Here is a 230,686-nt window from a genome sequence, read left to right on the forward strand (position 1 = left end):
CGATCTGTCCTGGTGTCCCTTCTTCTCTTCGCCCTCGCGTATCCATTGGCGGGAATGTTCAACATGCCAGAAGTCGCACCTGTGATTATGGCACTATCGGCACAGCTCATCATCTTTGGCCTGAGAAACCCATATTTTGAGAACTTTGCACGGTCGCTGAATTTCACATGGGATGTGTACGCCGAAATTTCCTCCAAGATCTGTCAGATCATTGTCAGCATCGCGGTCGCGCTCATCTGGAAATCCTACTGGGCATTTGTCGTGGGCCTCATTGCTGGCGCCCTCGCCAGCATGATTGTGACCTACATAGCCGCCCGGAGGCTGCCGAAGCTTTCGCTTCGCTCACCGCAGCGACTGCTGGGCTATTCCATCTGGCTGGGCATGAGCATGGTCGTAAACCGGCTCGCCTCGGAAAGTGCCAACCTGATCGCAGGCAAGCGCTTCGGCCAGGCGATGCTCGGCGAGCTTCACATCGGCAACAAGTTGTCGACAGACATTTCCTACATCGCCCTCATCCCGATCATCCGGTCGCTGCTCTCGGCGTTCAGCCGCCTGGCTGACGACATGCACCGGTTTCGCCACGCCTATCTCAAGGCACAGGCTGCAACTGTTGCGATGGCGCTGCCAATGGGCGTTGGGCTTGCGCTCGTGGCCGATCCGCTTGTGCCCCTGATGCTTGGCCCGGGCTGGGACCGGGCGATCATCGTGGTCCAGTACTTCGCGCCCTGCGCCAGCTTGTTGATGGCCGCTGGGCCTATTCGATCCGTCGCGATGGCATTGGGCAAGACGCGGGTCATGCTGGGTCGCGATGTGATACTTCTTGTTATCCGGGTCACCTGCCTGGTCATCGGCACATGGACCCACGGCTTCCTTGGCCTGCTGGTGGCCTATGTAGCCTCTACCATCCTCACGACCATCGTAAATCTCGCCTTTCTGAAGCGCCTTCTGAGTATCCGGATTGTCGATCAGGTCCGGAACTTCGCGCGCTCCATTATATCGACACTGATGATGGCGGGTGCCGTAATGGTCGTCGATCGGTCACTCAATCTGCCAGACACGCTGTGGGACAACATCCTCACGGTTGGAGTTTTGTCCGCAACGGGCGCAGCCACCTATGCAACGGTCCACACGCTGCTCTGGCTGGCCGGTGGCCGCCCGGACGGTATCGAACAATCCGCGCTACTGGTCGCCAGGAAACTGAAGCTCGTTCGCTGACCCAGTCAGGCAGGCGCCAGCAGGCGCTTGGCAATCCCCGTGATTTTGTCCCAGTTGCCTGCCGCAATATCGGCTTGGCTGGCGATCCATGATCCGCCTACGGCAAACACGTTCGGCTGCGCCAGATAGCTCACCACATCGCCTTCGGTGATACCGCCCGTCGGCATGAACTTCAAATGCGGCAGCGGTCCGGCGAGAGACTTCAGCGCCGGAACACCGCCTGCGACCGCCGCCGGAAACAGTTTCAGCCGCCGAAAGCCTTCCTCTGCGCGGGTCATCGCTTCGCTGGCCGTCGCCACACCGGGGATCATCAGCTGCTCCCGTCCGCCCAGCGCCGCGCGCAGCCCCGGCGACATGCCGGGCGAAACAAGGAACTCCGCCCCCGCCGCCAGCGCTGCTTCCACATCGCGCCCGCTCAGCACGGTGCCCGCGCCTACGATCAGCCCTGGCGCTGCTTTGCGCATCGCCTCAATCACTTTCAGCCCGTCAGCGGTCCGCAGCGTCACTTCCGCAATTGTCACACCCGCCGCTTCCAGCGCCTGCGCCAGCGGCGCTGCAGAGGCCGCAGAGTCGACCACAAGTACCGGGACAACCGGCGCCTTTTTAGCGGCGGCATCGAGCTTCTGGACAATGTCGGACATGGGTCACCCCCGCAAAAAACGGCAACGCGTTCACCCACCAAAGGCGGGCCTCCGCGCTGTTCTGGCCCGCGCTGTTTCCAAAAACAAGCGCGCGGCCAGCAAATGTCCCCAGTGTCATTTTACGCCGTATACTTCTCGGGAAGGCATCAGCACCGCCTACGCCGCTTTTGCCCCGTCCGTCGGTCGCCCGGCGGACTTGTCCAGCACCCCCATATCGTCCCACGCACCTTCCGGTCGGATCACCTGAAGTGGGTCGGCTCTCACCCCCAACACTTCCGGATGGCGCGGTACTGGGATTTCCATCTCCGCATACTCAAAGCCTGAAAATGCAAACCCTTCCCGCTCGATCACCAGCCGGCAGCGGAACACCCGGCTCCAGGTCGGCCAAAGACGCGCCTGGATCTGCGCCAACGCCAGCCGGTATCCTTTGCGCGCGATAATCTCGAACGTCTCCGCCAGCAGCACTTTCAGCGCCGCTGTTCCCCGGAACGAAGGCAAGATCGATGTGCGCTCCACCTTCGCAAATCCAGAGAACCACCGCACACGGATCGCCCCAATCGGGCGCGCGCCAGCATAAACGACCATATGCGTCGCCGTGAAATCATTGCCATCATACTCTTCGTCATACGGGCAGTCCTGCTCGGCCATGTAGACCGCCGCGCGGATAGCCATTGCCTGCTGGTATTCCTCCAGGGTTCGGGCCGGGCGCGCGGAATAGGTCTCCAGCGCTCCTTCCGGCAATGGCCGGGCGAGCACAAGCTCACCAATCGAAGGATACCGGCTCATGCCGCATCCTCCTTCGTCACAATCTGCCCTGCCGCCAGCGGCTCCTGCCCCCAAAGGTCCGACAACCCGCCTTCGATTGGCTGGAAGCCCAGCGATGCCATCGAGCGCTTGCCGTCTTCTGTCGCTCCGCGCGCAAAGCATGGCACCGCCGCGAAGCAATCCACACGGATCACACCGGCCGCCATCATCACGCGCCGGCGTGCATCCTTGTTGGCCCCGGCATAGACGCCGATATAGACGCCCGCGCACGCCTCCCCCTCGCAACACACATGCGCCAGCGACGGCCAGCCGGGCACGAAGCTGCCATCGCGCACGGCCCCAACGCCCGCCTCGGTCAGCGGAACGGAAATGAAGATTCCGTCCACGGGGCTCCCGGTCACCCAGCCGGTAATCCCGGTCAGGCTGTCGATCCAGGTGATCGACTCCGGCGTCGCCATGGTCTGCCCGGTCAACTCCGCCGCCAGCAGCAGGCCCGCCTTCAGCTCCACAAACTCGCCACGCCGGAAACCAAACTCCTCGGCCCGGCGCGCCAACCGCGCATAATCGATCTCAATCGTCGCCATAGATCACCTCCGCAAAATACGACCATAACGTGTATAATGCGGATGGGATCGCACAACTCTTGGTTAACCGCAAGACAAAACTCGCGGCACAGTTGTTATTTTGTGGGGTGCAGCAGCTCTACACAACCAGTCCTTGCAATTGTGCGGCGGTCTGGCGGGCCTGCTCCGGCGAACCCAGCAGCTGCCGGTTCACGCCGATGCGCTTGTACCAGTAGTGCAGGCCGACAAGATCGGTGAAGCCCATGCCCCCGTGCACCTCGGTCGAGGTGCGGGCCACGAACGTGCCCACTTCGGCCAGGTGCGCCTTGGCAAGGTTCGCCATGAACGGGCCTTCGCTGTCGCCGATGTCCAGCGCGTGCGCCGCATGCCAGATCAGCGCGCGCGAGGGCTCCAGCTTGGCCGCCATCTCTGCGCACATATGTTTCACCGCCTGGAACGAACCGATCACCCGGCCAAACTGCTGGCGCTCCTTGGCATAGGCGACGGCCTTGTCGATCATCGCCTGCGCTGCGCCGAGTGTGTCTGCTGCCACCAGCAGGCGCGCGAAAGCCATCGTTTCAGCATCCGGCGTCGCGCTGGCGAGCGGCGTTGCGCCGTCCAGCGTCACTTCATGGAAACTCCGCGTCCGGTCAATCGTCCGCATCACGGTCACACCCGCTGCTGCGGCCTCCACCGAATGCAACGTTCCGGCCGCATCCGCCACCAGAAGGTGCGTTGCCCCGTCCACCGATTGGGCCAGCAGGCTCTTGCCGGAAAGCTTGCCGCCTTTCAGCTCCACGCCTGCACCGTCGCGCCGGGAGAACAGCTCCGTCACCGCCAGCGCAAACTTCACATCGCCCGAAGCGAGCCCACCGAGGATCTCCGGCTTGCCGGCAAATACCCGCGCCGCGACCGCTGTCGCCAGAAAACGCGACGGAGCCACATTATAGCCCAGCGCCTCCTGCACGAGACAAGCGTCCAGAGCGCCCAGCCCCAACCCGCCCGCCGATTCCGGCACGGGCAGCGCCGAAAGGCCAAACCCGGCCAAAGCCTCGTCCAGCGCAGAGCCTTCCCCGACATCGTCTGCGGCAATCTTCCGCATACGGTCTAGTGAAGCGGCGTCCCCAAGCACGCCCTTCAGGCTGTCCTGCAGCATGCGCTGGTCTTCAGAAAGTGCAAATTCCATAGTCTTAAGCCTTCGCCAGCTTCGGCTCACGCGGCATCTCTAGGCCACGTTCCGCAATGATGTTCTTCTGGATCTGGGCCGTACCGCCCCCGATGATCAGTCCGAGGTCATACATATACCGCCACTGCCAGCTCCCATTCGCGCGCAGATGTTCGCCCTCTTCATAGAGGATGCCCAGATCGCCCAGCGCATCGATGGCCAGGCGTGCAATCTCATGATTGAGATCACATCCCTGCAGCTTCACCACAAGACCCGCCAGCCCTGCCGGCTGCCCCTGCAACCGGCTCGTCGTGATGCGCAGGCCATTGGCCTGCATCGCATAGACTTCCGCCTGAAGTTTCATCAGCCGGTCGCGCAGCAGCGGATTGTCGATCAGCCGCTCGCCATTCATCGTTTCCGCCTGCATCAGGGCGATCAGCTCCACAAGCCGCGCCTTGGTCGCGTTCGGGTCGCCCAGCATGCCGCGCTCATGGGTCAGTGTGGCATTCGCCACTTGCCAGCCCTTGTTGGGCGCAAAGATCACGCCACTCTTCGGCACACGGACATCGGTGAAGAAAACTTCGTTGAAGTTCGCCGTGCCCGTCATGTCGACCAGCGGGCGCACCTCGATCCCCGGCGTGCTCATCGGGAAGGTGATGTAGGTGATGCCCTCATGTTTCTTCGCGGCGGGGTCCGTCCGCACAAGGCAGAAGATCATGTCGGCCTGTTTCGCCGTCGAGGTCCAGATCTTCGATCCGTTGATTACATAATGATCGCCGTCTTCCACTGCGCTCGTGCGCAGCGCGGCAAGGTCCGATCCCGCGCCTGGCTCGGAATATCCCTGGCACCAGATCATCTCGCCCTGGATGGTCGGGCGGATATAAGCCTGCTTCTGCGCCTCGGTGCCCAGCTCCAGCAGCGTCGGCACGAACATCGAAATGCCCTGCCCCGCCATCGGCCCGGGAATGCGCGTGCGCGCAAATTCCTCGGCGATGATGCGCGCCTTCAGGATGTCCGGCTCCGCGCCGTATCCGCCATATTCCTTGGGGATCGTGCGGGCCGCCAGGCCATTCTCGATCAGGAATTTCTGCCAGGCGATCCGCTTGGGGTTCTTATACCCCTTGTCGTCCGCCGTGGGCGCAAGATGGACATTTTTCGCGAGGGTCTCAGCGACTTCCGCGCGAAAGGCTTCATATTCAGGATCAAGTGTCAGCTTCATGGCCCATAGCTCGCCGACTTGCCCCAACGTCGCGCAAGAGGGGTTCTTGCGCGACGTTGCGGAAACCTTCTTAGCTCTCCCCAACTCAATTTAGGGAGAGCCCAGAAATGCCCGTCGAATACGTCAAAAAAGGCAATGTCGCGATCATCACGATGAACCGTCCGGAGGCGCGCAACGCCATCAACGGCGAAATGGCCGCCACCATGGAAGCCGCGCTCGACCAGATGGAAGCAGATCCGGAAGTCTGGGTCGGCATCCTCACCGCCGTCGGCAAGGCCTTCTGCGCGGGCGCAGACCTGAAAGAAATCTCCGCCGGCAATGGCGGCGCCCTCTCCACCAAGAAAGGCGGCTTCGCCGGCATCGCCAAGCGCGAGCGCACCAAGCCGCTCATCGCCGCCATCACCGGCTCGGCGCTCGCTGGCGGCACAGAAATCGCCCTCTCCTGCGACCTGATCGTCGCCGCGGACGACACCAATTTCGGCCTGCCGGAAGTCAAGCGCTCGCTCGTCGCTGGTGCTGGCGGCCTCTTCCGCCTGCCGCGCCAGATCGGCAAGGCTGCCGCCCTGGAAGCCATCCTCACGGGCGACCCGCTCTCCTCCCAGCGCGCTTACGAGCTGGGCATGGTCAACAAGGTCGTTCCGGAAGCTGAAGTCATGGCCGAAGCCGAAAAGCTCGCCGGCCGCATCACGGCCAACGCCCCGCTCGCCGTCTTCGCCAGCCGCACCGTCGCGCTCGATGCCTTCACCAAGTCGGATGAAGAACTTTGGAAAGACTCCGGCAAGGCCTTCGCCAGCCTGGTCACCACCGAAGACTATAAAGAAGGCCCCCGCGCCTTCATCGAAAAACGCGCCCCTGTCTGGAAGGGCAAGTAATCCCCACCCCTCCACGGGAAACAAAAAAAACGGCCACTCCCCAGAGTGGCCGTTTGCATTTCCCAGTTTAACCAACCAAGGCCTCCGTCAGGCGGCCTCTTCGACCTCGTCTTCCTCTTCCTCGTCGGAAGCCGGATAGAGCGGTCCGTACACAACTTCTTCCGGAATGCTGGCCAGCCGTGCCATCAGGTCCTTGCCCTCGGCTTCGGTTTCGGCGTCATCCCATTCCACTTCGTCTGCTGCCGCGACCCATTCGGCCTCGACCAGCGCGTAACCTTCCTCGTCAAAGGAATCTTCGATTTTCGTGAATGCTTCATCTTCGCTCGCGGCGTTGACGGCCACGATCAGATAAGCACGGTCCATGCCTTCCAGGGCGCCATCGCTCCCCTCGCCGCACAGCACTTCGCAGGATACCAGATAGGCAGTTTGCGACACAGGTCATCTCCATAATTGTTCGCAAGGGGCAGCAGATCACGCAGCACAAAGCACACACGAACCGGCCGGACGCATCCCCGCCAGACCGCCCGCTTCGGCAAATTCTTTGCTTCATGATTGAGTAGAAAAGTCACACGAGTTTCTTAAGAACTCGCTAACCGTTTGCGGCGCGACTCAAATGACCCTCACCTCCCCTTGCGCGGGAGAGGAGGGGCCCGCCGCCAAAGGCGGTGGGAGGTGAGGGCCTCCGCCCCATCCGCCCGCCAGTATCCCGCTTAAAAGTGACCCGCTCATCCCCGCGAAGGCGGGGATCTCGCAAGGCAATGCGAACCCTGTCCGGATTCCCGCCTTCGCGGGAATGAGCGGAGTGAGGAAACCTAGTCCTCCCGCACAACCCGCGCCTTCCCCCGCCCCAGGCTCAGCGCCTTGATCGCGCCGCGGAAGGTGCGCACCTCCTGCTCCGTCCACTGAGCACGCACCAGAGCGTTGCGCAAATTGGTGATCATCACCGGCGTCTTTTCCGGCGGATAGAAATAACCTGCCCGCTCCAGCTCCGCCTCGAAATGCTCGAACATGCCGATCAGGTTTTCGCGCGTCGCCGTCTCGCCCACGCCCTCGGCCTTGCCTTCAAACTTCCCGCCAAGCCCCGCGCTCGCCCCCCATTGATGGCAGAACACGCCGACCGCCTGCGCCAGGTTCAGGGATGAGAAATCCGGGTTCACCGGATAGGTGAGGATCGCGTCGCATAAGGCCACCGCCTCGTTCGGCAGTCCGGATTTCTCGCCCCCGAACAGCACGGCCACCTTCCCGCCCCGCGCCTTCAGGTCGTCCACCGCTTCGGCGGCGCCAAACACGGCCTTCTCCATCCCGCGCGGCCGCGCCGTCGTGGCGATGGTATAGGTCCGGTCCGCCATCGCCGCTTCCAGCGTGTCGAACACCGTCACCTCAACACCCTGCCCCAGCGCCCCGGCAGACATCGCCTCGGCCGCCTCGCTCGGCCAGCCGTCCCTCGGGCGCACCAACCGCAGGTCCGTCAGACCAAAATTGAGCATTACACGGGCCGCCGCGCCGATATTTTCGCCCAACTGGGGAGCGTGCAGGATAATTGCAGGTTTGCCTTGCATGAGTGCCTACCTTCCGGGTTTTGACGCCGCCTGTGGGTCTGCTATAGCCCCGGCAAACCGTACGCAGCGCAAGGATTCTAAAAAATGGCGAAGATCAAGGTCAAAAACCCGATTGTGGAGATGGACGGGGACGAGATGACCCGGATCATCTGGCAGATCATCAAGGACAAGCTGATCTACCCCTATCTCGACATCGACCTGAAATATTACGACCTGTCGATCCAGAAACGCGACGAAACCGACGACCAGATCACCATCGACGCGGCTGAAGCCACCAAGAAATACGGTGTCGCCGTCAAATGTGCGACCATCACGCCGGACGAAGCACGCGTTGAGGAATTCGGCCTGAAGAAGATGTGGAAGTCGCCCAACGGCACCATCCGCAACATCCTCGGCGGCGTCGTGTTCCGCGAGCCGATCGTGATCTCCAACATCCCGCGCCTCGTTCCGGGCTGGACGAAGCCGGTCATCATCGGCCGTCACGCTTTCGGCGACCAGTACCGCGCCACTGACTTCCTCGTCCCCGGCAAGGGCAAGCTGACGATGAAATTCGAAGGCGAAGACGGCAAGGTCATCGAAAAAGAAGTTTACGACTTCCCCGGCGCCGGCATCGCCATGGGCATGTACAACATCGACGAGTCGATCCGCGATTTCGCCCGCGCCTCGTTCAACTACGGCCTCCAGCGCAAGCTGCCGGTTTACCTCTCGACCAAGAACACCATCCTGAAAGCCTATGACGGCCGCTTCAAGGACATCTTCGCCGAGATCTGGGAAACCGAGTTCAAGGACCAGTTCGCCGCCTTCAAGGGCACCTACGAGCACCGCCTCATCGACGATATGGTCGCCGCTGCCATGAAATGGTCGGGCGGCTATGTCTGGGCTTGTAAGAACTATGACGGCGACGTTCAGTCCGACACGGTTGCCCAGGGCTACGGCTCGCTTGGCCTGATGACCTCCGTGCTGCTCTCGCCCGATGGCAAGACCGTCGAAGCCGAAGCCGCTCACGGCACCGTCACGCGCCACTACCGCAACCACCAGAAGGGCGAAGCGACCTCGACCAACTCGATCGCTTCGATCTACGCCTGGACGCAGGGCCTCGACCATCGCGGCCGCATGGACGAGACCCCCGAAGTGCGCAAGTTCGCCCAGACGCTCGAAAAGGTCATCGTGCAAACCGTCGAAGCCGGTTTCATGACGAAAGACCTCGCCCTCCTCGTCGGCCCCGATCAGGGCTACCTGACGACCGAAGGCTTCATCGAGAAAGTCGCCCAGAACCTCGAAATCGAGATGGGCAAAGCCTGATCCAATCCGAGGCCGGCCTTCATAAGCCGGCCTCTTTTCTTCCGACAGGCGAACCGGATGACCGAGCCTCAAGCCTCTGAGACATCCGGTTCCCGCCTGCCCGGCCAGGCGCTGCTCGCCGGCCTCGTTTTCCTTACCGCCGGCATTGCCGCCTTCGCCTGGCACACAGGCGCCGCCAGCGCGCTTGAAGCGGTCGCCTTCGTCACCGGTGTCTTCTGCGTCTGGCTCGTCACACGCCAGAGCATCTGGAACTTCCCGCTCGGCCTCGTCACGGTCGGCATTTACGCCTTCATCTTCTTCCAGTCGAAACTCTTCGCCACGGCAGGCCTGCAGCTCGTCTTCTTCGCGATGAACCTGATTGGCTGGTATCTCTGGCTCCGCGGCGGGGAAAATCACGGCGCCCTGAAAGTTTCGCGTGCCCTGCGCCTCGAATGGCTGCTCACCGCGCTCGGCATCGCCGGGGCCACCGCGCTGCTCTACCGCTTCCTCACCGAGGCCGGCGGCGCCACCAAATTCTGGGACGCCCTCGTCACCTCGATCAGCCTGGCCGCCCAATGGGCACAGAGCCGCAAGATCCTCGAATGCTGGTGGCTATGGATCGCCGCTAACGTCATCTACATCCCGGTTTGCCTTTACAATGGCCTCTCCCTCACGGCCCTGCTCTATGGCGTCTTCCTTGCGCTGGCCGTGATGGGCCTGATGGAATGGCGAAAGGCGGTTGCAGAATGAGTTGCGGAAAAGTCCTGCGTGTCGTGCTGGTCGGCGCTGAATCCACCGGCAAGACCACGCTCTGCATTGAGCTGGCAAAACATTACAACACGGTCTGGGTCGCCGAATATGGCCGCGAGAACTGGGAGGAGAAACTCGCCGCCCAGTCGCTCAAAGGCGGCGACATTCCGGAATGGACGGACGAAGATTTCATCCACATCGCGCAGGAACAGCAGCGCCGCGAAAACGAGGCCGCCCGCCACGCAAACCGCGTCCTCATCTGCGATACCAACGCCTTCGCCACCGGCACATGGTTTGAGCGCTATGCCGGTAAGCGCCACGCAGCTGTCGACGCCATCGGCAATGCCGATAAGGTAGACCTCTACCTCATCCCCACGCCCGAAGTACCCTTCGTGCAGGACGGCGTACGTGACGGCGAAAAGATCCGCGGCTGGATGCATGATCGCTTTGTCGAGCTGATTGGCAAATCCGGTGTGCCCTACCAGCTGATCACCGGCCCGTGGGAAGGTCGCGCCGAGCAGGCCATCGCCTCCATCGAGGCTTTCCTCGCCCGCTGCGAATCCGAGGCCCAGCCCGCCCCATGAGCAACATCATCCTCCGCCGCGCCAATAGTCAGGATGCGGAACGCCTCGCCCATATCGGCGCGGCCACCTTCCTGGAAACCTATGTCGAGCTGATCGAGGGCAACGCCATGGTCAGCCATTGCACCCACCAGCATTCGCCCGCCGTCTATGCGAAGTATCTGGCCGATCCGGCCTGCTCTGTCTGGCTCGCCGAATACGCCGCCACAGGCGCGCCGGTTGGCTACGCGGTCAACTGCCCGCCGGATTTGCCCATCCCGATCGAACCTGGCGATGTGGAGCTGAAACGCATCTACGTCCTCTCCCGCTTCCATGGCTCGGGCACCGGCCCGCGCCTCATCGAAGCCGCCGTCGAAGACGCCCGCCAGCGCGGCGCGCCCCGCCTCCTGCTCGGCACCTATGAAGACAATCAGCGCGCCATCGCCTTCTACCGGAAAAACGGGTTTGAACTTGCCGGCACCCGCCGGTTCCAGGTCGGCGACAAGGTGTTTGACGATATTGTCTTGGCCCAGCGTCTTTGAGCCGCGCCCCGGTCAACTACGTATCGCCCTGTCCTTGTCTGTCCGCTTAAAGTCCCGGATCGTCCCAAACTGTCCCCGAAAAGGCCCAAAAGAACACAGAAAGGCCCTCACATGACCGGTTACCGCGTCAGAAGCGCCGAAGAACGCCGCCAGGAATTGCGCGATCAGGCCGCCGCCCTCGGCGTCACGGAAGACTATATCTCCACCCTTGTGGACACCTTCTACACCCGCGTACGCGCTCATCCCGTTCTCGGCCCGGTCTTCGATGTGGCCATCTCCGATTGGGGGCCACACCTCGATACGATGAAAGATTTCTGGTCCTCGGTCGCGCTCGGCACAGGCCGCTATTCCGGCCGCCCGGTGCCTGCTCACGCAAAACACCGCCATATCCAGCAATTCCACTTCAATCTCTGGCTCGCCCTGTTCGAACAAACCCTCCGCGACACCGCCACCACCCCGGAGGCCGCCACCTTCTTCATGGAACGCGCCAACCGCATAGCTCAAAGCCTGCAATACGCCCTCTTCGGACTTGAAAGCCTGCCCGTGGACTGACGATTTTCAGTCAGACCACACCCAATCTATTGAGGGTCGTGCTCGGGCGCGCCATGCAAAAGCTCGGCCTCCGGCGATTGGAGAACCGTCAGGTATCTTTCGAATTGCACGAGAATGTCCGCGATGAGCTGATCTCTATGCATGCCCATAACATCGTAACCGCGCCCACCGCTGGCAAAGTAGGTTCGCGCCTCAAACCGGAACTCAGGCTTTGCCCGGAGCGGGGAAATCGACGCGAGTCGCTGCGGAACAACGCTTACGCCATAGATGAAATCTCGCATGCCCTCCGCAGGTGATCGAAGAGCAACGCCCCCCTTTTCATCGTCTACGATATGCGTCGCGAGACCTTTCGAACTCAATTCCTCCGCCACTTGATCGAGCGCAGGACGAACTTCACGGGATATGAATTTGCGGACCTCCGCTTCCGTCGGCGCATGCAGGATCAACGCAAGACGCCGCTGCCAGGTCAGACCCGCCGCAGGCTGCATTCCCGGCGTTCGTCTTTGCGTAGATTGCGCGATCTGGTGAAGGTCTGCGCGCATTCCGACGATCAACGACCAGACAAGCGCAAGCAGCACAAAAGTAAACGGCAGCGCACTCGCGATCGTCGCCGACTGCAGCGCACCCAGTCCGCCCGCCAGGAGCAATGCGCCGGCCACAACACCTTCCATGACACACCAGAACACTCGTTGACCGGTGGTCGTTTCGGTTTCGCCACCTGCCGCTATGGAATCGATCACCAATGATCCGGAATCGGATGATGTAATAAAAAAGATCGCAACAAGGGTCACCGCCAGGGTGGATGTAATGACGGGGAAAGGCAGGTATTCGAAGAACTTGAAAAGCGCAACGGAGATGTCTTCGCTGACCGCCTTGCCCAACTCGCCTGCGGCAATACCTGTATCAAAGAAAATTGCTGTGTTGCCGAACACGGTCATCCAGAAAAAGGTGAACCCGGCAGGAATGAAAAGCACTGCGGTTACAAATTCACGCACCGTGCGGCCACGAGAAATCCGCGCAATAAACATCCCCACGAAGGGCGACCAGGAAATCCACCAGGTCCAATAGAACAATGTCCACGCATCGATCCATGGCGTCGGCTCATAGGCATAAATATTGAACGTGCGAAGCAGAAGGGAGTCGAGATAGAGCCCGATATTCTGCACGAAATCCCGCAACAATTCCGTCGTCGGGCCCAAAATCAACACAAAGATCATAAGCAGGACGGCAACGACAAGGTTTGTTTCGGAGAGAATTCTCACGCCCTTGTCGAGCCCTGTGACAACCGAGATGGTCGCCAGCAATGTGATCACTGCAATCAATGGCAGCTGAACAGCAGGTCCGATCGGCAAGCCAATCAGATAATTCAGCCCCGCATTGATCTGAGATACGCCAAACCCCATCGAGGTGGCGATGCCGAACATGGTTCCAACAATTGCGAAGATATCGACGGCGTGTCCGATTGGCCCGTTGATACGCTCTTTGAGCAGAGGGTAAAGGCCAGACCGTATCGTCAGCGGCAGGTTGTACCTGTATCCGAAATAAGCAAGCGACAGTCCGACAACCGCATAAATAGCCCAGGCATGAATGCCCCAATGAAAGAAGGTGACCGCCATCGCTTCGCGGGTCGCTTCCACGGTTCGGGGTTCAGCAGTCGGAGGCGCCATGAAATGGCTCATCGGCTCGCCCACCGCGTAAAACATCAGTCCGATCCCCATACCGGCCGCAAAAAGCATGGCGAGCCAGGACACGAAGCTGAAGTCTGGTGTTGCGTCATCCGGCCCAAGTTTGAGCCGCCCATACCGCCCGAGGCACATCAGCAGGACGGCAACCAGAATGATCGCCACTACCAGCAGATAAAGCCAGCCAAACGTATCCAACAGAGACCTCTGCAACGCGCCGAACATATGCTCGGCGCGCCCAGGGAAAATAATCCCGATCGAGAGGAAAACGAGAATGATGGAAATCGAGCCAAAGAAAACGGGCCGATTTATTATGAAGGGTTTGAACAAGTGACCCCCATTGCGGTTAAACCGCTTCTCAGCGGAATTCCTCAAGAACTGCGCGCTCTGCGCAAGTTCATCCGGCGCATCTTCGCATCAGTGGCAAATCGCCAGTCTCCTGCCGCGCCCCATATGTCGCCTGCATAGAAGCCCTAGACAAAAGCCCGGTCAAGCCCAGGACAATCCCAAGCGCACTGCCCGACCCGCGATAGGGTCGGGACAGACAACTCAGCCAGTAACGCTGAATCAGACTTTGCGCGAGCTGCGCACGTAGCGCACCATGCCGTCCGTGGACGTCATGACGAGCGTGTGGGTATGCACGCGGCCATCGCGGAACAGAACGCCGTCGAGCAGGTTGCCTTTGGTCACGCCGGTGGCACAGAACACGGTCTCGCCGGAAGCCAGCTCGTTCAGGCTATAGGTCTTGCCAAAATCGGTGATGCCAACGCGAGTTGCGCGCTTCTTCTCGTCATCATTGCGAAACACAAGACGGCCATACATCTGTCCGCCCACGCACTTCAGCGCAGCCGCAGCCAGCACGCCTTCCGGCGCGCCGCCCTGGCCGACATACATGTCGATCCCGGTCAGCTTGTTGGTGGTCGCGATCACGCCCGCCACATCGCCATCGCTGATCAGCGCAATACGTGCACCCGCCGACCGCAGCGAGTCGATGATGTCCTGGTGGCGCGGGCGGTCCAGCACGCAAACCGTCATGTCTTCAACCCGGCGGCCGGAATGCTTGGCCAGCGCCTGGATGTTCTCGGCCGGCGTGGCGTCGAGGCTGACGATGCCTTCCGGATAGCCCGGGCCAATGGCCAGCTTGTCCATATAGGTGTCAGGCGCGTGCAGCAGGCCGCCGCGCGGCGCAATCGCCAGCACAGCGAGGGCGTTTGCCATTGCCTTGGCGGTCAGCGTCGTGCCTTCGAGCGGGTCGAGCGCGATGTCGATGGCCGGGCCTTTGCCAGTGCCGACCTCTTCGCCGATATAGAGCATTGGAGCTTCGTCGCGCTCACCTTCGCCGATCACGACGCGGCCCTGGAAGTCCACGGCATTGAAGGCCTTGCGCATGGCATCGACAGCGGCTGCATCAGCCTTCTTCTCGTCGCCGCGTCCAGCAAGGCGCTCAGAAGCGATGGCTGTTTCTTCGGTCACGCGGACCATTGCATCGGCAAGGCTCGCGGTCAGCACATTGTTATCCATTTATTTTCTCTCCGGGTCCGGTCGGGATGCGTAGGGTTTGGATCGGCTTAAGCAATTAGCTTGCCGTCTCGATTCGGATCAATCTGGGAGCCTCGACGGTCACGCCGAGCGCTTCAATTCGGGAAATGGCCGACAGGATCTGCGCCCGCGGGCATCGATGGGTTACCACGGCCACAGGGCTCGCGCCGGTTTCATCGGCAGAATCCTGCAGCAGTTTGTCGACCGAGACACCCTCTTCTGCGAGCGCTTCGGTTAACGCCGCCAGCGTGCCCGGCTTGTCGGTCAGGCGCACGCGCAGGAAGAACGGGGAAACCTCCTCCTGCCCGCCGGTCACGAAAGGCTGGGCCAGATGGTGCTCGGCGCGGCCAAAAGCATTGCGGATGGCAGGGCGGAACAGCTTGGCCACGTCGCCCATCACGGCGCTGGCCGTCGGGCCGGAACCGGCGCCGGGGCCGGTCAGCACGACCGCGCCCAGAGGATCGCCTTCAACGCGGACAGAGTTCAGCGACCCGTCGATCCGGGCCAGCGCATGACCGTTCGTCAACGCCATTGGCTCAACACGGCACACAACGCCCGCCGGCGTCAGCACGCCCTCTGCGATCAATTTGATGCGGAAGCCCAGCCGGTCAGCCAGGCGCAGGTCCAGAAGGCCGATCTCCTCGATGCCGCGCACCGAAACCTTCGAAAAATCAAGGTCTGCAGAGAAGGCAATCGCCGAAAGGATCGCCGCCTTGTGGGCTGCGTCCATGCCGGAAACGTCCAGCGTCGGGTCCGCCTCGGCAAAGCCGCGCTTCTGCGCTTCTTCCAGCACGTCCTCATAGGAACGCCCGGTTTCCAGCATGGTCGAGGTGATGAAATTGCAGGTGCCGTTCAGGATGCCCGAAACGCGGGTCACTTCGGTCCCCGCGAGGCTGTCACGCAGCACGCGCACCACCGGGATACCGCCAGCGACAGCCGCTTCGAACAGCAGGTCCACCTGCTTCTCGGCAGCCAGCGCGGCCAGCGCATTGCCATGCTTGGCAATCAGCGCCTTGTTGGCCGTCACGACATGCTTGCCCGCGCGCAGGGCCGATTCCACGGCAAACTTCGCCGGGCCATCAGAGCCGCCCATCAGCTCCACAAACACGTCCACACGCGAGTCTTCAGCCAGCGTCGCGGCGTCGTCATACCAGGCGTAGGCGTCGATATTCACAGGGCGGGCACGGTTCTGCGACCGGGCGCTGACGCCCACAATCTCCACACGGCCCGGAAGGCGCAGGCGTTCCTGACGCTGCACCAGTTCGATCAGCCCGCAGCCCACATGGCCAAGGCCGGCAATCCCAATTCTCAAAGGCCCCACAAGGCGCCCCTTTTCATCTCATTCGGTTCGGGCTGCTGCCTACCCTTTTTGAGCGCGCGGGGGAAGAGGCGGGATGGAGACCTTTGGAGCGGTGCGCATCGCTAAGCCGGGCTTCCGAACTCTGGCGTTGCGCCCAGTTCGATGAGCTGCGTCCCGTCACTTGGGTCAATGCATTTGGTCGAAATCCGCCTTTTTGAAGCAGAAATTTTTACACTTACAGGAGATTATATTTCTCCTGGAGGGTACGCATGCTTGCAGACGTCGATAGTCAAAAGTTCCGCTGGGTTCAGGTGGCAGACTTTGCCATTGGCCTGTTCGCAATCGCATTCGTCGCCAGCTGCCGAGAGGCAAGGACAGGCGAAAGCGGTCGCGCACCATATGGCCGAAACCTGCCGGAGCCCTCCGGCTTTTTCCGCGTCTTTGCAGATGTACGCGTCAAGGCGACCGGCGAAATCGTTGAGATCGGTTATGTGGCAAGTTGCGGGGCAATCACACAGAACTGGAGTTACACAACGTCCAGCGCCTTCTTCGGCATGGCGCCCCACATCATGCTGGTCCCGACCAACTCTGGCGAACTGATCGGCGTGCGTACACCGGATGTGTGCGATGCTGACTTGTGGTGGGGGCATGAAGACAAGGTAGATACAAGCCTGTCGTCTGACAGCTTTCTGCCGGTGCTGATGTGGTATCCGGACGTCAACGACATTGGCTTTGCCATCGGCTATCTGTCTGACAAGGCCTATGAAAGTCCGTATGCGAAAATCGAACTTCTGAGCAGTGGCATCGCAAAAGCGAGCCTGGAAGAATGGCGGGCCTGGCTGGAAAAATCAGAAGCCGAATTTGAGCCCGTTGGCGCCCTGCCGGGCCCTTGGGGCCATCAAAAGGTCGCGTACACTGGATCAAGCCGCGCGCATGAGAAATATCTCCGGTCGATCAACGGTGGCCGGAACGCACTAACCTATCTTTGTCATGCCATGGGCCTGTTGGAGGTACCCGCTGAAGGGCGGGATGATGTCTTGCGCATGTTACCGGACAACGGGCAGGAATGGGTAAGCTCGAGCGAGGTTGATCAAGAGTTCGCGCGCCCTTTTCGGGCACTGTTGGAAAGTCTCGATTTCGAGGGAACATCTTTCACCAGCCATCAAAGAGACTACCGGGAGTTCGGCGCAAGAAAATCCCAAGGGGGTGGAGCATTCTTTCGCGGAGGGCAGTATGAAAGCGACGGCTATCACGATGTCTGGCCGATCGTTCCCTTTCAGCCGGACGAAATCGATCCGTCCACGAAAGAGGTTCAATCGTGGAAACATGAGTGGCTGAGGGAGGACGCATGGAATGGCTTTGCTGTCTGCGGCAATGACAGCCCGAGCGTTGATGCACTGACAGCGTACGCCGCAGGTCGCTCGGACAGCTTGAGAGTCGATTATTCCGAAAACGGCCATCCGTATTCGCGGTATGCTGGGCAGTTGAAACCGGAAGCGCTCTTTCTGGACGGCCAGATCGTCTTTTCGACACAAGAAAGGTATGTGGACCCGTACTACTTTACAGGGCGCCGCGTGCCAATTTTCAATCGTTCCGGACAGGTCATACCGGACTGCTGCGTCAGATAGGCTTGGCAGGGCGGCGAACCAGAAGGTTCACTCACCCCGCACAATTCGCCCCTACTCCGCCGCGACCGGCTTGATTTCCTTCACGCCCCTTGCCGCGAGGAACTTCCGGATGTTGCGGCCAGCCTGACGGATACGCTGCTCGTTCTCTACCAGCGCGATGCGGACGTAATCGTCGCCATGCTCGCCAAAGCCGGCGCCGGGGGCCACGGCCACATGCGCTTCATTGATGAGCTGGAGCGCGAATTCGAGGCTGCCCAGATGGCGCAGCTGTTCCGGGATCGGCGCCCAGGCAAACATCGAAGCCTTCGGGCTCGGCACCGGCCAGCCCGCGCGGGTGAAGCTGTCCACCAGCACATCGCGGCGGGCCTTGTAGATCGCGCGGGTCTCGTCCACGCAGGCCTGCGGGCCATCGAGCGCGGCGACAGCCGCCACCTGGATCGGCGTGTAGGCGCCGTAGTCGAGATAAGACTTCACACGGGCAAGCGCGCCGACGAGCTTCTCATTGCCCGCCACGAAGCCCATGCGCCAGCCGGCCATGGAATAGGTCTTCGACATCGTGGTGAACTCCACCGCGATGTCTTTCGCGCCGTCCACCTGCAGGATCGAAGGCGTCGGCTCGTCGAAATAGATCTCATTGTAGGCAAGGTCCGACAGCACCCAGAGATCGTGTTTCTTCGCGAACTTCACCGCCTCCTTGTAGAAGTCGAGATCACAGACGGCCGCCGTGGGGTTCGACGGGAAGCAGAGCACCATAGCCGTCGGCGGCGGCACGGAATATTTCACGGCCCGGCCGAGGTTCGACAGGTACTGCTCGGGCGTATGCGCCGGCACGCCGCGGATTGAGGCGCCCGCGATAATGAAGCCGAAATGGTGCAGCGGATAGGACGGGTCCGGCGCCAGGATCACGTCGCCCGGCGCAGAAATGGCCTGGGCGAGATTTGCAAAGCCCTCCTTGGAGCCGAGCGTGACGATCACCTCCCGGTCCTTGTCCAGCACCACGCCAAACCGGCGTTTATAGTAATCGGTCAGCGCGCGGCGCAGGCCCGGAATGCCGCGCGAGGCGGAATAGCCGTTCACGTCCGGCTTGCGGGCCGTTTCGATCAGCTTGTCGACGATATGCTTGGGCGTCGGCAGGTCCGGATTGCCCATGCCGAGATCGATGATGTCCGCGCCCTTCGCCCGAAGCGCCGCCTTGGTGCGGTTCACCTGCTCAAAAACGTAAGGCGGAAGGCGCCGGATTTTATGAAAATCGGTGTTCATTTGGGGGGCTCTCAGAACTCGTCTCGGGTTACGCGGGGTACATTGAATTTGTTGCGGATGGCAGTGATTTCGGCGTCTGTCAGGAAATCCGCTTCCGGCGGCATGGCGTCGAAATTACCACGAATATTCTCCGCGATGGCCAGGATCTCCTCTGCGCCACCTGCGGCAACCTCAGCGCGCGCATCTGCGAAGGCCTGATCCAACGCATCACTGCGATCCAGCTGCGCCCGAAGGCGGTCGCCAGGATCATTCTTGGGGTCCGATTGCGGCAGCGCGGCAAGGTCCGGATACCCCTCGCCACGGATTTCCGCTCGCCGTTCGCCATACCATTCAGGCGCACTGTTGACGGCTTCCCTCACCTTGGTGAACGATGACGTACACCCCGCCACAAGCATGGCAGGCACAATCAGGAGGGGAATCGCCGTGATTTTCATGGTTAAACTCATTAAATGACAAACATTCTGAAGGATAGATAAGCCCACAAAACCGGGCGAAACTAAGATATATGGGCGGGAACAAGACACCAACGGCAGATACTCCATCCCTCGCCTCCTTGCTGATGGCGCAGGACCCGGCACATCTGCAAGTCCTGATGACAACGCTGGCGCTCGCAAATACCGAATCCCAGTCCCTTCTTGCAGAAGTCCTGACCGGATCGGGCCCGCTGGGCACTGTGGCGCAGGGCGACCCGATGGGCGCCGGAGACGCCTTCGGCCAGGTCGGCATGAGCCTCGCGCGCAATCCGATGGCACTGATGCAGGCCAATATGGACCTGATGCAGGGCTGGATGACGCTGTGGCAGGAAATGGTCACTGAGAGTTTCGAGGCCGAAGCGCCCCCGGTGAAGGACAAGCGCTTCTCCGACCCGGAATGGCAGGCCAACCCCACCTTCAAATTCATCCGGAAGGCTTACGACCTCAACGCCCGCTGGATGATGAGCCTGGCCGATCGCGCGCCCGACATTGAAGAACCCATCCACCGCCGGGCGAAGTTCTTCATGCAGCTGCTGACCGACAGCCTCGCCCCGACCAACTTCCTAGGCACCAATCCGCAAGCCCTGAAAGCCTTCATCGAAAGCGGCGGGGAAAGCGTCCTGGCCGGCCTGCGCCTCGCGCGGGAAGACATCCGCAAAGGCGGCGGCAAGCTCCACATCACGCAGAGCGACCACACCCCCTTCACCATTGGCGAGAATATCGCCACGGCGCCGGGCGAAGTTGTCTTCCGTAACGACCTGATCGAGTTGATCCAGTTCGCCCCGACGCAGGAAACGGTCCACGCCAAGCCCTTGCTGATCTTCCCGCCCTGGATCAACAAGTTCTACATCCTGGATCTGCAGGAAAAGAACTCGATGATCCGCTGGCTCGTCGACCGTGGGCTGACGGTTTTCGTTGTCTCCTGGCGCAATGCCGATGAGGTCAGCAAGGACTTCACCTGGGACGATTACGCCCGGAAGGGCATCTACGCCGCTGTCGAAGCCGCCCTGATGGCGTCCGGCGCGAAGAGCCTGAATGCTGTCGGCTATTGCATCGGCGGCACCCTGCTCACTTCCGTACTCGGCCATATGGCCGCAACGGGATACAACAAGATCGACTCGGCAACCTTCTTCGCGTCGCAGTCGGACTTTGAACTTGCCGGCGACCTCAAAGTGTTCACCGATGGCCCCGGTCGCAATTACGTCTACTCGATCATTGACAACCATGGCGGCATTATGCCCGCCAAGGACATGTACGAGACCTTCAACTGGCTACGCCCGATCGACCTTGTCTGGCGCTATGTGGTTGACCAGTATATGCTGGGGAAAGAGCCCAAGCCCTTCGACCTGCTCTACTGGAATGCCGACCAGACCAATATCCCCGGCCCGGTTCACAAACAGTACCTCTCCCAATGCTACGCAGAAAATCGCCTTGCAAAGGGCGAGTACACCGTCCTCGGAGAAAAAGTGAACATCGGCAATGTGAAGATCCCCGTGATGCTGCAAGCCAGCCGCGACGATCATATCGTGCCGTATGAAAGCGTGTTCCGCACAACGAAAATCTTTGGCGGCGACACCACCTTCGTTCTCTCCGGTTCAGGCCACATTGCCGGCGTGATCAATCATCCGGATGCCAACAAATACCAGCACTGGACCAATCCAGGCCCGCTGGATCAAGGCTCTGCGAAAGAATGGCTTGAGGGCGCGCAGGAAATACCGGGCAGCTGGTGGCCGACATGGTGGGCCTGGCTGAAGCCGAAGTCCGGCCGCAAGGTAAAAGCGATCCCCCCCAAGGACATGGGGCTGGGCGCTGCGCCTGGCACATACGTCAAGAAACGATCAGAAGACATCAAGCTTCCGACTGAATGAATATACCAGGCGCCAGCGACAGTGTTTGCGGGAAAGCAAACCATTTTTTGTTGCCCGCGCATCTTCGTTAAAGTAGAAAATGCGCGCGCGGCAGCCCTGCCGCGATTCCGACGTATTCCTGCTCCAGATGAGGCTCGCCACTAGCTTGAGCTACGGCGGGAGGTTGCCACGCTATGAAAATCCTGCACGTCTGCTCTACGTCTGCAATCTCCGGCGCCAATCGCTATGCGTTTGATCTTGCTGCAGGTCAGGCCGCGCTGGGGCATGATGTGACAGTGATCACGCCCGCCCTGCCGGGTCACTCCCTCGATTTGAAGCCACCGGAGGTGAAACAGGTCTCCTTCGATGGCATTTATCCGATTGGCCTGATCTCTACGCTGCGGCGCCTGCGCGGAGATGTCATCCATTGCCATGGCGGCAAGGCAGCGAAGTGGCTGCGCCTTATGCCCGCCCGCCCGGCATCGGTCATCTCCTTGCATATTCGTTTCAAGAAGAATGCGATGGAGCATTTCGATGGCGTGCATGCGCTTGCGGATTGGCAGATGGAAGGCCTGCAATCCTTCAAGGGCCTGGTAAAGAAGGTCAATAATTGGGCGCCCAAGCTGAACGCCAGCGCGCCCGGCGCCGCTGAGGCCTGCCGCCAAAGCGTCGGCGCCTATCCTGATACGCCGCTTGCAGTCTTTGTAGGCCGGCTTGATCCGGTAAAAGGCGTCGACACGCTGATCCGCGCCTTCCGAAAGATTGATCGCTCCGACATTCGCCTGGCGATCGTTGGCGATGGCTCCGAAACTGAAGCGCTGAAGGCCCTCGCCGGGCCAGACTGCCGGATCAGTTTTGCAGGTTACTCCAAGGCGCCGGCCGACTGGTATAACGCTGCCGATCTGGTGGTGATGCCCTCACGCCACGAGCCCTTTGCGCTCGTCGCGCTTGAGGCGATGTCCTGCAACACGCCGCTGCTTGCCTCGGATCTTGAAGGCTTTCAGGAGATCTTCCGCGACCGGCCGGACAACCGTTTCCCGGAAGGCAACGCGGCAGCTCTGGCAGCAGCCATCTCCAATCGGCTGGCCGGAAAAATTCCCGGCGTGATCATGCGGGACCAATACGACATGCACCGGTTCAACCGGGATGCCGGCGTTGCGGCGGTCACCGAATTCTATGCCGATGTCTGCGCGGCGAAACAGGGACTGTTCGAACCGCTGCCAACCTGAGCAAGGCCTCAGGCTGCGGGACGACGGTTTGAAATCGAAAAGATGTTCTCGTTGATATGCAGGAAATCCCGGTTCAGCGGCGCGACCGCCTTGAGGAAGTTTCCCGACCTTGCCTGCCCCGGCATCATCCAGTCGTGCAACTCGATGATTGCCAGATAGAAATCATCGAACCAGGGCGATGGCTTTGAAAAGAGGTCCTGCTCAAACCCCTCAATGTCGATCTTGATAAGGAAGGGCGCCGCGCCTGCGCCGTGTGTGGACAGGATTTCAGGCACCGTGACAAAGGCCAGGTCGCCCTCAGGATCAGCCTCCACCTGAAAGGCGGCGCTGCCTCGCCCGACATCAACCACACGGCCCCGCCGGGATTCCGACGAGATGCCCGCCTGAACCGGAATGATGTTCCGCCCCCGGCAATTGTCGCTGAGCACCGCAAAATTGGCATCGTCGGGCTCCACCACCACGATGCGCGCCTCCGGAAAGTGCTCGGAAAAATAGAGGGATGAGAGGCCAATATTGCCGCCACAATCAACGATCAGCGGCACCTGGCCAGAAGCGAGGATCGCCTCATATCGCGCACGAATGTCGGCGAAACGCGCCAACCGGTCGACCCGGTAATCCTCCGATGCAAAGATCTGCTTGGCGATCGACAGGTCGTTTTTCGACCGGATCAGGAAGCGCGTGCGTGCGCCCGTTTTGCGGTTGCGGACGGTTTGCCGGGCGATGAAAGGCGGCGTCTCGAATACATAGGTACCAGGCCGTGTGCTGACGGTTTGCTCCAACCGCCGCCCCAGCCATTTGGCAAGCCGGCTGGCGCTGAACTTCGGCCCCTTGAATTCCGGCATGCAATCTCCCCGAGGCGATCCACCGCCAAGGGGGAAACCACTAACGCGGCATGCTTGTCCCTTCAAGGCATTCTGCCTTGGCGTCAGCCACTCAGGCGACGAGGCCGGCGCCTTCATCAAGCCCAAGCGCAATGTTGAGGTTCTGGACCGCAGCGCCCGAAGCGCCCTTGCCGAGATTGTCCAGCCGCGCAACCAGGCGCGCCTGCTCATCCGTGCCGAACACGTAGATCTCAAGCCGGTTGGTGTCGTTGCAACCTTCTGCATCCAGCGACTTGATCGCGTCCGCTTCCGCCAGCGTCGCCACCTTGATGAAGCGCTCATTGGCATACGCCGCTGTCAGCACCTTGTGCACATCCTTGCGCTTGGCCTTGGACGGCAGCGCCCAGAGCGGCAGCGGCACTTCCACGATCATGCCTTGTGCGTAGCGCCCGACCGCAGGCGTAAACATCGGCGTGTGGGAAAGGCCGGTGAACTTCTTCATTTCCGGCGGGTGCTTGTGCTGCTGGCCGAGTGCATAGATGCGGAAGTTGTCTTCTGTCTGGCGCTCTTCGAACTCGGCGATCATCGGCTTCCCGCCCCCCGAATAGCCTGAGACCGCATTGACCGTCACCGGCCAGTCCGCCGGGATGATCCCGGCCACCACAAGCGGACGTACCAGCGCAATGAAGCCTGTCGGATAGCAGCCAGGATTGGAGATACGCGTCGCCGCAGCGATGGAGGCGCGCTGAGCCTTGTCCATCTCGGCAAAGCCATAAATCCAGCCACTCGATGTGCGGTGCGCGGTCGAGGCGTCGATCACCACGGTATTGGGATTGGTCACCAGGCTGACGGCCAGCCGCGAAGCATCATCGGGCAGGCACAGGATTACGGCGTCCGCCTTGTTGATCATCGCGGCGCGCGCATCGACATCCTTGCGTTTGTCAGGGTCGATGGAGATCAATTCAAGATCCCGGCGGCCTTTCAGCCGATCCGCAATCTGAAGGCCGGTGGTGCCAGCTTCGCCATCGATGAAAACCTTGGGCAACATACGCCCCTCCGCCAGTCAGGCACAAAAACAAACGGGCGCTCCGTTTCCGAAGCGCCCGCCAGACAAATGATATGCTGCTGCGATTAGCGCTTCGAGAACTGGAAGCTGCGGCGTGCTTTCGCCTTGCCGTACTTCTTACGCTCAACGACGCGCGGGTCGCGGGTCAGGAAGCCGAACGGCTTCAGCTTGCTGCGGAGCGTCGGTTCGAAAGCAACGAGCGCGCGCGAGATGCCGTGACGAACAGCGCCAGCCTGGCCCATGAGGCCCGAACCTTTGACGGTCGCGATCACGTCGAACTCGGTCTCACGGCCGGCTTCGATCAGCGGCTGGGCGATAACCATGCGCAGAACCGGACGAGCAAAATACTGCTCCTGGTCACGGCCGTTGATGATGATCTTGCCAGAGCCGCGCTTGATCCAGACGCGGGCGACAGCTTCCTTGCGGCGGCCGGTGCCGTAAGCACGGCCCTGCGCGTCGATCTTCGGCTCAGCGGCTTTCACCGGTTGGGCAGAAGGCGTGCCACCAGCGATGGCACCAAGGTCTTGCAGCGAGTTCGCGGTATCGGTCATGTTTATCAGGCCGTCTTGGAGTTTTTGCGGTTCATCGCCTTGAAGTCTACGACTTCGGGCGACTGTGCAGTGTGGGGGTGCTCGGCGCCGGCGTAAACGCGCAGCTTGCCGTACTGTTTGCGCGACAGCGCGCTTTCACGCGGCATCATACGCTTCACAGCGAGTTCGATAGCGCGCTCCGGGAAGCGGCCGGAAAGGATCTTGCCAGCGGTGGTCTGCTTGATACCGCCCGGATAACCGGTGTGACGGTAGTAGACTTTGTCTGCCAGCTTGTTGCCGGTGAACACGGCCTTATCAGCATTGATAACAACGATGTGATCGCCGGTATCCACATGCGGAGTAAAGTCAGGGCGGTGCTTGCCGCGAAGGCGCTTGGCGACGTAAGAAGCAAGGCGTCCGACGACGACGTCGGTCGCGTCGATCACGACCCACTTGTTCTCTACGCCGACGGGTGCGTTATAAGTTTTCATTGCTCTGCTCAGAGCCTCTGCTTATCGGAGTTCCAGGAATGCAAATTAAGGGCTGGCGTTTAAGCGCCGCGTTTCCCTTTGTCAACGCAGCCGCCGGGCTGAGCCTGCTTTTTACGGCAACAGCTTGTGGACGACAAGAAACCACACCGGAACCGGCAGCACAAGACACTGTAATTGCTGGCGAAATTGAACTTCCTGCGGTTTGGTCCACGCGCCCGCTTCAGGGAAAAGTGCGCGATGTCGCCCTTTCATCGGGCTCAGGAACGGTCCTGGCGGTATCATATGACGCTGGCGGCCTGGAATTTTTTGACATGGAAGGCGATCGCCTGGGTGAACCGGCGCGATTCCATCTGAAAGATCTGGCCAATGGCCGCTCTGCAAATATCCAGGATGCGCAGCTTTCCATCTTCCCCGGTGTGACTGAAGAAGGCGCCCTCAAGGCTTACGTCTTCGGCGAGGGCCTCGTGGCACCCGCGCAGATCGACCTGCCGATTCCGGAAGAGCGGATGGTCGAAGGCCTGTGCACCGGCGACGCGGGCACGATGGGCCTGATGCGGATCGCCTACTGGACGATCTCCAACAACCTCGTGCTACGCACCGGCATCCTCAGCGAAGACAATGGCGAGATGAAGTGGCGCGAAGAAGCCACCACTGAGGCCGGCTTCCCGATCAAGTCCTGCGTCTTTGCCTATGACACGCTGGTGGCCTCCCCGCGTGCCTTCGCAACGGCGGCGCTGACGCGCGGCGAAACCTCTGCCCTCCTCTCGATCGAGGATGGCGGCCCGCTCCAGTTCTCAACCGACCTTGGCATGACGACCAGCGAAGTTGCTGTCCGCGATGGCATCACCGTGACCGCGCCAGACGCGCCGACCGCGGTAACCGCCAACGGCATTGTGCCGGCTGGCGGTTTTCCTGGCGGCGTCGTTGTGGTCGCCGGTGAGACGACCGAGGGCACCCATCAGGTCGTCTTCATTGATCCCAGCGCTGTCACGCTGAAGGACTAGTCGCCTCAGCCGCTTTCGGGCCGCCTGCGCGCCAGACCGCGTAGACGGCCCAAAGCGTTGTCACCACGCCCAGCCCCTGATGGACCAGCGCCAGCCCGAGCGGTGCTGCGTTCAGCAGGGTCAGTATCCCCCAGATCGCCTGCGCGCTGACCAGGCCGGCCAGCACTGCCAGCTCCCGGCGCAGGCCCGTGCCCCGGAACATCCACGCTGCCGCAAGGCTGCCCGCCCAGATGATGTAGGCCAGCAGGCGGTGATTGAACTGCGTCGCCTCCCGCCCTTCGAAGAAACTGCGGATGCCCAGCTCGGCATGTATATAATGTGCGGGGAACACTTCGCCCGCCATCAGCGGCCAGTCGGTATAGGTGCGGCCCGCGTCAAGCCCGGCAACCAGTGCGCCTGCCGCCATCTGGATGAAAATCAGGATCAGCAGCACTTTGGCCGACTGCCGCGCGGCCTTCGGCACATCCGCCTTTGCCCGCCTGCTGAGATCCAGCCACAGCCAGGTAACGACCACCAGAATCAGCAACGCCAGCATGAAATGGGTCATGAGCCGGTAAGGCGCGACCGAAATACGCTCCGTCTCCCCGATGCCGCTGGATACCATCCACCAGCCGATCGCGCCTTGCAGGCCGCCCAGCGCGATCAGGCCCAGCAACTTCCAGCCGAGCCCCTGCCCCAGCCAGCGCCGCCAGGCAAAAACGGCAAAGCCAAGCGCCGCGACGAGCCCGATGGCCCGCCCGATCTGGCGATGGCCCCACTCCCACCAGTAAATGAACTGGAATTCGGAAAGCGCCATTCCGGAGTTGGTAAGCTGGTATTGCTTGGTCGAGCGGTATTTGTCGAACTCCGCCATCCAGGCCGCTTCGCTCATCGGCGGCAACGCCCCGCTGACCGGGCGCCATTCTGTAATGGAAAGGCCGGAATCCGTCAGGCGCGTTGCGCCGCCAACGAGGATGATCGCATAGACCATGAGGCCGAGAAGGATCAGCCAACGGCGGATCCAGGCTGCGGCAACGGGGGAAATTGCACTTGTTGTCATGCCGCCTAGATCACTTGACGGGCGGCCGGATCAAGGGTCGCTTTGGTCGCAGCCATCCTGAAACACCGCCGGAGCCCCAGATGCAGAACCCGCGAAAGCCTGTCGCCATGCTGCTGATGCTGGCTTATCTGTTCGCTTATGTGATCGGCGTTGCAACCCTCAGTGGCCCGGTCGGCACCTTGCCCGCATGGGTTCAGCTACTCTTTTATATTTCCGCCGGCGTTCTCTGGATCCTGCCCCTGAAGCCGCTTTTTGCCTGGATGAACGCGATCGAGCCGCCGGAAGAAGACTGATCCTCAGGCAACTTCGCGGGTCACCAGCGCCCGGATGGCGGCAATGTCCCGTGCCGGCGGTGCGCCGAACTGGCGGCTATAGTCCCGACTGAAATGCGACGCGCTTTCATAGCCGATGGCGTAGCCGACTGCCGCCACCTCCTTATTCTCCAGCAACATCCGGCGGGCTTCCTGCAGGCGGATCAGCTTCTGGAACTGCACCGGCGAGAGCGTCGTCACCGCTTTGAAGTGTCGGTGGAAAGACGCGACGCTCATCCCTGCCATTTCGGCCAGATCAGGCACGCGCAGCGGCTCGCGGAAGTGATCGCGGATCCAGGCGGTTGCCCGGCCGATGCGGCCGGCCCGGCTGTCGCGCAGGCCTACCTGACGCAGCATACCGCCCAGCGGCCCGTTCAGGACACGCCAGACGATCTCGCGCTGGATCAGCGGCGCCATCACGGCAATGTCCTTTGGATGATCCAGCAGGCCGAGCAGGCGTGCCAGCGGATCGATCATCACGTCTTCCAGCTTGTCCGTATGCAGCGCGGAGAACGCATCGTCCCTTGCCGCCTCTTCTGACGCCGCCGGCATCAGCTCGGCCACCATAGCGGGGTCCACTTCCAGGCTCAGCGCCAGATAGGGCCGCTCGGGCGAGGCCTCCGTGATGCGTGCCGTCACCGGCACATCCACCGACGCCAGCAGGCAATGCCCCTCCCGGTACTTGAAAGTCCGCTCACCCAGCATGGAGGTCTTCGCCCCCTGCAGCACCGCACAAAAAGATGGGCGGTAAACCGACCGGATCACCGATGGCGCCTGCGTTCGCGTCAGGCGCAGCCCCGGAACAGGCGTTTCCCTCCCGTGCGCCAGGGCTTGCCGGTCGAGCAGGGCGGCGAGGGTCTGAAGATCCGTCATCATGGCCTTACTCAACCACAGTCGGCGTCCGCGCGCGACTGCCCTCACGCGCAATTGAGAGAATCCGGCAAGACTTTGAGAGGATCAGCGACGGACACACCGGCCTTCCCGCCTTAAATCAGGGGCATTCCACTTCCAAAGAATGGAGCCCTCCCTATGCGTATGCGACAACTCGGCAATTCCGGCCTTTTCGTTTCCGAGCTTTGCCTCGGCACCATGACCTTCGGCGGCGACGAAGGCATGTGGGGCCAGATCGGCAAGCTTCAGCAGGACGAAGCCGACGCGCTCGTCAAAACCTCCCTCGATGCCGGCATCAACTTCATCGACACCGCCAACGTCTATTCCTATGGCCGCAGCGAGGAAATCCTCGGCCAGTCCCTGCGCAATCTTGGCGTCGCCCGTGAGGATGTTGTCATCGCCACCAAGGTCATGGGGCCGATGGGCGCCACCCAGAACCATCGCGGCGCCTCCCGCAGCCACATCCTCTACCAGGCCGAAGCCAGCCTGAAACGTCTCGGCCTCGACCATATCGACCTCTACCAGATCCACGGCTTCGATCCCCTTGTGCCGATCGAGGAGACGCTAGACGCCCTCGACTCGCTCGTCCGCAAGGGGGCTGTGCGCTATCTTGGCCTCTCCAACTGGGCCGCCTGGCAGATCATGAAAGCGGTTGGCATTGCAGAGCTGCGCCGCCTCGCCCCGATCCATTCCCTGCAAGCCTACTACACCCTCGCGGGGCGTGACCTTGAGCGGGAAATCATCCCTATGCTGAAGTCCGAGAATATCGGCCTGATGGTCTGGAGCCCGCTGGCAGGGGGATACCTCTCCGGCAAATATGACCGTGAAGGCCGGGGCAATGACGGGCGCCGCGCCACGTTCAACTTCCCGCCCGTGAATATGGATCGGGGCTATGCCGCCATCGAAGCGATGCGCGAGATTGCAACGGCGAAAGACTGCTCGGTTGCGCAGGTCGCCCTTGCCTGGCTGCTGCACCAGTCCGCCGTCACCAGCGTCATCATCGGCGCCAAACGCCTCGATCAACTTCAGGACAATATCGCCGCAACAGAAGTCAAACTCTCCGCCGACGATCTGGACCGCCTGAACGAAATCACGCGCCTGCCCGACGAATACCCCGGCTGGATGCTGGAACGCCAGGGCACCTACCGGAGCTGACGGCAGCCCGCCTGCCTGCCTCCCCAGAAGGCGCCCATCGCGAGCCCTGAAAATTTTCGCCGCCAGCCTGTCCGGTCTGGCGGCGAAACGCTGTTCTGAGAGGAAATGGCCTGCATTTCGCGGGCCTCCATCCTTCCCCATCGTCCCTGGAACCCCTCTGGAGAGACCTGAACAGATGAAACGCTTCTCCCAACGCCCGCTGCAGGCTTCGGCTGCCGCGCTCGCCCTCGCCGCCCTGGCGGCGACCGGCCTTTCCCTCTCGGCGCAGGCCCGCGAGGAAACGCCGGCCTCCCCCGGCCAGGCCATTCTGGTGCTCGATGCGTCGGGCTCCATGTGGGCCGAAATGAAAACGCCGGAAGGCAAGAAAACCACGCGCATCGAAACCGCGCGCGAGACCATCTCCGCAATGCTCGACGAGCTGCCCTCGGATATCGAACTCGGCCTCATCGCCTATGGCCACCGCCGCAAGGGCGACTGCAAGGACATCCAGACCCTCATCAAGCCCGGCAAGGTCGACAAGGCCGCCTTCCGCTCGACGGTCAACAAGCTCAACCCCAAAGGCATGACGCCGCTGACCGACGCGGTGAAACAGGCCGCCGAAGCCCTGCGCTACACCGAGCAGAAAGCCACGGTCATCCTCGTCACCGACGGCCTCGAAACCTGCGCGCCGGACCCTTGCGCCGCGGCCCTTGCCCTTGAAGAGGCCGGCATCGACTTCACCGCCCATGTCATCGGCTTCGGTCTCTCCAGGGAAGAGAGCGAGAAGGTCTCCTGCATCGCGGAAAACACCGGCGGCAAATATCTCGAAGCCAAGGACGCCGCTGGCCTCAGCGACGCGCTGGGCGAAGTGGTGCTGGAACCCGCCGAGCCGGTCGAAATCGCCCCGCCGGAAGAAGTTGGCCCCTGGTTTGAAGGCCAGCCTGTCCAGCTCAACGTCCAACTTTCCCCAACCGGCCGCACGACGACCGACATGTCCGTCGAAGATCCGGCGGAAGTGGATTTCCCCGCCGATGGCAAATGGCAGCAATGCCAGGCCGCCTGCGAAGCCGACAGCAAATGCGGCGCGTGGATTTTCGAGCCGCCGGGCAGCTACTTCATCGAAGAAGCCCGCTGCCGTGTCCTTCCGCCCACGTCCGAAGCCGACGCCTCCTACACGCCCGCAGAAGACGGTTGGGTCTCCGGCATCAAGCCGGGCGTCAGGATCCTGTCCCGCCCCTACGAACCAAACCCGGACCAGCGCGACCTGCACTGACCCGCCCCAACTGCCCTCCCAGTCGCCAGCGTACCCCCGGCGGCTGGCTCTCTCGACCCTGCCCGGCCAGTGCCCTCTGGCCGGGCTTTTTTTGGCGGCGCTCCACGCCCCCTTCTAAAGCAGGCAGGGGGCCGCTAACAGGGTTGCGCGCCATCCCGGAGAGACCCGCCTTGCCCTTCCCCAGCCTCGCCGAAGCCTTCGAGCAGTTCCGCCACCGCCTGCCCGGTCAGGCCCGCCTCTTCATCGGCGGCGCCAGTGGCGAGCCTCTCGGCCTCGCGCGCCTGTTCAAGGCAGAGCCGGAACTCTCCGCCGGGCTCACCTTCCTCGGCGCCTGGATCGCGGGCATCAACATCACCGACTGGGCCGGCTTCCATCCCGATGCCGCCGCCGAAACCATTTTCCTGCCCGCCGCCCAGCGTCCCTCCTTCGATGCCGGGCGCACGCGCTTCCTGCCGCTCTCCTACAGCCAGGCATGGCAGTGGATGGCCACCACCCCGCTCGATGGCGCCATCCTCCTCGTTTCCCCGCCGGACAATGAGGGTAACGTCTCCCTCGGCGTCAGCCCGGATTACGCGCCCCTCATGCTGGCGCGCGGCGTGCCCCTCTTCGGCATCATCAACCCGCAGATGCCCGCCCCGCCCAATTCGCCCAAAATCCCGCTCTCGAAATTTGCTCTGCTGGCGGAGGATGACCACCCGATCCTGGAACTTCCCGGCGGCCCGCTCCCGCCTGCCTTCGAAACCATCTCTGGCCACATCGCCGCGCTGGTCGATGAAGGCGACGCGCTGCAGTTCGGCGTCGGCAATGTGCAGCAGGCCATCCTTTCCGCCCTCAAGGGGCGGCGCGGCCTGCGCATCTATTCCGGCATGATTTCAGATCCCGTGCTCGGCATGTTGGACGCAGACCCGACCCTGCGCGTCGATACCGGCGTCGCCACCGGCACAAAGGCGCTCTATGATCGGATGGCGAGCGAATCTCGCGTCTACTTCCACCCCGTCTCGAAAACCCATTTCGCCACCGCGCTCGCCGCCGTCCCGCGCCTGCGCGCAATAAACTCCGTGATCGAAGTGGATCTCTTCGGCCAGGCCAATGCCGAGTTCATCAATGGCCGCCAGGTCGCCGGCCAGGGCGGCCTCAATGATTTCCTGCGCGGCGCAGCTCTCTCCGAAGGCGGCCTCGCCATTACCGCCCTGATGGCCACCGCCAAGGGCGGCGAAATCAGCCGCATCGTCCCGCGCCTCCCGCCAGACGCCGTCACCGTCATGCGCACCGATATGGATGTCGTCATCACCGAATACGGCACCGCCCGCCTGCGCGGCAAAAGCATCGACGCCCGCGCCGACGCCCTCATCTCCGTCGCCGATCCCCGCCACCGCGCCATGCTGGCGGAAGAGTGGGAAGCAATGCGTAGGCGGATTTAGATCTCGAACGGCTCATCCTGAGCGAAGTCGAAGGACGAGCCGGGGCGTGGCACAGCCCTGCCGTCCATCCTTCGACTTCGCTCAGGATGAGTGACGCCCCCCCCCTCCGTCATCCCGGTTTCGCCAACGACGAAGACCGGGACCCAGAACACCAACCGCCTCAGCCCCGCAGCCCCTAAATAACCCCCCGCGCCTTCAACGCCTCGGCCTCTTCCGCGCTCAACCCCGCCTCGCGCGCAATCTCCACCGAATGCTCGCCAAAGCCTGCCAGCTTCGGGTTCGGCCGGGGCGGCTCCTTCTCGAAACGGATTGGCGGGCCAACATGCCGGTTGCCATCGGCGTCGGTAAACACCATGCCGCGCTCTGCCGTGAACGGATCGTCAAACGCATCCTTCAGGTTACGCACCGCCGCCCAGCAGCAATCGACCGGCGCCAGGAATGCTTCCCAATGGGCCTGCGTATTGCTGGCAAACGTCTCGCGGAAAAATGCCTTCAGTGGCTCCTGCTCATCCCCCGGCGGGATCTTCGCATAGGGCAGCAGGTCCACACGGCCCAGCGCTGTCAGGAGGTTTTCTGCAAACTTCACTTCCGATCCGCCGATCACGATAAACCCATCATCCGATGTGGGATAGATCGAGTTCATCGCCGCCCCGCCAAAGCTGCGCATCTTCTTCGGCTCCGGCGCCACGCCCTTGCCAAAGGTTGGCCCCAGCACGTTCGGCGTCCAGGCAATGGCCGCATCATACATCGACATGTCGATATAATCGCCTTCGCCCGTCCGCTCCCGGCGGAACAGCGCCATCAGGATCGCCGAGAGCGCCATGAGGGAGGAAGAGGCGTCGGCAAACGCAATCCCCGGCGCTGCCGGCTGCCCGTCGCTCAGGCCGCGGCCAAGGTCCATCAGCCCCGTCATCGCCTGCACCACCAGGTCATGCGCCGGTTTCTGCACATGCTGCCCCGTCTGCCCGAAAGCGGAGATGGAGCAGTAAACGATCTTGGGGTTGCGCGCCGCCACCGCTTCGTATCCCACGCCCAGCCGCTTCACCACACCGGGCCGAAACGCCTCGACAAACACATCGGCTTCCTCGGCCAGCTTCAGCAGCAGCTCCACGCCCGCCGGGTCTTTCAGGTTCAGCTTCAGGCTGCGCTTGCCGCGTGCCACATTGCGGAACCACACGGTCGTCCCGTCCGGCGTCCGCTCGCCAATCTCCCGCACCGGCTCGCCCACGCCATTGGCCGGCTCCACCATGATCACGTCCGCGCCATGATCGGCCATCATCATCGTCATGTGCGGCCCAGGCAAGAACGCCGAGAGATCGAGAACCTTGAGACCGTCGAGTTTCATGCGTCTTTTTCCTCTACAAATTCATCTGAGACTGTGTGGTCAGCGCGACCAGCTTGCCCGCCTCCGTTTCGATCCGCGTTTGCCAGACCTGAAGCCTGCGGCCAACACTTACCGGCGCGGCAGTCGCTGTCAGAACGCTGCCCTCCGGCGCGGCGGCAATCAGGTTGGTCTTGCTCTCGGTCGTCGTGGTCATCTTCGCTTCCGCCGGAAGGCTCAGAAATGCCCCGATCGCACCCACGCAATCGGCCAGCGTCATCAGGAATCCGCCATGGGCAATTCCGCCCGCCGTGCAGTGCTCCGCCCCGACGATAACCCGGCCAATCACAGCTTCCTTATCCGCCTGAATCAGCTCCAGCCCGATGGCCTTCGCAAACGGCATCGAGGCAGCCAGCGCCTTGAGATGTGGGTCGCTCATAACGTCCTCCTATTGTGTTCTTCTGTCCGCGATTTGATCCTGAAATGCCTCAAAAATACATTGTTTGACACGGTCTGTACCCCTGCGGCCCCACCTGTCCCCACCCATCGCATCACGCCCTCTGGGGAACTATATGAGGGTCTGACTGTTGGATAAGTCCCGCCGGAGAATTGCCCATGCCCCTGAATCTCAAGGATTCCTCCCTCCTGAAAACCGAGGCTTTCCTCGCCGGCAAATGGACCGGCGCCCTCTCCGGCGCCCGGTTCGACGTGAAAAACCCCGCCACCGGCGAAATCCTCGCTGCCGTCCCAAAAATGGGCGCAGAAGAAACCCGCCAGGCCATCGGGTCTGCCGCCGCCGCCTTCCCTGAATGGGCTGGCCTCATCGCCGGAGAGCGCGCCCGTATCCTGCGAAAATGGTTCGATCTTTTGATGGATAACCAGGCCGACCTTGCCGCCATCATGACCGCCGAGCAGGGCAAATCCCTCACCGAGGCCAAAGGCGAAATCGCCTACGCCGCCTCCTTCATCGAATGGTTCGCCGAGGAAGCCCGCCGCACCTATGGCGACATTATTCCCGCCCACAAGAACGGCGCCCGCATCCTCGTCACCCACGAACCTGTAGGCGTTACAGCAGCAATCACGCCGTGGAACTTTCCCGCCGCCATGATCGCCCGCAAGGCTGGCGCCGCGCTCTCGGTCGGCTGCACCATGGTCGTGAAGCCCGCCTCCGCCACGCCGCTCACCGCGCTGGCGATGGCAGAGCTTGCCGCCCGCGCTGGCATCCCCGCTGGCGTGCTCTCCGTCATCACCGGATCTGCAGGAGAGATCGGCAACGAGCTCACTTCCAATCCGGCGGTGCGCAAGGTGAGTTTTACTGGCTCGACCGCCACGGGAAAGAAACTCATGCAACAGAGCGCCACCACCCTCAAACGCCTCAGCCTCGAACTCGGCGGAAACGCCCCCTTCATCGTCTTCGATGATGCCAATCTGGACGCCGCCGTCGAAGGCGCCATCGCCTCGAAATTCCGCAATTCCGGCCAGACCTGCGTCTGCGCCAACCGCTTCCTGGTCCAAAACGGCATCTATGACGCCTTCGCCGAGAAGCTCACAGAGGCAGTGAGAAAACTGAAAGTGGGCAACGGCATGGAGCCGGGCACAGACCAGGGCCCGCTCATCAATGAGGAAGCCGTCGAGACCGTCACCGCCCATATCGACGACGCCCTCAGCAAAGGCGCCCGTCTCGCGCTCGGCGGAAAATCCCACGCGCTGGGCGGCACCTTCTTCGAGCCAACCGTGCTGCTGGACATGCCGGTGGCCGCGCGCATCGCCAGGGAAGAAACCTTCGGCCCCGTCGCCGCGCTCTTCCGCTTTGAGAACGAGGCCGACGCCATCGCGATGGCAAACGACACCGAGTTCGGCCTCGCCGCCTATGCCTACACACAGGATCTCGGCCGCGCCTTCCGCGTCTCCGCTGCCCTCGATTACGGCATCGTCGGCATGAATGAAGGCCTCATTTCCACCGCCATCGCCCCCTTCGGTGGCCGCAAGGAAAGCGGCTTTGGCCGCGAAGGCTCAAAGTATGGTGTGAACGACTATATGGACGTGAAATACACCCTGATGGGCGGTCTCGGCTGAAGCCCCCATTCGAATCATTAAATCCGTATACGTTCTTTTTAATACAAAACCCCTCCGTTTCCGGAGGGGTTTTCGACTAAACTTCAGATATCTTAAGCCCGGCGCATGAACACGGTTTGCGCCTGACAGAATTCCAGCAGGCCATCCTGCCCGCCCTCAACGCCAACCCCAGACTGTTTGTGCCCGCCGAAGGCAGCATGAGGCGAAAGGTGCTGGCTCTCATTGATCCAGACAGTGCCGGCCTGAAGCTGCGAGGCCAGCGCTTGCGCGCGGTCCAGATCCTTTGTCCAGATGGAGGCGCCAAGTCCGTAGACAGACGCATTCGCGCGCCCGACGACCTCGTCGATATCATCGAACGACATCAGCGGAAGCACAGGACCAAACTGCTCCTCCTGCACAATCCGCGCATTTTCCGGCGGATTGTCGAGGATCGTCACCGGCACGAAATAGCCCGGCACAGTCGCTGCGTTTCCGCCGATCAGGAATTTATATCCCTTGTCCTTTGCATCCTGAATAAGCTCCAGAACGCGCTGGTATTGCGCCTTGTTCTGCACAGGTCCGATCTGCGTGCCCTGCTGCGATCCATCGCCCACCTTCACGGACTTCGCATACTCCACAATCGCCGCTTTCAGAGGTTCGTACACGTCCTTGTGGATATACATCCGCTTCGTCGCAATGCAGATCTGACCGGCATTCCGGAACGCCGCCCAGAACAACTGCTCCGCAACTTTCTCCACGTCCACATCCGGCATCACGATCGCAGCATCGTTGCCGCCCAGCTCCAGCGTCACCTTTTTCAGGTCTTTTGCCGCGCTCGCCATCACCTTCTTGCCAGTCTCTGTCGATCCGGTGAAGCTCACCTTGTCGATGCCTTTATGCGCTGTCAGCCAGGGACCGAGACGATCAGAACCGGACACGACATTGACCACGCCCGGCGGCAGGATACCCCGGATCAGCTCACCGACCCTCAGCGTGGTGAGCGGCGTTGTCGGCGCGGGCTTCACGACAACCGTATTGCCCGCCAGCAGCGCCGGCGCGAGCTTGAACATCAGCAGGATGATCGGGAAGTTCCAGGGCACAATCGCGCCAACAACACCAATCGGCCCATAACGGGTCACCGCAAGGCGCTCGGGCGAATCCTCGGAAACATGTTCGGGAATGTCGAGCTTGGCCGTTTCCATCAGCCAGTGCGCGCCGCCCAGCACATCCCCCATCGCATCCGGATTTGGCTTGCCCTGCTCTGTCGTCAGCAGGCGGCCCAACTCATCCGCATTCTGTGCAATCACGCCGGCAATCGCCTGCAGGGCCTGGCGGCGCTTGTCGATCGGCATGGCTTTCCAGCCCGGCAGTGCCGCGCGGGCTGCGGCGACCGCCTCGTCCAGCTGGGTCTCCGTGCAATCGGGCGCCTGCGCAAACACGGCGCCGGTCGCAGGGTTCTCAACGCCAAAGGTTTCGCTGCCCGAAACTGCCTGGCCATTGATCGTCATCGTGAAGGTTTGGGACATATGCTCGTTTCCTCGTCCGGTATTTTATTAAGCGCAGGCTAAGCCAGTCGGCCATAAAACCGAAGATGGAATCTCGCCAAATGCCGCAACGGAAAGCGCGCCCTTACAGCGGAGGCTCTGCTTCTTCTTGGGTTTCGCCCAACATTTCGCTGGTCGTATCTCCGGGCGCCGGGTTGTGATGTTCCATGATTTCAGGAATCTCACCAGGCGCCGCCCCCTCCGGAATGTCCAGCTCCGTAGAGGGAAGACCCGTTCCGGGGAGGACACTGTCTTCGCCATCGGTATCCGTCGACTCGGTCGTCTGGTCGAAGGAGGGCTCCACCGGCCCAACCGGCTCAGGCTCCCCGCCGCAAGCCGAAAGCACGATACTGGCAAACAACGCTGCGCTCATTCCAAATGCTGCATTACGCATCATTTTGCTCCCTATTTTTTAGACATCTCGACAACACGTGGTGTACGGATAGGCTCCACACGCTCAATGTCCCAGCTTCCATGGGTCGCCTCGTGGAACCGGCCGCCCTCAAAGCTCTGCACATTCAGCACCGCGATCCCGTCTTGGATTGAGATAATGTTGAATGCTGGCGGCTGCGCCCGCAGCCGCGTCGACAATGTACCTGCCGTGATGGCGATATATCGCCCTTGCGGCTCTCGGATCAGTTCTGCGTGCGGCGTATGCACATGCCCGGTCAGCAAGATTTGAACCGGACTCGCCGCCAGCCGCGCACTCGCCTCCGCCCCGCGGCGCGTGGCCGTCTGCAGGCTGGCTTTCTCGGGAGACTGGAAAGGATGGTGGCAGGCGACGATGCGAACTTCACCTTCGCAGGCATCCGGCGGCCCGATGGCCGCGTCAAGATCATCCAGATTTACGCTGCCCTCCGCCCAGTTCATGCGCGCTTGCCATCCCCGCGATGTATTCAGCCCGCGAATTGAAACGCCATCAAGTTGGAGCGGTCGCGTCAGGCCACCAAAATAGCGCTCATATCGACCAAATGCGTCGGCTGCACGCGCTGGCAGGTTTAGCAAGGGCGTGTCATGATTTCCCGGAATGCTGAGCACCGGCGCACTGAATTTCGAAAGCCACTCCTGCGCCGCCTGAAACTCTTCCCGCTTACCTCGCTGCGTCAGGTCACCGGATACCACAATCGCATCCACATCAAGTTCCCGGATGATACCCGCAGCAGCGCTCAACGCGTCTCGGTTTTCCCGGCCGAAATGAAGGTCTGCGAGGTGGGCCAGTTTCAAGTTCCACCTCCGGCAACCAACACACAGGCCGCTTTTGCAATATAAGTCACGCTCACGCTTTCGCCTGGCTCACAAGGTTCGCCGTCCAGGGTCGCAGAAATCGCATCCCCCTTGGCATGGCGCATACGGATCGAAGCTGCCCCCGCCGCGTGAAAGTGCGCGCCCTCGCGCCAGCCTTTGACCATTGCATCCAACGCGGCAGCGGCAAGGTCCAGATGATTGTCCGGCGCGACCACCGCGATTTCCAGACCGCCATCCGCGTCCGGCAGCACCGCCGCCGCGGTTGCAGGAAACGCCCTGCGCTCGCCCGCGAGGTTCACCTCGACTTCAAGACTGGACTCGACATCCAGCGTGTCCTTGTCGGTCAGGATGCTGACTGCCTCCAGCAGCGCGCCCTCCCGTACTGCCTCACGGGATTCCCCCAGATGTGTCAGTTGACCGAACAAGGCCGCAACGTAAAACCTCTGCCTGCCGACCTCCCCCGCCGGAATCCATTCCGACTTGGGTGACGCCAACACAGTCTCGACAATCTTCTTCCAGTTCAGCTCGCCCGCATGCAGGCGCTTCGGCAGCAGGTTCATCGTCCCGCCGGGAAGCACCAGCACAGGCGTGCGATCGCTGGAAGTTTGAAGCACGGTGCAAATCGTGCCGTCGCCGCCCCACACGGCAATCGCCTCCACACCGGCTGCGTTCAGCCCCGCGACCTGCTCCTCAAGATCAGCTTCCAGGCTGGCTGGCAGGGCCACCTCATGCCCCAGCTCTTCCAGCAAGGCCAACAACTGATCGCGCCCATCTTCCGGCACGGAGCCAGATTTCTCGTTGACAATAGTCCCGAGCTTCATGCGCCACCTCTTCTCATCAGGAAACGCCTGGCAGCGCCCCAGGTTCCGTCCTCACTGCAAGGTTAAAAAAATCAGATGGCGGATGGGAACCTGTTCATGGGCGGCGCGTTTTTGATCCATCTGCAGCTCACTGAAAGGAGTGCTAAGAATGAAAAAGTCGATCACTATTCCGATGATGGCTGTAGCCGCTGTTTTCCTGGTTGCATGCAACACGGTCGAAGGCGTGGGCAAAGACGTGAAAGCGGGCGGTTCGGCCATTGAAGACACGGCGCAGGAAGTCAAAGAAGACATTACCGAATAAGCGGGCCGGAGCCATGCTCCAGAAAGGCGCGTCCTCAGGGGCGCGCCTTTTTCTTTGGATTGCCGCAGCACTCCGTGAGGCCGCCAGGACCAGCCTACTCCTCAGCTTCGCGATCGGCGTCTTTGACTGGCTCGACATGGAATGTTAGCTCAATCGTGATCACCTCGGCCGACGAGACATCTACCGATACCGTTCCCCCGATCTGCCGTGCAAAAGCGGAGAGGAACAGGTTCGTGTCCCGGTTCATTTCGGCATCGTCCTCGTTCTCCCCTCGCCCGCAGGTAAGCGAGAGATAACAGGCGCCGCCTTCAAGGCGAACAAATTTGAGGTTTACGTCGGCGTCGTCTTCTTCGGCTTCCGGACACAGAAGCCCAACCGCCTCCAACACAAACATCCCCAGCGGAACGGCCATGTCGGCGGGCAACAAGGCGGGCGAGACATCCGGAGTTATGTGGCGACCGCCCTCGGTCCAGCCCTGCTGCTCATCGACCTGGTTGCAGATCGCATTGAACAGGTCCATCGCCTCGACCGTATCAAGGTCGCCCTCATTCAACAGCGTGTGGTGAACTGCCGCCATCATGGCAACCCGGTGCGCCGCCACCTTCAGGGCCGATTGCGTCTCCACCAATGGCTCCCCACGGCCCTGCAGTTTCAGCATGCTGAGCATAACCTGAAGATTATTCTTCACCCGGTGATGCACCTCGCGGAACGCCGCCTTCATCTGACTAAGGGCGCCTTGCAGGTCGGCTTCATGCTTGGAAACGCGACTGGTAAGATCGTCGAATGCCTCGGCGACCTGCTGCATCTCCAGAGGCGCGCGCGACAGTTCCGGCGCCAACGGGGTGTAAAGACTGGAGGCGCGCATATCCATGATGCGGATCCGGATGCGCTCCAGCCAACGCAGGATCATCGCATCGGCAATCCAGCTCACCGCCAGAAGCGCTGCAAGATAGGCCAGAATGGGCACCATGAAGGCAAAGATAACCTCCATGCGCTGCGGCGGCGCCGGAGAGCCGATCATCAGCCACAAGCCCTCGGTTGATATCGGCAGCAGCACAACATCCAGCGGCGGCCCCTGCTCCGGCTCAAGCCGGTAGGTTCGCCTGTCTAGCGCCGCGCCTTCACTGATCCACTCCATCGGCACGCCGGCCACGATGTTCGATCCGATCACCTGGCCGCCCGGCACCACGAAGGATACGGTCACGCCGGCCGTCTTCGCGGCACTAAGGCGCGAGATGATCTCTTCCAGCGACAATGTGATGCCAACCGAGCCTGCATATTCTCCGTTATCATCGGTTGCGCGGCGCATCATGTAGATTGCAGGGTCGCCCAGCGTCATACTGCGCTCACCGCTCACCTCCAGCGACTCCAGGCCCTTGCGCATCCGGTCATTCCATTCGAGCTGCGGCATTGGCATGCCGATCAGTTCATCTCCGGTCGAGGAACAAGTTACAGAGCCCTCGCCGTCGAACCGCATCACATTGCGCAAAGGCAGGTCCAGCGGCGTCAGCCGGGGCGCAAGCTGGTTGCAGGACAATTGCCGGTCGCTGGTGACGATCAAACGCAGCGCCGTGCGCGTGCGTGCCAGCGTCGCCTCCACATCACGCAGGCCCGACTGCCCGTCCTGTTCAAGCTCGAAATACCGGACCTGATCGTTGAACCGGTATTCGCTGCGGGCATACACTGCGCCCATGATGAGCAGTGGACTGAGGACAATGGCCATCGCCACCATAACCTGCAGTCGAAGGCTCAGGCGGCTACGTTTGACCCTTCTTTTTTCCCCGCCCCCAGCTGTCATCCGTTATGCCGGCTGAGTACGTTGACCTGGTCCATGATGTCGTTGAACGCGGCTTCCCCGGAGGTCACATTCGCCCCCTGAGGCGCGGAAGGCGCCGCGCTGGCATCGGCGTCCAGCAGCTCGGCGAGCGCCTTGCGGGCGCGGCTGACGCGGCTCTTGATCGTACCGACAGCGCAGCCGACGATTTCAGCGGCTTCCTCATAGGCCATTCCGCCTGCGCCAACGAGAATGATCGCTTCGCGTTGGTCCTGCGGCAGGTGTTCCAACGCGTTTCGTAACGCCACAAGCTCCAGGCCCTTGTCGGGATTGTCGGATGCAACCAGCGTCGCTTCCGCCACGCCGGGCTCCAGCGCTGTCGAGCGCCAGCTGCGGCGCTTTTCCGAATAAAACGCGTTGCGCAGGATGGTGAAGGTCCAGGCCTTGAAGCTCGTATTCTCAGTATAGCTTTCTCGTGCATTCCACGCTTTGAGCAGCGCATCCTGCACCAGATCGTCTGCCTGCACCGGATCGCCACAAAGGCTTCGCGCAAAGGCGCGCAGGTGCGGGGTCACCTCAATCAGCGCCGCCTTGAATTCGGCCAGCGAAAGGGCCTGAGTGGTGCTCATGCATCACCATCAGCATTGGTTTTCCCAGACTTGGCCTTCTCTTCCGCCTGCTCCAGCAGTTTGAAGAAGTCGTCCGGCACGCTTTCGCTCAAAACGCCGTCGTACATTTCACGAAGACGTTCGCCGATTGCCCGGTTGCCAAGGCGGCGTTGACCACGCCGGCCTTCGGGGTCTTTTCCATTCAGTTTCCCGGTGTCACTCATGACTTGCCTTAAATTCCATCCATTTGCGGCCCGGCACACCCAAAGAGGCGAATTGGCCTTATTCGCGCCATAAACGCCCCGATGATCGATAGGTTCCATGGTCAGCTGCATATAGCGAAAAAACTCTGCAGCCCGTGAAACCAATCTGCATCCCATGCGTTGAAACGCTCAGATAGCAAAGAGGTTCCCCTATGAATCTGATCGCACAGTACGGTCCACACCTCCCATTTCTCCGCCGGTACGCGCGCGCCCTTACAGGCGCGCAAGAAAGCGGCGACGCTTATATTCGCGCCTGCCTTCAGGCGCTGAGCGAGGATCCCGGCTTGCTGGTCGAGGCCTCCTCGGCGCGTGTCACTCTTTACCGGTTCTTCCACGCAATCTGGTCCACAACTGGGGCAAAACTTGAAACTTCCGGGAAATCGGCTGGATCAGCCCCTGAAGCGCGCCTGCGGGCGCTGGCGCCGATCCAGCGTCAGGCCTTCCTTCTGACCACGCTCGAAGGCTTCACCCGCCCGGAGGCTTGCGAAATTCTCGGGAAAAGCGTCCCTGAACTCGAACAACTGCTCGACACTGCGCACCGCGAGATCGAACAACAGCTGTCCACATCGGTCCTGATTATCGAAGACGAGCCAATCATCGCGGCAGACCTCGCCAATCTCGTGGAAGACCTGGGCCACAAGTTCGTCGGCAACGCCACCACGCGCAAACACGCCGTCGCTCTTGCCCGCAAGGTTAAGCCTGGCCTCATCCTGTGTGATGTTCAGCTTGCGGATAACTCTTCTGGCATTGACGCCATCCAGGATATCCTGGCGGACTTTGACCTGCCCGTCATCTTCATCACCGCTTTCCCGGAGCGCCTGCTGACGGGTGAGCGTCCCGAGCCGACTTACCTCATCACCAAGCCGTTCCAGGACGACACGGTAAAGGCTGCCATAAGCCAGGCCCTGTTCTTCCACGCCCAGGCTGAGCCGCTGGCCTGACGCGCAGGCCTATTACGGAACCATTCGCTTTCTCCCTCGTTAGTGTTTGCAGGACACTGAAAGGAGAAAGCGATGGCCAGCCCCCAAACCGCCACCCGTAAATCTACCCGTTCCCGCGCAAACGGGCATGACAAGAAAGCCGTTGCGGCCGCCGCAGCGCGCCATGATCTGCACACGGCGCAGGAAGCCGCCGAAACATTCGTTTCTGCCGTAAAATCGTCCGCCGCGCATTTTGGCGAGCATGTCGGCCGCACGATGGGCGAAAAAGTCGAGAAAGCGCAGAACGGCGCCGAGCATGTTGCCGAGAAGGCAAATGACGCCCGCCACAAGCTGGAAGATCGCATCCGCGAACGCCCGCTGACATCTATCGGCATCGCCGCCGGTGCAGGCGTCCTGCTCGCCCTGCTTTCGCGCCGCTAAGCGATGACCGGCAGCCTGAAACTACGTCTCATGCTGATGGCCAGTGGGTCCGTAGTCGGGCTCGCTGGCGCAGGCGCGCTTACCTGGGCAACCGTTGTCGCGCTTGCGCCGCACATCGGCATTGCCGGCGCCAGCGCCCTTGTCGGCGGCATCCTTGTTACCGGCGCCGCTGTCGCGATGTGGAAGGCAACCCGCCCCCGCGTCCCGCTCGAAGACGAGTTCGCAGGTGTCACCTCTGCAGCCGCCAACACTATCACCTATATTCGTGACGATACGATTGACACACTGACCGGCATGTCACTCGACACGGTCAATCGCATGGTATCGAAACAGCCGCTGCTGACGCTCGCAGGCGTCGCCGTTGCTGCCTATGCTGTTGCCCGGATGCCAAATACGACCGCCAGCCTAGTAGACAGGGTCCTCACCCGACTCACTTAAGGCTAGCAACATCAAGTTTGCCCAGCGCGCTGCCCCGCATGGTGTGCGCCGGGCGCCTTCTTTGAGAATACCTCAGTAGGCGGTAATATTTTTTAATCATCCCCCACATTACACGGAACCTGCAGCCCACCCCATGCGTTTCCTTTGCATAGACCGCCCCAATGGTCACAGAACAAAGGAGATTTCCATGCTTGGTTGGGCACTCACATTCTTCGTCCTGGCGATTATCGCCGCCCTGCTTGGTTTCGGTGGCATCGCCGGCGCCGCTGCAGGTATCGCAAAGATCCTGTTCTTCGTCTTCCTGGCGCTTCTGGTCGTGAGTTTTCTCGTTCGCGCGCTCCGGGGCCGGAGCATCACCTGACGCCCCATAGGCCCATAGGCCTGTCATCCCCAGACCTTCAGAGGCGCCCCCAGGCGCCTCTTTTTATGACAATCGATGTCCTGCTCTGTTGCTGCCATGCCACAGAAAAAAATCTCGAAACCCAGGGAACTGAATCGTATGCCCGTAAGTTATTCAGGCGTGTGTCGCGAATGGCATGCTGGTAGCCCGAAAGGAGATCAACATGACGAACAAGAACACAGTCAAAGGCGTTGGCAATCAGATTGCCGGCAACGCAAAAGAAGCGGCGGGCAAGCTGACCGGCAATAAAATGCTGGAAGCCGAAGGCCGCGTGCAGGAGCTTAAAGGCGATGCGCAGCGCGCCGCCGGAAAAGCTGAAGACAAGGCAAAGAAAGCTGCGGACAATTTCCGCAAGTCTTTCTGAATACGGAACTCCAGGCGCCGCGTCAGCGTCCCCCCCACCCCCTGAGGCGCCTGTCCGCCACCCGGTCCCCGCCGGGTGGCGGTTTCCGTTCAAGCGGCCTTCAATCATGGGAAAATCAGTCTGCGGTGTCTTCAGCGCTGCGATGCACCAGAGAGAACTCTACGCGCAACCCATCAGTGTTCAGCACGCGCGAAACCTGCCCGCCCGCCGAAGTCACAATCCGGTTGATTACTGTCAGTCCAGTATTCGTGGAGGAAGACGTTTCTGTCTCTCCCTCGGACACATCCTCAAGCGGTTCGATCCAGGTCAGGTTCAGCCAGTCTTCCTCGATATGGCCTTCACACTGAATGGACCCGCCGGTACGTAGCGCACCATACTTCAGCGAGTTCGTTGTCAGCTCACCGATGACCACTGCGATGACGCGCATCTGCGCCTCATCCACCTGGCAATCCGGCAGACCGCTGACGTCGATGACCTCTTCGGCGACCCCGGCTGCATCCACAAGGTCGGACACCAGCTCGCGCAGCGGGAAATCGCTGGCCGTATCGACCAGCTTGCCCTGCGCCACGGCCAGCGAAGAAAACCGTGTCACGAGATCTTCTGCAAAGCTCTGATGCTCGGGCGCCTGGCGCGCGCTGATCTTCGCGATCGCGCTGGCAACCGCGAAGGCATTCTTCAGGCGGTGGCGCATTTCCAGGGCGATGGTGTCATACATCTTGCGGCTGGTGACGGCGTCCGTCACATCCTTCGAGACGACCAGCACACCATTCACCTGTTCGGCCTCATCCCGCACCGGCACAACGCGCACATCCCACCATTTCGGCCGGCCACGCGCGGTCGGACCGAAGGCGCGGAAGTCCATCGCTTCTCCGGCGGCGGCTTTGAGGGTTGCTTCCTGCACAACTTCATGCGCTTCCAGCGGCCACAGCTCCCACCAGTGACGGCCGACAACATCGGTCTCCGCATTCAGCTGGCGGACAGAGAGGCCTGTGGGGTTGATGTAACGGATGCGACCTGCGAGATCGAGAACCTTGATACAATCACGGCTGCTGTGCATCAGCGCCGCAAGCACAGGGTCTGCCAGACTGCTGGACAGATCGTCCATCATGACCGGCGGCAACACGCTCGATACCGGGCTGCGATGCATTGCATCAAACTCCTCGCTCGGCCCCACACTCGATTGACCCTGTTTATCCCCCTCAACACCAGAAAGAAGCGGAAATACCTCTCCAGCGCAAGCCCTGGTTGTTGGCTGGGACTGAGTCTCGCCGATATGGTTAACCGCCGGCCAACCATTGGATACTGTGTCAGCGGGGCTCATGCTGCGGACGGATTGCCCCCGCATGAAACCCCACATATTCTCTATACGGAATTTTATGACACCTACCCCCGAACGCCCGAATTCAACCAATGATGAACTTCGTGAGCATTCGGCCAGGGCCTGGGGTCAAAAAGGGCACCGAAGTGTATACGCAGCCCCAGCCTGACTGGATGCCGACTTTCTGAAAAAATAGCAGACGTCCCGTTTTGTCGCCTGCGCGACAAAAACAGCCGGCATTCCGGAATCTGGCAGCATTAAAGCCGCCGAACACCCAGAACCTCGATCCGATGGGTGCGCTCACCGGCCCCCGTCCAGCTGATCGACCCGCCCGATGTCAGCCCGATCAGCATCGCGCCAACTTGCGTCAGGATTGAAATTCGCCGGTCGGCGATATTGGCTTCGTTGGGGTAAACCAGCGTGAAATCATCGTACGCGGCACCGTCGTAAATGAAGTCAACGCGGTCATGCATCCGCACGACATCTGCCGGAACATCGACCGGAGCGGCAATCCGCGCGCGACTCAACTCCTCGATCAGGGTGTCGGCGGCTGGTTCCCTCCCCTGCGCGGCGTGGGCAAGATCGGACAGGCGCTCAAATTCGTCTTCGGTAACATAGACAGGCGGGCGCTCGGGGGTAGACATGGCTTATCTCCAGATAGCGAGAAGCGCCGCTGCCTTCTCTCAGGCACGGGACGCGAAAGATTTAATTGTTCGGAGTGAAAGATTTCCCCCTGGGAGGCTGACCTGACTTACAGGCGCGCCCAGGGGCTAGCAGCGTGCGCCAGCACGCGCTGCGAAAATGCTGAGAAGGGCGGTGTTCAGCGTCATACCGCCCAAGATGGCGATGGCGGCGCTCAAGTCAAGCCGGATCAATCCGCCAGCCTGTCATCCCATTCGCCCTTGAGCGCGCCGGGGCCAGGGTGTGGCTCTACATCCCGCGCCGCAACCGCCTCGCCACACTCGGAACAAGTCAGCACGCTCCGGAAGTCATGGCCGCATGCCTTATGCCGGTGCAGCAAGGGCGGCCCCTTCCTGCCGGCATAATGTTCGTCGCCCCAATGCACGAGGCTGATCACGACCGGGTAGAGCCCAAGCCCCTTTTCCGTCAGCCGGTATTCATGCCGCACAGGCGCGTCCTGATAGGGCACCTTCTGCAGAACGCCCGCCTCGACCAGATGCACCAGCCGCTCTGTCAGCACACGGCGCGCTATGCCCAGCCGCGCCTGGAATTCTTCAAACCGGCGCACCCGCAAAAACGCTTCCCGCAACACCAGCAACGTCCAGCGATCGCCGACTACTGAGAGCGCCCGCGCCAACGAGCAATTTTCCTGACTGAGATCTTGCCACTTCATGTCGCCATGTTTGCCATTGACTCAGTTTTATTTCAAGACTTACCTGACAAAGAAGACAGGGAGGCGCCTTCATGACTGAGCCACCAGCAAAACGCCGCAACGCAACCTGCGCCATCATTGGCGCTGGGGATTTCATCGGTTCTGCCATCGCCCGCAAGTTCGCAGCCGAAGGCTATACCGTCTTCGCCGGCCGGCGCTCGGCCGATAAACTCGAAAAACTGAAGGCGGAGATTGAAGCGGCAGGCGGTGCGTGCGTCGCCAGAGGGCTCGACGCGCGCAAGGAAGAAGACATCACTTCCTTCCTTCAGGAGGCAGACGCCTTCGCGCCTCTGGAAGTCGTCATCTCCAATCCCGGCGCCAATGTGAACTTCCCGATCCTGGACACAACGGAGCGGGTTTTCTTCAAGGTCTGGGAAATGGCCTGCAAGGCAGGTTTCCTCACAGGCCGCGAAGCTGCCCGCCTCATGCTCCCCCGTGGCAAAGGCTCCATCTTCTTCACGGGCGCCACGGCCAGCCTGCGCGGAGGGGCGGGCTACGCCGCCTTTGCCAGCGCCAAGGGCGGCCTGCGAATGATGGCGCAGGCGATGGCGCGCGAGCTGGGTCCGCAGAACATTCATGTTGCCCACCTGGTCATAGATGCCGGCGTCGATACTGATTTTGTCCGTGATCGGATCAGGTCTGCGCGCGGCGAAGAGGCCGTCGCCAACCTCGCCCCCGATACGCTGATGGAACCCGCCTCCATTGCGGATGCTTACTGGTATCTTCACCAGCAATCCCGCGATGCCTGGACATTCGAAATGGACCTGCGCCCCTATAAGGAAACCTGGTAATGAAGACCGTCGAATTTCAATTCGATTTTGGCAGCCCGAATGCCTATCTCGTCCACCGCGTTATACCGGGCATAGAGGCCCGCACCGGCGCAACCTTTGTCTACACGCCGGTCCTCCTGGGCGGTCTGTTCAAACTTACAAACAATCAGTCTCCAATGATGGCCTTCTCCGGCATCCCGAAAAAACTCGCTTACGAGAATCTCGAAATGCGGCGCTTCATAGAGAAGCACGCCATCCCCTTCACTATGAACCCGCACTTTCCGGTGAACACATTGCTGATGATGCGCATGGCCACCGCTGCCGCGATTGATGGTGGACTGAAGGAATATGCGGACGCTGCTTTCCGCCTCATGTGGGAAACGCCCGCCAAGATGGATGATCCGGCGATTGTCGCTGCCGGGCTCACCGCCGCCGGCATTGGCGCAGAGCGACTCATGAAGCGCGCCCAGGAAGACGACGTGAAACAACGCCTTCTCGCCACCACGGAAGACGCCGCCAGGCGAGGCGCCTTCGGCAGCCCCACCTTCTTCCTCGATGGTGACATTTATTTCGGTAAGAACACCCTGAGGGACATTGAAGAGAGGCTCTCCCAGTGAGTCGGCACTTTATGTAATGCGAATATTATAAAGGCAGGCTCCGGCCTGCCTTATTTTTTGCCACGCTGCACAAAGAGCCCGCATCCTGCTGCGGATATTCCGCAATTGGGAAATTTCAAATTGCGTAAGCCCAGCCGGGCGCCAACTCTTGCCATGTCAGTTGACATTGCAAGGAGGGGTCCATGGCGCACATCTCAATCAAACTTCTGAAGGCCGGCATCAGCGCCCTCGCCATCACCGCAGCAACGGCCAGCTTCGCTGCCCATGCGCAGGCAGAAGACGACGACGCCGTCATGGAAGCGGTCGTTGTCGAAGGCCGCCGGGTCTCGCAAACCGATCTCGCCATTGGCGTCGGTGAAGCGACCAACACCGTTGCCGTAACCCGCGAAGAACTGCTCTCTGCGCCGGGCGGCATCTCCGGCCTGAAGATGCTGGAAACCCTGCCGGGCTTCAACGTGCAGACAGATGGCGCGCTCGGCCTTTATGAGTTCGGCAACTCGGTCACCGTCCGCGCCTTTAACCTGCAGCAGATCGGCTTTGTGCTCGATGGCGTGCCGATGGGCCGCTCCGATGCCTTCGGCGGCAGCCCCATCTTCCGCTATGTAGACAACGAAAACCTGGGCTCGGTCGTCGCCTCCCCCGGCGCTGGCGACGTATCCCTTCCCAGCTACGCCTCGCTCGGCCCGATCGTGTCTTACAACTCCATCGCCCCCAGTGATGAGATGGGCGGCATGGCCGCCATCACCATCGGCGACGACAACCTCCAGCGTACCTTCCTGAAACTCGAGACCGGAAACATCGGCGGCTTCTCCGCCTATCTCAGCCGCTCCAAGACCGACAGCGACCTCTGGCGCGGCGCCGGCTCCATCGACCGGGAACATATCGAAGGCAAGATCCGCTACGACTTCGACAGCGATGCCTTCCTCCAGCTTGGCTATGTCAGCAACGACTTCTTCGACTACGACTCCCCGTCGATGAGCCGCACGCTCTATGAAGCCCAGGGCCGCGAATATGGCTATATCGGCTATATCCCGGACAGCTGCATCTCACCCCAGCCGGGCGTCTACGACTTCAACGGCGACACCGTCATCGACGGCAACGACTTCACCCCGGTCTTCACGCAGGCCTCCTGCATGAACTACTATCAGGACCGCATCAACATCCGCGATGACGTGCTCTACTCGCTGAATGGCGGCATGGCCCTCACCGACAATATCAGCCTCACCGCAACCGCCTATTACGAAGACAAGGACGGCTACGGAGTATCTCCCGACAGCTATTCCAACACCCTCGGCATCTACAATCGCCAGCTCGCTGCAGGCCTAGATGTCGTCCATCCGCGCGGCGTGCAATACGGCCTCTCCGGCGTCGGCGGCATCCGCAAAGGCCTCGTTGCCGGCCTCAGCTGGGAAATCGCCAACCACACGCTCGAATTCGGTGGCTGGACAGAAACCGACGACTACCACCGCACCCAGCAGCGCCTCAACAAGACCGGCGGCACCGCCGATGGCGATGTGATCTGGGATGAAGTCGCCTATTATCGCCGCAACTACGACTCCCTGCGCGAAACCCGCCAATACTACATCAAGGACACCGTCCACCTGCTCGATGACAAGCTCGCTCTGGAGCTTGGCCTGAAGATGCTCGATATCGACTATTCGCTGAACGGCTTCCGCGACTATTACGACTACGAAGTCACCGGCACCCCGGTCTCGATCTCGGCAAACTACAAGAGCGATCCCCTGCCCATGATCGGCGCAGTCTACACGCTCAACAGCACAGACCAGGTCTTCGCGTCCTACTCCCAGAACTATGCCCTGCCGCGCGGCACCGACGACATCTTCTCCACCGCCGTCACTTTCGATGCGCCCAAGCCTGCTGCCGAGGAAGCCGAAAACTTCGAACTCGGCTTCCGCACCAACCGGCCGACCTTCAACGGCGCCGTCTCGGTGTTCTATACGAGCTTCGAAAACCGCCTGGTCGCCGGCAGTATCCAGAACCCGGAAACCTTCGAGAACGAGACCTTCTACCTGAACGCCGGCGGCACCACCGCTTACGGCATCGAGCTCTCGGGCGTCTGGCAGCCGGAAATCTTCGACAACAAGCTCTATGGCGATGTGAACCTCACCTACAACCATGCCGAGCTGGATGACGGCTTCAACAATAACCCCGCAGGCAGCCTGCTGGCCGACAGCCCGGAATGGCTGTTCACCGGCGGCGTCACCTGGGAGCCGACCGAATGGCTCGTCGCCAACGTCTCCACGAAATACACTGGCGAGCGCTATGCCGACTTCCGCGAAGCGGCCTCCTCTGCCGGCAACAAGATGGAAGGCTACTTCATCTGGAGCGGCTATGTGGATCTTGGCGGCCCGAACAATTTTGGCCTTCCGGAAAATGTCAGCCTGCGGTTCAACATCGACAACATCTTCGATGAAGACACCCTCGCCTTCACCTTCACCACCACGGGCTCCGGCGCGGCAACCTTCCGCCCGCTGAACCCGCGGACGGCGCAGGTAACCCTCACGGCGAAGTTCTGAGATGCGGCCTAAAAAAAGCGATCGTTTACGATGATCTTCACGCCGGACACGCTCATCTTCATTGCGGCTATGTTGGCTGCCGGGGCATTGGCTGGTTTTGTTGCGGGGTTGTTCGGGATCGGCGGCGGCTTCGTCGTCGTCCCGGCGCTCGCCTCGGTGCTGACATTGCTCAGCGCCGGGTCGGATGCCTCGGCCACAGACAAGATCATGCACGTCGCCATCGGCACGTCGCTGGCCACCATCATCTTCACCTCCCTGCGGTCTGTGCAGGCGCATGCAAAGCGCGGGGCGGTGGACTTCGAAATCCTGAAAAGCTGGACACCCTGGGTCGTGGCCGGGGTCGTCCTTGGCCTGATTGTCGCGCGCTATCTTGATGGCCACGCCCTGAAGCTCACCTTCGGCGTCGGCGTCTTTATCATGGCCTGGCATTTCCTGTTCCCGGTGCTCACCCAGCGTGGCCCGATCTCGAACGAAATGCCGAAGGGCATCATGCGCGGCGGGCTCGGCAGTTTCCTCGGCGGTTATTGCACGCTGCTGGGCATCGGCGGGGGCACGCCGGCCGTCCTCATCATGACGCTCAGCGGTCAGCCGATGCACCGCGCCGTGGCCACCGCCGCCGGCTTCGGCACGATCATCGCCGTACCCGGAACAATCGGCAGCATCATCGGCGGTCTTGGCGAAACCGGCCTGCCCTTCGGCTCCATCGGCTATGTCAACGTCATCGCCGCTCTGGCGATAACGTCGATGAGCGTCATCACCGCCCCCTGGGGCGTGGCTGCCGCGCACAGCCTCAACGCGGCCCATCTCCGGCGCGCGCTGGGCCTCTATCTGCTGGTCACGTCCAGCATCATGCTGATTTCCGCCTTCACGCCGCCCTCGCGCGGCACACCGCTCACCGCAGACGCCGCGCCCGCAGCAGCTGTCCTGAGCGCAGATATGTCCATCCCGAATCCGGAGGAAGATCATGGGATATAGACTCACCCGGCGCAGCCTTTTCTCGGCCAGCGCCAGCACTGTAGCCGTCGGCCTCGCCGGCTGCGCGTCCACTTCGCCCGCCGCGTCAGCCGAGGCAATCGGTGCCTTCCCGCTCGATCCGCAAAGCGCCAGCCTCTTCGGGCCGGAACCCGGCCTCTCGCTGCTCTCGCGCAATGAGAACCCCTACGGCCCGGCCTCGTCTGCGCTGGAAATGATCTCGGCGTCTGCAAAGAAAGGCGCCTACTACACCAATGACGAGGCCACAAAGACGCTTGCCGCGATGATTGCCGAACGCCACGGCGTCGCGCCGGAGCAGGTCGTCATCACGACCGGTTCGGGCGAGGCCCTCAGCGCCCTCGCCCTCATCTATGGTCCAAAAGGCCCCATCGTCGCCCCGCGTCTGTTCTGGGACACGACCGCCCTTTATGCCGCCAAGCTCGGCATGGCCGAAATCATCCGTATTCCGCTGACGGAAGATATGGATATCGACCTCGCTGGCATCGACGCTGCCATCACGCCCGAAACCGGCATGGTGCAGCTTTGTAACCCGAACAACCCGACTGGCATCGCAACGCCCGGCTCTGTCATCCGCGCTGCTGTGGCAAAAATGGCGGAGAAAACCACGGTTGTCGTCGATGAAGCCTATATCGAGCTTGTGGACGATGAAGCCTCGATGACCTGCGTGCCGCTGATCAAGCAAGGCAAGAACGTGATCGTCACGCGAACTTTCTCTAAGATCTATGGCATGGCCGGCATCCGCGTCGGCTACACCATTTCATCCGCGGAAACTGCGGCTGCCATCCGCAGTACACTGATGTCCTGGACGCCTTGCACGTCGATTGCCGCGGCGATTGGCTGCTATAACGATACGGGCTTCTTGGATTATTCGAAATCGAAGATTGTCGAAGGTCGCCAGATGGTCACCCAGACGCTGGACCAGCTCGGGCTCTCCTATCTCAAATCCCAGACCAACTTTGTTTACTTCCAGAGCGGCTTGCCTGCCAACGATCTTCAGAAAGCCATGGCGGCGGAAAATATCTCCATTCGCGGGCAATATATGGATTACACGCCCTGGAGCCGCGTTTCGATGGGCAAACTCGATGATGTCGAGAAATTCTGTAAAGCTCTGCCCCGCCTCATCAAGGCTTAGCAGGCCGCCCGTCTGGTATCAGGTTTACGCAAAAGCCCGGAAAATTAGGAAATATCTGTCCGGATTCTGACGAAAATGCCGGGATTGATGAAATTTCATCGATTCCGGCTAACCCTGCGGCAAGCTCGATTATGCATAACAGCCCGGTAACCAAGATGTTCTGGGGGGAACGTTTTCCGTGCTGAGCTATCCGCCGCCACGATTCGAGCAGCAGAAATCCGAAGTGCTACAGCGCTACCGGATTCTGAAAAGCGAAGAGATCCACGACGCTGACCATATAGCGCGCACAGCTGCCCTCGCGCTCGACGTTCCGATCGTCATCGTCGCGCTGAACGAGCGCTATCGCCACTGGTATCGCGCCGCCCATGGCGTCCCTGCTGAAGATATGGACACCCTGCAGGAATTCTGCGCCCACGCCAATCTGGCGGACGACGCCTTTGTCGTCCCCGATGCCCGGCAGGAACCCTATTTCGAGCGGGAACCCGCCGTCCTCGGCCACCCCAATGTCGTCTTCTTTGCTGGCGCGCCGTTGACCGATCCGGACGGAAAGCGCTTCGGCACGCTGTGCCTGATCGATAACCGTCCGCGCTCCCTCTCCACAGACCAGCTCGGCCTGCTCGCAAGCCTTGCTGACATCGTGTCAAAAGACATCTGCATCTGCAGTGCTGGGCGTTATGCGGTTCAGGATCTCATCAATGTCGAGGAAGAGCGCTGCGCGCTTTACGATCTCGCTGTCACAGATCCGCTTACCAAGGCGCTGAACCGCCGCGCCTTCTTCCGCTTTGCCGAGCGTGAAATCCACCGCGCGCGCCGCCACGATCATCCAATCAGTGTCCTGATGTTTGATATTGATCACTTCAAGCGCGTGAACGACATTCACGGCCATGCTGCAGGCGATGAAGTCATCATCCGCCTTGCGCGCCTCGTGATGGACAATATCCGCGAGGCAGACCTGCTCGGCCGCCTCGGCGGCGAAGAATTTGGCCTTGTGCTTCCCGAAACGCCCGCCGAGGCCGCCCTGCAACTCGCCAATCGTCTGCGCGAAGCTGCCAAGGCTCTGCGCTTCCGCAGCGGCGAAGGCTCGTTCGATGTTTCGATCAGCCTTGGCGTCAGCCATCCCTATGATCCGGAGGCGGATATTCACCCCTCTCTGGAGCGGGCGGACAAAGCCCTTTACCGCGCCAAACGCCTTGGGCGCGATCGGGCCGAACTGATCTCTTCGTCGGCTTGGGAAGAGGCCACGATCATCCAGCTGCCAGGCACGCGCCGGAATACCGACGCGGCCTGAGGCAGCCAACAGGTCACCGGTTCGGGCCGCAATCATCGTCCCGCTTCCGGCGCACTTCCTTGCCGGTCGCCGCGTTGAATTTCAGCTCCAGGCAATGCCCGGTCGCGGTCAGGCCCTTCACCTCGATCCGGCGATCATCCAGTTCGTAACCCACCACCTGGAAGCCCTGCGCGGCAAGCCGCTGCACAGCCTCCTCATAGCTTGCCTTTGCGCCGATGTCGTAACGCGCCGGGGTCGGCATGGGCGAGGCATCAGATTGCGCGCGTGCCGGCGCGCCACTCAGCGTGCAGACAGTGAACGCAATGAGAGCGGATTTCATCATGGGGGTCATGGCTGGGTTCCTTTTGCATACCCGGCCGGGTCTTGAGCGCCCGGCCTCTGGGGTATGCTTTGCCCTGCGCTGTCTGACAGGGCGCTGCTCCCAACTGTCAGCTTTCTGTCAGCGCCCGTCTGCGATATGCCCGGAACTGATCCAGAATGTACCCGAAATGGAGCAAACTGTCCCGTGTTGTCCCGATTTGTACCCAAAATGACACTGTTTGGGTGCCTTTTGATCGTCGCCGTCATGCCCGCCCTGGCAGATCGTGACGACCGGAAGGACCGGGACGATCACCGCCGCCATGATCAGGAAATCGTCTGGGACGCTCGCAAGCGTGGCGAGATCCTTCCCCTGGAAGTCATCCTTGGCGGCGTCCTGCAAAGTTATCCCGGCGAGATTCTGAAGCTGGAACTGGACGATGAAGACGGTCAGCTGATCTACGAACTCGAAGTCCTCACCCGGCGCGGAATTGTGTTGGAGATAGAGGTAGATGCAAAGACTGGCACCATCCTCGATGTCGAGGAGGATGATTGATGCGGGTTCTCCTGGTCGAAGATGAACCCTTGATTTCAGAGGATATTTCCACCGCCCTCACCGATTCTGGCTTCATGGTGGACCTCGCCCGCGACGGCGAAGACGCCTGGTTCAAGGGGGATACGGAAAGCTATGACGCCGTGATCCTGGACCTCGGCCTCCCCCGTATGGATGGCCTCTCCGTCCTCAAACGCTGGCGCGCCGCCGGAATGATTACGCCCATCCTCATCCTCTCCGCCCGCGGAAGCTGGATGGAACGCGTCGACGGCATAGAAGCCGGCGCAGATGATTACCTTCCAAAACCCTTTGAAATGGCTGAACTTATCGTTCGCCTCCGCGCGCTCATCCGCCGCTCCGCCGGTATGGCCCAGCCCATTCTCCAGGCCGGCGACCTTCTCGTCGACACTCGCCGCATGACCATCGCCTATGCTGGCCAGCCCGTTCGCGTCACCCCGCTGGAATTCCGCCTGGTGGACTATCTCGTCCACAACATGAACCGCACTGTCTCCGCCGGGGAACTCTCCGAACACCTCCACGGCGTTGAAGATACCGGCGACACCAATGCCATCGAGGCCATCGTCTCCCGCCTCCGCCGCAAGCTCGGTCCTGGTGTAATCAATACACGGCGCGGCTTTGGCTACATCATCGAAGCAGGCGCGTGACCTCCCTGCGCTCCATCCGGTTGCGGCTTCTGGCAGGCGGCGCGCTGGCGGTCGCTGCCGCGCTCCTGATCTCGTGGCTCACTCTGGTCCTGCTGTTCGACAGCCACATCCGCCGCAATACGGAAGACGACCTCATCCGCCATGGCCGCGACCTCGCCAGTGCGATAACCTTCACACCCTCAGATTTCTCGACTGACGCCTACCGCCCTGCCGATCTGCGCTTTGACCGGCCTGCCAGCGGCCTCTACTGGCAGGTTTCGAGCGGCGAGAGCATCCACCGCTCACGTTCGCTTTGGGACAATTCCCTCCAGCCGCCGCACCATGTGGACGGCACAAGCTGGCACAGGGATACCGCCAAAGGCCCGTTCGGTCAGGACGTTGTGCGCGTGGCGCGCTCTATCCGCGAGCATGATACCGCGCCCCCCGTCACGCTGATCCTTGCCGCCGACAACGCCAATCTGGTGGACGCGCGCGATGAGTTCTCGCGTGAGATTGCAATCTTCCTCACGCTCCTTTGGGCCGCCTTGAGCGTCGCCGCGTGGATCCAGGTGACTATTGGCCTGTTACCGCTCCGCGCCGTACAGACGTCCATCAGCGAGCTGAAATCCTCATCGGCCAACCGCCTGAAATCCTCCCGCTTCGCCACCGAAGTAAGCCCACTAGTCAACCAGATCAACGAACTGGCGGACGCCCGCGAACAAGATCTTCAAGCCGCACGGGACCGCGCTGCAAACCTCGCGCACAGTTTGAAAACACCGCTTTCCGCCTTGCGCGCCATGGCTCGGAAAGTCCGCGCCAACGGCGAGGAAGATATAGCGGACGGCCTTGAACACTCAATCCAGACGGCATCGGAAGCAATCGATCGGGAACTCGCCCGCGCCCGCACTGCTGCCAGTCTGGAGCGCGGCCCCACTGCGCCTGCCCCGGTGTTGGAACGGTTGATCGCCGTGCTGGCCCGGACCGAGCGGGGCGATCGTATCGACTTTGAAACAGATTGCGCCAAGGACGCCACCCTGCCTGTCGCGGAAGACCAGCTGATGGAAATGCTTGGCCCGCTTATGGAAAACGCCGCGCGCTATGCTCACACGAAGGTAAAGGTCACCGCAAAGGCGGGTGAGCTTGTCGTCGAAGATGACGGCCCTGGCCTTGGAAGCGCTGACCGCGCATTGGTGGTGCTTCGCGGCCAGCGCGCAGACGAACGTTCCGGCGGGCATGGGTTGGGCCTGGCAATCGCGAATGATCTTGCAGAAGCAACTGATGGGAAACTTGAACTGGGCACCTCGTCGCTTGGTGGCCTCAAGGCAAGGTTGGTCTGGTAGCGACCCGCCGCACCAAAATCATCGCAACAAACAACAGGCACGCTACGCCGACCGCTGCCGGAAACAGCACAGTCGTCCAGGAATAATGCTCCAGCGCAGCGACAACCAATCCATTTCGCAACGCACCCAAAGCAAAGAACAGCGCATTTTCATCACGCGGATTGGCATAGGCTTTTCGCACTGAAGGACCAAATCCCAGAAGGTCCACAACCGTCAGCACGAGCACAGCGGAGAATGCCGTTTCCGTGAAATACCAAAGCGGCAAGGCGCTGACCGCCAAGAGAAGAAACATCCAATCGGACGACAGGAACTTTGTGTCCGCCGACTTCAGCGATGACAGGATGGCAACCAGAACCGTAATGACGCCCGACACCGCAATCGGCCAGGCACCAACGCCAGCCCCATCGGAGAGTTGCGCCAGCGCGACAACGAATGTACCCGCGCCCCAAATCGCCCATGAAAAGACATGCGGGCGGATTTCGTTTCGCAGAATGCCGCGGACATAAGGATAAAACGCCACGAAGGTCAGCAGCAATGCGGCCAGCCCCAGCAGCTCTTTCGTGCCGCTCACTCCGCCACTTTCCCCAAAGGGCCAAGTTTGCGCATTCCTGGCTCCGGCTCCACCAGCGCAAGTTTTTTGCGGATCGTCGCTCCGGCGATCACCTTCTCTGGCGCAATCTCTGCCAGCGGCGCCAACACGAACGTCCGCATCAGCATGCGCGGATGCGGTAGCGTCAACACTTCGCCGGTCAGTACAACATCGTCATAATACAGAACATCTATATCGAGGGTTCGCGGCCCCCAGCGCAGGCTTCGCTCCCGACCATGCTCGCGCTCGATCGCCAAACAGGTTTCCAACACTTCCATTGGCGAAAGGCTGGTCTCCAGCAAAACACATGCATTCAGGAAATGCGGTTGTTCTTCGACACCCCAGGGCGGCGTTTCCCAGAGCGACGAGCGCGCCGTCACGCGAATACCTTCACGGGATTCCAGCGCCTGCACAGCGCCGGCCAGATGCGCCTCACGGTCCCCAAGATTGGAGCCAAGACCCAGCGCAACTTCAGCCATGGCGCTCTCGTTCGATCGCGATGCCGACATGATTGACAATGTGACGGATGGGCGCCCGGGGCTTACGGATTTCTACACGGATCCGGCGGATCGGCGGGAAGTTTGAAAACACGGCCGAGGCAATGCGCTCCGCCAGGGTTTCAATAAGGTTGAAGACTTCCGCCTCCGAAACACTGACAACCAGATCGCAAATTTCGCCGTAACAAACCGTATCTTCCATCACATCGCGCGGCGGCTTGTCCGGATACATATCGCAAGTGATGTCCACTTCGAAAATCTGCCCCAGCGCTTTCTCCGCCTCCTTCAGGCCGTGATAGCCATGGATACGCAGATTGCGGATGATGATCTCAGTTTTCATGCCCTGCCCCTTCGATTGCCTGATACAAGCGCAACATATCGGTGTGCTCAGCTACATCATGGACCCGCAGGATACGAGCGCCGCGCTGCAGCGCCGCCATATGGGCGGTCAGCGTGCCAGCGAGACGCTCCCCAACGGGCCGGCCCGTGACATGGCCTATAAAGCTCTTGCGGGAAAGCCCCACCAGGACAGGACAGCCATACCGGCTTAGCGCATCTATCCCGGCAATAACGTCGATGTTCTGCTGTGGCGTTTTAGCGAACCCGACACCAGGGTCGAGCCAGATATGCTCCCTCGGGATGCCAGAACGCGCGGCGAGCTCAAAGGAGCGAGCGAAGAAAGCCAGCATGTCACCGACTGCGTCCACGCTCTCGTCTGTCTCGCCGCGATGATAGGTAATGACAATTACCGCCCCAGTGTCAGCAACGGCGGCTGCCATGTCCGGGTCTCCCGTCATCCCGGTCACATCGTTGACGATAACGGCCCCCGCTTCCACGGCAGCACGCGCAACAGAGGCTTTCACGGTATCTATGGAAAGAGGCACCGCACTCACACTCGAGAGCCGCTGAATGATCGGCAGCACACGCAGCAGCTCCTCGCCAGCGAACACTTTTTCTGCGCCAGGCCGCGTGGACTCGCCCCCAATGTCGATGATATCGGCGCCCTCTTCAATCATACGCATCGCTTGCAGCTCAGCAGCGCCGAGAGAGTCGTGCCGCCCGCCATCGGAGAAGCTGTCCGGCGTGACGTTCAGTATCCCCATGATCGCGGGCGCTACTTTGACTCGGGCGAGAATGGCATCGCGGCGCGCAAGATTAATCATCGCTTGCTCCCGTCAGCAGCTCACGGCCAAGCTCCAGAAGCGACGCTGGCAATTGAGAATTCAGTGTGCGCCCGTCAATGGCGCTAACGGGCTGAAACACGCGTAGGCTATTGGTAAGGAATACACCATCAGCCTCAACAAGACGTTCAGGCGAGATACTTTCTTCAGATACGACAAAGCCTGCCTTGCCCGCTTCAGAAAGCAACCATCCCCGCAAAATACCCGGCATGGCGCCGTCCCGCCTGGGCGGCGTGACAAGCCGGTCGCCAAAACAGGCAAACAGATTAGCCGCCGATGCGCACGCAACATTCCCGCTGACAGACAGCAGCAACGCATCGTCATACCCAGCCGCCGCCGCGCGGCGGAGCGCGATGACATTATCCGTGTAGGATAGGGTTTTATGCTGCACTGAAGGGGATGTGGGATTTCGGCGAATATCGCTCGTTCCTAGCCGGACGGCAGGCATGGGGAATGGTGCGTCCATGGCTGTGAAACGTGCGATCAATGTCGGCACATCTGCGCCATCGCCCGCCAACCCGCGCGCGCCCGGTCCACGCGTGAGCGTTAGGCGCAAGGCCCCGTTACCTCCCGCCGGAACTGCCTCATCCGCCAACGCGCGGACCGCGTCTCGCTGCACCACTATGCCAAGGGCGGCAGCATCCGCCAGCAAGCGTTGCTCGTGCGCGGCCCGTAGAATGATCCGTCCGTTCACAACGCGCGCCGTATCGAACACGCCATCGGCGAGCAGCAACCCGCGATCCGTAAGATCGAACGGCAACACATCCTGCGCCCGGCCGGGAGATTGGGACATCCGCATCATCGCGCGCTCCAGGCTTTTGCCAATGTCAGAAAGTTCCGCAGCATTTGGGAACCATGCTGGGTCATGATCGACTCCGGGTGAAACTGCACGCCATAAACTGGCCGCTCGCGATGGGAGAGCGCCATCACCTCGCCAGACGGCGACGTCGCATCAATGCGCAACACGCTCTCCTCAGCGGGCGGCGCGGCGATCAGCGAGTGATACAGGCCAACTTCCACATCAACAGGCACCCCCTCGAACAACCCAGCTCTTGAATGAGAAATACGGGCAGACCGCCCATGCGCCGGGCTTGTGGACCGCTCAACCGTCCACCCATGCGCAGCAGCAATGGCTTGATGCCCCAGGCAAACCCCGAGGATGGGTGTCTTGTCACCCAGCCTCCGGATAACCTCCAGGGAAACGCCCGCTTCCAGGGGCGTGCAGGGGCCGGGCGAAATGACGATGGCTTCTGGTGATCTGGCGGCGATCTCGGAAACGGTGATCCGATCACTGTCGACCACGGATATTTCCGCACCCAGCTCGGAGAAATACCGCGCCAGATTGAACACGAAACTGTCCCGGTTATTCAACATCAGGATCATGTCGCGGCCACCCTGCCGGGCGCCGCCGACATGATGCGGGCCGCCTTGAGGCAAATTTCATCATACTCCGTATCAGGATCAGACAGGAGCGTGATGCCCGCCCCCGCCCATAGCCGTGTTTCTTTCGGAACATGCTCAATCGTGCGGATGAGGATGGAAAAATCCATCGCGCCATCAAAGCCGATCCAGCCGAGCGATCCGCAGAAGACGCCTCGCGCCTCAGGCTCCAGCTCGTCGATTATCTCCATGGCGCGAAGCTTTGGCGCACCTGTAATGGATCCACCGGGAAACACGGCCTGCAGGAGGCTGATCGCGTCTTCGTCTGGCGCGAGATCTCCCTCAATCGTGGAAACCAGATGGTGCAGGTTCGAATAGGTCTCCAGCCGGCAAAGCGAAGAAACGGTGACCGACGAACTGGTGCACACACGCGACATGTCGTTTCGCAGGAGGTCCACGATCATGATGTTTTCTGCGCGGTCCTTCTCCGATCCGGCAAGTTCTGCGCGCAGTTTCCGGTCTTCCTCATCCGTCTGCCCACGCCGGATTGTGCCTTTGATTGGCTCTGCCTTGACGCGCCCTGCGCCATCCAATGCAATCAAACGTTCCGGGGAAAAGCTCGCCAGCGTCCTTCCCGGAAAAACTCCAAATGCGCCAAACGGCGCCGGGCTTCCAGGCCGGATCGACATATATTGCGCAAACGCCTCTGCGCGCGCCTGCGGCGGCGCGTTCCAAAGGCCGGCGATGTTGGCCTGATAAACGTCCCCATCCCTGATATAGTCCTGCGTGCGCCGGACGGCTTTTTTATAGCTTTCGGATCCGGATTGCGCGCGCCAGTCGACAGGGGGCGGAGCGGATGGAGGCGGCGTATACGTCGAAAGAATTTCTCTCAGTTTACGGATGCTTTCCCCGGCGCTCATCTCACCAAGCCCTGCGGCGTAGACCGTCGCTTCGCCAGAGGTGTGATCGAATGCGATCACCGTGTCGTAAAAAGCAAACTCCAGCGCCGGGAGGGAAGTGCGCGCGTGCCGCAACCTGATGCGATCTACGAACGCGGGCGCGAAGTCGTAGGAAAAATAACCAACCACGCCCCCCTGAAAGGGGGCTCCGCCCGCGACACGATCTGCCGAAAAGCGGCCAATCCACGCGCGCAGATGTTTCGACGCGCTTGCGATTCCATCCAGGGCAATGCGGTCCACCGGCCAAACGCCGATATAGGAATGTCTCGATGCCGGATGTCCGCTGGCGGCGCTGTCCAACCAAACGAAGCCATCCTCGCCGCACAGCCGGGCTGCAACGGCAACCGGATCTAAAGCAGGAAGAGGCTCAGCCAGCATGGCGCTTCTCTAGCGCTTTGACACAATTGGGAAAAGATGGAGGTGAGGCTGAGGCACTTCGATTACGCTCCCTACGGGACATTTCGTCCTGAATGGACAACCTGCGGGCAATTCTTAGTGAATCTGCAAACGGTTTGCATTATATGTCGGATATGCGCTCAGCTCGCCTCCTGCTTTGGCTCCGCAGCCTCATTGCCGCCTTTCTGGCGGCATCGTTGATAGCGATCCCGGCAATGGCGGCTACCGAGAAACCGCACGAACATGCTGAAATTGCAGAGTTCTTGCAGGTTCCGCATGTGGATGAGACCCACGCAGACCATTCAGACCATAACGACGCCGGCCATGAGCATGGCTGCGGCACATGTCACTTTCACTGGATGAGCGCTGACAGGCCAATGGCCCTGATCAATGCGATGGTTGCGCCGGGCGCTGCCATGATGACCTCCGAACCCGTCGATTACCTCGCCTCAGCAGGCCCCTACAGGCCTCCTCGCGCCTGATCCTGACCCCTTCGAGGCCGGAATCCGTTCTGGCCGGCTCTGGATCAATTCGAGGAAAATCCCTTGTCTTTCAAATACAAATGCGCCGTTGCGGCGCTTGTCCTGCCCGTTTGGGCCGGGATCGCGGTTGCCGCGCCATGCGGCGCGCCGTCTTCCGCAATAACAGGCTACACAGCTGGCCAGCCCTTGACGTTGGATGGTGCCATCGCGCGCGTCCGCGCCGCCTCCCCTGAGGTACGCGCCGCTGCCCTGGAGGCATCGGCACGTTCGGCAGATGCCGATCAGGCGGGCCGCTGGCTCAATCCTGCCCTTTCGGTTGAGGTTGAGAACTTTGCGGGGCGAGGCCCCCTGAAGGGGTTCAGCCAGTCGGAAACGACCCTGACGCTGGAACAGACCTTCCGGCTGGGCGGAAAACGCCGCCTTTCCGAGCGTGCCGCGCGGGCTGAAGCTGCATTGGCGACAGCAGAATGCGGCGTGATGCTGCGCGAGGCTGAGCTTGCCGCCGCCGAAGGCGTGGTGGAACTGGACGCGCTTCTCCAGCTTGCTTTGGCTGCGCGGGAAGCCGCAACGCTGGCAACAGACCTGGCAGGCACAGTCGGACTGCGGGTGGAAGCAGGCGCCGCCGCGCCGCCGGAACGATCCCGGGCGCAGGCCGAAGCGGCCCTGCTGGAAGCTGCTGCAGCGGCTGCAGAAGCAGAGGTTGAGATCCGCGCCTATGCGCTCGCCGCCCTGTGGGGCGACGCGGCACCGGACTTCACATTGCCCAACTCTGGCGTGCAGCTGGCGGCGGATGCGAACGCTGCCGGCACGCTGGGAACCCACCCCCGGCTTGAGGCTGCAACTGCTGCAGCTGATGCAGGACAGGCCGCAGCGGCGCTGGCCCGCGCAGGCGCTGTTCCGGACGTGACGGTCTCTGCCGGCTGGCGGCGGATGGAGGAGATTGGCGAAGACGCGTTCACCGCCGGCATCTCTGTTCCCCTGCCCCTGTTTGACCGGAACAAGGACGCAGCGCGGGCCGCCGGGCTGCGCCGGGATGGCGCCGCGCTGAGCGCGCAGGCAACCGAAGCACGGCTGCAGGCCGAACAAAGCGCAGCAGCCGCCCGTGTGCGTGCCGCCGAAGCGCGCCTGCAAATCCTTGAAAGCAAAGCACTTCCGGATGCCCGGTCCGCCTATCAGGCATCTGCCGAGGGATACCGGATTGGCCGGTTCGACCTGACCAGCACCCTCGATGCCCGGCGCAGCCTCATCGAGACAGAGACGCAGGTGATCGAGGCGCGCGCCGCCGTTGCCACCGAAACCTTACGACTGCGCGCCCTGATCGGCGCCGCGCCCTTTGCGGGAGAGAAATGATGTCTGACAAATTCAAGATCCTGGCGCTTGCCATTCCCCTGAGCCTCACCCTGGCCGCATGCGGTCCGGGCAGTGTCAAACAGGGGCAAAACGGGGACAAATCGGGACAAACCGAGTCAATTCGGGACGATTCCGGCCACTCTGAAGACGATCACGATCACGATGAGGACCATGATGACGGTCATGGCCACGGCCATGAAGAAGGCGGCGACCATGTGGAGCTTTCTGCACGCGCCGCCGCCGAGGCGGGCATCGTCGTCGACACGGCAAGCCTGGCCCCGCTCGCCTCGACCCTGAAACTGCCAGCGGAGATCCGCTTCGATGCCGACCGGATAGCCAACGTCTCGGCCAGCATCGAGGGCATCGTTGCCCGCGTCGCGGCCAGCGAGGGAGCGAGCGTTCGCAAGGGCGAGACGCTGGCAGTGCTCAACAGCCGCGAACTGGCCGGCCTGAAGGCCGACTATCTGACGGCGGTGTCAGCCGAGAGCCTGGCCCGCGACACGCTGATGCGGGAGCAGAAGCTGTGGGATCAGAAGATCACGGCGGAAGCCGATCTGCAGGCGGCCAAAGCCTCCGTTGCCACAGCCGAGGCCAACCGCAAGGCGGCGGAGAACAAGCTGCATGCCGTGGGCGTGAGCCATGGCGCACTTGAGAAGATGATGGACGCGCCGGACGGCGCGCTTGCCAGCGTTGCAATCAGCGCGCCGATTGGCGGCAAGGTGGTTCGCCGGAACATCTTCCTGGGCGAGACTGTCAGCGCAGGCGGCGGCACACCGCTTTTCATCATCGCGGATGACAGCGTTCTGTGGGCCGACATTGCCGTTTACAAGAACGACTATGCGCGCCTGCGGGAAGGCATGGCCGTAACCTTGCGCCACGAGAACGGCGCCGTGGCCGGCGAAGGCAAGATCAACCTGATCCTTCCACTGATTGACGAGGCCTCACGCACCGCGACAGCGCGCGTCATTCTGGACAACAAGGACGGGCACCTGCGACCCGGTCAGTTCGTCACCGCAGAAATCGCGGCAGGCGAGGCGGCCAATGTCGTGCGCGTGCCGGAGAACGCCATCGTAATCGTAGAAGGAAAACCCTCCGTGTTCATCCCGACCGATGATGGCTTCAGCCCCCGCGCAGTGACGCCCGGTGGCAAGGCCGGCGGCTTTGCCGAAATCCGCTCCGGACTGGAGACGGGCGAACGGTATGTTTCTGAAGGCGCCTTCACGCTGAAAGCTCAGCTTGAAAAAGATGCCTTCGGCGACGGCCACGCGCACTAGGGAGACCCGGCACATGCAATCCCTGATGCACCACATTGCGGGTGGCCGGCTGCTTGCCGCCATTGCCGCACTCGCCCTGACCATCGGCGGTCTGTTTGCGTTCCGCGCCCTGCCCGTCGATGCGTTTCCCGATCCTTCGCCGTCCCTTGTGCAGGTGTTCACCGAAACGGGCGGCCTCTCGCCCGAGGAAGTCGAACGCTATGTGACCTTCCCAATCGAGACGGCCATGTCCGGCCTGCCGAAGATGAAGTCGATGCGCTCGACCTCCAATTTCGGCCTGTCAGTCGTGAACCTCTATTTCGAAGACGGGACAGACATGTATTTCGCGCGTCAGGTGGTGGGCGAACGGCTGGCTGAGGCGACCGACGCCATTCCCGATGGCTTCGGCACACCGAAAATGGGGCCGATCTCGACTGGCCTCGGCATCATCCTCTACTTCAAACTGGTGGACGAGACGGGCACACGTTCCCTGATCGAAATGCGCGAAATTGCCGACTGGATGATCAAGTATCCGCTGCAATCCGTAGACGGCATTACCGAAGTCCTGACGCTGGGCGGCTATGAGAAGGAATACCAGGTTCGCCTGAACCCGGACTTGCTGATCGCCTTCGACATCAGCCTGGATGATGTGATCTCCGCCCTTGAAGCAGCAAACCGCACCGAAGGCGCCCAATATATCGAGGCGGGCGCCGAGCAATTTACCGTGCGCGGCACGGGCCTGGCCCATACGCTGGACGATATTTCCGAAACGCCGGTAAAAACCGAGGATGGCCGCACCGTGCGCGTGGCTGACCTTGGCGCGGTCGTAATCGGCGGCGGCGTGCGCCAGGGCCTGGCCACTGCCGATGGCAAGGGCGAAGTCGTGGCCGGGCTCGTAATGAAGCTTTATGGCTCCAACACATCTGCGGTGATCGACAAGGCCAAGCAACGCTTTGACGAAATCAACCAGACCCTGCCCGATGGCGTGAAGGCTGTGCCCTATTACGACCAGGGGACGCTGGTGGAAAAAGCCGCCGCAACCGTGACCGATGCCCTATGGCAAGGCGCGCTGCTGGTGGCGGTTCTGATCTTCGTGTTCCTTGGTGGATGGCGGCCCAGCCTCGTGGTGGTGCTCTCCATTCCCTTCTCGGTCGGCTTTGCATTCATCGCGATGCACATCCTCGGCATCAGCGCAAACCTGATGTCGCTCGGCGGTGTGGCCATTGCCATCGGCATGATGGTGGATGGCGCAATCGTCATCGCGGAGAATGTGGACCGGGGATTCCGTGAGCGGAAGGAAGGCGAAAGCGCGCGCGCTATCGTTGCCCGCGCCGCATCGGAAGTGATCGCGCCGCTCATCGCGGCCGTGGCCGTGGTGATCATCGTGTTCCTGCCGCTGTTTGCCCTGCAGGGCGTGGAGGGTAAAACCTTCCGGCCACTGGCAGCGGCGGCCGCGCTCGCCATGCTGGGATCGCTGATCTATGCCGCGCTGATCGCCCCGGCAATGGCGTTTGGCCTGATGAGGCCGCCAAAGACGGTGGCCGAGGCCGGGCCAGACCGCATTGGACGACTTGTGCAGCCTTTGGCCGCTTTCTTCGTACACAAACGGATTGCAGCCATTGCCCTTGCGCTGGGCCTTCTCGTGGCGGGGGGCTTTGCGGCGTCCCGGCTCGGATCGGAGTTTACCCCCGCACTGGAAGAGGGCGACATCATCTTGCGCATCACGATGGCGCCTTCCATCTCGCTGACCGAAGCGGCCAGCACGGTGACCCGTGTGGAAAACCGGCTGCTGACGGATTTTCCCGAAATCTCCTCTGTCGTCAGCCGGATTGGGCGCGGCGAAGTGGGCGCGCACGCGGACCCGGTGAACTCATCGGAGAGTTTCGTTGCCCTGAAACCGCGCAAGGATTGGCGTAAAGGCATGACACCAGACTCCCTGCGGGCCGCGATCTCGGATAACCTTGCAGACTATCCGGGTATCCAGGTGAACGTTGGACAGCCGATTGCCATGTCGGTTGACGAACTCGTTACCGGCACGCGGGCGCAGCTGGCGGTGAAGATATTCGGGCCGGATACGGATGTTCTGCTCGAGAACTCGCAGGCGCTGCAATCCATCCTGCAGGGCGTTCGGGGGGCAGCCGATGTGCAGGCTGACCAGATCACCGGCGCGCCGCAGCTGGTCGTCTCGCTCAACCGCGTCGCACTGGGCCGTTACGGGCTTACTGTGGATGACGCGCTCGAAGCGATGCGCACCGGCGTGGGCGGGGCGGAAGCGGGCGTCATCTTCGAGGGCGTGCGCCAGTTTCCCGTGATGGTGCGGTTTGCCGAGGAAAGCCGCAACAGCGCGGCGACCATCGGGCGGATCGTGCTGAAAGCACCGGGGGGCGCGCGCGTTCCGCTGGAGGCTGTCTCTGACATCCGTGAACTGACTGGCCCAAGGCAGATCACGCGTGAGAATGGCGAACGCTTCATCACCGTGCAGCTTAACGTGCGCGACCGCGACATTGGGTCTTTCGTGGAGGAAGCACAGGGCGCCACGGCGTCTGCGCTGGCCCTGCCGGCGGGATACCGGATGGAATGGGGCGGACAATTCGAACTGCAACAGCAGGCGAATGCGCGCTTTGCCTTCGTTATTCCGGTGACGCTGGGCATCGTCATGCTCGTGTTGCTGATGACATTCGGGCGACTGGCATCGGCCGCGCTAATCCTCATCAACATTCCGCTGGCGCTGACCGGCGGCGCGCTGGCGCTGTGGATCGCGGGGCTGCCCGTATCCGTGCCGGCAACAGTCGGCTTCATCGCGCTGTTCGGCATCGCGCTGGGCAATGGCATGGTGCTCGTCAGCTTTATGGACGAGTTTGCCCGCAAGGGCGCGGCGCCCGAAACGCTCGCCATCGAAGCAGCCGGCCTGCGGGCACGGCCGGTTCTGATGACGGCGCTGACGACGGCGCTGGGGCTCGCGCCCCTGCTCTTCGCAACGGGCGTGGGCGCTGAAGTGCAGCGGCCATTGGCAACCGTCGTGATGGGCGGACTGACGACCTCGACCCTTCTGACGCTGCTGGTGTTGCCGGCATTACATCGATGGTTTGCACCGAAAGCGGAGGTGTCTGCCCGCACCGAATAATCCGGAATCATTTGCCTCCGGATTGTACAACCGCAGCCTGATAACCCGGCATGTTTCGCGTAGAGATACACTTAGCACGCCGGGTTATTTCGCATTTTGCACCGCCTAAAGCCTGGAAAGGCTCAAAAATATCGCTCGCGGGGTGGCCAAGGCCGCCCGCGGGCTGGTATGCCCCTCCTCACTCAACAGCGCAGCAACGATGCGTGGGGGCGGCGGTTGCTGCGCTCCGCTCGCGCGAGTGTGGCCTGCTGGCCGCGCGCCTCGACCCGCCAGAGCCCTGAGGAGCCTGCATGACACAACATAAGAATGATGACGCCCTCATTGGCGAGGACGTGCCCGCTGGCGCAACGGATAATGTGCCCAAGCCGGTTCTGCGCCGGGCGATTGCAGCCTCGGCCATCGGCAATGCAACCGAATGGCTGGACTATGGCATCTACGCCTATGGCGTGACTTATATTTCGCAGGCGCTTTTCCCCGGAGACACGGCCGAAGCGACGCTGTTTGCACTGGCGACATTTGCCATTTCCTTTCTTGTGCGGCCTCTGGGCGGTTTTTTCTGGGGTCCGCTAGGTGACCGCATAGGCCGGAAATCTATTCTTGCACTGACTATTTTGATGATGTCGGGTGCGACATTCCTGATCGGCCTGGTGCCCTCCTATGAGCAGGCCGGCATCTTCGCGCCTATCCTTCTGATCCTCCTGCGCATGGTACAGGGCTTCTCTACCGGCGGGGAATATGGCGGCGCGGCGACCTTCATGGCCGAGTATGCGCCCGACAAGCAGCGCGGCTTTTATGGCAGCTTCCTGGAATTTGGCACGCTGGCGGGCTTCTCGCTGGGCGCGATGCTGATGCTGGGGGCAGACCTGGCGCTGGGGCCGGAAATCATGGCGGACTGGGGCTGGCGCCTGCCCTTCCTGGTGGCGGCGCCACTGGGGCTTGTGGGGCTCTACCTGCGTTCAAGGATCGAGGATACGCCGGTGTTCCGCGAAATCGAGGAACAGGGCGAACGCGAACCGAGCCCGGAAGCGGGACTGCGCACGCTGCTGGCGGGATACTGGCCGCAGCTGCTGGTGCTGGGCGGTCTTGTGGTTGCGCTGAATGTGGTGAACTACACGCTGCTCTCCTACATGCCGACCTATCTGCAGGCGCGCATTGGCCTCTCGACCGATCAGGCTTTGATCGTGCCAATCATCGGTATGCTGTTCATGATGGCGCTGGTGCCGTTTGCGGGCGCGCTGTCGGACAAGGTGGGCCGCAAGCCGCTCTGGTGGGCCTCACTGATCGGGCTGATCATTGCGGTTATCCCTGCCTATCACCTGATGTCGACCGGCATGACAGGCGCCATCATCGGCTTCATGATCATGGGCGTGCTGTATGTGCCGCAGCTGGCGACGATTTCGTCCACCTTCCCGGCCATGCTGCCGACGCCTGTGCGCTTTGCGGGGTTGGCGATTGCCTACAACCTCTCCACCTCAATCTTTGGCGGGACAGCACCGATGTTCAGCTCCTGGCTGATTACAAAGACCGGCGACCCGATGGTGCCGGCCTATGTGATGATTGCGGCGTGTATCGTTGGCGTGATTTCTCTGCGCTTCATGATCGAGACGGCAGGGCAATCGATCCGCGGCACCCATATTCCGGGCACGGACGCCGCGCGCCGGGAACAAGCGGCCTTGCGCGCGCAGCAGTCGATGAAGTCGGCGGCCCTTTGACTGCCCGCAACATCAATACGGAAAGGACTTGGGAGGCAGTTCGAGGCCGCGCGCCACGAGGCTCTCCCAGGCTTCCTCCGGATCATCAGCGAACTCGAACAGTTTCAGATCGCCCTCGCTGATCGTGCCGACTTCAACGAGCGCTTCGAAGTTGATGATGCGCGTCCAGAAGCTGCGATCGTAGAGCACCACGGGCATGGAGTGGCCCTTGCCAGTCTGACTGAGGGTGAGGATCTCGAACAGCTCGTCCAGCGTGCCGAAGCCGCCGGGGAAGATCACCAGCCCGCGCGAGCGCATCGCGAGGTGCATCTTGCGCATGGCAAAATAGTGGAACTGGAAGCAAAGGTTCGGCGTGATGTAGGGGTTGGGAAACTGCTCGTGCGGCAGCTGGATGTTGAAGCCGATGGTCACCGCTCCGGCGTCGCGCGCGCCGCGATTGGCCGCTTCCATCACGCCGGGGCCACCGCCGGTGGCGATCACATTGTTCCGCTGGGTGTGTTCATCGCACAGCGCGCCGCCGCGTTCCGAGGCGATGCGGCCGAAAGTGCGCGCGGCGTTGTAGATGCCAGACTGCCACGCATTGCCATCCTCATGCATCCGGGCGCTGCCGAACACGACGATGGTGGAGTCGATGCGCTCGCGGCGGAGGTTCTCCTCCGTCTTCATGTATTCCATCATGAAGCGGGCGCCGCGCATGGCGTCGCCCAGGATGAAATCCTGATCCAGCGCTGCGAGCTGGTAAGCCGGATTGCTGATAATATCGTCCACCGCCATGAGAGCCTCCCTCTTACATCAGAGGGAGACCCTTATCAGGCAGAGCGGTCCTGTGCAGCCTCTGCGGGCAGCAGGTGGCCGCCATTGAGAATGTGACGGCTGAGCGGCCGGCTGGACGAGGAGAACAGCGCGCTGACCGAAGCCAGATCGCGGCAGGAGTTCAGCAAGGCGATCTTCTCGCTCTTGGTAAGCGCGGAAACATAGTCCCCTGCGGACTCGGCATGTTCGGTGCGCGCCCGCGCGATGGCGAGCGGCGTGTGAACCTCATTACGGGCCAGCGACCAGTGCGTATCCACAAGCGCGCAGCGGCGCTGCTGTTTCGTCTGGTCGAGCAGCAGGGTGTAGAGGTCCGACGGACGCAAGTCGCGGAAGGCAAGCTGGGCTTCCTGAGCCGCGGCGAAGGAGGCAGGCACTTCGACCTCAGCCGGAGACACCAGCGCCCCCATGCGGCGGAAGAAGCGCCCGGCCGAACGCTTTGCCGTCCAGTAAGACAGCGGCACGCTGAGCAGGAGACCGATGGTCGCCGGGGCGAGCCAGGCCGCATAGACCGGCGAGATGATCATGGCAGACACGCTGAGCACGACGCCGAGCGTCATCGCCGGCGCGCTGTGGCGCAGGGTGGCGAGCAGCGAGTAGCCGTCTTCGGTGCGCTTCTGCGGCGACCAGCCGGAGTCGCGCCCGCTGAGCACGCTGATGACGGCGCCCGTCTGCGTTACCATCATGATCGGCGCGATCAGCACCGACAGGAAGGTTTCCGTCAGCACACCAAACATGGTGCGGAACATGCCGACCTGCTTGCGCCAGAGCGGGCTGATGAGGCCATAGATCAGGCCATAGATCTTCGGCGCGAAGAGAATGACCATCGTGACGATGAAGAGGTTCAGCGCGCGAACGGAGTCGATCACAGGCCAAGTCGGGAACAGCGAGAAACCGTCGCCGAAATAGGACGGGCGCATGAAGCTGTTCTGCAGTGACAGGGCCATACCGACCGTAATGAAGACCAGCCAGAGCGGCGAGGACAGGTAAGAGAAGATTCCGGTGATCAGGTGGAAACGGCTGGTCCAGGCAAGACCGCGCGTTTTCAGCAGCACCAGCATGTGTTGCATGTTGCCCTGGCACCAGCGGCGGTCGCGGATCACAAGGTCGATGATCGTCGGCGGGCCTTGCTCGAAAGAGCCGCTCATCGCGGGCTTGATTTCGACGTTCCAGCCAGCCCGGCGCAGAAGCGCAGCTTCAACAAAGTCATGGCTGAGAATATGGCCACCGAAGGGGGCACGGCCCGGCAGCTCCGGCAGGCCAGCGGCCTGCGCCATCGCCTGCACACGGATGATCGCGTTGTGGCCCCAGAAGTTGCCTTCCTTCTGCGCCCACCACGCGATGCCGTGACCCAGAACGGGGCCATAAAGGGCAGCGGCGAATTGCTGGATGCGGGCAAACAGGCTCTCCCCGCCGACCAGCTGAGGAATGGTCTGGATGAGGCCGGTACGCGGGGCTTCTTCCATCTGACGCACGAGATCGATCAGCGTGTCGCGCTCCATATAGGAGTCGGCGTCATAGACGATCATGTAATCGTAACGGCCACCCCAGCGCGTGACGAAGTCGCGGATGTTGCCAGACTTGCGGTGATGATTGATCGTGCGGCGACGATACCAGACGCGCACATCCAACGGCGCCTGCTGGCGGATACGCTCGAAGGCCGCTTCTTCTTCCAGCGCGACATCAGGGTCTGTCGTGTCGCTAAGGATGAAACAGTCAAACCGGCCCGGCGCGCCGGACATCATCTGCGCGGTGGCCAGCACCGTTCCGAAGATGTGTTCGACATTCTCGTTATAGATCGGGAAGGCAATGACGGTGCGCGTGTTGCGCAGGTCCGGCCCGGCATCGCCGCGTGGCTTTTTCATCAGCGAGCCGACAGCGGAGCCAAAGCCCAGCGTGGCGTTGATGAAGGCGTAGCAGACCCAGACGATGTTGATGGCGAAGATCGCCAGCAGCGCCCATTCCAGCAGCGTGAGCCCGGAAACCGAAAGCACTTCGTGCATCTCGTAGGTCGCCCAGGCCGTCAGCCCCAGCGATGAAACGAGAACAAACAGCTTGCGCCACATGGCCGAGACCGGACGGCGCCCAGCAACGGGCACCGGGCCAGCAAGGGATTGGCTGGGCATATCAATCGGGAATTCTGTGGGGCGTGCGCGCAGCAAGGTTATTCCTTCCGCCAACGATAAAGCCAGGTCTCGGTTACAGGCTTCCCCCCTTTGGTGAGCAGAGCGCGAAGCTCTGCCACATCCGTATTCGGAGCTTCGAGCTCGAAGCTCAGCCGGATTTTTCCGGTCTCTGGATTGGTCTTGATCACCGGATTGAGGATCTTGCCGGCAGATGTGGTGACATCCGCTTCAGCCCCTTCTACGAGTGCTTCCGGGATGTGGTCGTAATCGATCACGAATAGCTGCTGTGTGGCACCGGGCTTAACGCCGGCAAAGGTGTTCTCCACCGTGGCGACATCCGGCATGGATGGCGTCAGCAGGCTCCATTTCATGTCATAGGAAACTGTGTAGGCTGTGCCTGGCTGCCAGGCGACCTTCGGCTTCCAGTAGGCAACGATGTTGTCGTTGTATTCGTTCGCAGTCGGAATTTCGACCAGAGTCAGAGCGCCCTCCCCCCAGCCGGTCTTGGGCTGTACCCAGACGGTCGGGCGATGATGGTAGCCGGCCTCTATATCTGAATAATCCTCGAAAGCGCGCTTGCGCTGGACCAGGCCAAAGCCGAGCGGCGGACGATCCGCCAGCACGGAGACTTGAAGGTCTTTCGGATTGAACAGTGGACGCCACACCCACTCGCCATTGTACATCTGGATCGACAGGCCCTCGGAGTCGTGGACAGCGGGGCGGAAGTCGCTGGTGTTCTTGCGGATGTCGTGCGGCGAGAAGAAATACATCGAAGTCAGCGGCGAGATGCCGACCGTGGAGAGCGGCTTGCGCGGGAACAGCGTTGCCGTCACCTGGATCTTCGTTTCCGGGCCCGGCGAGACGGTGAACTCATAGGCGCCGGTGATGCTCTCGCCGTCCATCAGCGCATAGATGCGGATCGAGTCCGCACCTGGCACCGGCTTCACGATCCAGAATTCGCGGAAATACGGGAACTGCTCGCCCTCGGGGGAAGCCGTGCCGATCGAGATGCCCCGCGCCGAGGCGCCATAGAGGTTTCCGGCGCCCAGCGCGCGGAAAAAGCTCGCGCCGCGGAAGCTGATCAGCTCATCCCACTTGCCGGCAATGTTCAGCGGCGACACCACGCGGAAACCGGCAAAGCCGAGCAGCTTCTTGGCTTCATCCGGCAGCGGCAAATCATAGAAATTGAAATCGTCGGCCGAGTAAGGGCGCGGCACTTCGTTGCCATCGGCCACAACATTGAGGCGGATGGCATGGTTGAAGAGATAGCCGCGCGGGTCCGGCAGGACGCGGAACTTGTCGGTGGCGTCCGACCAGAGGGCGACTTCAGGGCGCAACTGGATGCGGCGGTAGCCATCATAGTCGAGCGCTCCGGCCTCCTTCGGGATACCGGGCGGTGTCTGGAAGTCGCGGCTGGCGAGTATCTCGGCCTTGCGGCGCACGTCTTCAAAGTCGAACTCCGGGGTGACCGGCGGAGGCGGCGTGGAGGCTGGATCTTTCTCGGACTCGGCCAGCGCGGCGGCGGCTTCGGCGCTGAGAGATTCCGTCACGGCGTCGGGCGCGGCTGCCAGTTCGGGCTCCACAGCGGCCTGCGCAACATTCAGCGCTGGGTCCGCCGGGGTTGACGCAGGCGGCGCTTCCGGCGCCGGGTCAGCAGAGGGGGAACAGCTGGAAATCAGAAAACCGGCCATTGCGAGGCCGCAGACCATCCTGACAGAGACCCTTTGGAAGTGCCTCAAGCTTTACTCCTCGATCCGATCCCTGGCCCCCAACGCCGGGAACCGGTTATGCAGCGCAAAAATGCCCTGAGCCTGTTCAACGATCGCGGCCGCAAAAAGTTGCCTCACGAACTGCGCGCCTCTGCTGGAGGCGCCGGTCGCTGATGCGGATTGGCCATATCTGTGGTGCGTCGTCTGGTGGGAGGGCAAACAAGGGCTGTTATTCATGTGAATAAGGCAAACCGAAGGCGGATTTGTGGCCCAGCTATTGTGGGCGGACACAGTTGGCAACGTTGTGCAGTTGCGAGCCACTCCCGGCATCTTCCGCCTGAAAAATGGTCACCCCGAACGCGATCTGCGCCGGGGTGCCAAAAAGACCGTATCGTTACAAAAAAGAAAAAATGGGAGCGCCGCAGAAGGACAGGCAGGTCGCGGCGCTCCCTATCCGGGCTCTCAGAGGGTTGGAGCCTCGATCTGAGAAACCCCGGAATGCTGGTGCCGCTGGGCAAGGTTGCCCAGGAACAGCAGGATGGGCGCCGCGATGAAGATCGACGATGTCGTGGCGATGATGACGCCGAACACCATTGGCAGGGCAAAGTTCTCCACCGCGCTGCCGCCCCAGATCGCCATCGGGACAATGGCCAGCAGGGTCGTCATCGAGGTGAAGATACACCGCCCCATGACCTGGTTGATGCTGACATCGATGATACTGCGCAGGTCATATCGTTTGGCGAGGCGTATGTTCTCGCGCATCCGGTCATAGACCACGACCTTGTCGTTCACCGAATAGCCGATGAAGGTCAGCAGCGCGGCGATGGCGGTGAGGTTGAAGTCCACTCCAGTCAGCGCGAAGAAGCCGATCATCTTGGTGGTATCGAGCGCCAGAGTCGCGATTGCGCCGACCGCGAAGTTCCATTCGAACCGCCACCAGATGTAGATCAGCATGGCAATCGACGCGATGATCACCGCGAGGACGCCGTCCCGCGCCAGCTCGCCGCTGACTTTCGGGCCGACGACCTCCGTGCGGGCGACATCGATTTGCGGGTCGATCTGGTGAAGGGCGCTGCGCACCGAATTGACAGCAGCGGTCTGCGCCGCCTCCCCGCCATCCTGGCGCTGGATACGGATCAGAACGTGGTCCTTGCCGCCAATCTCCTGCAGCGTGATTTCACCCAGGCCAAGCTTCGAAAGCTCAGACCGCAGATCGGCAAGGTTGGCCGGCCCCGGTGTTGCCACCTCCACCTGGATGCCGCCCGTGAAGTCGATGCCATAATTCAGGCCCGGCTTCATGAAGAGGCCGATGGAGGCGACCGACAGGATCAGCGACCCGGCAATGCCCGCATAGCGCGCCTTCATGAAGGAAATGCGCGAACCATCTTTCACAAAGCGGAACAGCGGATCGACATTGATCTTCTTCATCCGCCGCTGGCGCACCCAGAACGTCATCAGGATACGGACCACAGCGACCGCCGTGAACAGCGACACGAGCGTGCCGATGATCATGGTGACAGCGAAGCCTTTCACCGGGCCGGAGCCAAACATGAAGAGCAGCCCCGTGGCGATCAGCGTCGTCACGTTTGCGTCCAGGATTGTTGAATAGGCAGCGTTGAAGCCGCGATCGAGCGCGGCCATCGCGCTGACGCCCTTGTTGCTTTCTTCCCGTATGCGTTCGTTGATGAGGATGTTGGCATCCACCGCGATACCGATACCGAGGATGATTCCCGCGATCCCCGGAAGAGTCAGTGTTGCACCAATGAAGCTCAGAATACCGATGGTCAGCGCGACGTTGAGGAACAGCGCGAAACTCGCGATCAGGCCCCAGCCACGATAGAGCAGCAGCATGAGGCCCACGACGAGACCGAAGCCGATGAGGCCGGTTGTCAGGCCCATATTGATCACGTCCGCCCCGAGATCGGGGCCGACTGTACGCTCCTCAATCACCGTCAGCGGCGCTGGCAGCGCGCCAGCCCTCAGGAGGGCAGACAGCACGACCGTATCTTCAATCGTGAAGTTGCCGGTGATCTGGCCCGAGCCACCAAGGATCGGCCCCTGGATGACCGGCGCGGTCAGCACTTTGCCATCGAGCACGATGGCGAACGGCTTGCCGACATGGTGCTTGGTGATGTCCGCGAACTGCTTGGTGCCTACAGCATCGAAGCGGAAGGAAACGATCGGCTGGTTGGTCTTCTGGTCAAAGCCGGAGCGGGCATCGGACAGGTGATCGCCGCTGAGGGCCACCTTGTCGTAAATCGGCAGCTGCGCGCCGGTTTTGGAATCCGGCATCATCGTCACGCCTTCCGGCACGACGCCATAATTCTCCGGCGCGACCATGTGGAACGACATCTGCGCCGTCGATCCCAGCAGCTCGCGCAGGCGCGTCGGGTCCTGCAGGCCCGGCAGCTGAACAAGTATCCTGTCAGTGCCAATCCGCTGGATGGTGGGCTCGGCGACACCAATCTGGTCCACACGCTGGCGGACAATCTCGACACTCTGGCCGATTGCCTGGTTGATCCTGTCGGCGATGCCCGCTTCGGACAGGGAGAGCACGATCCTGTCGCCCGTCGGCTGGATCAGTACATCCGGAACAGAACCCTTCATTCCGGCTTGCTGAACCTGAGTCACTTCTTCCCTGAGCTTGCCGAGGATCTTGGCGCGGCCATCAGGATCGGTGATGCGGATGGAGACTGTTTCGCCTTCAACGGCCACCTGACCGCGCACGGACTCGGTGCTCATCAGCGTGCGTGTTTCCGAGGCAAGGGCTTTCAGCCTGTCGGCCTTCAACGCGGGCGCGTCGACCTCAAGCACAAGATGCGAGCCGCCCCGCAGGTCGAGCCCGAGCGTGACCTGTTTGCTGGGCAGCCAGCCGGGCAATGCTGCCTTCTGCTGATCTGTCAGGATGTTCGGAAGGGCTGCGAGCAGGCCCATGATGATTATGAGTACGTAGGTTGTCACAACCCAACGGGAAGTTCGCATGTATCGGTTCCTCTGGATGCCTTGGAACCGGAGGCCATGACGCATGGCGGCCGGTGAACACGCTCCTTTGGCGGAGCGTTGTCTGGCTGTCAGATCATCCGATGTGACCGGGACGAAGACCCGCACGAAAGGAACTGGCTGGGAAAGCAGCGCTCCTACAGGGGGATGTGCATGGGAGATAGGTCTCCGCCCCGGCCTGGGTCCGCCCTCAGGGGGAGGAAGACAGACCACAGCTCATCTGGATGACCGACAGGCTGCGCTACGGCGCGCAGCAGCCGGACATCAGGCGGAAACGGGAGGCGCCCTGGGCGCCGCAGAACGAGTTGAAAGATGGGGCGCAACCTGCAGACCAAATGGCGGATCAGGCAACGAGGCCTGCGCCGGCATCGGGAAGGACAGGCCCTCATGCTCGGCCAGCAGCGGCGGAACATCATCACCGTCCGGGGTCGGCACATTGACGCGAACGCGGTTTTCCCGCCCAATCTTCGGAAGGATCGCTTCAGCCGCCTGCGTGACACCGGAAGCCGCCAATGGCGCGAGAGCCGCAGGCCGCGACTGCGCGCTCACCGAAATGGCCGCCGCAAACAGCAGAAGCAGGCCGAGCGCTGCAGTCAGCAGCCCCCGGTGTGACCCTTTGCGGGAGAAGGTCAATCTGCGGTTCATCGCTGCTATTTACCCACTCAGCGTCCAGATCGCCAGAGATATTCATCACGCAGAGGATACTCAATCTTCCGGCACGCGAATTGAAACCGCGCCCGCGCGAGGGAAAGTCCCGCCTTTTCAGGCGCCTGCCGCCAACGTTTCCACTCTTCACAGGAAATCCGAGACGCGCTCGCTTTACACTGCCTGTCGGTCATACGAATTTCTGCAAGTGATATACATTGCACGAGAAAGACAGCGCTTGACGAATCCCCACAAGTGAGTAAGTGTTCACTTATACGTAGTTCGAAGATGGAGTGGCTTACCCGATGCCCACCGCCGCAATCATAGGCACAGGCGCCCGCGCGGGCGGACGCCTGCTCTCGTCAGCCGAGATCGATGCGCGCCTTGGCAAGGCAGCCGGCTGGCTGCAAGGCGCGAGCGGCGTAACTTCCCGCCCGGTCGCCGCACAAGGCGAATGTCAGGAGAGCCTCGCGCTGGACGCGGCCCGCCGCGCACTGGCAGACGCGGGTACACCCGTAGAAGACATCGACCTGCTCCTGTTTGCTTCCGCCGTGGGCCGCCAGCCCATCCCGGCGACCGCCGCGCTGCTGAAACGCGAACTCGGCCTCAGCAGCAGCGCCTTCCCCGCTTTCGATGTGAACGCCACCTGCCTCAGCGCCGTGGCCGCAATGGACATCGCCGCGCTCTATATCTCCGCTGGCCGCGCCCGGAACGTGCTGATCGTCGCCAGCGAGATCGCCACCCGCGCCCTGCCCTGGCAGGACGATCCGGCAACCGCCGCCCTCTTTGGCGATGGCGCCGCCGCATTCGTGATGAGCGCGGAAGCGCCACACTCCCTGCGCGTGCGCGATGTTGCCCTCGAAACCTGGTCGGACGGATATGATTTCTGCGCGCTGCCCGCCGGCGGCACGCGCTATGATTTCCACACCGACCGTGAAGCCTTCGAGCGCAACGCTTTTTTCCGCATGGATGGCCACGCTCTGTTCAAGCTGACACGCGCCAAGGTGCCCGCCTTCATCACGCGCCTGCTGGATCGCGCGGGCTGGAAACAAGGCGAGGTCGATCTCGTCATTCCTCATCAGGCGAGCCCGCTTGCGCTGGAACACATGATCCGCAAATGCGGCTTCTCGCGCGATCAGGTCGTCTCCACCGTCGAGACAACCGGAAACCTTGTCGCCGCCTCCATTCCCATGACGCTGGACACCGCGCGCCGCGAAGGGCGCGTGCGCCCCGGCAGCCGCATCCTGCTGATCGGCACATCGGCGGGCGTCTCCATCGGCGGGGCAACGCTGGAAGCATGAGCGGCGTGATCATCACCGGCGCCACCGGTTTCCTCGGCGGCACAATTGCGCGGCAATTGTTGCGGGAGGGCGAGCGCGTCATCGCGCTGGGCCGCGACCTGGCAAAGCTTGCCTTGCTCGCTGAAGCGGGCGCCGACGCTTACGCGCTGGACCTCGCTGAAGGCGTCTCCCTGCCGGAGATGTCTGCCAGCGGCGTCATCCATTGCGCCGCGCTCTCCTCGCCCTGGGGCCGGCGGGCAGACTTTGAGCGCGCCAATATCGGCGGCACCCACAATGCGCTGCTTCTGGCGCTGGAGGCAGGCGCGCAGCGGTTTGTCCACATCTCCTCGCCGAGCATCTATTTCCGCTACGCCGACCAGGAAGGCATTGCCGAGACGATGCCGCTGCCGCCACCGGTCAACGCCTATGCCGCCACCAAGGCGGCCAGCGAGCAGCTCGTCCTCGCCGCGCCGGAGCTTGACCCGGTCATCCTGCGCCCGCGCGGGCTTTACGGGCCGGGGGATACCGCGCTGCTGCCCCGCCTCCTGCGCGCGGCGGCCAAACGGCCGCTTCCGCTGATGCGCGGCGGCATTGCCGCAACTGACCTCACCTATATCGACGACGTTGCAAGCGCCGCAATCGCGGCCCTGCGGGCACCAAATCCCGCCTCGCGCGTATACAATGTGTCGGGCGGCGAGGCCCTCCCGATCCGAATGGTGGCCGAGCGGGCGGGCGCGATGGCGGGTGTCAATGTGCGCTGGCGCGAGATGCCCTGGCCGCTCGTGCGCACTGCTGCAACGGCGGCAGAAACGGTGTGCCGCGCCCTGCCCGGACACCCCGAACCGATAGTCACGAGCTACAGCGCCGGCCTTTTCGCCTTCCGCCAGACACTGAATCTTGATCGAATACAGAAGGAACTCCCGTGGCGGCCCCGCATTGGTTTCGATGAGGGCCTTGCGCTCACATTCAGAGACCCCAGTAGATGATCGAGCCTGCCTTCCCCAACAGCGCCTTTGTCTCCGCTCCGGAGCGGCTGGTGCTGCGCGGCGGCCGGTGGCGCGCGCTGCGCATTCCCGTGCGCTATGGCCGGTTCGACCATCCGGTCTTCGGGCGTTGCCTGATCGACACGGGCTATTCCCCACGCGTGACCGGTGGCAAGCGTAGCTTCCCGCTCTGGCTCTACTCCAAAGTGCTGAACCCGCAACTGACGGCAGACGCCCTCCCCGCCCGCGCGCCGGAGATCGACACGATCCTCCTCTCACACCTTCACGCTGATCACGTCAGTGCCCTGAAGGATTACCCGAGCGCCCGCATTTTTGCTGACCGCGCCTCGGTCGCTCACTTCCTTTCCAGCAGCTGGCTGGCGCGCACGCACAAGGGATGCTTCCGGGAGCTGCTGCCTGATGACCTGGCCGCGCGCCTCACGCCATTTGAGGCGAGCCCCCGAGCACCCGCCCCGCATGGCCTGGGGGATGGCTTCGACATTTTTGGCGACGGAAGCGTGCTGGCCGTGCCCCTGCCCGGCCACATGCGCGGGCATACCGGCTTTGTGTTCACCGGCGGCGTCGCGCCCCTGCTTTACGCAGCCGATGCCGACTGGCTGTCTCAGGCTATCCTCGAAGATCGCTCGCCGGGCGCGCCCGCACGCTTCATCCTCGATGACGCGAGCGCAGCTGCCGAAACATCTGACCGCATCCGGACGTTTGTTTCCCTCGGCGGGCGCCTCGCGCTCTGCCACGATCCGGAGGCCGTACGATGAACCCAAGCGCCGCTGCCTTCACGCTCCTCAGCTTCCTCGAAGCGCGCCGCCGGTTGATGATGTACCGCGAGCGCGAAACAATGCTGCGCGCGCAGGAACGCCGCCTCAACAAATTCCTGCGCACCAAAGCCGCCGACGTGCCCGCCTTTGCGGCTTTCCGCGGCCAGCGCCTGCAGGACTGGCCGGTGATGGACAAGGCCCTGCTGATGGGGGACTTCGAAAGCTACAACCGGCTCGGCATCACCGCCTCAAAGGGCTGGGTGCATCTCAATGCCGGCACCGCGCCCAAGGGATACGCCATCGGCGCCAGCACGGGCACCTCCGGCAATCGTGGGCTGTATGTCGTCTCCGAGCGCGAGCGGTATCGCTGGCTCGGCACGATCCTCTCACGCGCCCTGCCGGACTTTCTCTCCCGCCGCCACAAGGTGGCGATCGTCCTGCCCGCCGCCAGCCGCCTGTATGACGCAGCAAATGAAAGTGGACGCATCCAGCTGCGCTTCTTTGATCTTGGCGAAGGCATCGACGCGCAGTTTGCCCCGCTCGCAGACTTCCAGCCGACTGTCATCGTGGCGCCGCCAAAATTCCTGCGCGCGCTTGCCGAAAGCGGAACGGACATTTCGCCAGAGCGGGTGTTCTCTGGCGCCGAAGTTCTGGATGAGGAAGACCGCCGCCTGATCGAAGCGCGCTTCCGCACCATCGTGCGCGAAATCTACATGGCGACCGAAGGCCTCTTCGCCATCGCCTGCGAATTGGGAACGCTGCACCTGCTGGAAGATCAGGTCGCGTTCGAATTCCTGCCGGTCGAAGGCAACGATAATCTGGTCACGCCGCTGATAACGGACTTCTCCCGCAACACGCAGGTGATGGTCCGCTATCGGATGAATGACGTTCTGGAACTTTCCACCATTCACTGCCCCTGCGGCCTGCCGCACAGGCCTGTGAAACAGGTGCATGGCCGCTGCGACGATATTTTCACGCTCCCTAGCTTCGGCAAGCCCGTGCGCATAACGCCGGATGTCATCCGTAATGCCGTGGTGCGCGCCGATCAGCGGATCTCCGATTTCCGCGTAACGCAGACTGACCGCAACAGCGTGCTGCTGGAACTGGCGCCTGCTGAAGCAGACTGCCTTCCCGTTGCCGCCGCGAGCCTGCGCGCCCTGTTCACCGCCTGCGGTGCCCAGCCGGAACTCAGCACGGCGACCGCCGATCTCGCGCCGCCTTCGGACCGCAAACTACGCCGCGTCTCTGTCGTCATCCCATGAAGGTCTCGATCCAGACACTCGGCAGCCTGGGCGATGTGATGCCCTACATCACCACAGCGCAGGCCCTCACGGCAGGCGGCGCGGACGTGACGCTGATGGCGCCGCGCGAATACACGGAAACGATTGCCGCGCATGGCGTCACGCCCGCCAAGGCGCCCGCCTTTTCACTGAAAGCGTGGAACGCCGAAGCCGAGCGGCGCGGCACGCTGTCCAATCCGATCAGTTTCTTCCGCGACTGGCGCGAGATGGTCGTACCTTATGTGGCCGACATCACATCCCACTGCCTTGAAGCGGCGCGCGGCGCGGATATCGTTCTGGGCAACAGCATCTGCGCGCCCGCCCGCATTGCTGCCGAAGCCTATGCCATCCCCTATATCCTCAATGCGCAGCAACCCGCGATCAGCCCCACAAACGAACTCCCCTGCGCGATGATGTGGCGCCCCTGGCACGGTACGGCGTTTAATCGCGCGGGCTATCTCACGGTCGACCTCGCCCAGCGTCTGATGCTGGAGGCGCTGAAGGGTCAGCGCCGCGCGCTGGGCCTGCGCGCCATTCCCCCGCATGGAACACGCCGCCATCTTGGCCGCCCCTTGCCGCGCGTCACCAGCGTCTCGCCCGCGCTCATAGCCGTGCCTCCGGTGGATTGGCGCGCCAATGATTTCCTGACGCCTTACCCCTCGCTTGCCATTCCGCCCACAAACGATCTTCCGGGCGACCTTCTGGAGTTCATCCAAAGCGGCCCGGCGCCCATCCATATTGGCCTCGGTTCCTTTGAAGGCGACGCCGCGCGCGAGCAGATGGCGCGCCTCATGCGCGCTGTGCGCCGCCTCGGCCTGCGCGCCATCATTTCAGAAGGCATCGCGCAGAAGCTGGACGCGGACCTGACCAGTGGCCATTTCGTCAGTGGCCCGGTCTCGCATCCCGTGCTGCTACCTCTGTGCGCGGGCGTGCTTCATCATGGCGGCGCAGGCACGCTCGACACGGCCCTGCGCGCAGGCACGCCGCAACTCATCCTGCCAGACAGGCTGGACCAGTTCTGGCATGCCGCCCGCCTGCGCCAAATCGGCGTTGCGCCAGCCTATATTGAGGCCCGCGCCACTGAGGACGACATCGCCGCGCGCCTGACACAGCTCGTCTCTGCTGACATGAAAGCCCGTGCCGTAGCGCTCGCGCCTGCCCTGCGCGCCCGCGATGGCGCCGCAGACCTCGCCGCCTTTACACGCGCCGAAACAGAGCGTTTCCAACAAAGTGTGAGATAACCCCCATCAGCACAAAGACAGCCTGACCGCCCGCGAGCAGCGCCCATTTGTGCGCCCTTATGAAGCCTTCCACATCCACGTCGCCCTGGCTTGCGCCCCAGGCGATGGCCCATCCCAGCGTCACGAACATGCCGACACCCAGCGCCACGCCCAGCGCAGACCCCACAGCAAAGCGCTGCCACGGCATGCCCGCGCTGCCGCAAACCGGCGGCATGAACCACGCCACCGGCCCGAGCAGGCGCGATGCCGCCACCGCCTTGATGCCATGCTGGCGCAACAGCCGCCGCGTCTTGCGCAGCACGGCCCGCCGCCCGCTTTTTGCCAGCACGAACCGGTGAAACCAGGGCCGCATCTGCCGGCCTATCAGATAGCCTGTCTGGTCCGCCGCATACGCGCCCGCAAACACGGCAATCACCGCCCACACGGCTTTCTCGGTGAACAGCAGCCCGCCTGCCATCAGGAAGAAGGCTTCGCCAAACACGAAGAAACAGGTTCCCAGCGTGGCGTCGAAAAAGGCGCCGAAGAAAAGCGTGAGGACCAGCGATAATGTCATGCCTTGCCCGGCCAGATGAACAAAGGCCGCCGTGAACTCTCACAGCGGCCTTGCCTGTTTACAGTCCTTGCCCGGATTTGTCCCGGCCTGATGCGCGCCCGCTCATTTGAGGCGGGAAAGAATGCTGAACGGGCTGTCGGAAGGCTTGGATTGCTCCTTCGCAGCGGGCGCAGATTTCCCTGCCGGCGCCTGGCCGCCCCTTGCCCCGCTGCTCGCCGCGCCGCCTGCCGGGCGCTTTCCGTCCTGCTTCATGCTCAGCGCAATGCGATTGCGCGCAACATCCACATCCATCACTACCACAGAGACAACCTGCCCGGCCTTGACCACATCATGCGGGTCTTTGACGAATGTGTCGGACATCTCGGAGATGTGCACGAGGCCGTCCTGATGGACGCCCACATCCACAAACGCGCCAAAGGCCGTCACATTGGTCACCACGCCTTCCAGCCGCATTCCGGGCTTCAGGTCGGTGACCTTCTCCACGCCCTCCTGGAAGGTTGCCGTCTTGAATTCCGGACGCGGGTCACGGCCCGGCTTTTCCAGTTCCTTGAGAATGTCGCGAACCGTCGGCACACCGAAGGTTTCGTCGGCATAGTCTTCCGGCTTCAGCTTGGCGATGAATGCCTTGTCGCCAATAATCGTGTCCACCTTGCGGCCAGCCTGTTTCGCAATCCGCTCCACCACCGGATAGGCTTCCGGGTGTACGGCTGAGGCGTCGAGCGGGTTCTTGCCATTCATGATACGGAGGAAGCCGGCGGCCTGCTCAAACGCCTTCGGCCCGAACCGCGCGACCTTCTTCAATTCCGTGCGCGCCTTGAAGGGGCCATTCTGCTCCCGATAGGCCACGATATTGGCCGCAATCGTCGCATTGAGGCCCGCCACGCGGGAAAGCAGCGCGACAGACGCGGTATTCACATCCACGCCCACCGCGTTCACGCAGTCTTCCACCACACCGTCCAGCGAGCGGGCAAGGCCGCTCTGGTCCACGTCATGCTGATACTGCCCGACGCCAATTGCCTTGGGTTCGATCTTCACAAGTTCCGCCAGCGGGTCCTGCAGGCGCCGCGCAATGGACACTGCCCCGCGCAGGCTCACGTCCAGCTCCGGGAATTCCTTCGCGGCCAGTTCCGACGCCGAGTAGACCGACGCGCCCGCTTCCGACACCATGATCTTGGTCAGCTTCAGGTCCGGCAATTTGGTGTTCAGGTCGGACACCAGCTTCTCGGTCTCCCGCCCAGCCGTGCCATTCCCGACACTGACGAGTTCCACCTTGTAGCGCTTGCACAGCGTCGCCAGCGTGGTCAGCGAGCCAACCCAATCCTTCTTCGGTTCATGCGGATAGATAGTCGCCGTTTCCAGCAGCTTGCCGGTCGCGTCCACCACGGCCACCTTGCAGCCTGTGCGGATGCCGGGGTCAATCCCCATCACCACCTTCGGCCCGGCGGGCGCCGCCATCAGCAGGTCATGCATGTTGCGCGAGAACACCTTGATCGCCTCGCGGTCTGCGCCTTCCTTCACGCGGCTGATCACATCGCGGGAGGAAGATGGCTCCAGCTTGCTTTTCCAGGCCGCTTCTGCCGTTTCCAGCAGCCAGGCGTCGGCCGCGCGGCCCTTCTTGGCAATGCCGAACTCGCCGCGGATCTCCGCCATCGCCGGATGCTCCCGCCCTGCCGCGACCGGTACGCCCAGCTTCACCTTCAGCACGCCTTCCTTCTGCCCACGGAGGACAGCCAGCGCGCGGTGGGAAGGCATCGCCGTCACCGGTTCGTCAAAATCGAAATAGTCGGAAAACTTCGCGCCCTCCTGCTCCTTGCCCTTCACGAGGCTGGAGCCGATCTGGCCTTCCTTCCACATTGTCTCGCGCACCTTGCCGACAAGGCGCGGCGTCTCCGCCATCTTCTCCACGAGAATGTCGCGCGCGCCTTCCAGCGCCGCGTCAGCATCCTTCACGCCCTTGCCCGACGCGATGAAGGCCTTCGCCTCATCAAAAGGCGACAGCGAGGGATTGGCCAGCAGACGGTCGGCCAGCGGCTCAAGGCCTGCCTCTCGCGCGATGGTCGCTTTCGTGCGGCGTTTCTGTTTATAGGGCGCGTAGAGGTCTTCCAGCGCCACCTTGGTCATCGCCCACAGGATCTCGCGCTCCAGCGCCGGTGTCAGCTTGCCCTGCTCGCGGATCGCGCTCAGCACGGTCTCGCGGCGCTTGGCCAGGTCGGTGAGGTAGTCCAGCCGCTCGGTCAGTGCGCGCAGCTGCGTATCGTCCAGCCCGCCCGTGCGTTCCTTACGATAGCGCGCGATGAAGGGAACGGTCGCGCCTTCCTCCAGCAATTCCATAACGGCCTGAACCTGCCGCTCGGCCACGCCCAGTTCATCGGCAATGATCCGGGCAATCGAAGGAGGGGCAGACTGTGGGGAAGTACGAACCTGTGCGGACATGAACGCGCGCCTTATGCAAACGTTGGAAACCCTTGCCCATTCGAGGGCAAGCTCTCTCAATTCAACAGAACTCGTTTACACCTCGTTTACGCTCGGTGTTATCCACAGGCCCGCGCTTATTCGGGCGCCGTCAGGCAGGCCTCCGGGGCGGCGCCAGCGGTCCAGCCCGCCTCGATTTCCGCCCGCGCCAGCTTTGCCTGCGCCAGGAACACCGGATCTGTATGCAGCTTCGCCAGCGTCGCTGCGCCCATCACCCGCCCGGCATCCACATCGCTCTGCCAGTGCACGCCGCAGATCATGCGGCTCTGGCCAAACTCGTAGCCCCGCTTCATCAGCGCATCGGCCCGCTCCGGCGCCAGCTCCGCCAGCATCAGCCCCCAGGCCCAGCCGATCGCGGTGTGGCCGGAGGGATAAGATCCATCGCCCCGCAGCGCCGCTTCTTCCTGCGGCACGCAGCTTTCCTCTTCCAGCAGCGCGAAGGGCCGCGTGCGCTGGTAAGCCTGCTTGGCGCGATAGGTGGAAAAGCCCGCATCGGTCAGCGTCCGCCGCATCAGCGCCGCCAGGTGCGGCGTGCGTTCCTCGGAAATCTCGACGCCCAGCGTGCAGCTAAACGCGCGCGCCGCCTCAGGAAAATGCAGCTCATTGTCGGCCTGCGCCTGCGCCCAGCGCGGCGTGCCTTTCAACGCCCGCGTCGTCTGATAGGCCTCCAGATCCGCCATCATCGCCGCAGTGTCCATCGCCGGGGGCGGCGGCAACAGGGCCGCGCTGTCGGGCAGGCCGCCCGCGCCCAGATAGCCATTGAGAATACCGGTGCCTTCGCGCATCTCGCCAATCTGCGCCTGCGTGGTCGGCGGCGCCTCGGTGGCGGGCGAGCTGGTCTGGCAGGCGGCGAGCGAAAGCGCGGCCGCGATCACGGCCGCTGAACGGACGTATAGTTTCATTGGGCTTTCCTCCGAGGCATTATCGGAGCCCACCCTATCGTCAGCCCATAGGCCTGTCTTGCGCCGATTGTGACGCCTCAGGCCGCGTCAGACGCTGCCCGCAGATTGTCCCGCAACGTTGAGATTGAGCCGCGCAACCGCGTGAGCTGCTCCACCGTCAGCCCCGTTGCCGCAAGCACCTGCTCGGGCACGCAGGAAGCGCCCTTCAGCAAACCCTTGCCCTTCTCTGTCAGCGACACGCGCACCTGGCGTTCATCGGCCTTGTCCCGCGTGCGGCTGACCAGCCCGGCGGTCTCAAGCCGCTTCAGCAGGGGTGTCAGCGTATTGGATTCAAGGAAGAGATGCTGGCCCAGCTCGCTCACCGTCTGCCCTTCGGCTTCCCACAGGGCGATCATCACCAGGTATTGCGGATAAGTCAGCCCCAGCGGATCGAGGATCGGCTTGTAGACCCGGTTGAACGCCAGCCCCGCCGAATAGATGGCAAAGCACAGCGCCTGATCCAGCAGCACAGGCCCGGTCATGGTGGAACTTTCCACCTTGGTTTCACGTTTTTTCTTCATGACGGAAACATAAATCGCGTACGATTTAATCGCAAGGCTTGAAGTCTTAACAGGGAAAGACAATATCTATCGCACGCGATTAAATCGCCCGCATTGTTTCATCAAGCCAATCAAAAAAAGGAGCCCCCCATGGCCATCAACATTCTCTACAAAACGACCGCAACCGCCACTGGTGGCCGCGATGGCCGCGCCCAAACGGCCGATGGCGCGCTCGATGTTGCCCTCGCCATGCCCAAGGAGCTGGGCGGTTCAGGAAATGGCAACAATCCCGAACAGCTATTTGCGGCCGGCTATGCCGCCTGCTTTCTTTCGGCCATGAAAGCTGTCTCTGCGCGCGGGCAGCATATCAAGCTTCCCGCAGACTCTACCGTTACCGCTACGGTCGGCATCGGTCCGCGCGAGGACAAAGGGTTTGGTCTTGCGGTCAAGCTCGACATCGCCATTCCGGACGTGGACCGCGCCGAAGCAGAAGCACTGGTCGCCGAAGCGCACGAAGTTTGCCCCTATTCCCATGCCACGCGCGGCAACATTGAGGTGGACCTTAACGTCCTCTGACTTTTGCCAGCAAAACAGTGGCGGCGCTTCAGATGCGGAGCGCCGCCGCTCCATTTGGCAGGAGAGCGGTTCCAACGCCGGCCACCACCCCATGAGATTCCAGCTGAACAGCCGACAACTTAACACGCATAAAGCATAATGATCATGAAATTTTATGATTGGCGCCGCGTCATTGACGCTGTTTATTTTACTGAAAAATTTCACCGCCAGCGGCACAGAGAAAAATTTTCTCCCTGTTTATATTATGTTTTTTTGAAATTCAAAATCTGAGCATCCAATGCTGAATGCTCATCAAATAAATTGATCCTGAATGCGCAGAAAATAACCTCAGCGTTACGTAGCGAAAAGGAACCCGAATTCGTTTGACGGGGTAATTTGTGTTGCCTATCGCTGGACCGGGGCGAAGACCCTGGCAGCGATGGAAGTGTCCGCGCGGCTGATTATAGCGGGAGGTTTACTCGATCCGTGCTCTGAGCATGGCGCGAGCGTCCTCGGATTGACGGCATTCATTTGCGCGCGCGCCTTTGGCGGCGACCCCTGATGCTTTGTCTTTTTCCCGCTGTCAGCCGCACTTGCCAGCGCACGTCGACAGAACCTACCAACCAGGGAGAAAACCTTGAACGAACTCCACCTCCGTACACTGCTCGCGGGCTCCTCCGTGCTGGCAATGACAACCCTGCTGGCCCCGCTTGCGGTCGCTCAGACTGAAGAGTCTGCGCCTGCAGAACAGACCGAACAAAGCGATCTGAAGCTCAATCAGGTTGTCGTCACCGCAACCCGCCGCGCAACCGATCTTCAGGATACGGCAATTGCCGTCACCTCGGTCGATTCCGAATTCATGGCCGAAGCGCGCGTTGAAAACATTGGCGACATCACCTCCGTTTCGCCAAGCGTTACCTTCCGCAACACGTCGAACCCCGCCACCTCAGCGAACCTGCAGATCCGCGGCATCGGCACCACCGGCGCCAGCCGTGCCTTTGAAGGCGCTGTCGGCGTGTTCGTCGATGGCGTCTATCGCTCGCGCCCCGGCGCCGCGCTTCAGAACTTCCTTGATGTCGGCAGCCTCCAGGTTCTCCGCGGCCCCCAAGGCACGCTGTTCGGCAAGAACACGTCCGCCGGCGCCATCCTGCTGGAAAGCTCCATGCCGGTTCTGGGCGAAACAGGCGGCGACTACTCGCTCACCCTCGGAAATTATGAAGCGGTTACCGGCACACTCACCGTGAATGCGCCGCTGGGCGAGAATGCCGCTCTGCGCGTCTCCGCCATCACGGCAAACCGCGAAGGCTTCTTCGAAAACCCCAACACCGGCGAAGACTATAACGAGCGCCGCGGCAATGGGATCAAGGCGCAGCTCCTTTATGAGCCGACGGACGATTTCCGCATCCGCCTGATCGCAGATTATGCCCGCTCGGACGAGAACTGCTGCTTCGGCACGGTCGATGCCGTCCCCGGCCCGGTCCAGAATGTTGTCGACCAGATCATCCGCGAACGCGGCCTCGTGCCCACTTCGCGCAACAAGAATGATTACGAAGCGATCCTCAACATCCCGCCGAACCAGGTCGTTGAAGACACCGGCTACACCCTGAAGACTGACTGGGATGTGGGTCCCGGCAAGCTGTCGTCCGTTACTGCGCTTCGTCAGTACAAGGTCGACCAGATGACGGACGCAGACTTCGCCGGCGCAGACCTCCTGCAGCTGCACGAGAAGTTCAAGAGCAACTTCTTCTCTCAGGAATTCAGCTATGCCGGTGAGCATGATCTCGGCGCAGAAGGCGATGCCAACTATGTTGTCGGCGTGTTCTATTCCGACGAATCGATCAAATCGGCTCGCACCGGCTGGTGGGGTGAAGACCTGCAACGCGTCTTCGAATTCACCCTTCCCTCAACGCTGGTCTTCGATGCCTCACCGGGCCTGCGCTCCATCGAAGTCATCGAAGGCAATAACGAGTCGCTGGCCTTCTTCGGCCAGTGGGATGGCCGCCTGAACGAGAAATGGGGCATCACCGCCGGTCTGCGCTGGTCGCAGGAGAAGAAGCAGGGCCAGTTCGAAAACCTCTACTATCGTCCGAACCCGCTCGACGTTTACAAGGTGCTCGGTGTCCAGCCTGCGCCCCACTTCAACGAATCCAAAACCGATGAAGCCTTCAGCGGTACGCTGGGCGTGCAGTATCACTTCAACGAAGAAGTCATGCTCTATGCCAGCTACAATCGCGGCTTCAAGGCTGGCGGGGTAAACCTCGACGCCAACGCGGCCGGCGGATACCGTCAGAACCCGGATTACTTCCCCGGCGCCACCCCCGGCGACCCGCGCTACGACCCGGAATTCGTCAACGCCTACGAACTTGGCCTCAAGACCCAGTTCTGGGATCGCCGTGGCCGCGCCAACTTCTCGGCCTTCTATAACGACATGACGGACCTGCAGGTCGCCCGCTTCGTCGGCACGCAGTTCCAGGTCCTCAACGCCGGCACGGCAGAGGTCTATGGCGTCGAAGTCGAAAGCGCGCTGGAGCTGAACGACTTCCTGTCGCTCGATGCAGCGGTCACTTATCTGCCCCAGGCAGAGCTGGGCGAAGACCCCTCGCTCGGCGCGGTGCTCTCGGGCCGCCGTTTCGCGGTCGCTCCGGAACTCTCGGGCAGCCTCTCGCTGAAGCTGGACAAGCCGGTCAACGATACCTTCTCGATCATCGGCCGCATCAACCAGCAATATTCGGGTGGTTACATCACCAACAACTCGAACTTCCTGGAACAGGGTGGTTTCGGCCTTCTCAACCTCAACCTCGGCGTCAAGTCCGTCGATGGCTGGACGCTTGAGGCCTGGGTGCAGAACGCGTTCGACAAGCGCTACGTCACCAACCACTTCTCCACAACGCTCCAGTCGGGTGACACCAACGCCTATATGAGCGCCCCGCGCACATTCGGCGTCACGCTGCGCGGTTCCTTCTGATCTGACATAACCCAGATGTGAACACCCCTTCCCTTGCGGTCACCTCCGAAAAGAGGTGACCGCAAATTCAAATCTGATGATAACTCCAGATCCACTGACCGACAGAAACGCCAACAGGAACACTTCCGATGTCCCAGACGCTCCTGCCGCCCAGCATAGCTGCCAATCCCCAATCGCGGGTTCGCGTCACCCTGTGGCTGTTGCTTATCGTCAACGCCTTCAATTTTGTTGACCGCCAGATTGTCAATATTCTCGCCGAGCCTATCAAAAATGATCTCGGCCTCTCGGATACTCAGATCGGCCTGATGACAGGCCTCGCCTTCGCCCTGGTTTACACGACGCTCGGCATTCCGATTGCGCGTTGGGCAGACAATCCCAAGTCAAACCGGGTCGGCATCGTGTCCGGCTCGCTCGCCATCTGGTCGGGCATGACGGTCCTTTGCGGCCTCGCCACGAACTTCTGGCAACTCCTGCTTGCGCGCATCGGCGTCGGCGTGGGCGAAGCAGGCTGCACGCCCGCCTCCCACTCGCTGATTGGCGACACAGTGCCCGCGGAAAAGCGCGGCTCTGCGATTGCCTTCTTCGGCCTCGGCATTCCGATCGGCTCGCTGATGGGCATGGTCATCGGTGGCGTGCTGGCTGATACTGTCGGCTGGCGGCTTGCTTTCATGGTGGCCGGCATTCCAGGCGTCCTGCTTGCGCTGCTGCTATGGTTCGCCGTTAAAGAGCCCCGCAAGGCGGGCACGCTGGCGGAAGCCGCCGCCCGCCTCAAGGCCAGCCAGGCTGCCCCCCGCTCCACCATCGGCGAAACGCTGAAGGAAGTGCTAAGCTCGAAAGTCTTCATCTTTGCCACCCTCGGCGCGTCCTTCGTCGCGTTCCTGGGATATGGCAAAGGCGTCTGGAACGGCATCTTCCTCATCCGCTCGCATGGGTTGGAGCTGTGGCAGGTCGGCGTGTTCTACGGCGTCGGAACAGGCATCGGCGGCATCCTCGGAACATGGCTCGGCGGCTGGACGTCGGATCGGTTCGGCGTCAAGAAGCCCGTCCATTATATGCTGGCCCCGGCCATCGCCATGCTGCTCACGGTGCCAATCCTGCTGATCGGCTATATCGGCCCGGTTTGGGTTGCCATCCCGATGCTCACGCTCTCGGCCGCCCTCTCCGGGGTTTACTACGCGCCCACATTCGGTTGCGTTCAGCTGTTGATCAGCCCGGCCTCTCGCGCGGTTGCCGTCTCGCTGATGCTCTTTACGCTGAACCTGATCGGCCTCGGCCTCGGCCCACTCCTCTTCGGCATCCTGTCGGATGTCCTCGCCCCTGTTGCAGGCTCCGAAAGCGTGCGTTGGTCACTTTATGTGGCCGGCTTTATGGGCGTCATCCCCGCGACGCTCTACTGGCTCGCCAGCCGGAATATCCAGGCTGAGCTGAATGCAAAAGCCGCCGAAGAGAGCCCGGTTGCGGACACATTTTCCTGATCGCGTTGTGGGCAGGCTGCGTATGCGCCCCTGCCCACAACTCGAATGTTTCCGGCTTTCATCCCGTCCAGCACAATGTCTGCGCCGCCCGTCTTCATCATCCACTCCAGACGATGATCCCGGCACTGACGCCTGAACAGGCCAGCTTTCACCGCTTTGTCCACCTGGCTCATCCCGGTGATTGAGGCTGCTGGCTTGATGCCAAAGCCCGCCACGCCATTCAGTGGCCCGCAAGTCGGCCCAGTGGCCGCCCGTCGACGATCTGGTCCAGATACTCGCTCATGCCGTATCCGGTCTTCCCGTCACAGCGATACTCCGTCATCGCTTCGGTGATGCGCGTGGTCAGCTCCGTTCCGTCCGGCGCGGTGCGCCGGTTGCGCAGAGGAATGAGAGACATCACCTTCCCGCTGACAGTATATTCCTTTCCGCTCTTTGTACGGATTTTTGCTTCCAGGTCGGTCTGGTATTCATTGCTGTCCCAGTTGCTGGAAAGTTCGGCGCCCACAATCACGTCATAAATGCCATCGCGGAACACCATGCCGCTTTGGTGCACGCCGCCTTTGCCATCGCCCATCACATTGAACATCATGCCAAAGTCCGGCCCGAAATTCATCGGGCACCAGCGATACCATTCAATCGCCTGCCAGTGGCGCGGCCCCCAGGACTTGTCGCGCAGACCATAGCCGTCCAGCTCCAGCCGTTCGCCGCCGCATTCGATAAATCCCTTCGCGCCGCAATGCTGCTCATAGTGCGCCTTGGCGAAGGATTTCTCCGGGTCGATCTCGATGGACGACCCATCGGCCTTCACCATCTCGCCGCCATACATCGGCGAGAGGCCGGTATAGATCATTTCCATCTTGCAAGGCAGGCGCGGATTGTTGCGGAAGGCCACCTTCGGATCGGCCATCTGGCCCGGCTCCTTCAGTACCAGCAGCTCGCCACTATACGTCACCTTCAGCGTCTTGAACGGCTCCACCACGTCAATGCGCAGACCGCCCGCGTTCATCTGTGAATTGTCACTGATCTCCGGGCGGGCAAACATGAAACCAACCCGGCCATCGGGAAAGTAAACGCACATAGACATTTCAGCGTAGCGCTGGTTCGGGCGATTGCCGAGGCGGAACCACGCGCCTGCCCGCTTGCCCGCGTCGAACACGTTGAAATACATGCTTTCATTGTAGTTTTCCGCGTCGCCCGGATCGTGCGTAAACTCGTCTTCCGGCGCAAGGCGCATCTTGAAGCCTTCGGCTGCTTCGGCCATGGCAAACTCCCCTGATAATCAGTTATCAGACGAACCTGCCACGCGTTTTCGGGGTTACAAGCCTGTCCTCGCGTCAGACCGGGGCGATCTAGGGAATGGTCCCTATGCCTGCCGCCGGGTCAGCGCGCCGATGAAGGAATGCCGGTCGCCGGGGAAAGTCTGCCACACATGCGTCACCGGGCTGCCGTCCAGCCAGGTCCGCCGTTCCAGCATCAGGCAGGGGCTGCCCTCGGCAATATCCAGATGCGCCGCAATTGCCGGGTCGGCGGCGACTGCAAAAATCCGGTGCTCGGCCTGCGACCAGGGCACATGCCCCAGCAGCCAGGTGCCCGGCGGCGTCTCCGCAAAATCCTCGCCCTCCACCTCCGGCACAGCGGCCAGGTTCACCAGCCTTCGCTCAAATCCGAAGGGTTGCTCGTCTGCCCGGTGCACACCGCGCAGCTCGATCAGCCGCGCGCCTTTGCCAACCAGCGCCGCCTCATCGGCGCCCTTTGCGACACGCACGCTCCGGTGCAACAGCCGGAAAGCGTAGTCATGGCCCTTGTTCTCAAGGTCCAGCCGGATGTCGGGGATATCGAGTATGGTGGAATCGCTCGGCGGATGCGCCACGAAAGATCCCGCCCGCTTGCGCCGCACGATCAGTCCGCGCGCCACCAGGTCGCTCACCGCCTTGTTCACCGTCATGCGGGAACAGTCATAGATTTCCATCAATTCCCGCTCCAGCGGGATGCGGTCGTCGGGCTTCAGCGCGCCGGAGAGGATCTTGCGCTCGATGTCCGAACGGATGCGCTCGGTGACCGGAAGCGTGTCGTCAGAGTCCCTCATATGGCCCAATCTGTCCCTGTTTGTCCGCGTTTGTCCTCAAAAAGGCACGGTTTGATACTAAAGTAATCTGGAAAGCGCCGCCTTGTATCGGGCTTCAATTTCCGGCCGGTGAATATGTTGTCCGCCCTGTACCACATGCGCGCCCCGGCGCCACACGTCTGAAATTGCATTGTTTTTCGCCCTGAACACCCAGGCGTCCAAAGTGCGGTCTCCGCCCCCTGCCGCTTCAGGTAAGGCCTCGCTGCTGATAGCGAAGAAATCCGCCGGGTTTCCGGGCGCCAATCCAACAGGAATGCCCGCCGCCCGCCCGCCGCCGGCAAGGGCGTGCTCAAACATCGAACGCCCCGTCGAGGCATAGCCCTCACCCGCCATCACATTGCGCGAGAGATGCTTGAATCTCTGGGAGTATTCCAGCACGCGCAGCTCGTCCGCCGCGCTGATGGAGACGTTGGAATCGGTGCCTACACCGTAGTGCCCGCCATAGGAAAGATAGGCCCGGCCCTCGAAAATACCGTCGCCCAAATTCGCCTCGGTCACCGGGCACAACCCCGCAACGGCCCCGCTTTTCGCTATCCCGTGGATTTCCCGGTCGTTCGTATGCGTCGCATGGACGAGGCACCAACGCGCGTCGACATCTGCATTGTGCAGCAACCACTCCACAGGCCGCGCGCCAGACCAGGCCAGACAGTCCTGAACTTCCTTCATCTGTTCGGCGATATGGATGTGGATAGGCCCCTGCCTGTCCATCGCCAGCAAGGCCCGCAATTCGTGCGGCGTCGCCGCCCTCAGGCTGTGCGGCGCAAAACCCAGCACAAAATCATGCTGATTGGCCGTGTGCTGTCCAACAGCGTCAAGCAGCGCGGCAAAGCTGTCCACGTCACTCAGGAAGCGCTTCTGTCCCTCAGTCGGCGGCTGCCCGCCAAAGCCCGAATGGGCATAGAACACTGGCAGCAGCGTCAGCCCCAGCCCTGTATCCGCTGCAGCACGAACCACCTGCCCCGCCATTTCCGCCGGGTCGCTGAAACGCGCGCCGTCAGGGTCATTGTGCAGGTAGTGAAACTCGCAAACCCGCGTGAACCCTGCCTCCAGCATCTCGGCATACGCCATCGCCGTTATCGCGTGGATATCCTCCGGACCAATCCGGCTGACAAACCCATAGAGTAGACTCCGCCAAGACCAGAAACTGTCCTGAACCGCCCCGCGCACTTCTGTCAGTCCCGACATGGCCCTCTGGAATGCGTGGGAATGCAGATTTGTCAGGCCCGGCAGAAGGCATCGCCCACGAACCGCCCCGGAAGGAGGCTCAATATCGACGGACATATCCCCGATGAGGCCGTCTGAAATCGTGACCTGAACTCCGCGCGCCCAGCCGGAAGGCAACAGGGCATAATCGAACCAAAGCCGCTCAGACTTTTTCACTGCCACTGGACATCCCTCCGACTCTTCTATTATGTCTATACATATTAGCCTAAGACCGGCAGTAAGACAACGGGGAGGAAAGCATGGCATCAAAGCGTATCTGGACCAACGCCCGCCTCGCCACCATGGCGCCCGGCCTGCCCGGCCTCGGCATCATCGAGAACGGCGCCGTCGCCGCCGAGGGCGACCGGATCACATTTTCTGGCGCCGCACAATATGCGCCGCCTACGGATGATTTCGAAGTGATCGATTGCGACGGCCGCTGGATTTTACCGGGCCTTGTGGACTGCCACACCCATCTCGTCTGGGCAGGCAGCCGCGCGAGGGAATTCGAGCTTCGCCTCGCCGGGGCCAGCTATGAGGAAATCGCCCGCGCCGGCGGCGGCATCCGCTCCACCGTCAGCGCCGTCCGCGCCGCAGATGAAGCCCAGCTGATCGCCGAAAGCCTTCCGAGGCTCGACGCGCTGATCGCCGAAGGCGTCACCACTTTGGAGATAAAATCCGGCTACGGTCTCAGCGTTGAGCATGAACTGAAACAGCTGCGCGCGGCCCGTACGCTTGGGAAGGTCCGTCCCATCGATATTCAAACCACGCTTCTCGCAGCACATGCCCTGCCACCCGAATATGAAGGCCGCGCCGACGCCTATATCGACCTTGTCTGTAAAGAGATCATTCCCGCCGCTGCACGCGATGGGCTCGCGGACGCAGTTGATGCCTTTTGCGAAAACATCGGATTTTCTCCGGAGCAGACGGACCGGGTCTTCAACGCCGCGCGCCAGCATGGCCTGCCCGTGAAGCTGCATGCGGACCAGCTGTCAAACCTGCACGGCGGCGCCCTCGCCGCCCGCCACAATGCGCTGTCAGCGGATCATCTGGAATATCTCGATGATGCAGGCATCGCCGCGATGGCCGCATCCGGCTCTGTCGCGGTCATGCTGCCCGGCGCCTATTACTTTCTGCGCGATACGCATGCGCCGCCTATTGAGAAACTCCGACAGGCTGGCGTACCGCTTGCCATCTCAACCGATTGCAATCCCGGAACCTCCCCACTCACATCCCTCCTGCTGGCGATGAACATGGGCGCGACCCTGTTCCGCATGACGGTGGAAGAATGCCTCCTGGGCGCCACGCGCCACGCCGCCCGCGCGCTCGGCCTCGAAAGCAACTCCGGAACGCTTGAACCCGGAAAACTCTGCAATCTGAACATCTGGGACATCGAGCGCCCCGCCGAACTCGTCAACAATATGGGCCTGAACCGGCTCCACACCCGCATTTGGAGAGGCCAATGAGCCATATCATTCTAACACCCGGCGCCGTACCGCTCAGCCAATGGCGCGCCATCTGGACTGGCGCCGTTCCCCAGCTCGACCCCGCCTGCGCGCCCGCAATTGCTGCCAGCGCCGCCGCCGTTGCGCGCATTCTCGCGAAAGGCCAGCCGGTCTACGGAATTAATACGGGATTTGGTAAACTCGCCACCGTTCGTATTCCGGACGATCAGCTGGAAACACTCCAGCGCAACATCGTCCTCTCCCATGCGGCAGGTGTTGGCGAACCATCACCCGCTGGAATCGTCCGCCTGATGATGGCTCTAAAGATGACCAATCTCGGCCAGGGCGCGTCAGGTGTTCGGCCCGAGACCATCGCCTTGATGGAAGCGATGCTTGCAGCAGACCTGCTGCCCCTCGTGCCCGCGCAGGGCTCAGTCGGGGCGTCGGGAGACCTCGCGCCCCTTTCCCACATGGCCTGCGCGATGATCGGCGTCGGCGATGTTTTCCTCCAGGGCGAGCGCATGAGCGCCGCCGCCGCCTTTGCCAAATCTGGCCTCTCTCCTCTGCCCGCGCTGGCCGCGAAGGAAGGCCTCGCGCTGTTGAATGGCACGCAGTTTTCCACCGCCTGCGCCCTGGCTGGACTGTTCGAGGCCGAACGCATCCTGCAAAGCGCCCTCATTACCGGCGCCCTCTCGACAGAAGCAGCGAAAGGCTCTGACGCACCGTTCGATGCCCGTATCCATCAGCTGCGCGGCCACAAAGGCCAGATCGATTGCGCCGCAGTGCTGCGCGATCTCATGGCCGGCTCCGCCATTCGCGCCTCACATCTTGAAAATGACACGCGCGTGCAGGACCCCTACTGCATCCGTTGTCAGCCTCAGGTCGCCGGCGCCGCGCTTACCCTGCTGCGACAAGCGGCGGATACGCTTCTTGTCGAAGCCAACGGTGTTTCCGACAACCCCCTGATCTTTCCGGAGACGGATGAAGCCCTTTCAGGCGGAAACTTTCACGCTGAGCCGGTTGCATTCGCCGCCGATATGATCGCTATGGCGCTGTGCGAAATCGGCTCAATCTCCGAGCGGCGCATCGCGATGCTGGTGGACCCCGCCCTTTCCGGCGTCCCCGCTTTCCTCACGCCGCAACCGGGTCTCAACTCGGGCTTCATGATCCCTCAGGTCACCGCCGCCGCGCTCGTCTCCGAAAACAAGCAGATGGCTTACCCCGCCAGCGTCGACTCGATCCCGACTTCTGCAAACCAGGAAGACCATGTGTCCATGGCCGCGCATGGCGCCCGCCGCCTTCTGAAGATGGCGAAGAATGTGGACTATGTACTCGGCATCGAACTTCTCGCCGCATCGCAGGCCTGCGACTTCCACGCGCCGCTGAAATCCAGCAACGCCCTTGAAGCCTTGCGCAGCCTCGTCCGGAAGGACGTGCCCCCGTTGGACCATGACCGCCTGATGCATCCGGATATGGAAGCGACCACCGCGCTCATCTGCTCTGGCGCCGTAATTGCCTCTGTAAACCATCCGCTTCCCTCACTGGAGGCGCAGCCATGAAGAACTGGCTAACCGTCAAGGAGGGCGACCGCCCGCTTATCGTTTCCTTTCCCCACACGGGCACGATGCTGCCTGAGGATATCGCACACAATTTCGTCTCGCCCGAGCTAGCCCGGCGGGATACGGACTGGTGGGTGGACCAGCTCTATGCCTTTGCCGCAGACATGGGCGCAACGCTTGTCCACACCGCAATCTCACGCTCAGTGATCGACGCAAACCGCGATCCATCCGGCGCGTCACTCTATCCGGGCCAGAACACAACCAACCTTTGCCCGCTGACCACGTTCGACAACCAGCCGCTCTACAGGGCCGGTCACGAGCCCAAAGAAACAGAGATCGCCCACCGCCGCGACGCCTTTCATGCGCCCTATCATCACGCCATCGAAGATCAGATCTCGCGCCTGAAGGCGACCCACGCCAAGGTCGTGCTCTACGACGCCCACTCCATCCGTTCACAGATCCCACATCTGTTCGAAGGGCTGCTGCCTGTCTACAATGTTGGCTCCAACTACAAGACAACATGCGCGCCCGAACTGGCTGAAAGAATCGAAACGATCTGCGCCGCATCCGACCAGCCGAGCGTGTTAGATGGCCGCTTCCGGGGCGGATGGACCGTGCGCCATCATGGCCAGCCGGAAAACGGCGTCCACGCGGTTCAGATGGAACTGTCCTGCCGGGGGTATCTGCGCGAGCCGATCGGCAGCGTCTCCGAGGCCGATTGGCCCGTGCCCTTCGATCCCGATTTTGCCGCCCCGATGATTGAAACCCTGAAACAGGTGCTCGCCGCCTGTCTCGCCTTCGCTGAAACACCCTGAGGAGTCTACCATGCCATATCCTGCCAATATCCGCGAAGTCCGCGCGCCCCAGGGAACAGAACTGAACGCAAAAAGCTGGCTGACCGAAGCCCCCCTCCGGATGCTGATGAACAATCTGGACCCGGATGTTGCCGAACGTCCTGACGACCTTGTCGTTTATGGCGGCATCGGTCGCGCCGCGCGGAACTGGGATGCATTCGAAAACATTGTCTCAACGCTGAAACGCCTGAAGGAAGACGAAACGCTGCTTATCCAATCAGGCAAGCCCGTGGGCGTTTTCCGCACGCATGCGGACGCGCCGCGTGTTCTCCTGGCGAACTCCAACCTCGTTCCCAAATGGGCCAGCTGGGATCATTTCAATGAACTCGACCGCAAAGGCCTGATGATGTACGGTCAGATGACCGCCGGCAGCTGGATCTATATCGGCGCTCAGGGGATCGTTCAGGGCACCTACGAAACCTTTGTCGAGATGGGTCGCCAGCACTACGGTGGAAACCTCAAGGGAAAATGGCTGCTCACCGCGGGCCTGGGCGGCATGGGGGGCGCACAACCGCTCGCCTCTGTCTTTGCCGGCGCCGCCTGTCTTGCGATCGAATGCCAACTTTCCAGCATCGAAATGCGGATGCGCACCGGCTATCTCGATGCGTGGACAGATGACCTGGAAAAGGCGCTCGACATGATCGACGAGAGCTGCAAGTCCGGCACACCCAAGTCCATCGGCCTCCTCGGAAACGCCTGCGAGATCCTGCCGAAAATCCTTGAGCTTGGCCGCCTGCCGGACCTGCTCACCGACCAGACGTCCGCGCACGATCCCGTTAATGGCTATCTTCCCGAAGGCTGGAGCGTGGAGGAATGGAAGACACGGCGGGCGAGCGATCCCAAAGGGGTTGAGGCTGAAGCGCGCGCTTCTATGGCCAAGCATGTTCTTGCGATGCTGGAGTTCCAGAAACGAGGCGTGCCTACAGTCGATTATGGCAACAACATTCGTCAGGTCGCGTTCGATGAGGGGGTCACGAACGCGTTCGATTTTCCCGGTTTTGTGCCCGCCTATATCCGCCCGCTCTTCTGCCGTGGCATCGGCCCCTTCCGCTGGGCGGCTCTTTCCGGCGATCCGGAGGACATCTACAAGACTGACCAGAAGGTGAAGGAGCTGATTCCGGACAATCCCCACCTGCACAACTGGCTCGACATGGCCCGTGAGCGGATCAAATTCCAGGGCCTGCCCGCGCGCATCTGCTGGGTGGGCCTGGGGGATCGTCACCGGCTCGGGCTCGCCTTCAATGAGATGGTGGCCAAGGGCGAGTTGAAAGCCCCGGTTGTCATCGGGCGGGACCATCTCGACTCCGGCTCCGTCGCCTCGCCCAATCGTGAAACCGAGGCGATGCAGGATGGCTCTGATGCGGTCTCTGATTGGCCGCTGCTCAACGCCCTGCTCAATTGCGCCTCGGGCGCCACCTGGGTCTCGCTTCATCATGGCGGCGGCGTCGGCATGGGCTACTCCCAGCATTCCGGCATGGTGATCTGCTGCGACGGTTCTGAGGACGCTGCACGCCGCATCGAGCGGGTGTTGTGGAACGATCCGGCCACCGGCGTCATGCGCCATGCCGATGCGGGTTACCAGATCGCGATCGATTGCGCGCGAGAGCACGGGCTCGATCTTCCATCGCTCTGACCCAGGCCGGAAAAAGAAAGGGCGGAGACACCCTCCGCCCTTTTTCATCTGTATGCTGCATTATCGGCGATTATTTTAATACGCTTCGCATGATCGAGTCGGCGGCAAAGGCCGCATAGTCCCGCGCCAGCTCGCGGCCCACTTTCGTCTCGCCCACAAGTTCGTGCACGGCGGCGCGCGCAGCAAAGATATACTGGCACGCACCGATGATCATGAAATACACATGCTTGTCGTCAACTTCCCGGAACTGGCCCTCGCGGATGCCATCCTGAATGATCTTCCGCTGCGTCTCGATCAGCGGGCGCATGAAACTGCTGCGAATGATTTCGGAGCCTTCAGACTCCTGATTGTGCAACAGGCTATCCAGCAACCGGTTGAGATAAGGGTGGCGCGCATAGGAACGGATGATCCCGTGAATGTGGATGCGCAATTTGTTGGCGGGATCGATGTCCATCGCCACCAATTCCTGCAATTGCTGGAGCGAATGTTCTGTATCGCGCTGGGCCAGCGCCAGAAGCAGGCCGTCCCGGGATCCAAAATGGTACTTTACCAGAGGTGCAGTCACGCCAGCGCGCTTTGCAATCTGGTGCAGGGACACATCAATCGAGCCAATCTCGGACATGAGTTCGCCCGCAGCTTCCAGCAATAACTCCCGTCCCGAACGTTCCGTTACGGCATCCGCCAAATCTGTCATTCCAGCCACTCTAAATCCTGATGCTTATTTATCGTTCAGCAAATTGATGAACGAAAAGGTTGAAAGGTGCAAGAAGTGGCTTGGGGATGGCGCCTGTGGATAAGTTGCTCCGCCTGCCGCTTAATTCGTCTCCGGCCAACCTGCGGCATTCCCTAAGTTGACAGGCCGCGGCCGGCAAACGACCCTGCGCCGACTCAAGTTCAGGAAGCATCCGCCATGCTGCGCCAGAAACGCTGCCAATCATTCGCCGCCAGCGCTGCGATGTTCGTTATCGGGGTGCTCGCTGCCGCCTGCTCCCGCGACCCGGTTGAAACGCCCGAGCTCTCGCCTGCAGCAGCCAAAGCGCAGGCTGGCCAGGAAATCGCCGAAGCGCTTTGCGCGCGCTGCCACGCCATCGGTCTGGAAGGCGATAGTACGCATCCCGAGGCCCCGCCCTTCCGCACGCTCTCAGAGAAGTATCCGGTTCGCCTGCTGGACGAGGCGCTGGCCGAAGGCATCACGGTCGGCCATCCAGATATGCCGGAATTCGAGTTTGAAGCAGATCAGATCGATGAGCTGATCACCTATCTGGAATCGGTTCAGCCGAAATAGGCCCTATCGCTCGGGTGTAATCTTCGCATCGCCGTATTCTCCCGGCGCGATTTCACGGCCGGCAGCAAAATCTGCCACCAGATCGAAGTAGCCCGGTGCGTAGCCGCTATAGCGGCGCGAGCGGTCGGGCATGGCTGTGAATTCCCGCATGCCGTGATCGACGCCGGGAAACTCTGCAACGGTCACCGGTCGGCCTTCATATTGCAGCGCCTTCAGCCGCGCACGGGTGTAGGCGGGCGGCGCCTCCCGGTCTGCGCCGGCCAGTATCCACAGCACCGGCGCGCCAAGCTGCCGCAGCACCGGCTCGCCTTCATGGCGCCAGCTGGTGCCGCTCGAACGGAGCGGCCCGCCAACCCGCAATACGTAATCGGGATAACGCAGGATATCTCCCGTGAACTCGCCCTGCACCAGCGGATACCAGGGTTCGTCCTTGTAGATCTTCTTCAGCGCTTCGAGCTCGACATAGCCGCGCTTGAAATCGGACAGCATGACCGTCGCGGCCGCATCCGCCAGCATGCCCGCCGCCATCTGTGCAGATGGGCCATAGCCAGCCTCGGCGACATTGAGCACCGATTCTGCGCGGTTTTCCGCGAGCGGGCTTTCCAGCATGCCGTAGGAAACGATCACGAAATCCGGCTTCAGCGACACCGCTGCCAAAGGGGCCACCCAGCCGCCCTGGCTGGTGCCGTGAAGGCCGAACCGGCTCATCCGGGGCCCCGCCATCCGGCGCGCTTCATCGGCAGCGGCAACGGCATCCATCGCCAGCAGGGTGAAGTCCTGCGTGTAGTCGCCCTTGGAGCTGCCCGTACCGCGCTTGTCGTAGATGAACACGCCGATGCCCTGAAGGGGCAGAAGGTGCTGATACGGATCAGTCAGCAGGGCGGAGCTGCGTTCGGAGCCGTGCACCTGAAGCACAACCGGCACAGGATCATTCCCTTCCGGCAGGATGAGGCGGCCGGCGAGTTTGGTGCCCTTTGAGCCAGTGAAGATAATGTCCTGAGTGGTGACTGGGACCTTCGTGGCCGCTTCCCCTTCGAATAGGGTGAGCCCCTCGGAGCAGGTGAACTGAATCTGGCGCGTTTCGGCGGTATCGGTCCAACCTTGATAGGCGCTCCAGATGTCCTTCTCGAGAACGAAGCGGCCTGTCTGCCCGTCGAGAGAGCGCCAGCGCAGGCCCTCTTCAGCTGGCGTTACCGCCACGCCGCCGCCATCATCCAGCGCCCAGGCGCCGCCGCAGGCAGGATCCCCCGGCACGGGCGAATTTGAAAGACCCGGCACCGAAAGCGACGGCAAAGTCGGCATTTCTGGCAAACTGGGCAGCGCAGTTGAGCAGGCCACCAGCAAGAAAGCCGACAGTCCTAAAGCAAACTTGGCCCGATTACCCATGATCGTCTTCCCTCCGGCCACTTTCCCGGCTGGTTGCCCGGATACAATGATTCCCGTCGGATCACGGCCTTTGCCGGAGCGCCAAAGAATAGGGCTTGATTGCCTTAGCGGCATATCCCGCTCAGATAGATCCGCGGGAGATCAGGGCGGCAAACGCCTCGCAGCAAACACCGCACCAGGGAGGATCGGGCCGGCATTCAGGTGCCGGTGTCAACACATGGAAGGCGATACTCAATCCTTCGCTGTAGAAACAGCGGCCTCGCCGCGCGCACAGCTGATGGCGTTTGTTCGTTCGCCCCGCGGTCGCATGATACTTGCTGGCCTCGCAGCGCTTGTCCTGCTTGTGCTCGTGGCGCGCTTCCTGGTTGACCGAGCCGCTTATGTATCGACTTCAGACGCGCGGATTGCTGCAGAGATGATCGCGGTTTCGACCGACATTTCCGGCAAGATTACCAGCGTGCAGGTGAAGGAAGGCGACCGGGTCGCCGCCGGGGACATCCTCTACACAATCGACGACCGGGAAGCGTATTACGCGCTGGTGCAGCTGGAGGCTGAAGCCCGGCGCCTGCGCGCCGAGATCGAGCGGGAAGAACGGCGTGTCGGCATCGCCAGTTCCAAAGCGGGCAGCGAAGTGGCCGCGCGAAAGGCAGGAACACTGTCTGCCGCCGCGAGCGTGGAAGCGGCGCGCTCGAACGTCGAGATTGCGCAACGCGATTACGACCGAACGAGAGACCTGTTCGAGCGCGGACTGTTGCCGCAATCCAATCTGGATCAGGCCAAGAATGTGCTCGATACCGCTGAGCAGGCATTGCGCCGGGCGCAGGCTGACCGGGAGTCGGCAGCCGCCGACCAGCGCACCGCGAGCATTGCAGGCGAGGAAGTGCGCCTGATCGATTACGACCTGACCGTACTGCGCGCGGCGCTGGAACAGGCCGAGGCGCGTGTGGATGCACAGAAAGTGGTGCTGGAACAGCACACGATCCGCAGCCCGATCGACGGCGTGGTGGATGAACTCTTCTTCGACAATGGCGAGCATTCGCTGCGCGGCTACCGAATGGCGCTGCTGCACGATCCCGACGCTGTCTGGGTTTCCGCCAACATAAAGGAAACCGACATTCGCCATGTGCAGGCCAATGCGCCTGTGCTGGTGCGCGCAGACAGCGACCCATCGCACCAGATTGAAGGCCGGGTGACGCGCGTTCATGACGCCACCATTGCCGAAGCCGCGATGATGCCCAATCCCAACGCCAATGGGGTGTTCACCAAGATCACCCAGCGCATCCGCATCCGTATTGACCTTGACCCGACCGAGGCAGAGCTGCGCCCTGGCACGATGGTGCGCGTGCGGGTGAAGAAGGAACCAGCTGGCGGGGCGCCTGAGTGACCATCGCTTCGGGCCTCTCGCCTGCGGGGGGAGCCAGCCGCCTGCCTGCTGACATTCCGGCGATGGCGGGTCCGGCTGTGCGGGAACAGTTCGAACGCTTTGGCGGCGCGTATCGCTGGATCCTGCTGTTCACGATGCTGACGGGATCGATGTCCACGATGCTGGCGGCGACGACAATCAATGTCGCCCTGCCCGCGATCATCGGCGCGTTCGGGCTGGGGCAGGATCAGGCGCAGTGGATGTCCACGGCATTCCTCGCGTCCTCCACCATTGCGATGCTCGCGAATGCCTGGGCGATGGCCACGTTCGGCGCGCGGGCCACTTATGTTTTCGGCATGGTGATCTTTGTGGCGGGTTCGCTCCTGGGCGCAGTGAGCAGCACGCTGGAGCTGCTGATCCTGTCGCGGGGGCTTCAGGGGATTTCAGCGGGACTGCTGCAGCCAATGTCGATGTTCCTGATTTTCCAGACCTTTCCGGACAACAAGCGCGGAACGGCGATGGGCGTGTTCTCCATCGGCGTGGTGTTGGCGCCCGCCTTCGGGCCCGCGCTGGGCGGGATTGCCGTAGACCTTGCAAGCTGGCGGCTGGTGTTCGTGGCGACACTGCCACTGGCGCTGGTGGCGCTGGGCATTGCGCCTTTCCTTATGCCGCGCGGAGACCGCAATCCCAACATGCCGCGCCCACCGCTCGACTGGCCGGGCCTGTTGCTGCTGGCGACGGCAGTGATCTGCCTGCTGGCGGGCTTTGCCGGAGGAAACCGGGACGGATGGGATTCGGACAAGACGCTGCTGCGCTTCGGTATCGGCGTGGTCGCCGGTATCGCATTCTTCTTCTGGGAAAGACGGCATCCCTTTCCGGCGCTGAACCCGAAAGTGTTCATGTTCCGGCAGTTCTGGTCGGCGGGACTGATCATCTCGGCCACAGGGATTGCGATCTATGGATCGACCTATCTGATCCCGATGTTTGTGCAGCTGGTGCAACACTATTCGCCAACGGCGGCGGGCATCATGATGATCCCGGCGGGGCTGGCGATGGTGGTGGGCTTTCCGATTGCCGGGCGGCTGACAGACCGGGTAGACCCGCGCTGGTTGCTCAGTTTCGGGATCATCTGCTTTGCGATTTCCGCTTTCCTGCTTTCGCATGTGACGGCGCTGACGCCGTATTGGGTGCTCGTGGGGTGGATCATTCTCAGCCGCGTGGGCATCAGCTTCTGTATGCCGCCTTCCAACACCACTGCCGTGCGAGCTGTACCGCCGCACCTGCTGGCCTCGGCAACGGGCGGGGTTTCCTTCCTGATGCAGGTGGGCGGGGCGTTTGGGGTGAACATCCTGGCGATTTTCCTGCAGCGCCGGACGATCTTCCATGGCGCGCATCTTTCCGGCGAACTGAACGAAACCAATGCGCAGATGCTGTACGAGCATGCGCTGCAGGCACAGCGGCTGGAGGTGGGGGGCATGCCACAGGTGCAGGCATTCCAATCGGCCTTTGGCATCTTCAACCAGCATGTGGCCAATGAGGCGATGGTGCTGGCCTTCCGGGACTGTTTTTTCGTGATCTTCGTGTGGTTCATCATCGTGCTGGGCGCGATTGCCTTGATGCCAAAGCCAAAGATGGTACAGGCGCCCCGCTAACCTCTTGAGCGGGCAGATTTCGGCTTTGGCACCAGACGATGAAGACCTCGCCCTGAAGAAGGCATTTATCCGGGCCAATACACGGCTGGGGCCGGTGGATGGCCTGACGATCGGCGTGGGCAATCTGCAGCAGACACTACAGATATGGCAGGCTGACGAGATAACGCCGATCTGGGCCGCCACAGAAGACGACCTGGCGCGGCAGGGGCTGGAGCCCCCCTTCTGGGCGTTCCCCTGGGCGGGCGGACAGGCGGTGGCCCGGCTGGTGCTGGCAAGGCCAGAGCTGGTGCGGGGCAAGCGCGTTCTGGACATTGCCTGCGGCAGCGGAATGGTGGGCATTGCCGCCGCATCCGCAGGCGCTGAGGCGGTGCTGGTCAACGACATCGACCCAATCTGCCGGGCGGCAGCGGAACTGAATGCGCAGGCCAATGGCGTGGCGCTGGGCTGGCTGGGCGGCAACCTGCTGGAGGGAGCAGCGCCGGGCGTGGATGTAATCCTCGCCGGCGACATCTTTTACGAGATGACCATGGCGCAGCGTTTCCTCGACTGGCTGGGCACAGCCGCCAGGCGCGGGATTGCGGCCTATGCCGGCGATCCGGGACGGGCCTATGCGCCGCGCAGCGAGGCGGGGCTGATGGCAGAATACGACATCGCCACGACGATGGAGCTGGAGAGCACCACGTTGCGCCATGCCCGCGTCTGGCAGATTGGTGTTTCTGAATTCTGATTTTCGTTTTTTGATTTGAGTTTATTCTAGTCGGCGGGCGCATCCACCGGATTGGCGGCAGGCGTTGCTGTTGGACAGGGACGGCGCGACCTGCAGCGGGCCCTGACCTTTCGCCGTGGATAAGGGCCGTGGGCGGATGGATAAAAATGGTGGACAGGCCGTGGACGCCGCCGTGCCCTACCGTGCCCACATCGTGTCAAACAGTGTCAAACAGTGACTTTTTGAGTCCGTTTGGGGACGCGCCGTGTCATTCCGGATACGATTCGATTCAATTGGTGCATGTTTGGTCCCTTATGAGGACACTGTGACAGAAAACCTGCATGGGATGCGTACACCTTCCTCCACGGAGATGGACCTTCGGGGAGAGTCTCATGTCGGCGGCGTCATGCTTCTCTCCGCACCCGGAGGCTGTGGACAAATCATCAACCGGTGACCCGAGGTTTCAATTTCGCGCCTGACGCAGCCTTCCGCCCCCTTTGAGGGCGGCCATCTGCGAGGTGATAGCGGCTGGAATCTTATTGGATTTGTATCCAGCATCCTAAATCGCGCGGGCCGCCGTCACACCAACCTGAACGTGAACACACCCGGCAGACGTGGCACAATCGCCACAGCCAAGAACCCGTAACATTTTAATATTTTCAACGCATTAGTTTCGCAAAACCTTGATTTGAACGGCCCCGGACCGCTCGTTAACGACCCGGCAACTGGCGCGCTTTGTGCGCCGCAACACCGGGGTCTGACATGAAACTTCGCATCCTTACCGCCACCGCCGTTGCCGCCCTTGGCGTCTCCGGCCAGCTCGCCGCCTTTGCAGACACGCCGGACGCAGCAGAAGACTCGCGCCGCCTGGAAGTCGTCACCGTGACGACCCAGAAAACCGAACAGTCGCTGATCGACGTTCCGATCAACATCTCGGTGACCAACCAGGACCTGATCGACAAGCTGGGCGCAGAGGACATTGAAGACCTCGCCAACTTCATCCCCGGCCTGCAGGTTCAGGCACAGAGCCTCAACGCGCCGACCTATTCGCTGCGCGGCGTTGTCGCCGACGGCGGCGCCCCGCGCGTTGCCATCTTCCAGAACGGCGTTTCGATCGGCACGCCGGGCTATGCCACGAGCATCGCCATCTATGACATCGAGCGCGTCGAAGTGGTGAAAGGCCCGCAGGCAACCCTGTTTGGCCAGGGCGCCCTGATCGGCGGCATCAACTATATCCAGAACCGCGCCTCAACCGCCGGCACGGAAGGCAAGCTGTTGGTGGAAGCGGGCGATTACAGCGCGCTGCGCGGCGAAGGCTACTACAACCTTGCCCTCAGCGACACGCTGGCGGTGCGCCTTGCCGGCCAGATCAAGCAGATGGACGGCTATGTTCCGAACACGGCCAATTCACCCGACCTGATGGGGCAAGACACGGCAGCCATTCGCGGCGCCCTTCACTGGGAACCCACCCCGGCGATCACTGCCGATGTTTTCGTCAACTATCAGGAAGACGATTCCACCGGCACGCAGTTCACCTCCGGCTTCTTCCCGGTCAATGGCAAGGTTGACCCCTTCGGCCCGACCGCGATGAACATCAACCCCGATCAGGTGCGCGACAAGCTGGGCAATGACCGCAAGATCTTTGCGACGACTGCGAACCTTGAAATCGCCCTGAACGATGCCTGGACGCTGACCTCGCTGACCGACTATCGCGACCTGATGTCGAACGAAGCCTGGGACTCCGACGGCGCGGCAATCAACCTGCTGCAGTTCTACCAGACGCGCGATGGCGAAGCCCTCACGCAGGAACTGCGCCTGAACTATGACAATGGCGGCAAGCTGACCGGCTTCTTCGGCGCCAACTATTTCGACTATGAAACCAATGACTCGCTGACCTTCTCGACCGACGAGGCCTATGCGCAATCGCTGTTCGGACCGCAGATCGCTGCATCTGTCGGCGGCATGGATCAAGCACGCCGCATCCTGGCACTCGCCGGCGCGCCCGGCGCGGCCAACTTCGGCGGCTTCGAAACGCCGTTCCAGTATTCGGTCGCTCACATCCTCTCACAATACGGCGCACAGGCTGTAAACGGCGTTGCAGAGGCCGACATGGTGTTTGCCGCGTTCCTGCCTCTGAACCCGGCCCACGCCGAACAATCCAGAACCAGCGACGCACGCACCAGCTATGACCTGTTCGGCGACGTGACCTATCAAGTGACCGACCGCCTCGCCCTGACGGCGGGCCTGCGTTACACGGTCAACGAACTCTCCGGTTCCAGCGTCGGCGAACTGCTGCGCGGCAACCCCTACCTCGGCGGCGCGGCAAATGCTGTGACCTTCGCACCGGGCTTCCTGATCAACCGGGATCTCGTGGACAATCCCTACAGCGCATCGGCCGAACCCGATGGCGCGTTCACCTGGCGCCTCAACGCGGCTTACCGCGTGTCCGACACCGTGAACACCTGGGTTTCCTATGGCCGTGGCCGCCGCCCGGAAGCGCTGTCGATCGCCGGCCGCACCTTCTCCGTGGTTGACGCCGAAACTTTGGACAACGTGGAAGCCGGCATGTTTGGCCGCTTCTTCGACGACCGCCTGCAGATGACCACCTCGGTCTATTACGGCCAGTACGAGAACTTCCAGACCAGCCGCTTCGACCCGATCAACGGCGTGTTCATCGTCGAGAACTCCGGCAACGCAACGCAATATGGCTTTGAGTTCGATGGCCAGGCCCTGATCACGGACAATCTCCGCCTGCTGGGCACCTATGCCTACAACTTCTCCGAATATGACAACAAGGACAGCAACGGGAACCCGTTGCAGTTTGCGGGCAACAAGTTCCGGATGAGCCCGACCAACAGCTTCTCGCTGGCGGCGGACTACACCCTGAACGTTGCCGACAAGGGCACGCTCTCGATCACGCCGAGCTATATCTGGAAGAGCAAGCAGTATTTCGAAGACGACAACGGCTACGATTACACCGCTGACGGCAATGGCGGGTTCATCCGCGTGCGCGAGACCTATCCGGATGGCACGCCTGTGTCCGAGGAAGAAGGCGCTTACGGCCTTGTGAACCTGCGCATTGCCTTCGACGACGCCGGCGACCGCTGGGGCGTCTATGTTCAGGGCGAGAACCTGCTCGACGAGGAATACCTGATCGACGTGGGCAACACGGGCGGCGCCTTCGGCCTGCACACCATCATCCGTGGCAAGCCGCAGATGCTGAAAGCCGGCGCTTACATCAAGTTCTGATCCGGGAACGGAGGAGAGACTGACATGAAATACGCAACTGCCATCGCCGCGCTGATGCTGGCGGCCTGCAATGCCGCCCCCGTGGCCGTCGCGCCGGAGGAGGTGCCCACCTCCCCCGCCGTGACGGAAGCGGCCAAGACCTTCGCAACGCTTTCGGGCGAGAAGCCGATCATCATCGCCCATCGCGGCGCGAGCGGCCTCTATCCCGAGCACACCATCCTGGCCTATGAAACCGCCATCGCCCAGGGCGCAGACTTCATCGAGCCCGACCTGGTGATGACCAAGGACGGCGTGCTGATCACCCGCCACGACCCCTATCTTTCGGACACGACCAATGTGGCCGACCATCCCGAGTTCGCCGATCGCAAGAAAAAGCGCACGACGCCAATGGGCGAGATGGAAGACTGGTGGGCCGACGACTTCACGCTGGCCGAGATCAAGACGCTGAAAGCCCGCCAGCAATTCCCGGCACGGACGATGGAGTTCAACGACCAGCTGGATATCGTTACCTTCGACGAAATCATGGACGTTGCCCTGAAAGCCGCCGCCGAGGGCAAGACCGTTGGCCTGCACATCGAAGCCAAATGGCCGAGCTATTATGCCTCGGTCGGCCTCGACATGGTGGACCCGATCATCAGCGCGCTGAAAGCCAAGGGCATCGAAGAAGCCGGTATCCCGATCTTCATCCAGTGCTTCGAACCGCCCTTCCTGGAAGCCTTCAGCAAGAAGAGCGACCTGCCGACCATCCAGAACATGGTGGGCCCTCCCTACAACAAGATGCTGGGACTGGAGTATGACCTGGAGACGATGCCGACGACCGGCGTTGGCGCAGAGAAATCCTTCATCCTGAACGAAGATGGCACGACCACGGATTTCGTGGACCGCGCCCATGCCCGCGGCCTGCTGGTGCACGTCTATACCGTGCGCGATGACCAGCCGCTGAAGGGCTATGCCAATGCCGAGGCCGAGCTGAACGCGCTCATCAAGGCCGGGGCTGACGGAATCTGGGTTGATTACCCAGAGACCGGCGTTGCCGTTCGCGACGCCAACTGACCGCCGCACTGCGGCGTTTCCTCCCGCACCTTACGGGGCGTCCTTCGGGGCGCCCCTTTTTTCTTTGGATTCAAGGCAGGTAATCGGGGGCGATCCCGGCGCCTGCAGAAAAGCTGAAAAATGCTCAGGAGTTTCCCCTAGGTCGCCGCTTGTCAGAAAAATTAGAACATGTTCCAATTTTATCCATAAATGGGAGGAATGACATGACCGCAGCCAAGGAACTCTCACGCGTGCGCAGATCTGTGCTGCCCCAGGCGGGCGACACATGGGCCAGCATCGCCGCGCGCGAACTGGCGGAGATGGACACGGACACCGCCGTTTCGAGCCTGCAGAGCTGGAACCTGCATGTGTTCATGCGCGCCGTGGGCGCGGCGGGCGGCGTGCGCGGGGATAACCCGATCCTGCCGAGCGATGTCATCTTCGTTGAGCCGCCGCTGGCGAAGAAATGACCATCGCCGTGATCAGCCAGGTGCAGATTGCCGCCGCCCATGATGGCGACGCCGAACTCATCGTGACGCTGACTTACGACAATGGCGGCACGACGCTGATCACGATGGACGAATACGCCGTTCGGGCGCTGTTCGATGCGTGCGGAACGAACGTGCCGGAAGAGCTTATCGGGGCAAGCTGGGAGCGCGTGCGCGACGCGCTGGTTGCCTCATCACAACGCTATGCCGGAACACCGGCAACAGGACACTGAGGGAGGATTTGGAATATGTATGATCTGGTGATCAGAAACGGCACGGTGGTCGATGGCTCGGGGATGCCCTCTTACAAGGCGGATATCGCCGTGACGGGCAACCGCATCGCCAAGATCGGCCGCGTGGCCGAAACGGGCCGCAAGGAAGTGGACGCCGCCGGCAAGGTGGTGACGCCCGGCTTCATTGATCCGCATACGCATTTCGACGCCCAGCTGCTGTGGGATGGCTATGCCAAGCCTGCCCTCTCGCACGGGGTTACGACTATCGTTCCTGGCAACTGCTCCCTGTCCCTGGCGCCGCTGAAAGCGGAACACCGTATGAAGCTTGTCGGCATGTTCAACCAGATTGAAGAAATGCCGTACAAAGCCTTCAAAGAAGGCGTCGTCTGGGACTGGGAGACATTTTCCGAATACATTACGCGTATCCGCAAGGGGCTGGCGATCAATGTGGCGCCGCTGGTGGGCCATAGCGTTATCCGCCTCTGGGTGATGGGCGATGCTGCAATGGAACGGACAGCAAACGCTGACGAGATTGCCGCCATGCAGGGCGTGCTGCGCGAATGCCTCGACGCAGGCGCAATCGGCCTTTCCACCAGCTATGTGGATATGGACGAGACGCTGCTGCCAGTGCCGAGCCGCTATGCGGACGCAGGCGAAGTGGACGCGCTGGCGAGCGTGCTGGGCGAATATGGCCGTATCCTGCAGATCGTGCCGGAATTCTATGATCCGGACCTGACGATTGCGCGCCTTGATCAGCTCGCCGAAATCTCTCTGAGATACGCCATCCCGACGACCTTCTCGCCGCTGTTCATCAATGCGGACAATGTGGACGCCGTTGAGAAAGTGATGGCGCGCGTGGACGAGCAGTTTGCCCGCGGCGCCCGCGTTTGGCCGCAGGTGCAGACGCGGCCGATCGACATCAGCTTCAGCTTTGCCGTGCCGAGCCTGATCTTCGTGCGCCTGCCGAACTGGTACAAGCTGATGCGCTTTGGCACCCCGGAGCAGGTCATCGAAGGCTTCACCAATCCGGAAAGCCGCGCGAAACTGATCGCGGAAGGCACGCCGAACATGACGCTCTGGTCGTTCCTGACGCTGCGCTTTGCACAGACCGAGGCGAACCAGAAATATGTCGGCAAGACACTGGGCGAGATCGGCAAGATGCGCGGCTGCACGCCGCTGGAAGCGATGATCGACCTTTCGGTGGAAGAGAAGCTGGACGCACACTTCATGGCCGCCAGCATGGGCCACAATTCCGACGAGCGCGTGAGCGCGATGCTGAAGCATCCGCGCGTACACATCGGCGCCAGCGATGGCGGGGCGCATATCCTCTCCTTCTCCACTTATGGCGACACGGGATACCTGTTCGGACACTTCGTCCGTGACCTGAAGTCCATGAGCCTGGAAGACGCGGTGAAGAAAGTGACCCATGACACCGCTTCCATCTGGGGCATTCCCGACCGGGGGCTGGTGCGCACCGATTATGTGGCCGACCTTGTGATCTTCGATCCGGCGACGATCGATCGGGGCGAGGAGACCTATGTTCAGGACGTGCCGGGCGACGGCAAACGCTATGTGCGCGACTCCCGCGGCGTGGACACGGTGGTCGTCGGCGGCGGCATCGCCTGGACGGCGGCGGCGGGCTATGCCGACGATACGCGCGGCGCCATCCTTCCGGGTGAAGCGGCTGAAGCGCTGGTGGCCGCATGAGCTGGCCGGGTGTTTCGCAGCGTCGGATCGCCACCAACGGAATTGAGCTGAACATTGCCGAGGCGGGCGAAGGCCCGCTGGTGCTTCTGCTGCACGGCTTTCCGGAGAGCTGGTATTCCTGGCGGCATCAGTTCGCGCCGCTGGCCGCGGCGGGCTATCATGTCGTGGCGCCGGACATGCGCGGCTATGGTAAGAGCGACAAGCCGCCGAACATTACCGACTATGTTCAGACCGAAGTGATCAAGGACATTATCGGCCTGATCCCGTCGCTGGGCTACGAAACGGCGGTGGTGATCGGCCATGACTGGGGCGCACCGACGGCCTGGGCGACGGCGCTGTTCCATCCGGACAAGGTGCGCGCCGTGGGCGGACTTTCCGTGCCTTTCATGCCGCGCTCCCCGGTGCAGCCGATGCCGATGCTGCGGGAAATCTATAAGGGGCAGTTCTTCTACCAGCTCTATTTCCAGGAGCCGGGCGTGGCGGAAGCCGAGTTCGAGAAGGACATGTATACGGGGCTGCGCAAGTTCCTGATCATGGCGGCGGGCGAGACTGACCTTTCCAAGCTGCCGCCGAAGAAGGAAGACGACGACCTTCTGACCAGCCTGCCCTATCCGGAAAGCCTGCCGAAATGGCTGAGCGATGCGGACCTCGACTTTTATGTGTCCGAGTTCAAGGCATCGGGAATGCGCGGGCCGATCAACTATTATCGAAACCACGACCTGCATTGGCAGCTGACAGAAGGCGCGCCGATGGAAATTCATCAGCCTGCGATGTTTATCGCGGGCACGGCAGACGGCGTGGTGATGATGGCGGCAGCGGCAATCGAGGCGATGCCGCATTTCGTCAAAGATCTGCGGATCAACAAGATGATCCCCGGCATTGGCCACTGGACGCAGCAGGAAGCGCCCGAAGCGGTGAACGAGGCAATTCTGGAATTCCTGCAGAACATCGACTCCTGACAAGGTGGGGGGACGCATGCGTGAAAAAGTGATCGTTATCGGGGCCGGCATCGGCGGGCTCTGCACGGCCATGATGCTGGCGCCTTCGGGGCGTGAGGTGGTCGTGCTGGAACGCGACGGGCCAGTGGAGACCGCCGACCCGGACGAGCTGTTCAAGACGTGGAAGCGCGTGGGCGTGGGGCACCTGCGCCAGAGCCATGCCTTCCTCGCGCGCCTGCGCACCATCATGAAGGCGGAACATCCGCGCCTGCTGGAACAGCTGATGGATCTGGGCGTGCGGGAGTTGCCGTTCGAGAACATGCTGACCGAGAAGCAGCAGGCGAAATACCAGGCAACTGATGGCGACGCGGAGCTGACCATCATCACCAGCCGCCGCACGACGCTCGAAATGGCGATGCGGCGCTATGTTGAGAGCATGCCCAACGTGACGTTGCGATCCGGCTTTCTCGTCCGCACGCTGATCACGAACAAAGGAGACGACGGTATATTCGATGTCAGCGGCGTGGAGGGCGAGGAGAACGGCGCACCTGTGACACTGACCGCCGATGTTGTGGTCGACGCCGCCGGCAAGAGCGGCTTCACCATCGAGCAGCTGATGGAGGAAGGCGCTGGCATCCGCGAGGAAAGCGAGACGGCGGGCATTCTCTATTTCACGCGGCATTACCGCTTCCTGCCGGGCAAGAGCGAACCAGACCGGAGAGCCAATCCACCGCCGACGGGCGATCTCGGCTTTCTGAAGTTTGGCGTGTTTCCCGGCGACAACGGCAATTTTTCGATCACCATCGCCATTCCCGAAGTGGAAATGGAGATGCGCAAATCGATCCTCGATCCGGAAATCTTTCACAATATCACCCTTCTCCTACCGGGACTTCGTCCGTGGACGACTGCCGAGCAGTCCGAGCCGACGAGCAAGGTGTTCGGGATGGGCGATCTGATCAGCCGCTGGCGGGATATGGTGGTGGACGGAAAGCCCGCCGCGCGAGGCTATTTCGCGCTGGGCGATACGCTGGTGCGGACCAATCCGCTGTACGGGCGGGGCTGTTCTTTTGCGGCCGTTTCGGCGCAGGCCCTGCGGCAGACGCTGGACACGACGGCTGATCCCGTGGCGCGGGCACTGCGCTTCCACCAGCGCGTGATGGCAGAACTGCACCCCTTCTATATCGTGCAACGCCGGCAGGACCGCAGCGCGATGAAACGCGCGCGCCGGGCCCTGACGCCTAATGCCAGGCAAAGCTTCCGCTCGAAACTGATTGAGAGCTTTGTGGAGGACGGCGTGAAGATCGCGCTGCGCTCCGACACGCGGCTGCTGCGCGAGGCGATGCGCGGATTTCACATGCTGGAACATCCGGAAAAGTGGCTGCGCAAACCGCGGAACCTTGCCGGCGTGCTCTATTACTGGGCACGGGGCAAACGCCTGAACGCAGCGGCCTATCCGCCCAAGCCAGGGCCGGAGCGGACCGAGATGATGATGGCTCTCGAACTCGATTACAAAGCTGATATGGCGCGCACAGCCGAAGCGCTGGCAGCCTGAACCGCGCCCCCTTGCGCCAACGGCGGGAAGGATATTTGATGGCGATCAAACCTCTGGAGGCTTCCCCGAAGATCATGTCCACGCCCGCCGCCGACACCGGACGCCGCGAACAGGCGAAGGCGGAACGCCGCGAGAAGATCATGCGGGCGGCGCGCGACATGATCCGCGAGACCGGCGACATGAACCTATCCATGCGGGAACTGGCACGGCGCGCGGAAGTGAGCGTGGCAACTTCCTACAACCTGTTCGGCTCGAAACGCGCGGTGATGCTGGCAGTTCTGGAGGACGAGCGCGACTTTCTGCAGCGGTACCAGAAGCTGCAGGTGTCGAATGCGATCGACCGCATCTTTGAGGCCCATGCGCTGGGATACCAATACTTCGTTCAGGACCCGGACTTTTACCGGCCACTGTGGCGCGCCTTGCTGAGCGCAACAACCAATGACGATTCCGGCCTGATGAGCCCGGAGCGGCAGGCGCAGACGCGCGCCGCCTGGCACGCCCTGCTGACGGCGGCGCAGGATGAAAAGCTGCTCTCACAGGAGATGAGCGCCGAAGTGCTTGAGCGGATGCTATCGCACCTCGCAGGCGGCACCCTGCTGTCATGGTCGAGCGGAGGCGTGGAAACCGAAGACCTTATGGCGTCGGTGGGGCTTGGCTACGCGCTTATCCTATCGGCCTGCGCGACGAATGAAGGGCGCGGACTGCTGGACGCCAAGATTGCGGCCTATCAGGCGACACTGGGCAAAGGAAAGAAGATCGGCGCTTCACGGGAGTGAGAAGCGCCGATCTGAAAGGCGCGCCTACTGGGCCGGATAGAAGCCGATATTGTCGACTTCGAACCAGGCAGACTCGCCCCCTTCCCGGTTGATCATGATGCCAACCTGGAGAAGGTCGTCACCCGACCATGCAGGGGCGGACTCCGGGTTGCCTGCGAATGCAAAGTCCGTGAACGGCACTTCAAAGCGGTTCCAGCCTTCACCGGCCGTGACCTTTGCTTCCCAGTTGCCATTCAGCGACAGAATGCGGAGCGTGTAGTCACCGCTGCCGAACAGTTCCGCAGTGACGCCAGCATACGCGGTTGCATCGACAGGGACGACCGAGCCGCGGCTGAGCGGGAAGATGACACCGGCCATGGGTTTGTCCTTACGGGCCATCTGCGCGGTGACGGTGAGGACGTGATCGCCTTCCTCGCGCGGGCGGCGAGCATAGGTGATGACCGAACGCTCCATGCCGAAGTCGAGATCGGTAACCGGCAGGCTGTCGACAGAGGTACGGCCATCGGCGCGCTCGAAATCGTCGATCAGGGCGGCGGCGGCGCGCGGCGCAGGCATCGCAGGAAGCGCCGCAGGCGGCTTGGCGGCGTCGTAGAGGACCACGCCGTCCACCAGCGTCAGCGAGATGTTGCGCACATCGCTGATCGTCTCCCACGGCTTGCCCTTGATGAGTACGAGGTCTGCCCGCTGGCCGGCGGCAATCTGGCCGCGATCTTCGGCGAGGCCGAGCGCGCGGGCGCTGGTGGCGGTCGCGGCGATCAGCGCGTCGGTCGGCGAAAGGCCGGCGGCGACGAACAGTTCGATTTCGCGGAGGGTCGCATCACCATGGACGAGGCCGCCGATACCGGCGTCTGTGCCGAGGGCCACGGGGACGCCGGCTGCGAACAGGGTACGGAGGTTTTCTTCCGCGATGCCATATTTCCAGACGCGCTGGCGCACGGCGGCGCTTTCCATGTCGAGTTCGGGCGCGCCGGGGCGGCGGGGCTCGTAAATGGCAAGGGTGGGCGCGTAGAAGACGCCGGAGGCGGCGATCTCGGCGGCTTCCTCAGCGGTCAGCGCGCGGTCCTGAAGGCTGTGGGCGATGATGTCCACGCCGGCGCGGGCGGCGAGCGCGCCGCGCATCGAGGTGACCGTGTGCGTGAGGATGCGGATGTTGTTCTCATGCGCCTCGTCGGCAAGCGCGCTGAGGGTTTCCTCGTTCATGCTGGTTTCTTCCGGCGACATGCCATAGCGCCAGCCATCGGAGAAAACCTTGATATAGTCGGGCTTGTAGGGGAGCAGTTCCTGCACGGCGCGTTCTGCGGACTCCGGAGTGGACACCCATTTCGTCGTCGATTGGTCGCTCCAGTCAGCGCCATGGCCGCCGGGCGTGCTCATCCGGGCGACGAGATTGACGTGCGGCGAGGGCACAGCTTCGAGCCATTCACGGCGCGGCTGAAATGCCTCCGGAGGCTGATGGAAATCGAGAACTGTCGTGACGCCTGCAGCGAGGTAAGCGGCGGAGACATGCGGCAGCGCAGACGGCGTGGCGCGCGGCCCCCAATGCGTGTGCACATCATAGAAACCCGGCAGGAGCGCCCTGCCCTCACCCTTGATGACCTTGGCGCCGCGCGGCGTTTTCACCTTCGGGCCAGCCTCGATGATACGGCCATCCCGAATCAGGACCGTGCCCTTCCAGGGCGCCGCGCCGGTGGCGTCGAACACCTCGACATTGGTGATGGCCGTCACCTGGCCGGGCTTGGCGAAGGCAAACTGCTGCCCGATGAGGCAGACAGTCGCGAGAAGCAGAACACTAAAGAGGCGCAGCACAGATTTCTCCTTTTTCAGGGGCATTTCGGTCTTGTGCAGTGACAAGGGTCTGTCTGTTAAGACGTACGGGCGCGCAAAATCCTCCGGTTCATCGTCAAAATTTCCGGTTGTCGCCGCCAGTCCTAACGTCTTTATGGAACATTCCAGCAGGGGCAGACTCCGGAATGAGTTTTCAATCGCGCAAAAATCCGGGGCAGAAACAGGCTGCCCTCGATCTGGACATGCTGGCGCGCCGGTATGGTCGCGCCTTGCGCAACTATTTCCAGAAACGCGCCCCGGCCTCGCTGGACCCGGAAGACCTGGTGCAGGAGGTTTTTGCCAAGATCGCCCGCCGCGCCGACACCAGCGACGTGGTTGCCGTGGAGCCTTACCTCTTCCGGACGGCCAACAGCGTTCTGATCGACAGCCTGCGCCGCGCCGAGGCGCGCGGCGGCAATGCGCATGAAACTTTTGAAGAAGATGTGCACGGGCTGGCGGATTCTGATCCGGAACGCGTCTTGATAGGTAAGGAAGGAGTCGAGCGCCTGATTTCTGCGCTCTATGAGCTGCCTGGACCTGTGCGCCAGGCATTTGCACTTTATCATTTTGAACAGATGCGCCACGCAGAAATTGCAAAGCGCCTTGGAATTTCCATCAGTACAATTGAGAAATATATGGCACGCGCTAACACACACATTCTCGCAAAAGTGGACTTCGGCAACCGGTCTTGATGCTAGCGCCATGACAGACAAGGGATACGACAATCAGTCCGCGATAGAAGCGGCAGCAGCAAGCTGGGATGCCCGGCTGCGCAATCCCGACTGCAGTGATGCAGAGCGCGCGCGTTTTCGTGCCTGGTGCGACGAGGCCCCGGCACACCGGGAGGCATTCGACCGGCTGCAACGCGCCGTCGTTGCGATGCGCTCTGTGGCGCACCATCCGGAAATGCGCGCCCTGCGCGACGCGGCCCTCAGCGAACGAAAAGACCTGCGGCGCGGACGCATGGCGCTTGCCGCAGCCAGCATCCTGATTGCCGCCGTTTGTGCGCCCCTCGCCCTGCACCAGTTTGGCAACTCCACCGGACAAGGCGGCACAGATGCCGATGCGGCAGTGCTTTACGCCACCGCCATTGGACAGCGCACCGGCATCACGCTGGACGACGGCTCTGTCATCACCCTCAACACCGACAGCCAGGTTTCCGTAGATTATTCCGGCACCGATCGCCTGATCACCCTGCTGAAGGGACAAGCGATGTTCGAAGTGGCCAAAGACCCCTCGCGCCCCTTCATGGTAACCGCCGGCAACAAGCGTGTGGTTGCCCTTGGCACGACCTTCGACGTGCGCCTCAACAATTCGGCCGTCGAAGTTATCCTGTTGGAAGGCAAGGTTGCTGTTGAAGCGGTGAGCAAGGCAAAGAACACCGTGCCGGTTTCGCTGGCGCAGATGACATCCGGCGAGCGGCTGGTTTCCTCGCCGGCCACGCCCATGCCGAATGTGACACAGATTGACGCCGACAAGGCGACGAGCTGGCGCGATGGCTATGTCACTTTTGAAGACACGCCACTGAGCGAAGCCCTTGTGGAAATGAACCGCTACTCCGCGGTGCAGATCTCCGGGGAGGCGGCCGATTTGGACGAACTGCGGATCACCGGCGTGTTCCGCGCAGGGCAGCAGGCCCGCTTTGCAGACACCCTGCAGAGCTATTTCCCGATCGAGGCGACGCGGTCGGGTAACAAGATCGTGCTAAAAATGTCACATCCGCTCTAGTTTATTGCAGACCCGTCACATTTGTGAGGAGGGTCGTGGATTCCGCTGCGTCTTTAGGGATGAAGAGGCCGCCCCCAGCGAATAGGGGCAGCCTCCACCCAGCAAGAGGCACAGAGGACCAAGATGGCAATCAGGACTCCCAGAAATAAACTGAAACTCGGCGCAATGAGCGGCGTTGCTCTCTCCGCGCTGATCGCCGGGCCCGCACTGGCAGACCCAGTGGAGTTCACAGTTCCGGCAGGCACGCTTTCCAAGGCGCTGACGGATTTTTCCCGGCAAAGCGACCGCGAAATTCTGGTGTCCGCCGACCTGGTGGCCGGCAAGCAATCGGTTGGCCTCAATGGCACATTTGAGCCGGAAGACGCCCTCACCGCGCTGATCTCCAACGCCGGCCTCAGCTATCGCGTCACCTCTTCCGACGTGTTCCTGATCGACGCCTCCGCCGTTCAGGAAACCACAGCCGAACCGGATGTGACAGAAGAGAGCAGCATTCAGGCTGAGCCCGTTGTGCAAACCGCCTCTGCAGCTTCCGAAGAGCGCCGTGAGCAAACAATCGTCGTGGTCGGCTCCCACATCCAGGGCGCCCGCACGACCGAAGCGCTTCCCGTGACGCTGATCGGCGAAGAACAACTGGCCGCCATCGGCGCCGATTCCGGCGACGACCTGTTCCGCGCCATTCCGCAAATGGGCGACGTGACCTTCAATAGCGGCTACCTGCCCCAGTCCAGCAATGCCGCACGCGGCGATGTCGGCTCGGTCAACCTCCGCAACCTGGGCGTCGGCAACACGCTGGTACTGCTGAACGGCCGCCGCGTTGTGCTGCACCCGACTTCACGCGCCAACGAAAACCTCGTTCCGGTGCTGACCTACAACACCAACGCCATTCCGACCGCCGGCGTCCGCCGCATCGAAGTGCTGCGGGATGGCGCCGCCGCTATCTACGGCGCTGACGCCGTTGCCGGCGTGGTCAACACCGTTCTGCGCGAAGTGAAGGATGGCGGCGACCTCACCGTTCAGTATGGCGGCGCGGAAGGCACCGACCTGCGCCAGCTCGACGTGAACGGCACCTTCGGCACCGACTTTGCCGATGGACGTGGCAACGTCTCGCTTTTCCTTGGCTATACGGGCCGCTCCGAGCTTTCATCGACGGACCAGAGCTGGACTGCAACGGCCGACCGCCGCGGCTTCTTCACCGGCACCGACTTTGAGAATGTCGGCACACTCGACCGCAGAAGCACAATCAGCCCCTGGGGCAACTTTGCAGCGATCGGCACGGGCACCATTCGCCAGAACGGCACTGCACTGAGCACTTCGGGCGGCGCTTTCTCGATCATTCCCTCGACGAATGCGAACTGCCTTGTCGAAATTTCGGACGGGGCCTGCCTGCGCTCGGGCAACCGCGCGACGACCGGCAATGATCGCAACACCCGCTATGACACCAATGCCGTCGGCTCCTACCTCATGCCGGAAGTGGAGCGGATCAACCTGTTCTCCACCTACCGCTATGAAATGCCCAGCGGCATCGAGACGTTCGGCGAACTCGGCTACTATTTCGCCGAGACCACCTCGCTGCAACAATCGCCGACCATTCTCAGCGCGGCCCGTATTACTGTTCCGTCGACGAACTACTGGAACCCTTTCGGCCCGGAGTTCTTTGAAGACGGCACGCCCAACCCGAACCGTCTGCCAGGCCTGAATATCTCGCCGGACGGCGCTGACGTTACCTTGACGAGCTATCGCTTCGCGGATTTCGGCCTGTCGAACGTGAATGTTGAAAACCACCAGTTCCGTTTCCTGACGGGTCTGCGCGGTGAAGTCGCCGGTTTCGACTGGGAAAGCGCCTTCCTCTATTCGCGCGCCAGCGTGACCGACGCCCAGGATGGCGTGTCTTCCACGCGCCTGCAGGAAGCCCTCTCCTGGTCGACGCCGGACGCCTACAACCCGTTCAATGGCGGCAACCCGCTAGACCCTTCGGGCCTGGACACATCGCTCTCCAATGTCGCGGCGCTCGACTATGCGCGGATCCAGACGGAGCGGTATTCGCGCACCTCGCTGGCTCAGATCGACGTGAAATTCTCGCGTCCCGACCTCTTCACCCTGCCGGGCGGCGATGTTGGCATGGCAACCGGCCTGGAACTGCGCCGCGACATGCAACTCGACGATCGTGACCCGCATGTTGACGGCACCTTCACCTTCACCGACAGCGTGACCGGCATTGTGTCCCCCAGCGATCTGGTCGGCACCAGCGATACGCCGGACACCAAAGGTTCGCGTACGGTCGGCTCGGCATATGTCGAGTTCGCTGTGCCGCTGGTTTCGCCTGAAATGAATATTCCGCTGATGCAGAGCCTCGAAATGCAGGCCGCTGCCCGGTATGAGAACTATTCCGATTTCGGTGACATTGCGAAGCCGAAGGTGGCCATGTCCTGGACTGTAGTCGACGGCCTGCGTTTCCGCGGCTCGTGGGCGCAATCCTTCCGCGCGCCCAACCTCGAACAGCTGAACGCGACAATCGTGTCCCGCTCCAACACCCGGACCGACTGGGTGCGCTGCGCCGCAGACCAGATCAACAATCTGATCACGGACTTCACCGAGTGCATGGGCTATGGCTATGCCACGACTGGCCGCCGTTCGGGCAACCCCAACCTCAAGGCGGAAACCGCTGATACCTGGACCATCGGCACAGTTCTCCAGCCGCGCATCCTGCCGGACGATGTCGGCTCGGTGACCTTTACCGCTGACCTGTGGAACGTTGAACAGGAAGGCCTGATCGGCATCTACGGCGAAGGCAATGCCCTGATCCTCGACTACCTGCTTCGCACGCAGGGCTCGAGCAATCCGGACGTTGTACGCGCAGATCCGACGGCGGACGAGATTGCCGCTTTCGCGGGCACGGGCCTCGATCCGGTTGGCCGGGTGCTGTATGTCAACGACTCCTACCGGAACCTGCAACCGCAGACCGTGAAGGGTCTCGACCTCTCCGCATCGCTCGCGCTCCACGAAACGCCCATCGGTCGCTTTAACTTCGATGTGAACGTTGCTCACCTGCTGAAGTATGAGCGCGCGCCTTCGCCGGATATCCAGGTGCTTCTGGATGCCCGCGCCAATGGCGACATCGATATCGGGACGATCATTCCGGAAGGCGGCGACCTGCTGCGCCAGAATGGTTCCCCGCGCTGGAAGTGGAATGCCTCGATGACCTGGCAGCCCACCGATGCGATCACGATTGGCGCGTACACTCAGTACACCGGCTATTTCTGGGACACCTCGGTCGTCAACTCCGCTGGCGAAAACTGGCGCGTGGACGACCAGCAAACGGTCAACCTCTACGGCCAGTACGAGTTCGATGAAGGCTTTGCGCGGAACACCCGCGTGCGCCTCGGCGTCCGGAACATCGGCAATGAACTGCCGCCGCTGGACTCCAGCACGACGGGCTATAACGGCGCCCTGTACCAGCCTTATGGCCGCTACTGGTACGCCAGCGTTCGCAAGAGCTTCTGATCGCGCGCTAGAGCGCCAAAACAAATGCGGGCCGGAGACGGCCCGCATTTTTTGTTTCTGCAGTAAAGATCAGCGCTCGAGACTGACCTGGGGCGTCTTGCCCGAGAGACCGTCTGCAACGATACGGGCCGAGCCGCAGGACATCGTCCAGCCAAGCGTACCGTGGCCTGTATTCAGCCAGAGATTCTTCAGCTTCGAGCGGCCAACGAAGGGCACGCTGTTGGGCGTCATCGGGCGGTGGCCGCACCAGAAGGCACGCTCTTCGGTCTTCGCAAGATCCGGGAACAGGCTGAACACGGAGCGTTCCAGCGTGCGTTGGCGCTTGGGGTTGAGGCTGCGGTCAAAGCCGGCAAGCTCTGCCATGCCGCCGACACGGACGCGGTCTCCGAGGCGCGTCGTGGCAACCTTGAAGGTTTCGTCCAGCAGGGTCGATTGCGGCGCCAGCGCGTCTTCGGTGACCGGCATCGTGATGGAGTAGCCCTTCACCGGATAGACCGGCAGGTGGACGCCGACCTGACGCGCAAGCAGCGGAGACCAGCTGCCGCAGGCGAGTACGAAGGCGTCTGCCTCCACACGCTCGCCAGCGATGCGCGCGCTGACGACGCCGCCACTTTCGGAAAGCGCATCAACCGAGGTGTTCCAGCGGAACTTGACGCCTTTCGCTTCGGCAATTGCCGCGAGCGCGTTGGTGAACTTGAAGCAATCCCCTGTCTCGTCGCCCGGCAAGCGAAGGCCGCCGACGAGCGGATCGGACGCATGGGCGAGGCCCGGCTCGACGCCATGACAGCCTGCGAGGTCCAGCAGTTCAAAGTCGATGCCACCTGCCTTTAGGACTTCAATGTCGCGGGCGGCAGCATCGTATTGCTTCTGCGTACGGAAGAGCTGGAGCGTGCCCTGCGTGCGGTGATCATAGGCGATGCCTTCGGCGGCGCGCAAATCGCGCAGCATATCGCGGCTGTAGGTGGCCAGGCGCACCATCTGGGACTTGTTTTCGGCGTAGCGCGCGGGCGTGCAGTTGCGCAGCATGCCGAGCCCCCAGGCGACCATGGCTGGGTTGATCTTGTGGAACTGAACGATCAGTGGGGCATGTTCCATGAACAGCCATTTCAGCGCCTTCTTGGGCACATCCGGGGAGGCCCAGGGCGCCGCGTATCCGGGGGAAATCTCGCCGGCATTGGCAAAGCTCGTTTCCAGCGCGGGGCCGGACATCCGGTCGATGACCGTTACATCATGACCGTCACAGGCGGCATAGTAAGCGGTGGTGACACCGACAACGCCTGCGCCGAGGATGACGACTTTCATGACAGAATCTCCTTCCCGCGCGCAGGCGGCTCATTTGATTATACCCGCTTGAAGCGGCGCCCAAGACCGGTGAGGATCTCATGCGGCGCCGTCTTCAGGCTCACTGCAATTTCAGACACGGACCGGTTTGGCCCGACCAGCTCCACAGCGTCGCCAGGGCGGATACTCCCTTCCGGGAGGTCCGTCACGTCCACCGCGCAGCTGCCCATCGAGACACGGCCAAGGATGGGCAGGCGTTTCCCTTGAAACCAGACTGCGCCGTGGCCGCTGAGCCGGAGCGGCGCGGTGGCAACATAGCCAAAACCGCAGCCAACGCCTGCGGCCGCATACGCAACGAAGAAATCGCGGCGGCCTCAGTGTCCCTCCGGGATCAGACCCAGAACTGCGAGCTTCTCGACCGGCGGAAGGGTTCCGGCATCGCGCACGACCCTGAAGGCCTCATCGGCAACCTGAAGGGTGTGGTCGATGTCAGCCTCGGTCATCGCGGCGCAGATGAACATGTTGTGCCAGGGGTGGAAGTAGACACCGCGTTTCATCAGCGCGTCGTTCCACGCATAGCCTTTGGAATAGCCCGGATCATCCTGGAACATGACGAGTGGAAGTTCCGCCGGGCCGGTCTGGCGCAGGGCAAAGCCGTGACGGCTAGCAGCCTCATCAAGCCCGGTGCGCAGGCGCTGGCCGAGGGCCTGCGTACGTTCCAGATAGTCCGTTTCGCGGATCAGCTTCAGAGTTTCGATGGCAGCCGCCATCGGCGCCGCCGAGAACCAGAAAGAACCAGTGACATAGATCTTGGTCGCGGCCATGCGGGCCTTCTCAGAGCCGAGCAGCGCCGAGATTGGGTGGCCGTTGGCGATGGCCTTGCCCCAGCTGGAGAGGTCCGGCTGGATGCCGACGCGGGACCAGCTGCTGTCGCGGGCGAGGCGGAAGCCTGCGCGGACATCGTCGACGATCAGCAGGGCGCCAGCTTCGTCGCACAGCTCGCGCGCGCGGCGGGCATATTCCGGTGACGGATCTTCCTGATCGACGAAGGTGTCGTGCTTGATTGGCGACGCGAAGATGGCGGCGAGGTCGTCGCCAGCGTTTTTCACTGCTGCCTCAAGGCTTTCCACGTCATTGTAGGTGTAGAATATCTGGTTGGCGCGATCATTCGGCGTGGTGCCGAACTTGACTGGCGTGCACCAGGGCGCGGCGCCATGATAGGCGCCCTTGGCCAGAACGATCGTCTTGCGCCTGGTGTAGTTGCGGGCAACCATCATCGCCATGGTGGTGGCATCAGTGCCGTTCTTGCAGAACATCGCCCAGTCGGCATGGGTGACCATCGAGGTCATCTGCTCGGCAAGCTCCACCATGACGCCGGCAGGGCCGGTCATCGTGTCGCCCTTCTTAAGCTGGGCGATGTAGGCCGTGTCGATGCTCTCATGGCCATAACCGAATAGATTCGGTCCGTATCCGCACAGATAGTCGATATAGCGGTTGCCATCGGCGTCCCACATATAGGCGCCCGAGGCACGGTCGAAGAACTGAGGATAGTCATCCGGCAGGAGGCGCACAGACTGGTGGCCATACATGCCACCGGGGATCACTGCCTCTGCCCGCTCGCGCAAAGCCTTGTCTGCCGAATTCGTCCACATGTTGCCCTCGCAGTATTTGCCAATAAGATAGCAGTAACTATCCTACTTGAGGCCGCTATGGACGCAAGGTAAATTCCGGCGGAAATCGAGTGAAGCCGGACCTGCTCTGGGTTGGCCTCACAATGCTGAATGTTGGTGGGCGGCCGATCACCGAAAATCCGAAGGATGAAGGCGGGCACCTGATCGTTTGCGATCTCCTTGCACCCCGGCCACGCGCGAAAGCGACTCTGCTTCTGTCTGCGCGGCGGCGGCGCGGGACCACAGGAGGGCGACAGCGCCCGTACCGATCAAGAGGGCCCTCATCTCGGGCCCCTTTTCCCCATCCCTATTCGACGGAGATTGGATAGCGATCACCAGCAGCTTTATAATAGCTTTAATTATCGTTTTATGTAATTTGGTTTCAGTGGACGCATTGTGAGCAGCAGAAGTCTGGGGAACGCAGAAGAAATGAGCAGTGCGAAAAAGCCGTCTGCCAGGAAAGCCGCTGAGCCCCCGCCCCAGGTCGTTACGACCACAAAGCAGCAGCCACAGCAGGCACGGGCGCAGGATACGTTCGAGCTGATTCTCGAAACGGCAGGCCATCTGCTGGACGAAGTCGGCCTTGAGCGCCTGTCCACGAATCTCGTCTGCCGACGCGCGGGCCTGTCGCCGCCTGCCCTTTATCGTTACTTCCCGAACAAGTATGCCATCCTGCGAGAACTTGGCGACCGCCTGATGGCGCTGCAGGATCAGGCTGTGCTCGACTGGATCGGCGAAGGCGGGATGAACACGCGCACGATTGAGGACGCAATCGAGAGCAATATACGGCTTCAGGAACGCGTGAACGATATTACGCGCCAGTTTCCCGGGAACATCTTTGTACTGCGCGCCTTGCGCGCTATCCCACTGCTGCGCGAAGTGCGCCTTGCTTCAAGCGACATGGTGGCCGAGCGGATTGCCGACGGCATGATCCAGAACGGCCACAAGGCTTCGCGCGAGCGCCTGATTGCCAGCGCGCGCCTGACAACGGAACTCGCCTACAGCGCCATGGAAATGGTGCTGGAGGAACCTGACCGCGACACGCGCCAGATCCTCACCGATGTTTCCCGAATGATCGCCCTGCACTATGCCGGACTTAACGGCTGAACGCCGGCAGCCGCTTCCCCTACTTGAAGGCGCAGCCTTGCTTGACACCCAGCGCTTTGAAGATCAGCGCCGCCGGACAGAAGCCGGTGATGGATGCCTGCAGCATGTTCAGGCCGGCAAAAGCCGTCAGCAGGAACCAGTAGGGCGACACGTAATAGCCCAGCGCAACGCTCGCCAGCACCATGATGCCGGCAAAGGCGAGAACAGCACGATCAAGATTCATTTTCGTTACTCCGTTGAGAGATCAGTTGGCAGATGGCGCGAGCCCGAACAGACCACGCACCCAGCGTTCCAGCGCACCGCCGCCCGGCGCACCTGCCTGCTTGGCAAGCTCGCGCCCGCCCTTCCAGGCAACAAGGGTTGGTACGCCACGGATATTCAGCCGGATGGCGGCATCCGGGTGTTGGTCAGTATTGATCTTGTAGAAGCGGACTTCGCCCTGAAGGTGGCTGGCTGCCGCCTCATAATGCGGCGCCATCATCCGGCACGGACCACACCAGGGCGCCCAGAGATCCACCACGAAAGCGCCGGTGTCCTTCTTTTCCAGAAGGCGCATCTGGTCGTTTGTGATCTCCGCCGGATGCGGCGTTGCCAGCGGCGCGGAGCAGCGTCCGCACTTCGCCGCCGTGAGGGATTTCTCGCCGGGCACGCGATTGACCGCTTCGCACGCCAGACAAACGATCATTCTATCTTCAGCCATGTATGCCTCTCCTTGAAGGCAGCTCAGCCTTTCAGCTTCTGGGTCTTGATGAGCGCCAGCGCAGCATTCTCGTAGAATGTCTCCGCCTTCCCGGCTTTCACCTTCCCTATAAAGTATTTCTCGAATCCGACTTTTGCAGTGTGCACCCAGCCGCCAGAGCCCGACCAGTTCACATTACGCGGTGGAATTTGCGGCTGCGCAATGAAGGCGACGCCCTTGTCGCCAAAGTCTGCCAGGCAGATGGCGTTCCAGGTCGCCTCATGGGTCGGCTCTTTGCCAGCGAGGATTTCGGCGATGTTTTCCGCGGTCGCTGTGACCATGGATTCGATCATGAAGCCCGTCTTGGGGACACCCACCGGAACCGGCGTCTTGCCGACCGGCGGAATGGCAATGCACACGCCGATGCCGAATATCTCGGGATATTTCGGATTGCGCTGATGCTTGTCCGTCAGGATGAAACCACGAGGGTTCGTCAGCCCGTCGATGCCATAGACGGCCTTCACGCCCCGGAATGCCGGCAGCATCATCGAGAACTTCATTGGCAGTTCGTGAACCTGCTTCACGCTGCCATCCTCGTTGACTTCCTCAACGGTCATCTTGCCGGGCTCAGCCTTCAAAACGCGGGCGTTGGTGATCCATTTGATGTGCCGCTCGCGCATTTCGCTTTCGAGCAGGGATTTCGTATCGCCCACCCCATCGAGCCCCAGATGGCCGATATAGGGTTCGGAGGTCACGAAAGTCATCGGAACCTTGTCGCGGATCTTCCGTCGGCGCAGTTCGGTCTCGATGATCATCAGAGTTTCATAGGCCGGACCATAACAAGAAGCGCCTTGCACGGCGCCAACAATCACAGGGCCGGGCGCCTTGCAGAACTCCTCGAAGGCCGTGTTCGCGCGCAGGGCGTGATCTATGTGGCATACGGACTGTGTGTGACCATCAGGCCCAAGGCCTTCGATCTCGTCAAAGGCCAGTTCCGGTCCGGTCGCAATCACCAGATAGTCGTAATCGACAAAGCTGCCATCGCCCATGCGAACACGCTTGGCCTCCGGCTCGACGCGCTCGGCCTTTCCTACAATCAGGTTGATGTTTTTCTTTTTCATCGGGCCTGAAATATCGACCACAATGTCCTTCCGATCCCGCCAGCCAACGAGCGCCCAGGGATTGGAGGGGACGAACTGATAGAAGTCATGTTCATTAATGACCGCCACCTGATCTTCACGCCTCACAGCCTTGCGAATTTCGTAAGCCGCAATGACGCCGCCAAGGCCGGCGCCAAGCACAACAATCTTTGCCATCTTTCCACCCTTCCTTCTTGATTTTCCGAACCGCATTATTTTATTGTTTTATAAAATACGCATTTCGTGCTAGCAATCAAGCGTGATTTGAAACGGCCCGATGCGACACACGAACAGAGGACCGCAGGAGCATTAGAATGAGCGACCCCAGAGACCTTGATTCCAAAACTGTCTTCGAAGCGCTGAAGCGCGGCGATGTCCTGCTTGTGGATGTGCGCGAACCGACAGAATTTGCAAACCAGCGCATCCATGGCGCCCTGCTCCATCCCCTCTCCACATTCGAGCCGCGCGCCATTCCCGCAAATCCCGGCCGGCAGATCGTCTTCCAATGCGGCTCGGGCAAACGCTCGCGCATGGCGCTGGACAAGTTCATGGCGGAGACCGGCGCAGAAGCTGCCCACCTTGCCGGCGGCATTGCCGCGTGGCGCGCCGCGGGGCTACCCTGCGTTTCCATCAACCCGGCGACCGGACAGGTAGAGGATCATGGCCGTTACTAACATGCGCGCACTTTTCGCTTCAGCTATTGCCGCCGCCCTCTCGGGCGGCGCCTTTGCGCAGACACTTACGGTCGAGGATTCGATTGTCGTGGACTACCGCCCTGTGATCGCCCGTATTGAAGCGGGCGACACAGCGACTGCCCGATCGCGCCTGCAAGGCGTTGTTACCCGGCTGAACATGGTCGAAGGACAGGTCGTGAAAGCCGGAACAGTTGTTGCCGTCGTGACCGACGACACGATTGCGCCGCAGCTTTCTTCACTCAGCTCACGCATCGAAGGGCTGAAGTCCCAGATCCGCCAATCGGAAGAAGACCTTACCCGGAATGAAGGCCTGCTTGCGCGCGGCTTCTATCCCAAAGCCCGGCTGGACGAGGAGCGCACCGCGCTTGACGTGCTCCGCCGCACGCTTTCCTCCGCCGAGGCCGAGCGCCGGGCGATTGCCGCCCGCGAAGCGGAAGGCCGCATCCTTGCGCCTGCCGATGCGCATGTGACGGATGTGAACGTCGTGCAGGGCTCGGTTGTCTCGCCCGGCGAAGTGCTGGGGAGCTTTGCCACAGTGGACGGTATCGTCCGCCTCGCCCTGCCGGAGCGCCACGCCGCAACGATTGCCGAAGGCGAAACGGTTTCCCTCCGCCTCCCCTCTCGCTCGGATGATATTCGCATAGCAACCATCGTGAAGATCTATCCGGAACTTCGCCAGGGGGCGGTGATTGCGGACGCGACCGTGCAAGGCGGCCTGACGGCATTGTTTGGCGAACGGGTAGACGTGCTCGCGCCCGTGGGCGAGCGCCGGGCCATCCGCATTCCCAAGGAATATGTCTCGACCCGTTTCGGCGTGGACTTCGTCCGCGTTGCGGTGGGAGACAGGTTTGTAGACGCCCCTGTCGCGCTGGCCGCGCCCGTTGTCGATGATCAGGGCAAGTATGAAATCCTTTCGGGCCTGAAGCCCGGCGATAAAATCCAGAAACCGGAATAACACCAGATGAAACCGGATCTTTCGGGCTCCATTACACGGTCGACCATCCGGTCGCCGCTGACGCCCCTCTTCCTGCTCACCGCGCTGGCAGTCGGCCTGATCGCGCTGCTCACCATCCCAAGGGAGGAAGAGCCGCAGATCTCCGTGCCGATGGTCGACATTCTCGTCTCGGCGCCCGGCCTGCGCGCGCCAGACGCCGTTGAGCAGGTCACCAAGCCGCTGGAAAGCATCATCCTGGCGATCCCGGATGTCGAACACGTCTATTCCCAGACGCGCGATGACGGGGCGATGGTGACGGCGCGCTTCAATGTCGGCACCGACGCGGATGACGCCATCCTGCGCGTGCACGAAAAGATCCGCGCCAATCTCGATTCCATTCCCTACGATGTTCCGATGCCGCTGGTCGTTGGCCGGGGCATCAATGACGTGCCAATCGTCACGCTGACGCTCTCACCGGATGCAGCCACGGGCAATGTGTGGAACGACACCGCCTTGCGCATGCTGGCAGACGAGCTGCGCAACGAGCTGACGAAAGTGAAGGATGTCGGCATCACTGAAGTGATCGGCGGACGCCCGCTGGAGCTGCGTGTCGAACCGGACATCCGCGCCATGGCGGCGCAGGGCGTCTCCCTGCAAACGCTGGTGCAGAGCGTCCAGAACGCGGCGGCGGCAAACCCGGCAGGCCTTGCCTATGAAGACGGCGGCGCCGTCATCGTGCAGGCAGGCGACCGGATCAATGCCGTCAGCGAACTGGAGCGCCTTCAGGTGCGCGGGGCCGGTGGCCGCGTGGTCTATCTCAGCGACATCGCGAATGTGAAAGTTGCCGGCAAGGAAACCGACGCGCGCGTCTGGACCATGGCACATGGCGAAGACGGCACCTTCAGCGCCGCGCCGGCAGTCACCGTCTCCCTCGCCAAACGCCCTGGCGCCAACGCTGTGGTCGTCTCCGAAGCGATCCTCCACCGCGTCGAAGCGCTGGAAGGAAACCTCATTCCGGAAGGCATCCATGTCGAAGTGACCCGCGACTATGGCGAGACGGCGAACCATAAGGCCAACGAACTGCTGTTCCATCTGGGCCTCGCAACCGTCTCCATCGTCGTGTTGATCGCTTTCAGCATCGGCTGGCGCGAAGCGCTGGTCACGGTTGTCGTCATCCCGACGACGATCCTGCTGACCCTCTTTGCCTCGCTGATGATGGGTTACACCATCAACCGCGTCAGCCTGTTCGCGCTGATCTTCTCCATCGGCATCCTGGTGGATGATGCCATCGTGATCATCGAGAATATCGCCCGCCACTGGGCCATGAAGGATGGACGCACGCGTATCGAAGCGGCCATTGCGGCCGTCTCCGAAGTCGGCAACCCGACGATCATCGCCACGCTCACCGTGATCGCCGCGCTCCTGCCAATGATGTTCGTATCCGGACTGATGGGGCCTTATATGGCGCCAATCCCGGCGAACGCCTCGGCTGCCATGCTGTTCTCCTTCTTTGTCGCCGTGGGCATTGCGCCCTGGCTGATGATGAAGATTGCGGGCAAGGCCCCGCTGCACGGCGCCCATGCCAGCGGCGAACATGGCGAGACGCGCCTCAGCGGGTTCTACCGCCGCGTCGCCGAACCGGTCATCTCCTCGAAGAGGAATGCCTGGATATTCCTCATCGCCGTGGGAATCGCCACGCTGGCCTCGCTGACCCTGTTTGCAACCAAGGCTGTGCCGGTGAAGCTGCTGCCCTTCGACAACAAGTCGGAAATCCAGGTCATCGTGGACCTGCCCGAAGGTGCCGCCCTCGAAGATACCGAGCGTGCGCTCTTTGCCCTCGCCGACGCCATTGGCCCGGTCGAGGAAGTGACCACCATCCAGGCCTATGCCGGCACAGCGGCGCCGTTCAATTTCAACGGCCTCGTCCGGCACTACTTCCTTCGCTCAAGCCCGGAACTCGGCGACCTCCAGGTAAACCTCTCGGCCAAGGAGCACCGCAAGCGTGCCAGCCACGATATCGCGCTTGACCTGCGTGAACGCCTGCTCGCTGTCCCGCTTCCGGAAGGCGCGCGTGTGAAGGTTGTCGAAGTGCCCCCCGGCCCGCCGGTGATCTCTACCCTGATGGCAGAGATTTACGGCCCGACACCGGAAGCACGCCGGGAGACTGCCGCCGTCATCGAACAGTTCTTCAACGAGACCGACTTTATCGTCGATGTGGACAATTCCATCGGCGACCGCGCCCCGCGCCTCACCTTCGGCATAGACGAACCCGCCGCTGCAGATGCCGGCGTCCTGCAGAAAGACATTCTGGACGCCATCGGCATGGCTTTCAGTGGGCAGACGGTTGGCGTCAGCCCGCGCGGCGAGGGCCGCGACCCGCTTAACATTCGCGTCTATCTCCCCCGTTCCGAACGGAGCTGGACCCAGGAGATGTCCGCCATTCCCGTACCTCGCCAGCTTGCCGGCACCGATGCCGTCCCTATCGAGCTGGGCGAACTGGTTGAGGTGCGGGAAGAGGCAGGCTCGCCCACCATCTTCCGCCGCGATGGCCACTTCGCGGACATGGTGATGGGTGAACTCGCCGGACAATATGAAGCGCCGATCTATGGCATGTTCGAAATCCAGGATCGCATCAAGGCGTTCGACTGGGCGTCCGCCGGTCTCGAAATGCCCAAGGTCAGCCTCTATGGCCAGCCAGCCGATGAAACCGGCACGACGGTCCTCTGGGATGGCGAGTGGGAAGTGACCTATGTCACCTTCCGCGACATGGGCATGGCCTTCGGCGTTGCCCTGCTCGGCATCTACATCCTTGTGGTCGGCCAGTTCGGAACCTTCCGTGTGCCGTTGATCATCCTGACACCGGTTCCGCTTACGCTGATCGGCATCATGATCGGCCACTGGCTGTTCGGCGCGGCGTTCACGGCCACCTCGATGATCGGCTTCATTGCGCTGGCGGGCATCATCGTCCGCAACTCGATCCTGCTGGTGGACTTCATCCGACATACGACCGATGGCGAGAAGCCTCTGAAGGAAGTCCTGCTGGAAGCGGGCGCCATCCGGTTCAAGCCGATTGTGCTGACGGCTGCGGCCGCCATGATCGGCGCCGCCGTAATCTTGTCGGACCCGATCTTCCAGGGCCTCGCCATCTCGCTGCTGTTCGGGCTCGCCTCGTCCACCGCGCTGACCGTTCTGGTCATCCCGGCGATCTACGTTGCGCTGCGCGGCCCGGACTGGCGCCCGGCCCAACCTGCCGCAGAGCAAGACACAGGAGGCAAGCCCGATGCCCCTCAGGAAGCCTAAGCGGGAAGAAGCCCTCACCCTCGTCACCGGCCGCGTCCAGGAGGCGGCCGATGTGATGAAGGCGATGGCGAGCGAGACGCGCCTCAAGATCATGTGCGCTCTCAGCAGCGGCGAGCTGCCGGTCAACCAGCTTGCCGAGCTCACCAGCCAGAGCCAGTCGGCTGTCTCCCAGCATCTTGCCAAACTGCGCGCCGCCGGCCTCGTGGAGAGCCGGCGGGACGCCCAGACCATCTACTATCGCTGCCGCCCCGGCATCGCGCAGGAGATCATCGACACGCTTTGCGGCTTCTACGGCACGCACTGACCCCCGCCCCTTGCGCTCGGGCGCGATCCCACCCACCATCGGGCTCAGTCACAGAACCCGATGCAATGTCCGATACGCCGGCCCCCAGCCCCTTCTCCATCCCGCTCTACAAGCGCATCTGGGTCGCCAATATCGCTTCGCAGTTCGGCGGCCTGATCCAGAGCGTCGGGGCCGCGTGGCTGATGGTCCAGCTCGGCGGCAGCGAAACGCAGATCGCGCTGGTGCAGGCCTCGGTCACGCTGCCGATCATGATCCTGTCGCTGATCTCCGGCGCGGTGGCGGATAATTTCCCGCGCCGCACGGTGATGCTCATGGCGCAGGTCTATATGTTCGCCGTTTCCGCGCTGCTCTGCCTCTCGGCCTTCATGGGTTGGCTGAACCCTTGGATGCTGCTGGTCTTCACCTTCCTCATCGGCTGCGGCACGGCGCTCAACGCGCCCTCCTGGCAGGCAACCGTGGGCGACATCGTGCCCCGCAACACGATTGCGGCCGCCGTCGCCATGAACAGCCTGGGCTTCAATATCGCGCGCACAGCCGGGCCGGCCCTTGGCGGCGCCATCGTTGCCGCCGCAGGCGCCGCCGCAGCCTTCGCGGTCAACGTGTTCAGCTATCTCGGCATCATCTACGTGCTTCTGGCGTGGAAACCCGAGAAGCCCCTGAAACCCACGCTGAAAGAAGACCTGCGCACCGCAATGGCCGCCGGTGTGCGCTATGTGTCGATGTCCCCGCCCATCCGGAAGGTCATGGCGCGCGCGGCCCTTTTTGGCATCGCCGCCTCCGCCGTGCTCTCGCTGCTGCCGCTCGTCGCGCGCGAGTTGCTCGGCGGCAGCGCGATCACCTTCGGCATGCTGTCAGGCGCGTTCGGCATAGGCGCCGTCATCGGCGCCCTATCCAATGCGCGCCTGCGCCGCCGCTTCTCTGCCGAGATGGTGCTGCGGATGACAATCTCTGCGATCATCGCCGGCGTACTCATCGTCGCCTTCAGCCGCTGGCTGCCGCTGACATTCCTCGGGCTGGTCATCTGCGGCTCGGGTTGGCTGCTGTCGATGGCGACCATGAACATCACGGTGCAGATGTCTGCGCCGCGCTGGGTCGTCGGGCGGGCGCTGTCGCTTTACCAGATGGCCCTGTTCGGCGCGATGGCGGTGGGAAGCTGGATCACAGGCCGGCTGGCGGAACATTATGGCGTGACCGATGCGCTGCTGATCATGGCGGCGGCGCAATCGCTCAGCGTCGTTGCGGGCATCTATCTGCGCCTGCCCATCGTTGAGGATCTGAACCTCGACCTGAAAGGCCGCTGGCAGCAGCCGGACATAAAGGTGCCCGTAGAGCCACGCAGCGGCCCCGTGCATGTGTCCATCGAATACCGCATCCTTGAGGCAGACATCCCGCGCTTCCTCTCGGCGATGAACGAGCGCCGCCGCATCCACCTGCGCGATGGCGCGCGTGCCTGGTCGCTCATCCGCGATCTCACCGATCCCGAAGTTTGGAAGGAGCAATACAGCTTCGCCCGCTGGCTCGATTACGTGCTCCACAATGAGCGACGGACGCATGCCGATGATGTCAGCATCAACATAGTGAAATCGCTTCATCAGGGCAGTTGGCCGCCGGTGGTCCGCCGCATGCTGGAACGGCAAGTCACCAGCGTCACCTACAATCCGGACCTCACCTCGCCCACATCCGGCGATCCGACACGCCCTGCCTGACGCGGCAGGTTTCCCCTCCGTCGGGGCTGGCCAATGCGAGCGAAGCCATGCTTTCTCGCGGCAAACCACGCTGCCATCGGAGAACCAGGATATGAAAGCTGCTGTCGCCGAAAATCTGGACTCTCTGGAAAGCTATGGCCTGAAAGAGGTTGCCAAGCCCGAAGCCGGTCCCGGCCAGGTGCTTATCCGCGTGATGGCCTGCGGCATCGGCTATGTGGATTCCCTCGTCGCGCTCGGCCGCTATCAGGTGAAGCCGCCCGTGCCCCACACGCCGGGCCAGGAAGTCGCCGGCGTCGTTGAAACGGTCGGTGAAGGCGTTACCCACGTCGCGCCGGGCGACCGCATAATGACCATGACGCAGAAAGGCTTTGCCGAATATGTGGTCGCCGCCGCAGCCATGGTCATCCCGCTTCCCGCAGCCCTGAGCTTCACTGAGGCGGCCAGCCTGCCACTGAACTACCTCACCGCCATCCACGGCCTGAAAGGCCGGGGCGAAGTGGTGGCTGGTGAAACGGTCCTCATCTTCGGCGCAGCTGGCGGGGTCGGCTCGGCGGCCGTGCAGGTGTCGAAAGCGCTGGGCGCAAAGGTCATCGCGGCCGCGTCCTCGGAAGAAAAACGCGCTTTCGCTCTTGCCCATGGCGCAGACCTCGCCATCGACACGGCCCCCGAAGGCTGGCGCGACCGCCTGAAGGAAATCAATGGCGGCAAAGGCCCCAATGTCATCTTCGATCCGGTCTGCGGCCCCCTGTTTGAACCTGCCTTCCGCTCGATCGCATGGCGCGGGCGCCATCTGGTGGTCGGTTTCGTTGGCGGGCCAATCCCGTCACTGCCGTCAAATCTCACGCTGATGAAGGGCGCAGCCCTGATGGGAGTCGACGTGCGCCAATACATGCAGTTTGAAATCAAGAACGCGATTGCCGACCTGCACCAGCTTTCCGCCTGGGCGGCAGAGGGAAAGATCAAGCCACCCGTCGGTACTGTCTATCCGTTCGAGCAATTTGGCGAGGCGATGGTCGCCGCACTCTCCGGCAGGGGAATGGGCAAGGTCGTTCTGGAAATCGCAAAAGGCTGATCTCCGCAACTATCACGTTTCTACTAACGAGCGCCCTCCAAAAACGGGAAGCGCGTTCCCTTTTGGGTAGTTGCCGAACGCCAATCCTGTAACTGCCGCGTCGGACCAGTATAAACGAAGTTAATTCCGGGCCGCGAAATTAACGCGCCATCGGAAGCCGCCATTTGCCTTTCTCGTATATCGTGTCCCTTCAGGTGGAAAACGGCCGGGGCTTACGCGAATGTACGGAATGGTTCACACAGCTGCGCGCAGCATGGTGGTCGAAACCCTCGGCGACGACGCCTGGCAATCCATTCTCGCCGAAGCCCAGCTCAATGGCGAGCTGTTCATCAGTGGCCAGAACTACTCCGATGAAGTCACTTTCGCCCTGATCGGCGCCATCGCAAAAGTGTCCGGCATCGAACCAGAAAACCTGCTGCGCCTCTTCGGCGAATACTGGATCCGCTATGCCGCCCAATCTCCCTATGGAACGATGTTCCGCATCGGCGGCAACCGTCTGGACACCTTCCTGTCCAACCTGAACCGCATGCACGCCAGCATCCACTCCACCATGCCGGCCTCCCGCATGCCCTCTTTCGAGATGCTGCGGCAGGAAGGCAACCGGATCGACATGCTTTATACCTCAGACCGCGAAGGCCTTACACCTTTCGTCGAAGGGCTGCTCAAGGGCCTGATGACGCATTTCGGTGAAACCGGCCATGTCAGCCATTCGCTGACCCACGAGGGCGATGTGTTTTCGCTGAACTGCGAGACCGCAAGCTCCGCCCTGCCAGGAGCCGCATAGTGAGTATTCTAATCAGCGACGCACATCTGGAGCGTCTGTTCCCTGCTTTTGTGCGTCTGTCTGCCAGCGGCATGATTACCAGCCTCGGCCCCTCACTGACGCAGCATCTGGATCAAAACCTTGTCGGCAGCGATTTCTTTCAGACGTTCAGCGTCGAAACACCCCGCAAAATTCAATCCGCAGACGGCCTGACAGACCAGCGCGAAGTCACGCTACTTGCCCGCGTTGGCACAACAGAATTCCGCCTGCGCGGCATCGTACTTCGCGACGCAAGCGGCATCTGGCTGCTGGTCGGCCATGTTCCCGATGTCAACGGACAGGAAGACTCCTTCCTCCTGCATATGTCGGACTTCTCCCCGGCTGACAGCTCGCTCGACTTCCTGGTCGCCGCCCACCTGCGCCAGGGCCTGCTCCAGGATGCCAAGGCACTCGTTGAAGAACTCCGCGAGAAGTCCGAAGAAGCCGAAGAACTCGCGCACCGCGACCAGCTCACCGGCCTGAAAAACCGTCGCGGCTTCTTCCGCAGGCTGGATCAGTTCGTGGCCGCATCGCGCGCTCAATCCACACCTTTCGTCGTCGCCGTCATAGACCTGGACGGCTTCAAGCCTGTGAACGACATTTTCGGACACGCTGCCGGCGACCAGCTGCTCCTTCAGAGCGGCATCCGAATCTCCAGGATTTCCGGAGACGACGCCCTTGTCGGCCGCCTCGGCGGTGACGAGTTTGGCATTATCATTCCAAACCTGCAGCATGAGGACGATATCCTCAAACTCGGTGAAGAAATCTGCAAAGCCCTTGCAGAGCCGTTCGAGGTAAAGGAGGGCATCGCGCGCATTGGCGCCTCCATCGGTTTTGCCGCATACCCGCAGGCCGGCGACACGCCCGAAATCCTGTTCGAGCGCGCCGACTACGCCCTCTACCACTCCAAACAGAACAATCGCGGCCGCCCCATTCTGTTCACGGACTGCCACGAACGGGAAATCCGCTACCAGTCCTCCATCGAGCATGGGTTGCTGGAAGCGCGCGACGAGGAGTTCCACCTCGTCTACCAGCCGATCATCCGCTCCGAAGATGGCATGACGGTTGGCGTCGAAGCCCTCGCCCGCTGGACCTCACCATCCCTCGGCATCATCCCTCCGGATACGTTCATTCGCATTGCGGAGCAGACAGGCTCGGTCTGCCGCCTGACGCGCATCCTGCTGAAGAAAGCGCTGAAAGATGCGCACGCCTGGAAACAGCCGTTCGACCTGTCGTTCAATCTCTCCGCCGTCGATATCTCCTCTCCGGAAGCGGCAGAACAGCTCAAGCAGATCGTCATTGCCTCCGGCTTCCCGCCTGCGCGCCTCGTCTTCGAGATCACCGAAACCGCCGTGATGCAGGATTTCGAGCGCGCGATGAGCTGCCTCTGCCTGTTCACTGAGATGGGAATCCGTATTGCGCTCGACGACTTCGGAACCGGCTATTCATCCCTCGGCTATCTCCAGAAGATGCCGATCAACCGCCTCAAGATCGACCGCGCCTTCACGCGCGGCCTCACGACACGCCACGGCACGCGCAGCATCATGCAGTCAATCGTTGCCCTGTGCAGCAACCTGAACATCGACTGCGTGGTCGAAGGCGTGTCCAATGCGGCGCAGGCGCGGGTGCTCACTGAAATGGGCGCGCCTTATCAGCAGGGCTTCTTCCATTCCCGCGCGATGACTCACGCCCAGCTCCTCGCTTTCCTCAGCAGCGCCGGCGAACAAACCGCCCTGCTCGCGACCGATTGTGAAGCCGAGCGCAAATCCGCCTGACCGCAGCGCCAACGCGCCCTATCCCCGCGCGAACGCCACAAAGCCCGCCAGGAACTCGCTCAGCCGTTTGCGGGTCTCTTCATCTGTCAGGTTGCCCTGCGCGTCGAACATATTCCCCGCGCGCGAGACCATGAGCCGCCCTTCGGCCCATTGCCGCGTGCCCAGCGTGCGCAGCACCGGCAGCCAGTGCGCCTGCGACAGGATCGTGCCAAAGCCGCCCGGCGACGCGCCGATCACCGCCACAGGCTTGCCCTTGAACAGGCCTGTGCCGCCCGGCGGCCGGCTCATCCAGTCGATCGCATTCTTGAAAACGCCGGGAATGCCATTGTTGTATTCCGGGCTCACCAGCAGCAGGCCGTCGCAGGCAGCCAATGCGTCCTTCAGGGCAGCAACGGCAGGCGGCACGCCCTCGTCGGCTTCCACGTCGGCATCAAACAGCGGCACGCCCTCAATGCCGCGCGCGTCCAGCTCCGCGCCCTCTGGCATCACGCCTGCTGCCGCGCGCAAAAGGCCGGAGTTGAACGACGCCTTGCGCAGGCTACCGGAGATGCCGAGAATGCGGGTCATACGGGTTCGCTCCTGAAACTTGCGCTTCAGCCTATACCCGAATTCGCCCTTGCGTCACCCGCGCAGCCTGCAGGTTACTCTGCCGCCACCAGGTCAAACTCCGCGCGCCATTCATCCATCAGCGCCCGGTTGTCATGGTCCCAGGGATGGAAGCCCGGCTTGAACCAGGTCACCCAGATCTTCCAGCCACGCGCGAAAAAGCCCGGCTTCTTCCAGAGGAACCCCTTCACGGCCTTCTTTGCGTCTTCGGGCGTATAGCCGTCCGCTTCCAGCATCCGCGCAGCATAACCGGCGATATTCTTGGTGAAGTTATAGCTGATGATCGCCATCGCCAGCGAGCGGCGCCAATAGCGCTTCCAGCCGGACCAGCCCTTGGTCACTTCGAGGTATACATCATAGGTGACCGCCTTGTGCTCGGTCTCTTCCATCGCATGCCAGCGCCACATCCGCTCGATTTCCGGATCGGTCTTGCTGAACATGTCGGCATGGATCGCGCGCATATCCGCCAGCATGGCCGTAAAATGCTCCAGGCAGATCGTCGCCATCAGCATCCGCATCGGACCGCCGGATCGAGAGAAAGCAATCCGGTCACGGATTTCTGCTTCAATCGCCTCCACGGGGTATTTCTCGCGGTCGATCACCTTGTTGAGCAGATGGTGTTCGCGCGAATGGATTGCCTCCTGCGCGATGAAGTCCTTCACGTCCTGCGCCAGCTTGCCGTCCAGCTTGTCCTTGTAGGCCCGCACGGCATCAATGAAGAGGCGCTCTCCATCAGGAAAGGTCAGCGACAGCGTGTTCATGACGGCGGTCGCCACCGGGTCGCCATCCATCCAGTAGCCGGTCTTGGCCGAAGCCATATTGAACCGGATATCGCGGGGATTGATCGTCACTTCGTCAGGGGTGCGTTTCATGGCCAACTCGCAAAAAATGCTGACAGGAGCGGCAGTTAGCTCGTAAGCTCTTGCCTGATGACCATGTATAGCAATTACTGACAAAAATGTCGATAGAGAAATCCAAGACGCCCCGGATCCGCCGTTCGCCCGAAGCCTCGCGCGAAAATATCCTGATTGCGGCAGAGACCCTGCTGGTGCAGCAGGGCCCGCAATCCCTGCGTCTGGTCGATGTGGCCAAGGCCGCTGGCGTCGCCAACGCGACCGTGCTCCACCATTTCGGCACCATCGACGGCGTGCAGAGCGCGCTGATGGAAAAGATGATCGCCGAGCTGGTCACTGGCATCCTGGAAATGGATGTGCCGCAAAACCCGCGCGAGGCGCGCGGCATTGCCCTGAAAAATCTGTTTGATGCGTTCGAGAACAAAGGCGCCGCCCGCCTTGCCGCCTGGCTGGAGCTGACAGACGAGTCCCGCCGCCTGCGCAGCGTCAAAGAAGCGGTGCAGACGATCATCCGCCAGAAAATCAACCAGCCGGAAATCCCGGAAGACTATCTGGAAGATACGATCCTGATCAGCGTTATCCTTGCTGTCGGCGTCGGCCTCTTCGGGCCGACCATGGCTGCCCTGCTGGACAAGCCGTCAGACCGCGCACGCAAGCTGGCGATCAGCCTGCTCGAATCTGGTTTCGAGCCGCGCTGACGCCCGCCTGCGGCGGCAGTCTGGTTACTTCTTCTTGCGGCCGCTGGTCGGGATGTCCTTGAACGGAACATCCTTGTCGATGCGAATGTCGCCGGGCAGGCCCAGCACGCGCTCGCCGATGATATTCCGCAGGATTTCGTCCGATCCGCCCTCGATCCGGGTCGCAGGCGAGCGCATCAGCATGCCCTGGAAGCGGCCCTTCTGCGGGCTGTCATCATTCCAGATCACGCCGGCCTGGCCCTGGATATCCAGCGCGAACATGGAAAGCTCCTGCATCGCGGAGCCTGCCACCAGCTTGCCGATGGAGTTTTCCGGCCCCGGCGTTTCGCCCTTGGAGAGGGCAGAGATTGCCCGCATGCCGGTATATTTCAGGCCGCTTTGCTTGACAGCAAACTGCGCCAGCTTGGAGCGGACACCAGCATCTTCAACAGCTGGCGCGCCGTCTATCTCCATTTCCATGCAGAAGCGGAAAAGTTCCGGAAAGCCGGTGGACATGCCCGAGCCGATGGACAGGCGCTCGTTCATCAGTGTGGTGAGCGAGACTTCCCAGCCCTGCCCCACTTCGCCCAGCCGCTGCGCGTCCGGAATGCGAACGTCGGTGAAGTAAACTTCGTTGAAGCTCGATTGGCCGTTCGCCTGCTTGATCGGGCGCACTTCCACGCCGGGGCTTCTCATGTCCAGGAAGAACATGGTCAGGCCCTTATGCTTGGGCACATCCGGGTCGGTGCGGGTGATGAGCAGGCCCCAATCGGAAACCTGTGCGCCGCTGGTCCAGATCTTCTGGCCATTGATGATCCAGTCGCCGGAGCCGTCATCCGCCTTCACGGCGCGCGTACGCAGGCCGGCAAGGTCAGACCCGCTGGCCGGTTCGGAGAACAGCTGGCACCAGATCGTCTCACCGCTCGCAAGCGGCGGCAACAGTTCGCGCTTCTGTTCTTCCTTCGCCCAGGTCATCACGGTCGGGCCGCACATGCCATGGCCAATCGTGAAGGCGCCGGTAAGGGCCGCATACAGACCTTCCTCCTGGCCCCAGATCACGCGTTCGATCGGTGTGCGGGCGCCGCCGCCATATTCCTTCGGCCAGTGAAGGCAGGCCCAGCCGGCCTCGGCCTTTTTCTTCTGCCACGCCTTGCCGGCAGAAACCGGGTCTTCGCTGACAACGCCGTTGGATGCGAAGCTCGCATTCTTCAGCTCGGCCAGCAGGTGCTTGGGCGCGTTCGCATCGATCCAGGCGCGGACTTCAGCGCGGAAAGCGGCTTCCTGGGGTGTATCTTCAAAATCCATCTTTCATTCCTCCCTTACGCGGCCGTCTCTGCGTTGCCTGCGCTCATCCGTTCGATCAGCAGGCTCTCCCAGGTCGACAGTGACCCCAGGGCGAGCGCCAGCGCGTTCGACCGGCGGTAATAAAGGTGACAGTCAAAGGCCCAGGTGAAGCCCATGCCGCCATGCACCTGAATGTTGTTCTTGGCGCAGTGCTGGAACGCCGTCGTCGCCGACACGCGCGCCGTTGCAGCCGCCACCGGGAATTCAGCCGCGCCGGAATTCAGCGCCCAGGCGCCGTAATAGCAGTTCGACCGCGCCAGCGTGGCGGAGACATACATATCCGCCAGCATGTGCTTGATCCCCTGGAACGAGCCGATCGGGCGCCCGAAGGCCATCCGCTCCAGCGCGTAGTCGCGGGCGATTTCCAGCGCGCGGTCAGCCCCGCCCACCTGCTCGAACGCCATCAGCACGGCCGCCCGGTCCATCACCTGGCTGGCAATGTTCCAGCCATCGCCTTCCCCGCCCAGCAGTTCGGCCGCCGCGCCATCGAAGGTCAGCGCCGCCTGTCCGCGCGTCGGGTCCAGAGTGTCCAGCGTGGTGCGTGAAACGCCCTTGCCGCTCAGGTCCACGAGATAGAGCGACACCTGCCCCTTCTCGTTCTTCGCGGCAACAACCGCCACATCAGCCACATCGCCATCGGCCACCGGAGACTTCACACCGCTCAGCTTGCCGCCGCTCACGCTTGCCTTGATCTTTGCCGGCGTTACGCGGCCCTGCCCTTCGGCGAAGGCGAACGCGCCGACAGCTTCAGCCGCTGCCAGCTTGGGCAGCCAGGCCTGCTTCTGCGCCTCGCTGCCCGCCAGCAGCAGGAACTCCGCCACCAGATAGATCGAGGAAGACACCGGCACAGGCGCCAGCACGCGGCCCAGCTCTTCAGCCACCACGCACAGCTCCAGATGGCCAAGGCCAACCCCGCCATATTCTTCCGGGATCGCCGCGCCCAGAACGCCCAGCTCCGCCAGGCCCTGATAGAGCTTGCGGTCATAGCTTTCCGGCCCCTCAAGGATGGTGCGGACAGTTTCCGATGTGCAGTTCTCGCTCAGGAAGCGGCGCACCTGCTCGCGCAATTGCTTCTGCTCGTCCGAGAAATCCAGGTTCACGAAGGGCCTCCAGTTTCTGACAGGTGGCGGCAATCGATCTGCCCACACCTTCTCCCGTTTTTATGATTTGCGCGACAATCAGGGCGGCCCCCGCGGCAGGTCAACCCATGCCGCAGAGACAGGCGCCCTAGGAATAATTGGGCTTCCGCTTCTCGAAGAACGCAGCGATCCCTTCGGCGAAATTCGGATCGGTCGAGGTGAGGATCTGGTTGCGATCCTCAATCGCCATCGCCGCCTCCAGCCCGCCAGCGTCCACCGCCTGGTTCAGCCCGTCTTTCGTCAGGCGCAGGCCCAGCGGCGTGGCGTGCAGCATGTCCTCGGCGAAATCGTCTGCCTCCTTGCGCAGCTCCGTATGCGGCACGACGCGATTGGCCAGCCCGATCTGCATCGCCCGTTCCGCGCTGATAAACCGCCCGGTCAGCATGTATTCGCTCGCCAGCGACATGCCGATCATGCGTGGCAGAAAATACGACACACCCATGTCGCAGGCCGACAGGCCGATGCGGATGAAGGCGGCATTCATCCGCGCGTCTTCACTCAGTATCCGGATGTCGGAGGCCAGCGCCAGCGCAAACCCGCCGCCAGCCGCAGAGCCCTGCACAACCGATATGATCGGCTGCGGGCAACGCCGCATGGCCACATAGATCTCCGCAATCGCCCGTTGCCCGTCCAGGCCCTGCTCCGGCGTGCGGCGCTTGCCACCCTCCTGCCGCCCGGCCGACTCCTTGAGGTCCAGCCCCGCGCAGAACGCCCGCCCCGCGCCTTGCAGGATCACCACCCGCACAGACCGGTCGTAATAGAGATCCTGGAACACTTCGCGCAGCTCGCGCACCATCTGCGTGTTCAGCGCGTTGAGCGCGTCCGGTCGGTTCATGGTGATGCGCAGCACGGCCCCGTCCTGCTCCAGCACCAAATTCTGGTAGTCCTTCGCCATTGTCCGTTTCCTCCTGCTGCGCGGTTCATCTGTGCGGTGATCCAATCGCCCGCCCCGCCCGCCGTCCAGCCCGCACGCCGGGGAAGCCCCGTCGTTACAGGGGCTCCCGTCGCGTCAATATTCCTTCCAGGGCGGGAGTGTGTATGATCGAGTTGCACAACCAAAAAATGTCAGAAAAGGGATTGGGAGACGCCATGCATTACGCCGAACTTCTGAAGGCGCGCGATGAACTGACCGGCCCCGGCGGCGCCTTCGAGATTGTCGAGGCAGACGTGCTGGGCAACAAGATCCGCATCTACAAGAACGCGCCCCCCAGCGTGCGCGAAATCTGGCTCTCCACGCTGCAGTTCGCCGAACGTCCCTACCTCGTTTATGAAAGCGAACGCCTCACCTATGCTGAGGCCCACGCCATCACGAACTCCACGGTCAACTGGCTCTTCGCCCAGGGCGTCCAGCCGGGCGACCGCGTTGCCATCGCCATGCGCAACTATCCTGAATGGATGCTGATCTACTGGGCCTGCCTCTCGGCGGGCATTACAGTGGTCGGCCTGAATGCCTGGTGGACAACCGAAGAGATGGCTTACGGCCTCTCCGATTCCGCCCCCAAGATCGTGTTCCTCGACGCCGAACGTCTCGCCCGCGTGCAGGAGCGTCCGGATATGGTGAAAGGCATGCAGGTCGTCGGCATCCGCATTCCCGATGCGCCCGCCGGCATCACCCCCTGGTCTGAGGTTGCCTCCTTCGGCGGCGATCTCCCGGCTGTCACTGTCGACCCCGATTCTGACGCCTGCATCTTCTACACTTCGGGCACCACCGGCTTCCCGAAAGGCGCCCAGCTCACCCATCGCGGCTGCGTATCAAACCTGATGAACATGATGTTCGCGGGTGCCTCTTCCGCCCTCGCGGTCGAGCGCGCCACGGGCGTTGCGCCGCCCGCCGTGCCACCGGTCCCGGTCACGCTGATCACCACACCACTCTTTCACGTCACGGCCAACAATTGCGGCGCCTACGCCACGACCGCTGCCGGCGGCAAGATCGCACTGATGTATCGCTGGGAACCGGGCGAAGCCCTGCGCATCATCGAGGCCGAGCGCGTCACCAGCATGAGCGGCGTGCCCGTCATGGCCCGCGAACTCATCAACCATCCAGACTTCGAGAAGACCGACACGTCCAGCCTCCTTTCGCTCGCTGGCGGCGGCGCACAGGTACCGCCAGACCTCGTCCTGAAGATCGAGAAGCAGATCTCCACCGCACGCCCATCGACGGGCTACGGCATGACCGAAACCTGCGGGATCATCACTTCGGTTTCTGGCGACTTCTTCGTCGACAAGCCCGACAGTGCCGGCCCAGCCATGCCGAGCTTTGAAGCCAAATGTGTGGACGATAACGGCAATACCGTCGCCCCCGGCGAAGTGGGCGAGCTGTGGGTGCGCGGTTCTTCCGTCATCAAGGGTTATATCAACCGCCCGGACGCAACTGCCGACTCCATCACGGATGGCTGGCTGCATACGGGCGATGTCGCCCGCATCGATCAGGACGGCTTCATCTTCATCGTCGACCGCAAGAAGGACATGGTCCTGCGCGGCGGTGAGAATGTTTACTGCGCCGAGGTTGAATCGGCCATCTATCGCCACAACGCGGTTGCCGAATGCTGCGTGTTCGGCGTGCCCGATGCCCGCCTTGGCGAGGAAGTTGGCGTGGCCGTGGTGCTGAAGCCCGGTGAACAACTCGATGCAGACGCCCTGCGCGCGCATTGCACTGCCATCATGGCAAAGCACAAGGTGCCCCGTTACGTCTGGTTCCTGGAAGATGCCCTGCCGCGCAATGCCAGCGGCAAGTTCATCAAGCGCGACCTGCGCGATCAGCTGAGCAAGCTGGTAGTCTCCGCCTAGCGCAAATCCCGCTCCAGCGGGAACTGGTTGAGCGGAAGAGTTTGCGGCACATCAAAAAGCCTGAAGCAAACGATCTGGTTTCATCAGATCGCTTGCTTCAGCCAAAGGATCAGATCGACGCGAGCAGTCCGCCCCAATCGGCGGCGCCCAGCGCCGAGATAACCAGCGCAACCAGCGCCGCAAACGAGAACGTCCACACAAGGCCGCGCAGGTAAGGCACGCCCATCGCATAGAGCGGCAGGTAAATGATACGAGCTGAGGCAAACACCAGCGCCGAAATTCGCGTCACGGTCGTGCTGTGATCCATCAGCGCAAGGATGATCACGACGCCCAGGAAGAAGGGCAGCGTTTCATGCAGGTTGCGCAGCGCGCGTGTCAGCCGGCCCAGCAGCACGGAGTCTGCCTGCGCAGACGGCGCGTCCTGCGCGGTGTTGGCATAAGGCACGCCATGCACGCGGCGGAACTCCCCCGCCTGCAGGACAACCTGCACAATTCCCAAAGCGATAACGACAAGTGCAGCGAGTAGTTCGACAGTCATGAGAGCCCTCCCCGGATGGCCATTTTGAATGGTCAGGAAGATGGGGCGCTTCCCCCATGGCTGTCAAAGGCAGGAATTGAAAAGCGAGCAAGTCCACCTCAGGCGGCGTCCAGCGCCGCTTGTTCCTCCTGCGTAAACACGCGCGAGCGTGTCAGGAAACGTCGCTCCCGCCCGTTATCCAGCGAGAACATGCCGCCCCGGCCGGGCACCACGTCAATTATGAGCTGCGTATGCTTCCACAGTTCAAACTGGCTGCCGGAGATATAAACCGGCATCCCGCCGATCTCTCCGAGCTTCACATCTCCCTCGCCAACCTTGAAGTCGCCCACGGGGTAACACATCGGGGATGAGCCATCGCAGCACCCACCAGACTGATGAAACAGCACCGGCCCGTGGTCGCCCACAATCTCCGCGAGCAGCTCCAGCGCGCCGGGCGTTGCGCTCACGCGCGCAGGCTTGTTCGGTGTCATAAAGGTCTCCTTCCGACATTGGCCGGACTGGAGGGGAACCAGTCCGGCCTGCTGCCTCGCCAGGGGAGATCAGAAGAAGCCGAGCTTCTTCGGCGAGTAGCTGACCAGCATGTTCTTGGTCTGCTGGTAGTGGTCGAGCATCTTGGAATGGTTTTCCCGTCCGATGCCGGATTGTTTGTACCCGCCGAAGGCGGCATGTGCCGGATAGGCATGGTAGCAGTTCGTCCACACGCGGCCAGCCTGGATGCCCCGGCCAAAGCGGTAGCAGGTATTGGCTTCGCGGCTCCACACGCCGGCGCCGAGGCCGTAAAGCGTGTCGTTGGCGATGGCGAGGGCTTCCTCATCGGTCTTGAAGGTCGTCACCGAAACGACCGGCCCGAAGATTTCCTCCTGGAACACGCGCATCCGGTTGTGCCCCTTGAGAACCGTAGGCTGAACATAATATCCATCCTTGAGGTCGCCGCCGAGGTCTGCCGCCTTGCCGCCGATCAGCACTTCTGCGCCTTCCTGACGGCCGATGTCGAAATAGGAGAGGATCTTCTCTTTCTGCTCCGAGCTGGCCTGCGCGCCGATCATCGTTTCCGGATTGCGCGGATCGCCCTGCTTGATGGCGGCGACGCGTTTCAGGGCGCGCTCCATGAAGCGGTCATAGATCGACTCATGGATCAGCGCGCGCGACGGGCAGGTGCACACTTCGCCCTGATTGAGGGCAAACATCGTGAAGCCTTCCAGCGCCTTGTCCAGATAGTCGTCATCTTCCCGCATCACATCGGCAAAGAAGATGTTGGGAGACTTCCCGCCCAGCTCCAGCGTCACCGGAATGAGGTTTTCGGACGCATACTGCATAATCAGGCGGCCCGTGGTCGTCTCGCCGGTGAAGGCGATCTTGGCGATGCGGTTGCTGGAGGCGAGCGGCTTGCCCGCCTCCAGGCCGAAGCCGTTCACGATGTTGAGCACACCGGGTGGGAGGAGATCCGCGATGAGCTCAGCAAGCACCATGATCGAGGCCGGCGTTTGCTCGGCCGGCTTCAGCACGACACAGTTGCCCGCCGCCAGCGCCGGCGCGAGCTTCCATACCGCCATAAGCAGGGGGAAGTTCCAGGGAATGATCTGACCGACAACGCCCAGCGGCTCGTGGAAATGGTAAGCCACGGTGTCATGGTCGATTTCGGAGATGCCGCCTTCCTGCGCGCGGATGCACCCGGCGAAGTAGCGGAAATGGTCGACGGCCAGCGGCAGGTCTGCCGCCATCGTTTCGCGGATAGGTTTGCCGTTATCCCACGTCTCGCACAGCGCGAGGAGTTCGAGATTTGCCTCCATCTTGTCGGCGATCCGGTTGAGGATCAGCGCGCGCTCGGTGGTCGAGGTCTTGCCCCAGCGCTCCTTGGCAGCATGGGCGGCGTCGAGCGCAATGTTGATGTCATCGGCATTGGACCGGGCCACTTCGCAGATCACCTGTCCGGTGACCGGAGAGCTGTTCTGGAAATACCGTCCACCCACCGGCGGCAGGAAACGGCCGTTGATGAAATTGTCGTAACGCGCCTTGAAAGGCGAGGTCGCAAATTGGGCGGGTGCGTGAAGAGTATCAGCCATGGGTTCCTCCGTTAGCTTGTGACATGTCAACTTGGTGACTGGCCCTCGTCGCTGGGTGCGAGAGCATGGAGGAAGGATCAGTCCGCCCGGCGGCGCTGTCATGACCCGAAGAGTCCCGAAATGTCACTGATTGTCTCGAAAATGAGACAGTCCGGCACGGGAAAGTACCGGTTTGTACGCAAACGTACCCAAAAGTACTCAAAAGTACTCAGTTGTCCGGGAGCAGGCCCAGCTTTTCCATACGCCGGTAAAGCGTCGCCCGGCTGATGCCCAGAAGGCGCGCCGCAGCGCTCATATTGCCATTGGCACGGGCCATCGCGCGGCGCAGTTCCCGGCGTTCCGCGCTCTCCAGCCCCATCCCGCGATGCTCCTGATCCCCGAGGATATCCATCGCCGGGCGCGGAGCCGAAAGTGTTTCATCATCAAGGCCGTAGCGCAGCCGCGCGCCCCGTGTCGCCCCGATGACAAGGTCGTCCCCATCCACCGCCAGCAGCACCGGCCCCTGCTGCCCGTCGCCATCCCCGCGCAGAATGCGCGACCGGCTGAACGCCTGGCAGAAATGATCCGCCTCGATCCGCGCCGCCGCCGACTCCACCGTCTGCGAAATCAGCGCCACGAAGGCGGCATCCAGATCCCCCCGGCAGGACGACACATCCAGCACCGCCGCGAGCTTTCCGGTCTCCCCGAAGATCGGAGCCCCCAGACAGATCATGGAAGTGTTGTGCGTGCGGTAATGCTGGTCTTTCAGGATGTGCACAGGTCTGCCTTCGGCGATTGCCGTGCCAATTCCGTTGGTGCCCTGACCTTTCTCAGACCAGTCCTCTCCTGTCGCAAGTCCGGCAGATTCGAAGTCTTTTTGGTCGCCCGCACGAAAGCGCTGATCGAGGATGATGCCCGCCGCATCGCACAGCAGGACACTGCATCCCGCCAGCCCGAGACTGGCATGGAGCTGGTCCATCGTCGTCTGCGAAACATTGAAAATCCGCCCGATCGCATCGCAATGCTCATCGATCTCGGATTGGGTCAGACGCCCCATACCGCCGGGCGCATCCGGCTCCAGGCCATACTTGTGAAACGAGCGGACCCAGGACGCCGCCACAGGCGAGCGGGCGGCGGCAGAGCGTGATGCCACGATCTCTGCAACCCTGTCCGCATGACTGGCGGAATATCCTGAGCGGCGGCCAACCATGAAAGCACCGTATCAGACCTCCTGATGGAAATACACTGGGGGTCACGGCAAGCTCTGAAGCGCCCCCTTCACGATTGCGGTATTGACTCTGGCCCCAAAAGAACAAAATAAGAACAAATGAACCTCGCCACGCTCAAATCCAAAGGGCTCATCGGCCCGTTAAGCGCCCCGCCTGCGCAGGAGACGGCCTTTCCCTTCGGATTGGGCCAGCGAGGTGTGCACGAGATTGCCGACGCGGCCTATGGCGACCGGGCGGCGGCCACCGGCTTCCTGCTGGCCGCCGCCAGGGCTTCAAAAAAAGGCGTTATCCTCTGGATTTCCCAGACCGGCACAGCGCGGGACATGGGCCACCTCCCGGAGGCAGCCCTGCGCGAAATGACAGGCCCGCAGAGCCGCCGGCTGAACCTTGTGGCCCGCCACCTCAACGATGCGCTCTGGGCAATCGAAGAGGCGGCCGTCTCCGGCGCGGTCAGCCATGTGATCGCGGAAATCGACCAAGCCGATTTTACCGCCACGCGGCGCCTGACACTCGCCTCCGAGCGCCATGGCGTGCCGGTCACCCTGCTCCTGCCCCAGACGCGCGAAGGCGCAACCGCAGCGGCCACCCGCTGGCGCATTCGCCCGCGCCCGTCGGCTCCCAACCGGTACGACCCCGGCGCGCCGGGCCATCCCCGCTGGCAGGCTCAGCTGGAAAGGTGCCGCGCTGCGCCTTCCCTCGCCGGGAAAGTTTTTGATCTGGAATGGAATGATGAGACGCTATCTCTCGGTGTGGTTTCCGGAATGGCCGCTGGACAGGCTGCGCCGCGCAAGGCGCCAATCCCGTCTTCCATCAGGCTCGGCAAAACCGGCTAAGCCGCGCCCCTTCGTTCTTTACGAGAAGTCTGCCCACGGACTTACCGTCGCCGCCGCCAACCAGCCTGCACAGGATGCCGGGATACACCCCGGCCTGCGCTTTACCGATGCCCGCGCCACCCTGCCCGGCCTGATGGCCGCCGAGATCGACCGGGCGAGCGACGCAAAGGCCCTGACGGCGCTGGCAGACTGGATGGTCCGCTTCTCTCCCCTCGTCGCAATTGATGGGGAAGATGGCCTTATCCTAGAAACCACGGGCTGCGCGCATCTGTTTGGCGGGGAAGCGGCCATGGCGCAGGAGCTTTCCCGCCGCCTGCAGGCAGCAGGTTACGGCCACCGGCTGGCCTGCGCGGGAACACGCGGCGCGGCCTATGGCCTGGCCCATGCCGCCGGCGAAGACGCGCCGCCCGCCATCCTTCCGCCTGGCGGGGAGCGGGACGCCCTCGCGGACCTGCCCACGCATGCCCTGCGTCTCTCCCCCGATGCACTTACCCTGCTGCGCCGTTTCGGGCTGACGCGGATAGGCCAGCTTTACGGCATCGACCGGACAGCGCTCACCCGCCGCTTTCATTCCCGCGAGACGGCCGATGCCCTCTGCCTCCGGCTGGATCAGGCCCTTGGCCTGCGGGCAGAGCCTTTCGCGCCTTTCCGGACGCCGCCGGACTATGTCGCGCGCCTGCCATGCCCGGAGCCGCTGACAGAGGCGACTGGAATTGCCGCCGGTGTCGCCCAGCTTGCGGAGAAAATCTGCCATACGCTGGCGGCCCAGGGCCTCGGCGCGCAGAGCTTTACCGTGTTTGCCTTCCGCGCGGATGGGGAGGTGAGCCGCATTCGCGTCAATGCGGCCCGGCCCGTGCGCACGCCCGAACACATCCTGCGCCTCTTCGGGGAGAAAACAGAGCAGATAGACCCCGGCTTCGGCATAGACCTCCTGCTGCTGGAAGCCGCCCGTACCGGACCAATGGAAACCGGCAGCCACCCGCTTTCGGGCGACCTTTCGCATACGGAGATAGATGACATCGCCCTTGCCGCCCTGGCGGACCGGATCAACGCCCGGCTTGGCGAAGGCAGCGTCACCGTTATTTCCCCGGCGGCTCATCATCCGGTGGATGTTTCGGAAGAAACGTCCCCGTTCACTGGTACGCTTCCTGTAGGCACGCCGTCGCTTGCAGGATTGCGGGGGCTGCGCCCTGTCCGCTGCTTTGCGCGGCCCGAGCGGGTGGAAGTCATTGCCGAGGTACCCGATGGCCCGCCATTGCGCTTTGTCTGGCGGCGGATCGTTCGCCGCGTCGTGCGCGCAGATGGGCCGGAGCGGATTGCGCCGGAATGGTGGACCTACCTTCCCCCCGCCCCCGGCGAGACCGGCAAGATGCCCCGCACGCGGGACTATTACCGAGTGGAAGATGCAGACGGGCGCCGCTACTGGGTCTTCCGCGAAGGGCTTTATGGCGATGGGCGCGGGCAATCCCCCGAATGGTTCGTTCAGGGAATTTTTGCATGACCCGCTATGCCGAGCTTTGCACCCTCAGCAATTTCTCCTTCCTGCGCGGGGCCAGCCATGCGCAGGAAATGGTGCTGCGCGCCGCCCAGCTCGGCCTTGAGGCCATTGGTATTGCAGACCGCAACACGCTTGCCGGGGTTGTTCGCGCCCATGTTGCCGCAAAGGAAGCAGGCCTCAGGCTGCTCGTCGGCGCGCGGCTTGTGCCTTCAGATGGCCCGGAAATCATCGCCTACCCGATGGACCGCGCCGCCTATGGCCGCCTCTCCCGCCTGCTTTCGGAAGGCAAGATGAAGGAAGAGGCCGCCAAGGGCGAATGCCTGATCACGCTGCAGGATATTCTGGCGGCAAGCGACGGGCAGATCCTGATCGTCCTGCCGCCGGACGCCCCCTCGCTGGCCTTTCCCGAAACGCTTGCCCGCATCGCCGGCGCTGCGCCAGGGCGCACCTATCTTGCCGCGCGCCCTGCCTTCAGCGGCCGCAACCGGGAACGGCTCGCCCGGCTGGCGGAAACCGGCGCCCTCGCCGGCGCCCCGATCATCGCAACGACAGACGCGCTCTACCACACGCCCGAGCGCCGCCCCCTGCAGGACGTGCTCACCTGCATCCGCGAACACTGCACGGTCGACACCGCAGGCTTCCATCTGGAGGCCAATGCCGAACGCCACCTGAAGAGCGGCGCGGAGATAGCCCGGCTGTTCAAAGGCTTCGAACCGGCAATTGCGCGGACACTGGACATTGTAGAGCGCTGCCGCTTCAGCCTCGACGAGTTGTCCTACGAATATCCCGACGAACCCGTCCCGCCCGGCTCCACGCCGCAAGAACATCTGGAACGCCTGACATGGGCCGGCGCCAACTGGCGCTATCCGCAAGGCATTCCCCAACAGGTCACCGCCCAGCTTCGCATGGAGCTCGACATGATCGCCGACCTTTCCTACGCGCCTTACTTCCTCACTGTTCACGACATCGTGCAATGGGCACGCGCGCAGAAGATCCTCTGTCAGGGCCGTGGCTCGGCTGCCAACTCCGCTGTCTGTTACTGCCTCGGCATTACCAGCGTGGACCCGACGATAACAAAGCTGCTCTTTGCGCGCTTCCTCTCCAAGGAGCGGAAGGAGCCGCCGGACATCGATGTCGATTTCGAGCATGAGCGGCGCGAGGAAGTAATCCAGTATGTATACGACCGATATGGCCGGCAGCGCGCCGCCCTCACGGCGACCGTCATCTCCTACCGCTCCCGCTCGGCCATCCGGGAGGTCTGCAAGGCGCTGGGGCTGAGCGAGGATATTTCAGCCGCGCTAGCCAATGGCGTCTGGGGCAGCTGGAGCGACCAGCTGCCGGACAAGCGCATCGTGGAAGCAGGGCTTGACCCGGCAAACCCGCTGATCCGCCGCGCCATCCAGCTTGCCCGCCAGCTACTGGGTTTTCCGCGCCACCTTTCACAGCATGTTGGCGGCTTCGTACTGACGCGCGGGCCGCTGATCGAAACCGTCCCCATCGGTAACGCCGCGATGGAGAAGCGCACATTCATCGAATGGGACAAGGACGATATCGACGCGCTCGGCATCATGAAGGTGGATGTTCTGGCGCTGGGCATGCTGACCTGTATCCGCAAGGCGTTTGCTCTGCTGGAGGAACACAAAGGGATAAAGCACGATCTTGCCAGCATCCCGCCGGATGACACCGCCACTTATGACATGCTCTGCGCCGGCGACAGTATCGGCGTCTTCCAGGTGGAAAGCCGGGCGCAGATGGCGATGCTACCGCGTCTGAAGCCGCGCAAATTCTACGACCTAGTCATCGAGGTCGCGATCGTGCGCCCCGGCCCCATTCAGGGGAACATGGTTCACCCCTATCTGCGCCGGCGGAAGGGCGATGAACCCGTCACCTTCCCCAGCCCTGCCCCGAAACACGGCCCGCCGGACGAACTGGAATCCATCCTTAAGCGGACGGAAGGCGTCCCCCTGTTCCAGGAACAGGCCATGCAGATCGCAATTGATGCGGCCCGCTTCACGCCGGATGAAGCCAATGGCCTGCGCCGCGCCATGGCGACCTTCCGGAATGTCGGCACGATCGGGCGGTATGAAGAAATGCTGGTCGGGCGCATGATCGCCCGCGGCTATGACCCGGCGTTCGCGCAGTCCTGTTTCGAACAGATCAAGGGCTTTGGCGAATATGGCTTCCCGGAAAGCCATGCGGCCTCCTTTGCCCTTCTGGTTTATGTCTCCTCCTGGCTCAAGTGTCACCATCCTGAGGTTTTTTGCGCCGCGCTCCTCAATGCCCAGCCCATGGGATTTTATGCGCCCGCCCAGATCGTGCGGGACGCGCAGGAACATGGCGCAGAAGCCCGCCCGGTGGATGTGAACTATTCAGACTGGGATAATACGCTGGAACCGGTCGAGGGCCACGACGGCGCGTTCGCCGTGCGCCTTGGCTTCCGACAGGTCAGCGGCCTGTCGAAGGAGGATATGGAGCGCCTGATGGAGATGCGCGGCCCCGGATATGACACGCCGGACAGCCTGATGCGCCGAACCGGCCTGCCGCGCAGCGTTCTGGAACATCTCGCAGCGGCCGATGCCTTCTGCTCCCTGGGCCTTTCGCGGCGGGACGCGCTCTGGAAAGTGCGCGGCGAAGCGCCCAGCCGTAGCCTGCCCCTCTTTGCCGCCGCAGACCTTGCCGAGCAAGGGCAGGACGCCGAAGTGCCCCTGCCCGAAATACCGCCGTCGGAGCATGTGATCCAGGATTACCAGACCACGCGCCTCTCCCTGAAAGACCACCCCATGCGCTTCCTGCGGCCCGTCCATGCACGCCGCGGCATCCTCAGCACGCACGAAGCGACCCATCAATCAAACGGGAAACGGGTACAAACGTCCGGGCTGGTGCTGGTGCGCCAGCGCCCCGGCACAGCCAGCGGCGTTGTGTTCATAACGTTGGAAGATGAAACCGGCATCGCCAATCTCGTCGTCTGGCCGCGCGTCATGGAACGCTTCCGGCCTGTCGTGATGCGCTCCCGGATGATCCATGTGAAAGGCCGCGTGCAGACAGCGGACGGGGTCACCCATATCGTGGCAGAGCAGCTGATCGATTGCACCGGCGATCTCGCCCTGCTCTCGGAGGACGTGCTGCGTGATCCCCTTAAAGGCATTCTGGCCCAGCCGGACGAAGTTGCCCGGCCAGTCCAGGTGCGCAAGGGCCCCGCCGGACGCCGCCAGAGCGGCGGCCATCCGCGCGATGTCCGCGTTATCCCCCCCAGCCGGGACTTTCACTAGGCATGGCGGCGCTAGCGCAGCGTGTAACGTATCGGCAGGCTCTTCAGACCGGAGACGAAATTCGCACGCGTGTTTTTCGGCTCGCCCGCCAGCTCGATCGACTCCAGCCGCGGCAGCAATTCCTGGAACAACGCCCGCAACTCCATCCGGGCCAGGTGCATGCCCAGGCAAAGATGCGCGCCATGCCCGAAGGCGACCTGTTTCTTCACATCCCGGTCCACGCGGAATTCGAAGGGCGCATCGAACACCTCCTCATCGCGGTTTCCGGACCAGTAGAACAGCGCCAGCCCGTCGCCCGCCTTGATGGTCTTTCCGCGCAAGTCATAGTCCTGCGTCGCCGTGCGCATGAAATGCTTCACAGGCGTGATCCAGCGGATCATCTCCTCCACCGCGTTCGGCAGAAGAGACATGTCATTCTTGAGCTTCGCCATCTGGTCCGGCCGGCGGATCAACTCCAGCAATCCACCCGACGCAGTCGAACTCGTCGTGTCATGCCCGGCAGTGGCAACGATGATGTAATAGCTCATCGCTTCCCGGTCGCCGATCGGCTGCCCGTCGATCTGGCCATTGGCGATCACAGAGGCAACATCATCACGCGGATTGGCCCGGCGATCCTCGGTAATGGCGCCGAAATAGCGGAACAGCTCCTGCGCCGTCTGCAACAGGTCCACACCCTGATCGCTCGTCATCGAGACTTCGTCAGATTTGTTGGCGCTCTGATCGGCTACGTCGGGATCACCAGGGCCAAAGATTTCCTGTGTCATCTTCAGCATGAATTGTTCGTCCGACCTCGGAACGCCCAGAATATCCATGATGACGCGCAACGGATACCAAAGCGCCACTTCCTTCACGAAGTCACACTCACCGCCCAGGCTCGCCATATGGTCGACATGCTCCTTGGCGAGGCCCGCAATGCGCGCCTCAAGCTTCTTCAGGTTCGGTGGCATGAACCAGCCTTGCGTCAAGGCCCGCAACTTCATGTGAACGGGATCATCAAGATCAACGAGTGTCCGGAACAGGTGTGTGTCGCCGGTCATGGATTTGATCCATTCCTCGCCGGCAACAGGGCTCAGATATGTCCGGGCACTGTTGATGAAGATGCTGCTCTGCCGCTCAATCTCCAGAATGTCAGCATGCTTGGTGACAGACCAGAATGGCCGGAACCCATCCGGCTGCGTCCAGTGCAGCGGATCTTCCTGCCGCAGGCGCGTGTAAATGTCCTGGATTTCCTCGCTCGCATAGAGGTCGGGATTGACGATCTCATCGTCAGTGTTCCCGCGCCTGAACCCCGGAAACGGGGTGGGTGTTCCGTCGGCCATGTTTTCCTCCCGGTGTTTTTCCAGCACGAGATGTCGCTACGGAATGCGCGTCAAGCGGTGCCGCCGGGGAAATTCCTGGCCTGCAAAGTTGCCGCCCGTATAGTAGGAAGATCATCAGATACGTTCCAAACATAAGCGCAGAGGAAACGCCGATGAATTTCCCTTTCCGTTCGCTCGCTGCCAGCATCGCAGTTCTGGCGACCGCCTGCGCAACAGCTGCAGCGCCAGCGTCAAAACCAACACCCGAACCTGTCCCCGCGCCCGTTTCAACCTCTTCAGAACCCATTCTGGCAGATCCTACCAGCGTCAACGGCGCAAAGGCCGGAACTTATAAGCTCGACAAGCATCACGCGAGCATCGTCTTCTCGGTCGATCACCTCGGCTTCTCGCACTATGTTGGCCAGTTCACGCGGTTTGATGCGACGCTCACGATCGATCCGGAAACCCCTGAAACGGCCCACATTATCGCGACCATCGATCCGACCTCCCTTATCGTCCCCACCCCGCCGGAGGGTTTTCTCGCCGAGCTGCTTGGCCCGAACTGGCTGAACGCCGAAGCCTTCTCCGAGATCACTTTTGAATCCAGCGCAGTAACGCTAACCAGTTCGACGACTGCGCAGGTGACCGGCAACCTGACCTTCCTTGGCGCCGTCCAGCCGATCAGTTTCGCGGCGACATTCAATGGTGGATATGCCGGGTTTGATCCCTTCGACCCAAACTCGCGCGCCGGCTTTGCAGCCGAAGGCAGCTTCAGCCGCTCTGCTTTCGGGATGGTCTATGGCCTGCCGCCAGAAGGCACCAAGATGGGCGTTGGGGACGGGGTAAATTTCCGGGTGGATGCAGAATTCACCGGCCCGCCGCTTTGATCACCCCGTACGCACGCTTGCGTTCCCCGCCGACATAAAGTCACGACAACCTAAGGGCGGTAGCGCGCTGCAGCGCCTCCCCCCTGAGACAATGAGCGCAGCAAATCTCGCACAGAATGTATTTGCAATCGCTTCTCATTCGCTGCAATGACGGGTATAGATTGCTTCAAATGCTACCTCCTATGACCCTCAACGACCTCCAGATTGGCAAAACCGGGCGTATTATCGGCATTTCTCCGCAGGCAGGGGAATTTGACGAGAAGCTGCGCGAAGTCGGATTTTGCGAAGGCGACTCTGTCGAGTTGATCACACGCGGGCCGTTTGGCGGCCAGCCGCTGGCTATTCGCCTGAACCGGAAGATCTTTGCTTTGCGGTCTGAAGAGGCAAACGCCGTACTGATTGAGATCGCGTGACACATCATACCAGACTAGCCCTCATCGGGCCGCCTAACAGCGGCAAGTCCACCCTCTTCAATGGCCTCACAGGCGGCCGCGCGAAGACGGCGAACTATGCTGGCGTGACAGTTGAACGCCGGGTTGGGCAGTTCACGACGGCAGGCGGTCACAGGATCGAGCTGATGGACCTGCCGGGGGTGTATGGCCTCCGTGCCAACTCACTGGACGAGCGCATCGCCATCGACACCATCCTTGGCAAGAGCGGTGAAGAGGCGCCAGACGGCCTGATTGTGCTGCTCGACGCAGCTGACATCCGTACACAGCTGCAGTTCATCCTGCAACTTCGCGCTCTGGGCCGCCCGATGATTGTGGCGCTCAACATGATCGACCTGGCAGAGCGCGATGGCGTGCAGATCGATGTTGCCAAACTCGAAAGCGAACTTGGTGTCCCCGTGGTGACAACACGGGCAACCCGCAGTGCGGGCCGCGCCGGCCTGCTCGAACGTCTGGATGCTCTGCTCGGCGCCGAGGGTTGGACTTCGCGCGTTGCCGGCGACATGGAAGTGCTCTCGGCAAAGAACTTCCAGAAGGAAGCCCGCCGGATTGCGTCGGCCTCTATCCTCGCCGAACCGGTGATGAACCGGGTGACCCGCGCGGTGGATTCCATTGTGCTGCACCCTGTAGCCGGGCCATTCATTCTGGCGGCCATCCTGTTCCTGATTTTCCAGGCTGTGTTCACCTGGGCCGTCTGGCCGATGGACATGATCGATGCGGGCTTTGCCTGGCTTTCCGAGCTGATCGGCGCCTCCCTGCCTGACGCCTGGTATCGCGGCCTGATCACCGAGGGCATCATCGCAGGCGTCGGAAGTGTCGTGATTTTCCTGCCGCAGATCGTGATCCTCTTCATGTTCATCCTGGCGCTTGAAGCGTCCGGTTATATGGCACGCGCGGCGTTCCTGATGGATACGCTGATGGTGCGCGTGGGCCTCAATGGCCGCGCCTTCATTCCGCTCCTGTCCAGCTTTGCCTGCGCCATTCCCGGCATGATGGCCGCGCGCGTGATCGAGAATGAGCGCGACCGGCTGACGACGATCATGATTGCGCCGCTGATGACCTGCTCAGCGCGTATCCCCGTATATACGTTGATTATCGGCGCCTTTATCCCCGCAACGAATGTCGGCCCTTTTGGCCTGCAGGGCGTGGTGATGTTCTGCCTCTATCTGGCGGGCGTGCTCAGCGCTGTGACGGTGGCATTCGTTCTGAAACGCACGGTGACCAAAGGCCCGCCGCAGCCGTTGCTGATGGAATTGCCGACCTACAAGCTGCCTGACCTGCGCGACTTCCTGACGAACCTCTACATGAAGGCCTGGGCGTTCCTGAAGCGGGCCGGCACGGTGATCTTCACGGTCTCGGTCGTACTGTGGTTCCTCGTCAGCTATCCGGATTCGACGAACGGTATCCGCGGGACTTTTGCCGGTATGCTCGGCTCTGTGCTGGAGCCTATCCTGCGGCCCATCGGGTTTAACCTGGAGATGGCGATCTCGCTGGTTCCGGGCCTCGCCGCCCGCGAAGTGGCGGTCAGCGCACTGGGGACGATCTACGCGGTGCAAGGCGAAGATGAAGCCGGACTGTCGGCGATGCTGTCTTCGGCCTGGTCGCTGCCGACGGCCCTGGCATTCCTGGCCTGGTATGTGTTTGCCCCGCAATGCATGGCGAGCCTTGCCGTGGCACGGCGGGAGACGAACTCCTGGCGCTGGACGGCGTTCATCGTGGTCTACCTGTTCACGCTGGCCTACATCGCGGCGGGGGCAACCTACTGGATTGCGACAGCGGCTGGCCTCTGATCTGAGCAGGCCAAACCGAGCCCTTTCAGTATCAAACCGTGTACTTTTGAGGCATTTCCGGTCCTTTCCGTGCACTTTGCGTATCCATTGGAGGACGCAGTGCACCGGGCCGTGCCGCTTCAGTTCCGTTCAGATATCCGACCGTTCGAACAACATGACGGACACAAAAAAACGCCCGGCCAGGATAACCCGGCCGGGCGTTTCTTCAGGCGATTGCCAGAAGCTTAGAGAACGCGGTCCTTGAGGTCTTTCGACGGACGGAACGCAACTTTCTTGGAAGCCTTGATCTTGATGGTTTCGCCGGTGGCCGGGTTGCGGCCTTTGCGAGCCGGACGCGCGCGGACCTGCAGGATGCCGAGGCCGGAGATGCGCAGCTTCTTGCCTTTTTTCAGGTGGCCGCCCATGCGGTCGATGAAGTCGCTGACAACAGCTTCAGCTTGCTTCTTCGGCATTTCGTGAGCTTCGGAAATCTCAGCCGCGATATGCTTCAGGGTCAGCACGTCCGGAACAGCTTTCTTGGCAGCGGCAGCTTTCGTTGCAGCGGCCTTCGGTGCGGCCTTAGGAGCAGCAACTTTCGGGGCAGCAGCTTTGGTGGTCGCCGCTTTGGTGACAGCAACTTTTTTCACCGGTGCTTTTTTCACGGGAGCTTTTTTAGCCGGAGCTTTGGCGGCCGGTGCTTTAGCAACCGGAGCCTTTTTTACGGTTTTCGATTTAACGGCCATGACAGTGTCCTTGGTAAGCCTGTGGTTCGAAAAGCAGCCAGAAATAAGGTGTTTTGACTGCTTCAGTTCTAGGTATTGAAAGTGTTTCGTCGAAGAAGGCGTCGCATATCTTCGCTTCGCTCTTTATGCAAGGGGCGCTTAACTGGGCTTAATTCAATGCAGAAAATTCAGTCGTTTCCGAAAGAATCAGTCTGCGCAGATGCCAAAACCCCACATTTTTCGGGCCTTTGTAGCACATTTTCATCTACCGCCGAAGCAAAGCGGGCGCGCGGCGGCGGCCCAAGACAAGCCCATCGCCCCATCAGAAGATGCATACAAAACATGCCGCCCCCGCCAGGAAACGCACGTTTTCCCAGTAAAAGCGCAAGAATCGGTCAAACCAGACCAGTGCCTCACCCGCCTCGGACGAGGGTGAACCCGCGCCAAATCCGCCCTCAACTTATATCTCCGTAAACGAACATTATCTTCATTTCATCCGGATACGCCCATCACAGAAATATATGAAACTCTTTTGCAAACCGAAGAAAACACACACCGGAGAACGCGTTGACACGCGCCAGCGGCGTAAAGCAGATGCAAGACAGGCAGGAGAGCAAGGGATGCTGGCAGCAATCGAACTGGGCGGAACGAAGGTCATCTGCCAGCTCGCAGATACTTCCGGCGACCAGATCGCCGAGTTTCGCTTTCCGACTGAAACGCCAGAGCGCACGCTGACAACACTGGGCCAACGCATCGTGGACGCTCTGCCTCCCGGAAAGACGATCACGGGAATCGGCGTCGCCAGCTTCGGACCGATTGATGTGGCCCCCGCATCTGAAAGCTTCGGTGTTTTTCTTCAGACGCCAAAGCCCGGATGGAGCGATTTTGATCTGGCAGGCGCACTCAACAAAGAGTTCGGCGCGCCAATAGCGATGGACACCGATGTGAACGCAGCCGCGCTGGCCGAACACGCCTGCGGCGCCGGGCGCGGGCTGCATTCAGTTGCGTATGTTACCGTTGGTACAGGGATCGGCGCCGGGCTGATCGCCAATGGCGCGCCGCTGCGCGGATTGCTGCATCCGGAGGCGGGCCATCTGCCAATCCTGCGCGCGCCAGGCGACGCGTTCGAGAGCCGCTGCCGCTTTCATGAGAATTGCGTGGAGGGGCTGACGGCTGGCCCTGCGCTTCAGGCGCGTCTTGGCGGCAGGGCGTTGGACACCGCGCCGGAGACGCAGGCCCTGGCCGCCGATTATCTGGGCCAGCTCTGCGCGTCCCTCGTGCTTGCCTGGGCGCCACAGGCGATCATCCTGGGCGGCGGCGTGATTGCCGGGAACGACCTTATCCCCGCCATTCAAACACAGATGACGGCTCACCTTGGCGGCTATGGCCCAGCGGCGCGCGTGGCGCAGCCAGGCTATCTGCGCCGGGCAGAACTGACCGATGCCGGCCTGATCGGCGCCCTATTGATGGCGCGCGCGCAGGCCGGCACCTGACGCGGCTGATGACGCCGCCAAGCCCGCGGCAGACCTACACACAGTAATTCTGGAAAATGCCCTGAAATCGAGGTTGACGGGAGCGGCCGGGGCTTATAAATCCGCGCTTCCCTACCCCGTGCCCAGATGGCGGAATTGGTAGACGCGCACGGTTCAGGTCCGTGTGCCGCAAGGCGTGGAGGTTCGAGTCCTCTTCTGGGCACCATTTTCCTTGAGACGTTCAAGGATTTCCCGAAAACTGAAGATGCGGCGCGGTGAGCCCGCAAGACATCGCAGGCCCGATCCGGCGGCGCGATGTGCGGCTGTTACTTGCCGATCGTCTTTTCATAGGCCGCCAGATCGCGCCGCAGCTCCGGCAGCAGGATGAAAACGGCGATGAGGTTCGGAATGGCCATGCCGAACAGCATGGCGTCGATAAAGTCCACGATGTGCGTGAGCTGCACCGTGGCGCCCAGCGAGAGCACGCCGCAGAGGGCGAGCTTGTAGACCACATCCACCCGCGCATTGCCCCCTGAGAGGAAGCCGACCGCCTTGGAGCCGTAATAGGCCCAGCTGACCGCCGTGGAGAAGGCGAAGAGGATGACCGAGGCGCAGAGGATGTAGGAGAACCACGGGAAGACCGACTCGAAGGCGAGCGAGGTCATGCCGATGCCCATCGGCACATCGGACTGCCATGTGCCCGTGACGAGGATGATGAGGCCCGTGGTGAGGCAGACGACGATCGTATCGATGAAGGGCTCCACCAGGGCGACATAGCCTTCTGTCAGCGGATTATTCGTGCGCACAGCCGAATGCGCGATGGCTGAGGAGCCTGTGCCTGCCTCACTGGAATAGGTCGCCCGCTTCAGGCCATTGATCATGGCGCCGACAGCGCCGCCCGCAGCCGCATCGAGCCCGAAGGCCCCTTCGAAAATCTGCCGGAAGACTGCGGGGATCTGATCGGCATTGATCGCGAGAATGAAAAAGCCAGTGCCGAGATAAAGCACGCACATGGCAGGAACGAGCCGGGACGTGACCCGCGCAATCGACCTGATGCCGCCCAGCACGATGATGGCAATGAGGACGGAGAGGACAATGCCGAACAAAAGCGGCGCCTCAATGGCCGTGACCCGCTCAAACTGGGCGTACGCCTGGTTGATCTGGAAGATGCTGACCGATGCCCCCACCGCCATAAGCGCAAAGAGGACACCCAGCACCTTGCCAAGCGCCGGAAGGCGCAGGCGGGAGAACGCCTCTTCAATGTAATACATCGGCCCGCCGGAGACCTGACCATCGGCGCCGACCTTGCGATATTTGACGGCCAGTGTGCACTCGGCAAACTTGGTGGACATCGCGAAGAAGCCGGCGAGCAGCATCCAGAAGATGGCGCCGGGGCCGCCGAGCACGATGGCGATGGGCACGCTGGCAATATTGCCGAGGCCTATCGTGCCAGAGAGCGCGGCGGAGAGGGCCTCGAAATGCGAAATCTCTCCTTTCGTGTTGTGATCGACCGGGGCGCCCTTGATGAGGATCCTCCAGGCATGGAGGAAGCCCCGGATATTCAGGAAGCGCAGAGCCAGCGTGAGCGCAATTGAGCCCCCGCCAAGCCACAGGACGACGAGCGGGACATCCACCTCTCCCAGCCGGACGGAGAAGAACACCACACTGTTGAACAGATCCGCAACCGGAGCAAATGCGCCATCAAGAGAGAACATACGATCCCCGCAAACTATCCATAACGGACTGGGAACGCGCCCGGACCGTATGCTTGTGATCTGGCCCGCAAGCCTCCCTGCCCTCTGCCGGGAGGCTGGACCGATTTATTCAGGCTGGGCGCCGGCCTGCTGGCGGGCGGCCGGAACATACCGGGCCTGGAGATCGTCCTGCCGGGACTGGAGCGATTGCCCCTCGCCGCCGATATAAAGCGCGCGAAGATCCGTTTTCGGCTCGAACGGGTCGCCCGACCAGATTGCAAGGTCTGCCTTCTGACCCGGCGCGATGCGGCCAAAATCCGACGCGCCCCAGATGCGGGCGGGCGTCGAGGTGACGGCCTTGAGCGCCGTTTCGGGCGGGACGCCGCGCGCAATGGCCATGCCTGCGAAATAGCGAACCTTGCCGGCATCATGAGCCGCCGAGCCGCCGCGAATGACCAGCTCCACACCGGCAGCATGAAGCTTTGCGATATTCTCCGAGATCGAACCGATTTCATCGAAATCGCCGGGTAGATTGTCGCTCGGGTCGATGGCGACGGGAACGCCTGCCTTCGCGATACGGTCTGCCACGACCCAGCCTTCGGCGGCGCCGACCAGCACGAGGCGGATCTTTTCGGCGGCAGCGATGTCGATCAGGGTCAGGATATCCGAAGCGCGATCGACACGCACGGCCAGCGGAATTTCGCCCTTGATGACCGGCACGAGGGCCTGAAGATCAACCTGGGACCACTCACGCGCCATCAGCTCGCCCTTTGAAAAGAGCGAGGCATCCCGCGCATAGCGGCGAACGTCGGCGAGGTCGGCGCGGAACTGCACGAAGGTGGCGCCGCGCCCGTAGGCTTGCGTGCGCATATCCCAGATCACACCAACGCGGGGCGTGATATCGGCCTCGACACCCTCTCTCAGGCTCAGAATGGCGGCCTGACCGGCGAAGGTCGCGTTATCCGCACCGGGATTCGGCATGACGATGGCGCGCGTGACGCCGCCCTTGCGGGCGACGGGGAGCGTGGTGGACAGAGGATTGATTGCATACTGAACATCATAGGCGGCGGAGATGCGGCCTGTGCCGCTGGAGGTTTCGGCAGCGTTGGCGCCGCCGGAAATCTCCACCATGCCGATGACGGAATCGGTGGCGACGAAGCCGGGGGTGATCGTCATCCCGGTGACATCGATTTCCCGTGCACCAGAAGGCAGTTTCACCTTCTGGCCGACCGAGACGACACGCCCCTTGTCGATGACGACCGTGCCGTTTTCTATGACGCCAGTTTCACTGGCGGTCATGATCCGGGCGCCGCGCAGGGCTACCGGTTCGGCAAGGGCGGTGGCCGCAAGAGCGGCTGCACCGAGTGCAAGAATTGTCGCGCGTCGCATCATTTCACCGCTCCCATGACCGGCTGTCCAAGCATGAAGTCCGAAGACGGCTCCGTGGCAGGAGCATCCCTGTCCACAACCTTGACCCCATCGATAAACACCTTTTCCGCAACGGCGTAGACGCTGAACGGATCAGCAGACCACAGAACAAGATCGGCCATCTTGCCAGGCGCGAGGCTGCCCGTTCGGTCGGCAATGCCGAGCGTGGTGGCGGGGTTGAGCGTGATCCAGCGGATAGCCGTTTCGGGGGTGATCTCCTCCCCGGCGCGCTGGCCGCTGGCCATGGCCATCGCCGCTTCCAGGTTCAGGCGCTGCACCAGCACGGCGCTGTCTGAATGGAGCATCGTGTGGACGCCGGCCCATTCGAGCGCAGCCACATTCAGAGGAACAGCGTCATAAGCTTCCAGCTTGAAGCCCCAGCGATCAGCCCAGGTGGCGACAGAGATGCCTTCCTCGGCGAGCACATCGGCGATCTTGTAGGCCTCGGTGGCGTGGTGGAACGTGCCGATCTTGAAGCCGAACTCCTTGGAGAGGTCGATCATCTGCATCATTTCATCGGCGCGGTAGCAGTGGATGTGCGTCTGGATCTCGCCGGTGAGGATGCCCGCGAGGGTTTCCATGCGCAGATCGGTTTTCTGGCTTTCGCCTCTCTTCTTCTTGTCGAGATAGGCCTGGGCATCGATGAAGGCCGCCCGGAAGCCCGCCATGTTGCCCATGCGCGTGAACGGATCATTTCCGCGCGCGGCGTAGTAGATCGGGTTTTCACCGCAGGCCATCTTGGCACCCTGCGGCGCATCGGGGAACTTCATGCCCTGAACACTGACCGAGGACACGTTCTTGATAGTGACCGAGCGGCCACCGAAGAGATTTGCCGAGCCCGGCAGGATGGCGAGCGTCGTGACGCCGCCGCGGCGGGCCATCTCAAAGCCCGGGTCCTGTGGCCAGATCGAATGCTCCGCCCAGACTTCGGCCGTGTTCTTTCCGGTCTTCTCGTTGCCATTGCGCATGGACGGCACGCCCGGAGAAGAGAACACACCCAGATGGGAGTGAATGTCGATGATGCCCGGCGTAATCCATTTTCCAGCGCCATCAATCACCTGCACATCCGGCGTGAGCTGAATATCGCGGCCGACCTCCACGATCTTGCCATCCTTGAACAGCACGGTGGCGTTTTCCAGAACCGGGCCTTCGGCCGTCAGGACATGCGCGCCCACAATCGCCGTGGGCGGCGCAGGCTTTGGCGAATAGGTCGATGGGTATGGACCTTCGGGATCAGCAAGGGACGCCAGACTAATGCCGACAGCCATTGCGACGCCCAGAATGGAGGCGCGAACAATCATGGTTCCGGTTTCCTGATTTCAGTGTGTCGAGGAGAAGAAAAAAGCCCGGCGCTCCAAACGCAGCGCCGGGCTTCTTGAAATCGTCAGAACTCTTTCTGAACGCTCACATACAGGTAGCGCGGGGTCGCCGGATAGAGGGAGCCCATGTACCCGAAGGTTTCGTCCGCAAGCGGCGGATCCTTGTCGAACAGGTTCCGAGCACCGATCCGGATGCGGCTGTTGGCGAGCAGGCCATCCTGCTCGAAGCTGTACTGACCGTAGAGATTGACCAGCGTGTGATCATCAACCCGGTAGTAATTCCCAAGACCCGCTGACAGCGACGTATCATCGACGCCGCTTACATAAGTGGCGTTGGCTCCAACGCGGAACTGATTGTAGCTCCAGGTCAGCGAGGAAGACAGACGCCATTTCGGGTTGCCGTTCTGCTCGATCAGGTCTTCGCCTTCCGGCAGGGTCGTCAGCTCGTTGATCAAATCCGAGGCCCGTGCATCGATCAGTGCCTGAATGTCCGGAGAGACACCCCGTTCATACTTCAGCAGACGCGAAGCGTTGAGGCTGAAGTCAAAATCGCCAATCCGGGTACCGTCAAGGTTCCAGATGAAGCCGAGGTCAACACCTTCGACCGATTGCGGCTGAAGGTTCTGATAAAGGTCGTCGACATACTGAACCTGCCCGACCGGCGTAAGACCAGTTCCGGCAAAGCGGGCAATATCATCAGCCGTCGGATCCAGGCGAACAACATTGGAATTGCTCGTCCCCTGAACACGATTGAGATAGTCAACAATGAGCGCGTTGCCCTCACCGAACACCCCAACAATGCCGGTCTGCTCGATGGACCAGAAGTCGGCAGTGAATGTCATGTTGCCGGCAAAATCAGGCAGGCCCTGCGGCTGAATGACGGCGCCAACGGTCCAGTTCGTCGACTCTTCAGGCTTCAGGTTTGGGTTGCCCGCGCGGCGGGCGGTTGCCACGACGCTGGCGTTGCAGTCGTTGAACGACGCGATCCGGCCAGCCCGGTAGTCGGCCTCACACATGACCCAATCGGTCCGTGTGTTGCCGCGCGTGATGATGGTCGCGTTCACCTGTTCCAGGTTTGGCGCGCGGAAACCTTCCGAATATGCGCCGCGGATGCGGAGGCCGTCGATCACGTCCCAGGACAGGGCTGCCTTCGGTTTGGCTACGCTTCCAAAGTCGCTGTAGTCCTCGAACCGTCCAGCCAGCTGAAGGTCGAGCGCCTGCACCAACGGGATATTCATCTCCGGCGAGACCAGCGGAACAGCAAGCTCGATGTAAGCGGAGGCGACATTGCGCGAACCACTTGTGTCCGGGGTGGGGCTGACGCCGAACAGGTTGCTCCCCTGCGTAATACCAAGAACCGTATCATACCAGGTGACAGTCCCGTCGACATTCCTGTCGCGGTCATCAAGTTGCGTTTCACGGCGATATTCGAGGCCTGCAGCCAGGCCGACGTCACCCGCCCAGATCTGAAGGAGATCAGGGCGCGAAATGTTCGCATCCCACTGGAAGAGCGTCGTTTTGTTGCGGCGGTTGGCTTCAATCGTGATGGCATCGAGCGCCGCCTGCGAGCTGAACGCATTGTCCGATCCCGGATTGAGCGGATCGCCGCCATTAAACGGATTGAATGCATCCGGTGTGGACAGCGCGAGACTTTCCTGGAGCGCCGACGCGCTGATACCGTCCTGACGGTCATCCACTTTTGCTTCGCTGTAGAGAAGCGCCGTTTCCCAATCCCAGCCGCCGAAATCGCCGCGCAGACCGGTCAGAGCGCGGTATTGCTCAGCGCGTACGCGCACGGTCGTCGGCCCAAGGTCGGAAAAGCGCAGGCCGGTCAGAACGATAGGCAGGCCTTCGGCAGGCGCATCAATGCCCGGAAGCCGGTTCGGATTAGGATCGCCATTCGCAAATTGAGTCGGACCGAAGGGGTTCCAGTAGTTCGTTTCCGGAATCGTCATCCGGATCGAGCCAATGGTGAAGACAGAGTCCTGAACGCTGACAGTATCTGCGCGGTAGAAGCCTGCTTCACCGAACAGCTCCATGCCGTTTTCCAGCTCATACTTACCCATTGCGAACAGGTTTGTGCGCTCCAGATCGGGAGAAATGGCGATCGGATAGCTCTTCCGCGCATCCCAGCGCATGTTGATGTCGCCACCGGTATAGGCAGCCGAAGCATCATCGATGCAGATGCCATTTGGCAGGCCGGCAAGGCACCCGGCGTTCGTGCCCGGCTGAACATGGAAAGCACCCGCAGCGCTGGTCAGCGAGACGCCGCCCTGCGTTACGCGAACGTTTCCGACCGTTTGGAAAGCGCCCCATGGGGTCGTCGTGGAACTATTGAGCAGCGCATTGCTGCCCGCATATTGCGTGCCCGCAAAAAGCGGACGCAAATCTCCGGATGCTGAAAACTCCTGATCGCTGGCCAGAAGCGCTGAGCGGTCTGTATAGTTTGCAAACAAAGTGATATTGCCACGGCCATCGGCAAAGCTCTTGCCGAAGAGGCCATTCAGCGTCAGTTCGTTGAGGTTCGTATCCGGAGCGCCGCCATATTGCGCTTCAATACGCGCACCTTCAAAGTCGTCCTGAAGCACCATGTTGACCACGCCGGCCACAGCATCGGAGCCATAGATGGCGCCTGCGCCATCGCGCAGAACCTCGACCCGCTTGATGCCGTTTACCGGCACCGTGTTCGAGTTGAAGGTGAGAACAGGCGCAAGCGTGTCGCTCGCCTGGCTGCTCGGATAGCTGACGCCCCGACGGCCATTGATAAGAACGAGCGTGCTGCCGACGCCCAGATTGCGCAGATCGACGGACCCCACGTCGCCACGCGCAAAGTTACTGCTGACCTGGCCAGAGGTCTGGTTGAAGCTGACGTCACCAAACTGCGGAATAGCGCGGAACAGGTCTTCACCGGAAACGGCGGCGATTGCCTCAATTTCCTCAGCGCCCACAACCGTCACAGGCAAAGCGCCACCAACATCGGCGCCGGCAATCCGGCTGCCGACTACGACAACGACTTCCTGACGCTTCACTTCATCGGCGGCGGCATCGACTTCCTGCGCCTGAGCCCCCGCGGCTCCGAACACAATGGCTGACACAGTCGCCATCAGAGTCTTCTTCGAAATCATATTGGTCACATCGCTCTCCAGACCATCTTGGTTTTGCCCTCCGGCGAGCGAGATCGTCATGATCCCGCTTTCCGTAAGACCGCCTGTGAGAGCTGTCCCTTTGAAAAGCGCATCCATCGCTTCCCTCAGAGTCATCTGCCCCTTGACCGCGTTCGTTCTTATCGAGCCGACATCTTCTGTCTGGAAGAGAACCGAATGCCCGGTCTGAAAGGACAATGACTTGATCGCATCGGCCGCACGTGCGGGCGCAATGCTGATCTCGTACTTCTCCTGCGCGACCGATACGCCTGCGGATAAAACCGCCAGCGCCGCGAGACCGAACGCGATGCGTGCAGCCTCATTTGACATTGAACTGCTCCTCTTCCTCCTCGTTTCCGCGAACGTCGAAAGCCCCTACTGGCCGTCTCAAGGGTAAGACGGCGCAGCTGCAGAAAGCCGCCATAAAGTTTTGCCTTTTTGTGATGTTTTTTGTCATGACGCAAAGGAAGTTGCAGAGAAACCACATGCCCGGCACCGGGCGGGCGACAACGCCACCACCTGAGCGGGAAATACTCATTCGATCAGTGCGCGGACTTCAGAACCAACCGGCTGTCCGGCGTCTCTTCCACCACAACACCGAAGGAAAGCTCAAGCGCCTCGAAGAAGGCATCGGTTTCGCCGATGCGGAACACCCCGCCAAACCGGAGATCAGCGAGCTCGCTGCCTTCAATCTCGATGGTTTGCGGGGTGTAGCGCTGCATCTCCCGCACGACCTCACTCAGGGGCGCATTTTCAAAGTCGAGGAAGCCCGATCTCCAGGCGAGGTCGCGCGATATTTCGTTTGCCGGAACACGCTCGATCACTTCAGCCTGGCTCTTTGGAATAACTTCAAGCCGCTGCCCCGCCCCGAGCATTGTGCGCGGAGTGGACGGCTGCGAAGCGGCCGCCGGGACCAGCTCTGGCGCCCCCGCCTCGGTCTTGCGGACACCCGGCGCGTTGCCATAGGCGACCCTGCCTTCGGACACGGTGACGATCAGCTCCTCATCGGTCCAGCGCACGGAGAAGGCCGTGCCGACCGCTGTAATCGAGCGATCACCGGCGTACACCGTGAAGGGCCGCGCCGCATCGTGCGCGACCTCGAAATAAGCTTCGCCCTTTTCCAGATAGACGCTGCGCCGCTCCTTGGCGAAGGCAACTTCGAGCTGGCTGTCGGTATTGAGTTTCACGCGGGACCCATCGTCCAACGACACATCCTGCGTCTGGCCGACAAGGGTTGCCAGATAGATTGGGTCGGACACGGGCGCCGCGGCGGGCATGCGCACGACAAGGGCCACAGCAAGGGCAGCAACGCCGGCCAGCCCCACCGCCCCCCATGTCCACCCAGAAGAAACCCGGCGAGAGGTTTGCCCAGGCTGACGCACGACACGCCGGCGGCGCGCCGCTTCCTTCAGCGGCTCGGCCATTCCGGTCAATACATTTACCTCAAGCGAAAGGTCCGCCAGACGGCGGATCTCGGCGTAATGCCGAGGGCTGCGCTGGATCCACTCACGGAACGCGGCCATATCTTCCTTTGACAGTTTGCCCGTCTCCAGCTGCGCCAGCCAGGCCCCCGCTTCTGCCGTGAGGTCCGGCATATCGGGAGAGAGCATGTCTTTTCTTTTCATTTCACACCGTTACTGGCGCCGTCCAATCAGCGCCGACTATTCCCTCACCCCATCAGACCGGCGCTTCTCTTCTCCAGAGCCGGCCTCGGAGAGCCGGCGGTCCAGAAAATCGCTGCAACGCCTCAGACCCGCCGCCACATGCTTCTCGGTGGTGCTGACCGAGATCCCCAGTTGCCTGGAGATTTCCGCATGAGAATAGCCATAGACTTTCTTCAACACAAACACCTGCTGGCACTGTTCCGGCAAAGTCGCCACAGCCTCCCAGAACAGGAGCATACGCTGACGCCCATCCACCTGGTCCTCGATCAGAGGCTCATTGGATGAGACGGTTTCCGGCGCAAAATCCTCAATGAAGTCGATCACTGACCGCGATTTTTTATCCATCGCGTCGCGGACCACGTTTCGCGCAATCGTGTAGAGATAGGCCTTAGGTTGAAGAATGTCGCGCTCTCTCTCTGCCTGGAGCGCGCGCAGGATCGTTTCCTGGGCGATGTCGTCTATGTCCGACACTGACGGAGAAATACGGCGCAGGAAACGCCGGAGGGCGGCCTCCTGCTCCCGAAATACCAAAAAGATGCCACCTTCGGAGTTCTTCTTCCGGTTGCTCACTTTCGATACCATGGCGACCGTTCCGATCCTCAACCAAATCCCGGCAGACACCTGCCGGGGCGCCCTCGCTCAGCAAAGTCAGGACAAAACTTCAACAGCATCCGCTGCAATCCGTTCGCCCCTGCCAGACAAGCGCACAATTCATACTTACCGGGCGACTAGCCCGTACCCCGCTTCATTACAATGAGAGGTCCTTAACGCCCTTGATAGCTGCGCCGGGATTGGCAAGCGCCTCTCCCGACAGAGCAAACCGAACTGCGGCTTTGGCGTGCAGCTCTGTGGAATCATAGCCGGGGAGCGGCAGTGCGCGGGGATCGAGCAGGAGCTGTATCTCCGTACACCCCAGAATGACGCTATCTGCGCCCTGGCTGGCCGCGCGCTCTATGATGCCCATCATTTCAGCGCGCGACGCATCGCTGATGATGCCCTGGCAAAGTTCATCGAAGATGGTCGCGTGAATGCGTTGGCGCTCTTCTGCGGCGGGCACCAGCACGTCAATGCCATGACTGGCCATCCGATCACTGTAGAAGCCATGTTCCATGGTGTAGCGCGTCGCCAGAAGCAGCGGGCGCCGGCAGCCATCGCCCTTCAGTACGTCCGCCGTTTCGTCAATGATGTTGATGAGCGGCAAGCCGGACATGCGCTCAACCTTGTCGGCCACCAGGTGCATGGTGTTGGTGCAAATGAGGATGCAGTCAGCCCCCGCCCGCGCGAGCCGCGCGCCAGCGCCGCCAAGGACACTCCCCGCATCGTCCCAGCGATCGGCCTTCTGCAGCGCGACGATGCTTGCAAAATCCAGAGAACTGAGAAGCAGATCTGCCGAAGAGAGGCCGCCCAACTTATCCCGGACCGCCTCATTGATGTAGCGATAGTAGGTCGTCGTCGACTCCCAGCTCATGCCCCCAATCAGTCCAATCGTCTTCACCTATCCGCTCCATTCGCATTCAAATCTCACTCAAGACGCATCGGTAGCGCACAATTTGCGTAATTGGCGCGCGTTCGTGAATTAAAATAGCAAAAATCACGCAACGCAATTGCGCCCAGACCAACTTTTGTGCAGCCTGAGCGCGTCACCATCACGAAACATGCAAGGTTTGACATGCTCGACGACCGCGACCGGCGCATCCTGGCGCTTCTACAGGAAAATGGTGAGATGCCAGCGGCCGATATTGCCGAGCTTCTCTCGCTGTCGGCCTCCGCCTGTTCACGCCGCATCGCGCGGCTGCGCGCCGACGGGTACATCACCGGCACGATGGCCCTGCTGGACCGGAAGAAGATCAACCTCCCGACCACGATCTTCCTGCTGGTAAAAACCGGGCGGCATTCAAAGGACTGGCTGGATCAGTTCCACGCCGCCGTAACGACCATTCCCGAGATCGTTGAAGTGCATCGCCTGACGGGAAACTTCGACTACATCCTCAAACTGGTGCTACCGAATGTCGAGTATTACGACACGGTCTACAAACAGCTTCTGAAGCGGATGGAGATGTACGACATGTCCGCTTACATCTCGATGGAGACGGTAAAACTGTCTGCCGGACTTCCGACGAAACACATCTGAAACCAGAAGCAGCCGGGCCAGCCCCACCTTCCCCACTCGTTCCATTCCATGAACTGTGACCGCCCATCCGAACGCACACAAAAGCCCACTTGGAAGGCTGATCTACCGGCTTCAGCTGCCCCCCATTCACGTCCCGGCTAGGCGCGTCGAGCCCCCACCTGCTTCACCAGTTCTTCCGCCAGCAAATCATAGACTGCCTTTATCCGCCGGCTGGTCCGCAGCGCTTTGTGGGACAACAACCAAACGGGCACTTCAATCAAGGGCACATCCTGGAGAACGCGCTGAACACCAGGCGTTTGACAGGCGATCTCGTCCAGCATGAGCCCGACACCCAACCCGTGCTTCACCATTTCCCAAATCACAACGGCTTGGTTTGACCCAATCCTCAGTTGTTGAGCGGTCGCCTGGACTGACAGCCCCTTCAAAAACTCCGCACTTTCATCAAAGCTCTCAAAGCCAATGAACTGATCTGCCCGCAACTCGTCGGGGCGCCGCGGAACGCCATTGCGCTCAACCCAATCGGTAGAGGCATAGAACGCCGCAGTCGTTTCAAGAATTCGCTTTCCGACCAGCTCATCTGCCTCCGGACGAATATGCCGGATCGCGATATCGGCTTCTCCCCGCTGCAGGTCGCTGATGGCATTGGTTGACGTGACGACAATGGATACATCCGGCAACTCAGCCCTGATCTTCGCCAGGATCGACGGCAGGATGTAGATGCAGTATGAGTCCAGGGCCGAGATATGCACTCTGCCCTGCAATGTATCCGTGCTATAGGTAGCTGCTTCCTGAAAGGAACGCATCGCCTCCCCCATCAGGCGCACATGGTCCAAAAGGTCTTCGCCCGTCTTTGTGAGGATCAGCGACTTTCCCGCCCGCTCGAAGAGAACAACCTTGAGCGCATCTTCCAGCATCGCCACCTGTCGCGACAGTGTTGGTTGCGTCAGCCCCAGAACACGCGCTGCTTTTGAGAACGATCCGGTCTCTGCCGTCACGAGAAATGCCCGCGCAAGGTTCCAATCCATGGCGGTCGCTTCCCCGGCTTTACAAGCGCTGACAGACGCTGACAGGCGCTGAGCATATGCAATCTTGTCGAACCGCATATAGCGGGCAGTATCGCCCGGCAACTCCCGCCGCCGAAGCCGCTTCAGGCGCCTGCACAAACATGGAGGCTTAAAGCAGCGCGAGCGCCCTGCTATTTCCGCACGAGCGGCCAAAATGTTCGCAGCCTCACAACATGATCCCAACTCTGTACCGGTACAAAGTCGTCCCACGCCTCGCTCAAGCGAGTGGCCAGTCAGATCGGATTATAGTTTTCTCGCCACGAAGTAGGGCCGCATATCCTTGCCCTTAGTTCCGTGCCAGGCCTCTTCCTCAATCTGGAACCCTGCCTCCAAGAGCGCACTCCCGATGCGTGCGGGGTTCAATATCGTTACAGATGGCGCTTTCCCGAAAGCCTGCATCACCGGGATGGCAAGCTGGATCAGCGGGTTCATCAGCGCAACGCATGGCGTCTTGGAAATAAACACGCCCCCCGGCCGCAGCAAACGGTGCACTGTCGCCACCGCGGCCTCCAACGATGGCACCAGATGCAGCACATTGAATGCCAGGGCGACATCGTAGGGCGCCCCCGCCTGCGCCAACGAGCCCGTTCCATCCACCTCAAAATCAAGGTTCTGGCATTGCGCGGCCTGCGCCTTTTGGCGCGCAATCGCAATCATCTCGCCAGAAATGTCTGTCGCCGCATAGCGGCGCACATGTGAGGCCAACTTCAATGCCGTTGTGCCCGTGCCACATCCCATCTCGTAAACCCGGTCGCCGGGCGCCAGATGCTCAATCACTGCCCCGATTGTACGCCTGTAGCCGCCTTCGTCCTTTATGGGATCAGCGGCATAGGACGCGGCGATCCGGTCCCAGAAGCGCGCATCTTTTTCCAGCCTCTTGTCCATGATTTCCGGACACCTCGATCATACGAACTTCACCACGGCCGGTTCAGCAGACTATCGACTTCCAAACAATCGCGACCGTATGCATATGGCATATTCATGGATACGCCGAAAACCTCCGGCGCGGGCGGCCATCAACATGGACACCGCCACAGCGAAACCGGAAACTTGCCAATCATGCCGCCCTCCTTCAATTGACGCGAAGCAAGGAGGACGCACCGAAGGTACTCTAATTCGCGGCGCAAAAGGTCGCTTCGCCCAGACTTTTTCAGAAATGATCCAGCTTTGGGCTGGCCCATCGTTCCACTTGATTTATTGAAAGTAGTCCCTCCCTTTGTCGGGGTCGTGAGATCATCGAATGCCTGATGCCGGATTTCTGCTGCCATGAGTCAAAATCTCACGGATATCCAAGCGCTTTTTGACCGGGTGATCGCAACGGCGCCGCATCAGAGACTTTCGACGCTCTCCCGTCTCACCAAAGATGCCGACATTCGGGACAAAATCCTCAGGCTGGTCGATGCTGCGGAACGCACCGGCGCTTTTATGCCAACGGGCGCTATCGCGCGTCATTCTTTCAAACCGCAACTGAACACCAATGACGTTGTCGGCGAGTGGAAAGTCACCGGCTTTTTCGGATTCGGCGGAATGGGTGAGGTCTATTCGGTAGAGAGACGGACGGACGCCTTCATTCAGAAGGCCGCCCTCAAGATCGTTTCGCCTGAAGCTTCCGAGCAACAAAGATTTTTGACAGAACGCGCTATCCTGGCGCGGCTGGAACACCCCAATATCTCGCGGATCATCGACGGCGGCACGAACCCGAAAGTTGGTGCCTATATGGTGATGGAACTCGTAGAAGGCTCCGATTTTCTTTCTGCAACGCATGACATGCCGGAACGGGAACGGCTCAAACTGCTTCTTGATCTGTGTGCTGCAGTTTCCCACGCGCATGCCCGACTTGTGCTGCATAGAGACATCAAGCCATCGAATATCCTGATCGATGAGGATGGACGCCTTCGCCTCATCGACTTTGGTGTCGGCTTCGAGATTGATGGAAATGCAGAAAGCTCTATTGCCCCGATGACATCAGACTACGCCGCGCCAGAGCAAAAGGAAGGGCGCGCGGTCACTGTGGCCACCGACATTTTTGCGTTGGGGGTCGTTCTAAGAGAGCTTTTATCCGGTCACCGTCAGCCAAGACACGATGCAAGGCTATCCCAGGACGCCGCCGCCATTATAGCCAAGGCAACAGCTTCCGAACCGTCCGCTCGGTATGCCAGCGTAACTGCATTCGCTGAAGACGTCTCTGGCTATATCGCCGGAAAAGCGATTGCCGCCCGCAATGGCGGCGACGCCTACCGCGCCAGCAAGTTCATACGTCGCCACTGGCTGACCAGCGCAACGTCCGCATTGTTTGTGCTGAGCCTTATTGGCGGCTTGCTGCTGACAAGCCTTTGGGCGGATAGGGCAGAGAAAGCGGCCGCCCTCGCGGAGCGCGCGCTCGCAGAGCGGGAATTCGAAGCGCGCACCCTGTCAGGGTACCGTCATGCACTTCAAGCCCTTTACGGAATACCGGAAATTGACAACCTGGAGCTGGATCATGCGCTTGCCCGCATCGCCCACAATGCTTCTGACGGAATACAGAATGGCGAACCGGAGGACATTTTTCTTGTCTACGCGATAGGTCAAAATTTCATGTACCGGGATGATCACGCCTTTGCAGCGGAGGTCCTTACTCCGTTTGCTGATGATAACGTTGGCCATACGGAAGTCATCTTAGATGCAAAATCTAATCTCGCACGCGCTTTGTCGGAATCCGGACGCCCAGAGGAAGCAGCTGCGCTCGTAGGTCAGATCAGACTTATACGCGAAGCCTCCGGGCGGACCGCACCTGCCGATATCGCGCAGGAACTCATGATCGTCGCCAACTGGACCGGAGAATTGGCCGACTATCAAGCAGTAATTGAGAACGCAAAACGCGCCATCAGTCTCGCCGAGCCTACAGAAAAGGTCGGTTATTATTACAACCAGATAGGCACGGCTTACCTTGCTATTGGCGAATGGAATTCAGCTGTCGACGCCATGGCGAAATCCTTCGAAGAAGGCAGGAACCAAGGCATCCGCACTCCTGACGACATTACAAGCGCTGAGAACTTGGCCCTTCTCACAATCTTTCTGAAGGGAGACTCTACCGCCCCCCTAGCTTACCTTCCGGAATATGCAGAAGCAGCAGATCTGCGCTTTCAGTCTCCGCAGAAAGCAAGCTTCCTGTACGGACTTATCGCCGAGTGCGCGCTGATGAATGATCAACCTGAACTCGCCCTGAGCGCATCAGAAAATGCACTTCGACTAATTGGGAATGACTACAGCTATCGTTCTGGTTGGCCGGTCGACCTCTTGTCAATTCAATCGCGCGCCTTTGCCCGAACCGGCAACACACTTGAAGCGAACGACCGCCTGCGGGAAGCGCGTGAACTAACACAGAAGGAGGAAATCATATCAATCCTGGCCGACGATATGCGAAGGGCCGACCTCAACATTCGACTCGACTTTGCCGAAGCGGAGCTGTTCGCATTGTCGGGACAAGCAGATATAGCAAAAAGCCTGATGCAAGAGGCACAACAAAGCTGGGCCAAAGGTTCCGGTATGGACGCACTGACACCGGGCATTCAGACTCTGTTGCGCGAAACGGAACGGGTAATCTCTGCCCCTGCGGGAAAACAAGCGGCGCCTATTTCAGAGCCGTAGGGAGATCGCACTCCAATGCGTCGATGATCCACGCTTTGGCGAAGCCCCAATCGCTGCGAATTGTTCGATCACTGACGCCCAATATTGCCGCAACTTCCGCATCCGTGAAGCCGCCAAAGTATCTCAAAACCACTACTTTTGCCGCTCTCGCATGATCCTTTTCCAAGCTGTCGATCAGGCTACTGATCGACAAAAGATCTTCCGGCGTTTCTGAGGGATCGGCAAGTATTTCCTGAAGCTCGTCGAGCAGTGCGTGCCGGACACCTCCCCCTCTCTTCTGGGCGAGCGTGGCGCGGGCATGATCCACGATCACCGACCGCATGGCCTGCGCGGCGCTGGCAAGGAAATGTGCCTCATCATTCCAATCCTCACGATCGGATATCTTAAGCCATGCCTCGTGAAGGATGTCGGTCGTAAGCATGCCCTGCGGTCCCTGCGCCCGACGACGACGGCTTCGAGCCATCGCCTTCAGCGCATCATAGTGCTGCTCAATAAAGACAGCAGCATCCTTGCGTGAAACGCCTGATTCCATTTTCGCCTCAGCTCCGGGATCTCAACTCGTGCAGAAAATCATACCCCGAAAGGGATGCAAGAATTCTTTCAGAATGCGTTTCCGCCTCAGGGGTGTTTTTCCGTTTTACTGGGTAGGCGGCCCAGTATCGGTCGAACTGGAGGGACGCACGTGTTACGATTTGTTGGAATGATTGCAAGCCTGGCTGCCGGGCTTCTCTTTTACTTCGGAGGCGCGCAGGCCTCAGCGCAGGAGGCGTCCGGAACACCCGATAAGGCGTTTCCCGGAAATATTTTCAAGCCTGACGAAACCGCCTTTCCAGGCAACATCTTCGAACCGGATGCGCAAGCTTTTCCCGGCAATATTTTTGATCCAGGAGCGATCCTCTTTCCGGGCAACATCTTCGATCTGGTCGCTAGCGTTGACGAAGCGGTATTTGCTCTGGCGCAAGCTGCCCCCGATGATCGGGACGCTCTGAATGCGGTGTACGACCGGCGTTCCGACCTACGGAAACAATTGGGCGAGATCGCGGCGCTTTGTCAGCAGGGATATACAGCAGGCGCAGAAGCACGAATTGGCGATGCTGGAAAAATGCAGGATTTCCAGAGACGTTTTACGAGCCTTGCCAAGCAACGTGTAACAACACCTGAAAACGCACAAGCGTGGCTAAAGGAGGCGCACGCGGCCACTCAGGCGCTCATCCTGTTCCAGAAGGAAGTTGACCGTGCCGGGCGCTAAACTCCTGGCGTTGGGCATCTGCTGCGCGTTGCTGTGCTGGGTGCCCAATGCCAGAGCAGAATGTCCAGACGACATCTCGCCGTCCCGGCTGGCAGAGCTATCACAATCACTACAGCTGAACCGCCCCTATCTGAAGGATGTCGCGGAACTTGCGAAAAAACACAACCGCCCGGAAGTCGCTCGGGCAGCCAGCTTTCTCTACTCCTGGTCCGATACTTTCGCGCATAACCTTGAAGCGGCCTCTCAAAATGAGCCGGACAAGGTGTGTCATAATCTGTCCACCCCAAAGACCCAAGCGCTGCTCGAAGACTTTGTTGGACTTACAGTCCTCTATCGGCACGCCCCACTCACTTATTCCACCGATTGGTCAAAATACTGATGGAGTTCACCATGGCTTCCCCCGCGTTCAAAAAGGCGTTCCTGGCATCCGCGTGCGCCCTGCTGATAACCGGCCCATATGCGTATTCCGACCAGAACATCGATCAGGCTTCGGCGCGCGAACAGATTATGGTTGTGCTGGACGCTTCAGGCTCGATGTGGGGGCGGGTCGACGGAAAAGCGAAGATCGAGATTCTGAGAGATTCCTATGCTTCACTCGTCGAGCGCTGGGATGACGAAGCGGTAGATGCTGGTCTGATCGTCTATGGGCATCGCAAAAAGGGCGACTGCAACGATATTGAGCTAGTAGCTTCGCCAGGACCTGTGGACGCGGCAAGCCAGACTGAATTTGCAAGAAAGCTAAACCCCAAAGGAAAGACGCCACTCGGAAATTCCGTTCGAATGGCTGCAGATGTTTTAAAGTACACGGAGCAAAAGGCCACGGTTCTACTTCTCTCCGATGGAGCAGAAACGTGCGGAGTAGATCCTTGCGCACTCGGCCGCGAGCTTGAGGCAGCAGGCGTTAATTTCACCGCGCATGTTATTGGCTTTGATATCCGCGATGCAAATACCCAGGCCCAACTACGCTGTCTGGCGACAGAAACAGGCGGATTGTATTTGTCCGCAGCCAATGCCGATGAACTCGATAATGCCCTGAGCAAAGCTTCGGCAGAGCAGGAACTCACCGCCCCTTCTGGTTATGAGATCCGCGCCGTTATCGATGATACCACGCAGACATCTGGCCCAACGCAATGGACAATTACCGGGCCAGACTTCTCGCTTTCAGAAAGCACGGATATTGGCCGGATCCAGCCGTCACTCCTCGATGGCGCCAACACGAGACCGGGGCGTCTCCAAGTGCATGCTTCGGCGCGCTCAGGCGATTATGTCGGGACTGCCGACTTCGACTGGCCCCTTACTGAAAACACCGAAATTCTCCTGAGAGCCGCCGCTGCGAATGCAGCTATCTCTGTGCAAGGGCCAGTCTACTCGGCCTCCACCATGATAGTGGAGCTCAATATCGCACCGCGCCCCGACGACGTGTTTGCGCTGGTACCCAGAGGCGCAGGCTTTTCGCATCATGTCCGCTCTTTGAACGGCGATATCGTCAAAGGTACTTTTGAAATGCGTACGGCCCCTCATCCGGGAGAGTATGACCTGATCTATCTGTATGATCCCTATGGCATAAGCCGAGAAGACGCCCGCATCCCCGTTACGGTGCTGCCCTCCGAGATTGACCTCTCGGCGCCATCTGCCGTCTCGCGCGGTCAGACCTTCGATGTCCGATGGAAAGGCCCAGCCCTCGCCGATCATACCATCGTGATTGGCCCGGCGAGCGATCCTGACGCCTACGACGCAATCGCATGGCCATCTTCTGGAAATCCCATCTCCCTTGCTGCGCCAGATCAACCCGGCACCTACGAAATTCGATACCGGGAAGATTATGACACCCTGTTTGTGCTACCGATCGAGGTGAAATAAGATGCCCATCAAAATTCGCCATCTGGCCATAGCGCTGCTCGGCGCAATATCCGCCTGCGGAAACGAAACGCCCTCTTCACACGCGAGCGAAGTCGCTACACCCTCTCCTCCGACCACGGATTCGTCGTATACGGCCACTCCTGCAGAGTTGCCACAAACAGGCGGCGCGATCCTGATCCTCATCACGGGGATGGAGGACGGCATGGTCTCAGGGCAATCAGGATGCAAGGTGGCCTACACAGCAACAAACGGAGCGCGGAAGAACATAAAATTTTTGAGTATGGACGCCTTCCCCGCGCTCTCTACCGAAAACCCCGCAGTCCGTTCCGCCGTAGATGCACGAGGGAAAGTCGCCGTTTATCCAGGCAAACTGGCTAAAGGAGAATCCGACAACCGAAACATCGGTATCGCTGCTGCTCGCTGCGATCAAATCGAAGGACTGACGATATCAAACCTGCTCTGCGGCTTCGAAAATAATGATAGCTGCACAGACAAAGTGGGGTTTGAGAACCGGACACGCCTTACGTTGGCGATGGAGTAGAACTCGAATGAAAGCGCTGGCTGGTCCTTCCGTTGCGGGGCTCCTTTTTGCTTTCTGCCATGGTGCGGGGAGCGCGCAGACCCTGAATGACTACAATCCCGAAATGCGATGCAGTGGCGACGGACTCGAAGCTTTCATCGCTTCCGGCGGATGTGATCCGAGTTCTGCATTGGGCCAGACGATTGGGGATGAAGCGAAAAGCAGCGCGAACCTCTGGACCTTGCTTTTCAATGAGGATCAGAAACTAGCGTTGTTGCGGCTGGGCAAGATCGATCCGATCTTCGCTCTCCCTCAATCCTCCCCTCTGGCGCAAGCAACCCAGCGAGCTCAACAACGCGCCGAGGGCGCCCTTTTCTATGATCCAGTTGGAGGAGTCATTCTGGTTGATCCAGATGAGATATTTTCCGCTGCAGGAGATGGCTCTATTGAGGCGATGCTCTCTCGAGCAATTGGCCAAGCTTTGCTTGCGAAATATCCACCCGTTCGTTCCGCAATGCTCCAGGACAATACCTCCCCGGTATACTTATCGGCACTAGAAGGATTGGCAAACATTACAGCGGTGGCAGCCGCGGAGACAGCCCCCGGAGTTTCACTCTCCCGAGACTTTTCTGAGCCGCTTTTTGGAGTGCTCAACCAAAACAACAGCTGGGGTACTGGCCGATTTTGGGCGGATGCATTGCGCCTGACAACCCAGATCACGACAGCTGACATCAAAGACGCGAGCCGTGAAGTCTTTGCGTCCATCGCTGCCGCCTCAGACGAAGCAAACTTGTCTGCGGAAGATCTCATCGAGTATGCGACGCTCGCATTCCAGCAGCTTGGCTGGACGCGGTTTGACGGGGATGGATTTGCTTACGTCTACGCAGAAGTGATGGCTGCACATAGGTTTGACGATTCATCCTTCATTACACCGGTTGAAGAAATATTCTTCACACCCGGGCACAACGACCTCATAGTTGAAGACACACTACCACCAGGTTTTTCTACGGCATTTTATACACTGTCCATCCCGCCCGGCTCATCGCGCGAAAGCCGTATACAGATCGATCTATGCAGGATAGACGAAAACACGGGCGAGTGTTTCGATGACAGCTCACTTCACCTGATCGTTGATGGCGACATTGCCAGCCGCGCCGATAGCCGAAACTATATCGATACCAGGCACGGCCCCATAGAGCGACCCGAACGGAATACCGTGCGTATCAACCTTTTATCGCTCAGCGGAAGTGGTGAGCAGGTCGGATATGAACACAAGATTGCTGTGGGGGTCAGCGCGACCCAGACAGACGGCAAACCAATCGCCTACATGCTGAGTGTTTCAGGCGCCGTCCTGGACCCACCTTGCACTTGGTCAAGCATGGCGTCTACGCTGAACCCATGGTGGCGCGGCGACCTCAACGCATCAAATGCTTTGGTTCCCAACGATGCAGAGTTGCCAGCCAACATCCGTTCAGAACTTTCAGGAAACCTTCAAGGACAATGGTACCTCACGGAAGAATCCTACCGCACAGATATTGACTGGGATGCCCCGATATTTTCAGGAACAACCGGCCAGAAACGCCTGGCCGCACTAAGTAGCTTCTTGAGCGAGGAGCAAATCGCCGACGCTCACCTCTACGGACAGGGGATTCGGAAAGGAGAAAGCGATGCCCTCTTTTCCTTTCTGATGCCATCCCAGGCGAAGGCAACCCTCAGCGGCGCAGTGTCCGATGCCGGAACAGTTTGTGTGAGCCCAGTGTCCGTTTCGGAAATGCCCGATATCATCTCTTTGGCAGGAATGCCTGATGGAGACCCCGGCGCCATTTTGGCCCAAATGGGCTTGCCTCCTGAATTGGCCACCGCAGGCTCCGACATGGAAGTGCTGGCGATCCTTATGGGAACGAAAGGCGCACTCAAGGAGTTGGAACCGTCAAAAGATGTGGTTCTTCAGATATTTACCCCCAACCTCTGGACTCAGCAGCTGGGCTTCCTGCCGCCCGGTGCCGCAAAACCACTGATACACAGCGGCACCTATGGCTGGCGCAACAATGCCGGCGTGAACCTTTATGTCCGGCTTCCCGGAACGTCTCCTCAAGATCTTCGCCCTGGCAGGTTCCGGGCTACCGCTACCATGCAATTTGCCAGTGATCCCAATTCTTCAAGCTTCGCACCAGAACAGGCTTTGCCGTTCTATAGTCGCGGCTGGGGCGACGCTCATACCACGGAGTATGAAGATTATATCGAAAACGGATTGACAGGCTGGCTCACCATTGAACGACAAACCTTTGGCGCCGCAATCGCCAAGCTCGAGCTTTCCGGCCCCGCCTGGCGATACGCCTCACCCGAACCTGCCCTAAATCCGCAAAGCGCGACCCCAGCCGGCCAGGTTCAGATGAACATTGAACGTTTTCTAATGCTTGGCTATCTTGATGATCAACAGCTTCCCGGCATGACCCCGCTTAGCTTGAAATCTGCCATTGTTCCCGCACCACATGGAAGGCAGTAGAATTTTGACTGTTCCCCCGCCCTACGCTTTCCGCTGCGCGCCTAATCCACGCTGATGCGTTTTGGTCGATCGCATAGACCATGATTTCCAAAGCTCTTGTCCCTAGCCAAATCCACCCAATGCAAGCTCAATGCGATTTCCTTGCCCATAGGAACAACCATCGCACCACTTGGCTGGCGATTGAGAAACCTTCCGTACCGGGCGTTCAAGTCCTGACTAAGCTGTGCCTGCTGTTCATTTGACTCAAAGCCGGAGTACATTCGGCCAATACCAATTACACGCCAGCTCATGGTCGTTTTGCCAGCAACCGGCATCAACGAAACCCGAACATCCGTCTTATGCCCGCCCTTTGAAAGGTAGGTTCCCCTGATCTCATTCGGAGTGCAAGCGACCTTAACCCGCTCCATATCATCAAGCAGATCCGAGTCGAACAGCCCAACAATCAGATAGCTTGGAACGCCATCACTCCCAAAACCTGGAAAGGTCTTCGCACGGCGGGCGCGCAATGACTTGCTGACACGCTCTACCCGCTTGGAGGTGTAGTCAACCGGTTGCCAGCCTATCTGGCGCAGCTTGTCTACACTGTCACCTATGCAGATTTCCTGCACACATGGATGCTCCTCTTCCCACTTTTCCGGCTGGGCGTTGGACACCCCGATGAATGTGATTGCGAAGAGTAAAACGCTCAGAAGCTTTTGAAACATACGGATACCTGCAAGGTCTACCAGAGAGCACCGGGGTCAACGTGTGACGACTGCCGGCAAAGCGCCGGACGGAGCCACAGCCCCGCCCGACCCGCACCAAACGATCAGCCGCAACCGGCCAAAGTTTGGGCATCGGCAACTTTGCGCCGTAGATCATTGTACTGACTACGTACCTCATAGATATCCGTTCCTGTAATCCGAGCCGCTGCTTCGATCCGGTTCAGCGCACTGCGCAACTTGCTGTCCTGCGCCGTCAGCTGCGCGCAGTCCATGGCATCAACGTTCTCCTCCTCAGGTGCGGATGCAAACCCCATCATACTGGGATCGATAGCCTGACAAGCCGCCAGCGGCAGGCTCGTCATGATGAATACGGCGGCAGCCATGAGTTTCGATTTCATAGTTCGCGTCCTTTTCTTGAGACAAACATTCTGGATCCAACCGCCCCGACTTCGACAGCACTCAAGAATGCGGAATGACAGGCCTGCAAATAACCACCCATCGCGCTCTTTCTCGATTATTGTTCCGCCTACTACCATTTACCTTGAGATAGACAGCGCACCGTCGCGGCGCGCCCACCCTGACAAAACGTTCGGAAACTCTGGAAGATTACGCCGGCTATGCGCATTACAGGCGGCAATGATCCAGATGGCACCGAAATGCGCGAATGATAGGACGAGCAAACATGCTTGTATGATCAGCGCACCATTCCCGCACGCCCCTCTTGCATACCGGTACTCTTTAGACGGACCTACCCTCCCGCACTAGAAAGCCAAAGTTACAGAATTCGACAGTCGCTCAACTTGTTTATTGGCGCGGGCTCAATCAATGGAACCGACACAGCGAACGCATACCCCTCGCGAAGTCCGCGCGCGTCCAGCCACATACCAAAAAGGAGCACCCCACCGGCCGCGAGAAAATAAATGCTATGAATCAGTATTAGGGCCGCAACGGTCACCCTGATCACTTCAAGTGACATACTGCTCCTTGCTGGGGCGGCGCGTCCTCCGAAAATAGTGGACACCAATCTTCCCCTAAGCAGTGGATCTCCGAAATCGCTCAAGATCGAACGAAGCGATCACCAGACCGCCGCGATCAAGCTCAAACTTAAGGTCACTACTATTAAGCGCACTTGGAGTTGCAGTGAGTGCGCGGCCTACCCAGAGATAGCTCCCAGGCCAACACGCAGATGGCAATAAAAATGAAGTACCGATGCCGCTTAGTTAAGGCACCAAATCTGGCAGCTGGCGTTAACGAACAAGTTGCCCCCGGATGACCGCTGTATATGTCCTTCCGACACGCACTTCTGATCCGTCAAGCAACACAACGATGAGCGCAGCGAAGGGCGCGGGCTTGACCCGGGCGATTGCCCCCCGGCGCACTATTGTTCCCCGATGGATGCGAACAAAATCCGCTGGATCAAGGCGTCGCTCCAAGTCAGCTAAACTCTCTTGATACAGATAGTCTCTATTTTGAACATGAAGCCGAACATAATCCCTGTCCGCCTGAAAACGGATAATGTCTTCAGATGCGATCCGTAAAAACTCACCATTTGACTTCACCCAAAACTCAGGGGGGCGCCTGAATTGTGTTTTCAGCTCACGCTTGAGCGCAGCCAGCGCCTCATTCAATTCTGCAACCTTCTCAGCCTGAGAGCGACGCAGCACTGACGCGGCGGCCCGCTCCATCGCCAGCTTGAAACGGCCAGGCTCTATGGGTTTGGTAACATAATCGACCGCACTGGCATCAAAAGCCCTCAGCGCGTGGTGATCGAATGCTGTTATGAAAACAATGGCCGGCAGATGGTCCGTCAGGCCCGCCAGCACATCGAATCCGTCTCCTCCTGGCATCTGAATGTCCAGCAGCAGGATGTCGGGCCTCGTGTCTCTAGCAAGCGCAGACGCCTCATCAACGTCGCCCGCTTCGCTGATAGTGCCTACCCAATCAAGCTTTTGCAGCAAACGCACAATTCGGCGCCTCGCCAGGGGCTCGTCATCGACAACAAGAACAGAATGTTTGGTCATGAAGTCCGCCAAGGTTTGTCGATCGTCGCGCAATAGCGACCAGAACTGATCGAACCAAATTGAAGTACGCGTCGTTTCTGAAAAAATCACACACCAAGAATTCGGACACGTTTCTTAATCCGGCTCCGCGCCCACAAAAACCCAGATGACACTGCAGACCAAGAAATACGACTAACCAATAGCAGAGCTCAAAAAAACTAGCGCCGATTTCTCCATACCTTTTCATCGGTCGCCGCTGCGCCGCAAGCACTGCTGCCTCCCACGATCTATAGGATCGCCTCTGCAGAATTCATCGATCGTTGCCATTCGTCCCCACAGGACAGCCGTTCGCAGAAATTCTGAACACTCGCTCGCGACTGAATACCATTCATTTAGTCGCGCATAGGCGCGCTCCGCTTCAGCCACTAATGTGTACAGCATGAAAAAGCTGACACCCTTTGCATCGCGTATACACAAGCCCAATCGCCTCTATCTGCAACGTAGCAGCGTGCGCTTACACGCGTCTTCCAGACGAACCCTTTCTCCTCCCGTGCCGCAAGATCAAACGCCGCCCACCATGATCCGCATCGTTGTCGAAACTGATCGAGCTGACGTGGCGCGAATGATCAAATTGAACCTTCCTGAAGGCTCTCATCTCAGTATCTCTCAGCTTAAACACCCAAGTGAGAACGCCAGCAAACCTCTTCCGGCCAGTCACGAGCGCGAGGTTGATCCCACAATCTTTACCACCCGCCAAACCGATGTCATTCGCCTTCTCATCACAGGACTTGCCAACAAGGAGATCGGCCGCAGTCTCGGCTTGTCACACTTTACGGTACGCAACCACGTGTCCCAGATTTTTCGACTGCTAGGTGTATCCACACGCAAAGACGCTATCCTGCACCTAAAGACCCTTAGTCTTTATAAGGAGTTATATTAGCGTATTGCAAATGGATTGGTTGGGCAGTAGGCGCCACGCCACACGCCGCCGCTCCTTGCCGCACTTGCTTCCTACTCTTACGGGCTTCCGAAAACTATGTACCGGTTCAGGGTCGGGCCGTGTCGTCGTGAACCGGGTCCGCTACAGTCAGAAGGGGGCTCTTTTTGACCGGATCGAAAATGCGCATATCTCTCGCAAAAATCCTGCAAGCTTCCTCGGCTCTAGCGGCCCTTGCCATGCTCACAATCAGTGCAGAAGCACAAAGCTTGTTTCCGTGCGGAGGTGGCCCAAACGAACAGCAAGTGGGCGTGGATATGAATGGCCCCGTCACCGTCCCTCTCTGCATTGAGCGGCCGGGCGGCCAGTATGGAAACTCTGCAGCGCGCAGCGGGCCGACAGTCTACATTCCACCGCCCGGAACCCCGCCACCGAGTGGCTGGAAGCAAGCATACGGGGCCTGGAAAGACTTCGAGGTTGAACCAATCCCCGGAACAGACAGATACAAGCACGACTTTGTCGTTTCACTTGGGCATGCGACCCCCGAAGAAGCTATGGCGGAAGTGCGCAGACAATGCGAAGCGCGAACTCGATACTTCAACCAAAGCGAATCCACTTGCAGCGGATATCTGATCAAAAATCCATATGTGCAAATCATTCGGTATCCGGATGGTGACTATTTCGGAAACCAAGCTGGCAGCTACTACGCGAACAACAGCACAATACCCAACCCAACTGGGTTGGTTGCCCGGGAAAATGGCAAGTGGGACTATTGCAGCGAAAAAGTGCGCCCCGAAGGCCAATGCGCCAACATTGTCGCCTTCTTGGAAAACGGGGACATCCCGATAGCGCCCCCCAAAAAGCCCAAGAAAAAGAAGCAACGCTGAACACATACCTGGAAATACTCTTTGAAATGACAAAGAGTATTTCCAGGTTAACCGCTCTTTACACCACGTGATCGCCGATATCTCCAAACATCAGCGGCAATCCGATTTTGACCCTGAACAGATTACCTTCTGCCACTCTTGCATTGAAGTAGCCGCTGTATCCAAACCTGGCCTGAATCCGGTCCGCCACATTTTTGAGCCCAATACCGAGACTTGTCGGCATAGGCTCCCCCGAGCTTGATCCAATTTCATTTTCAATGGTGATCCACAGCGTCTCATCATCCCGCCAAGCCTTGATCCGAATCTCGGTGAGCTCACTAGATCTACCCACCCCGTGCTTCAGGGCATTCTCGATCAACGGCTGGAGGATGAGATTTGGCACCAGCGCCTGCCGGACCTCTGCCGGAACATTGATGGAGAAGCACATCCGGTCCGAAAAGCGTTCTTGCTCAATGCCGAGGTATTCCTGTTGCAGACCAAGCTCCACCTCAAGCGGAACATCTCGCAGCGGATCCAGCTCCAGAGTTGCACGCAGAAAAGTGGACAAGGAAAGCGTCATACGCTCTGCGCGCAGAACCTCGCCCTCTTCAATAAGGCCTGCGATCGAGTTCAGCGTATTGAACAAGAAATGCGGGTTTACCTGATAGCGAAGCGCCTGCATTTGCGCGGCTAGCGCTTCCTCACGAACCATTGCCAGTCGATGTTCCCTCTCGCGCGCTTCATAGGTGTAAACCAGCGCTATGTAGAGGCAGGACCACCCGAAGAACATGGCAGTGGCCGACGTTAGCGTTGTCCCAAAAATCAACCATTCGAATGGCGCGGGTTTCGGGTAGGCCGTCCATCTGAAAATCTCGAAATCGGCATAAGCGTAAACCGGCGCTGACAGTGCGGCCAGACAGAGCCCTACTCCGGCCTTGAGGAGCAAACTTCTATTGCGGAGGCGCCATAGGATTGCCGACACAACATAAGCAAGCAACGCCCCTAGGCCGGTCAGCGCCAACTTACCGATCATGGACTTCCCGAGACTGCTGCCCGCGATACCCCACAAAACACTATCGGTCACCAAGACGATCGCCCAGAAAACCAAGGCGAGTCCGATCGTCGTCCGCCGGAACTCTGGTAGATGAACATCGCCGCTCGAGTAAGTGAGCGGAGAATATCGGTCGGCAGATTCAAAATTCTGTGCGTTCACGGCTCTTTCCGTTCTCTGGGCCGCACGCTCTCACGGGAGACCTGACTTGTCTCTTCAGGACGCCTCACGTTTCTTAAATGGAGATCGCTGAATTTTCTGAGGATAGTATCATTCCCTGCGGGGTCGCCACCAGATAGTGCACCGGTATATTTGTGACCGTTAGCCTACAGGAACGGCCTCCCTAATTTGAAGAACGCGCCGGTCTGCTCAACCGCCCTTACGACAGTCTGCTGGCCGCCCCACCTGAGACGTTCGCCCAAGCTCTCTCGAGCCCGCCGATATGCCTCACCCCTGCTGTGAGACGAGAATGATTAGGTGCCCGCGAACAATCTCGGTAATGGTTTTGGGTGTATTACTCGCTCAGCTGCCGGATGCGAAAGCCGACAACGCATGTTGGCCCGGATAATGTCGCCAGCGCCCGGCCAGAGAACGCACCCCCTGAAATCGTCCTTTCACCTCTCAACGCGGTGAAAGATCCGGCCCAGATGAAAGCAGTAAAGCGACAGTAACATGTGGCCGGGTTCGCTCGTCGGCCGGAACTTCAGCGCGAATTTTCGGCGCCAGAACAGAGCTGCGTCGCGAAGCGACGCAAATGACGCCCTTTGCTAAACGCACCACTGAGGAATAAACCATCCCTGCACCGACGATAGAAATTTATCGACAGTAGGGATTGCTCGGTGGGCAAGGCGCAGTATAGGCGGTTCCGATAGAGCGGACCGAATTCAGATACTGGTTAAAGTCCCTCATGTCCGAAGACGTGTTCGAGGAAGCACCTGAATTGGCCGACCCTCGATAGCTAGACGTGTATCCCCCCGCCCCTGCGTTATAGGCTTCCGCCCCCGCTGCGAGGCCCCCAACGATGGCGGTCAGTGTATTGCCAAGGAAATTTCCAAAACCGCTTCCACCGGACGAGCTTCCAGAATATCGGCCATAAGTTGCGGCGACATTGGCATTGAACATAGGCATCCAGACATCGCAGGCAAAATCGTTGCCTCCATTCATGCAGGCGCGCGGCCCGTAATCCATAATCTTCTGACGGCTGCCAAGGCCGAAGACTGAATAGTAGTTGAAGAATACAACGCCAGCACAAGCGGTATAGTTCTGCTGACTATCGCATGCCCGTGCGTACGCCTGCTCCGCTTTCCTGAAGTCCGACAAACTAAATCTGTTAGGCGCCCGCTGAGCGCCCTCAGCAACGGCATGGGCAAAGTTCAGGCAGCTGTCGCCGACACCAGAGGCACACGCGAAGTCGAGAGCCTTCGCGGCACCAACATAATCGGGGTAAACGCCCGGCGCGCCGAAAAGATCATATTGTCCTTGCACATCACAAGCTTGGGGAAGTTGATCGATCTGGCAAAGACCCGCGGCAAGCCGGCGCGCATCGGTGTGCCTCTGCTGACCAGCCAGCTCGTACACTGTGCGCAGTCCCGGCTTCGGCAGACTAGCCAATGCGGCTTCCGCCATAGGATGGCCCATAAGGCGCGCCTTCTCGTACCAATCCCGGGCCGAGATAATATCCCCATCCGGATTAAACCCCATCTCGTCGAATTTCCCCATCATCATGAACGCCGCAGGATTTCCGAGATCGGCTGCAAGCGTCAGGAGCCTGTGCCCATCGGAGAAATTGGCAACGACGCCTTCCCCCAGGAACGCCATATTCGCTGCGTTGAAGGCGCCATTTTCATCCCCTGCGCGGCCGGCTGTCACATAAGCCTCAAACGCTTTACGTGCATCTGCCGGATGACCGGGATATCCGCTCTTGTACAATGCAGCCAGGTTCATCAGCGAGGGCGTGAAATTGCGCGCAGCGGCCTTGTTCCAATAACTGATGGTCTTTTCATAGTCTGCCGGGACCGCTTTTCCTTCCCGGTAATAAACGCCGAGATTATTGGTCGCCTCGAGATTTCCTAACTCCGCCAACTTCTCCCAGATAACTTTGGCGTCAGCATAATGACCTTTTGCATAGTGAGATTTCGCCGCCTCGTTCTGCAGGTATGACACGCTACCCGGCTCCGCCCAGACCGCCTCTGGAACCGGAGTCACGTCAAGAAACTGCGCGTAGGCCGGCACTGCAATAAGAATCGTTGACCCCAGCAGAAACCACTCCACAAAGCGCACGCTCATATCCTCCAATTCGGCAGGAACTCGCTCGGTTCAGCAAGTCCGGTCCGTAAATACACGCAGAGCGTCTGTATCCTGGGCGGAGCTGCGATCGGATGCAAGCGGGACCGTAGCCTGTCACAGACTGCGCTGCCTCAAACAGGCTTAACATGCCAAATCCGTCGCGATATCCCCCGAACAGGGGGCAGCGCATCACGGAGCACAGGCAAATTAACCAACCTCCACTTTTCGGAGGCGAACAGGCCTACTGTTTCATTGCCGTTATCAGAGCTTCGCCGATCGGCTTCAGCTTCCTCCACGCGATGTCGGTGTCAGCAAAAACGCCCCCTGCGGTAAGCATAAGGTAGTGCTTTTGAGCTCCAGCAGGTCCGCGAGGCACTTCGAATTCCGTGCCGGGCATCACGATCAGCATGTAGTCATAGTCGCTATCAAAGCTCGCCCTCTCGAGCAACCAGGCACCGTCCCGGTCAGTCCCCTGCTCCATGACCATTTCCCTGCTCGACAGCGCCTCGAGTGCGTCATTGAAATCGCCTGCAGCGCTGATGGCATCGTTCAGTGAACCCTCATCTATCCAAGAGAACTGGAAATTGAGCGACTTCGGCTCACCCACAAAAGCGACCTCGCAGGCATGCATTCCGCCATGCGATGCATTTGTTACCCTCTTCGTCGCAACGGGTTTGTCGTAGACAGACTGAAGCAGAGCATCAGGAATGGCATCGCACGGATCCGAGGGGAAAATCGAATCCGGCGTCACCATCACATCGCTATGTTCCCGTACTTTCAGAGTGCTTTCTTCGCTGTCGCTGGCATTGCCGCAGGATGCAAGCAGAAGTCCCGCGATGAGTAAAAAAGAGATGCGCTTCATGATGTTTCTTCCCGCGAGGCCATGTCCTGATGATCAGAACGCGCTCCACAACAAAACTCCGCCATGGCGGCCTTTGTCCTGGATTCACGTTTGTTGCTATGCACATCACACGGAGGCGCCACATGAACCAACGTCACACAGCTTTTCTCGCATTTCTGGCCTTCGGCCTATCCACTTTTTTGCCTGCACAGGCGGTTGAGACCGGCTGCGTGCCAAGCGAACCCATGCAGTCGCCGAGGGCCGATACCGTCCCGGATACTTTTCCAGACAATATTTTCCTCCCTGAGGGCTTAGCGCTCATGAGTTCCGAAGCGGGCGCCCCGGATGAGTACATGCCATACGGATATGCCAGCATCGAATTTGTCGTCGACAGTGACCGGGAGAAGATGTTCGCGCTCTATGAAGCAGAACTCGTCAAAGCCGGCTATCGCGTAGTTACGTGGGAGAGGGATACGAACTGGGGCCTTCGCTTCCGAGGCGACGGTATCGATGAAGGCACGATCAGCTTCTCAGACTATGACTGCTATCCCCTCATCGGTATTCGGATAATGTTCCTACCCTGACAGATCGCAAGACTGAGGTGGCGCCGTTCGGCACCACCTCGCTCCGCGCTACTTAGATTGCGAAAAATCTTCCGAGCTCGTGCCGTCAGGCAGGAATCGATTCCAGTATCTTCCTACTTTGACAATCTTCCCGCGCTCAAGTTCGCCACTAATTGATGCGCAATAGTCGTCCTGCCCGACTTCATAGCCAGGCGTGTCCAGGCACAGGTTACCGCTATGCATTCCGTCGCCCGCCCCGCCCTTGAAAACAGATATCGCCCCACTTGCTTGATCATAAGTGGCAAACCATGGGGCACATTGAAACTCTTCTCCAGTTGCAGGCAGTGTTCCATCTGAAAAGCGATCGAAAAATCGGACACTTAGTGTGTCAGTCCGCTCGGCCCCATTCTCCACCCATGGAATTCCTGCAGCTGCCTCGACCGAACTCACGGGTGAGCGCTTTGATATTTTGCAATGCGCAACAAGGTATGGCTCACCACCTGCGGCCAGAGGATCCAAGCCGAAATGTTTGCGCAAGACAGACAGGGATGGAAGGCCGGAATACTCGATCGGCACACGGATTGTCATGAGCGCCGCATTGTCGGCGTCGCGTTCGGATTTGAAAGCGTCGTCGATTTCGAGATTGGGCAATGGCGTCGTTGAAAAGTCTTTTGGTACAGTCAGAATCGATTGTGACGACGGCAAATTCACACCCGGCCCGCTTCCGGGTGCGACGCGTGCGGCTTCATAAGCTGCTTTCTCGCAAGACCATTTTTTGTCACCGTTGCGGGCTTTGTCACTGCACGTTGCGAAGGCGTGATCATAATCGCTCCTCTGCATCGGCGTCATCGAGGTCATGAAGGCGCCATATGCGGCGCAGTAGGCTGCACGGTCCCTACCAATTTCATTACCAAGGCAAGACTGCTCCCAAGACGATGCAGTCCGCGCAGATTGTGCGCTTACCGATAGCGTAGGCGGAACCTGAGGATTGACGGAGCGCGTCAAGGGCGCAAGTTGGTCCTGTCGCGAAAGAATATCATTCAACTCTTCTGCTGCCATTTCCGATGGGCCGACAAAGGGGCCAGTGGATGCTGGCAACCCTCCCCCAATCGGCACACCGCCTTGTGCGACAGCGGGCCCTGCCGTCACAGCGGCAAGCGCAGTTTCCTCGCATGCTCTGCGGATGACATTCTGCTCGATTGAGGAAATGCTGGTCCGCGATGAAGACTTGGTCCTTTCCGAAACGCACTGCGTCAGCTTCGCATCATATTGCGCGCGCTGCTCAACCGTCAGTGTGGAGACATCGGCGAATGCTGGTATGGATACAATCGTCGCAGCGACTGTCGTAGCTATAAACACCCTCATTGTCATTTTATCTCCAGCTTCATCCGCGCCCGCAGCGCATCTCCGTGATAATTGAGCCTGAACTCATACGCCCCGGGACTATCCAGCCGCAGGTTCAGAACGCCCTCTGCTTGCTGGTTCGTTTGGGCGCTCACGGCAACCTTACCGGTAGCGTCCACGATCGAAATCTTACAGTTGCACGGCGGCATATCCGTATAGCGAAGCTCCACCGTACGTCCGGCGAGAAGTTCAGGCGGCCCGGATATGGTCGGGTGGACGCCGATCGAATTTGGTCCTGCCAGAACGAAATCCAGACAGTCTTCATATTTCGACATATCCGGATCGTTTGTCGTCACCCTGGGCGGAAAGCCGAGACAGACTTTCCAGTCGCCCGTGAGATGCGGCAGGCTGTCCGCTGATCGTTTATAAGCACCTTCGGGCTTCGCCGCGGATGTGTAGAACCAGCCCACAAGTTTCGGCGCCTCGCCTCCCATGTAAAACAGACTTCCAAATCCGCCTCGCTGCGGAAGGCCACGGTATTTGAAATAAATATCCGTAGCGACATCGACGGTTTTATTGTCCAGGCTCAAATAGGTCGAAGAGATACTCCCCGTGGGCGGGTCCAGATATTCAAGCTCGTAGGTAGGGCTTTCGGCAGCCTGCCCGGTCAATGCCTTACCCGCGTAGACAAGGGCAGGCGTTTCGACGACTATCGGCCCAGTCGATATTCCGGTGTAGATCAGCGTCGGCGTCTCGATGGAGACGGGGCCGAATGCATGCCCCCGATAGATGAGTGCAGGTGTTTCAAGGGTCACCGGGCCGGAGGTTCGTCCTTGATAGACAAGCGGCGGCGCCTCTATGACTACCGGCTGGGCCGATACCGGTAAGGACACGGCCAGCGACACTGCAAGAAATATGACCATGCGTATCAAGGGCTTTTTTCCCCCGCACATCGTCTGAATAAACGCGCCTCGCGGAGCGCACTTCTTGCCTTTAAATAGTGCATTATGTCCGCTTCCGCCCCTTGAGTGGCCGCAATACGCGCCTCCACCTGAAACAAACGCGACCAGAGCCCAAATCCCGCCACCATGCTCGCCGCGCTCAATATCTCTCGGCTTTTGTCCCCCAGCCCAAGCCTGTTCCGAGCACGAATTCGCCCGCGCGCAACAAGTCTTGCCCCAAGCTTGCATCCTGCCTACCCATATACAGCTCTGGAGGACTCCGGACACATATCAGAGGGGCGCTAAGTGGCGGATATGGAGGATGATCATTCGGGAGCCAGCGGCAACTGCCGCGAGCTCAGCCTGTCCGAAGAGCTTCTTGCCGAAACTTACGACCTGCTTCGCAGAATAGCGTCGCGTCAATTGACGCGCCAGCCTGCCAGCTCCACCCTGAACACGACGATGATAGTCCATGAAGCCTGGCTAAAACTGTCGAATGACAAAGATCGGCTCTTCGTTGATCAGGATCACTACCTGGCGACTGCGTCACGCGCCATGCGGCAACTATTAGTCGATCACGCACGTCGCAAGCTCGCCGACAAGCGAGGGGGCGGGGCCATCCACCTGAATATGGATGACCATCAGATCCCGGCAGAGGTATCCTCCGAAGCGCAGATACTCGATATCGAAGATGCATTGGCAAAACTTGCAAAACTGTCGCCCGAACTTGAACGCGTGGTCGAGTGCCGCTTCTTTGCTGGCCTAACAGTTGAAGAAACAGCAAATGCTCTTGGCAGTTCTGTCCGAACAGTCGAGCGGCGCTGGGCTGTGGCGCGAGCCTTTCTCGCAGATATGCTGCGTCCACCTCCAGATACTACCTCATCAGGTGCAAACCTACCTTGACCCCCGGCAGCGGCATGGCGTTGGCGGGATTTGGTTTGATTTGGCGTTCTCATATGCAAATCCGCCCCCGTCATCCGAGGCCCAGATAAACGAAATCGCTTGAATTCGGATTACATGCAGAAAACACTTCGTGGAAACACAAGAGCTTACATTGGACTTCAAGGATTCATCAGACTGGGAACGGCTGGACCGCGCACTGAGCGAGGCGCTTGACCTGCCTGCTGCGCAACGCGGCAGCTGGCTCGCCCAGCAACTTGGCGAGGATACCAAACTGTTCGATCAGGCTATGCGCCTGCTTGAGATTGAACGCGAAAGCGAAACCCGTTTCGATATGTTTCAGGCCTCGCGCAATGCCGTGCTTGCCGATGCCGCAATCGAAATGGAAGAGCCTCTCGGCGATCCGCGGATCGGGGCAAAATACGGCGCGTGGCAAATCGTCAGGCGTATCGGGTCCGGCGGACATTCTGTCGTATACGAAGCAAGGCGGGACGACGGCAGATACAACCAAAACGCTGCCTTGAAAGTCATGCACGGCGGCGTTTTGAACGGCGACGCCGTCCGCCATTTCCTGCGTGAACGCCAAATCCTATCGGCGCTGGATCATCCCGGAATCGTACGTATTCTCGATGCGGGTGAAACAGCGACCGGGGCGCCCTGGATGGCAATGGACCTCGCGCCCGGAAAAACCATCACCGAATACTGTCAAGATACAATCCCCCCCCTCAACGAACGCCTTCGTCTGGTGGCAGATATCGCCGACGCTCTCCAGTCGGCCCATTCGCGCCTCATCATTCATAGAGACATCAAACCCGACAATATTATCGTGTCCAATGACGGCAGGATCAGGCTGCTCGATTTCGGGATCGCAAGTCTTTTGAGCGGCGATGAGACGACAAGCCCAATCTCTGCGATGACACCGGCATACGCATCACCTGAACAACTCGCCTTCGACCCTGTCACGACCGCAAGTGACATTTACCAGCTGGGTCGCGTGCTTGCGGATGTCTGCGCCGGAGTGGATATCCCGCCGGAACTGCAGGCAGTCATCAATAAGGCAACAAACGAAACGGCCAGCGAACGCTACAACTCTGCCGCCGGCCTCGCCTCGGACTTGAAAAGGATTGTGAACGGCCAGGCACCGGCCGCTCGTCCTGACACAGGTCTTCAGGCTGCGGTCCGTTTCGCTAAGCACAATAAGGTCTCCGCAGCACTAGCGTCCGTCCTGGTTTTTGGCTCGATCAGCGTTGCGGTCATAGTTACGGCGCACGCTCATGCGCTGGACCATCAGCGGGCGCTCGCTGTTGCCGCAGCAGATCGCGCGGACCGGGGCCGAAGCGTGCTGCTCGACACGTTCCGGAGGCTGGATCCCTTGGAACAGGATGGCATGGCTTCCACGGACGGAGACGTCGCAAGCCTGCTTGAGCCTACGTTGGAAGACGTACGTAGCCGTCTGTCAGACGATCCGCTCCTCGCCGCCGAACTCGTCGGCTGGGTTGCGCGCACAAAGGACCGTTCCGGAGATATCGAAGAGGCGGGCCGGCTGGCACAGGATGCCGTCGATCTACTGTCGGCGGCAAAAATGAACACAAGCACAGAATACGCCCTAGCCCTGGCCTATGCCGGATCCCTGAAGGGAAAAGCGGGAGATCGGGAGGCTGAAGTTGCTGCAGTTGAAAAAGCGCTTTCGATTGCACAGACAGCACCACTCACAGATCTGCCTGCACTCGACACTCTGCTTATTGCAGCCTGGTCGCACGAAGGAGACTGGCTCCAGCAACACGCACTCTTTACGGAGGCGCTTCCCCGGATTTCGGCTACTGGATCAATCCCCAGCGAAATTGAGGCCCGAGCGGGGCTTTCCAGGGCGCTCATTGGTCTTGGCAAGTCCGAAGAGGCGGAAGAACAAAGCCGCCATGCCGTTGAGTTGACGGAAATTTATTATGGTCCACAACATCCGCGACTGGCGCTTCCGCTCTCCGATCTGGGACGCATCCTGACTGCCCGCGGAAAGTATGAGGAAGCCGCGCGCACCCAACAACGCGCACTCGAAATATCGACTTCCGCATTCGGAGTAGATGCTCCAAGTACTGTCTCTCATCGCAACAATCTGACTATCACCTTGATGGAATCTGGACGTCATCAGGAAGCAATTGATCAATACGCACTTTTGCTTGAAACAATCGCCAGGACCAATGGCGCGGACTCACTTGCATTCGGTGAAGCGCTTCAGAACATGGCGGTCGCGCAAACCCAGGCAGGATTGTATCAAGCCGCGCTGGTTTCTCTCGCGGGCGCCGAAAGAATATTCGTTTCGCGCCTGCCAGAGGGCCATCCCAGGCGCGCATTCCCTTCCCTGACCAGATCTGAAATTCTGATCTCTCAGAAGCGCTACTCCGACGCGGAAAAGGAAGCCCAGCGGGCTTTCAGTCTCCTCTCCGCCAGCCTGCCGCCAAGACATTATGCGATCGAAATCGCGAAGTGCAGGATTGGCTTGGCGAAATTTGGCAAAGGTGAATTGTCGAGCGCACGGCCTTTTATCTCGACCTCGGTCGAATCCTTGAGGTCCATGGGTGATCTGCCCGCAAGACTCGTCACCCCATGCTATGAAGTGGCAGCGGCACTTGAATCTGCTCCTTCTCCTTAGTCGCCTGCGATCCGTTTTCGGGCCCCCACCCAGCCAATCGGCGCTTGCATAAGGAGGAACGCAGTTCTGCAAAGCACTCCGCCATCGATGTGGAGGCGTGTATCGCTTGTTTTCGGATCCCGAGAAAAGACTGACACTCCAATTTCCCAATCGATGACAATGCACGAAACTAAATCATACCGGAGAAAGCCGAAATCTCATTCCAAGTTTTGTGCTCATGCTTTCAGCATGCGGATAGCCCGCAACCGAACATGTCGCCAAACAGAACGGTTCGCAGGCACCTGCGGCAGCCACCCCGGAAAACCCCAGCAGCCCCATTGAGCCTGACAGGGCCATCCGATCAGCTGGACTACCATATGTGGGATGCAGATCGCGGGGCAACGCCGACCTAGGTCATTTTTGCGGCAAAAGACCTCAATAGCGGAAGCATCGACATCAACAAAAAATAAAACTGCTCGACTGAGCCAGAACAACTTTGCTCCCGACACAAAATGACCGGAACGCCTGAGGTCATCGATCCTGCAGGGATTTCTCCGACGTTGGCGGGCATCAGGCTCATCTTGCGTGGAGGGAGCAAAAGCAACTGTAATCGTGGGGCACGTTTCATGAAGCTAGCACGTCTTTCTGTCGTATCATTCGTGGCGGTCCTTTTTTTAACGTTGGGAATCCCCCTCCATGCACTCGCGCAGGACACCGGCGGCGACATCTGCGCGAATGTTACCTGTCCAACAGGGAACGTCTGCTACCAGGGCGCCTGCTTTCTCAGAGTCGAACAGGCTAACGCTTGCGCTGGTGTCACCTGCCCAGCGGGAAACACCTGTTATCAGGGGGCATGCTTTCCCGAACCGGACGCATCGAAAGAAACGGATGCCTGCGCGGTCGCCTGTGTTGATGTTGCCTGCCCTGCTGAACAAGTTTGTCACATGGGCGCCTGTTTTCAACCAGTCACCGAGAGCAGATCGACCGATATCTGTAGCAGCGTGCAGTGCCCGGTCGGCCAAACATGTTTCCAGGGGATCTGCCTTTCTCCAGAGCCTCAGCAGACCTCTCCTTTAGACCTTTGCCGGGATGTGACATGCGCTGCCGGTCAGGCTTGTTATGAAGGCGCCTGTTTTATCGAAGAGAAAACCCCGGCGTCCCCTTCGACCGGGCGCCCCGGTCGCAATGACAATGCAGGCGGTTTGGAGATACTACCCCTGCCCGAAGGCCCTCGGCAATCTCGCTACCTAAGCCTCGAAGACGCAACAATTTCGCGCGATCAAACGATCAAAATCTCCTATCGGCACTTGCCCGCGAAGGATGGAATGCTCGTCTTGTTCTTCGTTGGCGGCCCAACGCCGAAACGGGTTGCGTGGTCCTATACACTCGCCAAAAAGCCGGACGGTACATTCGAGCGCGGTGCGAATACGATGCCGGCCTATACCGGTCCCTGGAAAGCCTGCCTTGGCTACGATCCTGCGCTCAAACAAGACACCGCGAGGCCCGCCGATTTCGACGACTGCGTTGACTTCTACCTTGCTGGCGGCGGTAGCCTGGACGCAAAGCCGGAAATCACCTTGCCGACGGATGGAGCCATTGCGAACCGAGAGTTTGAGCTCAGCTGGACGGGATTTCCGCCGTCGGCATCAAGACTTGTCCTCGTCTCGCAGAGCAGGGAAATGACCGTCGCTCATCGCACGACAGCATCCCAGGGCTCGGGACAATGGAAGATACGTGTGGGAGCGCCGGGAAGGTATGAACTACGTGTTTACTTCGAAGGCGACGATCTTAGGGCCCGGATGCCGATAGAGGTGAAGCCGTGAAATTTTTGCATTTACTCTCCGCGTTGAGCCTATTGGGCTTCCTCGTTCTTGCAGGGGCGGACACAGCATCCGCCCAATCGCCGGGCGCAAAACCGCCAGAGACCGTGCGGGTTTGGCGAGAGAGTGGCGATCCGCCAGGACTCGAGTTCAACACCGATACCCCCAGATCATTCTTTGACCCGGTTCCATATGCCCCCTCAGATGAGCCAGCGTGGTCAACTTATGAAGATGCTCTGAATCGGGCAATTGATCACCTGCGCGGCAAGCATGTCTTCGGACCGCCAATGCCGGAGGGGCAATTCATTACTGTCATGCCAATCTCGCGGTCTGGCCCAACCGGTGGAAATAAGCAGCCGTATCCATCTGATCTGGGACGCTTCTTTCCGCCAGATCTGTGGCTGTTTCCAGCCAACTACGCGCGCGCCGATGTGAACTGGGTGCGCACCCTTTCTAAACCCGCCAAAGGTCCCACCGGTCAGGAATTTCTCTGGCACGATCCGTACACGATGCTCGCATGGAATGCCGCCCAGATGGGACAGGTCAGGATCGCTGATAAAGTTAGACCAATGGGCGATGCGTTTGGGAAGCGACTGATCGCATTCGACCCTGCCGGTCGCATGATTTTCAACAGTGCAGGTTACTCGCTGGCGCTGGTCGCCGCCGAAGCTCTGACTGATCCTCGTGCTGCGCCTGAAGTCGCTCGACTGGATCTCTACCACTACGCCAGCGCATTCAAGGGCCCCGGCGATGGAGGAGACGATGGCCCGACGCCGACCAAGCTCCTGACACTTGGACAATCCTGGACGACCCCCTGGATGAGCCTTCCAGACAAAGAAGACGGGCCGATTTCGTCCTCCGCGCTATCGGGCATTTTCAACACCATTCTCGCCCATCAGGAGGCGGATAGCTTCGTCAAAATTTTTATGCGTCCTTGGCCTATGCCAGCCGGAACGAAAGAAATGCCGGGCCGCACAGCCTGGCTGGACTGGCTAGATGACGGCATTCGCGCGTCTGGAACCTCGCTGACCAAACGAAAAGGATATACGGCGGTTGTCGCGGAACGCGGATTGGCCGGCGCTTATGTAACCGCCCTGTCTGATGGACTGGGCCTGGCAAGACGCGTGAAGGCGTATGCCCCTGAAAAGCCATTACCAAGTTCGCTCGCTCTAAATGAACATGTCGAAAATATATTTGCGATGGTTCCGTGCAAGGCGTTCAAGGTAGACCTCAAGAATGCCGTGCATGAGCAAACGCTGACGATTCCGGAAATATCTACGCGCTGCATTCAACTCGAATATACCGGACCGACTTATGGCTCGAAGGGCAGCATCCCTCCCGTATCGATCTCCGCCTACACTGCAGGCTTCGATGCGATCGCCTATGACACCCTCCATCTAGCCACCAGCACCGGCGAAAAAGTCGGACTGGGCGTGGAAGATGCGACGGCTAAGAAGGCGGTAAAGATGTGGACGATCCCTTTCGAGCCTGACGTGCCCGGCGGCGATGTGATGACCCTCGCCTTTGCAAATGTTGCTCCGGTCGCCAGCGCAACGCGCACGTTGGATGTGCGCCTCTCATTCGGCATTTCCGTAACCGGCGCCGTCAGCACCCTGAGCACCTACGTCAACACGGCACCACCGAATGCCGATTGTTCTGCCCAAAAAGTGTCCGGGCCACCGCTCGCCGGGGCCGTCCCCTATCCGACAATTGCCTCGCCCCAAACGCCGCCTTCTTCGACGGCAGGGGCAAGCGGCGATCTGGCAGACCTGATCGGGTTTACAGGCGTCGCAAACAAGGCTGCTCAGAACCGTGAACTGCCCGCCGCGTTCGATATCGCCGCACTTCGCTCAACGGCCGGCCCAGACTTGAAAACAGCGGCGGCGAAGATCGAAAATGCGCTGGACAACCTGAAAGCCCTTACAACCGCACCTCCTACCAGCGCACCGCAACTGCAAGACCTGCATCTGGACTTCACCAATGGCTCCAGCCTGGCGAGGCCGGGTGCCCTTGTCGGTGAGATAAACTGGATTGATCCGTCCCTGCCGGTGTTCCCGAAGACTAGAGGGGCGATGGGACCGGACGACCGGAGAGACGATCCGCACGTGCTGATAGAAGGCACGCTAAGTCTGCAGGTCGCCTCGGAAACCCGGCTGCGAGGGCGGATCGACCTGACTCCAACTGAAGCGGTCTCCTCATGCGAGATGAAACCGGAGGGCAAGGTAACCATCGTGTTCGACCAGGTTGCGGCTCTGCCGCAGGCGCCTTCAACGCGCCTTGTGATGCCACAACCGATCGCCGTGGTGCCGCCCGAAGCCTGGGCCGGGATGCCCGAAGCAAACCGTGCCAAATTGCGCGGACAAGACAGATACCAGCCCGCGCGAACCAGCCAAACTGGGGCATCCAGAACTGATGGGTGCAGCTGTTCCTGCGAGGAGTATGCTGATCCGGTTCGCGCCGTCACTTGCAAGGCCGCGTGTGATGGCTACGCGGTTCAAGCGCCACTTTGTGCAATCGAATCCGCAGTGGTGAATGGTGTTTCGCGTGGCGAGGCCGTTAGACGGATCGAAGTTTGCAGCCGCTCATGCCCTGAACTGCTGGCAGGTGATCCCATCTGCCGAGCGGCGATGCCAGAGCTTGCGGAGGCCTGCCAATCAGACGGGCTGAGCGATAGCGAGTTGGCTTGCTATCTCGACCTCATGAGCGCCGGAATACCCGATGCCTTGCGACCAATGCTGGAAACCAATCTCCGCAAATCGGTTGCCGCAATGGACGAGGCGACGCGCAAGAAACTCATCCGCGACGAAATCAGCAGCCGGAAGAAGGATGGCCAGACATGCAACTGAAACATTTCATTCTAGCCATCACCCTCGTGTCGTCGACGGCTGTGGCACAGGTGCTCGATGTAAACGATTTCGGCGAAGCACCGGCTGAGCCGGTACCGGCGACATCGGTACCGTCTTCTTCTTTGCCCCCTCCGCGCGAAGCCTGCGTGTCCCCGAAAGAGCGGGCTGAAGCATTGTCCGGTGGCGTGTGCGACTGTAGCTGCGCTGCTTTGGAAACAGGCTGGACGGAACGATGCGAACTTGTGTGCGGGATGGACTGGTATGCCTGTCGCGTTCCCCAACCAACAGATGATGAGGTCATTGAAAGATACATGAAGGGCTATGAGTCCTTCACAGAAGCAGACATGAAGCTGATCGAAAACAGCCTCGGGGCAACGTTATCTGATCCCTACATGCTGGCAGAAATCCGCCGCGGCCAGCTTATCGAAGACGGATATGCCTGGGATATGTCACGCAACTGCCCAGAATAGAAGGAATTGGAATTTCCCAGTCTGGTCAACTCAACACTGTTCATCTAACAACGCCGATTGATACGGTCCTGGACTGCACCAACACCGCTGCAGCATGCCCGTTCTGTCAAAGCTCGCCTATGAGTTTCTCCAACGGCATGTCGAGCAGAATCTGTGCGACCGCTTTTCCCTGCGCATCAAATCGAAGATTGCGCATCCCCCCTCCATCAAGCGCACCATGCAGAACGAAATTGAGACTGCGACTTCCCGGAAGCTCAAATCGTTCGACCCGGTTGGCTCCTAGATGATCAAGCCACTCTGCGACGATCGACGCCGAAAGTCGCTCTCTTAGAAACGCCCACGCTACTTCATCACGTGCGATGACGCCGACATTGACGAGATCGCCTTTGTCGCCGCTGCGCGCGACAGCGCAATCCAGTAGACGTTCACCCGCAATTTTGAAGGGCTCGCCCGCAGTGGTGATATGTGGCGCAGCCAAAGGCTCAGGTGGAGCAAGGTCCGCGGCTTGAATATCCGCCACTGGCACGGATGTTACCGCAGTCCCCATATGCAGCGTTACCGGAACAGAGCTGCGCGCCACGAGTACACCACTGCCGCGGATCACCGGCGCCGACTTTGGGCGTCCGCCCGTAACACCGGTAATCCCTGGTGCCATTGCCGTTGCCGATGGGAAAATTTCTCGGGACAGAATATCCAGAATCGCTCGGCTCTCAGCCGCTACGGCAATCTTTAGAACCACTTCCCGGCTTCCGCCCGTACGCGCGTGCGGCCCATAGCTATCTTCCGCGCCAAGCACCTCAACCGAAGTTCTAGAGAAAGGTGCAAGCCCCTTCTCCGCGCCCAGTCTCATAGCGCGGTCGAGGATCGCCTGTCCGGTGCGCCGGGCCTTTGCAGCGGCGTCGCATCCTCCGATCATCAAGGTGACCGTCAACCGCCAGCCCTCCTGCCAAGTTACGCTGGCCTTGTATTGCATGGGCGCCGCCCTACCTCGCGCGCCGCTAACGCGAACTCTGTCCGGACCGAGCAGCTCCAGCTGCACATCCCGGAAGTCGCAGATAACATCAGGGAGGCGGTAGTCCGATGGATCGCCAATCTCGTAGAGCATCTGCTCCGCCACCGACAGCGGGGAGATCAGACCGCCCGTACCGGGCAATTTGGTAATTTCAAAACGTCCGTCGGGCTCGCATACTGCAACAGGAAAACCCATGTCGTCCCAGCCAGGCACCTGGTCCCAATCCGTGAACAGCCCCCCGGCTCCTTGACACCCGCACTCGATCAGGTGGCCAGCAAGAGAGCCCTGGGAAAGCTGGTCCCAATCATCCGTCCGCCAACCGAATTCATGAACCAGAGGCGCAAGCGTCAGTGCCGAATCTGCGCATCGGCCGGTAACCACAATATCTGCACCCGTTTCCAACGCGGCCACGATCCCGGCAATGCCGAGATAGGCGTTTGCGCTGAGGAATGGCCCAGCAAGCGCTTCGTTGGTAAACATATCCGTTGCGGGTGTCTCTATGCGACCCAGAACATCATCGCCGGTCACCGCCGCGATTTTGAGCTGGAGACCGGCCTCAGCGACGCGCGCCTCCAGTGCCCGTGCGCAGGCTACAGGGTTCAAGCCCCCTGCATTGGCCAGCAGCTTCACGCCCCGCGACTTTATGGTGGCCAGATGAGGCGTGATTGCGCGTTCAAAGTCCGGAATAAAGCCCTTGTCGGGATCGGCCTCCCGGGCACGCGCAAGCAAAGCCAATGTAATCTCTGACAGATAGTCATAGACGATATAGTCGAGCTCTCGCGCATTCAGGAGTTGGGCGGTCGCTGCGTCGCTGTCGCCCCAAAAGCCGGATCCACCTGCAATAAAAATCTTCTTCATTTCGAACCTTCTATCCACGCAGGCGACCGCTTCTCTCGAAATGCCGCACGACCTTCCTGCGATTCAGGACGGCTCCATGCATTGATGAGTGCGCGCATCAGTTCATCATCAGCCGCACTGCTTGCAAACACATGGCGACCGAAGGCTGCTCGTCCATCCAGCAAAGCCTGCGGTCCCATGGATCGGATTTCCGAGCACAGACGATCTACTTCGTCATCTAAGCCACTCCGGCGCACCACTCGGGTAAGAAATCCCGCTTGAACTGCATCGACCGCAGACAGACGTTGTCCGGCAAACGCCATATCTGCGACTACACGCGGCGATGATACCCTCAGCAGATACGGAAAAATCATAAACGGGAAGAGTCCCACCCGGGCCTCTGGTGTGGCGAACGTGACGACGTCAACCCCAATTGCAATATCGCTGGCGCAGACCAGCCCGACTCCGCCTCCCGCCACCGCGCCGTTGACGCGTGCAACAATCGGAACTGGGCAGCGATCCATGGCGTCGAGTAGCGCCACAAACTGACTCGCAGTCTCCTCCGCCGCATCTCCCGCCAGGTCCGCCCCCGAACAGAATGCCCGCTCTCCGGCGCCCGTCAGAACGACCAACCGCACGTCGCCGGGATTGACAAAAGCCTGGCGCAAGTCGGCAATCGTATTTGGATTCAACGCGTTTGCCCGGCTCTCACGATCGATCGTAAGCCACAGCGCCCCATTTCGCCGACTCACGCCGACGCCACGCTCCGCACTCACCCGACTTCACCACGAATAGACGCAAGAACTTCATCCGTATGCGCCCCCTTTCTAGGGGCCGCTGAGCGGATTCCTGGCAAACCGTTGCTCCATTCGGACGGGCAGTTCATCAGGCGGATATCCTGCCCCCGCACATCTTGCAGAGACGCAAAGAAGTCGATCCCCTTTAGGTGCGGATCTTCCAGAAGGCTGTCAAAATCATGCACGGGGAAAATAGGGATACCATGCGGCGAAAGGATCGTGCGCCATTCCAGGGTAGTCCGTGTCTGCAGAATATCTTCCACCAGGCCGTATAGCGCTTCTATGTGGCGGGTCCGCGTGCCTAGATCGCGAAAGCGCGAATCTTCATCGAACATTTCGCCCCGGCCGGCCGCATTCAGAAATGCACGCCATTGCGCATCCGTGTAGACAGTGCAGCAAACATAGCCATCTTGCGTGCGATAGGGCCTGCGCGTTTTCGCCATCAGACGCGGGTAGCCATAGTCTGCCTGCGGATTTTCGTATGTGTGACCATACATATGATCCCCCATGACAAAGCTGGTCATAGTCTCAAACATGGGCACATCGACCCGCTGACCTTTTCCTGTCCGCTCGCGGGCGAACAGCGCTGCAGCGATCGCGCCGAATGCATAATAGCCGACCGCCCGATCTGCGACTGTCACGGGCGCATAGGCTGGCGGCCCACCGGTCGCCACACTTATAGAGTGCGCAAGGCCAGACGCCGCCTGAATCAGGTCATCAAAAGCCGGCTCAGCTGCATAGCATCCGCGCTGGCTGTACCCAAACGTCCCGGCGAAGATCAACCGCGGATTCAGGGCGTGAAGTCGCTCCCATCCCAGCCCGAGACGGGTCATCGCCGCTGGCCGAATATTGTAGACAAGCACGTCAGCATCCTTCACCAACTCCAGCAACGACGCCAGATCACCGGAATCCTTCAGATCAAGGACGATTGATCGTTTGTTGCGGTTTAAATGCTGAAATATGGCCCCGACGCCATCCTCGCCACCAGGGCCGATCGAACGGATCACATCCCCATCTGGACTTTCGACCTTGATAACATCTGCCCCAAGGTCCGCCAGGCAGGATGTCGCCAGCGGCCCCATGAAGACGGAAGTCAGATCGAGGATACGGACCCCAGCGAGCGGGCCATCGCCTGTTTTCGGTTCAATAGGATCGGGGGAGGTCAAGGACTTTCTCCGAGATAAAATTGAAGATCATTTGGCGGGAGACTGGCGCAATCCGGCCGATCATGGACTCCCGGAACAGACGCTCGACGTCGTATTCTTTTGCGTAGCCCATCCCGCCCAACGTAAGCACCGCAGCCTCGCACGCCTCGAAGCTCGCTTCTGCAGCTAGATATTTTGCTGCATTTGCCTGTGGTCCGCATGGGCGGCCAGAATCGTAGAGCGCAGCGGCACGCGCAACCAGAGCATCCGCAGCTTCCAGCTTGGCCCAAGCCTCGGCGAGAGGATGTGAGACGCCCTGATTGGATCCTATCTGCCGGCCAAACACGACACGTTCCCGCGCATATGCAGATGCTCGCTCGAGCGCAGCAAGGCCGATGCCGACACATCCTGCGGCTGCAAGAATGCGCTCCGGGTTCAGTCCGTGCAGCAGGATCTTGAACCCATCCCCCTCTTCACCGATCCGGTTCTCAACCGGAACCTCAAGGCCCTCGATAAAGAGCATATTGGAGTCCACGGCCGCCCGGCCCATCTTGTCAATTTCTCTGATTTCCACCTTGTTGCGGTCAAGTGGACTGTAGAACAGAGTCAGACCCGACAGACCTGCGCCACCAGTTCGGGCAACGATCAGCATGTGCGTGGCGATCTGGGCCGTGGATATCCATATTTTCCTGCCTGTGATCACATAGCGATCACCCCTGCGCTCGGCCCGCGTCTCAAGCCGCCCGGCGTCCAAACCCGAATTGGGCTCTGTCACGGCAAAGCAGGCGTGATGTTCGCCCGAGATAATCGGCGGCAGAAAGCGAGATTTCTGGTCTTCTGTCCCAGCAACAACAATCGGATGAAGACCGAATATGTTCATGTGAACAGCCGACGTGCCGGAAGCTCCGGCGCCGGAGGCGGCAATGGCTTTCAGGATCAGAGCCGCTTCCCGAATACCGAGTCCCGAGCCGCCATATTGCTCAGGCATGGCGACACCAAGGAAGCCCCCCGCAGCCACCGCTTCCCGGAATTCTACCGGGAAACGGTGGCTCGCATCGGCATTGCGCCAGTACTCAGCGGGAAAGGCAGCACACAAACGCTGCACGGACGCCGACAGTTCGCCGGCGAGGTCGGCATCAACCGGGTTCGCTGTCATGATTCACCCGCAAGTTCAGCCGACGGAGAATGGATCAGCCGGCAGATGCGCGACTGCGTTATTGGCTTTGGCGGCGACATAATAGCTCATCGCATCGATCACCATGCCAGGCGTGCCATCCTCGTTGATCATCTGAAGCGGACCTTTGGAGATAATGAGGGACTCGCCCCAATCATCATTCTCGGTCACAGCTACGTGGACAGCGCCAGCATATTCATAAGTATAGTCTCCGGGTCCAGCGGAGCCTTCCCCTTCGTACCACCACTTGCCCGGACCGAGCGACAGGATCTCGACCGAAGAAAGGTGGCGATGCGCTCCGATCCCGGTGCGATAGCGGAAGATCAGAGTATGTCCGAGCGTTTCCGGATCGATACGAAGAATCTTGAACATCGCGCAGTGCTCGTAGCCCGGGAAAGATGTCCACGGAATATCTGCGACTTTGACGAATTTGGCAGGCGGCACCTTTGGCATCAGCGCCATCAGTTCTGCCACTTTCTCTTCATTGGTCCGGGTATCAGTCACGGTTTTCTCTCCCTCTGGATCCGTTTCTCGACCGCACGTTCTTCGCGCTGGTTGCATTCTACGGAATACTCTGTATGTTTTATTGACAGAACTGTCAACTCATTGAGGTCGCGTATGAAATTCAATCAGGATGTTCTCATCATCGGAGGGGGGCCGGTTGGTCTGAGCTTGTCGATTCAGCTTAGCCGGCTCGGCATTCGTCACATGCTGATTGAGCGGAACACTGAGGTGAGCCCTCACCCCAAATCCCGGCTACTCAATCCGCGCTCGATCGAAATACTCCGCCTATGGGGCCTGGAAGACGACGTCCGCAATGTGCGGGTTTCTGCCAAGCCGACCTTCTACTTCGGCAACGATCTGATCTCCGCTTGGCGTCAGGTATTCAGGCCGGCCGAAGTGCTCTCCGACGAAATCTCCAGATCCGTTAGCCCGTGCGAAGTCGAGGGAGTTCTGTGCTCTCAAGACGTCCTAGAGCCCATCCTGCGCGCTGCAGCAACAAGCTATGAAACAGCTGACATCCGCTTTGGCTGGAACGCCGAGATCGTTTCCGGACTGGGCCAGGATGGTGCGACGACCGTTGGAATCTGCGATCTTGCAAACGGCGTAAGCGAAACACTCAACGTGCGGTATCTTATCGCCGCCGATGGGGCGACCAGCCCAATCCGAACCGCGCTTGGGGTGGAGACCACCGGCGCAGACCGCACTCTGGAAGCTATCAGTGTTCTATTCAGGTCAGATCTTTCCAAGTACGGTGATACGGGGGTTTCCTTCTTCGTCCTCAGCAACCCGGAGACCATCGGCACGGCCGTGATTGCGCCCGTTGACGAACATGGGCGCGCCGCTCTGCTAGGTCGCCCGAAAGTGATGGACGAACAGCCACTTGAAACAATTAACTGGGAGGAGGTTCTGCGCCTCGGCGTCGGCGTGCCAGACCTGCCGCTAGAAATCATTGACGTGCGCGCGTGGCGCGCGGCCGTCGTCATCGCCAACGAGTACCGCCGCGGAAACACATTCCTCGTCGGCGATGCAGCTCACCTGATGCCGCCGAACGGCGGCTTCAACATGAACACCGGCATTCAAGATGCGCATAATCTCGCATGGAAACTCGCGGCAGTCCTCCAGGGTTGGGCCAGCGAAGCGCTTCTGGATACCTATGATTCGGAACGTCGCCCTATTGCGCTGTTCAATGCCGCAGAAGCGATTCGCAATCTGAAAGCGCTAGTGGACAAGGACGAGGACGGCCGGGGCGGCGGTTTCCGCCAGGATCACTATGTCCACCCGGGATTGGCGCTCGGCTACCGCTACAATAACGGTGCGGTTGTATATTTGGCTGATCAGGACCGGTCCGATAACTGGTCTGTCGGGGAATATGTCCAATCCCCAGCGCCCGGCGCCCGGGCCCCCCACCTCTGGCTCACGAGCCCAAGCGGACAAACAATCTCAACGCTCGATCTCTTCGAGCAGAACTTCGTGCTACTGACCAAACCTGAAACAGCGGCGGCGTGGGCAACTGCGGTAAACGACGCAGCGCGGGTAACCGGCGCTCCTGTGAAACTGATCACGATCGGGAATGGCGGAGACTGGAACAGCACATCTGGCGACTTCAGCGCCCTATATGACCTGCGCGAAAATGAGGCGGTCCTGGTGCGTCCGGATGGGCATATCGGCTGGCGCGGAAGCGCACCGGATTCCGATGCGTTGACACAGGCTATCGGGATACTCACCAAGCAGCCGGAAATGGCGCATTTCGCATGATTGATATAGGGCGGAGGGCGGTCTTACGCCCCCGCCCCTTTTGCGGTCAGGGCTTCTCGAGGATCAGGCCGTTGCGCAGCATTTCCAAAATCCAGTCCGCATGCGCACTGACGACATCCGTGTCGAGCGGGTCCACATCATACACCCGCTTCACCATTGGCCCAACCATGAACAAGGTCGCGACGGATCCGATCAGTATATAGGCGAGGTGGTGTCTCGGAATCGGCTTCAGCTGCCCTTCGGCTTCAACACGGTCGATCAACTCGTTCAGCTGGCCCAGGAGCACAACCAGATACTCTTCGGTCAGCCACTGTAGCCGTTCTGATTCCTGGCGCATCTCAACCAGAATCAGGATCACCCGCTCGGGATGACGCGCGGAGAACTGAACGAAAGCCCGAATGAACATCTTCAGCTGGTCAAGCGCACTCAGGCCGCGCGATAGCTCCGCAACTGCAGCGTAGTGGCCTTTCAGCTCATCGAATATATGCGCCATCGTCCGGCGCCACAGCTCTTCTTTGCTACCGAAATGATAGAGCAGCAACGGATGGCGCGTGCCGGCCTCAGCAGCGATATCCATAAGAGACGCGCCTTCATAACCGCTGCGCGCAAATATCTGGACAGCCGATTTGAGGATGTCGTTCTTGAGCTCGGCTGTGTCACGCGCATTGCGTCGGCGTCGCACAGGTTTTGATGCTGACGACATGGTCTCGCCCCTTTGCTAAGCCTGCAGTGTGACGGCTGATACAGATTCGTCAATATTTGCTGACGAGATAGCCAATTTCAGAATTCTCGAAAGCACCGTATTGACAACTTCGTTCAATTTTCTGATTGTCTGGAAAAATAGCGTCCTGTGCATGCGCACAGACCTCTGGGAGGAAATTGCAAATGTCTTTCGCCGCTCGCGCAGCTCGCACCCGCTTGGCCGCAATCCTGGCTGCCACCACCTGTCTATCCACCCTCTCCCTGCCTGCGATTGCAGACGAAGCCACTGCCGGCTCAGCGGCTTCCGAGGAAGATGCAACGGCTACGCTTGAAAAAGTGGTAGTAACCGCCCGCTTCAAGGAAGAGACAATCAAAGACATCCCGGCCAGCGTGACAGCGATTGGCAGCGAAACGATCGAACGCGGTGGCGTGCGCAACATTGAGGATGTCGCCCGCCTGACCCCCGGTCTTAACTTTGTGTCGCTTGGCAGCAACTTCGCCTTGCCCGTAATCCGCGGCCTATCCACCAATGTCGGCGAATCGAATGTCGGCATGTTTGTTGACGGCGTGTACCAAGGCTCGCGCTCCGGCATGGACCGGCCGCTTGCCGATGTCGAGCGGGTTGAAGTCATCAAGGGACCACAAATCGCTCTTTACGGTCGCAACGCTTTTGGCGGAGCGATCAACGTTATTACCCGGGCGCCCACGAACACACCCAGCCTGAACGCCTCCGTCACTCTTGGCGAGGGTGGCCGAAAAGAGGGTTCGGTTTTTGCCTCCGGCCCACTTGTAAAAGACAAGTTGTTCGGTCGCGTTGGCATCGCTGCATATGAACGTGATGGTTTCTACACGAATGAACTGACGGGCGGAAATCTCGACACCTACAGCGCGAAGTATTATTCTGGCGCACTGCTCTGGCAGCCCACATCCAGCCTGAGTTTAGACCTCCGTGGAAACTATGAGGACAGCTCGGCGGGAGATCGTCCCGGCTACTTCATCCTCAATAATAAGCCTGAACTCCACGCTGGCCGCTCGCAAATGTATCTCGGCGAAGTCCCGGCGCAGACTGACGGGTTTGCCGTCACTCCCGGCGGCTATGATCGCGAGACCACCCTTTGGTCTCTGACCGGGAAATGGGACATCAACGACGAGCTGCAAGCCTCGTCAGTCACCTCCTACAGCGATCTGGAAGGCCTTCTGCAATCCGACATCGATTATGGCCCGGCCGACCTGAACTATCAGACCCAGCGCATCGACCAGACCTGGTTCTCTCAGGAGTTCCGACTTGCCCGATCCGGCGACACAGTCGACTGGTTGGTCGGCCTCTATTACTCCGATCAAGAGCAAACGGACGACAACCTGCAACTCGTGACCAATCCCGCAATTGAGAATGCGATCCCCGCTTCGCTCCGCTCTGTTCACCTGATCAATGTTGAAACCTCAGAAGTGATGGCCGCCTTCGGCAGCGTCACTTGGCGGTTCGCGCCAGATTGGTCCCTGGATGTCGCCGGCCGTGTCTTCCGCGAGGAAAAACATATGAGCCCGTTCCAGGAAAATCCCTACACGAACGTCGTTCTGAGCCCGAACCCGAATCTCTCGATTGAAGAAGATTTCTTCACGCCGAGCGTCGCTCTGTCCTGGGATGCCACAGATAACATGACCCTCTACGCTTCGGCGGCCAAAGGCGTGAAGTCCGGTGGTTTCAACGCCATGGCAAACGTTACCGACAGTGAGCGCCTGTACGACGCAGAACAGAGCTGGAACTACGAACTTGGCGCCAAGACCAACTGGATGGACGACCGCCTCACGGTCAATGCCGCACTGTTCAATATCGAATGGTCCGACCAGATCGTCCGGGCACTGGGCACACTCGGCGCGACGCTGAATGCCAACGCGGGAACAACAACATCGCGGGGCTTTGAATTGGAAGTTGCCGCTCGGCCAACGTCCAACCTCGACCTCTCCTTCAGCTATACCTATACGGACGCCTCGTTCGACGAATACACATTCCCGGCCCTGGCACTTTCCTTCGGGCTCGATCCGGTGCTCGACGGCAAATCCCTGCAATATGTTCCGGAGAACATGCTGACAGCCGGCGCACAGTATCAGGCACCGCTTACCGGCGACTGGGACTGGTTCGTGCGCGGCGACGCTGCCTATCGCTCCAAACAGTACGGGACGACCACGAACCTCTTCTGGGTCGGAGATCAGACCAATGCGAACCTCACGCTTGGTTTCGAGAACGATACTTGGTCGGCGGAATTCTGGCTGCGCAATGCGTTCGACGAAGACGCCCCCACTGCTTCAATCCAACAGCGCAATCTTGGTTCGGTCGTTTTGCCACCAGCAGGTCAGGGTGTTTTCCGCGTCCTTTCCTTCGCGCCAGAACCCCGTAATGCTGGGGTAACACTGCGCTATCGGTTCTAAGCGAGACACATATGACGGATGGAGGAAAGCTCGGCTGGATGGTCGTCGCCGGTGCGTTTATCGGCACGGCCTGCAGCGCAACCATTCTGGTGCCCTACACCTTCGGCTACCTCATGTCGGCGCCGGCGGCCGCGATGGGGTGGAAGCGCACCGACTTTGCCTCTGCGATCAGCGTCTACATGCTGGTCCTGCTCGTGCTCCTGCCTTTCGCTGGACGGGTTATCGACAAGATCGGTGCCCGTCTGGCGGCCAGCGGCTCACTTTTCGCGATGGCCGTTGTCTTCGCGGTCATGGGCCTGACACTGAACGACCTTCAGGGGCTGCATATCGGATATGGCGTTCTCGCGTTGGCGGCTGTCGGTGCATCACCGTTGAGCTACGCGCGTGCCGTAACATCCTATTTCGACAAACGGCGCGGCTTGGCGCTCGGCATCGCGCTATGCGGCGTTGGCCTCGGCACCGCCCTTCTGCCCGTCTATGTCCGCGCCTGTATAGAATGGGGCGGCTGGCGGGCCGGTTTCTACGGCATCTCAGCACTGCTCGCCTTCGTAATTGCACCTTTCGTCTGGACCCTGGTACGCGAAAGAGCTGATCAGGAAGACGCCAGCCACGCTGCAGGCACTGATCGCGGGGCTTTCCTGGAAGCACTCCGTTCCGGACGGTTCTGGAAAATGCTTGTCAGCGTTTTCGTGCTGGGCCTCGGCATCAGCGGTATTACTCCTCTACTCCCCGGCCTGCTGGAAGAGCGCGGAGCCCCGGAAAGTGTAGCGGTCCGTATACAGATGGTTCTTGGAATCTCCTCAATAATCGGTCGCCTCGCCGGCGGCTGGCTAATGGACCGCATCTTTGCGCCGTGGGTGACAGTTGTTGCGTCCTGCGCGGCCATAATGGGTCTCCTGCTTATGTTGCAGGTAGGCGAATGGGGCCTCATCGCGGCGCTCGTTGGTGTGGGCCTCGGCCTCGCCACCGGCTTGGAAAGCGACGTCCTCGCCTACCTCTCCAGCCGGTACTTTCCACGCGCCGTCTTCTCGTCGGTCCTCGGCCTTCTCGTTGCCGGCTACATCGCTGGCGCCGCTGTGGGCCCGGTCGCATTTGCCTATGGCGAAAAACTGGCCGGCGGCAATGTCTTCATGCTGTTTTCTGCGCTTCTGATTATAGGCGCACTACTGCAACTGTCGCTTGGCCGGTACACAACAGCTCCATCGACCGTCTCGCGACACAGTTAGTTTCCTGCCGCCTCTCTAAATATTCCAACAGCCTGGTCAGAGCCGAGCGATAGATACGATCAGTCAGAACGCCGTTGCGGGCACAATCACCCCAAACGGCTTCTGGTTGCGTATCAGATTGCCTGAGCATGCATTTCTCCTGAGAGCAAACATACCAGCTTGAAAGGTAATTGATGATGGAGATTGGAAGATTATCCGGCACGAAGACGCGTAAGACGAAATTGGAAAGTCCGCCACTCCGCTTACAGCAGCCCAAAAGCTTCCCTGCGCCCTCTACCCGCCTCCAATCCACTTGTGCCAGCATGATGAGTGGCAAATTATTAGGCAGGCTTCCGGCGACACTTCCGCCCAACACTCGCCGGCCGGCAGGAATTACCCGGCCTGCCGCGCGGCGTTGCGACGCAGATGCCGCCTCAGATACAGATTTTCAGAATTTCTGAAGCGTCCGAAATTTTATTCCCGATATGGTCCAGCCCGCTGAACTTCGGCCTCTTGCTTGCACCGAAAGCAGCCAAAACCTTCCCCCTCTGACAAATGTGAGAATAGCTTTCACATTGAAAATTAAGGGGAATATAACGCCGGCTGCCCCGGCGTCGCGATTGCGCACTGCACAATATGACGCCAGAAGGCGCCTAGAATTTAGTCGCGCCCGACCGCCCCTTTTTTCCGGAGATAGATTTGACCACAATCGACGAGAAGCTGCAGCCCATTTACGCGGATGTCCTTCGCCGTAACGCAGGTGAAACCGAATTCCTGCAAGCGGTCCATGAGGTTCTCGAAAGTTTGGGACGAGTCGTCACCAAACGCCCGGAATATGCAGATAATGCTCTGATCGAACGCATCTGCGAACCCGAGCGCCAGATCATTTTCCGCGTGCCCTGGGTAGATGACAGGGGCGACGTACAGATCAACCGGGGCTTTCGCGTGCAGTTCAACTCTGCGCTCGGCCCCTACAAGGGCGGCATCCGCTTTCACCCGTCCGTAAATGTCGGCATCATCAAGTTTCTTGGCTTCGAGCAGACCTTCAAGAATGCGCTGACCGGAATGCCCATCGGCGGCGGAAAAGGTGGTTCTGACTTCAACCCGCGCGGCAGATCAGACAACGAAATCATGCGCTTTTGTCAGTCGTTCATGACAGAGCTTTACCGCCACCTTGGTGAGTATACTGATGTTCCGGCCGGAGACATTGGAGTCGGCGCGCGCGAGATCGGTTATATGTTCGGCCAGTACAAGCGCATCACGAACCGCTATGAAGCAGGCGTTCTGACTGGCAAGGGACTCGTCTATGGCGGCTCGCGCGCCCGCAAGGAAGCGACCGGCTACGGTGCGGTTTATTTCGTCGAGCGTATGCTGGGTGCAAACAAACAGGCCTTCGCAGGCAAACGCGCGGTCGTCTCAGGCTCCGGCAATGTCGCCGTTTACACCATTGAGAAAATCACCGAGTTCGGCGGCAAAGTCATCGCCTGCTCCGATTCCAACGGCTACATTGTAGATGAAGATGGGATCGACCTGGAACTGCTCAAGGACATCAAGGAAGTCCGCCGCGAACGCATTTCAGAGTATGCGCGCCGCAAGACGGGCACCCACTACATTGAGCAAGGTTCGGTATGGGATGTGCCATGCGACGTTGCGATGCCCTCCGCGACGCAGAACGAGTTGACCGGCAAGGATGCCGCCACGCTCATCCGGAACGGTGTAATTGCCGTTGGCGAAGGCGCGAACATGCCGTCAACGCCTGATGCAATCAGAAACTTCCAGGAAGCCGGCGTCCTCTTTGCTCCAGGCAAAGCAGCCAATGCCGGCGGTGTGGCAACATCTGCCCTGGAGATGCAACAGAACGCCTCAAGAGACAGCTGGACATTTGACCAGACCGAAGCCCGCCTGGCAGATATCATGCGCAACATTCACGATAACTGTGCCGCAACCGCCGAAGAATATGGCGTCCCCAACGATTACGTCGTTGGCGCCAACATTGCAGGCTTTGTCCGCGTCGCCGAAGCAATGAATGCATTCGGCGTCATCTGAACCTCTCCTGGCACATGCAGCCTGAGTGTGAGAAAAAGGCCCTCGGATGAAAGTCCGAGGGCCTTTTCATTTGGATCAGAGGTTGGCTTTGAAGGGGAGCGTCATCCGATAGCGAACCAGCCTTCGATCATCCCGCGCGAGCCGATGTCAGTCTACAAGTTGAAGTAGCGGAATGGATTTCCTCCCATCCCCTGATATCAGCCCCCTCCCCCCACAACCCGGAGACATCAACACTCGGTTCCGCTGACATCATCACGCTTATTTGCGTTCCAGCACACGCAACATGATCTGGGTCAGCGCTGTTATAGCAGCCTTGCGACTGATGTGTCCGGCAACCGCTTCTTGCGCCAAAGCGTCCGCCGCACCGATCAAGCCCAGCATAATTCCCTTTCCATCCTTCGCCGAAAAGGCTCTGTACGGCGCCAGAGCACTGCAAAAAAGTTCGGTATACGACTCTCGTAATTCATGGCCGAATACATCCTGCGGCCCTGTCGCTGCGAGCGCTGCCGAAATAGACGCAAACTCCGGTCCACTCTCAAATGCGCAATCAACATATGCCACCGCAAGGATAGAGACAGCGGCCTGAAGGCTGTCGGCACGCTGCTCCAAGTCTGCCAAGGTGGCTTCAATCCGGTGCGCATCAAAATGGTGGTAGAGCGCCCTAAGCAAGCCGGTACGGGTTTCGAAGTGTTCATAGGCAATGGGCTTGGTCACCCCGGCGCGCTCGGCAACGCGGGCAAGCGTCAACGCATCGGTTCCCTCGTCCCGCACGATGCCGGCGGCCGCTACGAGTAACTGTGTCCGGCGCTGGTCGCGCGACAAACGTCTCCCTGACATAATTTTCCGTTGACTCCCAACTTACTCAAAGTAACTTACCAATTGTAAGTTACCTTTGGTAACAATTTGTGGAGATGTATATGGCAATTGCCGCAGTGCAAGCAGTAACCTTAAGCGAAAGCGAGGCGAAGCGGTTTACGCCGCTGATTGCGCAACTGGTGCGAGCCACCGGACCGATTAGTTACGACTACCAGTTTGGGACTAATGGGCTTCTTGAACGCCTTGTGGCAGCGTCATGGTCCTGCCCTGAGACGCTGTTTTGCGCCGCCTGCACCACTGCCGTTATAGAAGCCGGAGACTTGATGGGAATCGAACTCGGCTTCGCAGGTCCGAACTTCTATGTGTTCAAGGAAAATCTTGCGGCGCTGGCGCAGGATCTGATGGCGCGGGGCGAGGCAAGCTACGACGAGCTGGCGGGATTGATGGTCCGGGCTGGAAAGGCCAGCTATCTCAATGCCCATGTTCCCGACGACGTGTACTATCTTCACGCCCTTGCCGCCTTCCCGCAGCACCGGGGTAAAGGCCTCGGCAAAACGTTACTTCAAGCCGCCATTACACGGGCGCGGGAACAGGGGTTCCGGGAGCTGCAACTGGACGTCCTGGCCGACAATCCTGCCGTGAGCTTCTATCAGGCGATGGGCCTTTCCATTCTTGCTGAAATCAGGTCGCCTGAATTGTCGAGGGATCACGGCTTTCCGTCTGAATACCGTATGGCGGTGTCGCTGTGAGGGCGCGCATTCTAATCGCGGGCGGTTGGGGCCTTATTGGGTCTCGCATTGCCAAAGTCCTGCGTGAAGCCGGGCATGATCTGGATATTGTGCTTGCGGGTCGCACCCCCGATACTGGGAAAACACTGGCCACCGAGCTAGGCGCCAGCCTTGTTCGGCTGGACATCACCGCCCCAGAAGAAGGGCTCGCGGCAGCAGGCCCCTTGGATCTGGTCATCGCGGCCCTTCAGGATCCGGACGATATTCTTCTGTCTGCTGCGCTGCATGCTGGCGCAGGTCATATCGGCATCACCCGCACTGTGGACAACATGGCTTCAAGCGCAATCACGGCCGCCGCTTGTGCCCGGCGCCCCGCTATGATGTTGGGCCATTGGCAGGCTGGCGTGCTGACACTCGCTGCGTTGTCTGCTGCGCGCCGTTTCGAGAAGATCGACCGGGTCGAGATGGCCGCTCTCTATGACTATGCTGATCCTATCGGTCCGATGACAGAATCTGATGCCACAGGCTTCGTGGGCGAGGCCCTCATCCGGCAAAACGGGCGTTGGCAAAGGGTCAACGCGCCGGACGCGGCAAGATCGGTACCCCGCGCTGGCCTGCCGTCATTCGATGCCATGCCTATGGGCGTTCTGGATACGCCAGCAGTGACCGCAATCACCGGCGCGAAGGATGTCCGTTTCGATCTCGGGTCGGGAGACTCGCTTGGAACAATATCGGGACGCGCAGCCTCGCACGATCTCTACATCGACATTGCAGGCATTAGAGCGGGCGCCTCCGTGCATCATCGTACGCTCGTCACCGATCCCCTTGGACAAGCCCATCTGACAGCGCTCGGTGTACTGATCGCTGCGGAGCGGGTCCTGGGATTGGACGGGGATCGACCGCCAAAAGGTTTGGTCTTCCCTGAATCCACCATCGACCCGGACAAGGCGGTCGCTCGCCTTCGGGCTTTCGGCGTCAGCATCCAATCTCTCCCATGATGCGCGTCCTTCCCCTCGCCCGCCACGCAATCCGCTCGCATTATCGATGTGCCGCCTCCCGAAGCGAAGCCGGGCCTAATCCTGGTTGAGGCGATAGCCGCCAGGATCAACGAGATAGATGTCGAGGCCTGGGCGAGGCGGCGTCAGACGCGACATCCGCAATCAGCTTCTGATTGGGCTAGCGTCGTGGTTTGATCTCCTCGACATCTTGCGACCGAACTCCATGGCCAACGCTTCAAAAAGCGCATGTTTTATTCCAGAACCTGCTTAAGCGCAGCCACGATCTTCCCGGTTGCATAGCGTTATTTGCCACGGGCTCCTCTTTCAGGATTCCCACCAGAAAGATAACATCCGCTTCGGACCACATTCACCCGATCAAGTCATTCGAGCAGCAAATCGTCAATATTCCACAGATGAGAGCCGAAATCAGACACCCATCATGCCCGCAACCTGGGTGTTTTCTCGCGACGTGTTGAAGTAGCGGATTGGATTTTGAGGAATCTAGCAACGCTATCCGGCTCGGCCTACCAGCTCAATCTACCCGGTCGGCTGACAATGCCGACTGGTGGTTTTATAATTGCGTTCAGGCAAGAACGGTGGAGTATAGCTATGAATCGCACAATCAGCGATTTTCTTCTGGAGCTTTACAGCAACGCGTCAGAGTGCTTGCCGAACGAACTCCGTCTACGGACTCTCAAATCCCTTCAATCTGCCCTTCCCTTTGATTTCGCAGTCTGGGGCGGTGGGTCGGCCGATGGACGTCTAGTTACGGATCTTACGGTTCTGGATCAGACAACTGCGGTGCTGGAAGAATGGGAGGCGATCGCCAGTGCAGACGCGTTCTGTGATTTGACACTTCAGCGCCTTGGAGCGACGGCCCGGTTCGATGATGTTCCCAAATATCGCAAAAGCATGGCCTATAACGAACACTGGCGAAAATTTGATGCGACGCACATGATGGCCACAATCTCCGCAGAAGGGTCGGACGGATACGTCAGCTTCGTCGGCTTATGTGCGAAATCGAGGCAAACCGCATTCAGTGATAAGGAAAAGGCCTTCAAACAGACGCTGATGCCACACCTGTCTCAAGCGCTACGAATGAACCGGGAGATTTGGACCGGGCGTGCTGCGCTCAAGCATGAAGCCGTGGCACTGATCGACCATGATGGCTGGATCCTTTCAAGCCAGGGGCCATTCGAGTTGTTTGCACGCGATGAGTGGAGCAGCGTTGGCCGCATTCCTGCAGAAGCGATGAGGAAGATCAGAAGTGGCCAATCCTGGCATGGGCAGACAGTTACGGTTCGTCCATCACCATTCGAAGACAAGCATTTCATACATATCCGTCATCAGCCAACGCGATCGGTCTTGTCGCCGCGCGAACGACAGGTCGCAGAGCTGTTTGCGTCGGGACTAACGAATAAGGAAGTTGCCCGTACGCTGGGCACGGCGCCATCCACGGTGCGAAACCAGCTTGAGAGAATTTACGACAAACTGGAAATTGGCAGCAAGTCGGAACTCGTCGCCCTTTTCAACCAATATTGATTCCAGAAGCTGACATTCGACAATAGGGCAACTGCCCTATTTGAGGGGCCGTCAATAGCGCGATATCCCTGCCCCCGAATGACGGGATGGGCCAACCTTCAAGGTTCGGCCCCAAAAGGGAATGCATGAAATCGACTTTAACAGCAGGAAAAGTGGGGGGACGCGCGGCAATGCCACTGCTCGAGGACAAGTCTGTTGTCTAAACTTCTTCTGGCCAGCTTGAGCCTGGCGTTTCTCGTGAATGTGGCGGATGCCGAAATCGACGGATACGGCCCGGACGCCTGGCGCGTCACGGATGTGGAGCCCGGGGACAGGCTCAACGCACGCATGGGGCCGGGCACGGAGTATCGCGTAATCGATTCATTCGCCTACGATGAACGCGGGCTTGAGCAGATCACCTGCGTACCTTTCACGGCAATGGGGTACTATTTTTCCCTTAGCGAAACGGAACAGGAAGACCTACCGCCGCGCTGGTGCCTCATGCGCTCGACAGACCTCAGTCGGGCGGGCTGGGTTGCTCAGCGCTATATCACTGCGGATTACGCGGATGACGTGAGGAATGGAGCTCCCGCTAGTTCGCAGAACTTGTCTAGCGAAGAGATGATCATGCGCGCTCAAACTCTCGTCAGTTCGCTCTACAAAGCCGCTCAACTTGCTGAGTTGGGCGGGCCACACCCGCTCACCCCTGACAATGCAGGCAACTATTTCTCCGCTGATATCGTGGAGATACTAAAAACCAAGCCGCTTCGGGCCGATCCGCTATTCGATGCGCAGAATTTCGAAGGCAGCGTCTCCGGTCCTACCCCTGCCCCTGATCAGCCGATGCTGAGAGGCATGATCACGGTGAACGTCGATATCGTGAACTTCGACCAAAGAAAAACTGTGGTTTTCAGGCTGCGCGCTGACACCTCCCAGCCCGACGCTCCCATTCGTATCTTCCGTATCGAACACGAAGAATGGTCATTTCCGGAATTACCATCAGAATAAGGACTAATCCCAATGCCTGTAAATTTTCAGTCATGTGCCGTCACCAGCTTCGCAGCGCTACTAACCCTGGCTGCTGTTGCCGTACTTCCATCCTGCGCGCAGGTGCAGACCACGACCGTCGGCACGATGAAAGCGCAGATTGGCGATCAGGCCTATGCCGGCGAGTTCCTCGAAGTCCCCTCCGAGGGCACGACAACGGCAAGTTTCCAGGCATTTGGACCGGTAACAAATCTGGCGCTACAGGCCCATGACCCACGCGCGGAAAGCCGTATGAAAAACGTCCTTACGCTTGACCTTTCCCTCATGGGAAACGACGCCTCGGCTTCCATAACGGCTGCAACTGTGAGCTACTGGCCAGAAGGCATGGGCAAAGCCTTTTACACAAGCGATGAAGGCGGCGAAGCGCAGGTCAGCCTTGAAACGCTCTCGCTGGATACGGCAGGCGGTCAGATAACCGGCCGCTTCAACAGTACGGTCTGTCGCAAGGAAAACCACTTCGCAGAGATCGACATGAGCGATTGCCTTACTATCGATGGCAGTTTCGAAACAGCACTTCTGCAGAACTAGTGGCCGTCTCCATGAGCGCCTTGTGCCGCCTCGCCGCGATTGTCTGCCTTGCTGGTCTGACAGCGATGTCCGCCCAAGCACAAACGCGCGACAAAAACGCACCGTATAAGGATGGATATGATGCTCTCCATGGTGATGACCTGGTCGGCGAATGGGTAGGCACGGTCACGGGCAGTTCCGTCTCGCAAGGTAGCGGGAAGATCGGCGGCCGGGCCGTATTTGTGAGGCGCGGCTATGAAGGCCGGGACATTTTCGCTCTTGTCCTGCATGACGAGGTGAACCGGGTTGGCATGGAGTTTTCCGAGATCGGCATCGGAAACATTGCCTGTGGTCCAGAAAATGGCCGGGCATCACTTGTTCACGCATTGGAGTATCGTGATGCGCCATCGGGCGCGGCATCCATGACTTTCAACAACATGGTTGCCGATACAAGACGCTCCGACCTGCTGGTTTGGCCGGGCTACGGGCCGACACTCCAACAGCCAGCAAGCCTTGAAACAAGTTGGACTGAAGACAGCTTCAGTCTCTCGGTTTCCGGGAGGATGGTCTCCTTTATCTATCCGGCGCGTAACGGTTTAATTGACATGGAAAGTGATCTTGAGCCCTTGCCCGAGCATCTGAATCTCAACTTGCAATTCCAGTTGCCGCGCACGCCCGAAACAGAGGAACTCTACCAGTCGACGCTGTGCCGTGAAACCGAAAGGTTTGAGATCGTCGATACAACTCCCAATCTTGGCAAAGAAAATGTTTTGCTCAGCGGGGCTGAATTCGATTTCGTCTTCAGCGAAGACCTGTATGAGGGCAGTCTCCGTTCCGTCGCAATCGATTTTAAAACGATCGGGGCAAACGGCTTTCCGATCAAAGTCGAGGCCGAGTATTCGCTCGCAGATCCAAAGACACTTCGCGTGAAACCGGTTGAGCCACTGCTTTCCGGAACGATCTACGAAATCGTAATCAAGCCAGGACGGTACGGCGTCGTTGGCGTGGACGGCGAGACTTTGGAGGAGCATTTTGTTTTGCCATTCTCGACCATGGTCGACCCGGAAAATTTGCGCCTCGACATCTATCAGGTCTCCCGCAATGCCACGCTCGTCAATGGCAAGCCGGCCGCGGCCAGGCTTTATGTTGACTGGGAAGAACGCAATGACGTCGCCCCTGATTACCAGGTAAAGAGCTATCCAGTCGAAATCGAAATTAGGGACAAACACGACAGTCTGATTTTCCCGAAGCGTACAACGGAAGCAATCAGGCCCGACCAGTTCACCGATGAGGATCGCAGGCTCGGACTCGATAGTCTCAACATCTTCGGCTGGAGCCCCACCTCTTCAAGACAACCCGATGAATTTATCGCGCATGTGCTGCCACATGACTACTATCCCGATGATATTGAACTGGAGCCGGAAACGATCGAGCGTGAGATGGAATATGCCGACCAGCATGTTGATCGACTGACTATCGATTACTTTATTTCCGTGCATTCTCAATGGCTTCCCGACGGACCGGATGAGGCCGCTGTTCGGCAGATCATGCAGTCCATGAGAATGGAAAGCACATTTGCCAATCAGATCCTTCCCGTCGCCCGCGTATCAGCAAACTATCGCGGAACGTACAATATTGCCGACACGATTTGTTCTGTACCCGGCATGGGTGCAACCGCCTGCAAGGACGGGTTCGTTAGAAGGCCTTGGGGCACTCCCGTTGGTTTGGCTGAAGATGGGAAATGGTCGAGTTTTCTAAGCCTGTTCTACGAACATGTGGGCGCCATGTCGTCAGCCGACATCCTCGTTTCACTCCATCCGCCAATGTCCGGCGGAGGGCAAGCCAGCTCACGCTTTGAGCAGCCGGACGGGCTTAAGGTTGATGAAGGGGGCAACTATGGAAATGTTCCAGATGCGCCCCAGCTTGTCGACCTGTTCAACCCGGAAGGATCGACCGGTAATGTCATTGCCATGTCGACAGCAGGCTTCCACGAAGGCAACCGGCCTGCAGTCTTTACGGCGCCATTGATCGTCCATGAAATTGGTCACAATTTCGCACTTCCACATATCCCCTATGCCCGCGACCAGGCCCATCGTGCAGAACTCTGCAGGGCCGGGCTGAAGCGGACGGCCGCCAGTATCGACGGCATGCGGATCGCCCTCGATGGCGGGAGCGGAGCCATGAAGTCGAGCCAAAAGGGCAATGCGGAAAGCACATATCCGCTGCTCAACCTGATGTTCCCTTGCATCTATGAGCCGCGCCAACGTTACTGGATTGATAATGAACAGTATGAATGGCTCGTCGAGCGCATGCCAGGCATGCTGCGTATGGTGCGCGCGAGACTAGCGTCTGTCGCGCCATCGCTGACCACCCCGCGCCAGGCAAACCGCAATCCATTGCTTTGGCAGGCATCCTTCTGGCCGCTGGCGCTGGCCGACGCGAAGGACTGGATTATGGTTTCCGGCATTGTCGATGGTGAGGCCTCGGCCTTGTTGCCGACCGTCTCTGTCTCCGGTCCGCGCAACAGACTATCTGCCGAATACGGACCATATGAAATCCGGGTCGAAGATGCCCAAGGCCGCGTGCTCGCCCGCACCTCTGCCGGCCCTGATGGGAACATTGCGTCCAACGCGACGACCTGGCCTTTTGCCGTGCGGCTTCCGATCTCGGGCAAGCCCGAGCGGATCGTGCTCTCGCGCGAGGGCCGCGTACTCA

201 protein-coding genes, 1 tRNA gene and 1 pseudogene (2 of these 203 only partly in view) are annotated in these 230,686 nt (G+C 60.7%); 107 read left to right on the forward strand and 96 right to left on the reverse strand.

The window, feature by feature from the left end; all coding sequences use genetic code 11:
• Positions 1 to 1,215, forward strand: partial view of a lipopolysaccharide biosynthesis protein gene (locus K1X12_RS13720; protein ID WP_220988127.1) — the 3' portion only. It extends 300 nt beyond the left edge of the window; the window shows 1,215 of its 1,515 coding nt (coding positions 301-1,515); its start codon lies beyond the left edge, outside the window; its stop codon occupies positions 1,213 to 1,215.
• A 5-nt stretch (positions 1,216 to 1,220) separates the two neighbouring features.
• Here K1X12_RS13720 and eda read toward each other — a convergent pair whose 3' ends face one another.
• From eda to K1X12_RS13745, 5 genes are all read right to left on the reverse strand, one after another.
• The gene (eda, locus tag K1X12_RS13725; protein WP_220988128.1) at positions 1,221 to 1,856 is read right to left on the reverse strand and encodes a bifunctional 4-hydroxy-2-oxoglutarate aldolase/2-dehydro-3-deoxy-phosphogluconate aldolase; all 636 of its coding nucleotides are present in this window, start codon (positions 1,854 to 1,856) and stop codon (positions 1,221 to 1,223) included.
• Positions 1,857 to 2,012: 156 nt separating this feature from the next.
• Complete coding sequence (locus tag K1X12_RS13730) at positions 2,013 to 2,642, reverse strand: GNAT family N-acetyltransferase (RefSeq protein WP_225907986.1); 630 nt, start codon at positions 2,640 to 2,642, stop codon at positions 2,013 to 2,015.
• Positions 2,639 to 3,205 carry a hypothetical protein gene (locus K1X12_RS13735; protein ID WP_220988129.1) on the reverse strand — a complete coding sequence of 189 codons (567 nt, stop codon included), beginning with the start codon at positions 3,203 to 3,205 and terminating at the stop codon, positions 2,639 to 2,641. Before K1X12_RS13735 ends, K1X12_RS13730 begins: the two co-directional genes overlap by 4 nt.
• Positions 3,206 to 3,323: 118 nt before the next feature.
• A complete protein-coding gene (locus tag K1X12_RS13740; protein WP_220988130.1) occupies positions 3,324 to 4,370 on the reverse strand; it encodes an acyl-CoA dehydrogenase family protein in 1,047 nt (348 codons plus the stop codon).
• Positions 4,371 to 4,374: 4 nt separating this feature from the next.
• On the reverse strand, positions 4,375 to 5,568 hold the full coding sequence (locus tag K1X12_RS13745) for an acyl-CoA dehydrogenase family protein (RefSeq protein ID WP_220988131.1): 1,194 nt from the start codon (positions 5,566 to 5,568) through the stop codon (positions 4,375 to 4,377).
• Between the two features lie 107 nt (positions 5,569 to 5,675).
• Here K1X12_RS13745 and K1X12_RS13750 point away from each other — a divergent pair, with 107 nt between their 5' ends.
• The gene (locus K1X12_RS13750) at positions 5,676 to 6,440 is read left to right on the forward strand and encodes a crotonase/enoyl-CoA hydratase family protein (protein ID WP_220988132.1); all 765 of its coding nucleotides are present in this window, start codon (positions 5,676 to 5,678) and stop codon (positions 6,438 to 6,440) included.
• Positions 6,441 to 6,527: 87 nt separating this feature from the next.
• Here the strand turns inward: K1X12_RS13750 and K1X12_RS13755 are convergent, their stop codons facing one another.
• Positions 6,528 to 6,875, reverse strand: coding sequence for a hypothetical protein (locus tag K1X12_RS13755; RefSeq protein ID WP_220988133.1), 348 nt, complete (start codon positions 6,873 to 6,875; stop codon positions 6,528 to 6,530).
• Between the two features lie 377 nt (positions 6,876 to 7,252).
• On the reverse strand, positions 7,253 to 7,999 hold the full coding sequence (locus tag K1X12_RS13760; protein WP_220988134.1) for an RNA methyltransferase: 747 nt from the start codon (positions 7,997 to 7,999) through the stop codon (positions 7,253 to 7,255).
• A gap of 84 nt (positions 8,000 to 8,083) precedes the next feature.
• Here K1X12_RS13760 and K1X12_RS13765 point away from each other — a divergent pair, with 84 nt between their 5' ends.
• The 5 genes from K1X12_RS13765 (at position 8,084) to K1X12_RS13785 (ending at position 11,684) form a co-directional block, all read left to right on the forward strand.
• Positions 8,084 to 9,301, forward strand: coding sequence for an NADP-dependent isocitrate dehydrogenase (locus tag K1X12_RS13765; RefSeq protein ID WP_220988135.1), 1,218 nt, complete (start codon positions 8,084 to 8,086; stop codon positions 9,299 to 9,301).
• A gap of 57 nt (positions 9,302 to 9,358) precedes the next feature.
• The gene (pnuC, locus tag K1X12_RS13770) at positions 9,359 to 10,030 is read left to right on the forward strand and encodes a nicotinamide riboside transporter PnuC (protein ID WP_220988136.1); all 672 of its coding nucleotides are present in this window, start codon (positions 9,359 to 9,361) and stop codon (positions 10,028 to 10,030) included.
• Positions 10,027 to 10,614 carry an AAA family ATPase gene (locus tag K1X12_RS13775; RefSeq protein ID WP_220988137.1) on the forward strand — a complete coding sequence of 196 codons (588 nt, stop codon included), beginning with the start codon at positions 10,027 to 10,029 and terminating at the stop codon, positions 10,612 to 10,614. The genes pnuC and K1X12_RS13775 overlap by 4 nt, the downstream gene beginning before the upstream one ends.
• Positions 10,611 to 11,132: a GNAT family N-acetyltransferase gene (locus K1X12_RS13780; protein ID WP_220988138.1), complete on the forward strand. Its 522-nt coding sequence runs from the start codon at positions 10,611 to 10,613 to the stop codon at positions 11,130 to 11,132. The genes K1X12_RS13775 and K1X12_RS13780 overlap by 4 nt, the downstream gene beginning before the upstream one ends.
• A 111-nt stretch (positions 11,133 to 11,243) precedes the next feature.
• Positions 11,244 to 11,684 (forward strand): group III truncated hemoglobin, encoded by a 441-nt coding sequence (locus K1X12_RS13785; RefSeq protein WP_220988139.1) that lies wholly within the window; start codon positions 11,244 to 11,246, stop codon positions 11,682 to 11,684.
• 26 nt (positions 11,685 to 11,710) lie between these two features.
• Here K1X12_RS13785 and K1X12_RS13790 read toward each other — a convergent pair whose 3' ends face one another.
• The 3 genes from K1X12_RS13790 to K1X12_RS13800 all read right to left on the reverse strand — a co-directional run bounded on the left by K1X12_RS13790 (position 11,711) and on the right by K1X12_RS13800 (position 16,226).
• Positions 11,711 to 13,696, reverse strand: coding sequence for a BCCT family transporter (locus K1X12_RS13790; protein WP_220988140.1), 1,986 nt, complete (start codon positions 13,694 to 13,696; stop codon positions 11,711 to 11,713).
• A gap of 237 nt (positions 13,697 to 13,933) precedes the next feature.
• The gene (gene glpX / locus K1X12_RS13795; RefSeq protein ID WP_255563944.1) at positions 13,934 to 14,887 is read right to left on the reverse strand and encodes a class II fructose-bisphosphatase; all 954 of its coding nucleotides are present in this window, start codon (positions 14,885 to 14,887) and stop codon (positions 13,934 to 13,936) included.
• Positions 14,888 to 14,942: 55 nt separating this feature from the next.
• Entirely contained in the window at positions 14,943 to 16,226 is a 1,284-nt protein-coding gene (locus K1X12_RS13800; protein WP_220988141.1) for a homoserine dehydrogenase, read from the reverse strand.
• A 248-nt stretch (positions 16,227 to 16,474) separates the two neighbouring features.
• Here K1X12_RS13800 and K1X12_RS13805 point away from each other — a divergent pair, with 248 nt between their 5' ends.
• A complete protein-coding gene (locus K1X12_RS13805) occupies positions 16,475 to 17,833 on the forward strand; it encodes a hypothetical protein (RefSeq protein WP_220988142.1) in 1,359 nt (452 codons plus the stop codon).
• Positions 17,834 to 17,884: 51 nt separating this feature from the next.
• Here K1X12_RS13805 and K1X12_RS13810 read toward each other — a convergent pair whose 3' ends face one another.
• Both K1X12_RS13810 and K1X12_RS13815 read right to left on the reverse strand, forming a co-directional pair.
• A complete protein-coding gene (locus tag K1X12_RS13810) occupies positions 17,885 to 19,093 on the reverse strand; it encodes an LL-diaminopimelate aminotransferase (protein WP_220988143.1) in 1,209 nt (402 codons plus the stop codon).
• 11 nt (positions 19,094 to 19,104) lie between these two features.
• Complete coding sequence (locus K1X12_RS13815; protein ID WP_220988144.1) at positions 19,105 to 19,527, reverse strand: hypothetical protein; 423 nt, start codon at positions 19,525 to 19,527, stop codon at positions 19,105 to 19,107.
• A 71-nt stretch (positions 19,528 to 19,598) separates the two neighbouring features.
• Here K1X12_RS13815 and K1X12_RS13820 point away from each other — a divergent pair, with 71 nt between their 5' ends.
• The gene (locus tag K1X12_RS13820; RefSeq protein WP_220988145.1) at positions 19,599 to 21,434 is read left to right on the forward strand and encodes a PHA/PHB synthase family protein; all 1,836 of its coding nucleotides are present in this window, start codon (positions 19,599 to 19,601) and stop codon (positions 21,432 to 21,434) included.
• Between the two features lie 173 nt (positions 21,435 to 21,607).
• On the forward strand, positions 21,608 to 22,642 hold the full coding sequence (locus K1X12_RS13825; RefSeq protein WP_220988146.1) for a glycosyltransferase family 4 protein: 1,035 nt from the start codon (positions 21,608 to 21,610) through the stop codon (positions 22,640 to 22,642).
• Positions 22,643 to 22,650: 8 nt separating this feature from the next.
• Here K1X12_RS13825 and K1X12_RS13830 read toward each other — a convergent pair whose 3' ends face one another.
• The 4 genes from K1X12_RS13830 to rplM form a co-directional block, all read right to left on the reverse strand.
• On the reverse strand, positions 22,651 to 23,484 hold the full coding sequence (locus K1X12_RS13830) for an FkbM family methyltransferase (protein WP_220988147.1): 834 nt from the start codon (positions 23,482 to 23,484) through the stop codon (positions 22,651 to 22,653).
• A gap of 91 nt (positions 23,485 to 23,575) precedes the next feature.
• Complete coding sequence (argC, locus tag K1X12_RS13835) at positions 23,576 to 24,511, reverse strand: N-acetyl-gamma-glutamyl-phosphate reductase (protein ID WP_220988148.1); 936 nt, start codon at positions 24,509 to 24,511, stop codon at positions 23,576 to 23,578.
• Positions 24,512 to 24,594: 83 nt separating this feature from the next.
• Positions 24,595 to 25,080 carry a 30S ribosomal protein S9 gene (gene rpsI / locus K1X12_RS13840; RefSeq protein WP_220988149.1) on the reverse strand — a complete coding sequence of 162 codons (486 nt, stop codon included), beginning with the start codon at positions 25,078 to 25,080 and terminating at the stop codon, positions 24,595 to 24,597.
• A gap of 5 nt (positions 25,081 to 25,085) precedes the next feature.
• Positions 25,086 to 25,550, reverse strand: a complete 465-nt coding sequence (rplM, locus tag K1X12_RS13845) for a 50S ribosomal protein L13 (protein WP_220988150.1) — start codon at positions 25,548 to 25,550, stop codon at positions 25,086 to 25,088.
• Positions 25,551 to 25,861: 311 nt separating this feature from the next.
• Between rplM and K1X12_RS13850 the strand changes: the two genes are divergently transcribed.
• Entirely contained in the window at positions 25,862 to 26,554 is a 693-nt protein-coding gene (locus tag K1X12_RS13850; RefSeq protein ID WP_220988151.1) for a hypothetical protein, read from the forward strand.
• On the opposite strand, the gene K1X12_RS13855 is transcribed toward K1X12_RS13850, so the two are convergent.
• Positions 26,538 to 27,593, reverse strand: a complete 1,056-nt coding sequence (locus tag K1X12_RS13855) for a COX15/CtaA family protein (RefSeq protein WP_220988152.1) — start codon at positions 27,591 to 27,593, stop codon at positions 26,538 to 26,540. The two genes, K1X12_RS13850 and K1X12_RS13855, sit on opposite strands and share 17 nt — an antisense overlap.
• An 80-nt stretch (positions 27,594 to 27,673) precedes the next feature.
• Between K1X12_RS13855 and K1X12_RS13860 the strand changes: the two genes are divergently transcribed.
• Positions 27,674 to 27,886 carry a DUF2842 domain-containing protein gene (locus K1X12_RS13860; RefSeq protein WP_220988153.1) on the forward strand — a complete coding sequence of 71 codons (213 nt, stop codon included), beginning with the start codon at positions 27,674 to 27,676 and terminating at the stop codon, positions 27,884 to 27,886.
• Between the two features lie 3 nt (positions 27,887 to 27,889).
• On the opposite strand, the gene K1X12_RS13865 is transcribed toward K1X12_RS13860, so the two are convergent.
• Positions 27,890 to 28,780, reverse strand: coding sequence for an AraC family transcriptional regulator (locus K1X12_RS13865; RefSeq protein ID WP_220988154.1), 891 nt, complete (start codon positions 28,778 to 28,780; stop codon positions 27,890 to 27,892).
• A gap of 153 nt (positions 28,781 to 28,933) precedes the next feature.
• Here K1X12_RS13865 and K1X12_RS13870 point away from each other — a divergent pair, with 153 nt between their 5' ends.
• From K1X12_RS13870 to K1X12_RS13880, 3 genes are all read left to right on the forward strand, one after another.
• The gene (locus K1X12_RS13870; protein WP_220988155.1) at positions 28,934 to 29,950 is read left to right on the forward strand and encodes an aldo/keto reductase; all 1,017 of its coding nucleotides are present in this window, start codon (positions 28,934 to 28,936) and stop codon (positions 29,948 to 29,950) included.
• 175 nt (positions 29,951 to 30,125) lie between these two features.
• Positions 30,126 to 31,202, forward strand: coding sequence for a VWA domain-containing protein (locus K1X12_RS13875; protein ID WP_220988156.1), 1,077 nt, complete (start codon positions 30,126 to 30,128; stop codon positions 31,200 to 31,202).
• A gap of 170 nt (positions 31,203 to 31,372) precedes the next feature.
• A complete protein-coding gene (locus tag K1X12_RS13880) occupies positions 31,373 to 32,623 on the forward strand; it encodes an acetyl-CoA hydrolase/transferase family protein (RefSeq protein ID WP_220988157.1) in 1,251 nt (416 codons plus the stop codon).
• On the opposite strand, the gene K1X12_RS13885 is transcribed toward K1X12_RS13880, so the two are convergent.
• Genes K1X12_RS13885 through K1X12_RS13895 form a run of 3 tightly spaced genes read right to left on the reverse strand, consistent with a single transcriptional unit; the run spans position 32,620 to position 34,383 of the window.
• On the reverse strand, positions 32,620 to 32,775 hold the full coding sequence (locus K1X12_RS13885) for a hypothetical protein (protein ID WP_220988158.1): 156 nt from the start codon (positions 32,773 to 32,775) through the stop codon (positions 32,620 to 32,622). The two genes, K1X12_RS13880 and K1X12_RS13885, sit on opposite strands and share 4 nt — an antisense overlap.
• Positions 32,776 to 32,798: 23 nt before the next feature.
• On the reverse strand, positions 32,799 to 33,968 hold the full coding sequence (locus K1X12_RS13890) for a CaiB/BaiF CoA transferase family protein (RefSeq protein WP_220988159.1): 1,170 nt from the start codon (positions 33,966 to 33,968) through the stop codon (positions 32,799 to 32,801).
• Between the two features lie 13 nt (positions 33,969 to 33,981).
• The gene (locus tag K1X12_RS13895) at positions 33,982 to 34,383 is read right to left on the reverse strand and encodes a PaaI family thioesterase (protein WP_220988160.1); all 402 of its coding nucleotides are present in this window, start codon (positions 34,381 to 34,383) and stop codon (positions 33,982 to 33,984) included.
• Between the two features lie 182 nt (positions 34,384 to 34,565).
• Between K1X12_RS13895 and K1X12_RS13900 the strand changes: the two genes are divergently transcribed.
• The gene (locus tag K1X12_RS13900) at positions 34,566 to 36,020 is read left to right on the forward strand and encodes an NAD-dependent succinate-semialdehyde dehydrogenase (protein ID WP_220988907.1); all 1,455 of its coding nucleotides are present in this window, start codon (positions 34,566 to 34,568) and stop codon (positions 36,018 to 36,020) included.
• Between the two features lie 92 nt (positions 36,021 to 36,112).
• On the opposite strand, the gene K1X12_RS13905 is transcribed toward K1X12_RS13900, so the two are convergent.
• The 4 genes from K1X12_RS13905 to K1X12_RS13920 all read right to left on the reverse strand — a co-directional run bounded on the left by K1X12_RS13905 (position 36,113) and on the right by K1X12_RS13920 (position 39,609).
• Positions 36,113 to 37,525: an aldehyde dehydrogenase family protein gene (locus K1X12_RS13905; protein ID WP_220988161.1), complete on the reverse strand. Its 1,413-nt coding sequence runs from the start codon at positions 37,523 to 37,525 to the stop codon at positions 36,113 to 36,115.
• A gap of 103 nt (positions 37,526 to 37,628) precedes the next feature.
• On the reverse strand, positions 37,629 to 37,937 hold the full coding sequence (locus tag K1X12_RS13910) for a hypothetical protein (protein WP_220988162.1): 309 nt from the start codon (positions 37,935 to 37,937) through the stop codon (positions 37,629 to 37,631).
• 11 nt (positions 37,938 to 37,948) lie between these two features.
• The gene (locus K1X12_RS13915; RefSeq protein WP_220988163.1) at positions 37,949 to 38,767 is read right to left on the reverse strand and encodes a metallophosphoesterase family protein; all 819 of its coding nucleotides are present in this window, start codon (positions 38,765 to 38,767) and stop codon (positions 37,949 to 37,951) included.
• Positions 38,764 to 39,609, reverse strand: a complete 846-nt coding sequence (locus K1X12_RS13920) for a diacylglycerol/lipid kinase family protein (RefSeq protein WP_220988164.1) — start codon at positions 39,607 to 39,609, stop codon at positions 38,764 to 38,766. The genes K1X12_RS13915 and K1X12_RS13920 overlap by 4 nt, the downstream gene beginning before the upstream one ends.
• A 148-nt stretch (positions 39,610 to 39,757) precedes the next feature.
• Here K1X12_RS13920 and K1X12_RS13925 point away from each other — a divergent pair, with 148 nt between their 5' ends.
• Complete coding sequence (locus K1X12_RS13925) at positions 39,758 to 39,910, forward strand: entericidin A/B family lipoprotein (RefSeq protein WP_220988165.1); 153 nt, start codon at positions 39,758 to 39,760, stop codon at positions 39,908 to 39,910.
• A gap of 94 nt (positions 39,911 to 40,004) precedes the next feature.
• On the opposite strand, the gene K1X12_RS13930 is transcribed toward K1X12_RS13925, so the two are convergent.
• The 3 genes from K1X12_RS13930 to K1X12_RS13940 all read right to left on the reverse strand — a co-directional run bounded on the left by K1X12_RS13930 (position 40,005) and on the right by K1X12_RS13940 (position 42,627).
• Complete coding sequence (locus tag K1X12_RS13930) at positions 40,005 to 41,633, reverse strand: sensor histidine kinase (protein WP_220988166.1); 1,629 nt, start codon at positions 41,631 to 41,633, stop codon at positions 40,005 to 40,007.
• A 71-nt stretch (positions 41,634 to 41,704) separates the two neighbouring features.
• Positions 41,705 to 42,313 (reverse strand): sigma-70 family RNA polymerase sigma factor, encoded by a 609-nt coding sequence (locus K1X12_RS13935; protein WP_220988167.1) that lies wholly within the window; start codon positions 42,311 to 42,313, stop codon positions 41,705 to 41,707.
• A complete protein-coding gene (locus tag K1X12_RS13940) occupies positions 42,310 to 42,627 on the reverse strand; it encodes a NepR family anti-sigma factor (protein ID WP_220988168.1) in 318 nt (105 codons plus the stop codon). Before K1X12_RS13940 ends, K1X12_RS13935 begins: the two co-directional genes overlap by 4 nt.
• 80 nt (positions 42,628 to 42,707) lie before the next feature.
• Here K1X12_RS13940 and K1X12_RS13945 point away from each other — a divergent pair, with 80 nt between their 5' ends.
• The 5 genes from K1X12_RS13945 to K1X12_RS13965 all read left to right on the forward strand — a co-directional run bounded on the left by K1X12_RS13945 (position 42,708) and on the right by K1X12_RS13965 (position 45,118).
• Positions 42,708 to 43,496, forward strand: a complete 789-nt coding sequence (locus K1X12_RS13945; protein ID WP_220988169.1) for a response regulator — start codon at positions 42,708 to 42,710, stop codon at positions 43,494 to 43,496.
• Between the two features lie 72 nt (positions 43,497 to 43,568).
• Positions 43,569 to 43,916, forward strand: coding sequence for an ElaB/YgaM/YqjD family protein (locus tag K1X12_RS13950; RefSeq protein ID WP_220988170.1), 348 nt, complete (start codon positions 43,569 to 43,571; stop codon positions 43,914 to 43,916).
• 3 nt (positions 43,917 to 43,919) lie between these two features.
• Positions 43,920 to 44,354: a hypothetical protein gene (locus tag K1X12_RS13955; protein ID WP_220988171.1), complete on the forward strand. Its 435-nt coding sequence runs from the start codon at positions 43,920 to 43,922 to the stop codon at positions 44,352 to 44,354.
• Positions 44,355 to 44,541: 187 nt separating this feature from the next.
• Positions 44,542 to 44,715, forward strand: a complete 174-nt coding sequence (locus tag K1X12_RS13960; RefSeq protein ID WP_220988172.1) for a DUF1328 domain-containing protein — start codon at positions 44,542 to 44,544, stop codon at positions 44,713 to 44,715.
• A gap of 202 nt (positions 44,716 to 44,917) precedes the next feature.
• Positions 44,918 to 45,118 carry a CsbD family protein gene (locus K1X12_RS13965; RefSeq protein WP_220988173.1) on the forward strand — a complete coding sequence of 67 codons (201 nt, stop codon included), beginning with the start codon at positions 44,918 to 44,920 and terminating at the stop codon, positions 45,116 to 45,118.
• A gap of 115 nt (positions 45,119 to 45,233) precedes the next feature.
• Here K1X12_RS13965 and K1X12_RS13970 read toward each other — a convergent pair whose 3' ends face one another.
• The 3 genes from K1X12_RS13970 to K1X12_RS13980 all read right to left on the reverse strand — a co-directional run bounded on the left by K1X12_RS13970 (position 45,234) and on the right by K1X12_RS13980 (position 47,790).
• The gene (locus K1X12_RS13970; RefSeq protein ID WP_220988174.1) at positions 45,234 to 46,265 is read right to left on the reverse strand and encodes a PAS domain-containing protein; all 1,032 of its coding nucleotides are present in this window, start codon (positions 46,263 to 46,265) and stop codon (positions 45,234 to 45,236) included.
• 428 nt (positions 46,266 to 46,693) lie between these two features.
• Positions 46,694 to 47,080 (reverse strand): nucleoside diphosphate kinase regulator, encoded by a 387-nt coding sequence (gene rnk / locus K1X12_RS13975; RefSeq protein ID WP_220988175.1) that lies wholly within the window; start codon positions 47,078 to 47,080, stop codon positions 46,694 to 46,696.
• 227 nt (positions 47,081 to 47,307) lie between these two features.
• The gene (locus K1X12_RS13980) at positions 47,308 to 47,790 is read right to left on the reverse strand and encodes a winged helix-turn-helix transcriptional regulator (protein ID WP_220988176.1); all 483 of its coding nucleotides are present in this window, start codon (positions 47,788 to 47,790) and stop codon (positions 47,308 to 47,310) included.
• Positions 47,791 to 47,861: 71 nt separating this feature from the next.
• On the opposite strand from K1X12_RS13980, the gene K1X12_RS13985 reads away from it, so the two are divergent.
• From K1X12_RS13985 to K1X12_RS14010, 6 genes are all read left to right on the forward strand, one after another.
• Positions 47,862 to 48,620 (forward strand): SDR family NAD(P)-dependent oxidoreductase, encoded by a 759-nt coding sequence (locus K1X12_RS13985; RefSeq protein ID WP_220988177.1) that lies wholly within the window; start codon positions 47,862 to 47,864, stop codon positions 48,618 to 48,620.
• A complete protein-coding gene (locus K1X12_RS13990) occupies positions 48,620 to 49,216 on the forward strand; it encodes a 2-hydroxychromene-2-carboxylate isomerase (protein ID WP_220988178.1) in 597 nt (198 codons plus the stop codon). The genes K1X12_RS13985 and K1X12_RS13990 overlap by 1 nt, the downstream gene beginning before the upstream one ends.
• Before the next feature lie 182 nt (positions 49,217 to 49,398).
• A complete protein-coding gene (locus K1X12_RS13995) occupies positions 49,399 to 51,753 on the forward strand; it encodes a TonB-dependent receptor (RefSeq protein ID WP_220988179.1) in 2,355 nt (784 codons plus the stop codon).
• 30 nt (positions 51,754 to 51,783) lie between these two features.
• Positions 51,784 to 52,728 carry a sulfite exporter TauE/SafE family protein gene (locus K1X12_RS14000; RefSeq protein ID WP_220988180.1) on the forward strand — a complete coding sequence of 315 codons (945 nt, stop codon included), beginning with the start codon at positions 51,784 to 51,786 and terminating at the stop codon, positions 52,726 to 52,728.
• On the forward strand, positions 52,718 to 53,878 hold the full coding sequence (locus K1X12_RS14005; RefSeq protein WP_220988181.1) for a pyridoxal phosphate-dependent aminotransferase: 1,161 nt from the start codon (positions 52,718 to 52,720) through the stop codon (positions 53,876 to 53,878). The genes K1X12_RS14000 and K1X12_RS14005 overlap by 11 nt, the downstream gene beginning before the upstream one ends.
• A gap of 178 nt (positions 53,879 to 54,056) precedes the next feature.
• The gene (locus tag K1X12_RS14010; protein ID WP_220988182.1) at positions 54,057 to 55,166 is read left to right on the forward strand and encodes a GGDEF domain-containing protein; all 1,110 of its coding nucleotides are present in this window, start codon (positions 54,057 to 54,059) and stop codon (positions 55,164 to 55,166) included.
• A gap of 13 nt (positions 55,167 to 55,179) precedes the next feature.
• Here the strand turns inward: K1X12_RS14010 and K1X12_RS14015 are convergent, their stop codons facing one another.
• A complete protein-coding gene (locus tag K1X12_RS14015) occupies positions 55,180 to 55,497 on the reverse strand; it encodes a PepSY domain-containing protein (RefSeq protein WP_220988183.1) in 318 nt (105 codons plus the stop codon).
• A gap of 198 nt (positions 55,498 to 55,695) precedes the next feature.
• Here K1X12_RS14015 and K1X12_RS14020 point away from each other — a divergent pair, with 198 nt between their 5' ends.
• From K1X12_RS14020 to K1X12_RS14030, 3 genes are read left to right on the forward strand one after another with little or no spacing between them, the layout of a single operon-like run.
• Complete coding sequence (locus K1X12_RS14020) at positions 55,696 to 56,019, forward strand: PepSY domain-containing protein (RefSeq protein ID WP_220988184.1); 324 nt, start codon at positions 55,696 to 55,698, stop codon at positions 56,017 to 56,019.
• Entirely contained in the window at positions 56,019 to 56,681 is a 663-nt protein-coding gene (locus K1X12_RS14025) for a response regulator transcription factor (RefSeq protein WP_220988185.1), read from the forward strand. Before K1X12_RS14020 ends, K1X12_RS14025 begins: the two co-directional genes overlap by 1 nt.
• Positions 56,678 to 58,000: an ATP-binding protein gene (locus tag K1X12_RS14030; RefSeq protein ID WP_220988186.1), complete on the forward strand. Its 1,323-nt coding sequence runs from the start codon at positions 56,678 to 56,680 to the stop codon at positions 57,998 to 58,000. The genes K1X12_RS14025 and K1X12_RS14030 overlap by 4 nt, the downstream gene beginning before the upstream one ends.
• On the opposite strand, the gene K1X12_RS14035 is transcribed toward K1X12_RS14030, so the two are convergent.
• Genes K1X12_RS14035 through pabB form a run of 7 tightly spaced genes read right to left on the reverse strand, consistent with a single transcriptional unit; the run spans position 57,978 to position 62,984 of the window.
• Positions 57,978 to 58,571, reverse strand: coding sequence for a hypothetical protein (locus K1X12_RS14035; protein WP_220988187.1), 594 nt, complete (start codon positions 58,569 to 58,571; stop codon positions 57,978 to 57,980). The genes K1X12_RS14030 and K1X12_RS14035 overlap by 23 nt on opposite strands.
• Positions 58,568 to 59,068, reverse strand: a complete 501-nt coding sequence (gene folK, locus K1X12_RS14040; RefSeq protein WP_220988188.1) for a 2-amino-4-hydroxy-6-hydroxymethyldihydropteridine diphosphokinase — start codon at positions 59,066 to 59,068, stop codon at positions 58,568 to 58,570. The genes K1X12_RS14035 and folK overlap by 4 nt, the downstream gene beginning before the upstream one ends.
• Complete coding sequence (gene folB, locus K1X12_RS14045; RefSeq protein ID WP_220988189.1) at positions 59,061 to 59,426, reverse strand: dihydroneopterin aldolase; 366 nt, start codon at positions 59,424 to 59,426, stop codon at positions 59,061 to 59,063. Before folB ends, folK begins: the two co-directional genes overlap by 8 nt.
• On the reverse strand, positions 59,416 to 60,249 hold the full coding sequence (folP, locus tag K1X12_RS14050) for a dihydropteroate synthase (RefSeq protein WP_220988190.1): 834 nt from the start codon (positions 60,247 to 60,249) through the stop codon (positions 59,416 to 59,418). Before folP ends, folB begins: the two co-directional genes overlap by 11 nt.
• Positions 60,242 to 61,069: an aminotransferase class IV gene (locus K1X12_RS14055; RefSeq protein ID WP_220988191.1), complete on the reverse strand. Its 828-nt coding sequence runs from the start codon at positions 61,067 to 61,069 to the stop codon at positions 60,242 to 60,244. The genes folP and K1X12_RS14055 overlap by 8 nt, the downstream gene beginning before the upstream one ends.
• On the reverse strand, positions 61,066 to 61,650 hold the full coding sequence (locus tag K1X12_RS14060) for an anthranilate synthase component II (protein WP_220988192.1): 585 nt from the start codon (positions 61,648 to 61,650) through the stop codon (positions 61,066 to 61,068). The genes K1X12_RS14055 and K1X12_RS14060 overlap by 4 nt, the downstream gene beginning before the upstream one ends.
• Positions 61,647 to 62,984: an aminodeoxychorismate synthase component I gene (pabB, locus tag K1X12_RS14065; protein WP_220988193.1), complete on the reverse strand. Its 1,338-nt coding sequence runs from the start codon at positions 62,982 to 62,984 to the stop codon at positions 61,647 to 61,649. Before pabB ends, K1X12_RS14060 begins: the two co-directional genes overlap by 4 nt.
• A 92-nt stretch (positions 62,985 to 63,076) precedes the next feature.
• Between pabB and K1X12_RS14070 the strand changes: the two genes are divergently transcribed.
• The 5 genes from K1X12_RS14070 to K1X12_RS14090 all read left to right on the forward strand — a co-directional run bounded on the left by K1X12_RS14070 (position 63,077) and on the right by K1X12_RS14090 (position 70,923).
• The gene (locus K1X12_RS14070; RefSeq protein WP_220988194.1) at positions 63,077 to 63,484 is read left to right on the forward strand and encodes a TroA family protein; all 408 of its coding nucleotides are present in this window, start codon (positions 63,077 to 63,079) and stop codon (positions 63,482 to 63,484) included.
• Between the two features lie 63 nt (positions 63,485 to 63,547).
• Positions 63,548 to 64,834, forward strand: a complete 1,287-nt coding sequence (locus K1X12_RS14075; protein WP_220988195.1) for a TolC family protein — start codon at positions 63,548 to 63,550, stop codon at positions 64,832 to 64,834.
• The gene (locus tag K1X12_RS14080) at positions 64,834 to 66,108 is read left to right on the forward strand and encodes an efflux RND transporter periplasmic adaptor subunit (protein WP_220988196.1); all 1,275 of its coding nucleotides are present in this window, start codon (positions 64,834 to 64,836) and stop codon (positions 66,106 to 66,108) included. The genes K1X12_RS14075 and K1X12_RS14080 overlap by 1 nt, the downstream gene beginning before the upstream one ends.
• A 13-nt stretch (positions 66,109 to 66,121) precedes the next feature.
• Positions 66,122 to 69,211 carry an efflux RND transporter permease subunit gene (locus K1X12_RS14085; RefSeq protein WP_220988197.1) on the forward strand — a complete coding sequence of 1,030 codons (3,090 nt, stop codon included), beginning with the start codon at positions 66,122 to 66,124 and terminating at the stop codon, positions 69,209 to 69,211.
• A gap of 290 nt (positions 69,212 to 69,501) precedes the next feature.
• Positions 69,502 to 70,923, forward strand: a complete 1,422-nt coding sequence (locus K1X12_RS14090) for an MFS transporter (RefSeq protein ID WP_220988198.1) — start codon at positions 69,502 to 69,504, stop codon at positions 70,921 to 70,923.
• A 12-nt stretch (positions 70,924 to 70,935) separates the two neighbouring features.
• On the opposite strand, the gene K1X12_RS14095 is transcribed toward K1X12_RS14090, so the two are convergent.
• From K1X12_RS14095 to K1X12_RS14115, 5 genes are all read right to left on the reverse strand, one after another.
• On the reverse strand, positions 70,936 to 71,697 hold the full coding sequence (locus K1X12_RS14095; RefSeq protein ID WP_220988199.1) for an LOG family protein: 762 nt from the start codon (positions 71,695 to 71,697) through the stop codon (positions 70,936 to 70,938).
• A 35-nt stretch (positions 71,698 to 71,732) separates the two neighbouring features.
• Positions 71,733 to 73,895 carry a glucans biosynthesis glucosyltransferase MdoH gene (gene mdoH, locus K1X12_RS14100; protein ID WP_225907988.1) on the reverse strand — a complete coding sequence of 721 codons (2,163 nt, stop codon included), beginning with the start codon at positions 73,893 to 73,895 and terminating at the stop codon, positions 71,733 to 71,735.
• Positions 73,896 to 73,897: 2 nt separating this feature from the next.
• On the reverse strand, positions 73,898 to 75,550 hold the full coding sequence (locus K1X12_RS14105; protein ID WP_220988200.1) for a glucan biosynthesis protein G: 1,653 nt from the start codon (positions 75,548 to 75,550) through the stop codon (positions 73,898 to 73,900).
• Between the two features lie 480 nt (positions 75,551 to 76,030).
• Complete coding sequence (gene secD, locus K1X12_RS14110) at positions 76,031 to 78,550, reverse strand: protein translocase subunit SecD (protein ID WP_220988201.1); 2,520 nt, start codon at positions 78,548 to 78,550, stop codon at positions 76,031 to 76,033.
• 282 nt (positions 78,551 to 78,832) lie between these two features.
• The gene (locus tag K1X12_RS14115; RefSeq protein ID WP_220988202.1) at positions 78,833 to 79,213 is read right to left on the reverse strand and encodes a hypothetical protein; all 381 of its coding nucleotides are present in this window, start codon (positions 79,211 to 79,213) and stop codon (positions 78,833 to 78,835) included.
• Between the two features lie 305 nt (positions 79,214 to 79,518).
• On the opposite strand from K1X12_RS14115, the gene K1X12_RS14120 reads away from it, so the two are divergent.
• Genes K1X12_RS14120 through K1X12_RS14140 form a run of 5 tightly spaced genes read left to right on the forward strand, consistent with a single transcriptional unit; the run spans position 79,519 to position 84,773 of the window.
• Positions 79,519 to 80,514, forward strand: coding sequence for a 3-oxoacyl-ACP synthase III family protein (locus K1X12_RS14120; protein WP_220988203.1), 996 nt, complete (start codon positions 79,519 to 79,521; stop codon positions 80,512 to 80,514).
• On the forward strand, positions 80,511 to 81,479 hold the full coding sequence (locus tag K1X12_RS14125; RefSeq protein ID WP_220988204.1) for an NAD-dependent epimerase/dehydratase family protein: 969 nt from the start codon (positions 80,511 to 80,513) through the stop codon (positions 81,477 to 81,479). The genes K1X12_RS14120 and K1X12_RS14125 overlap by 4 nt, the downstream gene beginning before the upstream one ends.
• Complete coding sequence (locus K1X12_RS14130; RefSeq protein ID WP_220988205.1) at positions 81,476 to 82,252, forward strand: MBL fold metallo-hydrolase; 777 nt, start codon at positions 81,476 to 81,478, stop codon at positions 82,250 to 82,252. The genes K1X12_RS14125 and K1X12_RS14130 overlap by 4 nt, the downstream gene beginning before the upstream one ends.
• Positions 82,249 to 83,514, forward strand: coding sequence for a F390 synthetase-related protein (locus tag K1X12_RS14135; RefSeq protein WP_220988206.1), 1,266 nt, complete (start codon positions 82,249 to 82,251; stop codon positions 83,512 to 83,514). The genes K1X12_RS14130 and K1X12_RS14135 overlap by 4 nt, the downstream gene beginning before the upstream one ends.
• Positions 83,511 to 84,773: a glycosyltransferase gene (locus K1X12_RS14140; protein WP_220988207.1), complete on the forward strand. Its 1,263-nt coding sequence runs from the start codon at positions 83,511 to 83,513 to the stop codon at positions 84,771 to 84,773. Before K1X12_RS14135 ends, K1X12_RS14140 begins: the two co-directional genes overlap by 4 nt.
• Here the strand turns inward: K1X12_RS14140 and K1X12_RS14145 are convergent.
• The 4 genes from K1X12_RS14145 to K1X12_RS14160 form a co-directional block, all read right to left on the reverse strand.
• Positions 84,730 to 85,326 carry a DedA family protein gene (locus K1X12_RS14145; RefSeq protein WP_220988208.1) on the reverse strand — a complete coding sequence of 199 codons (597 nt, stop codon included), beginning with the start codon at positions 85,324 to 85,326 and terminating at the stop codon, positions 84,730 to 84,732. The genes K1X12_RS14140 and K1X12_RS14145 overlap by 44 nt on opposite strands.
• A gap of 102 nt (positions 85,327 to 85,428) precedes the next feature.
• On the reverse strand, positions 85,429 to 87,759 hold the full coding sequence (locus tag K1X12_RS14150) for a Tex family protein (protein WP_220988209.1): 2,331 nt from the start codon (positions 87,757 to 87,759) through the stop codon (positions 85,429 to 85,431).
• Between the two features lie 116 nt (positions 87,760 to 87,875).
• Positions 87,876 to 88,700 (reverse strand): acid phosphatase, encoded by an 825-nt coding sequence (locus tag K1X12_RS14155; protein WP_220988210.1) that lies wholly within the window; start codon positions 88,698 to 88,700, stop codon positions 87,876 to 87,878.
• A gap of 77 nt (positions 88,701 to 88,777) precedes the next feature.
• Positions 88,778 to 89,260, reverse strand: a complete 483-nt coding sequence (locus tag K1X12_RS14160; RefSeq protein WP_220988211.1) for a MarR family winged helix-turn-helix transcriptional regulator — start codon at positions 89,258 to 89,260, stop codon at positions 88,778 to 88,780.
• Between the two features lie 129 nt (positions 89,261 to 89,389).
• Between K1X12_RS14160 and K1X12_RS14165 the strand changes: the two genes are divergently transcribed.
• The 3 genes from K1X12_RS14165 to K1X12_RS14175 all read left to right on the forward strand — a co-directional run bounded on the left by K1X12_RS14165 (position 89,390) and on the right by K1X12_RS14175 (position 94,234).
• A complete protein-coding gene (locus K1X12_RS14165) occupies positions 89,390 to 89,815 on the forward strand; it encodes an organic hydroperoxide resistance protein (protein WP_220988212.1) in 426 nt (141 codons plus the stop codon).
• A 616-nt stretch (positions 89,816 to 90,431) separates the two neighbouring features.
• Entirely contained in the window at positions 90,432 to 92,759 is a 2,328-nt protein-coding gene (locus tag K1X12_RS14170; protein WP_220988213.1) for a TonB-dependent receptor, read from the forward strand.
• A 128-nt stretch (positions 92,760 to 92,887) separates the two neighbouring features.
• Complete coding sequence (locus K1X12_RS14175; RefSeq protein WP_220988214.1) at positions 92,888 to 94,234, forward strand: spinster family MFS transporter; 1,347 nt, start codon at positions 92,888 to 92,890, stop codon at positions 94,232 to 94,234.
• A 220-nt stretch (positions 94,235 to 94,454) separates the two neighbouring features.
• Here K1X12_RS14175 and K1X12_RS14180 read toward each other — a convergent pair whose 3' ends face one another.
• From K1X12_RS14180 to K1X12_RS14190, 3 genes are all read right to left on the reverse strand, one after another.
• Positions 94,455 to 95,495: a DUF7064 domain-containing protein gene (locus K1X12_RS14180; RefSeq protein ID WP_220988215.1), complete on the reverse strand. Its 1,041-nt coding sequence runs from the start codon at positions 95,493 to 95,495 to the stop codon at positions 94,455 to 94,457.
• A 102-nt stretch (positions 95,496 to 95,597) separates the two neighbouring features.
• A complete protein-coding gene (hutC, locus tag K1X12_RS14185) occupies positions 95,598 to 96,320 on the reverse strand; it encodes a histidine utilization transcriptional repressor HutC (protein ID WP_220988216.1) in 723 nt (240 codons plus the stop codon).
• A gap of 57 nt (positions 96,321 to 96,377) precedes the next feature.
• Positions 96,378 to 97,745 (reverse strand): formimidoylglutamate deiminase, encoded by a 1,368-nt coding sequence (locus K1X12_RS14190; RefSeq protein WP_220988217.1) that lies wholly within the window; start codon positions 97,743 to 97,745, stop codon positions 96,378 to 96,380.
• Between the two features lie 77 nt (positions 97,746 to 97,822).
• Here K1X12_RS14190 and hutI point away from each other — a divergent pair, with 77 nt between their 5' ends.
• Genes hutI through hutU form a run of 4 tightly spaced genes read left to right on the forward strand, consistent with a single transcriptional unit; the run spans position 97,823 to position 103,053 of the window.
• A complete protein-coding gene (gene hutI, locus K1X12_RS14195) occupies positions 97,823 to 99,028 on the forward strand; it encodes an imidazolonepropionase (RefSeq protein ID WP_220988218.1) in 1,206 nt (401 codons plus the stop codon).
• A complete protein-coding gene (hutH, locus tag K1X12_RS14200) occupies positions 99,025 to 100,566 on the forward strand; it encodes a histidine ammonia-lyase (protein WP_220988219.1) in 1,542 nt (513 codons plus the stop codon). Before hutI ends, hutH begins: the two co-directional genes overlap by 4 nt.
• Complete coding sequence (hutG, locus tag K1X12_RS14205) at positions 100,563 to 101,381, forward strand: N-formylglutamate deformylase (protein WP_220988220.1); 819 nt, start codon at positions 100,563 to 100,565, stop codon at positions 101,379 to 101,381. Before hutH ends, hutG begins: the two co-directional genes overlap by 4 nt.
• Before the next feature lie 10 nt (positions 101,382 to 101,391).
• Entirely contained in the window at positions 101,392 to 103,053 is a 1,662-nt protein-coding gene (gene hutU / locus K1X12_RS14210; protein ID WP_220988221.1) for a urocanate hydratase, read from the forward strand.
• 70 nt (positions 103,054 to 103,123) lie between these two features.
• Here hutU and K1X12_RS14215 read toward each other — a convergent pair whose 3' ends face one another.
• Complete coding sequence (locus tag K1X12_RS14215; protein WP_220988222.1) at positions 103,124 to 103,747, reverse strand: TetR family transcriptional regulator; 624 nt, start codon at positions 103,745 to 103,747, stop codon at positions 103,124 to 103,126.
• 216 nt (positions 103,748 to 103,963) lie between these two features.
• Here K1X12_RS14215 and K1X12_RS14220 point away from each other — a divergent pair, with 216 nt between their 5' ends.
• Entirely contained in the window at positions 103,964 to 104,338 is a 375-nt protein-coding gene (locus K1X12_RS14220) for a c-type cytochrome (protein WP_220988223.1), read from the forward strand.
• 3 nt (positions 104,339 to 104,341) lie between these two features.
• Here K1X12_RS14220 and K1X12_RS14225 read toward each other — a convergent pair whose 3' ends face one another.
• Positions 104,342 to 105,724: an alpha/beta hydrolase family protein gene (locus K1X12_RS14225; protein WP_220988224.1), complete on the reverse strand. Its 1,383-nt coding sequence runs from the start codon at positions 105,722 to 105,724 to the stop codon at positions 104,342 to 104,344.
• Between the two features lie 217 nt (positions 105,725 to 105,941).
• Between K1X12_RS14225 and K1X12_RS14230 the strand changes: the two genes are divergently transcribed.
• The 11 genes from K1X12_RS14230 to K1X12_RS14280 all read left to right on the forward strand — a co-directional run bounded on the left by K1X12_RS14230 (position 105,942) and on the right by K1X12_RS14280 (position 119,420).
• Positions 105,942 to 107,108: an HlyD family secretion protein gene (locus K1X12_RS14230; RefSeq protein WP_220988225.1), complete on the forward strand. Its 1,167-nt coding sequence runs from the start codon at positions 105,942 to 105,944 to the stop codon at positions 107,106 to 107,108.
• Positions 107,105 to 108,739 carry a DHA2 family efflux MFS transporter permease subunit gene (locus tag K1X12_RS14235; RefSeq protein WP_369426129.1) on the forward strand — a complete coding sequence of 545 codons (1,635 nt, stop codon included), beginning with the start codon at positions 107,105 to 107,107 and terminating at the stop codon, positions 108,737 to 108,739. The genes K1X12_RS14230 and K1X12_RS14235 overlap by 4 nt, the downstream gene beginning before the upstream one ends.
• 25 nt (positions 108,740 to 108,764) lie before the next feature.
• Positions 108,765 to 109,466, forward strand: coding sequence for a class I SAM-dependent methyltransferase (locus K1X12_RS14240; RefSeq protein ID WP_220988226.1), 702 nt, complete (start codon positions 108,765 to 108,767; stop codon positions 109,464 to 109,466).
• A gap of 741 nt (positions 109,467 to 110,207) precedes the next feature.
• Entirely contained in the window at positions 110,208 to 112,694 is a 2,487-nt protein-coding gene (locus tag K1X12_RS14245; RefSeq protein ID WP_220988227.1) for a TonB-dependent receptor, read from the forward strand.
• A gap of 24 nt (positions 112,695 to 112,718) precedes the next feature.
• Entirely contained in the window at positions 112,719 to 113,747 is a 1,029-nt protein-coding gene (locus K1X12_RS14250; RefSeq protein ID WP_220988228.1) for a glycerophosphodiester phosphodiesterase family protein, read from the forward strand.
• A 203-nt stretch (positions 113,748 to 113,950) separates the two neighbouring features.
• On the forward strand, positions 113,951 to 114,196 hold the full coding sequence (locus tag K1X12_RS14255) for a hypothetical protein (protein WP_225907989.1): 246 nt from the start codon (positions 113,951 to 113,953) through the stop codon (positions 114,194 to 114,196).
• Positions 114,193 to 114,447 (forward strand): hypothetical protein, encoded by a 255-nt coding sequence (locus tag K1X12_RS14260; RefSeq protein ID WP_220988230.1) that lies wholly within the window; start codon positions 114,193 to 114,195, stop codon positions 114,445 to 114,447. Before K1X12_RS14255 ends, K1X12_RS14260 begins: the two co-directional genes overlap by 4 nt.
• 15 nt (positions 114,448 to 114,462) lie before the next feature.
• Positions 114,463 to 116,154 carry an N-acyl-D-amino-acid deacylase family protein gene (locus tag K1X12_RS14265; protein WP_220988231.1) on the forward strand — a complete coding sequence of 564 codons (1,692 nt, stop codon included), beginning with the start codon at positions 114,463 to 114,465 and terminating at the stop codon, positions 116,152 to 116,154.
• A complete protein-coding gene (locus tag K1X12_RS14270; protein ID WP_220988232.1) occupies positions 116,151 to 117,113 on the forward strand; it encodes an alpha/beta fold hydrolase in 963 nt (320 codons plus the stop codon). Before K1X12_RS14265 ends, K1X12_RS14270 begins: the two co-directional genes overlap by 4 nt.
• A gap of 16 nt (positions 117,114 to 117,129) precedes the next feature.
• A complete protein-coding gene (locus K1X12_RS14275) occupies positions 117,130 to 118,644 on the forward strand; it encodes an NAD(P)/FAD-dependent oxidoreductase (protein ID WP_220988233.1) in 1,515 nt (504 codons plus the stop codon).
• Between the two features lie 38 nt (positions 118,645 to 118,682).
• On the forward strand, positions 118,683 to 119,420 hold the full coding sequence (locus K1X12_RS14280) for a TetR/AcrR family transcriptional regulator (RefSeq protein WP_220988234.1): 738 nt from the start codon (positions 118,683 to 118,685) through the stop codon (positions 119,418 to 119,420).
• Between the two features lie 24 nt (positions 119,421 to 119,444).
• Here the strand turns inward: K1X12_RS14280 and K1X12_RS14285 are convergent, their stop codons facing one another.
• On the reverse strand, positions 119,445 to 121,250 hold the full coding sequence (locus K1X12_RS14285) for an amidohydrolase family protein (RefSeq protein ID WP_220988235.1): 1,806 nt from the start codon (positions 121,248 to 121,250) through the stop codon (positions 119,445 to 119,447).
• Positions 121,251 to 121,390: 140 nt separating this feature from the next.
• Between K1X12_RS14285 and K1X12_RS14290 the strand changes: the two genes are divergently transcribed.
• The 3 genes from K1X12_RS14290 to K1X12_RS14300 all read left to right on the forward strand — a co-directional run bounded on the left by K1X12_RS14290 (position 121,391) and on the right by K1X12_RS14300 (position 126,473).
• Positions 121,391 to 121,936 carry an RNA polymerase sigma factor gene (locus K1X12_RS14290; protein ID WP_220988236.1) on the forward strand — a complete coding sequence of 182 codons (546 nt, stop codon included), beginning with the start codon at positions 121,391 to 121,393 and terminating at the stop codon, positions 121,934 to 121,936.
• A gap of 10 nt (positions 121,937 to 121,946) precedes the next feature.
• Positions 121,947 to 122,972: a FecR family protein gene (locus K1X12_RS14295; protein ID WP_220988237.1), complete on the forward strand. Its 1,026-nt coding sequence runs from the start codon at positions 121,947 to 121,949 to the stop codon at positions 122,970 to 122,972.
• Between the two features lie 165 nt (positions 122,973 to 123,137).
• Positions 123,138 to 126,473: a TonB-dependent receptor gene (locus K1X12_RS14300; RefSeq protein ID WP_220988238.1), complete on the forward strand. Its 3,336-nt coding sequence runs from the start codon at positions 123,138 to 123,140 to the stop codon at positions 126,471 to 126,473.
• Positions 126,474 to 126,542: 69 nt separating this feature from the next.
• On the opposite strand, the gene K1X12_RS14305 is transcribed toward K1X12_RS14300, so the two are convergent.
• From K1X12_RS14305 to K1X12_RS14315, 3 genes and pseudogenes are all read right to left on the reverse strand, one after another.
• Positions 126,543 to 127,775: a D-amino acid dehydrogenase gene (locus tag K1X12_RS14305; protein ID WP_220988239.1), complete on the reverse strand. Its 1,233-nt coding sequence runs from the start codon at positions 127,773 to 127,775 to the stop codon at positions 126,543 to 126,545.
• A gap of 38 nt (positions 127,776 to 127,813) precedes the next feature.
• Positions 127,814 to 128,065: pseudogene (locus tag K1X12_RS14310) on the reverse strand (alanine racemase C-terminal domain-containing protein); the annotation flags it as partial.
• A gap of 63 nt (positions 128,066 to 128,128) precedes the next feature.
• Positions 128,129 to 129,406: an aminotransferase class III-fold pyridoxal phosphate-dependent enzyme gene (locus tag K1X12_RS14315; protein ID WP_220988240.1), complete on the reverse strand. Its 1,278-nt coding sequence runs from the start codon at positions 129,404 to 129,406 to the stop codon at positions 128,129 to 128,131.
• Between the two features lie 447 nt (positions 129,407 to 129,853).
• Between K1X12_RS14315 and K1X12_RS14320 the strand changes: the two genes are divergently transcribed.
• Complete coding sequence (locus tag K1X12_RS14320) at positions 129,854 to 130,531, forward strand: TetR/AcrR family transcriptional regulator (RefSeq protein ID WP_220988241.1); 678 nt, start codon at positions 129,854 to 129,856, stop codon at positions 130,529 to 130,531.
• A gap of 19 nt (positions 130,532 to 130,550) precedes the next feature.
• Here K1X12_RS14320 and K1X12_RS14325 read toward each other — a convergent pair whose 3' ends face one another.
• The 3 genes from K1X12_RS14325 to K1X12_RS14335 are packed head-to-tail and all read right to left on the reverse strand — an operon-like array spanning position 130,551 to position 132,526.
• Entirely contained in the window at positions 130,551 to 130,754 is a 204-nt protein-coding gene (locus K1X12_RS14325) for a YgaP family membrane protein (RefSeq protein ID WP_220988242.1), read from the reverse strand.
• A gap of 21 nt (positions 130,755 to 130,775) precedes the next feature.
• Positions 130,776 to 131,231 (reverse strand): thioredoxin family protein, encoded by a 456-nt coding sequence (locus tag K1X12_RS14330; protein WP_220988243.1) that lies wholly within the window; start codon positions 131,229 to 131,231, stop codon positions 130,776 to 130,778.
• A 23-nt stretch (positions 131,232 to 131,254) separates the two neighbouring features.
• Complete coding sequence (locus K1X12_RS14335; RefSeq protein ID WP_220988244.1) at positions 131,255 to 132,526, reverse strand: NAD(P)/FAD-dependent oxidoreductase; 1,272 nt, start codon at positions 132,524 to 132,526, stop codon at positions 131,255 to 131,257.
• 137 nt (positions 132,527 to 132,663) lie between these two features.
• Here K1X12_RS14335 and K1X12_RS14340 point away from each other — a divergent pair, with 137 nt between their 5' ends.
• The 8 genes from K1X12_RS14340 to K1X12_RS14375 all read left to right on the forward strand — a co-directional run bounded on the left by K1X12_RS14340 (position 132,664) and on the right by K1X12_RS14375 (position 142,937).
• Positions 132,664 to 133,023, forward strand: a complete 360-nt coding sequence (locus K1X12_RS14340; protein WP_220988245.1) for a rhodanese-like domain-containing protein — start codon at positions 132,664 to 132,666, stop codon at positions 133,021 to 133,023.
• On the forward strand, positions 133,010 to 133,999 hold the full coding sequence (locus K1X12_RS14345; RefSeq protein ID WP_220988246.1) for an efflux RND transporter periplasmic adaptor subunit: 990 nt from the start codon (positions 133,010 to 133,012) through the stop codon (positions 133,997 to 133,999). The genes K1X12_RS14340 and K1X12_RS14345 overlap by 14 nt, the downstream gene beginning before the upstream one ends.
• 6 nt (positions 134,000 to 134,005) lie before the next feature.
• Entirely contained in the window at positions 134,006 to 137,278 is a 3,273-nt protein-coding gene (locus K1X12_RS14350; RefSeq protein WP_220988247.1) for an efflux RND transporter permease subunit, read from the forward strand.
• The gene (locus tag K1X12_RS14355; protein ID WP_220988248.1) at positions 137,259 to 137,582 is read left to right on the forward strand and encodes an ArsR/SmtB family transcription factor; all 324 of its coding nucleotides are present in this window, start codon (positions 137,259 to 137,261) and stop codon (positions 137,580 to 137,582) included. Before K1X12_RS14350 ends, K1X12_RS14355 begins: the two co-directional genes overlap by 20 nt.
• Before the next feature lie 65 nt (positions 137,583 to 137,647).
• Positions 137,648 to 139,288 (forward strand): MFS transporter, encoded by a 1,641-nt coding sequence (locus K1X12_RS14360; RefSeq protein ID WP_220988249.1) that lies wholly within the window; start codon positions 137,648 to 137,650, stop codon positions 139,286 to 139,288.
• Positions 139,289 to 139,379: 91 nt separating this feature from the next.
• A complete protein-coding gene (locus K1X12_RS14365; protein ID WP_220988250.1) occupies positions 139,380 to 140,360 on the forward strand; it encodes an NADPH:quinone oxidoreductase family protein in 981 nt (326 codons plus the stop codon).
• Between the two features lie 229 nt (positions 140,361 to 140,589).
• Complete coding sequence (locus K1X12_RS14370; RefSeq protein WP_220988251.1) at positions 140,590 to 141,144, forward strand: heme NO-binding domain-containing protein; 555 nt, start codon at positions 140,590 to 140,592, stop codon at positions 141,142 to 141,144.
• A complete protein-coding gene (locus tag K1X12_RS14375; RefSeq protein WP_220988252.1) occupies positions 141,144 to 142,937 on the forward strand; it encodes a putative bifunctional diguanylate cyclase/phosphodiesterase in 1,794 nt (597 codons plus the stop codon). Before K1X12_RS14370 ends, K1X12_RS14375 begins: the two co-directional genes overlap by 1 nt.
• An 18-nt stretch (positions 142,938 to 142,955) precedes the next feature.
• Here K1X12_RS14375 and K1X12_RS14380 read toward each other — a convergent pair whose 3' ends face one another.
• Complete coding sequence (locus K1X12_RS14380) at positions 142,956 to 143,504, reverse strand: NADPH-dependent FMN reductase (RefSeq protein ID WP_220988253.1); 549 nt, start codon at positions 143,502 to 143,504, stop codon at positions 142,956 to 142,958.
• A 74-nt stretch (positions 143,505 to 143,578) separates the two neighbouring features.
• Entirely contained in the window at positions 143,579 to 144,415 is an 837-nt protein-coding gene (locus K1X12_RS14385) for a metal-dependent hydrolase (protein WP_220988254.1), read from the reverse strand.
• Positions 144,416 to 144,501: 86 nt separating this feature from the next.
• On the opposite strand from K1X12_RS14385, the gene K1X12_RS14390 reads away from it, so the two are divergent.
• Positions 144,502 to 145,095 (forward strand): TetR/AcrR family transcriptional regulator, encoded by a 594-nt coding sequence (locus K1X12_RS14390; RefSeq protein ID WP_220988255.1) that lies wholly within the window; start codon positions 144,502 to 144,504, stop codon positions 145,093 to 145,095.
• Between the two features lie 24 nt (positions 145,096 to 145,119).
• On the opposite strand, the gene K1X12_RS14395 is transcribed toward K1X12_RS14390, so the two are convergent.
• The 3 genes from K1X12_RS14395 to K1X12_RS14405 all read right to left on the reverse strand — a co-directional run bounded on the left by K1X12_RS14395 (position 145,120) and on the right by K1X12_RS14405 (position 148,452).
• Complete coding sequence (locus tag K1X12_RS14395) at positions 145,120 to 146,379, reverse strand: acyl-CoA dehydrogenase (protein WP_220988256.1); 1,260 nt, start codon at positions 146,377 to 146,379, stop codon at positions 145,120 to 145,122.
• A gap of 14 nt (positions 146,380 to 146,393) precedes the next feature.
• Complete coding sequence (locus tag K1X12_RS14400; protein WP_220988257.1) at positions 146,394 to 147,518, reverse strand: acyl-CoA dehydrogenase family protein; 1,125 nt, start codon at positions 147,516 to 147,518, stop codon at positions 146,394 to 146,396.
• A gap of 127 nt (positions 147,519 to 147,645) precedes the next feature.
• The gene (locus K1X12_RS14405) at positions 147,646 to 148,452 is read right to left on the reverse strand and encodes an enoyl-CoA hydratase/isomerase family protein (RefSeq protein ID WP_220988258.1); all 807 of its coding nucleotides are present in this window, start codon (positions 148,450 to 148,452) and stop codon (positions 147,646 to 147,648) included.
• Between the two features lie 194 nt (positions 148,453 to 148,646).
• On the opposite strand from K1X12_RS14405, the gene K1X12_RS14410 reads away from it, so the two are divergent.
• A complete protein-coding gene (locus K1X12_RS14410) occupies positions 148,647 to 150,344 on the forward strand; it encodes a class I adenylate-forming enzyme family protein (RefSeq protein ID WP_220988259.1) in 1,698 nt (565 codons plus the stop codon).
• 109 nt (positions 150,345 to 150,453) lie between these two features.
• Here K1X12_RS14410 and K1X12_RS14415 read toward each other — a convergent pair whose 3' ends face one another.
• The 4 genes from K1X12_RS14415 to K1X12_RS14430 all read right to left on the reverse strand — a co-directional run bounded on the left by K1X12_RS14415 (position 150,454) and on the right by K1X12_RS14430 (position 154,077).
• Entirely contained in the window at positions 150,454 to 150,882 is a 429-nt protein-coding gene (locus K1X12_RS14415) for an MAPEG family protein (RefSeq protein ID WP_220988260.1), read from the reverse strand.
• Positions 150,883 to 150,980: 98 nt separating this feature from the next.
• On the reverse strand, positions 150,981 to 151,352 hold the full coding sequence (locus K1X12_RS14420) for a DUF779 domain-containing protein (RefSeq protein WP_220988261.1): 372 nt from the start codon (positions 151,350 to 151,352) through the stop codon (positions 150,981 to 150,983).
• Between the two features lie 69 nt (positions 151,353 to 151,421).
• Complete coding sequence (gene adh, locus K1X12_RS14425; protein ID WP_220988262.1) at positions 151,422 to 152,945, reverse strand: aldehyde dehydrogenase; 1,524 nt, start codon at positions 152,943 to 152,945, stop codon at positions 151,422 to 151,424.
• Positions 152,946 to 153,153: 208 nt separating this feature from the next.
• Positions 153,154 to 154,077: a GAF domain-containing protein gene (locus K1X12_RS14430; RefSeq protein ID WP_220988263.1), complete on the reverse strand. Its 924-nt coding sequence runs from the start codon at positions 154,075 to 154,077 to the stop codon at positions 153,154 to 153,156.
• A gap of 174 nt (positions 154,078 to 154,251) precedes the next feature.
• Here K1X12_RS14430 and K1X12_RS14435 point away from each other — a divergent pair, with 174 nt between their 5' ends.
• Genes K1X12_RS14435 through K1X12_RS14445 form a run of 3 tightly spaced genes read left to right on the forward strand, consistent with a single transcriptional unit; the run spans position 154,252 to position 159,753 of the window.
• Positions 154,252 to 154,986, forward strand: coding sequence for an ImuA family protein (locus tag K1X12_RS14435; protein ID WP_220988264.1), 735 nt, complete (start codon positions 154,252 to 154,254; stop codon positions 154,984 to 154,986).
• Complete coding sequence (locus K1X12_RS14440) at positions 154,883 to 156,487, forward strand: Y-family DNA polymerase (protein WP_225907990.1); 1,605 nt, start codon at positions 154,883 to 154,885, stop codon at positions 156,485 to 156,487. Before K1X12_RS14435 ends, K1X12_RS14440 begins: the two co-directional genes overlap by 104 nt.
• The gene (locus K1X12_RS14445; protein ID WP_220988265.1) at positions 156,484 to 159,753 is read left to right on the forward strand and encodes an error-prone DNA polymerase; all 3,270 of its coding nucleotides are present in this window, start codon (positions 156,484 to 156,486) and stop codon (positions 159,751 to 159,753) included. The genes K1X12_RS14440 and K1X12_RS14445 overlap by 4 nt, the downstream gene beginning before the upstream one ends.
• An 11-nt stretch (positions 159,754 to 159,764) precedes the next feature.
• Here K1X12_RS14445 and K1X12_RS14450 read toward each other — a convergent pair whose 3' ends face one another.
• Positions 159,765 to 161,072, reverse strand: a complete 1,308-nt coding sequence (locus K1X12_RS14450) for a cytochrome P450 (RefSeq protein WP_220988266.1) — start codon at positions 161,070 to 161,072, stop codon at positions 159,765 to 159,767.
• A gap of 152 nt (positions 161,073 to 161,224) precedes the next feature.
• Here K1X12_RS14450 and K1X12_RS14455 point away from each other — a divergent pair, with 152 nt between their 5' ends.
• The 3 genes from K1X12_RS14455 (at position 161,225) to feoB (ending at position 164,177) form a co-directional block, all read left to right on the forward strand.
• Complete coding sequence (locus K1X12_RS14455; protein WP_220988267.1) at positions 161,225 to 161,938, forward strand: YceI family protein; 714 nt, start codon at positions 161,225 to 161,227, stop codon at positions 161,936 to 161,938.
• 182 nt (positions 161,939 to 162,120) lie between these two features.
• Positions 162,121 to 162,351 carry a FeoA family protein gene (locus K1X12_RS14460; RefSeq protein WP_220988268.1) on the forward strand — a complete coding sequence of 77 codons (231 nt, stop codon included), beginning with the start codon at positions 162,121 to 162,123 and terminating at the stop codon, positions 162,349 to 162,351.
• Positions 162,348 to 164,177 (forward strand): ferrous iron transporter B, encoded by a 1,830-nt coding sequence (gene feoB, locus K1X12_RS14465; RefSeq protein ID WP_220988269.1) that lies wholly within the window; start codon positions 162,348 to 162,350, stop codon positions 164,175 to 164,177. Before K1X12_RS14460 ends, feoB begins: the two co-directional genes overlap by 4 nt.
• Before the next feature lie 224 nt (positions 164,178 to 164,401).
• Here feoB and K1X12_RS16970 read toward each other — a convergent pair whose 3' ends face one another.
• A complete protein-coding gene (locus tag K1X12_RS16970) occupies positions 164,402 to 164,818 on the reverse strand; it encodes an HU family DNA-binding protein (RefSeq protein WP_369426131.1) in 417 nt (138 codons plus the stop codon).
• 680 nt (positions 164,819 to 165,498) lie between these two features.
• Between K1X12_RS16970 and K1X12_RS14475 the strand changes: the two genes are divergently transcribed.
• On the forward strand, positions 165,499 to 166,371 hold the full coding sequence (locus K1X12_RS14475; protein ID WP_220988270.1) for an ROK family protein: 873 nt from the start codon (positions 165,499 to 165,501) through the stop codon (positions 166,369 to 166,371).
• A gap of 120 nt (positions 166,372 to 166,491) precedes the next feature.
• Positions 166,492 to 166,576 (forward strand) — tRNA-Leu (locus tag K1X12_RS14480).
• A gap of 100 nt (positions 166,577 to 166,676) precedes the next feature.
• Here the strand turns inward: K1X12_RS14480 and K1X12_RS14485 are convergent.
• The 7 genes from K1X12_RS14485 to K1X12_RS14515 form a co-directional block, all read right to left on the reverse strand.
• A complete protein-coding gene (locus K1X12_RS14485) occupies positions 166,677 to 168,065 on the reverse strand; it encodes an alanine/glycine:cation symporter family protein (protein WP_220988271.1) in 1,389 nt (462 codons plus the stop codon).
• 105 nt (positions 168,066 to 168,170) lie between these two features.
• On the reverse strand, positions 168,171 to 169,436 hold the full coding sequence (locus tag K1X12_RS14490) for an amidohydrolase family protein (RefSeq protein WP_220988272.1): 1,266 nt from the start codon (positions 169,434 to 169,436) through the stop codon (positions 168,171 to 168,173).
• Positions 169,433 to 170,773, reverse strand: a complete 1,341-nt coding sequence (locus K1X12_RS14495) for an amidohydrolase (RefSeq protein ID WP_220988273.1) — start codon at positions 170,771 to 170,773, stop codon at positions 169,433 to 169,435. Before K1X12_RS14495 ends, K1X12_RS14490 begins: the two co-directional genes overlap by 4 nt.
• Before the next feature lie 83 nt (positions 170,774 to 170,856).
• Positions 170,857 to 174,264, reverse strand: coding sequence for a TonB-dependent receptor (locus K1X12_RS14500; protein ID WP_220988274.1), 3,408 nt, complete (start codon positions 174,262 to 174,264; stop codon positions 170,857 to 170,859).
• A gap of 212 nt (positions 174,265 to 174,476) precedes the next feature.
• Positions 174,477 to 175,544: a FecR family protein gene (locus tag K1X12_RS14505; RefSeq protein WP_220988275.1), complete on the reverse strand. Its 1,068-nt coding sequence runs from the start codon at positions 175,542 to 175,544 to the stop codon at positions 174,477 to 174,479.
• Between the two features lie 51 nt (positions 175,545 to 175,595).
• The gene (locus tag K1X12_RS14510; RefSeq protein ID WP_220988276.1) at positions 175,596 to 176,180 is read right to left on the reverse strand and encodes an RNA polymerase sigma factor; all 585 of its coding nucleotides are present in this window, start codon (positions 176,178 to 176,180) and stop codon (positions 175,596 to 175,598) included.
• A gap of 166 nt (positions 176,181 to 176,346) precedes the next feature.
• On the reverse strand, positions 176,347 to 177,093 hold the full coding sequence (locus tag K1X12_RS14515; RefSeq protein ID WP_220988277.1) for an aspartate/glutamate racemase family protein: 747 nt from the start codon (positions 177,091 to 177,093) through the stop codon (positions 176,347 to 176,349).
• Positions 177,094 to 177,267: 174 nt separating this feature from the next.
• Between K1X12_RS14515 and K1X12_RS14520 the strand changes: the two genes are divergently transcribed.
• On the forward strand, positions 177,268 to 177,729 hold the full coding sequence (locus K1X12_RS14520; RefSeq protein ID WP_220988278.1) for an Lrp/AsnC family transcriptional regulator: 462 nt from the start codon (positions 177,268 to 177,270) through the stop codon (positions 177,727 to 177,729).
• A 137-nt stretch (positions 177,730 to 177,866) separates the two neighbouring features.
• Here the strand turns inward: K1X12_RS14520 and K1X12_RS14525 are convergent, their stop codons facing one another.
• Positions 177,867 to 178,754, reverse strand: coding sequence for a LysR family transcriptional regulator (locus K1X12_RS14525; protein ID WP_220988279.1), 888 nt, complete (start codon positions 178,752 to 178,754; stop codon positions 177,867 to 177,869).
• 282 nt (positions 178,755 to 179,036) lie between these two features.
• Positions 179,037 to 179,678: a class I SAM-dependent methyltransferase gene (locus tag K1X12_RS14530; RefSeq protein ID WP_220988280.1), complete on the reverse strand. Its 642-nt coding sequence runs from the start codon at positions 179,676 to 179,678 to the stop codon at positions 179,037 to 179,039.
• 381 nt (positions 179,679 to 180,059) lie between these two features.
• Here K1X12_RS14530 and K1X12_RS14535 point away from each other — a divergent pair, with 381 nt between their 5' ends.
• The gene (locus K1X12_RS14535; RefSeq protein ID WP_220988281.1) at positions 180,060 to 182,420 is read left to right on the forward strand and encodes a serine/threonine protein kinase; all 2,361 of its coding nucleotides are present in this window, start codon (positions 180,060 to 180,062) and stop codon (positions 182,418 to 182,420) included.
• On the opposite strand, the gene K1X12_RS14540 is transcribed toward K1X12_RS14535, so the two are convergent.
• Positions 182,404 to 182,952, reverse strand: a complete 549-nt coding sequence (locus tag K1X12_RS14540) for an ECF-type sigma factor (RefSeq protein WP_220988282.1) — start codon at positions 182,950 to 182,952, stop codon at positions 182,404 to 182,406. The genes K1X12_RS14535 and K1X12_RS14540 overlap by 17 nt on opposite strands.
• A gap of 150 nt (positions 182,953 to 183,102) precedes the next feature.
• Between K1X12_RS14540 and K1X12_RS14545 the strand changes: the two genes are divergently transcribed.
• From K1X12_RS14545 to K1X12_RS14565, 5 genes are read left to right on the forward strand one after another with little or no spacing between them, the layout of a single operon-like run.
• On the forward strand, positions 183,103 to 183,669 hold the full coding sequence (locus K1X12_RS14545) for a hypothetical protein (protein ID WP_220988283.1): 567 nt from the start codon (positions 183,103 to 183,105) through the stop codon (positions 183,667 to 183,669).
• Positions 183,656 to 184,048 (forward strand): hypothetical protein, encoded by a 393-nt coding sequence (locus K1X12_RS14550; RefSeq protein ID WP_220988284.1) that lies wholly within the window; start codon positions 183,656 to 183,658, stop codon positions 184,046 to 184,048. Before K1X12_RS14545 ends, K1X12_RS14550 begins: the two co-directional genes overlap by 14 nt.
• A complete protein-coding gene (locus tag K1X12_RS14555; RefSeq protein ID WP_220988285.1) occupies positions 184,048 to 185,529 on the forward strand; it encodes a vWA domain-containing protein in 1,482 nt (493 codons plus the stop codon). The genes K1X12_RS14550 and K1X12_RS14555 overlap by 1 nt, the downstream gene beginning before the upstream one ends.
• A 1-nt stretch (position 185,530) precedes the next feature.
• Positions 185,531 to 186,070: a hypothetical protein gene (locus tag K1X12_RS14560; RefSeq protein ID WP_220988286.1), complete on the forward strand. Its 540-nt coding sequence runs from the start codon at positions 185,531 to 185,533 to the stop codon at positions 186,068 to 186,070.
• 7 nt (positions 186,071 to 186,077) lie between these two features.
• Positions 186,078 to 188,555: a hypothetical protein gene (locus tag K1X12_RS14565; protein WP_220988287.1), complete on the forward strand. Its 2,478-nt coding sequence runs from the start codon at positions 186,078 to 186,080 to the stop codon at positions 188,553 to 188,555.
• 41 nt (positions 188,556 to 188,596) lie between these two features.
• Here K1X12_RS14565 and K1X12_RS14570 read toward each other — a convergent pair whose 3' ends face one another.
• The 3 genes from K1X12_RS14570 to K1X12_RS14580 form a co-directional block, all read right to left on the reverse strand.
• Positions 188,597 to 189,259, reverse strand: coding sequence for a hypothetical protein (locus K1X12_RS14570; protein ID WP_220988288.1), 663 nt, complete (start codon positions 189,257 to 189,259; stop codon positions 188,597 to 188,599).
• Between the two features lie 104 nt (positions 189,260 to 189,363).
• The gene (locus tag K1X12_RS14575; protein WP_220988289.1) at positions 189,364 to 189,657 is read right to left on the reverse strand and encodes a hypothetical protein; all 294 of its coding nucleotides are present in this window, start codon (positions 189,655 to 189,657) and stop codon (positions 189,364 to 189,366) included.
• A gap of 849 nt (positions 189,658 to 190,506) precedes the next feature.
• Complete coding sequence (locus K1X12_RS14580) at positions 190,507 to 191,370, reverse strand: LytR/AlgR family response regulator transcription factor (protein ID WP_220988290.1); 864 nt, start codon at positions 191,368 to 191,370, stop codon at positions 190,507 to 190,509.
• 328 nt (positions 191,371 to 191,698) lie between these two features.
• On the opposite strand from K1X12_RS14580, the gene K1X12_RS14585 reads away from it, so the two are divergent.
• Both K1X12_RS14585 and K1X12_RS14590 read left to right on the forward strand, forming a co-directional pair.
• On the forward strand, positions 191,699 to 192,199 hold the full coding sequence (locus tag K1X12_RS14585) for a response regulator transcription factor (RefSeq protein ID WP_220988291.1): 501 nt from the start codon (positions 191,699 to 191,701) through the stop codon (positions 192,197 to 192,199).
• A gap of 164 nt (positions 192,200 to 192,363) precedes the next feature.
• Positions 192,364 to 193,083: a hypothetical protein gene (locus tag K1X12_RS14590; RefSeq protein ID WP_220988292.1), complete on the forward strand. Its 720-nt coding sequence runs from the start codon at positions 192,364 to 192,366 to the stop codon at positions 193,081 to 193,083.
• A 58-nt stretch (positions 193,084 to 193,141) separates the two neighbouring features.
• Here the strand turns inward: K1X12_RS14590 and K1X12_RS17240 are convergent, their stop codons facing one another.
• The 3 genes from K1X12_RS17240 to K1X12_RS14605 form a co-directional block, all read right to left on the reverse strand.
• Complete coding sequence (locus K1X12_RS17240; protein WP_220988293.1) at positions 193,142 to 194,275, reverse strand: sensor histidine kinase; 1,134 nt, start codon at positions 194,273 to 194,275, stop codon at positions 193,142 to 193,144.
• Positions 194,276 to 194,929: 654 nt separating this feature from the next.
• Positions 194,930 to 196,399, reverse strand: a complete 1,470-nt coding sequence (locus K1X12_RS14600; protein ID WP_220988294.1) for a tetratricopeptide repeat protein — start codon at positions 196,397 to 196,399, stop codon at positions 194,930 to 194,932.
• Between the two features lie 241 nt (positions 196,400 to 196,640).
• Positions 196,641 to 197,261 (reverse strand): putative periplasmic lipoprotein, encoded by a 621-nt coding sequence (locus tag K1X12_RS14605; protein WP_220988295.1) that lies wholly within the window; start codon positions 197,259 to 197,261, stop codon positions 196,641 to 196,643.
• 299 nt (positions 197,262 to 197,560) lie between these two features.
• Here K1X12_RS14605 and K1X12_RS14610 point away from each other — a divergent pair, with 299 nt between their 5' ends.
• Positions 197,561 to 197,824 (forward strand): hypothetical protein, encoded by a 264-nt coding sequence (locus K1X12_RS14610; RefSeq protein ID WP_220988296.1) that lies wholly within the window; start codon positions 197,561 to 197,563, stop codon positions 197,822 to 197,824.
• A gap of 48 nt (positions 197,825 to 197,872) precedes the next feature.
• Here the strand turns inward: K1X12_RS14610 and K1X12_RS14615 are convergent, their stop codons facing one another.
• Both K1X12_RS14615 and K1X12_RS14620 read right to left on the reverse strand, forming a co-directional pair.
• On the reverse strand, positions 197,873 to 199,174 hold the full coding sequence (locus K1X12_RS14615; RefSeq protein ID WP_220988297.1) for a hypothetical protein: 1,302 nt from the start codon (positions 199,172 to 199,174) through the stop codon (positions 197,873 to 197,875).
• The gene (locus K1X12_RS14620; RefSeq protein ID WP_220988298.1) at positions 199,171 to 200,079 is read right to left on the reverse strand and encodes a hypothetical protein; all 909 of its coding nucleotides are present in this window, start codon (positions 200,077 to 200,079) and stop codon (positions 199,171 to 199,173) included. Before K1X12_RS14620 ends, K1X12_RS14615 begins: the two co-directional genes overlap by 4 nt.
• 324 nt (positions 200,080 to 200,403) lie before the next feature.
• Here K1X12_RS14620 and K1X12_RS14625 point away from each other — a divergent pair, with 324 nt between their 5' ends.
• The 5 genes from K1X12_RS14625 (at position 200,404) to K1X12_RS14645 (ending at position 208,750) form a co-directional block, all read left to right on the forward strand.
• Positions 200,404 to 200,991: an ECF-type sigma factor gene (locus K1X12_RS14625; RefSeq protein ID WP_225908161.1), complete on the forward strand. Its 588-nt coding sequence runs from the start codon at positions 200,404 to 200,406 to the stop codon at positions 200,989 to 200,991.
• Positions 200,992 to 201,142: 151 nt separating this feature from the next.
• A complete protein-coding gene (locus K1X12_RS14630) occupies positions 201,143 to 203,635 on the forward strand; it encodes a serine/threonine-protein kinase (RefSeq protein WP_220988300.1) in 2,493 nt (830 codons plus the stop codon).
• A gap of 1,304 nt (positions 203,636 to 204,939) precedes the next feature.
• Positions 204,940 to 205,437: a hypothetical protein gene (locus tag K1X12_RS14635; protein ID WP_220988301.1), complete on the forward strand. Its 498-nt coding sequence runs from the start codon at positions 204,940 to 204,942 to the stop codon at positions 205,435 to 205,437.
• The gene (locus K1X12_RS14640; RefSeq protein ID WP_220988302.1) at positions 205,434 to 208,280 is read left to right on the forward strand and encodes a hypothetical protein; all 2,847 of its coding nucleotides are present in this window, start codon (positions 205,434 to 205,436) and stop codon (positions 208,278 to 208,280) included. Before K1X12_RS14635 ends, K1X12_RS14640 begins: the two co-directional genes overlap by 4 nt.
• Positions 208,271 to 208,750 carry a hypothetical protein gene (locus K1X12_RS14645; RefSeq protein WP_220988303.1) on the forward strand — a complete coding sequence of 160 codons (480 nt, stop codon included), beginning with the start codon at positions 208,271 to 208,273 and terminating at the stop codon, positions 208,748 to 208,750. The genes K1X12_RS14640 and K1X12_RS14645 overlap by 10 nt, the downstream gene beginning before the upstream one ends.
• A 106-nt stretch (positions 208,751 to 208,856) precedes the next feature.
• Here the strand turns inward: K1X12_RS14645 and K1X12_RS14650 are convergent, their stop codons facing one another.
• The 5 genes from K1X12_RS14650 to K1X12_RS14670 are packed head-to-tail and all read right to left on the reverse strand — an operon-like array spanning position 208,857 to position 214,219.
• Positions 208,857 to 210,620, reverse strand: coding sequence for an acyclic terpene utilization AtuA family protein (locus K1X12_RS14650; RefSeq protein ID WP_220988304.1), 1,764 nt, complete (start codon positions 210,618 to 210,620; stop codon positions 208,857 to 208,859).
• Positions 210,617 to 211,375, reverse strand: a complete 759-nt coding sequence (locus K1X12_RS14655; RefSeq protein ID WP_220988305.1) for an enoyl-CoA hydratase-related protein — start codon at positions 211,373 to 211,375, stop codon at positions 210,617 to 210,619. The genes K1X12_RS14650 and K1X12_RS14655 overlap by 4 nt, the downstream gene beginning before the upstream one ends.
• Positions 211,372 to 212,562: a CaiB/BaiF CoA transferase family protein gene (locus K1X12_RS14660; protein WP_220988306.1), complete on the reverse strand. Its 1,191-nt coding sequence runs from the start codon at positions 212,560 to 212,562 to the stop codon at positions 211,372 to 211,374. The genes K1X12_RS14655 and K1X12_RS14660 overlap by 4 nt, the downstream gene beginning before the upstream one ends.
• Positions 212,540 to 213,697: an acyl-CoA dehydrogenase family protein gene (locus tag K1X12_RS14665; RefSeq protein ID WP_220988307.1), complete on the reverse strand. Its 1,158-nt coding sequence runs from the start codon at positions 213,695 to 213,697 to the stop codon at positions 212,540 to 212,542. Before K1X12_RS14665 ends, K1X12_RS14660 begins: the two co-directional genes overlap by 23 nt.
• Before the next feature lie 15 nt (positions 213,698 to 213,712).
• Complete coding sequence (locus K1X12_RS14670; protein ID WP_220988308.1) at positions 213,713 to 214,219, reverse strand: cupin domain-containing protein; 507 nt, start codon at positions 214,217 to 214,219, stop codon at positions 213,713 to 213,715.
• A gap of 114 nt (positions 214,220 to 214,333) precedes the next feature.
• Between K1X12_RS14670 and K1X12_RS14675 the strand changes: the two genes are divergently transcribed.
• A complete protein-coding gene (locus tag K1X12_RS14675; RefSeq protein WP_220988309.1) occupies positions 214,334 to 215,974 on the forward strand; it encodes an FAD-dependent monooxygenase in 1,641 nt (546 codons plus the stop codon).
• 46 nt (positions 215,975 to 216,020) lie between these two features.
• On the opposite strand, the gene K1X12_RS14680 is transcribed toward K1X12_RS14675, so the two are convergent.
• Positions 216,021 to 216,677, reverse strand: a complete 657-nt coding sequence (locus tag K1X12_RS14680) for a TetR/AcrR family transcriptional regulator (RefSeq protein ID WP_220988310.1) — start codon at positions 216,675 to 216,677, stop codon at positions 216,021 to 216,023.
• A 182-nt stretch (positions 216,678 to 216,859) separates the two neighbouring features.
• Between K1X12_RS14680 and K1X12_RS14685 the strand changes: the two genes are divergently transcribed.
• From K1X12_RS14685 to gdhA, 3 genes are all read left to right on the forward strand, one after another.
• On the forward strand, positions 216,860 to 219,103 hold the full coding sequence (locus K1X12_RS14685; protein ID WP_220988311.1) for a TonB-dependent receptor: 2,244 nt from the start codon (positions 216,860 to 216,862) through the stop codon (positions 219,101 to 219,103).
• Between the two features lie 11 nt (positions 219,104 to 219,114).
• Positions 219,115 to 220,329, forward strand: coding sequence for an MFS transporter (locus K1X12_RS14690; RefSeq protein ID WP_220988312.1), 1,215 nt, complete (start codon positions 219,115 to 219,117; stop codon positions 220,327 to 220,329).
• 678 nt (positions 220,330 to 221,007) lie between these two features.
• Positions 221,008 to 222,354, forward strand: coding sequence for an NADP-specific glutamate dehydrogenase (gene gdhA / locus K1X12_RS14695; protein WP_220988314.1), 1,347 nt, complete (start codon positions 221,008 to 221,010; stop codon positions 222,352 to 222,354).
• Positions 222,355 to 222,612: 258 nt separating this feature from the next.
• Here the strand turns inward: gdhA and K1X12_RS14700 are convergent, their stop codons facing one another.
• A complete protein-coding gene (locus tag K1X12_RS14700) occupies positions 222,613 to 223,176 on the reverse strand; it encodes a TetR/AcrR family transcriptional regulator (RefSeq protein WP_220988315.1) in 564 nt (187 codons plus the stop codon).
• A 95-nt stretch (positions 223,177 to 223,271) separates the two neighbouring features.
• Here K1X12_RS14700 and K1X12_RS14705 point away from each other — a divergent pair, with 95 nt between their 5' ends.
• The 6 genes from K1X12_RS14705 to K1X12_RS14730 form a co-directional block, all read left to right on the forward strand.
• The gene (locus tag K1X12_RS14705) at positions 223,272 to 223,919 is read left to right on the forward strand and encodes a GNAT family N-acetyltransferase (protein ID WP_220988316.1); all 648 of its coding nucleotides are present in this window, start codon (positions 223,272 to 223,274) and stop codon (positions 223,917 to 223,919) included.
• Positions 223,916 to 224,896, forward strand: a complete 981-nt coding sequence (locus K1X12_RS14710; protein WP_220988317.1) for an NAD-dependent epimerase/dehydratase family protein — start codon at positions 223,916 to 223,918, stop codon at positions 224,894 to 224,896. The genes K1X12_RS14705 and K1X12_RS14710 overlap by 4 nt, the downstream gene beginning before the upstream one ends.
• Before the next feature lie 609 nt (positions 224,897 to 225,505).
• Positions 225,506 to 226,438, forward strand: a complete 933-nt coding sequence (locus K1X12_RS14715; protein WP_220988318.1) for a helix-turn-helix transcriptional regulator — start codon at positions 225,506 to 225,508, stop codon at positions 226,436 to 226,438.
• Positions 226,439 to 226,633: 195 nt separating this feature from the next.
• Positions 226,634 to 227,425: an SH3 domain-containing protein gene (locus K1X12_RS14720; RefSeq protein WP_220988319.1), complete on the forward strand. Its 792-nt coding sequence runs from the start codon at positions 226,634 to 226,636 to the stop codon at positions 227,423 to 227,425.
• A gap of 12 nt (positions 227,426 to 227,437) precedes the next feature.
• Positions 227,438 to 227,992 (forward strand): hypothetical protein, encoded by a 555-nt coding sequence (locus tag K1X12_RS14725; RefSeq protein ID WP_220988320.1) that lies wholly within the window; start codon positions 227,438 to 227,440, stop codon positions 227,990 to 227,992.
• 11 nt (positions 227,993 to 228,003) lie between these two features.
• Positions 228,004 to 230,686 carry the 5' portion of an Ig-like domain-containing domain gene (locus K1X12_RS14730; protein WP_220988321.1) on the forward strand. It continues 1,067 nt past the right edge of the window, so only the first 2,683 of its 3,750 coding nucleotides appear in the window; the start codon lies at positions 228,004 to 228,006; the stop codon falls past the right edge of the window.

The sequence above is a fragment of the Hyphomonas sediminis genome (assembly GCF_019679475.1).
GTDB lineage: Bacteria > Pseudomonadota > Alphaproteobacteria > Caulobacterales > Hyphomonadaceae > Hyphomonas > Hyphomonas sediminis.

Coding starts and splice junctions, on each gene's coding strand:
- K1X12_RS14440 (WP_225907990.1), top strand. CDS start 154,883: ATGAGACGCTATCTCTCGGTGTGGTTTCCGGAATGGCCGCTGGACAGG.
- hutG (WP_220988220.1), top strand. CDS start 100,563: ATGAAGAACTGGCTAACCGTCAAGGAGGGCGACCGCCCGCTTATCGTT.
- K1X12_RS14275 (WP_220988233.1), top strand. CDS start 117,130: ATGCGTGAAAAAGTGATCGTTATCGGGGCCGGCATCGGCGGGCTCTGC.
- K1X12_RS14060 (WP_220988192.1), bottom strand. CDS start 61,650: ATGATCCTGATGTTGAATAACCGGGACAGTTTCGTGTTCAATCTGGCG.
- K1X12_RS13760 (WP_220988134.1), bottom strand. CDS start 7,999: ATGCAAGGCAAACCTGCAATTATCCTGCACGCTCCCCAGTTGGGCGAA.
- K1X12_RS14485 (WP_220988271.1), bottom strand. CDS start 168,065: ATGTTCTCTCTTGATGGCGCATTTGCTCCGGTTGCGGATCTGTTCAAC.
- K1X12_RS14410 (WP_220988259.1), top strand. CDS start 148,647: ATGCATTACGCCGAACTTCTGAAGGCGCGCGATGAACTGACCGGCCCC.
- K1X12_RS14395 (WP_220988256.1), bottom strand. CDS start 146,379: ATGGATTTTGAAGATACACCCCAGGAAGCCGCTTTCCGCGCTGAAGTC.
- K1X12_RS14345 (WP_220988246.1), top strand. CDS start 133,010: ATGGCCGTTACTAACATGCGCGCACTTTTCGCTTCAGCTATTGCCGCC.
- K1X12_RS13825 (WP_220988146.1), top strand. CDS start 21,608: ATGAAAATCCTGCACGTCTGCTCTACGTCTGCAATCTCCGGCGCCAAT.
- adh (WP_220988262.1), bottom strand. CDS start 152,945: ATGGCTGATACTCTTCACGCACCCGCCCAATTTGCGACCTCGCCTTTC.
- K1X12_RS14520 (WP_220988278.1), top strand. CDS start 177,268: ATGCTCGACGACCGCGACCGGCGCATCCTGGCGCTTCTACAGGAAAAT.
- K1X12_RS14320 (WP_220988241.1), top strand. CDS start 129,854: ATGAGCAGTGCGAAAAAGCCGTCTGCCAGGAAAGCCGCTGAGCCCCCG.
- K1X12_RS14295 (WP_220988237.1), top strand. CDS start 121,947: ATGACAGACAAGGGATACGACAATCAGTCCGCGATAGAAGCGGCAGCA.
- K1X12_RS13925 (WP_220988165.1), top strand. CDS start 39,758: ATGAAAAAGTCGATCACTATTCCGATGATGGCTGTAGCCGCTGTTTTC.
- K1X12_RS13895 (WP_220988160.1), bottom strand. CDS start 34,383: ATGAGCGACCCACATCTCAAGGCGCTGGCTGCCTCGATGCCGTTTGCG.
- K1X12_RS14450 (WP_220988266.1), bottom strand. CDS start 161,072: ATGGCCGACGGAACACCCACCCCGTTTCCGGGGTTCAGGCGCGGGAAC.
- K1X12_RS13985 (WP_220988177.1), top strand. CDS start 47,862: ATGACTGAGCCACCAGCAAAACGCCGCAACGCAACCTGCGCCATCATT.
- K1X12_RS14675 (WP_220988309.1), top strand. CDS start 214,334: ATGAAATTCAATCAGGATGTTCTCATCATCGGAGGGGGGCCGGTTGGT.
- K1X12_RS14165 (WP_220988212.1), top strand. CDS start 89,390: ATGGCCATCAACATTCTCTACAAAACGACCGCAACCGCCACTGGTGGC.
- K1X12_RS14225 (WP_220988224.1), bottom strand. CDS start 105,724: ATGGGTAATCGGGCCAAGTTTGCTTTAGGACTGTCGGCTTTCTTGCTG.
- K1X12_RS14140 (WP_220988207.1), top strand. CDS start 83,511: ATGAAGGTCTCGATCCAGACACTCGGCAGCCTGGGCGATGTGATGCCC.
- K1X12_RS14715 (WP_220988318.1), top strand. CDS start 225,506: ATGAATCGCACAATCAGCGATTTTCTTCTGGAGCTTTACAGCAACGCG.
- secD (WP_220988201.1), bottom strand. CDS start 78,550: ATGCGAACTTCCCGTTGGGTTGTGACAACCTACGTACTCATAATCATC.
- K1X12_RS13830 (WP_220988147.1), bottom strand. CDS start 23,484: ATGCCGGAATTCAAGGGGCCGAAGTTCAGCGCCAGCCGGCTTGCCAAA.
- K1X12_RS14285 (WP_220988235.1), bottom strand. CDS start 121,250: ATGCCCCTGAAAAAGGAGAAATCTGTGCTGCGCCTCTTTAGTGTTCTG.
- K1X12_RS14645 (WP_220988303.1), top strand. CDS start 208,271: ATGCAACTGAAACATTTCATTCTAGCCATCACCCTCGTGTCGTCGACG.
- K1X12_RS13810 (WP_220988143.1), bottom strand. CDS start 19,093: ATGAACACCGATTTTCATAAAATCCGGCGCCTTCCGCCTTACGTTTTT.
- K1X12_RS14260 (WP_220988230.1), top strand. CDS start 114,193: ATGACCATCGCCGTGATCAGCCAGGTGCAGATTGCCGCCGCCCATGAT.
- K1X12_RS14135 (WP_220988206.1), top strand. CDS start 82,249: ATGAACCCAAGCGCCGCTGCCTTCACGCTCCTCAGCTTCCTCGAAGCG.
- K1X12_RS14145 (WP_220988208.1), bottom strand. CDS start 85,326: ATGACATTATCGCTGGTCCTCACGCTTTTCTTCGGCGCCTTTTTCGAC.
- K1X12_RS13870 (WP_220988155.1), top strand. CDS start 28,934: ATGCGTATGCGACAACTCGGCAATTCCGGCCTTTTCGTTTCCGAGCTT.
- K1X12_RS14680 (WP_220988310.1), bottom strand. CDS start 216,677: ATGTCGTCAGCATCAAAACCTGTGCGACGCCGACGCAATGCGCGTGAC.
- K1X12_RS13960 (WP_220988172.1), top strand. CDS start 44,542: ATGCTTGGTTGGGCACTCACATTCTTCGTCCTGGCGATTATCGCCGCC.
- K1X12_RS14500 (WP_220988274.1), bottom strand. CDS start 174,264: ATGTCAAATGAGGCTGCACGCATCGCGTTCGGTCTCGCGGCGCTGGCG.
- K1X12_RS13735 (WP_220988129.1), bottom strand. CDS start 3,205: ATGGCGACGATTGAGATCGATTATGCGCGGTTGGCGCGCCGGGCCGAG.
- hutH (WP_220988219.1), top strand. CDS start 99,025: ATGAGCCATATCATTCTAACACCCGGCGCCGTACCGCTCAGCCAATGG.
- K1X12_RS13820 (WP_220988145.1), top strand. CDS start 19,599: ATGGGCGGGAACAAGACACCAACGGCAGATACTCCATCCCTCGCCTCC.
- K1X12_RS14690 (WP_220988312.1), top strand. CDS start 219,115: ATGACGGATGGAGGAAAGCTCGGCTGGATGGTCGTCGCCGGTGCGTTT.
- K1X12_RS13955 (WP_220988171.1), top strand. CDS start 43,920: ATGACCGGCAGCCTGAAACTACGTCTCATGCTGATGGCCAGTGGGTCC.
- K1X12_RS13905 (WP_220988161.1), bottom strand. CDS start 37,525: ATGTCCCAAACCTTCACGATGACGATCAATGGCCAGGCAGTTTCGGGC.
- K1X12_RS14315 (WP_220988240.1), bottom strand. CDS start 129,406: ATGTGGACGAATTCGGCAGACAAGGCTTTGCGCGAGCGGGCAGAGGCA.
- pabB (WP_220988193.1), bottom strand. CDS start 62,984: ATGCTGGCTGAGCCTCTTCCTGCTTTAGATCCGGTTGCCGTTGCAGCC.
- K1X12_RS14380 (WP_220988253.1), bottom strand. CDS start 143,504: ATGACCCGCATTCTCGGCATCTCCGGTAGCCTGCGCAAGGCGTCGTTC.
- K1X12_RS13940 (WP_220988168.1), bottom strand. CDS start 42,627: ATGCAGCTGACCATGGAACCTATCGATCATCGGGGCGTTTATGGCGCG.
- K1X12_RS14245 (WP_220988227.1), top strand. CDS start 110,208: ATGAAACTTCGCATCCTTACCGCCACCGCCGTTGCCGCCCTTGGCGTC.
- K1X12_RS14510 (WP_220988276.1), bottom strand. CDS start 176,180: ATGGTATCGAAAGTGAGCAACCGGAAGAAGAACTCCGAAGGTGGCATC.
- K1X12_RS14005 (WP_220988181.1), top strand. CDS start 52,718: ATGGGATATAGACTCACCCGGCGCAGCCTTTTCTCGGCCAGCGCCAGC.
- K1X12_RS14115 (WP_220988202.1), bottom strand. CDS start 79,213: ATGAACCGCAGATTGACCTTCTCCCGCAAAGGGTCACACCGGGGGCTG.
- K1X12_RS14090 (WP_220988198.1), top strand. CDS start 69,502: ATGACACAACATAAGAATGATGACGCCCTCATTGGCGAGGACGTGCCC.
- K1X12_RS14280 (WP_220988234.1), top strand. CDS start 118,683: ATGGCGATCAAACCTCTGGAGGCTTCCCCGAAGATCATGTCCACGCCC.
- rnk (WP_220988175.1), bottom strand. CDS start 47,080: ATGTCTACCCCCGAGCGCCCGCCTGTCTATGTTACCGAAGACGAATTT.
- K1X12_RS14150 (WP_220988209.1), bottom strand. CDS start 87,759: ATGTCCGCACAGGTTCGTACTTCCCCACAGTCTGCCCCTCCTTCGATT.
- K1X12_RS14305 (WP_220988239.1), bottom strand. CDS start 127,775: ATGAAAGTCGTCATCCTCGGCGCAGGCGTTGTCGGTGTCACCACCGCT.
- K1X12_RS14390 (WP_220988255.1), top strand. CDS start 144,502: ATGTCGATAGAGAAATCCAAGACGCCCCGGATCCGCCGTTCGCCCGAA.
- K1X12_RS14650 (WP_220988304.1), bottom strand. CDS start 210,620: ATGAAGAAGATTTTTATTGCAGGTGGATCCGGCTTTTGGGGCGACAGC.
- K1X12_RS14340 (WP_220988245.1), top strand. CDS start 132,664: ATGAGCGACCCCAGAGACCTTGATTCCAAAACTGTCTTCGAAGCGCTG.
- K1X12_RS14125 (WP_220988204.1), top strand. CDS start 80,511: ATGAGCGGCGTGATCATCACCGGCGCCACCGGTTTCCTCGGCGGCACA.
- K1X12_RS14495 (WP_220988273.1), bottom strand. CDS start 170,773: ATGATTGTTCGCGCCTCCATTCTGGGCGTCGCAATGGCTGTCGGCATT.
- K1X12_RS14095 (WP_220988199.1), bottom strand. CDS start 71,697: ATGGCGGTGGACGATATTATCAGCAATCCGGCTTACCAGCTCGCAGCG.
- K1X12_RS13765 (WP_220988135.1), top strand. CDS start 8,084: ATGGCGAAGATCAAGGTCAAAAACCCGATTGTGGAGATGGACGGGGAC.
- K1X12_RS14120 (WP_220988203.1), top strand. CDS start 79,519: ATGCCCACCGCCGCAATCATAGGCACAGGCGCCCGCGCGGGCGGACGC.
- K1X12_RS14530 (WP_220988280.1), bottom strand. CDS start 179,678: ATGGACAAGAGGCTGGAAAAAGATGCGCGCTTCTGGGACCGGATCGCC.
- K1X12_RS13750 (WP_220988132.1), top strand. CDS start 5,676: ATGCCCGTCGAATACGTCAAAAAAGGCAATGTCGCGATCATCACGATG.
- K1X12_RS14540 (WP_220988282.1), bottom strand. CDS start 182,952: ATGGAATCAGGCGTTTCACGCAAGGATGCTGCTGTCTTTATTGAGCAG.
- K1X12_RS14055 (WP_220988191.1), bottom strand. CDS start 61,069: ATGATGCGGATGTCCCAATCTCCCGGCCGGGCGCAGGATGTGTTGCCG.
- K1X12_RS14505 (WP_220988275.1), bottom strand. CDS start 175,544: ATGCTCTCTCCCGATATGCCGGACCTCACGGCAGAAGCGGGGGCCTGG.
- K1X12_RS14615 (WP_220988297.1), bottom strand. CDS start 199,174: ATGACAATGAGGGTGTTTATAGCTACGACAGTCGCTGCGACGATTGTA.
- K1X12_RS14360 (WP_220988249.1), top strand. CDS start 137,648: ATGTCCGATACGCCGGCCCCCAGCCCCTTCTCCATCCCGCTCTACAAG.
- K1X12_RS14180 (WP_220988215.1), bottom strand. CDS start 95,495: ATGGCCGAAGCAGCCGAAGGCTTCAAGATGCGCCTTGCGCCGGAAGAC.
- K1X12_RS14270 (WP_220988232.1), top strand. CDS start 116,151: ATGAGCTGGCCGGGTGTTTCGCAGCGTCGGATCGCCACCAACGGAATT.
- K1X12_RS14105 (WP_220988200.1), bottom strand. CDS start 75,550: ATGGCCGGTTTTCTGATTTCCAGCTGTTCCCCCTCTGCTGACCCGGCG.
- K1X12_RS13815 (WP_220988144.1), bottom strand. CDS start 19,527: ATGAAAATCACGGCGATTCCCCTCCTGATTGTGCCTGCCATGCTTGTG.
- K1X12_RS13785 (WP_220988139.1), top strand. CDS start 11,244: ATGACCGGTTACCGCGTCAGAAGCGCCGAAGAACGCCGCCAGGAATTG.
- K1X12_RS14255 (WP_225907989.1), top strand. CDS start 113,951: ATGACCGCAGCCAAGGAACTCTCACGCGTGCGCAGATCTGTGCTGCCC.
- K1X12_RS13910 (WP_220988162.1), bottom strand. CDS start 37,937: ATGCGTAATGCAGCATTTGGAATGAGCGCAGCGTTGTTTGCCAGTATC.
- K1X12_RS14635 (WP_220988301.1), top strand. CDS start 204,940: ATGCTCGTCTTGTTCTTCGTTGGCGGCCCAACGCCGAAACGGGTTGCG.
- K1X12_RS14420 (WP_220988261.1), bottom strand. CDS start 151,352: ATGACACCGAACAAGCCTGCGCGCGTGAGCGCAACGCCCGGCGCGCTG.
- K1X12_RS13805 (WP_220988142.1), top strand. CDS start 16,475: ATGCTTGCAGACGTCGATAGTCAAAAGTTCCGCTGGGTTCAGGTGGCA.
- K1X12_RS13730 (WP_225907986.1), bottom strand. CDS start 2,642: ATGAGCCGGTATCCTTCGATTGGTGAGCTTGTGCTCGCCCGGCCATTG.
- K1X12_RS14605 (WP_220988295.1), bottom strand. CDS start 197,261: ATGAAGCGCATCTCTTTTTTACTCATCGCGGGACTTCTGCTTGCATCC.
- eda (WP_220988128.1), bottom strand. CDS start 1,856: ATGTCCGACATTGTCCAGAAGCTCGATGCCGCCGCTAAAAAGGCGCCG.
- K1X12_RS13745 (WP_220988131.1), bottom strand. CDS start 5,568: ATGAAGCTGACACTTGATCCTGAATATGAAGCCTTTCGCGCGGAAGTC.
- K1X12_RS13780 (WP_220988138.1), top strand. CDS start 10,611: ATGAGCAACATCATCCTCCGCCGCGCCAATAGTCAGGATGCGGAACGC.
- K1X12_RS14435 (WP_220988264.1), top strand. CDS start 154,252: ATGAACCTCGCCACGCTCAAATCCAAAGGGCTCATCGGCCCGTTAAGC.
- hutU (WP_220988221.1), top strand. CDS start 101,392: ATGCCATATCCTGCCAATATCCGCGAAGTCCGCGCGCCCCAGGGAACA.
- K1X12_RS14155 (WP_220988210.1), bottom strand. CDS start 88,700: ATGAAACTATACGTCCGTTCAGCGGCCGTGATCGCGGCCGCGCTTTCG.
- K1X12_RS14475 (WP_220988270.1), top strand. CDS start 165,499: ATGCTGGCAGCAATCGAACTGGGCGGAACGAAGGTCATCTGCCAGCTC.
- K1X12_RS14160 (WP_220988211.1), bottom strand. CDS start 89,260: ATGAAGAAAAAACGTGAAACCAAGGTGGAAAGTTCCACCATGACCGGG.
- K1X12_RS14330 (WP_220988243.1), bottom strand. CDS start 131,231: ATGGCTGAAGATAGAATGATCGTTTGTCTGGCGTGCGAAGCGGTCAAT.
- K1X12_RS14355 (WP_220988248.1), top strand. CDS start 137,259: ATGCCCCTCAGGAAGCCTAAGCGGGAAGAAGCCCTCACCCTCGTCACC.
- K1X12_RS14535 (WP_220988281.1), top strand. CDS start 180,060: ATGAGTCAAAATCTCACGGATATCCAAGCGCTTTTTGACCGGGTGATC.
- K1X12_RS13935 (WP_220988167.1), bottom strand. CDS start 42,313: ATGAGCACCACTCAGGCCCTTTCGCTGGCCGAATTCAAGGCGGCGCTG.
- K1X12_RS13740 (WP_220988130.1), bottom strand. CDS start 4,370: ATGGAATTTGCACTTTCTGAAGACCAGCGCATGCTGCAGGACAGCCTG.
- K1X12_RS14455 (WP_220988267.1), top strand. CDS start 161,225: ATGAATTTCCCTTTCCGTTCGCTCGCTGCCAGCATCGCAGTTCTGGCG.
- K1X12_RS14250 (WP_220988228.1), top strand. CDS start 112,719: ATGAAATACGCAACTGCCATCGCCGCGCTGATGCTGGCGGCCTGCAAT.
- K1X12_RS13775 (WP_220988137.1), top strand. CDS start 10,027: ATGAGTTGCGGAAAAGTCCTGCGTGTCGTGCTGGTCGGCGCTGAATCC.
- K1X12_RS14220 (WP_220988223.1), top strand. CDS start 103,964: ATGCTGCGCCAGAAACGCTGCCAATCATTCGCCGCCAGCGCTGCGATG.
- K1X12_RS14265 (WP_220988231.1), top strand. CDS start 114,463: ATGTATGATCTGGTGATCAGAAACGGCACGGTGGTCGATGGCTCGGGG.
- pnuC (WP_220988136.1), top strand. CDS start 9,359: ATGACCGAGCCTCAAGCCTCTGAGACATCCGGTTCCCGCCTGCCCGGC.
- K1X12_RS13865 (WP_220988154.1), bottom strand. CDS start 28,780: ATGATGACGGATCTTCAGACCCTCGCCGCCCTGCTCGACCGGCAAGCC.
- K1X12_RS14385 (WP_220988254.1), bottom strand. CDS start 144,415: ATGAAACGCACCCCTGACGAAGTGACGATCAATCCCCGCGATATCCGG.
- K1X12_RS14445 (WP_220988265.1), top strand. CDS start 156,484: ATGACCCGCTATGCCGAGCTTTGCACCCTCAGCAATTTCTCCTTCCTG.
- K1X12_RS14610 (WP_220988296.1), top strand. CDS start 197,561: ATGAGTTCCGAAGCGGGCGCCCCGGATGAGTACATGCCATACGGATAT.
- K1X12_RS14460 (WP_220988268.1), top strand. CDS start 162,121: ATGACCCTCAACGACCTCCAGATTGGCAAAACCGGGCGTATTATCGGC.
- K1X12_RS14335 (WP_220988244.1), bottom strand. CDS start 132,526: ATGGCAAAGATTGTTGTGCTTGGCGCCGGCCTTGGCGGCGTCATTGCG.
- K1X12_RS13875 (WP_220988156.1), top strand. CDS start 30,126: ATGAAACGCTTCTCCCAACGCCCGCTGCAGGCTTCGGCTGCCGCGCTC.
- K1X12_RS13855 (WP_220988152.1), bottom strand. CDS start 27,593: ATGACAACAAGTGCAATTTCCCCCGTTGCCGCAGCCTGGATCCGCCGT.
- glpX (WP_255563944.1), bottom strand. CDS start 14,887: ATGGATAACAATGTGCTGACCGCGAGCCTTGCCGATGCAATGGTCCGC.
- K1X12_RS14025 (WP_220988185.1), top strand. CDS start 56,019: ATGCGGGTTCTCCTGGTCGAAGATGAACCCTTGATTTCAGAGGATATT.
- K1X12_RS14015 (WP_220988183.1), bottom strand. CDS start 55,497: ATGACCCCCATGATGAAATCCGCTCTCATTGCGTTCACTGTCTGCACG.
- K1X12_RS13850 (WP_220988151.1), top strand. CDS start 25,862: ATGGAAGGCGATCGCCTGGGTGAACCGGCGCGATTCCATCTGAAAGAT.
- K1X12_RS14725 (WP_220988320.1), top strand. CDS start 227,438: ATGCCTGTAAATTTTCAGTCATGTGCCGTCACCAGCTTCGCAGCGCTA.
- K1X12_RS14215 (WP_220988222.1), bottom strand. CDS start 103,747: ATGACAGATTTGGCGGATGCCGTAACGGAACGTTCGGGACGGGAGTTA.
- K1X12_RS14560 (WP_220988286.1), top strand. CDS start 185,531: ATGCCCATCAAAATTCGCCATCTGGCCATAGCGCTGCTCGGCGCAATA.
- K1X12_RS14705 (WP_220988316.1), top strand. CDS start 223,272: ATGGCAATTGCCGCAGTGCAAGCAGTAACCTTAAGCGAAAGCGAGGCG.
- K1X12_RS14600 (WP_220988294.1), bottom strand. CDS start 196,399: ATGAGCGTGCGCTTTGTGGAGTGGTTTCTGCTGGGGTCAACGATTCTT.
- K1X12_RS14130 (WP_220988205.1), top strand. CDS start 81,476: ATGATCGAGCCTGCCTTCCCCAACAGCGCCTTTGTCTCCGCTCCGGAG.
- K1X12_RS13995 (WP_220988179.1), top strand. CDS start 49,399: ATGGCGCACATCTCAATCAAACTTCTGAAGGCCGGCATCAGCGCCCTC.
- K1X12_RS14570 (WP_220988288.1), bottom strand. CDS start 189,259: ATGTTTCAAAAGCTTCTGAGCGTTTTACTCTTCGCAATCACATTCATC.
- folP (WP_220988190.1), bottom strand. CDS start 60,249: ATGATTAATCTTGCGCGCCGCGATGCCATTCTCGCCCGAGTCAAAGTA.
- K1X12_RS14365 (WP_220988250.1), top strand. CDS start 139,380: ATGAAAGCTGCTGTCGCCGAAAATCTGGACTCTCTGGAAAGCTATGGC.
- K1X12_RS13860 (WP_220988153.1), top strand. CDS start 27,674: ATGCAGAACCCGCGAAAGCCTGTCGCCATGCTGCTGATGCTGGCTTAT.
- K1X12_RS14665 (WP_220988307.1), bottom strand. CDS start 213,697: ATGACAGCGAACCCGGTTGATGCCGACCTCGCCGGCGAACTGTCGGCG.
- K1X12_RS13980 (WP_220988176.1), bottom strand. CDS start 47,790: ATGAAGTGGCAAGATCTCAGTCAGGAAAATTGCTCGTTGGCGCGGGCG.
- K1X12_RS14575 (WP_220988289.1), bottom strand. CDS start 189,657: ATGAAATCGAAACTCATGGCTGCCGCCGTATTCATCATGACGAGCCTG.
- K1X12_RS14585 (WP_220988291.1), top strand. CDS start 191,699: ATGAAAAAGCTGACACCCTTTGCATCGCGTATACACAAGCCCAATCGC.
- K1X12_RS14230 (WP_220988225.1), top strand. CDS start 105,942: ATGGAAGGCGATACTCAATCCTTCGCTGTAGAAACAGCGGCCTCGCCG.
- K1X12_RS14565 (WP_220988287.1), top strand. CDS start 186,078: ATGAAAGCGCTGGCTGGTCCTTCCGTTGCGGGGCTCCTTTTTGCTTTC.
- K1X12_RS14325 (WP_220988242.1), bottom strand. CDS start 130,754: ATGAATCTTGATCGTGCTGTTCTCGCCTTTGCCGGCATCATGGTGCTG.
- K1X12_RS14415 (WP_220988260.1), bottom strand. CDS start 150,882: ATGACTGTCGAACTACTCGCTGCACTTGTCGTTATCGCTTTGGGAATT.
- K1X12_RS13945 (WP_220988169.1), top strand. CDS start 42,708: ATGAATCTGATCGCACAGTACGGTCCACACCTCCCATTTCTCCGCCGG.
- K1X12_RS14370 (WP_220988251.1), top strand. CDS start 140,590: ATGGTTCACACAGCTGCGCGCAGCATGGTGGTCGAAACCCTCGGCGAC.
- argC (WP_220988148.1), bottom strand. CDS start 24,511: ATGTTGCCCAAGGTTTTCATCGATGGCGAAGCTGGCACCACCGGCCTT.
- K1X12_RS14000 (WP_220988180.1), top strand. CDS start 51,784: ATGATCTTCACGCCGGACACGCTCATCTTCATTGCGGCTATGTTGGCT.
- K1X12_RS14685 (WP_220988311.1), top strand. CDS start 216,860: ATGTCTTTCGCCGCTCGCGCAGCTCGCACCCGCTTGGCCGCAATCCTG.
- K1X12_RS14175 (WP_220988214.1), top strand. CDS start 92,888: ATGTCCCAGACGCTCCTGCCGCCCAGCATAGCTGCCAATCCCCAATCG.
- K1X12_RS13890 (WP_220988159.1), bottom strand. CDS start 33,968: ATGAAACTCGACGGTCTCAAGGTTCTCGATCTCTCGGCGTTCTTGCCT.
- K1X12_RS14625 (WP_225908161.1), top strand. CDS start 200,404: ATGGAGGATGATCATTCGGGAGCCAGCGGCAACTGCCGCGAGCTCAGC.
- rplM (WP_220988150.1), bottom strand. CDS start 25,550: ATGAAAACTTATAACGCACCCGTCGGCGTAGAGAACAAGTGGGTCGTG.
- K1X12_RS14490 (WP_220988272.1), bottom strand. CDS start 169,436: ATGATGCGACGCGCGACAATTCTTGCACTCGGTGCAGCCGCTCTTGCG.
- K1X12_RS13970 (WP_220988174.1), bottom strand. CDS start 46,265: ATGCATCGCAGCCCGGTATCGAGCGTGTTGCCGCCGGTCATGATGGAC.
- K1X12_RS14300 (WP_220988238.1), top strand. CDS start 123,138: ATGAGCGGCGTTGCTCTCTCCGCGCTGATCGCCGGGCCCGCACTGGCA.
- folB (WP_220988189.1), bottom strand. CDS start 59,426: ATGAAAACTGAGATCATCATCCGCAATCTGCGTATCCATGGCTATCAC.
- K1X12_RS14290 (WP_220988236.1), top strand. CDS start 121,391: ATGAGTTTTCAATCGCGCAAAAATCCGGGGCAGAAACAGGCTGCCCTC.
- K1X12_RS13965 (WP_220988173.1), top strand. CDS start 44,918: ATGACGAACAAGAACACAGTCAAAGGCGTTGGCAATCAGATTGCCGGC.
- K1X12_RS13920 (WP_220988164.1), bottom strand. CDS start 39,609: ATGAAGCTCGGGACTATTGTCAACGAGAAATCTGGCTCCGTGCCGGAA.
- K1X12_RS13950 (WP_220988170.1), top strand. CDS start 43,569: ATGGCCAGCCCCCAAACCGCCACCCGTAAATCTACCCGTTCCCGCGCA.
- K1X12_RS14020 (WP_220988184.1), top strand. CDS start 55,696: ATGACACTGTTTGGGTGCCTTTTGATCGTCGCCGTCATGCCCGCCCTG.
- rpsI (WP_220988149.1), bottom strand. CDS start 25,080: ATGACCGATACCGCGAACTCGCTGCAAGACCTTGGTGCCATCGCTGGT.
- K1X12_RS13990 (WP_220988178.1), top strand. CDS start 48,620: ATGAAGACCGTCGAATTTCAATTCGATTTTGGCAGCCCGAATGCCTAT.
- K1X12_RS14525 (WP_220988279.1), bottom strand. CDS start 178,754: ATGGATTGGAACCTTGCGCGGGCATTTCTCGTGACGGCAGAGACCGGA.
- folK (WP_220988188.1), bottom strand. CDS start 59,068: ATGGCTGAAGTTGCGCTGGGTCTTGGCTCCAATCTTGGGGACCGTGAG.
- K1X12_RS14350 (WP_220988247.1), top strand. CDS start 134,006: ATGAAACCGGATCTTTCGGGCTCCATTACACGGTCGACCATCCGGTCG.
- K1X12_RS14085 (WP_220988197.1), top strand. CDS start 66,122: ATGCAATCCCTGATGCACCACATTGCGGGTGGCCGGCTGCTTGCCGCC.
- K1X12_RS14070 (WP_220988194.1), top strand. CDS start 63,077: ATGGACAACCTGCGGGCAATTCTTAGTGAATCTGCAAACGGTTTGCAT.
- hutC (WP_220988216.1), bottom strand. CDS start 96,320: ATGAGGGACTCTGACGACACGCTTCCGGTCACCGAGCGCATCCGTTCG.
- K1X12_RS14555 (WP_220988285.1), top strand. CDS start 184,048: ATGGAGTTCACCATGGCTTCCCCCGCGTTCAAAAAGGCGTTCCTGGCA.
- K1X12_RS14080 (WP_220988196.1), top strand. CDS start 64,834: ATGTCTGACAAATTCAAGATCCTGGCGCTTGCCATTCCCCTGAGCCTC.
- K1X12_RS14405 (WP_220988258.1), bottom strand. CDS start 148,452: ATGGCGAAGGACTACCAGAATTTGGTGCTGGAGCAGGACGGGGCCGTG.
- hutI (WP_220988218.1), top strand. CDS start 97,823: ATGGCATCAAAGCGTATCTGGACCAACGCCCGCCTCGCCACCATGGCG.
- K1X12_RS13930 (WP_220988166.1), bottom strand. CDS start 41,633: ATGGCCATTGTCCTCAGTCCACTGCTCATCATGGGCGCAGTGTATGCC.